General features: G+C 68.6%; 211 protein-coding genes, 3 tRNA genes and 5 pseudogenes (1 of these 219 only partly in view). 128 read left to right on the forward strand and 91 right to left on the reverse strand.

Annotated features, from left to right (window positions below; all coding sequences use genetic code 11):
* Positions 1-215 carry the 5' portion of a YtxH domain-containing protein gene (locus tag OG714_RS34170; RefSeq protein ID WP_406126829.1) on the reverse strand. Its footprint begins 91 nt before the window's first position, so only the first 215 of its 306 coding nucleotides appear in the window; the start codon lies at positions 213-215; its stop codon lies beyond the left edge, outside the window.
* A 177-nt stretch (positions 216-392) separates the two neighbouring features.
* Here OG714_RS34170 and OG714_RS34175 point away from each other — a divergent pair.
* From OG714_RS34175 to OG714_RS34185, 3 genes are all read left to right on the forward strand, one after another.
* Positions 393-465, forward strand: a tRNA-Asn gene (locus OG714_RS34175).
* A 6-nt stretch (positions 466-471) separates the two neighbouring features.
* A tRNA-Asn gene (locus OG714_RS34180) sits at positions 472-544 on the forward strand.
* A 178-nt stretch (positions 545-722) separates the two neighbouring features.
* Positions 723-796: transfer RNA gene (locus OG714_RS34185), tRNA-Ile, on the forward strand.
* A gap of 126 nt (positions 797-922) precedes the next feature.
* Here the strand turns inward: OG714_RS34185 and OG714_RS34190 are convergent.
* Positions 923-2,506, reverse strand: a complete 1,584-nt coding sequence (locus OG714_RS34190; RefSeq protein ID WP_406126830.1) for a tyrosine-type recombinase/integrase — start codon at positions 2,504-2,506, stop codon at positions 923-925.
* 493 nt (positions 2,507-2,999) lie between these two features.
* On the opposite strand from OG714_RS34190, the gene OG714_RS34195 reads away from it, so the two are divergent.
* Positions 3,000-3,959 carry a recombinase family protein gene (locus OG714_RS34195; protein WP_406126832.1) on the forward strand — a complete coding sequence of 320 codons (960 nt, stop codon included), beginning with the start codon at positions 3,000-3,002 and terminating at the stop codon, positions 3,957-3,959.
* Here the strand turns inward: OG714_RS34195 and OG714_RS34200 are convergent.
* Both OG714_RS34200 and OG714_RS34205 read right to left on the reverse strand, forming a co-directional pair.
* On the reverse strand, positions 3,948-4,718 hold the full coding sequence (locus OG714_RS34200) for a hypothetical protein (RefSeq protein WP_406126834.1): 771 nt from the start codon (positions 4,716-4,718) through the stop codon (positions 3,948-3,950). The genes OG714_RS34195 and OG714_RS34200 overlap by 12 nt on opposite strands.
* 5 nt (positions 4,719-4,723) lie before the next feature.
* On the reverse strand, positions 4,724-5,251 hold the full coding sequence (locus OG714_RS34205; protein ID WP_406126836.1) for a hypothetical protein: 528 nt from the start codon (positions 5,249-5,251) through the stop codon (positions 4,724-4,726).
* A gap of 674 nt (positions 5,252-5,925) precedes the next feature.
* Between OG714_RS34205 and OG714_RS34210 the strand changes: the two genes are divergently transcribed.
* From OG714_RS34210 to OG714_RS34250, 9 genes are all read left to right on the forward strand, one after another.
* Positions 5,926-7,095, forward strand: a complete 1,170-nt coding sequence (locus OG714_RS34210; RefSeq protein WP_406126837.1) for a ParB/RepB/Spo0J family partition protein — start codon at positions 5,926-5,928, stop codon at positions 7,093-7,095.
* A 60-nt stretch (positions 7,096-7,155) separates the two neighbouring features.
* Positions 7,156-7,473, forward strand: a complete 318-nt coding sequence (locus tag OG714_RS34215) for a hypothetical protein (protein WP_406126839.1) — start codon at positions 7,156-7,158, stop codon at positions 7,471-7,473.
* A gap of 10 nt (positions 7,474-7,483) precedes the next feature.
* Entirely contained in the window at positions 7,484-8,404 is a 921-nt protein-coding gene (locus tag OG714_RS34220; protein ID WP_406126841.1) for a hypothetical protein, read from the forward strand.
* 531 nt (positions 8,405-8,935) lie between these two features.
* Entirely contained in the window at positions 8,936-9,166 is a 231-nt protein-coding gene (locus tag OG714_RS34225; RefSeq protein WP_406126843.1) for a hypothetical protein, read from the forward strand.
* Positions 9,167-9,274: 108 nt separating this feature from the next.
* Positions 9,275-9,937, forward strand: coding sequence for a ParB N-terminal domain-containing protein (locus OG714_RS34230; protein ID WP_406126844.1), 663 nt, complete (start codon positions 9,275-9,277; stop codon positions 9,935-9,937).
* Positions 9,934-11,379 (forward strand): ParB N-terminal domain-containing protein, encoded by a 1,446-nt coding sequence (locus tag OG714_RS34235; RefSeq protein ID WP_406126846.1) that lies wholly within the window; start codon positions 9,934-9,936, stop codon positions 11,377-11,379. The genes OG714_RS34230 and OG714_RS34235 overlap by 4 nt, the downstream gene beginning before the upstream one ends.
* A gap of 20 nt (positions 11,380-11,399) precedes the next feature.
* Positions 11,400-11,912, forward strand: a complete 513-nt coding sequence (locus tag OG714_RS34240) for a hypothetical protein (RefSeq protein ID WP_406126848.1) — start codon at positions 11,400-11,402, stop codon at positions 11,910-11,912.
* Positions 11,913-12,561: 649 nt separating this feature from the next.
* The gene (locus OG714_RS34245) at positions 12,562-13,098 is read left to right on the forward strand and encodes a hypothetical protein (RefSeq protein WP_406126849.1); all 537 of its coding nucleotides are present in this window, start codon (positions 12,562-12,564) and stop codon (positions 13,096-13,098) included.
* A complete protein-coding gene (locus tag OG714_RS34250) occupies positions 13,095-14,633 on the forward strand; it encodes a terminase large subunit domain-containing protein (RefSeq protein ID WP_406126851.1) in 1,539 nt (512 codons plus the stop codon). The genes OG714_RS34245 and OG714_RS34250 overlap by 4 nt, the downstream gene beginning before the upstream one ends.
* 94 nt (positions 14,634-14,727) lie before the next feature.
* Here the strand turns inward: OG714_RS34250 and OG714_RS34255 are convergent, their stop codons facing one another.
* Positions 14,728-15,468: a hypothetical protein gene (locus OG714_RS34255; protein ID WP_406126852.1), complete on the reverse strand. Its 741-nt coding sequence runs from the start codon at positions 15,466-15,468 to the stop codon at positions 14,728-14,730.
* Positions 15,469-15,713: 245 nt separating this feature from the next.
* Here OG714_RS34255 and OG714_RS34260 point away from each other — a divergent pair, with 245 nt between their 5' ends.
* The 10 genes from OG714_RS34260 (at position 15,714) to OG714_RS34305 (ending at position 24,767) form a co-directional block, all read left to right on the forward strand.
* Entirely contained in the window at positions 15,714-17,546 is a 1,833-nt protein-coding gene (locus tag OG714_RS34260) for a hypothetical protein (RefSeq protein WP_406126853.1), read from the forward strand.
* Positions 17,547-17,641: 95 nt separating this feature from the next.
* A complete protein-coding gene (locus tag OG714_RS34265; RefSeq protein WP_406126855.1) occupies positions 17,642-18,589 on the forward strand; it encodes a DUF2726 domain-containing protein in 948 nt (315 codons plus the stop codon).
* Between the two features lie 99 nt (positions 18,590-18,688).
* Complete coding sequence (locus OG714_RS34270) at positions 18,689-19,708, forward strand: hypothetical protein (RefSeq protein ID WP_406126856.1); 1,020 nt, start codon at positions 18,689-18,691, stop codon at positions 19,706-19,708.
* Between the two features lie 258 nt (positions 19,709-19,966).
* Positions 19,967-20,704 (forward strand): hypothetical protein, encoded by a 738-nt coding sequence (locus OG714_RS34275; protein WP_406126858.1) that lies wholly within the window; start codon positions 19,967-19,969, stop codon positions 20,702-20,704.
* 134 nt (positions 20,705-20,838) lie between these two features.
* Complete coding sequence (locus OG714_RS34280) at positions 20,839-21,525, forward strand: hypothetical protein (protein WP_406126859.1); 687 nt, start codon at positions 20,839-20,841, stop codon at positions 21,523-21,525.
* 185 nt (positions 21,526-21,710) lie between these two features.
* Complete coding sequence (locus tag OG714_RS34285) at positions 21,711-22,124, forward strand: head decoration protein (RefSeq protein ID WP_317879315.1); 414 nt, start codon at positions 21,711-21,713, stop codon at positions 22,122-22,124.
* Between the two features lie 14 nt (positions 22,125-22,138).
* Positions 22,139-23,182 carry a major capsid protein gene (locus OG714_RS34290; protein WP_200725138.1) on the forward strand — a complete coding sequence of 348 codons (1,044 nt, stop codon included), beginning with the start codon at positions 22,139-22,141 and terminating at the stop codon, positions 23,180-23,182.
* 12 nt (positions 23,183-23,194) lie between these two features.
* On the forward strand, positions 23,195-23,545 hold the full coding sequence (locus OG714_RS34295; protein ID WP_406126862.1) for a hypothetical protein: 351 nt from the start codon (positions 23,195-23,197) through the stop codon (positions 23,543-23,545).
* A 73-nt stretch (positions 23,546-23,618) separates the two neighbouring features.
* Positions 23,619-23,945 carry a hypothetical protein gene (locus OG714_RS34300; protein WP_317879312.1) on the forward strand — a complete coding sequence of 109 codons (327 nt, stop codon included), beginning with the start codon at positions 23,619-23,621 and terminating at the stop codon, positions 23,943-23,945.
* Between the two features lie 6 nt (positions 23,946-23,951).
* Complete coding sequence (locus tag OG714_RS34305; protein ID WP_406126864.1) at positions 23,952-24,767, forward strand: phage minor capsid protein; 816 nt, start codon at positions 23,952-23,954, stop codon at positions 24,765-24,767.
* Between the two features lie 93 nt (positions 24,768-24,860).
* On the opposite strand, the gene OG714_RS34310 is transcribed toward OG714_RS34305, so the two are convergent.
* On the reverse strand, positions 24,861-26,237 hold the full coding sequence (locus tag OG714_RS34310) for a protein kinase domain-containing protein (RefSeq protein WP_406126866.1): 1,377 nt from the start codon (positions 26,235-26,237) through the stop codon (positions 24,861-24,863).
* A 417-nt stretch (positions 26,238-26,654) separates the two neighbouring features.
* Between OG714_RS34310 and OG714_RS34315 the strand changes: the two genes are divergently transcribed.
* Positions 26,655-27,317, forward strand: a complete 663-nt coding sequence (locus OG714_RS34315; protein WP_406126868.1) for a hypothetical protein — start codon at positions 26,655-26,657, stop codon at positions 27,315-27,317.
* Positions 27,318-27,518: 201 nt separating this feature from the next.
* Here the strand turns inward: OG714_RS34315 and OG714_RS34320 are convergent, their stop codons facing one another.
* Positions 27,519-27,866: a DUF6233 domain-containing protein gene (locus OG714_RS34320; protein WP_406126869.1), complete on the reverse strand. Its 348-nt coding sequence runs from the start codon at positions 27,864-27,866 to the stop codon at positions 27,519-27,521.
* Positions 27,867-27,954: 88 nt separating this feature from the next.
* Between OG714_RS34320 and OG714_RS34325 the strand changes: the two genes are divergently transcribed.
* The 3 genes from OG714_RS34325 to OG714_RS34335 all read left to right on the forward strand — a co-directional run bounded on the left by OG714_RS34325 (position 27,955) and on the right by OG714_RS34335 (position 30,588).
* The gene (locus OG714_RS34325; protein ID WP_406126871.1) at positions 27,955-28,959 is read left to right on the forward strand and encodes a hypothetical protein; all 1,005 of its coding nucleotides are present in this window, start codon (positions 27,955-27,957) and stop codon (positions 28,957-28,959) included.
* Between the two features lie 294 nt (positions 28,960-29,253).
* Positions 29,254-30,147, forward strand: a complete 894-nt coding sequence (locus OG714_RS34330; RefSeq protein ID WP_406126872.1) for a DUF1028 domain-containing protein — start codon at positions 29,254-29,256, stop codon at positions 30,145-30,147.
* A 102-nt stretch (positions 30,148-30,249) separates the two neighbouring features.
* On the forward strand, positions 30,250-30,588 hold the full coding sequence (locus OG714_RS34335; protein WP_406126874.1) for a hypothetical protein: 339 nt from the start codon (positions 30,250-30,252) through the stop codon (positions 30,586-30,588).
* A gap of 40 nt (positions 30,589-30,628) precedes the next feature.
* Here the strand turns inward: OG714_RS34335 and OG714_RS34340 are convergent, their stop codons facing one another.
* Entirely contained in the window at positions 30,629-30,859 is a 231-nt protein-coding gene (locus tag OG714_RS34340; RefSeq protein WP_406126876.1) for a hypothetical protein, read from the reverse strand.
* 207 nt (positions 30,860-31,066) lie between these two features.
* On the opposite strand from OG714_RS34340, the gene OG714_RS34345 reads away from it, so the two are divergent.
* Positions 31,067-31,912: a hypothetical protein gene (locus OG714_RS34345; protein ID WP_406126878.1), complete on the forward strand. Its 846-nt coding sequence runs from the start codon at positions 31,067-31,069 to the stop codon at positions 31,910-31,912.
* Positions 31,913-32,441: 529 nt separating this feature from the next.
* Here OG714_RS34345 and OG714_RS34350 read toward each other — a convergent pair.
* The gene (locus OG714_RS34350; protein ID WP_406126880.1) at positions 32,442-32,651 is read right to left on the reverse strand and encodes a hypothetical protein; all 210 of its coding nucleotides are present in this window, start codon (positions 32,649-32,651) and stop codon (positions 32,442-32,444) included.
* A gap of 617 nt (positions 32,652-33,268) precedes the next feature.
* Here OG714_RS34350 and OG714_RS34355 point away from each other — a divergent pair.
* The 3 genes from OG714_RS34355 to OG714_RS34365 all read left to right on the forward strand — a co-directional run bounded on the left by OG714_RS34355 (position 33,269) and on the right by OG714_RS34365 (position 36,468).
* Entirely contained in the window at positions 33,269-34,189 is a 921-nt protein-coding gene (locus OG714_RS34355; protein ID WP_406126882.1) for a hypothetical protein, read from the forward strand.
* Positions 34,190-34,426: 237 nt separating this feature from the next.
* Positions 34,427-35,035, forward strand: coding sequence for a hypothetical protein (locus tag OG714_RS34360; RefSeq protein WP_406126884.1), 609 nt, complete (start codon positions 34,427-34,429; stop codon positions 35,033-35,035).
* Entirely contained in the window at positions 35,035-36,468 is a 1,434-nt protein-coding gene (locus OG714_RS34365) for a hypothetical protein (RefSeq protein ID WP_406126885.1), read from the forward strand. Before OG714_RS34360 ends, OG714_RS34365 begins: the two co-directional genes overlap by 1 nt.
* Before the next feature lie 101 nt (positions 36,469-36,569).
* Here the strand turns inward: OG714_RS34365 and OG714_RS34370 are convergent, their stop codons facing one another.
* The 3 genes from OG714_RS34370 to OG714_RS34380 are packed head-to-tail and all read right to left on the reverse strand — an operon-like array spanning position 36,570 to position 38,990.
* Positions 36,570-37,280 (reverse strand): WbqC family protein, encoded by a 711-nt coding sequence (locus tag OG714_RS34370; RefSeq protein WP_406126887.1) that lies wholly within the window; start codon positions 37,278-37,280, stop codon positions 36,570-36,572.
* Between the two features lie 31 nt (positions 37,281-37,311).
* Entirely contained in the window at positions 37,312-37,983 is a 672-nt protein-coding gene (locus tag OG714_RS34375; RefSeq protein ID WP_406126888.1) for a YdcF family protein, read from the reverse strand.
* Positions 37,980-38,990 (reverse strand): hypothetical protein, encoded by a 1,011-nt coding sequence (locus OG714_RS34380; protein ID WP_406126890.1) that lies wholly within the window; start codon positions 38,988-38,990, stop codon positions 37,980-37,982. Before OG714_RS34380 ends, OG714_RS34375 begins: the two co-directional genes overlap by 4 nt.
* Before the next feature lie 217 nt (positions 38,991-39,207).
* Between OG714_RS34380 and OG714_RS34385 the strand changes: the two genes are divergently transcribed.
* The 11 genes from OG714_RS34385 to OG714_RS34435 all read left to right on the forward strand — a co-directional run bounded on the left by OG714_RS34385 (position 39,208) and on the right by OG714_RS34435 (position 52,136).
* Positions 39,208-39,585, forward strand: coding sequence for a hypothetical protein (locus OG714_RS34385; protein WP_406126891.1), 378 nt, complete (start codon positions 39,208-39,210; stop codon positions 39,583-39,585).
* A gap of 420 nt (positions 39,586-40,005) precedes the next feature.
* Positions 40,006-40,878: an ATP-binding protein gene (locus tag OG714_RS34390; protein WP_406126892.1), complete on the forward strand. Its 873-nt coding sequence runs from the start codon at positions 40,006-40,008 to the stop codon at positions 40,876-40,878.
* A gap of 268 nt (positions 40,879-41,146) precedes the next feature.
* Positions 41,147-42,145 (forward strand): hypothetical protein, encoded by a 999-nt coding sequence (locus OG714_RS34395; protein ID WP_406126894.1) that lies wholly within the window; start codon positions 41,147-41,149, stop codon positions 42,143-42,145.
* A 97-nt stretch (positions 42,146-42,242) separates the two neighbouring features.
* Entirely contained in the window at positions 42,243-43,760 is a 1,518-nt protein-coding gene (locus tag OG714_RS34400) for an amino acid permease (RefSeq protein WP_406126896.1), read from the forward strand.
* A complete protein-coding gene (locus OG714_RS34405; protein WP_406126897.1) occupies positions 43,760-45,124 on the forward strand; it encodes a glutamine synthetase family protein in 1,365 nt (454 codons plus the stop codon). The genes OG714_RS34400 and OG714_RS34405 overlap by 1 nt, the downstream gene beginning before the upstream one ends.
* Positions 45,125-45,691: 567 nt before the next feature.
* Entirely contained in the window at positions 45,692-46,531 is an 840-nt protein-coding gene (locus tag OG714_RS34410) for a zinc-dependent metalloprotease (RefSeq protein WP_406126898.1), read from the forward strand.
* Positions 46,532-46,571: 40 nt separating this feature from the next.
* Entirely contained in the window at positions 46,572-46,721 is a 150-nt protein-coding gene (locus OG714_RS34415; protein ID WP_406126900.1) for a hypothetical protein, read from the forward strand.
* Complete coding sequence (locus OG714_RS34420) at positions 46,718-47,845, forward strand: hypothetical protein (RefSeq protein ID WP_406126901.1); 1,128 nt, start codon at positions 46,718-46,720, stop codon at positions 47,843-47,845. Before OG714_RS34415 ends, OG714_RS34420 begins: the two co-directional genes overlap by 4 nt.
* A gap of 343 nt (positions 47,846-48,188) precedes the next feature.
* Positions 48,189-49,628: a DNA polymerase subunit beta gene (locus OG714_RS34425; protein ID WP_406126902.1), complete on the forward strand. Its 1,440-nt coding sequence runs from the start codon at positions 48,189-48,191 to the stop codon at positions 49,626-49,628.
* Positions 49,625-50,953 carry a hypothetical protein gene (locus OG714_RS34430; RefSeq protein WP_406126904.1) on the forward strand — a complete coding sequence of 443 codons (1,329 nt, stop codon included), beginning with the start codon at positions 49,625-49,627 and terminating at the stop codon, positions 50,951-50,953. The genes OG714_RS34425 and OG714_RS34430 overlap by 4 nt, the downstream gene beginning before the upstream one ends.
* Before the next feature lies 1 nt (position 50,954).
* Positions 50,955-52,136, forward strand: a complete 1,182-nt coding sequence (locus tag OG714_RS34435) for a methyltransferase domain-containing protein (RefSeq protein WP_406126906.1) — start codon at positions 50,955-50,957, stop codon at positions 52,134-52,136.
* A 72-nt stretch (positions 52,137-52,208) separates the two neighbouring features.
* Here OG714_RS34435 and OG714_RS34440 read toward each other — a convergent pair whose 3' ends face one another.
* From OG714_RS34440 to OG714_RS34460, 5 genes and pseudogenes are all read right to left on the reverse strand, one after another.
* Complete coding sequence (locus OG714_RS34440) at positions 52,209-53,519, reverse strand: UDP-glucose dehydrogenase family protein (protein WP_406126908.1); 1,311 nt, start codon at positions 53,517-53,519, stop codon at positions 52,209-52,211.
* Positions 53,520-54,721: 1,202 nt separating this feature from the next.
* Positions 54,722-55,201: a hypothetical protein gene (locus OG714_RS34445; RefSeq protein WP_406126910.1), complete on the reverse strand. Its 480-nt coding sequence runs from the start codon at positions 55,199-55,201 to the stop codon at positions 54,722-54,724.
* Positions 55,202-56,025: 824 nt separating this feature from the next.
* On the reverse strand, positions 56,026-56,451 hold the full coding sequence (locus OG714_RS34450; RefSeq protein ID WP_406126912.1) for a hypothetical protein: 426 nt from the start codon (positions 56,449-56,451) through the stop codon (positions 56,026-56,028).
* Positions 56,452-56,606: 155 nt separating this feature from the next.
* Positions 56,607-57,053: an NUDIX hydrolase gene (locus OG714_RS34455; RefSeq protein WP_406126914.1), complete on the reverse strand. Its 447-nt coding sequence runs from the start codon at positions 57,051-57,053 to the stop codon at positions 56,607-56,609.
* A pseudogene (locus OG714_RS34460) lies at positions 57,038-57,519 on the reverse strand (pyridoxamine 5'-phosphate oxidase family protein); the annotation flags it as partial. The pseudogene OG714_RS34460 and the gene OG714_RS34455, both read right to left, overlap by 16 nt.
* A gap of 56 nt (positions 57,520-57,575) precedes the next feature.
* On the opposite strand from OG714_RS34460, the gene OG714_RS34465 reads away from it, so the two are divergent.
* The 14 genes from OG714_RS34465 (at position 57,576) to OG714_RS34530 (ending at position 73,230) form a co-directional block, all read left to right on the forward strand.
* The gene (locus OG714_RS34465; RefSeq protein ID WP_406126916.1) at positions 57,576-58,019 is read left to right on the forward strand and encodes a DUF6093 family protein; all 444 of its coding nucleotides are present in this window, start codon (positions 57,576-57,578) and stop codon (positions 58,017-58,019) included.
* On the forward strand, positions 58,016-58,438 hold the full coding sequence (locus OG714_RS34470; RefSeq protein ID WP_406126918.1) for a DUF6093 family protein: 423 nt from the start codon (positions 58,016-58,018) through the stop codon (positions 58,436-58,438). Before OG714_RS34465 ends, OG714_RS34470 begins: the two co-directional genes overlap by 4 nt.
* A 101-nt stretch (positions 58,439-58,539) precedes the next feature.
* Positions 58,540-58,917 (forward strand): hypothetical protein, encoded by a 378-nt coding sequence (locus OG714_RS34475; RefSeq protein WP_406126920.1) that lies wholly within the window; start codon positions 58,540-58,542, stop codon positions 58,915-58,917.
* Between the two features lie 4 nt (positions 58,918-58,921).
* The gene (locus tag OG714_RS34480) at positions 58,922-59,359 is read left to right on the forward strand and encodes an HK97 gp10 family phage protein (RefSeq protein ID WP_406126922.1); all 438 of its coding nucleotides are present in this window, start codon (positions 58,922-58,924) and stop codon (positions 59,357-59,359) included.
* A 58-nt stretch (positions 59,360-59,417) separates the two neighbouring features.
* Positions 59,418-59,852: a hypothetical protein gene (locus OG714_RS34485; protein WP_043684336.1), complete on the forward strand. Its 435-nt coding sequence runs from the start codon at positions 59,418-59,420 to the stop codon at positions 59,850-59,852.
* A gap of 131 nt (positions 59,853-59,983) precedes the next feature.
* Entirely contained in the window at positions 59,984-60,469 is a 486-nt protein-coding gene (locus OG714_RS34490; protein WP_266856262.1) for a hypothetical protein, read from the forward strand.
* A gap of 16 nt (positions 60,470-60,485) precedes the next feature.
* The gene (locus tag OG714_RS34495; protein WP_406126924.1) at positions 60,486-61,067 is read left to right on the forward strand and encodes a hypothetical protein; all 582 of its coding nucleotides are present in this window, start codon (positions 60,486-60,488) and stop codon (positions 61,065-61,067) included.
* 26 nt (positions 61,068-61,093) lie between these two features.
* A complete protein-coding gene (locus tag OG714_RS34500; protein ID WP_406126926.1) occupies positions 61,094-61,399 on the forward strand; it encodes a hypothetical protein in 306 nt (101 codons plus the stop codon).
* A 1-nt stretch (position 61,400) separates the two neighbouring features.
* Positions 61,401-66,230, forward strand: coding sequence for a phage tail tape measure protein (locus OG714_RS34505; protein WP_406126928.1), 4,830 nt, complete (start codon positions 61,401-61,403; stop codon positions 66,228-66,230).
* Positions 66,230-67,126, forward strand: coding sequence for a phage distal tail protein (locus OG714_RS34510; protein ID WP_406126929.1), 897 nt, complete (start codon positions 66,230-66,232; stop codon positions 67,124-67,126). The genes OG714_RS34505 and OG714_RS34510 overlap by 1 nt, the downstream gene beginning before the upstream one ends.
* Positions 67,127-67,142: 16 nt before the next feature.
* Complete coding sequence (locus OG714_RS34515; protein WP_406126930.1) at positions 67,143-68,072, forward strand: hypothetical protein; 930 nt, start codon at positions 67,143-67,145, stop codon at positions 68,070-68,072.
* A gap of 54 nt (positions 68,073-68,126) precedes the next feature.
* Positions 68,127-69,230, forward strand: coding sequence for a hypothetical protein (locus OG714_RS34520; RefSeq protein WP_406126932.1), 1,104 nt, complete (start codon positions 68,127-68,129; stop codon positions 69,228-69,230).
* A complete protein-coding gene (locus tag OG714_RS34525) occupies positions 69,227-72,376 on the forward strand; it encodes a hypothetical protein (protein ID WP_406126933.1) in 3,150 nt (1,049 codons plus the stop codon). Before OG714_RS34520 ends, OG714_RS34525 begins: the two co-directional genes overlap by 4 nt.
* Before the next feature lie 407 nt (positions 72,377-72,783).
* Positions 72,784-73,230, forward strand: a complete 447-nt coding sequence (locus OG714_RS34530) for a hypothetical protein (RefSeq protein WP_406126935.1) — start codon at positions 72,784-72,786, stop codon at positions 73,228-73,230.
* 239 nt (positions 73,231-73,469) lie between these two features.
* On the opposite strand, the gene OG714_RS34535 is transcribed toward OG714_RS34530, so the two are convergent.
* Positions 73,470-74,033 (reverse strand): hypothetical protein, encoded by a 564-nt coding sequence (locus tag OG714_RS34535; RefSeq protein ID WP_406126937.1) that lies wholly within the window; start codon positions 74,031-74,033, stop codon positions 73,470-73,472.
* A 113-nt stretch (positions 74,034-74,146) separates the two neighbouring features.
* Between OG714_RS34535 and OG714_RS34540 the strand changes: the two genes are divergently transcribed.
* From OG714_RS34540 to OG714_RS34680, 29 genes are all read left to right on the forward strand, one after another.
* Entirely contained in the window at positions 74,147-74,470 is a 324-nt protein-coding gene (locus OG714_RS34540; protein WP_406126939.1) for a hypothetical protein, read from the forward strand.
* 40 nt (positions 74,471-74,510) lie between these two features.
* Positions 74,511-75,359 (forward strand): peptidoglycan-binding protein, encoded by an 849-nt coding sequence (locus OG714_RS34545; RefSeq protein WP_406126941.1) that lies wholly within the window; start codon positions 74,511-74,513, stop codon positions 75,357-75,359.
* A gap of 31 nt (positions 75,360-75,390) precedes the next feature.
* Positions 75,391-75,645, forward strand: coding sequence for a hypothetical protein (locus tag OG714_RS34550; protein WP_406126942.1), 255 nt, complete (start codon positions 75,391-75,393; stop codon positions 75,643-75,645).
* Positions 75,646-75,829: 184 nt separating this feature from the next.
* Positions 75,830-76,417: a hypothetical protein gene (locus tag OG714_RS34555; protein WP_406126943.1), complete on the forward strand. Its 588-nt coding sequence runs from the start codon at positions 75,830-75,832 to the stop codon at positions 76,415-76,417.
* 217 nt (positions 76,418-76,634) lie between these two features.
* Positions 76,635-76,979 carry a hypothetical protein gene (locus OG714_RS34560; protein WP_232838217.1) on the forward strand — a complete coding sequence of 115 codons (345 nt, stop codon included), beginning with the start codon at positions 76,635-76,637 and terminating at the stop codon, positions 76,977-76,979.
* A 23-nt stretch (positions 76,980-77,002) separates the two neighbouring features.
* Positions 77,003-78,094 (forward strand): AAA family ATPase, encoded by a 1,092-nt coding sequence (locus OG714_RS34565; RefSeq protein ID WP_406126945.1) that lies wholly within the window; start codon positions 77,003-77,005, stop codon positions 78,092-78,094.
* A gap of 32 nt (positions 78,095-78,126) precedes the next feature.
* Positions 78,127-79,254 carry a PD-(D/E)XK nuclease family protein gene (locus OG714_RS34570; protein WP_406126946.1) on the forward strand — a complete coding sequence of 376 codons (1,128 nt, stop codon included), beginning with the start codon at positions 78,127-78,129 and terminating at the stop codon, positions 79,252-79,254.
* Positions 79,255-79,343: 89 nt separating this feature from the next.
* Positions 79,344-80,324 (forward strand): helix-turn-helix domain-containing protein, encoded by a 981-nt coding sequence (locus OG714_RS34575; RefSeq protein ID WP_406126948.1) that lies wholly within the window; start codon positions 79,344-79,346, stop codon positions 80,322-80,324.
* Positions 80,325-80,428: 104 nt separating this feature from the next.
* Positions 80,429-80,878: a hypothetical protein gene (locus OG714_RS34580; RefSeq protein ID WP_406126950.1), complete on the forward strand. Its 450-nt coding sequence runs from the start codon at positions 80,429-80,431 to the stop codon at positions 80,876-80,878.
* Positions 80,879-80,963: 85 nt separating this feature from the next.
* Entirely contained in the window at positions 80,964-81,614 is a 651-nt protein-coding gene (locus tag OG714_RS34585) for a hypothetical protein (RefSeq protein WP_406126952.1), read from the forward strand.
* Positions 81,614-81,832: a hypothetical protein gene (locus OG714_RS34590; protein ID WP_266856222.1), complete on the forward strand. Its 219-nt coding sequence runs from the start codon at positions 81,614-81,616 to the stop codon at positions 81,830-81,832. The genes OG714_RS34585 and OG714_RS34590 overlap by 1 nt, the downstream gene beginning before the upstream one ends.
* A complete protein-coding gene (locus OG714_RS34595; protein WP_266856220.1) occupies positions 81,829-81,993 on the forward strand; it encodes a hypothetical protein in 165 nt (54 codons plus the stop codon). Before OG714_RS34590 ends, OG714_RS34595 begins: the two co-directional genes overlap by 4 nt.
* A gap of 58 nt (positions 81,994-82,051) precedes the next feature.
* Positions 82,052-82,534, forward strand: a complete 483-nt coding sequence (locus OG714_RS34600; RefSeq protein ID WP_406126954.1) for a hypothetical protein — start codon at positions 82,052-82,054, stop codon at positions 82,532-82,534.
* A 69-nt stretch (positions 82,535-82,603) separates the two neighbouring features.
* Positions 82,604-84,109 carry a DNA cytosine methyltransferase gene (locus tag OG714_RS34605; RefSeq protein WP_266856216.1) on the forward strand — a complete coding sequence of 502 codons (1,506 nt, stop codon included), beginning with the start codon at positions 82,604-82,606 and terminating at the stop codon, positions 84,107-84,109.
* Entirely contained in the window at positions 84,106-84,558 is a 453-nt protein-coding gene (locus tag OG714_RS34610) for a hypothetical protein (RefSeq protein WP_266856214.1), read from the forward strand. Before OG714_RS34605 ends, OG714_RS34610 begins: the two co-directional genes overlap by 4 nt.
* A gap of 19 nt (positions 84,559-84,577) precedes the next feature.
* Positions 84,578-85,282: a hypothetical protein gene (locus OG714_RS34615; RefSeq protein WP_406126957.1), complete on the forward strand. Its 705-nt coding sequence runs from the start codon at positions 84,578-84,580 to the stop codon at positions 85,280-85,282.
* Complete coding sequence (locus OG714_RS34620; RefSeq protein WP_406126959.1) at positions 85,279-85,626, forward strand: hypothetical protein; 348 nt, start codon at positions 85,279-85,281, stop codon at positions 85,624-85,626. The genes OG714_RS34615 and OG714_RS34620 overlap by 4 nt, the downstream gene beginning before the upstream one ends.
* Positions 85,623-85,847, forward strand: a complete 225-nt coding sequence (locus OG714_RS34625) for a hypothetical protein (RefSeq protein WP_406126961.1) — start codon at positions 85,623-85,625, stop codon at positions 85,845-85,847. The genes OG714_RS34620 and OG714_RS34625 overlap by 4 nt, the downstream gene beginning before the upstream one ends.
* Positions 85,844-86,527 carry a hypothetical protein gene (locus OG714_RS34630; protein WP_406126962.1) on the forward strand — a complete coding sequence of 228 codons (684 nt, stop codon included), beginning with the start codon at positions 85,844-85,846 and terminating at the stop codon, positions 86,525-86,527. Before OG714_RS34625 ends, OG714_RS34630 begins: the two co-directional genes overlap by 4 nt.
* 134 nt (positions 86,528-86,661) lie before the next feature.
* Positions 86,662-86,991: a hypothetical protein gene (locus tag OG714_RS34635; RefSeq protein WP_406126964.1), complete on the forward strand. Its 330-nt coding sequence runs from the start codon at positions 86,662-86,664 to the stop codon at positions 86,989-86,991.
* The gene (locus OG714_RS34640; protein ID WP_406126966.1) at positions 86,988-87,311 is read left to right on the forward strand and encodes a hypothetical protein; all 324 of its coding nucleotides are present in this window, start codon (positions 86,988-86,990) and stop codon (positions 87,309-87,311) included. The genes OG714_RS34635 and OG714_RS34640 overlap by 4 nt, the downstream gene beginning before the upstream one ends.
* Positions 87,312-87,383: 72 nt before the next feature.
* The gene (locus OG714_RS34645) at positions 87,384-87,785 is read left to right on the forward strand and encodes a hypothetical protein (protein ID WP_406126968.1); all 402 of its coding nucleotides are present in this window, start codon (positions 87,384-87,386) and stop codon (positions 87,783-87,785) included.
* Positions 87,782-88,852, forward strand: a complete 1,071-nt coding sequence (locus OG714_RS34650) for a PP2C family protein-serine/threonine phosphatase (RefSeq protein ID WP_406126970.1) — start codon at positions 87,782-87,784, stop codon at positions 88,850-88,852. The genes OG714_RS34645 and OG714_RS34650 overlap by 4 nt, the downstream gene beginning before the upstream one ends.
* A gap of 101 nt (positions 88,853-88,953) precedes the next feature.
* The gene (locus OG714_RS34655; RefSeq protein WP_406126972.1) at positions 88,954-89,301 is read left to right on the forward strand and encodes a hypothetical protein; all 348 of its coding nucleotides are present in this window, start codon (positions 88,954-88,956) and stop codon (positions 89,299-89,301) included.
* 38 nt (positions 89,302-89,339) lie between these two features.
* Positions 89,340-89,624: a hypothetical protein gene (locus OG714_RS34660; protein WP_406126974.1), complete on the forward strand. Its 285-nt coding sequence runs from the start codon at positions 89,340-89,342 to the stop codon at positions 89,622-89,624.
* A gap of 17 nt (positions 89,625-89,641) precedes the next feature.
* Complete coding sequence (locus OG714_RS34665; RefSeq protein ID WP_406126976.1) at positions 89,642-90,241, forward strand: hypothetical protein; 600 nt, start codon at positions 89,642-89,644, stop codon at positions 90,239-90,241.
* 66 nt (positions 90,242-90,307) lie between these two features.
* Positions 90,308-91,366, forward strand: a complete 1,059-nt coding sequence (locus OG714_RS34670) for a hypothetical protein (RefSeq protein ID WP_406126978.1) — start codon at positions 90,308-90,310, stop codon at positions 91,364-91,366.
* Between the two features lie 264 nt (positions 91,367-91,630).
* Entirely contained in the window at positions 91,631-91,819 is a 189-nt protein-coding gene (locus OG714_RS34675; protein ID WP_406126980.1) for a DUF4314 domain-containing protein, read from the forward strand.
* A 66-nt stretch (positions 91,820-91,885) separates the two neighbouring features.
* Positions 91,886-92,701 (forward strand): hypothetical protein, encoded by an 816-nt coding sequence (locus tag OG714_RS34680; protein WP_406126982.1) that lies wholly within the window; start codon positions 91,886-91,888, stop codon positions 92,699-92,701.
* Positions 92,702-92,809: 108 nt separating this feature from the next.
* Here OG714_RS34680 and OG714_RS34685 read toward each other — a convergent pair whose 3' ends face one another.
* The 3 genes from OG714_RS34685 to OG714_RS34695 form a co-directional block, all read right to left on the reverse strand.
* Positions 92,810-93,817 (reverse strand): hypothetical protein, encoded by a 1,008-nt coding sequence (locus OG714_RS34685; protein WP_406126984.1) that lies wholly within the window; start codon positions 93,815-93,817, stop codon positions 92,810-92,812.
* A gap of 147 nt (positions 93,818-93,964) precedes the next feature.
* Positions 93,965-95,116, reverse strand: a complete 1,152-nt coding sequence (locus OG714_RS34690) for an ImmA/IrrE family metallo-endopeptidase (protein WP_406132059.1) — start codon at positions 95,114-95,116, stop codon at positions 93,965-93,967.
* 40 nt (positions 95,117-95,156) lie between these two features.
* A complete protein-coding gene (locus OG714_RS34695) occupies positions 95,157-95,810 on the reverse strand; it encodes a hypothetical protein (RefSeq protein ID WP_406126985.1) in 654 nt (217 codons plus the stop codon).
* 888 nt (positions 95,811-96,698) lie between these two features.
* Between OG714_RS34695 and OG714_RS34700 the strand changes: the two genes are divergently transcribed.
* Positions 96,699-97,421 (forward strand): hypothetical protein, encoded by a 723-nt coding sequence (locus OG714_RS34700; protein ID WP_329249209.1) that lies wholly within the window; start codon positions 96,699-96,701, stop codon positions 97,419-97,421.
* A gap of 920 nt (positions 97,422-98,341) precedes the next feature.
* On the opposite strand, the gene OG714_RS34705 is transcribed toward OG714_RS34700, so the two are convergent.
* Positions 98,342-103,402, reverse strand: a complete 5,061-nt coding sequence (locus OG714_RS34705; protein WP_406126987.1) for a LamG-like jellyroll fold domain-containing protein — start codon at positions 103,400-103,402, stop codon at positions 98,342-98,344.
* A gap of 512 nt (positions 103,403-103,914) precedes the next feature.
* Between OG714_RS34705 and OG714_RS34710 the strand changes: the two genes are divergently transcribed.
* The 3 genes from OG714_RS34710 to OG714_RS34720 all read left to right on the forward strand — a co-directional run bounded on the left by OG714_RS34710 (position 103,915) and on the right by OG714_RS34720 (position 111,914).
* Complete coding sequence (locus OG714_RS34710) at positions 103,915-110,511, forward strand: RHS repeat domain-containing protein (RefSeq protein ID WP_406126989.1); 6,597 nt, start codon at positions 103,915-103,917, stop codon at positions 110,509-110,511.
* 280 nt (positions 110,512-110,791) lie between these two features.
* The gene (locus OG714_RS34715) at positions 110,792-111,202 is read left to right on the forward strand and encodes a hypothetical protein (protein ID WP_328683523.1); all 411 of its coding nucleotides are present in this window, start codon (positions 110,792-110,794) and stop codon (positions 111,200-111,202) included.
* 220 nt (positions 111,203-111,422) lie between these two features.
* Positions 111,423-111,914, forward strand: a complete 492-nt coding sequence (locus tag OG714_RS34720) for a PH domain-containing protein (protein ID WP_328683524.1) — start codon at positions 111,423-111,425, stop codon at positions 111,912-111,914.
* A gap of 765 nt (positions 111,915-112,679) precedes the next feature.
* On the opposite strand, the gene OG714_RS34725 is transcribed toward OG714_RS34720, so the two are convergent.
* From OG714_RS34725 to OG714_RS34735, 3 genes are all read right to left on the reverse strand, one after another.
* On the reverse strand, positions 112,680-113,924 hold the full coding sequence (locus OG714_RS34725) for an IS110 family transposase (RefSeq protein WP_405969036.1): 1,245 nt from the start codon (positions 113,922-113,924) through the stop codon (positions 112,680-112,682).
* Between the two features lie 492 nt (positions 113,925-114,416).
* Positions 114,417-115,235, reverse strand: coding sequence for a universal stress protein (locus tag OG714_RS34730; RefSeq protein WP_406126991.1), 819 nt, complete (start codon positions 115,233-115,235; stop codon positions 114,417-114,419).
* Positions 115,236-115,581: 346 nt separating this feature from the next.
* Complete coding sequence (locus OG714_RS34735) at positions 115,582-117,309, reverse strand: GAF domain-containing protein (RefSeq protein WP_406126993.1); 1,728 nt, start codon at positions 117,307-117,309, stop codon at positions 115,582-115,584.
* 307 nt (positions 117,310-117,616) lie between these two features.
* Here OG714_RS34735 and OG714_RS34740 point away from each other — a divergent pair.
* Positions 117,617-117,793 (forward strand): annotated as a pseudogene (locus OG714_RS34740) (pyridoxamine 5'-phosphate oxidase family protein); the annotation flags it as partial.
* A gap of 78 nt (positions 117,794-117,871) precedes the next feature.
* Here OG714_RS34740 and OG714_RS34745 read toward each other — a convergent pair.
* Together OG714_RS34745 and OG714_RS34750 are read right to left on the reverse strand one after the other, a co-directional pair.
* Positions 117,872-118,606: a universal stress protein gene (locus OG714_RS34745; protein ID WP_406126995.1), complete on the reverse strand. Its 735-nt coding sequence runs from the start codon at positions 118,604-118,606 to the stop codon at positions 117,872-117,874.
* A 192-nt stretch (positions 118,607-118,798) separates the two neighbouring features.
* Entirely contained in the window at positions 118,799-119,479 is a 681-nt protein-coding gene (locus OG714_RS34750; RefSeq protein WP_406126997.1) for a helix-turn-helix domain-containing protein, read from the reverse strand.
* A 285-nt stretch (positions 119,480-119,764) separates the two neighbouring features.
* Between OG714_RS34750 and OG714_RS34755 the strand changes: the two genes are divergently transcribed.
* Together OG714_RS34755 and OG714_RS34760 are read left to right on the forward strand one after the other, a co-directional pair.
* On the forward strand, positions 119,765-119,983 hold the full coding sequence (locus OG714_RS34755) for a hypothetical protein (protein ID WP_406126998.1): 219 nt from the start codon (positions 119,765-119,767) through the stop codon (positions 119,981-119,983).
* Between the two features lie 135 nt (positions 119,984-120,118).
* Positions 120,119-120,514: pseudogene (locus OG714_RS34760) on the forward strand (universal stress protein); the annotation flags it as partial.
* A gap of 27 nt (positions 120,515-120,541) precedes the next feature.
* Here the strand turns inward: OG714_RS34760 and OG714_RS34765 are convergent.
* From OG714_RS34765 to OG714_RS34810, 10 genes are all read right to left on the reverse strand, one after another.
* Positions 120,542-121,243, reverse strand: coding sequence for a hypothetical protein (locus OG714_RS34765; protein WP_406132251.1), 702 nt, complete (start codon positions 121,241-121,243; stop codon positions 120,542-120,544).
* A 127-nt stretch (positions 121,244-121,370) separates the two neighbouring features.
* On the reverse strand, positions 121,371-122,384 hold the full coding sequence (gene gap, locus OG714_RS34770; protein WP_406127001.1) for a type I glyceraldehyde-3-phosphate dehydrogenase: 1,014 nt from the start codon (positions 122,382-122,384) through the stop codon (positions 121,371-121,373).
* Between the two features lie 31 nt (positions 122,385-122,415).
* Positions 122,416-124,806: a phosphoketolase gene (locus OG714_RS34775; RefSeq protein WP_406127003.1), complete on the reverse strand. Its 2,391-nt coding sequence runs from the start codon at positions 124,804-124,806 to the stop codon at positions 122,416-122,418.
* A gap of 90 nt (positions 124,807-124,896) precedes the next feature.
* A complete protein-coding gene (locus tag OG714_RS34780) occupies positions 124,897-125,775 on the reverse strand; it encodes a universal stress protein (RefSeq protein WP_406127005.1) in 879 nt (292 codons plus the stop codon).
* Between the two features lie 5 nt (positions 125,776-125,780).
* Positions 125,781-126,806, reverse strand: coding sequence for a zinc-dependent alcohol dehydrogenase (locus OG714_RS34785; protein WP_406127006.1), 1,026 nt, complete (start codon positions 126,804-126,806; stop codon positions 125,781-125,783).
* Between the two features lie 53 nt (positions 126,807-126,859).
* The gene (locus OG714_RS34790) at positions 126,860-127,753 is read right to left on the reverse strand and encodes a universal stress protein (RefSeq protein WP_406127008.1); all 894 of its coding nucleotides are present in this window, start codon (positions 127,751-127,753) and stop codon (positions 126,860-126,862) included.
* 151 nt (positions 127,754-127,904) lie between these two features.
* The gene (locus OG714_RS34795) at positions 127,905-128,534 is read right to left on the reverse strand and encodes a hypothetical protein (RefSeq protein ID WP_406127010.1); all 630 of its coding nucleotides are present in this window, start codon (positions 128,532-128,534) and stop codon (positions 127,905-127,907) included.
* Between the two features lie 195 nt (positions 128,535-128,729).
* On the reverse strand, positions 128,730-129,476 hold the full coding sequence (gene pflA / locus OG714_RS34800) for a pyruvate formate-lyase-activating protein (RefSeq protein WP_406127012.1): 747 nt from the start codon (positions 129,474-129,476) through the stop codon (positions 128,730-128,732).
* Positions 129,473-131,731, reverse strand: coding sequence for a formate C-acetyltransferase (gene pflB, locus OG714_RS34805; RefSeq protein WP_406127014.1), 2,259 nt, complete (start codon positions 131,729-131,731; stop codon positions 129,473-129,475). Before pflB ends, pflA begins: the two co-directional genes overlap by 4 nt.
* 152 nt (positions 131,732-131,883) lie before the next feature.
* On the reverse strand, positions 131,884-132,807 hold the full coding sequence (locus tag OG714_RS34810) for a carbamate kinase (RefSeq protein ID WP_406127016.1): 924 nt from the start codon (positions 132,805-132,807) through the stop codon (positions 131,884-131,886).
* 423 nt (positions 132,808-133,230) lie between these two features.
* Between OG714_RS34810 and OG714_RS34815 the strand changes: the two genes are divergently transcribed.
* From OG714_RS34815 to OG714_RS34830, 4 genes are all read left to right on the forward strand, one after another.
* A complete protein-coding gene (locus OG714_RS34815) occupies positions 133,231-133,701 on the forward strand; it encodes a Crp/Fnr family transcriptional regulator (protein WP_406127018.1) in 471 nt (156 codons plus the stop codon).
* A gap of 188 nt (positions 133,702-133,889) precedes the next feature.
* A complete protein-coding gene (locus OG714_RS34820) occupies positions 133,890-134,588 on the forward strand; it encodes a response regulator (RefSeq protein ID WP_406127020.1) in 699 nt (232 codons plus the stop codon).
* Between the two features lie 132 nt (positions 134,589-134,720).
* Complete coding sequence (locus tag OG714_RS34825) at positions 134,721-135,773, forward strand: Acg family FMN-binding oxidoreductase (protein WP_406127022.1); 1,053 nt, start codon at positions 134,721-134,723, stop codon at positions 135,771-135,773.
* A gap of 177 nt (positions 135,774-135,950) precedes the next feature.
* Entirely contained in the window at positions 135,951-136,445 is a 495-nt protein-coding gene (locus OG714_RS34830; RefSeq protein WP_406127023.1) for a hypothetical protein, read from the forward strand.
* 1 nt (position 136,446) lies between these two features.
* Here the strand turns inward: OG714_RS34830 and OG714_RS34835 are convergent, their stop codons facing one another.
* The 6 genes from OG714_RS34835 to OG714_RS34860 all read right to left on the reverse strand — a co-directional run bounded on the left by OG714_RS34835 (position 136,447) and on the right by OG714_RS34860 (position 144,484).
* The gene (locus OG714_RS34835) at positions 136,447-137,289 is read right to left on the reverse strand and encodes a DUF1932 domain-containing protein (protein ID WP_406127024.1); all 843 of its coding nucleotides are present in this window, start codon (positions 137,287-137,289) and stop codon (positions 136,447-136,449) included.
* 259 nt (positions 137,290-137,548) lie between these two features.
* Complete coding sequence (locus OG714_RS34840) at positions 137,549-138,979, reverse strand: GAF domain-containing protein (RefSeq protein ID WP_406132061.1); 1,431 nt, start codon at positions 138,977-138,979, stop codon at positions 137,549-137,551.
* Entirely contained in the window at positions 138,976-140,016 is a 1,041-nt protein-coding gene (locus OG714_RS34845) for a rod shape-determining protein (RefSeq protein WP_033281820.1), read from the reverse strand. Before OG714_RS34845 ends, OG714_RS34840 begins: the two co-directional genes overlap by 4 nt.
* 234 nt (positions 140,017-140,250) lie before the next feature.
* Positions 140,251-141,897, reverse strand: a complete 1,647-nt coding sequence (locus tag OG714_RS34850; RefSeq protein WP_406127026.1) for a carboxyl transferase domain-containing protein — start codon at positions 141,895-141,897, stop codon at positions 140,251-140,253.
* Positions 141,890-143,365, reverse strand: a complete 1,476-nt coding sequence (locus OG714_RS34855; protein WP_406127028.1) for an acyl-CoA synthetase — start codon at positions 143,363-143,365, stop codon at positions 141,890-141,892. The genes OG714_RS34850 and OG714_RS34855 overlap by 8 nt, the downstream gene beginning before the upstream one ends.
* A 60-nt stretch (positions 143,366-143,425) precedes the next feature.
* A complete protein-coding gene (locus OG714_RS34860) occupies positions 143,426-144,484 on the reverse strand; it encodes a MerR family transcriptional regulator (RefSeq protein WP_406132063.1) in 1,059 nt (352 codons plus the stop codon).
* Positions 144,485-144,621: 137 nt separating this feature from the next.
* Between OG714_RS34860 and OG714_RS34865 the strand changes: the two genes are divergently transcribed.
* Complete coding sequence (locus OG714_RS34865; protein ID WP_406127030.1) at positions 144,622-145,497, forward strand: RimK family alpha-L-glutamate ligase; 876 nt, start codon at positions 144,622-144,624, stop codon at positions 145,495-145,497.
* Here OG714_RS34865 and OG714_RS34870 read toward each other — a convergent pair.
* The 10 genes from OG714_RS34870 to OG714_RS34915 form a co-directional block, all read right to left on the reverse strand.
* The gene (locus OG714_RS34870) at positions 145,487-146,077 is read right to left on the reverse strand and encodes a hypothetical protein (protein ID WP_406127032.1); all 591 of its coding nucleotides are present in this window, start codon (positions 146,075-146,077) and stop codon (positions 145,487-145,489) included. The genes OG714_RS34865 and OG714_RS34870 overlap by 11 nt on opposite strands.
* A complete protein-coding gene (locus OG714_RS34875) occupies positions 145,965-146,906 on the reverse strand; it encodes an FkbM family methyltransferase (protein WP_406127033.1) in 942 nt (313 codons plus the stop codon). The genes OG714_RS34870 and OG714_RS34875 overlap by 113 nt, the downstream gene beginning before the upstream one ends.
* Positions 146,903-147,112: a Trm112 family protein gene (locus OG714_RS34880; RefSeq protein WP_262057673.1), complete on the reverse strand. Its 210-nt coding sequence runs from the start codon at positions 147,110-147,112 to the stop codon at positions 146,903-146,905. Before OG714_RS34880 ends, OG714_RS34875 begins: the two co-directional genes overlap by 4 nt.
* Complete coding sequence (locus tag OG714_RS34885; protein WP_406132064.1) at positions 147,109-148,014, reverse strand: hypothetical protein; 906 nt, start codon at positions 148,012-148,014, stop codon at positions 147,109-147,111. Before OG714_RS34885 ends, OG714_RS34880 begins: the two co-directional genes overlap by 4 nt.
* 23 nt (positions 148,015-148,037) lie before the next feature.
* Entirely contained in the window at positions 148,038-148,772 is a 735-nt protein-coding gene (locus OG714_RS34890) for a methyltransferase domain-containing protein (protein ID WP_406127035.1), read from the reverse strand.
* Complete coding sequence (locus OG714_RS34895) at positions 148,769-150,079, reverse strand: condensation protein (RefSeq protein ID WP_406127036.1); 1,311 nt, start codon at positions 150,077-150,079, stop codon at positions 148,769-148,771. Before OG714_RS34895 ends, OG714_RS34890 begins: the two co-directional genes overlap by 4 nt.
* Positions 150,076-154,404, reverse strand: coding sequence for an alpha-(1->3)-arabinofuranosyltransferase family protein (locus tag OG714_RS34900; protein WP_406132066.1), 4,329 nt, complete (start codon positions 154,402-154,404; stop codon positions 150,076-150,078). The genes OG714_RS34895 and OG714_RS34900 overlap by 4 nt, the downstream gene beginning before the upstream one ends.
* Positions 154,401-155,165, reverse strand: coding sequence for a class I SAM-dependent methyltransferase (locus tag OG714_RS34905; protein WP_406132067.1), 765 nt, complete (start codon positions 155,163-155,165; stop codon positions 154,401-154,403). Before OG714_RS34905 ends, OG714_RS34900 begins: the two co-directional genes overlap by 4 nt.
* Positions 155,166-155,215: 50 nt before the next feature.
* A complete protein-coding gene (locus OG714_RS34910; protein ID WP_406127038.1) occupies positions 155,216-156,367 on the reverse strand; it encodes a glycosyltransferase family 4 protein in 1,152 nt (383 codons plus the stop codon).
* 224 nt (positions 156,368-156,591) lie between these two features.
* Positions 156,592-157,569 carry a DUF3068 domain-containing protein gene (locus tag OG714_RS34915; protein ID WP_406127040.1) on the reverse strand — a complete coding sequence of 326 codons (978 nt, stop codon included), beginning with the start codon at positions 157,567-157,569 and terminating at the stop codon, positions 156,592-156,594.
* 154 nt (positions 157,570-157,723) lie between these two features.
* Here OG714_RS34915 and OG714_RS34920 point away from each other — a divergent pair, with 154 nt between their 5' ends.
* From OG714_RS34920 to OG714_RS34935, 4 genes are all read left to right on the forward strand, one after another.
* Positions 157,724-157,876, forward strand: a complete 153-nt coding sequence (locus OG714_RS34920) for a hypothetical protein (protein WP_406127042.1) — start codon at positions 157,724-157,726, stop codon at positions 157,874-157,876.
* A 4-nt stretch (positions 157,877-157,880) separates the two neighbouring features.
* Positions 157,881-159,152, forward strand: a complete 1,272-nt coding sequence (locus tag OG714_RS34925) for a helix-turn-helix domain-containing protein (protein WP_406127044.1) — start codon at positions 157,881-157,883, stop codon at positions 159,150-159,152.
* A 147-nt stretch (positions 159,153-159,299) separates the two neighbouring features.
* Positions 159,300-160,073, forward strand: coding sequence for an IclR family transcriptional regulator (locus OG714_RS34930; RefSeq protein WP_406127045.1), 774 nt, complete (start codon positions 159,300-159,302; stop codon positions 160,071-160,073).
* A complete protein-coding gene (locus OG714_RS34935; protein WP_406127047.1) occupies positions 160,070-160,912 on the forward strand; it encodes an SMP-30/gluconolactonase/LRE family protein in 843 nt (280 codons plus the stop codon). The genes OG714_RS34930 and OG714_RS34935 overlap by 4 nt, the downstream gene beginning before the upstream one ends.
* Positions 160,913-160,989: 77 nt before the next feature.
* Here the strand turns inward: OG714_RS34935 and OG714_RS34940 are convergent, their stop codons facing one another.
* The 4 genes and pseudogenes from OG714_RS34940 to OG714_RS34955 all read right to left on the reverse strand — a co-directional run.
* Positions 160,990-162,177 carry an MAB_1171c family putative transporter gene (locus OG714_RS34940; protein ID WP_406127049.1) on the reverse strand — a complete coding sequence of 396 codons (1,188 nt, stop codon included), beginning with the start codon at positions 162,175-162,177 and terminating at the stop codon, positions 160,990-160,992.
* The gene (locus OG714_RS34945; RefSeq protein ID WP_406127050.1) at positions 162,174-163,379 is read right to left on the reverse strand and encodes an MAB_1171c family putative transporter; all 1,206 of its coding nucleotides are present in this window, start codon (positions 163,377-163,379) and stop codon (positions 162,174-162,176) included. The genes OG714_RS34940 and OG714_RS34945 overlap by 4 nt, the downstream gene beginning before the upstream one ends.
* Entirely contained in the window at positions 163,376-163,927 is a 552-nt protein-coding gene (locus OG714_RS34950; protein WP_406127052.1) for a toxin, read from the reverse strand. The genes OG714_RS34945 and OG714_RS34950 overlap by 4 nt, the downstream gene beginning before the upstream one ends.
* A gap of 332 nt (positions 163,928-164,259) precedes the next feature.
* Positions 164,260-165,438, reverse strand: a pseudogene (locus OG714_RS34955) (DUF6545 domain-containing protein); the annotation flags it as partial.
* 257 nt (positions 165,439-165,695) lie between these two features.
* Here OG714_RS34955 and OG714_RS34960 point away from each other — a divergent pair.
* From OG714_RS34960 to OG714_RS34980, 5 genes are all read left to right on the forward strand, one after another.
* Entirely contained in the window at positions 165,696-167,045 is a 1,350-nt protein-coding gene (locus tag OG714_RS34960) for an extracellular solute-binding protein (RefSeq protein WP_406127053.1), read from the forward strand.
* Positions 167,042-167,980 carry a carbohydrate ABC transporter permease gene (locus tag OG714_RS34965; RefSeq protein ID WP_406127054.1) on the forward strand — a complete coding sequence of 313 codons (939 nt, stop codon included), beginning with the start codon at positions 167,042-167,044 and terminating at the stop codon, positions 167,978-167,980. The genes OG714_RS34960 and OG714_RS34965 overlap by 4 nt, the downstream gene beginning before the upstream one ends.
* Positions 167,977-168,840 carry a carbohydrate ABC transporter permease gene (locus OG714_RS34970; protein ID WP_406127056.1) on the forward strand — a complete coding sequence of 288 codons (864 nt, stop codon included), beginning with the start codon at positions 167,977-167,979 and terminating at the stop codon, positions 168,838-168,840. The genes OG714_RS34965 and OG714_RS34970 overlap by 4 nt, the downstream gene beginning before the upstream one ends.
* Complete coding sequence (locus OG714_RS34975; protein WP_406127058.1) at positions 168,837-169,808, forward strand: arabinan endo-1,5-alpha-L-arabinosidase; 972 nt, start codon at positions 168,837-168,839, stop codon at positions 169,806-169,808. The genes OG714_RS34970 and OG714_RS34975 overlap by 4 nt, the downstream gene beginning before the upstream one ends.
* A 67-nt stretch (positions 169,809-169,875) precedes the next feature.
* Entirely contained in the window at positions 169,876-171,390 is a 1,515-nt protein-coding gene (locus OG714_RS34980; RefSeq protein ID WP_406127059.1) for an alpha-N-arabinofuranosidase, read from the forward strand.
* A 30-nt stretch (positions 171,391-171,420) separates the two neighbouring features.
* Here the strand turns inward: OG714_RS34980 and OG714_RS34985 are convergent, their stop codons facing one another.
* Entirely contained in the window at positions 171,421-174,405 is a 2,985-nt protein-coding gene (locus tag OG714_RS34985; RefSeq protein WP_406127061.1) for a glycoside hydrolase family 35 protein, read from the reverse strand.
* 118 nt (positions 174,406-174,523) lie between these two features.
* On the opposite strand from OG714_RS34985, the gene OG714_RS34990 reads away from it, so the two are divergent.
* The 3 genes from OG714_RS34990 (at position 174,524) to OG714_RS35000 (ending at position 176,609) form a co-directional block, all read left to right on the forward strand.
* Positions 174,524-174,997 carry an RrF2 family transcriptional regulator gene (locus OG714_RS34990; protein WP_406127063.1) on the forward strand — a complete coding sequence of 158 codons (474 nt, stop codon included), beginning with the start codon at positions 174,524-174,526 and terminating at the stop codon, positions 174,995-174,997.
* 44 nt (positions 174,998-175,041) lie between these two features.
* A complete protein-coding gene (locus tag OG714_RS34995; protein WP_406127064.1) occupies positions 175,042-175,611 on the forward strand; it encodes a TlpA family protein disulfide reductase in 570 nt (189 codons plus the stop codon).
* Between the two features lie 74 nt (positions 175,612-175,685).
* The gene (locus OG714_RS35000) at positions 175,686-176,609 is read left to right on the forward strand and encodes a sulfite exporter TauE/SafE family protein (protein ID WP_406127066.1); all 924 of its coding nucleotides are present in this window, start codon (positions 175,686-175,688) and stop codon (positions 176,607-176,609) included.
* A 43-nt stretch (positions 176,610-176,652) separates the two neighbouring features.
* Here the strand turns inward: OG714_RS35000 and OG714_RS35005 are convergent, their stop codons facing one another.
* Positions 176,653-177,492, reverse strand: a complete 840-nt coding sequence (locus OG714_RS35005; protein WP_406127067.1) for an intradiol ring-cleavage dioxygenase — start codon at positions 177,490-177,492, stop codon at positions 176,653-176,655.
* A gap of 268 nt (positions 177,493-177,760) precedes the next feature.
* Between OG714_RS35005 and OG714_RS35010 the strand changes: the two genes are divergently transcribed.
* Positions 177,761-178,414 carry a DUF4360 domain-containing protein gene (locus tag OG714_RS35010; RefSeq protein ID WP_406127068.1) on the forward strand — a complete coding sequence of 218 codons (654 nt, stop codon included), beginning with the start codon at positions 177,761-177,763 and terminating at the stop codon, positions 178,412-178,414.
* Between the two features lie 91 nt (positions 178,415-178,505).
* On the opposite strand, the gene OG714_RS35015 is transcribed toward OG714_RS35010, so the two are convergent.
* Positions 178,506-179,279, reverse strand: coding sequence for an intradiol ring-cleavage dioxygenase (locus tag OG714_RS35015; protein ID WP_406127069.1), 774 nt, complete (start codon positions 179,277-179,279; stop codon positions 178,506-178,508).
* 238 nt (positions 179,280-179,517) lie between these two features.
* Between OG714_RS35015 and OG714_RS35020 the strand changes: the two genes are divergently transcribed.
* On the forward strand, positions 179,518-180,027 hold the full coding sequence (locus OG714_RS35020) for a hypothetical protein (RefSeq protein WP_406127071.1): 510 nt from the start codon (positions 179,518-179,520) through the stop codon (positions 180,025-180,027).
* A gap of 37 nt (positions 180,028-180,064) precedes the next feature.
* Here OG714_RS35020 and OG714_RS35025 read toward each other — a convergent pair whose 3' ends face one another.
* Entirely contained in the window at positions 180,065-180,682 is a 618-nt protein-coding gene (locus OG714_RS35025) for a TetR/AcrR family transcriptional regulator (RefSeq protein WP_406127073.1), read from the reverse strand.
* A gap of 62 nt (positions 180,683-180,744) precedes the next feature.
* Between OG714_RS35025 and OG714_RS35030 the strand changes: the two genes are divergently transcribed.
* On the forward strand, positions 180,745-181,896 hold the full coding sequence (locus tag OG714_RS35030; protein WP_406127074.1) for an alpha/beta fold hydrolase: 1,152 nt from the start codon (positions 180,745-180,747) through the stop codon (positions 181,894-181,896).
* On the opposite strand, the gene OG714_RS35035 is transcribed toward OG714_RS35030, so the two are convergent.
* Genes OG714_RS35035 through OG714_RS35045 form a run of 3 tightly spaced genes read right to left on the reverse strand, consistent with a single transcriptional unit; the run spans position 181,893 to position 183,975 of the window.
* Positions 181,893-182,897, reverse strand: a complete 1,005-nt coding sequence (locus tag OG714_RS35035; protein WP_406127076.1) for a catalase — start codon at positions 182,895-182,897, stop codon at positions 181,893-181,895. The two genes, OG714_RS35030 and OG714_RS35035, sit on opposite strands and share 4 nt — an antisense overlap.
* Positions 182,898-182,920: 23 nt before the next feature.
* Positions 182,921-183,157 (reverse strand): DUF397 domain-containing protein, encoded by a 237-nt coding sequence (locus OG714_RS35040; protein ID WP_406127077.1) that lies wholly within the window; start codon positions 183,155-183,157, stop codon positions 182,921-182,923.
* Positions 183,154-183,975, reverse strand: coding sequence for a Scr1 family TA system antitoxin-like transcriptional regulator (locus OG714_RS35045; RefSeq protein WP_406127078.1), 822 nt, complete (start codon positions 183,973-183,975; stop codon positions 183,154-183,156). Before OG714_RS35045 ends, OG714_RS35040 begins: the two co-directional genes overlap by 4 nt.
* A 132-nt stretch (positions 183,976-184,107) precedes the next feature.
* Here OG714_RS35045 and OG714_RS35050 point away from each other — a divergent pair.
* From OG714_RS35050 to OG714_RS35065, 4 genes and pseudogenes are all read left to right on the forward strand, one after another.
* Positions 184,108-184,560 (forward strand): annotated as a pseudogene (locus OG714_RS35050) (ATP-binding protein); the annotation flags it as partial.
* Between the two features lie 65 nt (positions 184,561-184,625).
* The gene (locus tag OG714_RS35055) at positions 184,626-185,966 is read left to right on the forward strand and encodes a DUF3500 domain-containing protein (RefSeq protein WP_406127079.1); all 1,341 of its coding nucleotides are present in this window, start codon (positions 184,626-184,628) and stop codon (positions 185,964-185,966) included.
* A gap of 109 nt (positions 185,967-186,075) precedes the next feature.
* A complete protein-coding gene (locus OG714_RS35060; RefSeq protein ID WP_406127080.1) occupies positions 186,076-187,275 on the forward strand; it encodes a 4-hydroxybenzoate 3-monooxygenase in 1,200 nt (399 codons plus the stop codon).
* 52 nt (positions 187,276-187,327) lie between these two features.
* A complete protein-coding gene (locus OG714_RS35065) occupies positions 187,328-188,926 on the forward strand; it encodes a methyltransferase (RefSeq protein WP_406127082.1) in 1,599 nt (532 codons plus the stop codon).
* A 3-nt stretch (positions 188,927-188,929) separates the two neighbouring features.
* On the opposite strand, the gene OG714_RS35070 is transcribed toward OG714_RS35065, so the two are convergent.
* The 9 genes from OG714_RS35070 to OG714_RS35110 all read right to left on the reverse strand — a co-directional run bounded on the left by OG714_RS35070 (position 188,930) and on the right by OG714_RS35110 (position 200,179).
* The gene (locus tag OG714_RS35070) at positions 188,930-190,636 is read right to left on the reverse strand and encodes a pyridoxal phosphate-dependent aminotransferase (RefSeq protein ID WP_406127083.1); all 1,707 of its coding nucleotides are present in this window, start codon (positions 190,634-190,636) and stop codon (positions 188,930-188,932) included.
* A 180-nt stretch (positions 190,637-190,816) separates the two neighbouring features.
* Positions 190,817-191,971 carry an aldose epimerase family protein gene (locus tag OG714_RS35075; RefSeq protein WP_406127085.1) on the reverse strand — a complete coding sequence of 385 codons (1,155 nt, stop codon included), beginning with the start codon at positions 191,969-191,971 and terminating at the stop codon, positions 190,817-190,819.
* A gap of 73 nt (positions 191,972-192,044) precedes the next feature.
* A complete protein-coding gene (gene mmsB, locus OG714_RS35080) occupies positions 192,045-193,289 on the reverse strand; it encodes a multiple monosaccharide ABC transporter permease (RefSeq protein WP_406127087.1) in 1,245 nt (414 codons plus the stop codon).
* A complete protein-coding gene (gene mmsA / locus OG714_RS35085) occupies positions 193,286-194,836 on the reverse strand; it encodes a multiple monosaccharide ABC transporter ATP-binding protein (protein WP_406127089.1) in 1,551 nt (516 codons plus the stop codon). Before mmsA ends, mmsB begins: the two co-directional genes overlap by 4 nt.
* A 47-nt stretch (positions 194,837-194,883) precedes the next feature.
* Entirely contained in the window at positions 194,884-195,993 is a 1,110-nt protein-coding gene (chvE, locus tag OG714_RS35090) for a multiple monosaccharide ABC transporter substrate-binding protein (RefSeq protein ID WP_406127090.1), read from the reverse strand.
* A 331-nt stretch (positions 195,994-196,324) separates the two neighbouring features.
* On the reverse strand, positions 196,325-197,299 hold the full coding sequence (locus tag OG714_RS35095; RefSeq protein ID WP_406127092.1) for a hypothetical protein: 975 nt from the start codon (positions 197,297-197,299) through the stop codon (positions 196,325-196,327).
* Between the two features lie 121 nt (positions 197,300-197,420).
* Positions 197,421-198,425, reverse strand: a complete 1,005-nt coding sequence (locus OG714_RS35100; RefSeq protein ID WP_406127094.1) for a zinc-binding dehydrogenase — start codon at positions 198,423-198,425, stop codon at positions 197,421-197,423.
* Complete coding sequence (locus OG714_RS35105; protein WP_406127095.1) at positions 198,422-199,579, reverse strand: mandelate racemase/muconate lactonizing enzyme family protein; 1,158 nt, start codon at positions 199,577-199,579, stop codon at positions 198,422-198,424. Before OG714_RS35105 ends, OG714_RS35100 begins: the two co-directional genes overlap by 4 nt.
* Before the next feature lie 342 nt (positions 199,580-199,921).
* The gene (locus tag OG714_RS35110) at positions 199,922-200,179 is read right to left on the reverse strand and encodes a hypothetical protein (protein WP_406127097.1); all 258 of its coding nucleotides are present in this window, start codon (positions 200,177-200,179) and stop codon (positions 199,922-199,924) included.
* 18 nt (positions 200,180-200,197) lie between these two features.
* Between OG714_RS35110 and OG714_RS35115 the strand changes: the two genes are divergently transcribed.
* On the forward strand, positions 200,198-200,629 hold the full coding sequence (locus tag OG714_RS35115; protein ID WP_406127099.1) for a hypothetical protein: 432 nt from the start codon (positions 200,198-200,200) through the stop codon (positions 200,627-200,629).
* Between the two features lie 59 nt (positions 200,630-200,688).
* Here the strand turns inward: OG714_RS35115 and OG714_RS35120 are convergent, their stop codons facing one another.
* A complete protein-coding gene (locus OG714_RS35120; protein ID WP_318016110.1) occupies positions 200,689-201,126 on the reverse strand; it encodes a MarR family transcriptional regulator in 438 nt (145 codons plus the stop codon).
* Positions 201,127-201,241: 115 nt separating this feature from the next.
* On the opposite strand from OG714_RS35120, the gene OG714_RS35125 reads away from it, so the two are divergent.
* Positions 201,242-202,240: an NADP-dependent oxidoreductase gene (locus OG714_RS35125; protein ID WP_406127100.1), complete on the forward strand. Its 999-nt coding sequence runs from the start codon at positions 201,242-201,244 to the stop codon at positions 202,238-202,240.
* A gap of 57 nt (positions 202,241-202,297) precedes the next feature.
* On the opposite strand, the gene OG714_RS35130 is transcribed toward OG714_RS35125, so the two are convergent.
* On the reverse strand, positions 202,298-203,452 hold the full coding sequence (locus OG714_RS35130; protein ID WP_406127102.1) for a serine hydrolase domain-containing protein: 1,155 nt from the start codon (positions 203,450-203,452) through the stop codon (positions 202,298-202,300).
* Positions 203,449-205,968: a M14 family zinc carboxypeptidase gene (locus OG714_RS35135; protein ID WP_406127103.1), complete on the reverse strand. Its 2,520-nt coding sequence runs from the start codon at positions 205,966-205,968 to the stop codon at positions 203,449-203,451. Before OG714_RS35135 ends, OG714_RS35130 begins: the two co-directional genes overlap by 4 nt.
* A 239-nt stretch (positions 205,969-206,207) precedes the next feature.
* On the opposite strand from OG714_RS35135, the gene OG714_RS35140 reads away from it, so the two are divergent.
* Both OG714_RS35140 and OG714_RS35145 read left to right on the forward strand, forming a co-directional pair.
* A complete protein-coding gene (locus OG714_RS35140; RefSeq protein WP_406127104.1) occupies positions 206,208-207,077 on the forward strand; it encodes a hypothetical protein in 870 nt (289 codons plus the stop codon).
* 41 nt (positions 207,078-207,118) lie between these two features.
* The gene (locus OG714_RS35145; RefSeq protein ID WP_406127106.1) at positions 207,119-207,946 is read left to right on the forward strand and encodes an EI24 domain-containing protein; all 828 of its coding nucleotides are present in this window, start codon (positions 207,119-207,121) and stop codon (positions 207,944-207,946) included.
* Here the strand turns inward: OG714_RS35145 and OG714_RS35150 are convergent.
* Together OG714_RS35150 and OG714_RS35155 are read right to left on the reverse strand one after the other, a co-directional pair.
* Positions 207,932-209,221, reverse strand: a complete 1,290-nt coding sequence (locus tag OG714_RS35150; protein ID WP_406127108.1) for a pyroglutamyl peptidase — start codon at positions 209,219-209,221, stop codon at positions 207,932-207,934. The genes OG714_RS35145 and OG714_RS35150 overlap by 15 nt on opposite strands.
* 91 nt (positions 209,222-209,312) lie before the next feature.
* A complete protein-coding gene (locus OG714_RS35155; protein WP_406127110.1) occupies positions 209,313-210,281 on the reverse strand; it encodes a LysR family transcriptional regulator in 969 nt (322 codons plus the stop codon).
* A gap of 50 nt (positions 210,282-210,331) precedes the next feature.
* On the opposite strand from OG714_RS35155, the gene OG714_RS35160 reads away from it, so the two are divergent.
* Complete coding sequence (locus OG714_RS35160) at positions 210,332-210,721, forward strand: RidA family protein (protein ID WP_406127111.1); 390 nt, start codon at positions 210,332-210,334, stop codon at positions 210,719-210,721.
* 25 nt (positions 210,722-210,746) lie between these two features.
* Positions 210,747-211,094 carry a YrdB family protein gene (locus OG714_RS35165; protein ID WP_406127112.1) on the forward strand — a complete coding sequence of 116 codons (348 nt, stop codon included), beginning with the start codon at positions 210,747-210,749 and terminating at the stop codon, positions 211,092-211,094.
* Positions 211,095-211,162: 68 nt separating this feature from the next.
* Here OG714_RS35165 and OG714_RS35170 read toward each other — a convergent pair whose 3' ends face one another.
* A complete protein-coding gene (locus tag OG714_RS35170) occupies positions 211,163-211,750 on the reverse strand; it encodes a TetR/AcrR family transcriptional regulator (protein WP_406127113.1) in 588 nt (195 codons plus the stop codon).
* Between the two features lie 107 nt (positions 211,751-211,857).
* On the opposite strand from OG714_RS35170, the gene OG714_RS35175 reads away from it, so the two are divergent.
* Positions 211,858-214,356, forward strand: a complete 2,499-nt coding sequence (locus tag OG714_RS35175) for a beta-glucosidase (RefSeq protein WP_406127115.1) — start codon at positions 211,858-211,860, stop codon at positions 214,354-214,356.
* Positions 214,357-214,438: 82 nt separating this feature from the next.
* Here the strand turns inward: OG714_RS35175 and OG714_RS35180 are convergent, their stop codons facing one another.
* Together OG714_RS35180 and OG714_RS35185 are read right to left on the reverse strand one after the other, a co-directional pair.
* Positions 214,439-215,419 carry an aldose epimerase family protein gene (locus tag OG714_RS35180; RefSeq protein WP_406127116.1) on the reverse strand — a complete coding sequence of 327 codons (981 nt, stop codon included), beginning with the start codon at positions 215,417-215,419 and terminating at the stop codon, positions 214,439-214,441.
* Positions 215,420-215,429: 10 nt separating this feature from the next.
* On the reverse strand, positions 215,430-216,332 hold the full coding sequence (locus OG714_RS35185; RefSeq protein WP_406127118.1) for an SGNH/GDSL hydrolase family protein: 903 nt from the start codon (positions 216,330-216,332) through the stop codon (positions 215,430-215,432).
* Positions 216,333-216,586: 254 nt separating this feature from the next.
* Between OG714_RS35185 and OG714_RS35190 the strand changes: the two genes are divergently transcribed.
* Entirely contained in the window at positions 216,587-217,081 is a 495-nt protein-coding gene (locus OG714_RS35190) for a DUF3145 domain-containing protein (protein ID WP_406127120.1), read from the forward strand.
* 134 nt (positions 217,082-217,215) lie between these two features.
* Here OG714_RS35190 and OG714_RS35195 read toward each other — a convergent pair whose 3' ends face one another.
* From OG714_RS35195 to fasR, 5 genes are all read right to left on the reverse strand, one after another.
* Entirely contained in the window at positions 217,216-218,487 is a 1,272-nt protein-coding gene (locus tag OG714_RS35195) for a beta-ketoacyl-[acyl-carrier-protein] synthase family protein (RefSeq protein WP_406127122.1), read from the reverse strand.
* A gap of 115 nt (positions 218,488-218,602) precedes the next feature.
* Complete coding sequence (locus OG714_RS35200; RefSeq protein ID WP_015660680.1) at positions 218,603-218,851, reverse strand: acyl carrier protein; 249 nt, start codon at positions 218,849-218,851, stop codon at positions 218,603-218,605.
* A 105-nt stretch (positions 218,852-218,956) separates the two neighbouring features.
* On the reverse strand, positions 218,957-219,955 hold the full coding sequence (locus OG714_RS35205) for a ketoacyl-ACP synthase III (RefSeq protein ID WP_406127123.1): 999 nt from the start codon (positions 219,953-219,955) through the stop codon (positions 218,957-218,959).
* Between the two features lie 18 nt (positions 219,956-219,973).
* Complete coding sequence (locus OG714_RS35210) at positions 219,974-220,891, reverse strand: ACP S-malonyltransferase (RefSeq protein ID WP_406127125.1); 918 nt, start codon at positions 220,889-220,891, stop codon at positions 219,974-219,976.
* A gap of 89 nt (positions 220,892-220,980) precedes the next feature.
* Positions 220,981-222,186, reverse strand: a complete 1,206-nt coding sequence (gene fasR, locus OG714_RS35215) for a fatty acid biosynthesis transcriptional regulator FasR (RefSeq protein ID WP_266855956.1) — start codon at positions 222,184-222,186, stop codon at positions 220,981-220,983.
* A 202-nt stretch (positions 222,187-222,388) separates the two neighbouring features.
* On the opposite strand from fasR, the gene OG714_RS35220 reads away from it, so the two are divergent.
* Complete coding sequence (locus OG714_RS35220; RefSeq protein WP_406132068.1) at positions 222,389-223,039, forward strand: pirin family protein; 651 nt, start codon at positions 222,389-222,391, stop codon at positions 223,037-223,039.
* Here the strand turns inward: OG714_RS35220 and OG714_RS35225 are convergent.
* The gene (locus OG714_RS35225) at positions 223,036-223,857 is read right to left on the reverse strand and encodes a serine hydrolase domain-containing protein (RefSeq protein WP_406127128.1); all 822 of its coding nucleotides are present in this window, start codon (positions 223,855-223,857) and stop codon (positions 223,036-223,038) included. The genes OG714_RS35220 and OG714_RS35225 overlap by 4 nt on opposite strands.
* A 19-nt stretch (positions 223,858-223,876) precedes the next feature.
* The gene (locus tag OG714_RS35230) at positions 223,877-224,344 is read right to left on the reverse strand and encodes a GNAT family N-acetyltransferase (RefSeq protein ID WP_406127130.1); all 468 of its coding nucleotides are present in this window, start codon (positions 224,342-224,344) and stop codon (positions 223,877-223,879) included.
* Between the two features lie 97 nt (positions 224,345-224,441).
* Between OG714_RS35230 and OG714_RS35235 the strand changes: the two genes are divergently transcribed.
* Both OG714_RS35235 and OG714_RS35240 read left to right on the forward strand, forming a co-directional pair.
* A complete protein-coding gene (locus OG714_RS35235) occupies positions 224,442-224,906 on the forward strand; it encodes a MerR family transcriptional regulator (RefSeq protein WP_406127132.1) in 465 nt (154 codons plus the stop codon).
* The gene (locus tag OG714_RS35240; RefSeq protein WP_406127134.1) at positions 224,903-225,919 is read left to right on the forward strand and encodes an aldo/keto reductase; all 1,017 of its coding nucleotides are present in this window, start codon (positions 224,903-224,905) and stop codon (positions 225,917-225,919) included. Before OG714_RS35235 ends, OG714_RS35240 begins: the two co-directional genes overlap by 4 nt.
* A gap of 86 nt (positions 225,920-226,005) precedes the next feature.
* Here OG714_RS35240 and OG714_RS35245 read toward each other — a convergent pair whose 3' ends face one another.
* From OG714_RS35245 to OG714_RS35255, 3 genes are all read right to left on the reverse strand, one after another.
* Positions 226,006-226,854, reverse strand: a complete 849-nt coding sequence (locus tag OG714_RS35245; RefSeq protein WP_406127136.1) for a DUF4429 domain-containing protein — start codon at positions 226,852-226,854, stop codon at positions 226,006-226,008.
* 75 nt (positions 226,855-226,929) lie between these two features.
* Positions 226,930-228,144, reverse strand: coding sequence for an alpha/beta hydrolase (locus tag OG714_RS35250; protein WP_406127138.1), 1,215 nt, complete (start codon positions 228,142-228,144; stop codon positions 226,930-226,932).
* A 93-nt stretch (positions 228,145-228,237) separates the two neighbouring features.
* The gene (locus OG714_RS35255; protein ID WP_406127140.1) at positions 228,238-228,909 is read right to left on the reverse strand and encodes a TetR family transcriptional regulator; all 672 of its coding nucleotides are present in this window, start codon (positions 228,907-228,909) and stop codon (positions 228,238-228,240) included.
* Between the two features lie 47 nt (positions 228,910-228,956).
* Between OG714_RS35255 and OG714_RS35260 the strand changes: the two genes are divergently transcribed.
* Positions 228,957-230,576: an MFS transporter gene (locus OG714_RS35260; protein ID WP_406127142.1), complete on the forward strand. Its 1,620-nt coding sequence runs from the start codon at positions 228,957-228,959 to the stop codon at positions 230,574-230,576.
* Positions 230,577-230,686 lie beyond the last annotated feature (110 nt).

Below are 230,686 nucleotides of genomic sequence, written 5' to 3' on the forward strand. Positions count from 1 at the left end.
ACCCGGTCGCCGACCTTGTCACTGACCGCGTGGTACGCCTTGCCCGCGTACTGGCGTCCCTGCTGCGCCGCCGTCTCGGCGGTGTTGCGGACGGCGGGGTTCTGCGCGACCTGACGCGCCGACTTCTTCAGCTGCTCGTAGCGCTCGCGTCCGGCCCGCGTGCCCAGCACGTAACCCAGAGCCAGTCCGACGACGAACGTGAGCTTGTAGCGCATGACGGCCACCCTTCCTTGCGTAGGTTCCCTTGCGTGGGCTCCGGGGCTCCGGCGCGGCATCGGTGCCGGGGGAACCGATTGGCGGAGCACCCCCCTGCTTGCGCTAATGTATGTGTCGCAGCGAGCACACGCCCCCTGGCGAATACCCAGGGAGGTAGGTTCGATGCAACGAGGCATTCCCCTGTAGCTCAATTGGCAGAGCAGCCGGCTGTTAACCGGCAGGTTACTGGTTCGAGTCCAGTCGGGGGAGCTTCGGTCTTCCGTAGCTCAATTGGCAGAGCAGCCGGCTGTTAACCGGCAGGTTACTGGTTCGAGTCCAGTCGGGAGAGCGCAGTGAGGAAGCAGTGAAGAGGACCCCGTTGGGGTCCTTTTTCATGTCCCCCGGAACCACTCGCGGCAGGCCGCAGTCCTCATGGTCGTGCGAAGTCGACCATCCGAAGCAGGAGATCGTATGAGCGGCTATGCTGCGGCAGACGGCGCGTACAAATGTGCGCGACGCGCCGTAATGGGGCGGTAGCTCAGCCGGTTAGAGCAGCGGACTCATAATCCGTCGGCCGTGGGTTCGAGTCCCACCCGCCCCACTCTGCATTACCTACGCAGAATCGTTCTGACCAGCAACTTAGCTGGCGGGTCGGGCGAGTTGAGAGATCTTGGCGGCCCTAGTCGATCATGGATTCATGATCCTGAGGCCGGATTGAGGCCGGAGGTCACGCGGCTGCGCGCAGTCCCTCATCTGGGCCATCGTCCTCGGCGTCGGGGTCGCTCTCCGGGGTGTCGCGCTGGTCCTTCAGCTTGGAGGGCTCGCCCTGTCGGGGATCTTGCTTCCGCGACCGAGGCACGACTGCGTTTGTGGACTCCGCCTCGGCGGTCATGAGCTGAGGAAGGACGCTCGTATACGTGTCCGAGGTGATCTGGCGGGAGCTGTGGCCCAGCCGCTCCTGGACGACCTTGATGTCTGCCTTGCCCAGCAGCGCCAGCGTTGCCGACAGGTGCCGGGTGTCGTGCAGGCGAATCGGCGGCAGGCCGGACAGCTCGACGAGTCGGTTGAACCGACGACTTATCCAGTCGGGGTGCAGGGGCTCGCCGTCTTCGTGGGTCCAGACCCGGTTGCTCTCGACCCATGCCTGTTCCCCGGACCACTGCTCGCGCTCCGTGGCCTGGGTGACTCGCCATCTTGCCCATAGCCTGTTCGTCTGAGAGTCGAGCGTGACGGTGCGCACGCTGTCCTGCTTCGGAGCCTCGTCGTACTGCTGGTAAGCAATCTCAACGATCTGCGCGGAGATGCGGAACCACGAGCCGGTGAGGCTCACCTCCGGCCAGGGCAGAGCGCACATCTCGCCGCGCCGAGGGCCACGGAAGATGAATGCGTGCCACATGGCGCAGAGCCGGTCGTCATTCACGAAGTCGAGGAACTCGCCCGTCTGCTCCGGCGTCCAGACCATGACAGGGCTGGGCCTCTTGCCCGTGCGCTTCCACTCTTCGACCCGCTCCGCTGTCCAGACCAGAGCCTTGGGGCGCTTGACCGCCGGCAGTTCGACGAGCGCGGCCAAGTTGGTCGCATACTCGCCGCGCTTGATTCCGCTGCCCAGAAACGAGCTGAGGGTGGCGTTGATGCGGTGCATCGTCGGGGCGCTGGTGATCTTCTCCTTGCCCTTGCGGCCCTCGCGGAACGCGGCGTTGGCGTCGAGGTACGCCTGACGCGTGACGCGGCGCTCCTGCTTCCTCCCCGCGGCACGTACCCAGGCTGTGTAGGCGGCGTCGCGAGCCTCCCGCAGCTCTATCACCCTCGCGTGGTGGATGAGCCGCTCGGCGTTCTCCCGCTCGATCGCGTCGTACATGCCTTCGACGTGGCGCAGCTTGAGGTCACGCCGCTTGATGTGGCCGAGGTGAGGTTTGAGATAGAGCCTTACGTGCTCCTCGTACCCGTGGCGCGTCGTACGAGCCAGGCCCTTCTTGCGCTTGAGCCACGCGCCCAGGTCCTCGCCGACGGTGGCGTTGCTGAGGACGTCGGCGCCACCGATCAGATCGCGGTAGACCTCAGCCGCCTTGGCCTCCGCCTTGTCCTTCGTGGCGAATCCTCCTCGTCGCACGCGCTGACGCTCTCCGCCCTCGCCCGCTTCCAGTTCCATGGTGAAGTACCAGGTGCCGTGCCCCTTTCGCCGGAGCTTCGGGCAGCTCGCTCCGAGCATGCGCAGCTTCGGAGCGCCGGCGTCGTCGAGCTTCGGAGTGCCGTCGGTGTCGACGGCTGGTTCCTGGCACGCGCAGCGTCGGTAGTAGGTGGGGTTGAACACGTAACTCCCCTTCGTGGCCTTCAGTTGTGGACCTTCTGTGTCGGTCCTTGTCGAACCGATGTCTATCTTGCCCCAACACTCCAGTGTTGGCGTATCCTTATGGAACGTTGGCGTGGGGGAGAACGCGACAACGGGAATGACAACGAAGGACGCATCTGTAGCTACGGACGCCGGGGTCAGTTCGATGACCCTGGAGGAACTACTCGCGCTGCCACCGACCGTGAACGTTGTAACGGCTGCGCGAGCACTCGGGATCGGCACGCACAAGGCCTACAACTTGATCAAGGAGGGGTCTTTCCCCGTGCAGACGCTCCCTCTGGGCGGCACGGTGAGGGTCCCCACTGCTGCACTCTGGCAAGTGCTTGGGGTGTCGCCCCTGGTGCAGTGATCTGTGTAGCCCTGAGTCTGTCGGTCTCGCGGGCCATAGCTCGGACATGTGCCGTGGCCTAGGATCAGGCGGCTACGGGCGCACGAGACGAGAACGGACCACTGCATGCCACGGCTCTACGGTTTCGAGGACGCCTCACGTCGTCGGCTACGTGACGATGAAGTGGACGCGACCCGCCTGATGGTGAGCCGGGCGCTCAGCGATCAGTCCAACCAGGATGTTGCGGTATGGGCGAACGGTGAGGGATACCGGGGCACGCTCGGCGGGGAGTGGAAGGACGCGTCGGTTGGACGACTGTTCCGCAACCCGGCCATCGCCGGGCTGCGCTACGACGATGACGGCGAACTCGTCGACGCGGGTCACCCGGGAGCTATCACGCGCGAGGAGTTCGAAGCCCTCTTGGAACGGGAGAAGGCTCGCAGTACGAAGGATGCAGAGCCTGCGTACGACTATCTCCTAACCGGCGGGGGCTGCACCTGCGGCAAGTGCACAGAGGATCTCGGGGGCGCCCGTACCAATTCGGGTACGCCCGGATACCGCTGTCGCCCGAAGGACAAGAAGGGGCACGGTGGCTGCGGTGAGGTCCGGATTGATGCCGAGCTGTTGGAGGACCACGTCGGAGAGAACGTCGTGGCGGAACTCCTCAAGCCCGGCATCCGAGCCTCGATCGCCAAGGCCCAGGCCGCCGTGCGCAAGCAGGTTGAGGACCTCAAGAGGGACATCAAGGAGTTGGAGGGCCGTCAGTCTGAGCTTGGGAGGCTCTATGGAAACCGTGAGATCAGCGGTGAGGCGCTGGTAGCCGGAGAGCGCGAGATCGCGGCTAACCTCAAGGGCATCCGTTCGCGCCTTCGCTACGCGGAGCAGATGGCGAACTTCTCACTCGGTCATGCCAAGGACCTGGTGAAGTGGTGGAACTCTGCACCCACGGCGTCGAAGAGAGGCATCACGCTGCTCCTCTTGGAGAAGATCGAGGTATTCCCCGCGAGCGCCCGCGGCGTCCGGACAATCGAGCCGGGACGAGTCGTCCTTCACTGGCGCAAGCTGTCGGGCATGTCAGATAGCTGAGACCGCCACCCGCGATGCGAGCCGCCTGCCTACCATCGCCATGGTCAGCCCCGTGATCAGTGAGATCACGGCGAGCCCGGCCAGGAGCGGGGAGACGATCTCCTCGTACCGCAGCGGCCACGGGTGGCCCAGGTAGTGGGTCACCAGGTATGAGCCCTTGCTGGCGGCGTAGGCCACTCCGAGGATCGCCGAGATCGACGACAGGGCGAGTCCGCGAGCCGTCCAGGTGTGTCCTGCGCGCCGGGCAACGAGAGTCATCCCGGTGCACAGGAACGCGATCTCGCCGCAGGTGATCGCCACGTAGCCCAGATAGACCATGAGGTAGACGGTGACGCCTGGCACCGTGGCGAACTCGGTCGTGAACTCCACTGTCTCGTCGGTGGTGCCGACGAACAGGGGCAGCATCGCCGCTAGGACGCACACCGCGAAGGCGACACGTGCGTACAGGCTGGCCTTCAACACCTCGTGGTTGTAGGACCAGTCCACGAGCATCAGCTGAAGGCTGCCGCACCATACAACTGCGCAGATGTGCGCACCGAGCTTGGCGGCGTTGTTCATGCCGGTCGCAGACTCGATCACGTCCTCTATTGCCGGGACGGCGAGGGTGACGCCCACCGTGCAGATGCCGATGGCCACAGCTCTGGTGAAACGGGCTACGCGATAGTCCCCTCGGTCACGCTGACGCCAGGCTTCCCGAGCGGAGAGCACGGTGCCCACCAGGCCGATCAGAGCGCACAGGCCGAAGACTAAGCCGTCCATTTGGTTCAGGTTCCTTCCAGGTCGGAGACGGCGCGCTCAGCCGCTTCGGTGAAGCTGAGACGCCTCCGCCGGCCTGGCCGCGGTGGTTCCGGGACAGGTGGAAGAGGCTCGGGCACCTCCGGGACGGCGAGATCACTGCGTCCGTGTCGCAGACGGATCTCACGTGCGGCCTCCAGAAGTTCGGCAGCTCCAGCGTCCCCCAGGTCGTGAATGAGCCGAAGCGCCTCGCGCGCGTCTGGGCAATCCTCATAGACCGACAGGGACGTCAATCCGTTGTAACCGGGGAGTAGGTAAGCTACCGGAGAGGCCAACGCCCGTGCCAGGCCTGCCAGTTGAGAGATCGTCGGGTTTGCCTTGACTCCGTTCAGGAGGTCGTTGACGACCTGGTGGGTCATCGCAGGCTTGCTGCCGGGAGTCTCGGCTGTGGCGGCAGCAATGTCGCGCGTGCTCAGGGTTTTCCCGTCCGCTCTGCGTTTTCTGCCGATCAGGACGGCGAGTTTGCTGGAGAGAGGGGTGTCCGGGCCGAGCGGCATGGTGCTGGCTACTCCTTGTGACGCGGCAGGCCTGACCAGGCAGGGGACGGTGGACGTGGTGCGCTCTCAGTATCGCTGTGAGGTGTAAGGGGCTGGTGAGACAGCTCAATGTCCATGTTGGTTGACAATGGGTAACGCTCACCGCAAGATCTATAACCTTGGGCGAAGTAAGCGTGTGCTCGGCATGTGGGGCCGCCACCCCTCTACCGCCTCCTTGGGTGCAGGATCGCGACGGGCACCCAACTAGGCCTCGATGTGTGCCGCTAACTCGCCTGTGTGGGGATCTAAGTGGGCCGCGACTAGTCAAGGAGGCGGAACGCTGCAATGCGGGGAGGGTACGGGTGGGGATCGAGCTGGACCGAGTGCTGGCCCGACTGGAGGAGTCGGGCGGAAGGGAAAACGTTGTCCTGGGCGATGAGGCCGCACTCGTCGCGTTAGGGGCTCTGGCGATCGTTGACCTGAAGCGGGTTGGTCGTGACGTGAAGCCCGCGATGGGTGCCGCTACAAGTTGATCTACGCGCGCATTCGGAGGCGGGCCCCTATAGGGGCCCGCTTCACGCGTCTGACCTGCAAAAACTTCCCGAAATTTGTGGACCACCCTCCTGAATGCATATAGAATAGAACCAGAAGGAGGGGGGAAAGAAGAAGCCCCCGCCGACCTCTTGGAGATCGCAATGTCGCACAAGTACGCCGCCCTGAAGATGCGCCAGATCCACCGCAACCCGAACCAGCCCCGCAAGACCTTCGACGAGGACGCGCTGAACGAGCTGGCCGAGTCGATCAAGGAGCACGGCCTGCTCCAGCCGATCGTCGTCCGGAAGGTGGCGGAGGGCTACGAGCTCGTGGCCGGCGAGCGCCGCTTCCGCGCCAACGAACTCGCGGACAACATCCTCATCGAGGCGAAGATCCTGCTGCCCGACGGTGAGTCCGAGATCAGCGACATGGACTCCTTCGAGAAGGCCATGGCCGAGAACCTGAACCGCGAGGACATGCTCCCGCTGGAGGAGGCGCGCGGCTTCAAGAAGGTCTTGGACGAGAAGGAGGGGGCCACGCCCGCCAGCGTCGCGAAGACGTTCTCCAAGTCGGTCCAGTTCGTCAACCAGCGCCTGGCCCTGCTCGGCCTGCGTCCGGAGATCCAGGCGGCCGTCGACCTCGGGCACATCGGTACCCAGGCCGCCGTCCAGATCGCCGCACTCTCGAAGGACAACCAGAAGGCGGTCTTCCAGGACTGGAAGAAGGGCGACAAGAACGACAACCAGCTCGTCCACATCGCCTACGCCATGCGCAAGCAGGAGAAGGCGGCCACGCAGGACTCCATGGTCGACGTCGAAGAGATGACCGCCGAGGAGAAGGCCGAGCGGAGTCGCGCGCAGGCCAAGACCAAGAGCGACCTGGACGCCATCGAGGGAATGTGGGCGCTGCTGGACAGCATCGGCAAGGCGGACCCCATGGAGCTGGCCCGCACCCTGGCGGGGGAGGTCGGCAAGCGGCTTGAGCAGATGGACCGGGTCGCGGACGTCGTGCAGAAGGCCCGCTTCCAGCTCCGTCAGGCAAAGGCGCACGCCGACGCCAGCGAGATCATGGTCAACCCCGCCGCCGCAGCGCCCGATCTGGTGGCCGAGGCCGACGCCGTACTCGCCCAGGTGGACCTGGCTGCGGGCGACACCGAGCCGGAGGCGCAGACCGAGCCCGCCCCGGAGCCGGAGACCGGCCCGGCCGCCGACGCCGACACGGAGACCGAGGACACCCCGGCCGCTGACGCGGAGACCGAGAGCCCGGCGGAGCCGGAGGAGGACGACACCGAGTCCGAGGCGGCGGCCCAGCCGGTCGCCGTCGCAGCCTGACCCGTCCGTCCCGGGGCGGCCCCCAGCGGGCCGCCCCCTTCTCTATGGAGCCCCACAGCGATGAACGACATCCCGACCATGCGCAACATCAACCACAACCTGTTCGACGTGCCGGCCTCCGCCAACGCCCTTGAGGAGTACGACTCCGACGTGGCTGCACTCGTCCGCGAGGCTGCGGCGCACCTGTTCAAGGCGCGCCGTGACAACGACGGAGCAGCCCTGAACGAGGCATACAACCTCACCCTGCTCGCCGCCTCCGAACTCATGAAGGGTGCCGGTAGTTCGGTGTACGTGCGCACCCACCTCATGGTCACGGCCCGCCTGGTCGAGCTCGAAGCGGCACTGCTCGCCGCCGAGACCAAGACCGCCAGCGAGTGAGGAGACGACCATGCAGATAGATCCCGACGTTCTCGACGCCATTCGCTCCGCCGAGGTCGACGGCCTGGAGCTCCGCCTACGGGGCCAGCTCGACCGCAACTTGTACGAGCGGGTCAACCTGGCCCTTCACGCCGTCGGCGGCACCTGGAACCGCTACAGGCGCGCCCATATCTTCCCGGTCGCCGCCGTCACTGCCGTCGCGGGACTGCTCGCAACGGGGCAGGTGATCACCGACGCCGAGCGTGGGTACTACCCCACGCCAGAACCCGTCGTTGAACAACTCCTGGACCTGGCCGAACTCGAAGGCGGCTGCGAGGCGTTGGAGCCGTCGGCCGGACGTGGCGCCATCGCCGAGGCCGCAGCCGCCCGCGGTGCCATCGTCGACTGCATCGAACTCGACACTGCTCGCGCCGAGCACATCCGCGTCGGCGGGTACGCCCGCAAGGTCGCGAACGCCGACTTCCTCGGCGTGAAGGTAGAGCGCCGCTACCAACGGATCATCATGAACCCGCCGTTCGCTGACAGGCAGGACATCCGGCACGTTGAACGGGCCCTGCGGTTCGTTCAGCCGGGTGGCCTGGTCGTCGCCGTCATGCTCGGCAGCCTCACCTTCCGGATCGACCGCTTGACGAAGGACTTCAGAGCCCGCGTGCAGGAGGCGCGCGGGACCATCACGGAACTGCCTGACGACGCCTTCCCGGCGGTGGGTGTGCGTACGGTGATCGCCGTCATCCCGGTCCGGGAGGCCGCGCCGCCTCCACGCTTCAACCCTCAGGCGCCCAGGCCCGAGGACTTCACGGCAAGGCCCGCAGCGGTCCAGCAGGGGCTGTTCTTCACGGACGCGCCGACAGTCCACGGAGCGACGCCCCTCGACGGGTTCCAGTACGGGGCTGCACCATGGCTAGAGATAGATCCCAACACTGGAGCGTGATAAGTTCTATCTCGTTGGTGAGGGCGGCCTCAGCCGAGAAGCCGGCTCACCAACGTGCCGTGGCATGCGGCACTCCCCTTCGGTGCCTGGCGGGTGGCCAATCCCCCGCGCCCTACCCGCCAGGCACCGGCCCCGCACCTGAGCGGAGCCGCCGGAGCGCCGCCAACATCCACGATCACGACCGGACCCGCCCCCGCCTCACGCCGGGGGCGGGTCCCCGTGCACTCAGGAGCGCCATGAACACAGAGGACTTCGCTGGGCACCCAGAAGATCGCGAGCTGTACGAACGTCTCCTCGTCGAGCGGGATGGGACACCGATCAGGGCCCTCGCTGAACGTGACCCGGGTCTCGAAGTGCCAGGAGACCCCGATCCAGACGCGACCCGGCACCTCACGGAACTCGAAGCAGCCACAACTCCCCAACGACGAAAGCGACATGGAGCATGACCGCCGAGCAGGCACCGCCCGCAGAACCGGAGCGCCGGACACCGCCCGTCCCCGGTGCGGTGTGGTGCCGATCCTGTGACTCCTGGTGCCTGCCGACCGGGATCTGCGGCTGCAACAACCGGTGATGCACACCCTTCTGCGCCTTGTCGCCGACGCGATGGCCGTCCTGCTCATGGCGGCCATCGCCGTTGTCGCCTGGGTCGTCGTACAGCTCGGCGGTGGCGGTGTCTTCCTTGCCAGCCTCTTGGCCTTCCCCGGCTGCGGGCTGGTGGCCGCCGCCATCCACCACGTTCAGCGATGGGTGGCCGGTCGGTGATTGAGGGACCGGCGGAACCCCCGCCCCGGCGACCGCCGCGCCCCGGCGTGATCGTCTAGTCTGAACTAGCTGTAGGGCGCGGGGAACGGCCTACACAAGGGACGCCCAGTGACCCCGACGCCCGCCAACATCCCCGAACTGCTCCTGCCGCTCGCCGTCCCCACCGAGGACCTCGTTCCGTACTACCGGAACCCCCGCAATGGTGACCTCCCCTCGATCGCGGAATCGCTGACCGTCAACGGCCAGTACCGCGCGATCGTCGTCAACAAGGGCACCCACACGGGCCGCCACAACGAGATCCTGGCGGGCAACCACACGCACGCGGCTGCCCAGCAACTCGGCTGGGAGCAGATCGCCGTCACCTGGGTCGACGTCGACGACGACGCGGCGGCCCGCATCGTCATCGTCGACAACCGGACCAACGACCTCGCCGGATACGACAGCGTGCTCCTGGCCGAGATCCTCTCCGAGATCCCGGACCTGGCCGGTACCGGCTACGACCGCGAGAGCGTAGACCGGCTCCTCGACGACACCTCCCTGCCCGAGACGCTGGAACTCACCTCCGACGGCGCGGGCACCGGTGCCGCAGCCACCGTCGACTACCTCCAGTGGGGCTACCTCCAGTGGGAGTCCAAGCGAGTCCGGATCACCTCCGAAGAGGTCGAAGCCCTCAACGCCATCTACACGAAGTTCGTGGACGACACCAACAGCGACCTCGGCTTCGGCTGGCACGTCTTGCAGCAGGCCCACGAGGAGGGCGAGGCGGCATGAGCAGCGCGCCCACCACGACGTTCTACGAGGCGTACCCGCTCGACCGGCTTCGCCCCGCCGACTACAACCCGCGCCGCCTCAGTGAGGAAGCGTTCGTCAGGCTTCAGGCGTCACTGCGCCGCCACGGTGTCGTGAAGCCCGTCATCCTCAACGCCGACGGCACGCTGGTCGCGGGCCACCAGAGGACCAAGGGCCTCCAGGCCATCGGCCTGACGCACACGCCCGCGGTCATGCTGGGCACGAAGGTCAGGTTGCAGGACGAGATCCAGTTCAACCTCCTGCACAACCGAGTCGAGACCGAGGCCAGCGTCGTCTACGCCGAGCCCGGCGTCATCGGGGCCTGGTCGTGGATTCCATGGCAGTCCGTCCGGGTCACGGAACGAAAGAACCTCTCCTTCGTCAACGCCATCGGGCACATGACCGCCGGCCACGGCCCCTGGGGGAGCGTCGTCATCGACGACCAGGGCCGCATCGTCCTCAACGCCGAATACGCCGTAGTGGCCTCCATCAACCGCTTCGACCTCCTCGCCTGGACCGTCACGTCCGGCGACGCCGCCCAACTCCACGCCGACCTCGCCGGTGAGTACGGCGTCTACGACTGGACCGCCATCGAGAGCAAGGCCCCGGTGTGGAACCAGCACATCGTGCAGCCCAAGAGGCTCCGCAAGTTCTCCTCCAAAGCCAAGGCCGGAAAGCTCGCCTACGGCTCCGAGACCTGGGACCAGTTGGTCACCCCCTGGCTCAAGCCCACCCACCGGGTCGTGGACTTCGGCGCCGGGTACGGCGACTACGCCAAACACCTGCGCGCCAAGGGCTTCAACATCCACGACTACGAGCCCTACCGCTGCCGGGACGGCTCGTACGCCGTCGATATCCGCGCCGTCGTCGGCATGATCCGCGACATCGCCAAGGACATCCAGGCCAACGGCCTGTACGACGTGGTGGTCCTCGACTCCGTCATCAACGCCACCACCACCCTCGACTACCAGCACTGGGTGATGACCACCGTCAACGCCCTCTGCTCGGCGGACGGGGTCGTGTGCCTCGGCACACGCAACCTCGCCCGCGAACTCCGAGACGAGCAGGCGAAGCGGGTCACCTCCCAGACCGCCACCACGAAGATGAGCTTCCTCGACGAGGACAACGTCGAGATGAACTTCGTCAAGGGGAAGTGGCAGAAGCTGCGTTTCCACACCCCCGACACCCTGGAGCCGCTGCTCCGCCGCTACTTCGAAGACGTGCGGGTCACCGACCTCAGCGGCTCCAACATCAAGGCCACCTGCCGCCGCCCCATCGCGCTCCCCAAAGAGGAATACGAGAAGGCATTCGAAGAGGAATTCAACATGCCTTACCCGAATGACTTCCGGCATGACAGACATCTGGAATTGGTGGGAAATTTGATAAAATTGGTAGTAGAGAGAAATGAATCTCTTGCCAATTAAAACGGGTGAATGGGGAACGGATGTCGCAGCGAATACAGGTCCAAATTGAATCACGAACTCGATACCGCATCATGTGGCTGGCTGGCGTGCGGCACGTAGCCCTCGACCAGCACTGCCTTCGCAGCTTCGGCCAGCCCGACCGCCCCCGGCTCGACATCAGCCGCCGGCACCAGACGATCGAACTCTCCGAGCACAACCCGCCCCTGGCCTGGTACCTGTGCGCGCTGCCCAACCCGTGGAAGTGGAGCGACAACGCGCACCTTGCCTTCGAAGGCGCACCTGGAGAGCAGTGGGACGGGCCCGCCCTGGTGCCGGGCCTGTATGTGCATCTGGACAACGCTCGCCCCATCACCGGATGGGGCGAGCACAACATCCCGCCGAGTGAGCCACGCCGGAACTCGGTTCGCTTCCGGACCTGCCGCAACTACCAGTTCGCCTGGTGGCTGCGGACCGAGCGCAACGCGCCGGACGCGCCTCCCGATTACGTTCCTCCGAAGCGACCGGGTGAAGGCGAGCAGATGTCAATCCTCTGAGGGTGGACCATCAGCGTTTGGTACGGCATCGTCCGTGATGTCCTCCACCGATCCCGCCGCGGTGGACGTCTCCACTGCACCCGTGTGTCGATTCTGCGGATTGCCGTTTCCGCGCAGCGCGTAGAGAAACCGATGCCAGGAATCGATAAGTCGTGGTAGCTGATCCAATATTCCCTGTAGGACGAAGATCAGTACAGACACCACACCGGACCAGGCCAGGACCCACAAGACGATGGTCGAGTCCACAGGTCGACTTCCTCTCAGGCAGAGGGCCGAACTGTGCGCGGACACACTCAGTCCGGCCACCACGGTGGCTGGACTGAGTTCTCCGACGAGAACAGGACTCAGGTACTGCGGATCCTTCTGACTTACTCAAAGTTGAGAACAGGCCATGATCTTCATCCTGGTGTGGTGAAGACGAGTGGCTCGTCGGACTACTCGTGTTCACCACACCAAGGTCGCCCGTCCGCCAGCTTGCTGACGTGGTGTGACCTGTGACCTGTTGCTGGCTGAGAGGCTAGTCGAGTCCGAAGCAGCACACCATCAAAACTGCAAACAAAGGACGGAGCAGAAGAGGCGATCGCACTCGCTTGAGTGCGATCATGGCTATGGGCGCGGGGGCGCACCCGAGCTGTGAAGGACCCCCGCCGTGGGACGCCCCGACAGAGCCGCGCGTGCGGCCATCGCGCGCCGCCGCTCGGACGCCATCGATCTACGCCTCGCCGGCGTGGACTGGTTGACGATCGCCCGCAAGCTCGCAGCCGATCCGACCGTCAACTCTGACGGGATCGCCTACCCGCAGGGGTACGGAGTCGAGCGGTACCGCAAGAACCAGGACCCGCCCACCAACGAGGCCCTGATTCACGCCGCTTGCCGGGACGTCCGCACCGCGCTCGCCGACCGTCGCGCCGAACTCAACGACGACGTAGACGAGTTGCGCGCGCTGGAAGCCGACCGCCTCGACCGGCTGTTCTTCGTTGCCTACAAGAAGGCCGTCCGGGACCAGGACCTCGCCGCCATCGACCGCACCCTGCGGATCATGGAGCGCCGCGCCCGGCTGCTCGGCCTCGACATGCCCGTCCGCACGGAACTGACCGGCCCGGACGGCGGACCGGTCCAGGTCGAGAGCGTGACCGTCGACGAACTTGACGCCCTGATCGCGCTCACCGATCCGGACGGCGAATGACTCCGCGAGACCACGAGAGCGTCATCGCCCACTACAAGACCCTTCCGCCAGCGCAGCGGCGCACCATCGCACGGGCCGCATCCCCCACTCTGCGCGCCGAGTTGGTGCGCGTCGAACGCCAACTCGCCATGGATCGCTCGCCAGGTGCGCTCGCAGCCGTTCTCACTGGCGGACGCGAGATGCAAGCACCGCACCTGGATCTCATCGACCTGGCGTTCATCGACATGGCCGCGGGCCGATGCGACCGCGTCATGCTGACCATGCCCCCGCGGCACGGAAAGAGCAGACGTGCCTCCCGCTGGGCGCCCCTCTGGTATCTGCGGCGCAACCCCGGCCACCGCATGATGATCGCCAGCTACTCCGCCGACCTGGCCGACGACCACGGCCGGTGGATCAGGGACGCCATCAACACCTGGGGCGACGACCTCGGCATCCAGCTCAAGGCAGGAAGCCAGGCCGCCAACCGCTTCGACCTCGTCGGCGGCGAAGGCGGCCTCCTCGCGGCTGGTATCGGCGGCGGTCTCACTGGACGCGGCGCGCACATCGCCATCGTCGACGACCCGGTCAAGGACATGGCGGATGCCGACAGCCCCACCATGCGCAAGCGCGCCTGGGACTGGTGGACTTCCGTACTGCAGACCCGACTCGAACCCGTCGGTGCCATCTGCCTCATCCAGACCCGATGGCACGAGGACGACCTCGCCGGACGCATCCTCGCCACCGAGCGCGACGCCTGGCGGGTCATCGACCTGCCCGCCATCGCCGACAGCTCCGATGATCCGCTCGGCCGCGCTCCTGGTGAGGCGCTGTGGCCCGAACGCTTCGACGTCACCCATCACGCCAAGACCCGCAAGCGAGTTGGCGAACGCGTCTGGGGCGCCCTCTACTTGCAGAAGCCTCGGCCGCCGGAGGGAGGCGTCTGGAAGCGGGAGTGGATCGAGACCGCCCGCATCAACGCCGTCCAGTTCTCCGGCCTCGACATGGCGCGCATCGTCGTCGCCGTCGACCCCGCCGGCGGAGAGTCCACGGTCGGCGACGAGACGGGCGTCATCGGCGTCGGCCGCGACTTCGACCGGCGGCTGTACGTCCTGGCAGACCGATCCGGCTCGATGGGCGCCAATGACTGGGGCCTGGCCGCATGCCGTCTTGCCCTCGAACTCAAGGCCGACGCGATCGTGGTCGAGAAAAACTACGGCGGAGACATGGCCCGGCAGATCGTCACCCAAGCGTGGGAGCAGCTGCGCCGCGAGGGCGTCACCAAGGGGCTTCTCATGCCCATGATCCTTGAGGTCACCGCCAAGGTCGGCAAACGCCTGCGGGCCGCCCCGGTGGCGCAGCTGTACGAACAGCAGCTCGTACACCACGTCGGTGAATATCCCGACCTCGAAGGCCAGATGGTCACCTGGGTCGAGGGAATGGACAGCCCCGACCGCATGGACGCCGCCGTTCACGGACTGACGGAATTGGCCGACCCCGACCAGCTCGACACGCTGCCCACCGACACCGATGACGACCGCTTCGACGGCCGTCGCTGAACTGGCGAGGGCAGATGCACGACCGGAAACGGCCCCAAGAGGAAACTGCCCAGGAGGATATAGCGCCCGGTGGCCTATCTGGGGACTTGCCGATCTACGGGCCGTTCCTCTCCACTCGCAGCGGCTCACCAGCGAGCAGGCGGTCAGCGATGTCCTGTGCTTCCGGGAACGCCGACGACGTCAGTCGCAGCCCAGCGTGTGTCATCACCCTGGCAACGCGCTCTGCCAGTTCCTTGAGTTCTGCGTCCGGAACGCTGCTGAGGTTGAGGGAGAGCCAGACCCGCATGTCGTGGCCCTGTGAGACGAGGACCGGCCCCTGCGGGGGTGCACAGGGAATCGCCGCGTCGGTGAGCGCCTGGACGACTTGGTCCCGTAGTTTGGCCGTGCTCCGCTGGTCGACCGCGCGTGTCGCGGCGTAGATCGCGGCGCACAGTGCGTTGGCGGCGGGGGCTGCCGCGCTGACGGAGATGGTGAACGGCCCCATGGTGACGGTGTCTGCGGCCGGATCGTAGCCGAAGCTCCAGAAGTCGCGGGCTACGTCGCGCGGGTCAGCGGTCCTGCGGGCATCCTTCTGCGGCCCGCCACCCCTGCCGCGGGCCCAGTCCTCGAAGTGAGTGAGGCCGTCGCGGACGTGCTTGATGTTCGGCAGGGCGTCAAGGAAGACCTGCTCGGCGTCATCGAGTGCGCTGATCACCGCGGGATCCATGCCGAGGTCTGTGAGTGCGATCCGTTCGAGCTTGACCGCGGCGAGCAGCTGGCGCAGGGCGACGACCAGTGTCCGTGCGTCGATCTGCCGGGAGCTGAACCAGCCGGCTGGGACGTCGTCACCGTGCATGCGCTCGACGGTCAAGGCGACTGTGGCACGCCACCAGTTCGCTTCCGAGAGCGCGATCGAGTACGGATTGTCCGCTGGGGACCAATCATCCGGCGGGTTGCTGTTCATGATGGAATCTTCGACCCCGGAGCTTTCGCCTGCTCGGAATTTCCGGATCCCGAGGTGCTGTGAACTGCGGAAGTCCGACGTAGGAGACGTCTCGTAGGCTGGAGGCGCGGCGCGGGGCCGACTGCCGGAGGGGCACTGTGGGCCTGCGCGAGCTGATCACCGACGTCTGGAGCTGGCTGGACTACAAGCCAGCCATGGCCGACCCGCGCCGACCGGGCCGTAACACCTGGGCGGAACTGACCCGCTCCTGGGTGCCTGACGAAGACCTGCGACGCCTGGCTGCATACCGGCTTCTGGCCGCGTACGACTCCAACCAGGCTGGCCAGTTCGCCGCCCTGACGGGTGACGACGAGGCGGGTATCGAGCGGAGGGAACTCGGCGACGCCTCCAAGCTTGTCGACACCGCGCTCGGCTACCTCCTCGGCTCCCAGCAGGTCATCAGCGTCGCGGGCGCGGAGCACACCGACGACGAGCCGACCGCCGAAGCAGCTGCGGCGCTCGCCGTACAGGACAAGCTGAGGATGTGGGCGGAGAAGGAGCTGCTGCCGCTGCGCCTTCAGCAGGCCGAGCGAACCGCGATCCTGCTGGGCGACGCCGTCTACACCCTGGCCTGGGATCCCGCGAAGGGAAGGGCCCTGCTGCGCACTTGGGACCCGGGCCTGTACTTCCCGGAGTGGCCGGAGGACGGCGAGCAGGACGGAGCCGAGTTCCCGCTACGCGTTCACCTGGCGTGGGAGCTGCCCGAGGATAAACGGCGCGGGCTCAAGACGAGGCTTCGGCGGGTCACCTACGAAGTCGGCCCGATCACTCCGGCCAGTCGGCGTGGAGCGGTGAAGGACGGCAGTCCGGCGCGCGAGTATCTGTACACCGAGAGCGGCGACCCGATCCTGGTGAAGGGCGACGTACGCAACGCCGACACAGGCGTCATCACCCGCACCTACCCGTGGGCGCCCAACCGGCCCTCCCCGGCGACGTGCTACCTCACCGACGCGGAATGGGACCTGGACGACCTCACGCACGCCGACCTGCTGTACGACCTGCCGATGCACAAGGCCCGGTACCGGGTCCGCTTGGACGGCGAAGTCCTCGACAGGCTCGACCTGATGGTGGACTTCATACCCGTCGTCCACATCACGAACAGCATCCCTGCCAGTGGAGAGCACTGGGGGAAGCCGACCGTAGCCACTGTCCTCCAGGCCCTCGACGAGCTGTCCGCGACCGACACCGACGGCTCCGGCGCATCGGCCACCACCGGCTCCCCGATCATCGGCCTGGCTGGGGCCCGGCTGCCCATCGACCGAGCGACCGGGCAGCCGCTGCCGGTAAAGGTCCGGGCCGGGACGGTGTGGCAGCTCAACGACAACGGACGCATGGACGTCCTCGACACATCGGCCCAACTCGCCGAACTCCGTGCCCGCGCCGACCACATCCTCGACCGGATCGCAGCGAACAGCCGCCTCACCGCCGCCGGCCTCGGCACCCTCGACCCCACCGCGCTGCCGTCCGGGTACGCGCTACAGCTCGCACTGGGCCCGCTCGACTCGCTGGTTGCTGCCATGCGCTTGGCCCGCGCCCACAAGTACGTCGTCCTGCTGCGTATGGCGCAGCGTCTCCACCAGGCAGGGCAGGCCGAGGGTTGGCCCATGGGGGAGTCGCTTCCCGCACGTCTGATGTGGGGCCCCCACACCCCGACCGACCGTGCTGCCGTCCTCGACGAGGTAGTGAAGGGTGTGGGTTCTGGTGTGCTGTCTGTGGAGACCGGCGTCAGAATGTTGATCGACTCTGGGTACCCCATCGACGATGCTCAAGCGGAGATCGAGCGGATCGAGTCGCGTGCCTTCGACGCTGCAGCTCGTCTCGCCGACGCAACTGGCGACAACGCCGCCGTCCGGGCGTATCTCGGCCTGCCTGCGGCTGATCTTGAGCTGCCCTCTACACAGCCACTCTCAGCCAACCCACGCGACTTGTGATGTCAATGCCTGCCGCGAGATAGCCAGACCCTCCCGCCAGTGTCACCTGCGGCTGCTACACAAGAGGCATGGCTTCTCGAGGTGGGATCCGGCCCATGCTTGTGAACAGTTCTGAGGCTGCTGCGGATCGGCTGCTCAGAGAAATTGCAGAGGAGCATGGGGATCGGCTGACGCTCAAGGCGAGGTTGGCTGATGTTGTCGATGTTGATGGCATGGACGGGCTGACTCGACGAGCGAAGTCCTACGCGCTTGCCGCTCACCTGGACTTCCTGATGCTCGACGCCGCAACGTCGCGGGGCCGCTTCGCTGTCGAGCTAGATGGGCGGCAGCACTTCAGCGATCCGAAAACCCTTGAGAGGGACCGACTCAAGGATGATCTATGTGCGCGAGCGAGCCTGCCGCTTCTTCGGATCACCAGCGAGTTCGCCCACAAGATCGGTCGCTGGAGGGTGTTGGCCTACCTCACGGAGGCGTACTACCGCTCTGAGGCATTCTTCGAGGCGCAGGAGCAAGGCTTCATACCCAACGATGAGCCCTTCAACATGGGTAGCTTTCTTGCCCGTGACGACCAAGGCCGTCTGACTTTTGACACCCTGGACGCGAGTGTCGTGTTGGCCTTTCATAAGCATTTTCAGGACGGTGCGCTCCCTGCGCGGTCCCCGGACGTGTTTTGCATCGAACTGCCGGAACAGCGTGCTGTCCAGGCGCACGCATGGTTTGCGGTAGCCCCGGACCGCTACTTGCTGAGCAAGGTGGTTGTCCGAGATTTCCTCTTCCAAGGGATCGCACCTAGTGACTTGGCAGAACAACTAGCCGTAGTCGAGATCGGCAATCTGGCAACGCAGTGGCTGAGGGGCGAAGCCGCAGCTGTGGACGGCAGGAGCCTCCGACAAGCCGTCACTGAAGTCCAGGAGGCGATTGACACCGGCAGAGCCCTGCTCGTCGCCTACGGGGATGCACTGCGTGCGGGTGGGGGTCAAGGGCCCACGCTTCGGTTCGGCTCTGGTGACCTGGACCTTCCACGCAACCGAGACGACGTGTGAAAGCACTCGTGCTGACTGGGCCAACCCGTCTGGGCCGAGGGCCGGACCAACTGCCTGAAATCACTTCCCCAGTGAGACATCGAGGAGCGACGATGAGGTGTGAATCATTACGGTGTCTGGATAGGACCTGACGTCGAGCTACCGGGCAGCGACGTGTGCTTCCCTCCCATCGAGAACGGCCTCGACTACCTGTGCAGCGTTGTCGACCACCTGGTGAAGAAGGGGGACGAACAGGTCAGCGCGCGGGACCTCAAGTACGCGGTCCTGCATCTCCAGGCTGCTGCCGAGGTCCTGCTCAAGGCACGCCTGCAACGTGAACACTGGAGCTTGGTCTTCAAGAACCCTGGCTCGGCAATACGCAGTAAGTTCGAGTCGGGGGACTTCGAAAGCTGCACAACTCCCGAAGCGATCGCCAGACTGAGGGATGTCGTTGGCCTGTCGCTGAAGGACAAGGACGTTAAGGCACTCAACAGCCTGGCCAAGTCCCGCAACGCGCTACAACACTACGGTCTGACCGCTAGCGGACCTGCTACCGAAGCGCGCGCAGCAGAGGTGCTCGACTTCCTGGCCATCTTCCTCGATGAGCAACTGCTACGGACCCTTAAGGAAGATGAACTGGACCGACTCGACACGCACTACATGGGTCGCATCCGTGCGGGCCTCAGCGAGGTCCGTTCCTTCGTTACGAAACGCATGAACCGGCTGCGCTCCGAGCTGGACGAACATTCTCCCCGGGTCGTCGAATGTCCCAGCTGCTGGCAGTTCGCCCTCCTCGCGGACGGAGAAGTGAACAGGTGCCACTTCTGTGGCATCGACTGGGGCGAGGACGCTGCTCCGCGTATCGCACCCATGGAAGGGGGTTTCAGGACGACTCAGACTTGCCCTGATTGTGGTGTGGAAGCTCTCGTTCGTGACGTTCGTACGGCATTCGATCCAGCCTCCCCCATCGACCTCTGCTTCAACTGCAATGAGGAGTTTGAGGGCCTCGTCGAGTGCCGGGGCTGTTCCAGACTGTTCCACCCGAACAATCGTGGGGAAGACACCTGTGACGATTGCGTTAGTGACAACGCTGACTATGAGATGCGGAACTACTACGCGAGGATCAGTGGGGAGAGTTGATTTCTCGCCTAGTGGCGGTCTCCATACTTGGCGGTTCACCGCGGCCGTGCCGTCGTACCCTTCCAGGTCTTGGGGAAGCGTTGGCCTCGGCGGTTATCAAGCGAATCGTCCCCCTGGCTGAGCACGCAACCAAGCGAGGGGCCGAGCCGGGGAGGCTGTTTTCGCAAGCCTCAACAGGCGGGTGCTGCACGGTACTTCATCACGGTACGCGAAGACCCTCCGCTATGATCACCGCACTTGGGATAGCCGGGGGCGAAAATGCTGCAACGTGCGCGTGACATCTGGCGGGAGACACCGCCGCTCACCAGAACATTGTGCAAGGTCATGCCAACACTGGGCAGTCTGCTGACCCTGTTGGGAGTCTTCGGAGACAGTCGTGGCTGGTGGGACAACAAGAGCTTTCTGACCAATCTTGTCAGCAGTTTCACCGGCCTTATGTTCGCTGTGCCCTTTGCCCTTGTGGTCGTGAGCCGGCTTGGCGAGGCTCACGCATTCCTTGCTGAGCAGCGGGCGGTTCAAAGGCATTCAGAGCGCGTACTCAGAGACTTTCAAGCCGCTTGGTCCGACATGGATCGGACGATCGAGCGGGTTCTCGTTCTCGCTGCATCGCAAGGGAATCCCGATCTTCGAGACAGTCGAAGCATGCCGCCCGAATTCTGGATGTCTCTCGAAAACGCGCTGAACTTCGTCGGTCAGGAAAGGTTGCGCGCAATGAAAGCGCAGTGGCGATCCCTGCGTGACGAAGTGAGGCCCCGTCGCCTAGAGGTTGAATCTCGTTGGGATTTCGATCAAATGCTAGTCTTTGAAGAGCATTTCGCGGATTTTTGTGAGGTTTATGCACGCATGAGTACTGAGGCCAAACAGGCTTGTGACTCTCCGCGTACAGCCAACTATCCCGCCTTGAGGGAGGACTTTCAGGAGCTGACGGGTAGTGCCATAGCGACTTGGCGTCCCATGGAGGGCGAGTATCCAACCTTCGGAATCCCTCGCCCATGATATGGGCGGAGTAGGCGTATTAGAAAATACCGTGCGGCACTTGGCCAACCCGCCGTGCTGAGCTGTGGTTGAGCGAGAGAAGGCTAGACTGAACTTCGGCGCGGGGGCGCTGGAGACCTGTGGATGGTTCACGCATGACGCGCCCCTCGTTCCCCAACCCGCTCGCACCGGTCGGGTACCGCCGTGACGGGCGGTCGATCTATCCGATCCTCGGTGCTTCGCCCGACGACGACTCCAACAAGCCCAGCGACGAGGACGGCGCCCCGAACAGCGCCGTCACGCAGGAAGACCTCTCGCGACTGCTGGCCCGAGAGAAAACCCAGGGCGGTCGGGCTGCTGTGAAGAAGCTGCTCGGCGACCTCGGCTTTGACAACTCCGAGGCGTTGACCGAGTTCGTTACCACGAGGCGCGACGCCGACCAGGCCGCGATGACCGAGGTCGAGCGCCGTGAGCAGGCCGCCGAGGAGAAGCTGAGGACGGCCGAGGCACGCGAGGTACAGGCCCTGGCCAGGGAGCGCGCCGCCATCCGCCGTGCCGCCCTCGGGGGACTCGGTGCGGCCGGGGACGACCTTGATGACGCGGTCCTCCTGATCGACCGCGCTCTGCACGACCAGCCCGACGCTGATGAGGCGGCTGTCGCCGCTGCCGCGGAGCATCTCAAGGAACGTCGCCCCGAGTTGTTCGGCCCTGCTCGGGAGACCGTGCCGCCCGCTCCGGGCGGGTCTCCCGCCGGCGGCCCGCCGACGCGCGGAGGTATTCCACCCCGGCGCGGGGCGGCGGGTCTCGAAATGGCCCGGCGGCGAGGGCTCATCAGCGACTGACCACGTCGACGAGACATGGCCGTGGGACCACGCCCCTCCAATCGTGGACGCTCTTCCGGAAGCCGGTCGGGTGATCAGGGACCACGCCCTGGCGCGCTTCGGCCACCGTCATCTCGTGGACACCGCCCCGCGCCGCTCGCGCCGGGTGCGGGGGCAACCCGATCCGCACCCATGAGGGAGACATCGTGAGCGACTACCAGGTCCTCACCACCGCCACGACGGTCACCGACGACCGAACATGGCTCGCTTCACTGGACGGCGTCCACGAAGCCCAGACGGTCACCGTCGACACCAGCAAGCTGACGGCAGGCACCCACTACACGCCGGGCACGCAGAACCAGCCCCGCCACATCATCAAGTCCGGCATCCCGCTCGGCAAGATCACCGCATCCGGCCTGTACGCGCCTTACAACGCCGCGGCCAGTGACGGCACTCAGACCCTCGCCGGATTCCTCGTCGCCGAGACCGCATTCACCCCCGGCTCGACGAAGACCGCGGGCGCACTGCTGTGGCGCGGCGAGGTGCAGGCGTCGAAGCTGCCCGTCGCCTTCGCGCCGCCGGCCGCCGCGAACACGACCGCGTTCATCCACTACCGGTAAGGAGGCAGACCCCCATGGCACTTGAGAAGCTTCTTGAGGCGATCGTCCCCGAGGACATCCAGGCGTTCATCCGAGCGATCACCACGCCGGAGGACTACCTCCTCACCCGCGAGGTGTTCGCCGAACGGAACATAGACAACGTCAAGTTCCGTACCAAGAGCAGCAAGCGGCGCGTCAACGCGGCGAAGTTCCGCGCGTGGGAAGCCGCGCCGACCCTCGCGAGGCGGCGTGCCGAGCAGGTCATCAACGAAGGCATGCTGCCCTGGGTCGGCCAGGAACTGCCCTTCTCCGAACTCCAGATCATCCTGGCCGCCGTCGACCGCGGCCAGGACACCAGCGAGTTCCTCGACCTCCTCTACGACGACCTCGAACAGCACGTGGAGGCCACGAAAGCCGCCATGGAGATCGCCGCCGGACAAATGCTGTCCACCGGTGTGGTGTCCCTGCCCGGAGTCGCCCTGGATGTCGACTGGAAGGTGCCGGCCGCCAACCGGCCGACGGTCGCGGTGCCGTGGTCCCAATCGGATGCGGCCACCCCGATCACCGACGAGCTGGCGTGGATCCAATACCTGAAGAGCATCGGCGCACCGCGTCCCGAGCGGGTCATCAGCTCGGAGAAGGCGCTGTCGCTGCTCGGGTCCACGGCGGAGTACCGGGCCGCGTTCCACAACTCGCCGTCCACCGAGCAGATCCCGAGCGGCATGCTCGCGCCGGAGGAGGTCAACCGGGTCCGCGCCAAGTACAACCTGCCGCCCGTCACCACCTACGACGTGCAGGCGTACGACAGCAGCGACACCCTGGTGCGCACGACCCCGGAGTCACTGTGGGCGATGATCCCGCCGCGCCGCGAACAGTGGGGCGAGACTCAGTACGGCCTGACCGCCGAGGCGATCGAGCTGCGCGGCAAGGGAGTCATCACCGCCGAGGAGGCCCCCGGCATCGTGATCACCACCCACGTGCAGACGCGTACCCCCGTCCAGTTGTCCACGATCTCCGCCGCTGCTGCGATGCCCGTGCTGTACGTGCCGGACATCCACATCGCCGCGACGGTCTTCTAACGGGAGCTGGTCATGCCGAAGTTGGCGCGCACGGTATTCATGCGAGACCCCGAGCAGGGTCCGATCCGGCTGGAAGCGGGGGAGGAGGTTCCCGAGCGGCTCGCCCCGCTCATCCCGAACCCGGTCGCGTGGTCGGGGGAGGCTCCCTCTTCGGATGAGGTCACCCCGAACCCGGTCGGCGCGGACGGCGATGAGGGAGAGACGCCGACCGTGGCGGATCCTGCCTCGGAGCCGGAGCCGGAGCCGGAGCCGGAGCCGGAGCCGGAGCCGGAGCCGGAGCCGGAGCCGGAGCCGGAGCCGGAGCCGGAGCCCGTCAAGGCTCCGAGGCGACGCACCGCGAAGGCCGCCGGTGCGGGTGCGTAGGTAGTGGCACATCACCAGTGAGGCTCGGCACCGTCACGGTGCCGAGCCTCACCTCGTACGACAGGAGCATCGGATGGACATCGCTGTACGAGCCTGGTTGCTGGCCCAGCTCGGCCCCACCACGGACACCGTCGACCTGGACGCACGCTATGCGCGGCTGACCTCCGCTCGCGCTGTCGCAAACGAGGTCCTGGCCGAACGGCGCGCGAAGCTGCTCGCTGACCCGCTCCGCATGACCGTGGACGGCGTGGTCACCATCGACCAGAGCAACAACCTCGCGGGGCTCGAACGCCAGATCACCGCGCTCGTGGACCTTGTTCCGCCGGACGAACTGGCCGACGGAGACGACAGCACTGACCTCGTAACCGCGCCGCTGCTGCGCACCCACCGGAGCCGGTAGACCGGCATGCCCTACGAGTGGCCACCGCTGGTGCCCGGAGACCCGGACGAGATCGCGCGCCGCGTCGCGGCCGTCCTCGAAGACGCCTGGCAGCGACTCGCCGCCCAACAGCGGGCTGTCCTCAGCCAGTTCGCTGACGATCCAAGGACGCAGCACATCGCGGCGACGCTGGAGGAGTTCAAGCAGGCGATCCGCGCCTTCCTCCAACGTGTAGACCAAGAGGCCCAGCAGTTCGTCCAACGACAGCTACCGCATCTGTACGCCGCCGGCGCTCAATTCGCCGCCGAAGCCCTCAACGTGACCTTCACCTGGACCACCTTCCACCGCGACGCCATACAGTCGCTCGCGGCCGACTCCTACGCCGGCTTCCTGCGCCGCTCCCAGGAAGCCCAGCGCATGGCCAGCCAGTTCTATAGGGCGGCGCGAGAGGCAGCCCGCCGAGAGGTCCCGCTGCTCGCGGCGGGCAATTTGACGGCGAAACAGGCTGCGCGGAATCTGGCAGCCAGGCTTGCCGCCGAGCACAAGCTGACGCACGTCGTCTACCGCAACGGTGCTCGCGTCCCGGTCCAGGCCTGGGCGGAGGCGGCAACCCTCGCGAAGAGCGCAGTGGCGTACAACGCCGGAACCCTCAACCGCACCGCCGAGGCTGGCGTCCGGCACGTCGAGGTCTTCGACGGGTTCGACTGCGGTTGGCTAACCCACACTGACCTCGACAAGGCGAACGGCACGGTACGATCCGTGGAGGACGCCACCGGCGCTCCGATCTCGCATCCCCGTTGCCGCAGGGCCTTCGGTCCACGGCCGGATCTGACGTCGGTCTGACGTTGCCGGAAGTGACGGTCGCCGTGTTGCGCCAGCCTCCGCCAGCGCGCCTCGATGATCTGGGTCAAGGACCGCACCGGGATGCCGTGTTGATCAGGACCCGCTAGGCGCCCTAGCCGTGACGTACCAAGCCGGCACATCGTCGGCAGGCAGGTTCATGATCCTGCCAATCTTGCGTAGGCACTCCGGTTCCGCTGCCAGCACCGCAGCCTTCACCTCGTCACGGGCGCGACTCAGCTGCGCCGACCCGAGCGGCGCGCTGTAGGTGCCACCCCACTCGAATACAGCCTGTTCCAAACCGCCATGACGATGGAGGACGCGAAACGTGGCAGCGATATCGACCTGTTCGCCACCTTTCTTATCGATTCGCTCGAAAAGGGAGAATTCGACAGAAACTCGCGCGGCTGGATCAGGCGATCTGAACATCTCGCCCTGGAGGAACGACCAAGTTGGCATCGTCCGCCTCGGGAACAGATTCGTCGCGTCGAACGGTGGAGCCTGCCCCGGGTGCTCGCGGAACGATTCGGCCAGCATTGCGCGGAGATGCCCGCGAACCTCTTCGTTGAACGCCTCCATATCGGCTTGGGCGCGATCGAGTTGCTGGGTCCGACGCTCAGCCTCCTGCTCCGCCTCGATGTGAGGGTGAGCAAGGGCACGTACGCGTTCCCGGAGCTCATCGATGTTCGCATCGGGGCGCACTTCCGGCGGCGCGGCCAGGGTTGCTCGCAGTTCCTTTGCCAGATCTGCCATCGTGGGTCTGCTTTCGGGTTGCAGGCGGGTGCAGCGAACGATCAGCTCGTCCAGCTCTGCGTTCCATGGATAGGTGATCCAGGTGTTCAGACCGTACGGTTTGCCGGGCCGGTATTCGCCGGGCAGGGGAAAGTTCTGGCCAGATAGGAGGGCCCACAAGGTCTTGGCCAGCGACCATACGTCGGCCGGGCCGTGATCGGCGATGTCGGCTTCCTGGAGCATTTCCGGGGCATGGAAATTCGCCGGTCCCAGTTTGCGCCCTGCCTCAGTGAGGTTGTCCTTTCCGGGGAAGCTCACCAACCCGAAGTCCCCGATTTCCCATTTCCCCTCGCGCTGGAACAGGTTGTCGGGCTTAATGTCCCGGTGCCCGATCCCCTTCTCCGCGAGCCTGGCCAGGGTCTCCGCGTACGTGGCGATGGCGTCCAGGACCTTCTCCGGCGAGGCGGACTGTCCCAGGGCGGTGCGGAGCGGCGTGGCCATTGGCATCACGTACCAGCTCACGTCGACACGTTCCGTCGCGAGCTGACTGTCAATCAGGGGCAGGACACCGTCACCGGCGTACTCGCGCAGGAACTGGACCTCTGCGGCGAACCGACCCTCCCTGTCAGCGAAGGTCGTCTTCGTCAACGTCTTGATGGCGTAACGCCCCTGGTAGCCCTCGCCGCGCACCTCCCAGACGATGCCGTTGCCTCCGCTGCCGAGCTTCTTGGTACCTACCAAGGTCCAGCCCCCCAGGACTGCGCCCTCTTCGGAAGACCACCGCCTCTTACGCGACCCCGCCACGGCCACCACCGATCTGCTCTGATCCGTTCGCTACGGCATTGTGCGCCGCCCGTTCGGCTACTCGCGAGTCGCGTCGTTTCGCCCAGCTGCATTGAAGGCGACGGACCGGTGACCGAGCTGCGCCGTGAGGACCGCGAGGCGCCCATGCGCTGATTGTGGTCGGCGGGAGGGCGGTAGTGGTCAACGGCCGCCCACGGCGTCCCACATGGCGCGGGGGGCGGGGATTTCGCGTTGCACGCCACGGGCGCCGCGCCGTGCGACGGGCGTGCGCCTGTGCACGACACCCTGCGCGGTAGGGCGGCAGTCGGGTAGGGCAGCATCTGCTCAGCCATCGCCTGACCGTGAGGGGTCGTCATGCTGTCCACCCGCCGTGCCGCTTCGTCCGTCCTGCTCACCTGCCTGATGGTCGCGGGCTGTTCCCCCACCGCGCTGGGCGGCTCCACGTCGTCCGGGAGCCCGAGTGCAACGTCGGCTGCGTCGGGTGCTGCCGGGGCCGGGCGGGCGATCGCGGTGGGGGCAGGTCCGCAGAAGACGTACACGGTCCAACAGCAGCCGGCCGCGGGCAGTTGCCACTACCAGTATCTGAAGGGTGAGCCGCTGGAGGATCCGAAGTGCACGCCGGGAGCTATCTCCCCGGCGGTCACCCAGTCGAATCTGAAGTCGACGATCTGCCGCAAGGGTGGCTACACCTCCGGCATCCGCCCCTCCACGTCCGTTACCGGGAAGGAGAAGGAGCTGAATGCCGCCTCCTACGGCTTCACTGGTCGCATGGGTGATGCTGAGTACGACCACCTCATCAGCCTGCAGCTGGGGGGTGACCCGAACGACTACCGCAACCTGTGGGTGGAGCCCGCCGACCCCGGCCACAGGAAGGGCTCGGGGGTCAACAACGCGAAGGATCCGGTGGAGACGAAGCTGCACACTGCGGTCTGTAAGGGCAAGGTCACCCTCGCCGCCGCGCAGCAGGCGATCGTCACTGACTGGACCACCGCCCTCAGTCGACTCGGACTCGGCTGAGGCGCCGCGCCGCGCAGTCGGAGAGGCAACTGTCGTGGTGCGGGGGCGAATTGAGCAGGATGCGGCACGCCGGAAACGCTGAGTGCGAGGCCGTGGCAGTCATCCGGCCCGTCGCTCCCCCCGTAGCGACGGGCCGGACCTGTTTCACGGGCGAGGAGGGCCGCGCTGCCCTGCGGACGAGTGCCGCAAAGGAGGGGCTGGCTAGTCGGTGATGTGCAGTGCGGTGTCTGGGCGGCAGATCGGACAGGCAGGCACCCCGTCGACGGTGAGGAGGCGGCGGGCGCCATCCTGGTCGACCTGCCGTCTTCGGCGGCCGGCCATGCCGCAGTCGCCGACGTGCACGGCCAGCGGGTGCCCTGTGGCGCGGTTGAGTTCGAGGATCCAGTCCGGTATTGGCGGGCGATGCGTCCGGCAGTGCTCCTCTTCGGCCTGACGCTGTTCCAGTGCGGCGATCTTGCGGTCGATGCGGGCCAGCCACATGGCATTCCAGGTCCGCAGCGTCTGGAGCCGCTCCAGGTCGTCCGGAAGGTCCCGCGAGTTATCGAACACATTTTCCACTCTAGGCGCGGGGAGGCGTCTTCCGCACTCGCGCATTCGATCGCATGTTCGATAATGTGGCGGGGGAGGTGAGTGCCGGATGAGTACCAAGCCGACGGGGCGGCGGCCGGGTGTGGTGATGCATGTGCGCTGCCCGGACCGGCTGCCGGAGGAGACCTACCGGCAGGTCCTGGAGCAGATGCGGGAGCTCTCGCCGGTGGTGCAGGCTCTCCCGCCCACGGCCGCCCTGGTCGACCTGCGCGGCGCGCTGCGCTACCACGGCGCGACCGCCTCCCACCTGGGGGAGATCCTGCGTCTTCGGACGGTCTCCCGCTACGGCGTCGACGTCCGCGTCGGTATCGGCCCGACCATCACCGTTGCCGCGACCGCCTCCGCCCAGGTAGGCCACCCGGGCGGCGTCCTGGCCATCGAGGAGGGCGACGTCGCAGACTGGCTTGCCCTGCTCCTGGTGGAGGACCTGCACGGCATCGGCCCCCGCCAGGCCGCCACCCTTCGGCACTACGGCGTCGACCGCGTCGGCCTTCTCGCCGCGCTTCCGGCGGAGACCGTGCAGCGCCTGCTGGGGCGAGCGGGCTGTACGGCCGTCGACCGGGCCCTCGGTATAGACGCCCGGACCGTCACCCCGCGCCGCCTGCCAGCCTCCGTCAGCGTCCGGCACCGGTTCCCCCACGACGTCCTCGACGGTGCCGTGGCGCGCTCAGCCCTGCTGGGCGTCGTCGTGCAGCTCGGTGTCGAGCTGCGCCGTCGAGGGCAGGCCGCGCGCGCTCTCACGCTCACGCTGACGTTTGCCGGAGGACTGGCGTGGGAGAAGACCCGTCGCCTGGCCGAGCCGTCTGGGCATGAGGACGACCTGCGTCAGCTCACCTACCAGATCATGGATGCCGCAGGTCTCCAGCGAGGTCGGCTGACCGGCCTCGCGCTGCGCGGCGAGGACCTGGTCGACGGCGACCATGTCGCCGAACAGCTCAGTCTGGATGCCGCGCGGCAGGCCCGTCTTGTGGCGGAGTCGACCGCCGACCGGATCCGGGAGAAGTTCGGGACCGGCGCGATCGGTCCGGCCGCCACCTACCGGCCAGCCTCTTGACCTCATGTAGAAAGCTGGCAGGGGAGTGTCAACGACATCATCGCGTGAGCGACGCCGCAGGAACCCATGACGGGCCCGCTCGGCGGGCGGTCTTGGCTCACTTCGGTCCCCGTGCTCCCTGAACTTCCCCACTGGCTTGAGGCTTCGATCAAGTGAGGCGAGGAGTGGTCCCAGCCCTGGAGCACAGCCTTGACAATGAAGCTGGGCGTGGTGAGTGTCTTTGAAGCCGCACCAATCATCACCAAGGCCTACCGTGACGAGGTCTCTGCTCGATTCTTGTAAGGGGGAAGGTGTGTGACTTTCACGATTCTCGCGGCGGACCCGCACACTGGTGAGTTAGGGGTTGCGTCGTTCAGCTTTGGGCTTGCCGTCGGAGCCGGCATTGTGCACCACTCCCACAAATACGGACTTGTCGCCGTGCAGGCGCTTGGCGATCCAGCGTGGGCATCTCGTCTGCTTCCGAACCTTGCTTCGGACGCGTGGTCCGATGCCGTTGCCGAGCTCAGCCAAACACCTGGTTTCGAATCCGGTCAGGTGGCTGGACTATCGACTAGCGGCGACACATTCGCATTCACTGGCTCGGACACGGAGGCGTTCGCCGGGGCTGCTTGCGAGCAGAACATCTGCTGTGCCGCGAACCTCATGGCGGTTGACTCCCTTCCCATCTTGGTGACCGATTACTTCCGGTCGCTCGACCCCCAGATGTCGTTGGCTTCCCGACTCGTCCAGTCGGCGCACCACGCAGACGTGTTGGGTGGCGATGTGCGTGGGCGCATGTCGGCCTTCGTCAGGACATTCCACAGCGATCCGGAATACAGGCCGGTGGACTTGCGTGTCGACTGCCACCCGGATGCTGTCTTGCAACTGGTGCACCTTGTGCGGATCGAGCGGGCTCACAGGTTCCTCACTTCGGCGCTCGACGAGCAAGGCAGGTACGCCAACGTTTCGGCTACCCAAGCTGCCTACCAGCTCGCTCCGGAAAGCGCGGTCACTGCGTCGGCGTACTTGCTCGCCCGACTCCGGACGCAGGACCTGACCGATCCGGAGCTGAGAGCCTTTACCGACGAGCTGGTTCGACAACAACCCTCTCTTCCTGAGCGTCTTCGGCGACTGGAGTCGGCGGGGCGCCTTCCGGCCGGAACAGTAGAGGGGCTCGACCTACTCGAGGCACCTCATCGGGATGCATGATGCGGTAGGAGACCGCCACCTGCCGCACCAGCGACTCCCCCCTCCCGCCGTACCGAGCAGGTCCTCACCGAAGAGGAGACCGACCGCGTACGTACCAACGTTATGTGGGGTGCTGCACAGGCCCTCGGTCATGCCGATCCGCAGTTCGACGTCCACGAGTTCGCACAGGCGTGCGGCGTCAACACCAGCCGCGCGGCCAAGAGTTCCTGGATCGAGAACGGCCTTCGAATGGAGGTCGGCCTGTACATGCAGCCCGGCACGTGGAAGTTCGACCCGCTCACCGAGGTCGTCACCACCGACACCAGCGATGCCTACCACGCGAGCACGAGTTGTTCGCTGTTCCGCCGGGGGTACCAGAACGCCCAGATTCGTCGCTTCGTACCCGGCCGTTTGCCCGCGAATCGAAGGCCGTGCCAGTGCATCACTTTGAACCGCACCTGAGGTAACGGGAGCCCCGCCGCCGTGGTGCGGCGGGGCCTGTTCAGCCTGCCCAACCCACGTCGTACACCTCAATGCCGTCGGGGTACGCGGCGAACTCGACCCACGACCGTGGCCCCCAGCAGAGTGCGCCGTGTCGACCTCCGGGCGGCGGCCAAGAGTCCGGCCGAATGAGGGCCGCCGCGATCGTCTCGAAGATCTCCTGCTGGCCTTTGTCCGGGAGGTTGGCCAGCGCCTCCTCCACCCGAAACGCAAGGTCGACCCTGTACGTCATCGCGCCCCCCGTGCTTGTGATCGCTGAGGCAGCAACGTACTGCGAAGCTACGAAGTGGGTGACGGCCTGTGGATAACCGCAGATGTCTGTGGATAGCTCGCCGTAGCCGCGTCACCGTCACAACTTCCCTGATGCTTGGGCGAGTTCAAGCGTCAGGATGGATGACTACCGAATCGGGCTACACGCCGCTGGCGTAGTGTGACGCCGGTGAAGACAGTGCGCTTCCCTGAGTATCGGCAGTATGAGCAGATACGCACCAGGGCCAATAACGCCGTGATGGGCTTGCTGGCTGGCGCGGGCATGGCCTCGCACCTGCTGCAGTTGACCGAGGGCTCCGATCGGCTGCTGTCGGAAATCTTCCCCAACGTCCCCCACATCAAGAGACTCGACATGAAGTCCGTCTCCGCCAGGGCCATCCTCACCTCAGGTGACGTGCACCTCGGCGCGATGACAGTCCCCTACGTCCTCGGCATCCACGAAGACTTCATAAAGACCTGCCTCGGGATGCTCCAGCAAGCTGGTTACACCTTGTCGAAGCAGGACGTCAAGTACATCAAGGCTTGGACGCAACACGAGGAAATTGAGAGGGTTACCGGCGGCAACTTCTCAGCTGTCGAACTCCAGCAATTTCACGCACTGCGACTGATGCGTAACTGCTCGATCCATGCTGGTGGGCTTGTTGACTCCGAGCTCGTCAATTACTTGGCCACCTGGGACGCCGCATCGGAAGCGGGGTGGATCGCTCGGGTTGGCCGATCGCCGCGGACCGCGAAGCTGGGGGACAAGGTCGAGTTCGGACACGGGGAGATCGTGGCTGCCTTGGCGTGCACCAAGGCCCTGGCCCGCGAAGCCAACGTGTTGCTTCAGTCGGCTCTCACCCGCGATGCCTGGGCAGACCTCGTTGTCGAAGACGCTGCTGGGGAGCTGCCCGGGGTACTGAAAGAGCCGGCTCCGCAGCGACAGAAGAGGATCAAGGGCTTTGCACGCTTCCACTACTTGCCGCTTTCCCTGACTGAAACTGAGATCGCGGACGCCATCACACGAGCCAGCTGATCGACCGCAAAAACACTGATGCCCGTTCCGCTAGGAACGGGCATCAGTTAAAGAAAGGCGGGCTCTACCAATTGAGCTACAGCCATAAATGACCGCCGGGCTTCGAACCCGGATCACCGCGACTCTGTGAAGTTTTCGGTCGTGAACCGACGGGGCCTACGCCCAACTCCTATACAGCTTGACACTCTATCAGACCTGGCAGGACGGTGCTGAGACGTGGGCCGGTGGCCGCTTCCTGTCTCCGCCTACGGTGAAAACCACGTCCGCCCGGGTCTGTCCGGTGTTGCGGACGGTAAGGGGTTCGGCCATGGCCACCATACCGAGGATCACGCCCATGCTTACGACACCGGGCCATCTGTCGCTGCCCGGCGGAGATGGCCGGTGGTCGGTGGAGACCAAGCAGGACGGTCAGGGTGCCATCGTCCACGCTCCGCCGCCCACGGCCCCGCAGACTGGGCGGGCTCGGACCGCGGGGGCGCAGCCGGTGCTTGCAGGCGAAGGATCGGCAAGTGATGGGCAAGGGGACTGCCTACCCCGGCTGAATCAGCGACGCGGTCACCGAAGTAGGCGCGGGTGACTGTGGGGCGGCTGCTCCCGCCGTCGGCGCTCCCAAGAGCGCGTAGAGCGCGGCGAGCACGGCGCAGCCCGTCACCAGGGCGGCGCCGAGCTTCTCGTCCCGGTACGCGAGCACCACGGAAGTGGTGACAAGGGCGAGGATCACAATGGTTGTGAGGGACACGCGATGTCCTTCGTTCAGGCCCGGCCGTCGGCTCCTCCAAGATCCCGACGGTCGGGCGTTCCTGTGTTGACAGGAGACATTTCCACGACGAAAGGAGTGGAGCGACCGGCTTAACGGCTGCTATAGACGCCCGCTTTCGGCGCCTCGGCTGAGGCGTCGCGCAGCCCGGCCGGCGACTGTCATGCGGCAGAGACGAATTCAGCCAGACGAGGCATGCCAGAGACGGCGGGTGTGAGACCGTGGCAGTCATCCGGCCCGCCGCTTTCCCCCGTAGCGACGGGCCGGACCTGTTTCAGCGGGCGAAGACGACGGAGACGGGCTGATCGGGGAAGCTGCTCAACAATCCGGACAGCGCAGCGTGTTCGGCGGAGTCGACCGCAGATGCCCGCGGGGAGTTCACCGCAGCCGCGTCAGCGTCACAACGTTGTGTCGGGTTGTCTCGGCCAGCACCTCTACCATCAGGTCGACGACCACGGCTGTGTACACCTCACCCGTTCCCAGAGCGGCCGTGTGCCCCGGCTCGGAAAGGGGCAGCTGCGCCGCGACCTGGGCTGCCAACCGTGCACCCATGGCCCGGGTGGCTCGCGAGGTTGCCTCAATAGGAGTTCGACCGTCTTATGCGCACACCTGTCCCCGTCCTCGCCTATCGCCGCCGCCGCACGAAGGCGGTGGAGGAGCAGATTGATGCCGTCGAGCGCGCTCTGGGCGTGTTGGGTTACCCGTGGATCGCCTTGCCCCTGCATATCCGTGTCGCGCTGCGCGAATACCAGTCGGGGGATACGTGGGCCAGGGTGCAGAAATTCTGCCGCTTAATGCTCGCCTACTACTGTGCCATGTACGTCGCAGCTCTCGTCCGCAACGAGCCGTGGCACCCCGGGGTCATGGTCGCCTTCCTCTTCTTTACACTTCCCCTTTGGGTAGTCATCCCCACCTATTGGGCTCCGCGTTACCGCCGTCGGTACCTGCTTGTGGCCGCCTGCGTCGCGGCCATCAGCGTCTGTGCCGAAGCCCGAACGAAGGGGGGCATCCTGAGGCCCTGGATCCTGCAGTCGGTCTCGTCCGAGGTAGCCGCCGTAGAACGAGCGATCTTCCGCGCCCGTCGTGACCACCAGACGGTGGCACGTGGGCGCCGATCTCGGCAGGCCGGTCTCCGCCGGCATGCCGAAAGGGTGGTGGCCGCTCTACGAGCCGCCGAGGAGCGATTGGACGTCGATCGTCAGGATGCGGCGCTGGAGGTTCTGTCAGGTCTGCTGATCGGGATCGCCTCCAGTGCCGCCTCGGGCCGAATTGGTGCGCTGCTGCCAGAGAGCATCACTGATCGGTACAAGGACGTACGGGTTCGTGACTGGGAGGTTCTGCGCACTGCGGCTGTCGCGGTGGCGATCACGGGTGCGGCAGTCGGGGTGGGGCTACTGGGCTTGGAGGAGGCTGCGGCCTGGGCCGTCATCGCGGGGGTGTTCGTTCTCGCCGCCCTTGCAGCGTTCGGATCCCAGTGGCGGCGGCAAATCCCACTTCTCGACCTCTTCCGCCCCTCCTGACCGGCACGCGGCGTCCATCCCGTGCTAGGCCGTTTCGTTTGGATCATCGGGCGGATCAGCGACAGATGCCATTAGTGAGACACCCGGCGTGGGTCGGCTCAGTCCCATGCCGAGTGACGCTCGGATGCGGCCGTTCAGCTCCGGACACCTCAATGTTTGGAGGGCGATCCGCCCCACCAGCCCTCTCGTCGCACTCATGTGGCTGCAAGTGACGGTGTGCGCCGCTACCATCGCGGCATGCCAGGGGAAGCGATGCACATCAAGGGGGCAGATGGTGCAAGGCGGGCAAAACGGTGGCTCGACTCGACCACGAGGGTGCGCAGCTCCTGGACCAATGAAGACTCCGTGATGGCTTCAAGGCTGGAGTTTAACTGGCCTCATGGTGAGAAAAGACCCTACTCGTTCGATGTGGGCGGAATTCTCAGCGGCGGGGAGTTCGATGGGCATTTCTTCGTTGTCGAATGTAAAAACTACGATGACGCCAGCGATCAGGGTACCCATTACGACGACTGGGTAGCTAAGTGCTATCTCACGCGGCGAGATCATCACCGCCTGGCAGACCACTTCATGTGGATCACCTGGCACCCATTCCGTGTTACGAAGTGGACTTCACTCTGTAGCCCAGAAGCTGTCACCGAGGGACTGCTTCAACCTCGCAATATCGAGCGGATTTTCGACACGCGAGATAGGGGTGAGGCTCTTTCCAAGATCGATCAAGGTATTGTGGCTGACGTTGCAGAGCATCTTTGGTTGATTGTACTGAATGAGAAGCAAGAGAAGCTTGTGATCACGCCTCAACATCGCGGGCTTATTCTCGCCCATCAAGCCGAGAAGGGGGAAATCTGATGAGTGAATACTCTATCGCCATCTCCAATCTCGTGGGGGACGATCCTGCCCGAAACGTAGAGTCGATTAAGAGTGCGGTGATTGCTAACCTCCGGTCCTCTGACGAGGCGGTTCGCGTCGAGTCGACCGAGTATTTCAATCACACCTATGCACCTGACCTTGTGCTTCGATGGGTTGGTAGCAAAGAAGAACGTCAGGTTTTCCTCAGAACGAACACTAACCCGCAGTACCTTAGAGAGGACATCGAGGTTATTTCTGAGCGGCAGCCTATCTTGATGCCGCTAGCTCCGTTGCGGGACCAGGGCTACACCGAGGAACTAGGACGCGAGTCAGCAAACGCCAGGACCTTGGTCGCCGATCCGGACAGTCTCCAGACATTCTCGGCTGACCGGCTGGAGCGCCCGGTGCTGGGACTGCTCTCGCGCGCTGTACTACAGGGCGGCAAAGGCCTGGTCGACCAGACGAGGGCGCGCTCTACGAGTGAAGCTGTCGGCTTGGGGTTCGCTGGTGCACAGCGGGCCGAGGTTGATCAGACGCGCGGAGCCGTGGAAGCGGCCGAGTCCCTGCTTGACCCGTCCCACGCCGACCAGTTCACCCGGCTCCTTCACGCCGTCTGGCTGGGCTCCGGGGCGTCCCCAGCTAGTTTCCCTGGTGCGACCGACGTCCGGCCGGACCTGGACGCAGAAGGTTTGAAGCTGCTGCTTGAAATCGCCGTTGCTGAGGATGAAGAGTTCTGGCAGCGTATTGGGTCCGGTGTGTCTCTGGCCCAGTTGTGCGAGATCGAGATGCCGGCTAGCTCCGTCAACCTCCAGCGACTCGTTAGAGCGAATCTGGATCGCTTCAAGGCAAAGAGTTGCCGTGTGTCCGGTGCACTTACGGAGAGCGAGTACGGAGCCGAGCCCAGGTGGTTCACTCACGCGGGAATCCTCGGGTACGCGACCGACCGATACCGCGCTCTGTTCTCGGTCGGCCCGATCTCTTCCATGGATTTCATGGAAGAGATCGAGGACGGTTCAGTTGATCTACCTGAACTACTCGACAGAGCTACCGAAGCCGGAGTGGTCATCAGTGAGCTTGTGATCGAATCAGCTGCGGGAGGCCAGATTGAATACACGGCACCGCCCCTCAGCCTAGGTACCGATGTGATTCTTGATGACCTCCGGGGCGCCCTCGGGCAGCGGTCCTCGGTGAGGGCAGCGGTCATCTCGCTCGGCGGAACGAGGCACATCAAGTGCGATCTAACGAGGAGGGCTGCCACAGGCCGCACGGTGGCGAAGATTTACCTGTCGGAGTTCATGCAGAGCGCCATCCCGCTGCTCAGGACACTTCGGCGCAGTGAGCACGGCGAGATCCTTCGTCTCATGGAAAGCCTCCCTGACACACCGGTGAGGCTGCGTGGGGAGAGCGAGATCGACGACGGCGCTGCGGAGTAGGGGGAACGCATGGGCCGGAGGCAGGAATGGCTGGGGCGTTGCACCCGGTACTTCCGCCGCCTACACGCTCCTTTTTCTAGACCTGGCCGGTTGGGGGCGGATCAGATAGCCGTGCGCAGGTCTTCGAACGCGGCACCTACGCAATTCGGTCCGTACGCGGCGAGTGCCCACAGAGCAGTGATCTTCGCTGCTCCGGTCCAAAGGCCCTCGGCTGCTATGGGTGGGCGGAACGCGCGAACCTTGAGTTGCTGCTCCGTGAAGGGGCGACAGTCCAGATAGCGCATGCCACCGGTGCCGCAGAGGTACGTGTTGGCGCCGACGGCGCTGGTGAGATCTGCCAGCCGTGTCGAGCGGTCCGAGGAAGTGGTGAGATCGCTACTGCGCAGGATGGTGCCGCGCCAACCTAGGAGATTCAGCAGGGCACGGGTGGTGGCCTCTGCAACGGCCGAGGTGCCAGCTGCCTCCGTGACGGTGTGGGCGACGGGTTCGAGCGCGGCATGCAGCAACTTCCAGTGGGGGCTGGTGTGGTAGTGCTGCGCGGGCAATTGGCCGAGGCGGCGCGCGGCACGCTGCGGTTCGGCGAGTTGAGCATCCCGAATCAACGTTGCGCGGCCCTGAGGGAGATGGGTTTCGACAGATAGCCACTGTTGCTGCTGCGGGTTGTCGAGTGCGGCGAGGCGGGCGCGGTGCTGGTAGTCGCGGCGGGTGAACTGGACGTCGTCGAGGAGTACCCAGATGTCGGCCGCGTATAGCTTCGCCAGAGTGGAAAGGCGGGGCAGCAGGTTGGGCTGATGGATCGCGCACGAACGCACCGGCCACGCGCTGGGGGGCGCGGCTGCACGGCTAAGCAGGCAGGAGCCAGCTGTCGTAGCCGCGGGTGCGGAGACGGTCGAAGGCATCGCGGACCCTTTCTGGGACGTGCTGCTCGATGGCGAACCCGCGCTTGGGGTACTTCAGCACCCGCTCCATATCGCCCATGAGCATGTCGATGAGCTGCTTCTCGTCATCGTGGGTCGTTACGTACTGATCGAACGACAACGGCTGGGAGGTGCAGACTGGCTCTACCTCAGGCCACTGTTTGCGGCATGTCGCGTAGGCCCGACGTTGCATGTAGGGCATGGAGATCAGCAGCAGGGTGGTCACCGCGATGCCTGCGTTCTCCAGCACCTCGCGGGAGTAGCCGATGTTCTGGCCGGTGTTGGTGGCCTTCGGCTCCAGCAGGATCGCCTTTTCCGGCATTCCGAGGGAGAGCGCGTGCTCGCGGTAGTGGGTCGCCTCGCCGCGGGGAAACCGCTCCTTGGTGGCGGCGCTGGTATCGCCGGTGAAGACCACGACTGGGAACATGCCGGCGTGGTACAGGTCGGCGGTGGTGGTGGCCACACCGAGATCGAGGCTGCCGAGGGTGATCGCAGCGGAGCAGGGTCGCAACTCGTGCCCCATCTGGTGGAAGTCCCAGATGGCGCGGGCATCGGCCCGGTCAGCGTCACTGATTGCGGCCCCAAGGCGGTCTGTCACGGGTACTCCTCGCTGTTACGAACGGTCTTGATGCTGCGTAGTTGATGTTTCAGGCCGTATCGGGTCGCGATGTCCGATGACTGGTCGAGCACGGCGTACCCCGCGCTGCGGGTGGCCGGGTCTGTGAGCAGGACATGGGCATGCGCAGTCTCGATCTGGACGCGCTGGAGCGGGGTCTCGAAGCGGCCGTTGCTGCGGGCGGTATCGATGTAGGCCAGGGCCTGAGTGAGATCGCCGACACCACGGTGGGCCAATGCGAGTTTCTGTTGGGCGGTCGCCCAGTCCTCTGGTTCGTCCAGTTCCTCGAACCACTCGGCTGCCCGCTGCATGACCTGGATGGCGAACTCGTTGCCGCCATCCTTGGCGAGGGCAGTGCCGATCCAAAGCAGGGCACGGGCGCGGTCGGTGGAGCCGAGCCTTTCGTCGTCCGTGAGTAGCTTGTAGCGGGTGGCTGCGGTGGTGTGGCGTCCGGCCATCTCGGTGACCACGGCCAGGGAGAGTTCGATCTGCGCGGCTCGGCGGGGGATGCCGAGTTCGGTGAACACGTTGTGCGCGTCGGTGTACAGCCGCTTGGCGGTCATTAGGTCCTGAAGGGTGCCCTGGAGGCGCCGAAGGTCGCCGGACAGTACCAACGAACGTCCGTACAGATACAGACCCCGATGATCTAGGTTGTGGGGCTGGATGCGGCCGAGCCAGCGTTCCAGCAGGGTGGCAGCGAAGGCGAAGTCCTGACGGTCGAGGCACACCACAATGCGCTCCAGGTCCTCGGCCCAGGTCTCTTGGTCGGCGATGGCGGGCGACTGCGTTCCGTTTTGTCGCCGCCCCAGTGATCCCCGGGCGAGGAGTTGCTCGAAGCGGGCCTGAGCGGTGGCATCGGCGCGGGCGAGTGCTGTGTCGAGGATGGCCTGAGTGTCGGGATAGGGACATGTATCCGTGCCGAACTTCTCCCACTTGGAGACGGTGCGGATGCCGACGCCGAGGTGCGCTGCGTAGGTACGCACGCTCATGCGCAGAGCCTGTCGCAGCAGACCAGCCTCGCGGCCGGTCCATCGCCTCACGCTCACCACAGGGCGCCTCCCTCCTGCCGCCAATGGAAGCACGCACGGTAAGTGACGGGCCACGGAAGTGCCACAAAGGTGCAACGGCCGTTCATTCCCGCCGGACTGTAGGTGGGACAGGCTCGATGAGTCCCATTCGCCCGCCCCCGTTGTGGAGGTCATCCGCGTGGTCACCCTCACCGAGCGCCACTCGGTTCCGGGCCCGGACGTCTACGGCTTTCTGCGGCTGACTCAAACCACACGGGGCCGGCGCCGCGTCTTATCGGCGGTCGTGGACGAGTATTGCCGGGCTCACGAGTTGACGCTGGCCGCCCTATTCGTCGAGCACGCCCCCGTCGACTTCTTCTCCCCGGCCTTCGTCGGGCTGCTCGACACCCTCGCCTTGCCAGAGGCATACGGCGTCGTCGTCCCCTCCCTCGGCCATCTCGGCCCCAGCCGTACGGCAGCCAAACGTGCGCGGATCATCCGCGGCTTCGGCGCCCGCCTGATGCCGGTGCGCTTCCCGACCTTGACCTTTCAGGATGCTGACAGATGTCACTCATGAGCCTGCGCAACACTCCCCAGATCGCGCTACCCAACCGCCCCAACTCCGTTCGGGCCGCGCACGCCATCGCTGGTCGTGTCAGCGCCAAATGTAATCGGGGCACGCGATCGACAGCCGATCGGCAAACCCGAGTGGGCGACCGTGGAAGTGGGCGGTCGAGCGTGGTGACCACGGTCTTTCCGTCCCTAGTCCCGCGGTACGACCCTGCGGGGGAGCCCGCCCGCTTCCGGACTACATGAAGGTGTGGAAGAAGATGCGGTCAATTCCCCCCACAACGGATCGCCGTGTCCAGCGAGTAGCGATGCCTCCGGTGGCTGTAGCTCGCGGGCGGACGGAGGGTGCGGCATGACGTTGGTCGCGACCATCGCGCGAACGTGCCCCAGAATCCTCCCTCCTCTCCGCGAGTACCTCGGATTCAACATGTCCTTCGAGCGACACGAGGGCTCCACGGCTGGCGGTATCGCCGATGCAGACCGAGCTGTGCCGCATCGCGCGCGGGTCATCGTCCGGGCCGGGCTGCGGTATTGGGGCTGGCCGGGACTCATCGAGTCCGCCGATCTACTCGTCACCGAGCTGGTCACGAACGCGTTCGAACACGGGATCGGCGACGTCGGGCTTCGCGTGTATCTCACCGACACGCACCTCCTGATCGAGGTGCGGGACGGCTCTCATCAACTCCCCGAACTGCGTGAGGCCGCTCTCGACGATGAGGACGGCCGCGGGCTCTTCCTTGTTCGCGCTATCGCCGACGCCTGGGGCGTCAGCTCTGACGGCATGACGACCTGGTGCTCCCTCCCTCTTGTGAGAAGGAACGACGACATGGAACACGGTGGTGTCGCTGTGATCCCCGATCTCGGGTCCGCAGAGGCCAAGTGGATCCACAAGGAGGTGTTCCGGGCTACCCGTCATGCTGCCGGGAACGCGTACCGCTACACCCGCCTGTACCTGACCGCATACCTGCCCCAGGACCACGGCTTTGTGGACATCGAGGATCTGTCCGCGATCGGTCGTGTGCTGATGGCCAACGCCTTCGCGCACGCCGGTGCACCCGAGCGCGCCCGGTTCACCATGCAGTGGGCACTTCTCCAGACCGGCGAACTCGTCTTTCAGGTGCACGACAGCCGTCGCGAATTCCCGGACTTCGACAAGGCCGTGAGCTGCAAGCCGGCCGCGGGCGAGCGACCCCGCGGCTTGTGGACCGCGCGTGGGCTCGGAGCTGAGATCTCCTACGCCCCCACGGACGAAGGAAAGATCGTCCAGGCACTGATCAAGCCCCACGCACTGCCCGTCTAACCCCGGCCCAACATCGTCCCCCTGACTGGCCGTCGGGGTGCTGTGCGCCTTGCCTCCCCCGTCGAGGCCCGCATCCCGGCGGCCAACTCCCCTCTGCTCAGGCCCTCTTGAGGGCTTGAACACATCCTTACCCGCGTTCACGCCTTGCCCCGAGCCGAATCCCTGCCGCACTTCCACCTCCAACCCCGAGGCCGTTATGTCCGATTTACCGCTGACCGGTGCCGCCCCCGGCGCCTACCGGGATGATCTTGCGACGCCCCCTCATGGCATGACTCTGATCGTCAGCCCGGTCGGAGCCGACTCCGATCTGCGAGCCGCGCTGGAAGACCTGCGGATGGGGCGCTACGTGGCCGCCCGTGACCTGCTCATCCGGACGGGATCGAACTGGACGTTGCTCGCGCGGCGTTGCCAACTGCTGTTGTCCGACCCCGGCGCGCGAAGCGTCATCAAGATGTGGCGGGACGAGGAACCGCACAGCCGGCAGGCGTCCGTGCTGTGGGCTCGCGCCCTGACCCACGGGGCGTTGCAGCTCCAGCGTGAGGGCAGGGCGGACGGTGTCGTGCACCGTGCGGCTGGGATGGCGCACAAGGAATGGATGTGGGCAGAAGCCCTCTGGCCGGAGTCTCCCGAGCCGTGGAACGGCCGGCTTCAGCTGACCCAACTCCCTTACGATCCGCGGTACTTCGACCCCTCCTGGCGAAACCGCACCGAGCCGTGGGACCGGCTGGACGATGTCGAGATGCACTTGTCCGGGCCGTGGCCCCTGTGGGCCGAGGCAGACCGGCGTCACCCTGGCAACAGGGATGCGCACCACCGTATGCGCGAGTACTTCCTGCACCGCCGCGGAGCTGTTCCTGCCCTCCAGTACTCGCAGTGGATCGCCTCGGCCCGTCAACCGCATCCCGAGCTGCAGATGTTGCCGCTGTACGCGCGCATGGACGTGTACAGGGAACAGCATGGCAGCGGTCAGAGGGGCACTCTCGGGTTCTGGCAGACGGACCAGGCGCACCGCTGTGCGATGCGGGCGTATACGGAGTGGTTCTCCCCGATTCCTGCCACCGAGTACCGATGGCTGTCGCCCTGGGACCTGAACCATCTGGTGCACGCCCTGGTGTCCTGCGGTGCGACCGGCCCGGCCAGGCAGGTGTTCAACGCTCTGGGCCCCTACGCCACGCCCCAGCCGTGGAAGGACGTCAACGACAGCCTCGGCCGCTCCCGGGACTGGACGGACGAGTTTGTCCACATCCGCGCCGCCGTCCTGAGATAGGGCGCGCCCGTTGAACGCTCGCGCCCCACCACCGTTCCGTGCGCCTGCTCCTTCTTCGATCTTGCCCGCACATCCCCTTCCCCGAAATGGACTACTGGTGTCTCACAGAAGCGTCGCAACGGCGCCGCCGGACGACGACGACGTCCTGCAAGCCCTCGGAATCAAGCCTGAACTGTCCCGCAAGATGGGCACGTTCGGGAATTATGCGATCAGCGTCTCGGTCATCTGCATCCTGGCCGGCGGCATGTCTCTGTTCGGGTTCGGCCTCGGTCATGGCGGACCCGTCGTCATGCTCGGAAGTTGGGTTGTGATCGGCGGACTGACGCTGCTGGTCGGTATGTCGCTGGCCGACGTGGTCTCCGCCTACCCCACCAGCGGGGGCCCCTACTTCATGGCCGAGAAGCTGGGCGGGCCGCTCTTCGGGTGGGTGACGGGCTGGCTGAACCTGCTCGGCCTGCTCGGCGCGATCGCCGGCATCGACTACGGGGCCGCGGCGTTCGTCGGAGCCTTCGCCCAGCTCCAGTGGGACATCGCCCCCACCCCGACGAGCACCATGCTGATATTCGGCGGCATCCTGCTGCTGCACGGGCTGCTCAACTCGGCAGGCGTGCGCCTGGTCAACGTCCTCAACTCGATCTCGGTGTGGTGGCAGCTCGGCGGTGTCGCCATCATTGTCGGCACACTCACCCTCGCCCCGGCCAAGCACCAGTCGGCCGGCTTCGTGTTCACGCACTTCCACAACGACACGGGCTTCTCCAGCCCCCTCTACGTCGCATGCATCGGCGCCCTTCTCGCGGGCTACACCTTCTGCGGCTACGACGCCTCCGCGCACGTGGCCGAGGAGACCAAGGACGCTCAGGTCTCCGCACCGAAGGGCATGGTCCGCTCCATCTGGGTGTCCTGGGTGGCCGGCTTCATACTCATCGCCGGTCTGCTGTCCGCCATGCAGGACTACACCGCCACCCAGAACACCGCGACCGGCGTGCCCCCGGTGCAGATCTTCCTCGACGTCCTGGGCACCGGTGGAGCCAAGGCACTGCTCCTGATCGTCATCGTGGCGATGCTGTTCTGCGGCAACGCCGAGGTCGCCGCGGCCAGCCGCATGATCTTCGCGTTCTCCCGCAGCCGCGCCCTGCCCGGCTGGAAGAGCTGGCGGCGCGTCAACTCCCGGACGAAGACACCCACGCGAGCCGTGTGGTTCGCCGCCGTCGTCCCGTTCGTGCTCGCCCTGCCGGCCCTGTGGTCGCCTGCCGCCTACGGTGCCATCACGGCGATCAACGCGGTCGGGATGATTCCCGCCTACGGCATCCCCGTCTACCTGGCCCTGCGCAAGGGCCGCGACTACCAGTCCGGTCCCTGGACCCTGGGACGCTGGCGGCGGCCGGTCGGTGTCGTCGCGGTCGCCTACGTGGTCGTCATCACCGTGGTGTTCTGCCTGCCCCAGTCAGCGCCGATCACCGGTGAGACGTTCAACTACGCCGGCGTGACACTCGCCATCGCGCTGCTGTTCGCCGCGGTCACCTGGATGACCCGCGGCAAACGGGACTACCAGCTCGCTGCCGCAGGCACCGCCCTGCGGGACGAAGCCGACGCGTTCAGTGAAGGAGGCTTCTGATGGCCACGGGGAAAACCGTCCGCCCCGCTACGCTCTGGCCGTCCGGCGCGGTCTCCGGGGAGGCGCTGCGCGAACTCGTCGAAGCACGGCGCATCACCGAGGTCATGCTCGCCCTGCCGGACATGCAGGGATGTTTGAAGGGCAAGGTCTTCAGCGCGTCGGTGTTCCTGGAGCGCATGGCCGGTGGGGCGGAGATGTGTTCCTACCTCCTGGCCACCGACACGGGCATGACCCCTCTGGATGGGTTCGAACTCACCGGCTGGACACAGGGTTTCGGCGACTTCCTTGTCACACCGGACCTGAGCACCGGCCGGGTGCTGCCCACCCGGCCCGGGACCGTCATCGTGATCGGCGACCCGGTCCAGCACGACGGCACACCCGTCCAGGTGGACCCCCGCCACATGCTCCGCACCCAGCTCGACGGTATGCGCGAGCTGGGATATGAGGTGCGGGTGGGAGTGGAGAGCGAGTTCGTTCTCCACTCGGACGGAGAATCCGGCCTGGTACCGGCGTGGAGCGGGAACCTCGACTACGCCCTCGACCTCCCGCTCGCCGCCACGTCCTTCGCCCGTCACCTCAGCGGTGCTCTGGCTGACGCGGGTATCGCCTATGAGGCGTTCAAGACGGAGGGCGCGCCGGGGCAAGCCGAGGTCACCTTCCCCTACGGTGATGTTCTCGGCGCCTGCGACCACTACGCGCTCTTCCGGCTCCTGGCCCGCGATGTCGCCGGATACGACGGCCTGGTCCCGGCCTTCATGGCAGCCCCGCAGACCGGCACCGGCAGCGGACTCCACCTGCACCTGTCCCTGTGGAACGAGCACGGCGACCCGGGATTCGACCACCACCGCGGACAGGACCTGCCGCCGCTGATGACACACGCCATCGCGGGCCTCATCTCCGCTCTGCCGCACCTGGCCCCGTTGTACTGGCCCAATCCCAACTCCTACAAGCGCCTGCGGCCGCACAGCTTCGCGCCCACCCGCTACAACTGGGGCATCGATCACCGCGGCTGCGCCGTCCGCGTCACCGGCCACGGCCGCGGCGCCCGCCTGGAAGTCCGCCTCGCCGGCTCCGACGCCAACGCCTACCTCGCCCTCACCGCCTACATCGCCGCGATGGCCCACGGCATCGAGGAGAAGCTGGAGCCCCGCCCAGCCTGCGAGGGAGACGCCTACCAGGACACCAGCACGATCCCCGTCTACGCCGACCTGGCCGACGCTCTCCAGCACTTCGAGCACAGCACCGCCGCGCACCACCTGCTCGGCAAGGACGTCGTGGGGCACTACGCCCATGCCGCCCGCGCCGACCTCGACTGGCACCGCCGCCACGTCACCGACACCGAACGACGACGCGGAATCCGCTGACTGCCTCTGCCGCCGGACGGAATTCCTTCCCCCGTGGCGGCAGAGGGTGGAACGCCCTCGTTCCCCGGACCCAACGGCGGGCGGGGAACGAGGGGCCCAACTCCCGGCCACAGGGCTGGGGGGTCTGATCCCTTGGCGGGTCCGGACCCGTCCTGGCCTCCGCAGGGTGGTTCCCGTGGAGGCCAGGACAACACCGTCGCCGGGCTCGTTGGAGAAGGCACCGCCTGCCCGCCAACTGCCCTCTCCCAGCAGCCGACCTGCTCACCCCCGAGGTGGTCGCGCACCACACGGACGCCGCCCGGCACGAACTCGCCGTCTACCGCAGGACCGTGACCGACCTCGACCTGCGCCGGGGACTCGCCACGGCCTGACGGCCCTGAACTCCCGCGCGCGGCAGCCCCGTCGTCGCCAACTGCCGCGCGCGGGCCCGCACTTCGCCGCCGAGCACACAGCCCAACTCCGTGCTCGGCGACGGGGGAGCGGACCCCCTTCGTTCCCCGGGACCAGACGGTGGCCCGGGGGACGAAGGGCCAGACCCAGACCGATCACTTCTCGACAGGACCATCTGTGACACACACCCGCTTCACCGTGCTGGACGACACCCAGCGCCATCCCGACCTGGCCGAGCGACTCGACCAGATCCTTCGCCAGGTGGCACCGACGGTGACCGAGATAACCAGCCTTCCGCTTCCCGAGAAGGTCCGCTTCCGCCTGCTGACGCCGAAGGCGTGGCGGGAAGAGACCCGACAGCACCGCATGCGCATCCTCGCCCGCGACATCGCCGACCTGGACCTGCTGCCAGCGGAGATCAGCGCCATGCGTCTCGCGCTCAAACTCGGGTCCTTCGTCCCGGTCCTGCTCTGGCCCCTGGTGCCCGCCACGACCCGAGAGGCCGCCGACGCCCGGTGGGAGACGACCACCGTCCCGCGGACCCTGCGTCACTGCGGGGTGCTGACCGAGGAACCCTTCCTCGTCCAGGTCGTGGCGAATGAACTGGTCCACCGCATGCAGGAGGAAGCCGTCGGCGGCACGGTCTGGACCAGTTTCTTTCTGCCGAAACGGGGAGTCCTCGTGTCACCGAAGAGTGTCTCGACCCTCGTGGAGGGGCACGCCACCTGGGCCGAACAGCAGACACTCCAGCGGCTGTTCGGCACAGCGGCCGATTTCCGAGACGGACCCAAGTCCTGGCGTTACCGCCTGCACAACCGGGACATCATCCGCCGCCTCGGCCCCAGCCGCGAAGCGTACGTGCAGGGCTCCCGCCTGGTTGCCCAGGTCGTCGCCGAACTCGGCACTGGCCTGGTCAACCAGATCTGGAAGGACCTGAGTCTCCTTCCCACCGAGAAGGAGATCGCCGCCCCCGCTGCTTGGATCTACCGCATCGAGCGGGGGCTTGCCAGTGCTTGATCCCCTGTCTCGTTCCGCCGCGCTCGACGGCTTATGCCGTATGGACCGCATCGCCGCCGTCGTGCTGGACCGGCTGTTCGACCTGACCCAGCAAGCCGCCCGCTTCAGCTCGGGCTCGCAGCCATGGGCGTCACTGGCCGCGTACGACGCCGACGACTTCGCGTCCTTCACCTCCGGAGGGACACCATGAGAGTTCCCCGCATCGCACTCTCTGGGCTCGTGGGCCGCCCGAGCCCTGAACCCTCCGTGCTGACCGACGCGCCGGCCCGCCAAGTGATGCGGCACGCGATCGGACTGCTGCTCCTTGCCTGCTGCTTCCCGCTGATCGTCACGGCCCTGACATCCGGCCACCTGTACGGCCTGCCGTTGTCAGTGTCGACACGGACCAGATACGCGGCGATCTGGACCCAGTTCACTGTCGCGGCAGTCATCTTCTGGTGGCTGTGCTGGCTGGTCTTCGCCAGGACCCCGCTCAGCCGCGTCACACCCCGGCAGCGACTCCTCCAGCGCGGTGCCGCAGTCCTGGCCGGAGCGGCGGGCATGTACGCAACCGCGCCGTTCCCCATCCCGCTCGCGCAAGTCGTTGGCAGCGCCGTGTTCGGCTGCGTCCTGGCCTGGTTGGCCCTCGAAGTGTGCCGAGCACACCGCGTCTCCCTACGAATCGCCCTTCCCCGTACGGCAGTTGAACGGCTCCGTGACTGGGAGATCACCCAACTAGTCCTCGCCGTATGCATTGCTGGCGGCGCTCTCAGCTTCCTGCTGCTCCACCTCATCCGCTGGACCGGGGCCGGCGTACCGGTCATGAAGGGCGGCCAGATGGCCACCCTCGGCGTCGACAACATCGGGACCCTCGCCATCGGACTGGTGTCGACGGTGGCGCTGGAGGACGTGGTGATCGTCGCCGCCACGATCGCCCTGCTGACCGCGGTACGTCGGCCCGCATGGCAGATCTACACCCTGGTCTGCGTCCCCGAAGTCCTCCTCCACGCCTACCTCGGGCTCCCCGCCATCGGCATGCTCGTGTTCGCCGCAGGCCGTGTCTGGCTGTACCGGCGGTACGGACGCCTCCTCCCCTTCATGGCCGCCCACTTCACCTTCGACCTCGTCGGCGGCGGCCTCATGCTCATGCAGGGGCTCCCCTTCTGGTACCGGCCCGCCCTGGGTCTCCTCTTCAGCCTGCTGGTCTCGTGGTTCGAATCCCTGTTGGAGAAGGCAGCAAAGCCAGCTCGTCCGGATGCACAGCCCCAGCCCGCCACCCCCGACGGTGACACCCCACAGCCGTCGGACCATCCGGACCCGGTGAGCACCCGATGACCCCCGCCTCGGTGCCCGAGGTGTCAGGCGCAGTGGTGCCGGGGCGGACTCCAACTCCTGCTGCCGGGCGACGGGTTCTTTCTCACCGTTGCCCGGCAACGAGGCACAACCGGCCCGTCGTTCCTCCGTCCCTCGGCGATGAGGGTGCGACGGACCGTGTACCGGCGAACTGCACAGACCTCCGTCCAGGCGCCCGCTGTACGGGAGGCCTGCGCGCTGGAACATGTGGCCCAGCGCGCAGACGAGCTTCGACTTGGTCGGCTCTCCAACGGCCAAGGCCGCAGCGCCCCACGTGCCGGGCCTGTTCACCCCATCGGATTCGATGTGCTCAAGGGGAAGCGTGATGCAGACCAGAATTGTGATCGCGGGCGCAGGCCCGGCAGGACTCGCGTGCGCGCGAGCGGTCACCAGCGAGCAACCCGGCGCGGAAGTACTCCTGTTGGAGGCCGGACGCGGCTACCGCCGTCGGCCCTGTCCGGTGGACCGCGGCTTGCGGTGCACGGGGTGCGGCGGTGTGTGCAACGTGATCAGCGGGTTCGGCGGCGCGATGCACTACGGGGACGGCGTCAAGCTGTCCCTGCTGCCCTCGGGCCGCCGCCTGATCAACCACTTCGGGAGCGGTCGCGCACACGAGTTGTGCGATCTCGCCTTCGACTGGCTCACCGCGCCGCTCGACGCGAAGCCGAACCCGTACAAGCAGCGCGTGTCGCCCGAGACCGCGAAGTCCTTCGTTACACACGGCCTGGAGATACGCGAGTACCCCGTCGCGGTCATCGGGGAGAGCGAGTTACGGCAGATCATCGAAGGCTGGCACGACCGGCTCGGCCCCACGGTGACACTGTGGGATCGGGCCGAACTCGTCGACGCCCAGCCGAAGGGTGACGGCCTCACCTGCACCGTACGCACCCATACCGGCCTGACCACCGTGGACACGCAGCACCTCGTACTCGCCACCGGCCGCCGCGGTGTCACCTCCACAGCGGACCTTCTGCGCCGTCTGGGCGTCCCTATGGCCGATCCCGACATCAGCGTGGGCGTCCGCTTCGAGATGAACGCCAACCGGCTGCGCGCGATCGGCATGGAGCACCCCGATCTGAAGATCAGCCAGTTCCAGGACACCGGCGAGAACAAGGTCAAGACGTTCTGTTTTTGCGGAGGCGCCAACGGCGGCCGGATCAAGTTCACCCACTACCAGGACAGCTTGGGTGATCCGGTGATCACTCTGGACGGGCACGAGACGATGGAGCGGCCCGTCGGCACCCGCCCGCTCGCGGCGAACTTCGGATTGCTGTGCCAGGCCACCGGCCGTGGAACAGCCCACGAGGCGCGGGAGTCGTTCCTGACCGCCTACCGGAAACTCGCCGGCGGACGCCCCTTCGTACAGACCCTGCGGGCCTTCCTCTCCCGCAGTAACGACGCGGAGGAGTGGGCCGTGGTCGAGGCCCGGATGCCGTTCCAGCCCTCCGTCAGGGATCTCCAGACCGGACGCGTCGACCAGCTCTTCACTCTCGGCGAGTACGCGAGCCTCACGGCCGGGTTCGAGCGGCTGATGCCGTCGATCCTCGACCACTCCGGACAGCCCACCGACCTCGAAAGCCTCCTGGACGCCGTCCTGGTGGTCGCGCCCGAACTCGAATTCCTGTGGGAGAAACCCCAACTCGACGGCGGGTGCCAGGTACCCGCTCTGCCCGTGCACGTGGTGGGGGATGCCGCCGGGATCGCTCAGGGCATAGTCCAGGGCGCCATGATGGGCGCAGCCGCAGGACAGGCGATCACCCGATGACCGCCGTCGCGCCCCGGGCGCTCACCGAATCAGGCCTTGATGCCCTCTACCCGAGGGCCGCGCTCGATCTCCCCGTCAACCCGGCCCTCCTGGCGCCGCGGCTGGCTGTGCCGCCGAAGGAGCGACGCAACCTCAGCGGCTACCGCGACTACTACGGGCCGAACATCCTCGCCGAGATCCCCGTACCCGGAGCGAGCGAGCGGCTGGCCGTCATCGACAAGGCGTGGCCCCACAGCCTCTACGACGTCATGCTCCTGGTCGCCCGGGACGACATCCTGCGCACCAGCGTCGGCGACACTCCGCCCACCGTCCTGACCGCCCTCATGGAGGCGTGCGCGCAGTTCGCTGGATACGTCTCAACTCCCAGCGTGATGGGCGAGTTCGGGCTCATGGGCAGTCAGACGTCGATCGCCTGGAACCACGACCGGACGGTCGACCGGGACAACGGCCAGTGGTGGGACAAGCGCCTGCACCTGCACTTCAACTGCTGGCCGAAGCGCGCCCACGGCAATCGCTCCCTGCGTCTTGGCGACGTCGCGGACGCGACCACCCGGCGCTCCCTCGTGGATCCGGTCGCCTACCTCGCGCACCGCGTGATCCTCGACGCCCTCACCGGCCATTCTCTTCCCGACGGATGCATCCTCCTGCCGCCCGATCCGCTGCGGGATGGCCGCGAGCACCTGCCCGTCGGTCTCAAGATCCGGCTGCCCGGCGGCTGGCCCTTCGTCACGACCCCGGAATGCCGCCGTCTGCTTCGGACCCTGCACAAGACCGCGGCGGCCACCTACCGGGATCTCCTGCTCAGCTTCACCGGCCAGGCGGAAGCGTCGCGTGACTGGCGGCGGCCGCCGTTGCTGCCCTCGTCCGACGTTCAACGCCGCCTCGCTGGCGTGCGATGGCTCACGCAAGGGTCCCGCGAGGAGCTCCTGCGACTGCGCGGGGCGCTACGTGAACTCACCTGCCGAGAGCTGGAGTTGATGCGTGCTCACCCGGACGTCGCGAACCGCTGCATGACCCTGGGCGGACTCAGCTACAACCTCGCCTTCCACTCACCCCACCCGGCCAGCCGGGAGCGCCCCCTGAGCGCCACGCCCGATCTGTATCTGGTCATGCAGTTCAAACTGATCAGCTACATCGGCAGCAGCCCCGCCGTCCACGGGGCCGTCGCCTCCGTCATCGACCGCGCTAACGGTCCCGTGATGACCGACGCCGACCGCGCTCTGCGCCGCGCCTTTCAGGCGGAGTACGTCCACCTCCTCCGTCAGGCCACCGACGGAAACACGCGGGTTCCCTCCCCCCGTACCTTCCCGACCGAGGAGTTGTGACGTGCTCGACGACGACGTTCTCCGCTATTACAACGAGGGCATGGAACAGGACCGTCTCGCCGATCCACGCCGCTCGATCGAGTTCCTGCGCACCATGGACATCCTCCACAGGCACCTGCCGCCGCCCCCGGCGAAGATCCTCGACATCGGCGGGGGCCCGGGCCGCTACGCCTTGGCCCTCGCTGCGGCCGGCTACCAGATGACGCTCGTTGACCCCGTGCCCCTCCACCTTGACCAGGCGCGTGCCGCATCGGCCAAGGCAGACTCTCCGCTCGCCGAGATCGCGGACGGAGATGCCCGGAACCTGAGGGAGCGGCCGGACCACTCCTTCGACGCGGTACTCCTCCTCGGCCCGCTCTACCACCTCGTCAAGGCGACCGACCGGGCGCGAGCCTGGACGGAAGCCTGCCGGGTCACCCGCGATGGTGGCCGGGTCATCGCCGCCGGCGTCAGCCGCTACTACACCGGCTGGGAGATGCTTTCCAAGAACAAACTCGACCTGCCCGGCACCGAAGCCCTCCTCGAACGACACATCAACAACGGCCAGCACCGCAACCCCTCCCAGGACTACGAACAGTTGTGGACCACCGCCTACCTCCACGACCCGGACGAACTGGCAGCGGAAGCCGCCGCCGCGCAATGCCGGGTGATCGCGCTCCTGGCGGTGGAAGGCCCGGCGAAACTCCTGCCGGATATCGCCGAGCGCATCCAGCACCCCGTGGGCCGCGGCCAGGTCATGCGTCTCCTGGAACGCCTGGAGGACCTGCCCACAGTCCTGGGGACTTCCGAGCACGTTCTCGCCGTCGCCGAACCCCGCTGCGCCCCACCGGTCCTTGGCCCAACCCCGCGCGCAAGCGACCTCGTTCACGCCGTTTCCCACTGGATCGACGAGCACCCTGCCAACAAGGCCCGTGACCCCGAGGCCCGGCTCTGGGGACGCGTCACCAAGACCGGCGAGGAGGTCGGAGAGGTCATCCGCGCCCTGGTGGCCGCGTTCGACCACAATCCCCGCAAGGGCCAGTCCGGGGACATGACCCAGGTGCAGGCCGAGCTGCTGGACGTAGCCATGACCGCGATGTGCGCCGTCGCGCACCTAAACGACAACGATCCAGAGGTCGACCTCATGGGCTTGCTCGCCCAGCACATCGCCGGTGTCTCAGCCCGCGCGGGAGTAGCTCCGTAACCAGAGTCCATCATCCGCCAACGGTGGCCCCCGAGCGGGAGTTGGAGAGCCACCGCCATGTCAGAGAATGCGTCAGCCCGTCGCGGTCGGCCTGCCGACGCTCATGTAGGTGAAGCCGTGACCCGCCATCGTCGGCGGGTCGAGCAGGTTACGGCCGTCGAGAATCAGCGGGCGCCGCATCACCCCACGCGCCTCGTCCCACGAAACCTGAGCCAACTCCGCCCACTCCGTGACGATGACGGCCGCGTCCACGCTGTCCAGCGCCTGCAGCACCGTCTCGTGCCGGGTCGTCGACGTCCACGGCTCGACAGCCTGGGGCTTGGCCATCGGATCCCAGCACCGCACCTCCGCGCCCTCGGCCAGCAGGCGTGCGGCGATGATCGCGCTCGGAGCCTCGCGCATGTCGTCCGTGCCCGGTTTGAAGGTCATCCCCAACAAGGCGATCTTCTTGCGGTGCAATCCGCCCAGTTCTGCCTTCAGACGCTGGATGTGGCGCCGCGTCTGGAGCTCGTTGACCTCGATGACCGACGTCAACAGCTGGAAGGGGTAACCGTTGTTGGAGGCGAGCGCACGCAGTGCGCGGCTATCCTTCGGGAAACAGGAGCCGCCGTAGCCGAGACCGGCCTTCATGAAGTGCGAGCCGATCCGAGGATCTAGGCCGATTGCGGCGGCGACCTGCGTGATGTCGGCACCGGTTGCCTCGCACACGGTAGCCAGCTCGTTCACCAGCGAAATCTTCGTCGCCAGCGCGGCGTTCGCGCCCAACTTCGTCAACTCGGCCGACGGGACGTCCATCAGGACGACGGGACCGTCGACACCGTCGTGCAACTCCGCGACGAGTTTCGCTGTCGCGTCTTCCCAGGTTCCGACGACGACACGGTCCGGGTGCATGAAGTCCGAGACTGCCTTGCCTTCGGCGGTGAACTCGGGGTTGGCGGCATAGCCGACATGTCCCAGACCTGCGTCGTCCAGCGCGGCACGGATACGCGCCCCCGTACCGACCGGCACGGTTGACTTCACGACGACCGCGGTCAGATGCGAGGCGCTCCTCAGCGCATCGATCACCGCGAAGACGCGGGACAGGTCAGCATCGCCAGACGCTGTCGGAGGCGTGTCGACACACACGTACACGACCTCGGCGTCCCGCACGGCTTCGTTCGCATCCAATGTGAAGGTCAGGCGTTCCGTGTTCCGGGCGATCATCTCGCCCAACCCCGGTTCGTAGATGGGGACTTCGCCATTGTTCAGCCGCTCGATCCGCTCCGGCACGATGTCCCGCACGGTCACCGTGTGTCCGAGCTCGGAGAGGCAGGCACCCGTCACCAAGCCGATGTATCCGGCGCCGAAGATTGCGACAGTGCGTTTCATCGTGAAGAGATCCATTCTTGCGTCGGTCGTCGACGGGGCTGCTGGAGGACGAGCAAGTAGCGAATCTCAGGTTAGCGACATGCACACCTCGCCCATGACTCTTCGATCGACGTCGCGCTTCTAGCTGACGAACTGGCTTCGTTGAAGAGGGAGTTGCCAGCACGGCCGACAGATTGCTGGCCGTGAGTACATGCGCTCGGGGCTGACGGAGAGGCTGGCAGACTCTCAACGCAACTGAGCGCCCTTAGCCACCGCTTCCTTCTCCAGTGTCAGTTCCAGCAATAGGCGGTGAACGGCCGACTCTCCTTGCCGAACTACAGCCAGAGTCCGCCTACTTACTGCACAGTCGTCCTATGTCGACGTTCTACGCCGAGGTAGCCACCGCAGAGGGGGGCTTGGACAAGGTCCTTGCAGCTGCCTGCCCCTGCCCCGGTCAAGCGAGTCCGGCACGCGCTTGTCGAGCTGGCTTGTACCTGGCCGGTAGCGGCCTTCCTGCCAGGTGCGGCCGACGAGCCCGTGGCCGAGGTGTTGCTGTGCAGGGACCCGAGCCGCACGCACGGCAGGCCGGATGCGCGGGCATGCGCCGCCGCCGTGCGCCGACCTGTTGCGGCAACCGGATGGACCCCGGTTCCTGGGCACGCACTTGACGATGTCCTTGTCGGTCTCGGCCTGCGTCAGGGATATACCGCCGGCGCGACCGAACACTCGCCCGGAGAAGTCGCCGACCAGCTTCTTGCCGCCAGCGCGACAGGATGGCAATGCCGTACGGCCCGGCTTGTGTCCGCCAGTCTCGTCGGCCACACCGTCCGCTGGTACGCGGAAGACGGTGTCGTCGTCCACGCGGAGGACCGGCTGTTACCCGCAGTCGAGAACGTCGCCCTCAGCTGCGCCCAGCACCGGTACGTCGTAACACACCTGACTGAGCAGCGCACGTACGCACTCCAACAGCATGCCGATCGCGGTTCGCCAACTTGAGTGGACGGACGGTCCTCTCCACTGGGACCGGCATCCAGTGATCGCTCCCCGCTCGTACTGGATGCTTGGCATCGGGGATGACCTGCGCGTAAACGAGACGGCAACGTGCAGCGCCGATCACCGTACGTGGATCTCGGCGCCCCCTGTGCGTTCGTGAACGCTCTTTAAGCGGCCCGGGGACGGCTACTCAGTGTTCATCTTGGCGGGTAGTGAAGGGGGTTCACAGATGTCGGCAACGCCGTTCACCATGGAGTGAAGCTGTCTACCACCTTGTCGTAGGTGGCGCGGGCGCCACGCCCCAGGCTTTCGTGGTACGTGGTGTTGATCTCATATGTCCTGGCTCCGTCACTGAAGCCGAAGTCGATCACCAGCAAACCGATCCCTCGGCTGGTGTACGTGTACTCCCAGGTCGCGGCGGGGTAGCCCTGGAAGTCGGTCTGACCCAGCCTGATCAGGTGGTGATCGTTCTTTCCTCGAAGGCTCGCGTTTGCTGCCTGCCAGGTTGGGAAAAGGTCCCCGAAGTCCTGAGTCACTGACGCGACGATCTGCTGGGTGTCGGCCGGGGAGGTGTACCGGACCGAGGTCTCGTCCTCCGTCCGCTTCCAGCCTTTGGGCGGGGTCCAGGAGAAACCGAGGGCTTCCAGGTGGGTGCCTTTGGGTGGGGCGGGGGATTCGGTCTCCGATGAATCGTAGGACGCGGGGGGGGAAGGATAGGCCGTCACCGTCTCCGTCGGCTGGGCTCCAACCTGTGAGACGGTGTCCCTCGCTGCGAGGTGCAGCGACAATGCACTGGCCAAGCTACCGAGGAACGCGGCCGCCAGTCCGACAAGGACAAGCTGGCGACGGGATTGGGCTGCACCAGCCGGGGCGGACGGAACCCTGAGCGATTGCGGCCAGGGCTGCGGAGCCGGGCTGTCTGGCACCCGGACGTACCCTTCCTGCCGGTAAGGCTCTGTCGGGACGGCCGGTATCGTACGGCGACGGGGCGCTGAGGGGCCGGTGACCGAGGGGCGTCGGGAGTCCGGACCGTGGTGCTCCGGGCGGCGAGGTATAGGGCGCTTGGCTGTTATGTGCCGAAAGGGCTGGTCCGTGGACCCGTCGGACTCCGAGCCGTCGGCGAGGGTCGGACGCTCGCCGGCGGGCCGATCGTCCAAGCCGTCCGCAGCCGTCGCGGATCTGCCGTCGGCTTGACCGTCCTCGTCGTCCGCCGTCCTCGGAGGCCCGCTGTCAGCCCGGCCTTCGTCATCTATCCAGCCTTTTCCCTGACTCACCACCGCCGGCAAGTCTTCGCCGGGCTCGGCAACCTGAAGCACAGATCGCGTCTCGCCCGCCTCGTCCGTCTCGCCCCTTCCCTCCTCCGATCCCGCGGCCACCAGCGTCACCCCCAGCAACGACGCCAAGTATCGTCGCCAAAAGGGGAGTTCCTTGTTTCGCCCATGTTCGACGAAAACCTCCGGGCCCGGAAGTCCGGAATCCGTCAGAGAGCGCCAGTAGCGGTGACGGAAGGGCTCGCGCGCCGCCGCCTTCACCTTCTCCGTGGACCTGCTCACGACTCCACCGCCTCCGCCCCCTCGACAAGGGTTCCGTTCGGGAGTGGGACGGACGACTCCTCGGCGGTGGTTCCAGGTGCTGTGCGACGGGCTCCGCTGACGGCCTCCTGGATGTTGCGCGCATCGCCCAATTGCGAGATCAGCGCCGGTGCCGAGGCGCCCACGGCGAGAGCGGCAAGTGCGCCGGTCACCTGGGAGTGAAAGGCCGCCCCGCCGCCCGCGCCAAGGGCCAGGCGGGTGATCGCGACGGTGATGTCGGCAGGTGCGTCGATGAACTTTCCGAGCCCGGGGAGCTTCTTCCTGCTCTTGGCCCGAGCTTGATGCCGGGCCTCCTGCCAGACAGCGATCCGCCTGTGGAAGGCAACCGCCTCGACCACGAGGCCACCCAGTGCGCCGTACGTGGCACACAGCGTCCACTCCATTGCGCCGTCCCCTCGGCGACGGCGGTGCCCACGATGTGCACACCGCCTGCTCACGGCTATTGCTGTTGGTGCAAGGAGCCATTGTAGGAGGCGACTTGACGTCGGTAGTGGTGTTCGCGGAACGGGAATTCAGCTTGGCGAATCCCACTGGCCGCTCACCCGCCCCCCCCGGCCGGGCGGTCGCGCCAAAGGGTCAGGGCCGCGTCGATCAGGTGGACGCGGTTGAGGGTGGGTACGGCCTCCAGGGGGTGCCACGCTGCCATGTCCGTGGAGCCGTTGGTCTCGTTGTGCAGGTCGCCGGCGATGACCTTGCCCTCGTACATGAGGCGGACGCCGTGGCGGTCCACCGGGCGTCGACCGAAGCGGCGCGGGGAAACGTGGCGGAAAGAGTCGATGCCGAGGAAGCCGGTGATCTCGATGCGGTAGCCGGTCTCCTCCTCCAGCTCCCTGACGACCGTGTCGTTGGGATGCTCGCCGTGGTCCATGCCGCCGCCGGGGAGGACCCACTCGTAGCCTCCGCCCTCGGCGGGTGAACGGGCCAGCAGGAGTTGTCCGTCACGGACGCAGACGGCGTAGGCGGCGACCGTCAGCTTTTTACGCATCCGGAGAAGCAGCGCGGTGGCTCCGGATTCGCAGGTGAGTATTCGGGGGCGGACCAGCGCAGAGGGAGCGCGGCGGGGGTCTCAATGGCCTCGTCGAGAGTGAAGCGGACCCTGCGCTTCCCATCCTCCCCGAACTCCGTCCTTGCCTCGCCTGTGAGTTGGAGGGTCGTGCCCGTCGTCTAGTCGAGGAAGAGGAGGCCCGCGCGGGGGTCGGTGAGGAGGTTGCCCAGGCTCAGGAACATGGCGTTGCCGGGGTAGTCCGGCCAGGTCAGTTCGTGGGGTGAAACTGCTTGTACGAAGCCGGAGTTGCCGCCGCGGTGGCAACTCCGGCTTCGTGTTCGTGGATGGTGGCGAGGAAGAAGGTGTCGGCCGCCGTGATGAACTCGGCCTGGGCGGGGGTGAGTTCGTCGCCGTGCCGGGCGGGTGCCGGTACGCGGTCCGTGACCGTCTCGTACGACGGGCAGTGGTGAAGTGCCCTTAGGGCAACTGGAGTTGTCGGCGCGGCCCAATAGAGTCATGGCCATGAGTACACCCACTGAAGGGCTGACGCTGGGGGCCGTCAGCGCCCTGGTCGAGCGCAAGATTCTTACCGACACCGTACGTATCAGCAGAGCGGGCGAGCCGATCTTCAACCCGGACACAGGCCAGTACGAGCCCGGCCCGCCCATCATCATCTACGAAGGACATGGCGGGGTCTTCCCGAACGGCGATCCGGGGATCGTCCTGCACCTGGAAGGCCAGGCGTACGTCGACGACTCCACGTCGAAGTACAAACTGATCACGCCTCTGGACGCCCCAGTGGCGTCGCGTGAGGACACGGTGAGCGTTGTCAACGCCGCCGACCCGGCAGCGATCGGCCGTACGTGGCGGGTCCTCGACGTCGGGCAGACCTCCACTCTGGCCGTGGTCCGCACGACGTTCCTGGACCAGAACACCCAGTCCAGTACGTCGGGCAGCACCTCGTGAGCACGCCGATCGACACCGAGGCGGAGCGGGAGAGGCTGGAGTCGACGTTGCTGGTGGACACGGTACGGATCACCCGTCCAACGGGAACTCCTCAACTCGACCTCTCGACAGGCCTCCTGGGGTCTGTGCCGGCGGAGTCGGTCTACGAGGGACCGGGAGCTGTCCTGTCCGGCCATGGACAGGTCACCGCGCAGCACGTTCTCGGGCGGGAATGGCTGGACGACACGGTCAGCTGGTATCGGCTCCTCACACCGATCTCGGCGCCCGTTCCCGTGCGGTACGACCGCGTGGAAGTTGTCGCCGCAGCGGGCGAGCACGCGGCGACAGCGAATCGGGCGTGGCAGGTCCTCGACCCGTCGGAGGCGTCCACGGTCGAGATCGTTCGGGTGACCCGTCTCGACGAGATCACCCCTCCGTAGACGGTCGGCGAACTGGGCTGTCACCGGATACCCGTAGGCTCAGATAGGTGCCAACACATCAGAGTTCAAAACCTATCTCTCTCGAGGGTGAGCCCCTGTCGGTGCGCGTCACCGGGCAGGGGCATACCGCCGTCGTGGCGATCGGCGGTCGCGATGTCTCCCGGGACCTCGCTGCATACTCACTGGCCCACCGCGCGGGCGCCGTACCGCAGATGGTCATCGAACTCTCCCCGAGATCCACGGCCACCGGTGTGTTCGAGGGCCTGGCGCACGTCGTCATCGGTGACCCGCCGGACCCTGGCCCGGCAGCGGCTGCCTTCCTGTCTGCGATCAGTCCCGCCGAACTGGAGAAGGCTGCGCTCGACCGTCACGACCTCATGGACGGCCGCCCGCACGAGCTCACCCGCGCCATGCTCGCCCTCCTGCGGGAATGGGCCCTCGGTCAGTGGGGCGAGCCGGAACCGGAAGACGGGCAGTGAGTCAGTGGCGTCATCGCGGAATCCGCACCCCAACGCCCACCCTCTTGCGGGCGCCTACTCGAACGCGTTCCAGATCGCTGCGCAGCTCGACGCCAGGGCCGCCCGCACTCTGCCCGAGGTCACCGCCGTCGTCCAGCACTACGCGATGCTGCTGGAGACCAGGATCAAGGCCAAGGCCAGCGGCAGGCCGGGACCCAACGCGCCCACGGGCGACTACCGGCGCTCCTGGACGCACGAGGTATCTACGGACGGGCTCTCTGTCACCGCGGTCGTCGGCACGAACAAGCCCCAGGCCCGGCGCCTAGAGTACGGCTTCGTAGGGGCCGACAGCCTGGGGCGCGTCTTCAACCAGCCGCCCTATCCGCACGTCGGGCCAGCTGTCGAGGAGATCCGGCCACTGTTCATCGCCGCGCTCGGCGACACGATCGACGACGACTCGTGAGTGGCCGCCACGCCGCCGGGCGACAGATCACCACCCCCGAAGGAGAAGAGGAGGAGTAGTGCCCGTCTCCGGTAGAGAGGTGTCCCTCGCGATCCAGAAGACGCTGGCCACAGCAACCGCCCGGAGCTGCGGATACGGGACTGCCCCCACGGCATCAAGTACGCCTACGGGCGCCACGATTCCCTACAGCGTCCTCTACCCGTTGGGCGTGACTACGAGCGGCCCGCCGTACGGTGACGGCGATGCTGACGCCCGCGTGCTCGTTCAGGTCACTTCGGTCGCCTCAACCGCCGAGCAGGTCGAGTGGATGGCCGACAAGGTCCGCACCGCGCTCCTCGCGCGCTTGAGCGGGACCTACGTCAACACCATCACCATCACCGGCTACATCGTGATCGACCGCGAGCTGGACAAGGAGGAAGGGATGTCTGTCAGTGGTGGCGTATACAGTTATGTGCAGCGGTACGTCCTCACTGTGACCACTCTCGGGTCCTGACGTTCCAGCTACCTCACCGCGGAGGCATCTCGCGGACGCCCGGCCACCAGGCACGGGCCGATTCCCCCTTCATGGGGACCGGCCCGGCGTGTGCGCGCTCCGGAACACCGGTTCCCGGAGAGCGAGAATCAGTGTCACAGCAGCGGTTCACCCGTCGCGGCACCACGAAGTTCTTCTTCCTGAAGGACATCGTCTCGAAGGAACTGATCCCGATCCGTCCGGAGCTCGGCGGCACCAACGGGACCGACCTGTCCCCGGCCATCAGCGACATCGAGGGCTTCGCCGTCGAGAACACCCCCATCGATACACCGGACTTGGCCACCGAGTTCACCGGCAACATCCCCGGTGAGGACAAGGCCGACAACTCCAGCCTCACCTTCTACGAGGACAAGGTCGACAACGCCCTGGAGACGCTCCTCGCCAAGGGGACCGAGGGCTACGTGGTCATCCTCCGCAAGGGCGACATCCCGGCGTCGCAGTCCATGGACATCTTCCCGGTACGCGTCGGCTCCCGGTCGAGCACGTACACCACCGCCTCCGAACCGGCGAAGTTCAAGGTCAGCTTCAACGTGACCGGCAAGCCCGTCCAGGACGTAGCCGTCCCGGCTGCGGCCTGATCGGCGGGGGTGCTGCATGACTACGACCTTCGTTGAACCGCCGGCCGATGCCGTCGCCCGCGATCCGCACTGGGCGGCCAAGATGGCCCGTCTGCGGGCCCGTCGACTTCCCGAGCGCGCCGTGTCCTTCCTCGACGACCAGGATCTGAAGCAGCGCGTGACCGACGCGGCGCTCGACATGGCCAAGGCCCGCACCAGCGCCGTTGGCCGGGCCTCCGAGATGGAGGTACCAGCCGACCAGCGTGAGAGCTGGGCACTCGCCCAACCGGAAGTGCTGGTCGCCCAGGCCGCGCTGGACGAGGCCCGGCGAGCCCTGGCAGCCGGGACCCTCAAGCTCACCTTCCGGGCTCTGCCGCGACCCGCCTGGGAGCAACTGCTTCGCGAGCACGCCCCCACAGAGGAGCAGGCGGATCTCGGCCACGAGTACAACGTCGAGACCTTCCCCGCCGCTCTCGTGTCGGCCTCCTCGGTGGACGGCATGAGCGAGGCGGAGGCGCAGGAACTCCTCGACACCTGGAGCGACGCGGACGCCAAGGCCCTGTTCACGGCCGCGCTGCTGGTCAACCAGACCATGAGGGCCGACCTGGGAAAAGGCTGATCGCCGACGCCCAGTTCAGGGCCGAGATGGAGCTGTGCCACGCCTACGGACTCCCGCACTCGCAGTTCACGGGTGCGGGGGACGGCCGGTGGACGGCTTTGGATCGGGCGAAGGCGGTGGCCCACCTCGCGTACCAGCGCAGCGTCTGCGAGACCTGCGGGACCCGGGCGGCGGAGTGGGACGAAAGCCAGGGCGGCGACCGCTTCGCGTACGTGGCCGAGCCCCACCGCTGTGTGGGCTGCGAGGTCATCGAGATGGAGCGCGAACACATTCCTGATGGACCAGATGCGCGGGGGCTCAAGATCGGGCTGAGGCCCAGAGAGGCATCCTGACGTGGCTGGTGCCTACACCCTGTACGTCAACCTGCTCGCGTCCACCGGCGGTCTGTCCACCGGTCTGCGGCAGGGAGCCACCCAACTCCGCGCATTTGATGGGCAGTTGGACGGGACGGCCGCCCGGCTGAACCAGGTACGCGTGGCCGGTGACAATCTGGCCCGCGCTCAAGTAGCCGCGTCCGCGCAGATGGTTCGCTCCCAGGCGCAGGTGGCTCAGGCCGTGCAGCGGACCACCGTGCTCCAGGAACGCGCCGGCCGCGCACAGGCCGTAGCGGCGACGGCGGCCCGCCGTACGGCAGCGGAACAGGCTGCGGTCGCCGCGACGGGAGAACGAGCCGCACGGGCGCAGGCCCTGGCACAGACGATGAACGCCCGCGCTCAGGCCACGGTGGGCGCCGGGGCCGCAGCCGCCGCGCGTACCGCCGCGACGGCTGAGACAGTCGCCGCCCGCGCCGCCCAGGAACACGCCGAAGCCCAACGGCGCGCGGCTGCGGCCCAGGCCACGGCGACGCGCGCCACTGGCCTCGCGGCTTCGGCCGACGCCCGTGCCCTGTCCGCAGTCCGGATGCGGGACGAGGTGCAGACCACTGCCGCGCGCAACGCGCAGCGACAGGCGCAGCAAGTCGCGCGAGCCGAAGCACAGTTGGCCGCCGCACGAAGCGCCCAGGCTGCGCGGACCGCGAAGAACGGCCTGCTCATCGGTGCCGCTCTTGGTGTCGGCGTGGCTCAGGCGATCTCGCTGGAGCGGGCGATGGCCAACGTGCTGACGATCTCCCAGCAGATCACCTCCGAGAACGTCGGAGCCTTCACCGATCAGATCGTCGAGCTGTCCACCGAGCTGCCACAGACCGCCGACCAGCTCGCCGACGGCCTCTATCAGATCGTCTCGTCCGGCTTCGACGGCGCGGACGCCATGAAGATCCTCCAGGTCGCGGCTCGGGGCGCGTCGGCGGGCCTGACTACGACGGAGACTTCTGCCCGCGCTGTTCTCGGGGTGCTGAACGCGTACGGCATGTCGGCGTCCGACGCCAGCGACGTCATGGACGTGATGTTCCAGACCGTCAACTACGGCGTCATCTCCTTCGAGGAGCTTGCGCAGCAGCTCGGTGACGTCGTACCGATGGCGGCGGCGGCCGGTGTCGAGTTCGACGACATGAGCGCCGCGCTCGCCGCGATCACACTGACCGGCATCCCCGCGGCCGAGGCCGTGACGGCCCTGAACATGCTCCTCACCCGCGTCATGAAGCCGACGCAGGACCTCAAGCAGGCCATCAAGGACCTCGGTTACGAATCGGCCGCCTCCGCCGTCGAACAGGACGGCCTGTACGTGGTCGTGAACAAGCTCAACGGGGCGGCGGGCAACACCGCCGAGGGCATCTCGAACATGTGGAAGGACATCCGCGCCACACGTGCCGCCCTTGCCTTGGCCTCCGCCGGGGGAGAGAACTACGCCAACACCTACGCGGGCATCGCCAGCGAAGTGGCGCGCGCCGAAGCCACGCAGAAGGCGTACGCCCTCCAGACCGACACCGTCACCGGCCAGTGGAAGCTGGCCTCCAACCAGGCCCGTGCGCTCGCCATCGACGTCGGCCGAGCCCTGCTGCCGGCGCTCAAGGCTGTCGGGTCCGTCGTCCACACCGTCGTCGGCAGCATCGAGGACCTCCCTGGACCGATGAAGTCCGTCCTCACGATGGTCACCGCGTCCATCGTGGGACTGCTGCTCCTCCGGGCTGCCTACACGAAGGTCACCGTACAGATCGCCGCGTTCCGTACCGCCCTGGCCGCCGCTCAGGCGGGCGGGGCCGTCATGCCCGCCGTGTTGGCGGGTACCAGCCTCGCGGTTACCGGCCTGGCCGCAGTCCTCACCCTGGGCATCGCCGGATACGCCGCCTACACCGCTTCCAAACAGAGGGCGAAGGACGCGACCAACGAACTGGTCCAAGCCTTGCAGCAGGAGCGCGAGGAGGCGACGACCGGTGCCAGCATCAACAAGCTGTACGACCAGCTCACCGCCGACGGCGCGCTGAAGGACCTTGAGAAGGTCGGCATCGGCACCACCGAGGCGATCGACGCGATCACCTCCGGCGGGGCCAAGCTCGCCATCCTCCAGAGCCGCCTTCAGCAGGACTCCTACGAGTACTCGCGTAAGGCGAAGTCCGGCGATGCACCCGGCGACTACGAGAGCATCACCCAGTACTCCAAAGCGGAGAAGACCCTCGAAGACCGCCACAAGATGTGGTCCGAGGCGGTCAAGAAGGAAGCCGAGATCGCCCAGCAGAAGGCGATCGTCGAGGCGAAGATCAAACAGCAGGCCAAGACCAGCGGCGGCATCTTCGACCTGTTCTCCCTCGCGGACACCGACCGCACCGGCGCGCCCCAGATCACCGACGAGATGAAGGCACTCGCCGAGGCCGTCGGTGACGCCGTCGACCCGTCCCGAGCCTTCAGAGACGCACAGACCGCCGCGGCCGAGGCGATGCGCAAAGCCGGGAAGGACGCCGACACCGCCAAGGTCAAGCTGTCCGACTACATGAAGGAGCTGCACAAGCAGCTCCAGGCGCAACGCGACTTCCAGGGCAACCTGTCCGAACTCGCGGTGTTCGGCTACGACGACCTGGCCGACCACTTCGCGGAACTCGGCGTGGATGCCGCACCGATGCTCAACGAACTCGTCGGACAGCTGAAGAAGGGCAAGACGAAGGTCGCCGACGAACTGCGCGACATCGTGACTGAGGACGCGGAACGGTCGACGGAGGCGTACCGGCTCGGCCTGCAGAAGACCGCCGAGATCACCGAGAAGTACGGCAAGGAGATCGGCCGCGCCTGGGCCAAGGCGTCGGAGCGCAACGACCCGGCCGCCTTCCGGAAGGTCACCGAGCAGATGGCCCTGATCGATCTGCGCAAGGCCGTGAAGAAGTCCGTGGGCGACGCGCGCAGCGAGTTCGACCGCGGCATGGACCTCCTCGCAGAGGTCGCCAAGAGGAAGGGGAAGGACGCCGCCGGAGCCTTCCAGGACGCCCTTCTGTCAGGCGACACCGAACGAGCCATGGACACCCTGAAGAGCATCTGGGGAGCGGACGTACCGATCGACTCCCCGGACCTGTCGAAGGTCGTGGCCGCGTTCTCCAAGGCAGGAAAGGACGCGAACGCCGAATGGTCCGGGGCCCTGGACCTTATCCGGCAGGTCGCGGACACCAAGGGCACCGACGCCGCCGCGGCGCTGACGTCCGCCCTGCTCTCCGGCAACATGGCGGCGGTCAAGGCGCAGCTCGACGCCATCGGGCTGTCGGTCCAGAACATCCCCGGCACCAAGTCGGTCACCGTCAGCGTGTCCACGAACCAACCGCCGCCCGTGGTCATCCCCCTCGTACTCAAACGGCAGGCCACTTCCTGGGACCGCGACGGCAACGGTGTCCCCGACTCCATCCAGGCCCCCAGCAAGCAGGCCAACGGCTCCGTGCTCGAGTTCTACGCCGGCGGAGGTGTCCGTGAGCGCGAGAACCATGTCGCGCAGGTCGCGCGGCAGGGAACGTGGCGGGTGTGGGCCGAAGAGGCCGCGGGCCCCGAGGCGTACATACCGCTCGCCCACAACAAGCGCACCCGGTCACGGGCGATCACCGAGGAGGTCGTCCGTCGCCTCGGTGGCAAGAGCGTTGACTGGTACGCCAACGGAGGGCTGACCGGCTGGTCCTACAACTCCTCCGGCTCGACAGAGCTGGTCTCGATCTCGTCGGTCCGCGCGGACTCCATGCGGACGGTGAAGAAGGGCGGCAAGGAGACCGAGGTATTCGACCTCAAGCTCTTCGAGAAGAACCTCGACAAGGCGGTGAAGAGCGCCCAGCGGTGGCGCAAGGACCTGGCCACCGTCGCCCGGCGCGCTGGTCAGGATGTCGCCGACGCCCTGGAGGACATGGGCGAGGACGGCGTGGAACTCACCCACAAGATGGCCACCGGCAGCTCCAAGTACGTCACGGAGATGACCAAGGACCTGGAGAAGCTGGGCGTGGTCGCGCGAGCCACGCTGTCCGACTACACCACCCAGCTCAAGCAGGCCATCAAGGACCAGGCCGTGTTCGAGAAGAACCTCTCCAAGCTCGCGGCCATGGGCTACGGCGACTTGGCGACGATGCTCGCCGAGCAGGGAGACAAGGACGCGGAGGACATCGCCGCCGAAGCCGCCAAGTCCCCGAGCAAGGCCAAGAAGGCCAACACTCAGGCCAAGGCCGCCTCGAAGGCCATCCCCGACGACGACCTCCCGGACCTCGTGGCGATCATCTCCGCCATCACCTCCAGCAAGACCGGCATCCACGATGTCGCCGAGAAGACAGAACTCGGCGAGGACCGAATCATCGAGATCGCCACGCTCGGCCGGACCCGTATCAAGGACGCGCTGGGGAAGAAGGCCACGCGCTTCCTGTCCGACCTGGACAAGGCCAACAAGCAACTCGCGTACGAGGACGGCGGCATCCGTACCGGCATGTATGCCACCAGCAACGGGATCATCCGCTTCGCCGAGCCCTCCACCGGAGGAGAGGCATACCTGCCGCTCGGCGTGAACAAGCGGCGATCGGCGACGACCGTCCTGGCGGACGTGGCGAACAGGTTCGGCTACCAGCTCACCCCCGCGGGCGACAGCGGCCTCGTACGACTCGTCGACGCCCGGCCCGCCCCGGTCCAAGTCGTCGTCGTCCGAGAAGAACGGCCCGCCGCGCTCGTCGGATCCATGCCCGTGACCGTCAACGGCGGCGCCGACGCCAAAGCGGCCGACCAGGTCGGCACGGAGATCATGCGGCGGCTGCGCAACGCCCAGAGAGGAGGCCGCATCTGATGGCCGCGATCACCCAGGAGTGGCAAGTCGACTTCGCCGGCGTCCTCATGGGCCCCGGAACGGCGTACCCGATCAGCGAGATCACCGGACTGGGCACGCCCGAAGTCCGCGCCCAGGACGTCGAGTTGCCCACAGAGGACGGCTCATTCCCCGGCGTGGACTACTACAGCCCTCGCACGGTGACGATCGAGGCCGGCATCCGGACCCCGGGTGACCCGCAGGCCGCCGTCGACGCGCTCGCCGCACTCGACCAGGCAGCCGCCGACCCGGCCGTGCGGAAGACAGCAGGTGCCTTGCAGACACTGCGGCTGCTCTGGCCCGGACGGGACAGCGCCAAGCGGCTCTACGGCAGGGTCCGCCGAGTCGAGGCCGTGTCCATGGCGCAGGCCGTCTACGGCTGGATCCCCGTGACCCTGGAATTCGCGGCCACCGACCCGCGATGGCACGGAGAGCTTGAACAGCAGGTCACCCTGCCCCTGTCCTTCACGGGCGGCACAGGCTTCAAGGCCCCCGTCACTGCTCCGATCACCACCGGTGTGGCAGACCCGACCGAGCGCAGAGGCTGGGTCACCAACGCCGGGGACCTCCCCGCCTGGCCCTCCCTGAAGATCAAGGGCCCGGTCGTGAACCCCCGTATCTGGATCACCGAGACAGGCCGCGTCCTCGACCTGTCGCTGACCCTCGGTGAGAACGACACCCTCCAGATCGACACGCGCCCCGGCACGCGGTGGGTCCTGCGCAACGGCGCCAACGCCGCGTACGCCCTGTCCGCCGTGTCGCGCCTGGACCTTTTCCAGGTCCCGCCAGGGACGAGCGAAGTCCGGTGGACTGGCGCGGACTACACCAACTCCACCCGCCTCGCGGTGTCGTGGCGCGACGCCTACACCGCCCTGTAAAGGAGAGCTCTCACAGATGGCACTGATCCAGCCGCCCATGCTGACCCACGGTGGCACCCACCCCGCACGCGCCTTCCGGATGATGGTGCGCGACCTCGCGTCCGGGAACCAGGGCGTGACCGAAGGCAACGACTTGAAGGCCAGAGAGTGGTCCACTCCCGGGGCCGGCGTCCGAGTCGGCGACGGCTCGGCGGTCGTGACCGGAGCTGCGTGGGGCCAGGGCTCCTACACCCAGTACAACGTGGGCGACGCCATCGTGCCGATCGCTCCCACTGGCTCCTTGGCCCGGTCCGACCTCATATGCCTTCGCGTTGAGGATCCCGAGTACGAGGGCAACCGTGACCCTGCTGCCGACGAGATCGGCTACTTCCACGTCGTGTCCGGTGTCTCCGCGACCGCGAAGGCAGTCCCGTCCGGAATGACGGCGATCCCGCTGGCGCGCCTCGACATCCCGGCGAACACGGCCACCATCACCAACGCCATGGTCACGGACCTGCGACGGATCGCGAACCCTCGACGCGAGCGGACGTTGTACACCGCCTACCCCAGCGTGCTGAACCGGCTGGTCGCGCAGAACGGCCAGTGGTACAACTGGCCCGCCGCCGCCCGCTGGAAGGTCCCGATCCCGAGCTGGGCGACGAGCGCCAAGCTGCTGGTGACGCTCGCGGGCCTGCGCCTTTCGGAATCCGACGTGTTCGCCAACATGCAGACCTCCTTGGGCACCGACACGGGGCAGACCACCGCCATCGACGACGACCAGGGTGCCAACATCCGCCGCAACACCGTCGTCCTCGCCGACACCATCACCCTCTCTGCGGGCCTGCGCGGCACCACCCAGGACCTCTTCGTGCGCACCCAGCCCTCCAAATCCGAGTGGGGCAACCTCGGCGTCGACGCCGCGACTTCCCTGATCGCCGACGTGGAGTTCACCGAAGGCGTCGTCTGACACGACCCCGGCACCACCACACCACGGCGCGGGGGAGAAGCAGGAACGCGCCTGATGGCGTCGCCGTCGTACCGCTACCTCACCACCGACGCACTCACCAACAAGGTCCTCGCCTGGGACCTGCCCCTGACCGGCGTCGAGTTCGGGCCCGCACTCTCCGCGACCGGCAGCCTCACCGGCGCGGTCGAACCCCGCCTGGCCCACCTCGTCCGCTCCCAGCTCGACCCCGGCAACACCAAGATCTACGTAGAGCGTGACGGGCGGCTGCTGTGGGGCGGCCTGATCTGGCGAGCCGACCCCCAGGGCCAGCAGCTCAACATCGAGGCATCCGGTTGGGGTTCCTACCCCTACCGGCGCTACGACCTCCACGGCCAGCTCAACGCACGCGGCCCCTACACCTACGCGGACCCGTGCAAGGTCGTCCGCGACGTGTGGGCGTACTGCCAGGAGACGCCAGACGGCCAGCTCGGCATCCAGGTCGACGACACCACCTCGAAGGTCACCGTCGGCACTCCGGAGGACCCCTACCGGATCGACTGGTGGGACACCCCCTCGCTCGGTGACGTCATCTCGGACATGGTCGCCGTTGAAGGCGGCCCCGAGTGGACCGAAGATGCCACCTGGCAGAACGGCACGCCGCAGGGCCGCGTCCGAATCGGCTGGCCCCGCCTCGGCCGCCGCCGCACGGACATCCACTTCGAGTCCGGCGTGAACGTCGTCAAGGCAGTCCCTGTCGAGTACGACGCCGACAACCTGGCCCAGGTCGTCATCGCGCTCGGCGCCGGCGAGGGCCGCAACCGGCGCCGCGCCGTCGACGCCGTACGTGACGGTCGGCTGCGCCTGGAGCACCTGCTCGAAGTACCGGAGGAGAAGGCAAACGACAGGCTGGCCGCGCGCGCCCGTACGGAGCGCATCTCCCGCCAGGTCATCGGCGAGGTCACCGAGATCACCATCCGCGACCACCCCGCAGCCCGCTTCGGTTCCTGGCAGATCGGCGACGACGTACGGGCTCGGATCCACGACCAGTGGACCGACTTCGACGCCTGGTCCCGCATCGTCGGCTGGCAGATCCAGCCCGCCTCCGGCGACGCCCCCGAGCAGGCCGTCATCCAGCTCCAGCGCGCAGACCGCTTCACCTACGGGGGAGGCACCGCGTGAGCAGCGACATCGCTCGACTGGCCGCCCGCGTCGCCGTCCTGGAACGGCAGCTGGCCCGCACCACCCGCACCGCCCGCATGGCGTACTCATCCATCGAGGACGGCGCGATCGAGGTCTACGACCAGGACGGCACCCTGCGCGGCAGCATGGGCCTCCAGGACGACGGCACCGTCGGCTTCTTCGCCCACAACGGGCCGCCGCCCCCCACCCCCACGCCGCCCGTGGTCGAGCCCGCGCTGTCCGGGCTCACCGTGACCTGGCCCGGAACGTGGACCGACGCCGAGACCGCTCCACTCGACCTGGCCGAAGTCCAGGTGCACCTGTCGACGACCGCCGACGCCGAACCGGACACCAGCAGCCCCGTGGCCGCCTTCCACACGGCCGCCGGCGGAAGCATTACCCTCGCCACCGACACCTACACCCCGCTGTGGGTGCGCCTGATCGCGGTCAACACCTCCGGCACGGCCGGAGACCCCTCGACCGCTGTGCAGGGACAGGCCCGCAAGGCAGTCCCTGACGACCTCGTCAACGCGATCATCGACGAAACCAAGCTCGCCCGCGGCGCGGTCACCGACGCGGCGCTCGCCCTCGGAGCCGTCAACACGACCGCGCTCGCGGACGGCGCGGTGCTCGCCGAGAAGCTCGCCGCCAACTCCGTGACGCTGGGCAAAGTCGCGAGCGGCGCGATCACCCTCAGCTCGCTCGGCGGGGCACTCGCGGACGCCACCAGTCAGCGCCTCGTCGACACGATGGGGGAGGCCGCCGCCTGGCAGACCACTGATCAGGGCAGCGACGCCACGTGGGCGCACCTCACCGGTGTACCGGACGCTCCCACCGGCCGGAACGTCGGTGAGGCCCGCGGCTTCATCCGGCTCCGTGGCACGACCCTCGTCCCGTACGAGCCCGGTGTCCTGTACCGGATCAGCGCCCGGATCAGGGCCACAGCCCAACTCGCAACCGGCCCGGACGCGTTCTACGTCGGCGTGCTCGGCGTGGGCGCAGACCAGACCACCCTGGTCAACCGCGCCGGGGCGAACACCCCGAACAGTCACTACTACATCGCGGCGTCGTATCGATCGCTGCCGACCACGGACGGCTGGGTCACGGTCGTCGGCTACCTCAAGGACCGCGCGGCTGCGGGCTCCGCCGGTCCTAACAACGACCCGCGCTCACCCGGCACCGTGCACGACGCCGTCCGGTTCATCACCCCCTACTTGTGGCTGAACTACGCCTCGGTGGGCGTTTCCGGCTCCCCGGCCGTCATGCAGGTCGACGCCGTTGCCATCGAGGCGCTGAAGACCGGGATCGTCGACGCAACCAACCTCGTGAGCGGTTCGGTGACCGCCGCCGCGCTCGCGGCCGACTCGGTGATCGCAGGGAAGGTCGCGGCCGATGCCATCACGGGCCGCGAGATCGCCGCGAACTCGGTCACGGCGACCGAGATCGCGGCGGCCTCGATCTCCACGGACAAGCTGGTCGTCGCGGGCGGCACCAACGTGCTCGGCGACCCGTCGTTCGAGGGTGCCTACACTGCGGCGATCGCCACGAACGTGTGGTCCGTCGTCTCCGGCGGCAACGGCTCCGCGAAGGCACTGCGCGTCGACGCCACGGCGACGGCCGCCACGACACGGTCCCTGAACCTCACGTCGATGCCGATCCTGAGCGGAGAGCAGCTCTACCTCGCCATCGACGCCAACGCTTCCGCCGACTGGGCGGGAGACGCACTGAAGTTCTACGCCCGGTGGCTGGACGGCGCGGGCGCCACCGTTGGCTTCGGCGTCGCCCAGGTGGACGTCCCGGCCCGCGGGTCGTGGCAGCGTCTTGCCGCCACGGTCACGGCGCCGGCGAACACCACCGTGGCCGCGGTCTGGGTGGAGACGTACCAGTCGACTGCCGGAGCTGTGCTGTGGGACAACGCAGTCGTCCGTCCGGTGGTACCGGGCGTGCAGATCGCTGACGGCGCGGTCACCGCGCCCAAGATCCTCGCGGGAGCGGTGACTGCCGAGAAGATCGCGGCCTTGGCCATCACGGCCGAGAAGATCGCGGCGCTGTCCATCACCACGGACAAGCTGAACGCACTGACAGTCACCTCGGACAAGATCGCGGCCAACGCCGTGACGGCAACGAAGATATCGGCGGGCGCGGTTGAGGCGACCCATATCAAGGCCGGGGCAATCACGGCGGACAAGCTCGACGCCGACGCCATCAACGGCAAGACGATCAACGGAGCCGTTCTCACCGGCAGCACCCTTCAAACTGCCGCGAGCGGACAACGAGTTGTCATCAGCCCCGGAAACACCAATCCGGAGACCGGATCGATTGAGTTCTATTCCGGCAGCGCCGATGAGTCGGCACCGGCAGAACTCAATACCGCCATCGGGTACGCCTCAGATTCCTCCGGTACCTACGAAGTTCCGAGTGTTTCGCTGAGCGCCCCGAAGGTGACTGGTTCGAGCCAGGAAACAGGGATGTTCCTGCAAAGCCACGTGCCGGGCTATTCGGGAGCAGTCTTCAACCTTTACGCAAACGATCTGAGCGGCAACGGAGTTGCCTACATCAACGGATACGGAGCTGATACCTCGGCTGCCGGATCGTCCATCGAGCTGCACGTTCGCGATGCGCCGTCCGCATCGGCCCAGTCCACTGCCAAGCTCACATCCAGCGGATTCGCGATCGACCGAGACCTCAGCGTCTACGGCAAATCCCAAGGTCGCGGATTCGTCGCGCAGAAGACTCTGACCGCGAACGTCACGTTCTCCAGCACGGAGACGGCCGTCATCACAACTGGCAGCATCACGTTCAAGACCGGCCGCGCCTACCGTGTCTCCCTCTGGGCGCTGCACAGTGCGGCCAGCGACAGCTACGCGCTATATCGAATCCGCAAGAACACCGTGTCCGGGACGATTTACAAGGACCAGATACGGGCCAACAATCTGCAAGCCTCCACAGCGAACGCAGCCGTTTCCGTCCAGACCATCCTGACCAACACCACGGGCAGTGACGTCACCGCCTCGCTGTGCTGGACCGGAACTCAAGGCGGAGTCGCACAGACGTGGACGCTCGCCGCCAGCAGCAGCAACGTCGCCTATCTCCTGGTGGAGGATTGCGGCTCCGCCGACGATTACACCGGCCAGGCCATCACCTGACCGGCTCCAGGACGCCAATTCAGGTCTGCCCCGCGTCTCCTAGATGCGCCGACTCATGAGATTGGTGCCAGGGCACCGCGATCGTCGAAGCTCGGGTCCTCTTCAGGAAGAACTGTGAAAACCCCGGATCCAGGAGGATCCTCCACGGATGCTCTGTAGAGGCGAGCTGCCCACTCAGAGGTGGGCCACCGTGTGGCGTTGTCCCAACGGACCCCTACGAGGTCCACCCCTTCAAGGGTCACGGCAGAAAGATCGGCACCACAGAAGTTAGTTGCTGTGTCCAATAGGTTGTCACGAGCCGCGATAAGCTCCTTGAGGAATTCAGGTAGGGGGCCCAGTCCAAGGTTTCGGGTTCTGACGAGCGTTGAAAGTGTCTCGGCACTTCCGCTGGCACGGTCAAGCTCGAAATGAGCGAGTTGTTCGACAAGGTCATTAATGATGGCTTGGTCGACAATGCTGCCGAGATTGAGGGGACGACTGAGCAGGTTAGCGAGGACCTCGGTTTTTGCGACCATGGCCTCAATGTCGAGTGCGGCTCCAAGGGTAGGTTCGAGGGCGAGTTGGACGGCTATGTCATGGGTGAGCATGCGTTGAACGGCCAAGGTTTTTTCAAGGGCACGGACGCGGTCTCGAAGGATTACGTCTTCCAGGTTACGGGTGCACTCGAGGGCCCGGTCGAAGAGTGGTTGGAGGCCGCGGACGGGTTGGGCGCTTTGGGTGAGGCTGCGAGTATCCTCAAGGGCGCTCTTGATGTCACTGACCAGATTCGTCCCTATGTGCTGGATGCTGATGAAGGCATCGGCGGATTCATTCAGGTAATGTGCGACACTCGCCAACTGGCTGCGAGACCGTAGCCGCATCCATGGCGGCATCCCCTTATAAACACCCGTCACATTTACGATCCCCTGCGCAACCGCGTACTCCAAAGCGGGCTCGTGCACCGTACGACGCGCGCGAATACGCGGAGCTCGCGCAGGAAAGTACGCGGCACGGTCTCCTGGCCTTCCCGAGCGGCTCGCGGGGGGCCGGAAGCCAGGAGAACGACGTGAAAAGACAGCCACGACGCGGCCAACGAAGGACTCAGCAGCAACAGTCACGTCGCACCTCCCTCGCCGGCCGGATCCTGCGGCGTGGCAGCGTTCATGTCCGCTGGCGAATGTCCTGGTGACGGAGCACCTAAACGGTCAGGCTGGGTTGCGTTCGACTGCGTGAAGCCAGAATGCTGCCCTTGTTGGCGGAACGTCTGTGGTTGCGGCTGCGCTGCCTCGACCACGCCGTCCAACGCAGCCCGTCCGGCGGTCTTCACCATCAATGGCACCAGTGTGGAGGCCTGCTGGACAGCAGTCAGCGAGCCGAGCCCAATGAGGAAAGCCACGAGCGGATTCGTGCTCTGTGGATAGGTGGCTGCCACGACACCTGTCAGGGCCCCACTGACCAACAACCGCAGCATCCCTGCGACGCAATACGCCTTCCAGCCGGGTGCGGGCAGTTGCTCCTCTCCAGGCCGTATATCGGCTCTACGCTGAGGCGGATCGATGGTGTCCGACTGGACGTTCCACGGCATCTGACGGTGCCACTTGATGGCCTTGATAATGTCGAGTGCCTCCATGGTGGTGCCACCAGCCGCTCCCACCGCAGCCGCCATAAGCCAGTCCATGACTCGAGGCTAGGGGGAATCGTGCGGACAGGAAGTAGTTCGGCGTAACCAACGTGCTGAGACAGCACATCTAGACTGATCTTCAGCGGCGCGGGGCTGCCGAAGGGAGCGCCGTGACCGCGCCGCCGGCACAGGACCCCACGCCGTGGGAACTGCTGCGGGCCATGCAGCAGATGCGCGACGACCTGCGCGCCGACTTCGCTGCCTTCAGCGCGCGGCTCGCCGAGATGGTGACGAAGATCCAGTACGACGCCGACCGGCGGACTGACGAGGTACGGATCAAAGCTGTCGAGGACGACGTCGCCCAGATGCGGCGCGAGCGTGAGACGGAACGCCAAGAGGCCCGCGGCGTACGGCGGTTGGCGCTTACCGCCCTCGTGGCCCCGGTCGTGGTGGGAGTGATTGTCGCGATCGTGACCGGCAAGCTCGGACTGTAGGCTCGGAACAGCAGGCGCGGGGGAGAACAAGGAACGCGCCATGCCTGATCTCTGGCTGCCTGGAGTTGAGCGGCACCCGCTCAGCGACACCGCACCCACCGACACGCAGTACGACCCACGCGTCATCTGGCACATCACGTGGGACAAGAACGCCACGGCGGCCAAGCCCGCCGATCTCGTGGCATTCGACAAGCTCGTGCAGTACTTCACCGGCGGCGGCAAGGGAGTCGCGCCGCATCTGCTCTGGGATCCCTTCACGGGCAGGACGGCCCAGTTCTATCCGGCGAACAGCCGGTCCAAGTCGGTCGTCGATCTCGCAGGCGGCACCCGGACCAACCGCACCGGGAAGGTGTGTCTCCAAGTCGAGACGCTGTTCTTCCCGTACTGCCGCGTGAACGGGAAGTCGTACGCGACCGTCCGGGACACCCCGGTCAAGGGACTCACCAACATCCTGGCCTGGGCCCGGAGTTGGGGGGTGCCGGACGTCTGGCCGATGGGCGCCCCGACCTGGAAGGCGAACCGCAGCGAGCACACCTGGGAGACGGAGGGCGGGCACTACGGCCACGGCCAGACGCCCGAGAACACGCACACGGACCCGGGCCCGATGCCGAAGTGGCCGACCACCACGTCGACGACGCCCAAGCCGGGCCCGCCGGCGTTCCCTGGCCGAAGCGCCTTCGGACCCGGCAAGTCGAACGCTTCGATTCTCCTGCTGGGTCAGCAGCTCGTACGCAAGGGCTACGGCAAGCACTACCGCGTCGGCCCGTCCCGCGACTGGGGTGAGGCAGACCGCCTCAACGTCGTCGACTTCCAGCACGCCCAGAAGTGGACCGGATCCGACGCCGACGGCTACCCCGGCCCCGAGACCTGGCGCCGACTCTTCGCCTGATCCCTCTGACCAGCCCAAGGAGCACATCCCCATGAACCTCTACGCCTCGCTGCTGCGCACGGGAGTTCCGGCTGCGGTCGGCTGGCTCGTCGCGGTGGCCCTCCGCCACGGACTCCATCTCGACGCCACGGCCGTCACGGGAGTCCTGACCCCGGTCGCCACCTTCTCCTACTACGGCGTCTTCCGGCTCGCCGAGGAGCGCCTGTCGCCTCGGTTCGGCTGGCTGCTCGGCTACGCCCGTCCGCCGAAGTACGAGAACACGACGCTCACCCTGCCGCGTACCTGACCCACGATCAGATGAGGTGACGTCGAGCAGCCGAGAGCCCAGCATGGAAGAAGACCCCCGTCTCGCGACGGGGGTCTTCGACCTCTTGGAGACTCCACCCTATCGCCTCTTCGGCGAGGTCGGACTCTGCTTCCACGTTGGTTACAATCTATATGCAGACGTGACGTGAGCTGGAGGCGATGGAGTGGCGGAGGACGAGGCGCCGGCGGGAAGGAAGCCGTATCTGGCCGGCGGAGCTGAGTTCGCCGCGCTGTACGACGTGAAGCGGCTCCAGGTCAGCCAGTGGATCAGCAGGGACCACACCCTCGACTACCGCTATGCCAAGATCATCAGCGGATCGCCGTACTGGCTCCTCCAGTTCGTGAAGGGCTTCGGAGAGACGACCCCGCGCCCGAAGCACCTCAATCAGACGGAGCTTGAGCGGCTGACCAAGGAGCAGGGCCCGGGCTACTGGGTGAGGGAGGTTGAGCAACTCCCCCCGCTGGTAGGTCAGGCCGAGTTGGTGACCCTGTTCCGGCTTCCGTCTGGCGCGCTCCTGCGGAAGGCCATGAGTACGGGTCGGTTCCGGCCTGCCGACTACAACCTGTCCGGATCACCGATCTGGCTCCTGGAGCCGGTCGTTGCAGACGCACCCGCGCTACGGGCGGGTGCGCGTGGAGTGGACTGGGTGGCCGATGAGGGGGTCTTGGCGGCCCTGCGTGACGGCAGCTACGACGGGCCCGGATCCAGGATCGTGCCGCGAGGTAAGGCGGCGAACAAGACCGCCGAATAATCGCAGGTCAGAGGCTTTAGTTCCTTGATCTAACCCCTGAATGCATATAGAATGGAAGCGTACCCAAGGGGGTGCGCTCCATTCGTCGAAGGGAGGGTCGTGCAGCGATCCAGGGGGCCGCCGGAGGGTGGTCGGCGGTGTTGTCGATCGACAATCCCTCTGTCCAAAGATAGATTCCAACACTTCAGTGTTCTAGGTCTATCTTTGAGGGGGGGCCTTGCTGATCGAACAGCCGCCGTTGTTCGGCACCATCCAGCCCGTTCGCCACCCCGCTGATGTCGGCAGCCTGACCATCCAGCAGCGATTCGAGGCGTTCCACGCGCTCAACCCCTGGGTTCTCAGGGCGCTGATCCGGATGACCGCCGACTGCGCGGAGAAGGGGTTCGGCCGCATCGGCATCGGGATGCTCTTCGAGCTCCTGCGCTACCAGTACGGCGCGGCGACCCGAGGCGACGAGTTCGCGCTGAACAACGACTACCGCTCCCGGTACGTACGGCTCCTGCTGGCCGAACACCCGGAGTGGGCAGCCCTCTTCGAAGTCCGGGCCCTGCGCACGGACTGACCACGACCTCTTGGAGCCAGATCGTGAATGCACCAGCGGGCACCGCAATGCCGCCCGCAGTCCAACTGAAAACACGCAAGCCGACGGGGATCGTCCCATGGCCCCTCCTCCTCATCGAGGGCGAGGAGGGCGCGGGCAAGACCTACTCAGCCGCACAGTTCTCCAGCAGCGACCACATCGGCCAGATGTACTGGATCGACCTCGACGAGGGATCGGCCGACGAGTACGCGGCCATCGAGGGCGCCAACTACCTGATCATCGAGCACGACGGCACCTACCGAGACATTCTCGAACAGGTTGAGGCCGTGCACGCCGAGGCCAGGCGTGCGGCGGCAGCCGGAGAGCCCCCGGTCGTCCTGACCATCGACTCGGGATCCGCCCTCTGGCGGATGCTCACCAACTGGACCTACGAACGCGGTCGCCGGACGCGCAAGAACCGCGCCCTGCTCCAGGAGGATCCGGACGCCGCGTTCGACATCGGCCGGAATCTGTGGAACGACGCCACGGAGCGGTGGAACAGGATCATCTACCTGCTGCGCACACTGCCTGGCATCGCCATCGTGCTGGCCCGCGGCAAGCAGGTCAGCGCCACGGACGACAACGGCCAGCCGATCCAGAACAAAAGCGAGTGGAAGGTCTCGGCTCAGAAAGACCTCGGCTTCGACTCGTCGTGCTGGGTGCGCATGAAACGCAACACCGACCCGCAGGTCATCAAGGTCCGATCACTGCGGATGCGCGTCGAGCGGAACAAGCCGCTGCCGCTGCGGGACTTCAGCATCGAGGACCTGGTCTTCAACAAGCTGGGCTGCTCCGTCGAGTCCCAGCCGCGCATCATGCCCGTGCTCGTCGGCGATCTCGTACAGCCCTGGCTCGCCCGTATCGCCGACCTGACGGACAAGAAGCTCCTTGAGGCGCTGTGGCGGGCCGTCCCAGACCCGGTGAACCGCCTGAGCCACGACGAGATCCTCACCATCCGGGCCGCCGCCGAGCAGCGTGCCGCCGAACTCGACAGCCCCCGGCAGGAGATGGGGGAGGGCCCACTGTCCGACGCCGACAAGCTCCGTGCCGCCGCCCAGCGCAAGGCCGATGAGCAGGACGCGGACGCCGAGCAGTGACCGCCCACGCTGACCTCTTGGAGAACTCCCCTATGTCCGTAGCCACCGTTGACGGCATCGCACCTTCCATCTGGGATGCCGCACACGACGTGGACGCCCGCCGCCCCCGCTCTCGTCAGACCCAGCTCGGCGCGTCCGACACCGTGTGCGGCCGACGCGCCGCATACATCCTGCACGGCACCACACCGACCGATCACCCCGACAAGCGAGCGGCGATCCTCGGAACGTTCATTCACCACGGGCTGCTGGAGTCGGCACGCACGGAGTACGGATGGCTGGTGGAACGCAGCGTCCAGGACTCCCTGATCCGGGGGCACGTCGACGTCGTACAGCTCGACGCGGCGACCGCCGCTCGCCTGCCCGCTCGTCACAGACCAGCGATACCCGCCGACGTCCTCACCGTGGAGGACGTGAAGACCAAGTCCACGTATCTGTGGGACCGCGTTCTTCGCTACGGGGCCACGGCCACCGAACTGCGGCAGGTCCTGCTGTACGCGGGCGCGCTGTTCGAGGTCGGGTTCGAGGACGTGCCCGGCCAGCGGTACCTGTCCCGCCTGGGGCCACTGAACATCGGTCGTATCCGCTTCCGTTTCATCAACCGGGACTCCGGCGCGGAGCACGTCCAGGAGATCGACTTCGACCCTCAGCGGGCGGCAGAGGCCCAGTGGTGGGTGGAACGTGTGCGCGAGACCGGAGACCCAGAGGAGATGCCCCGCGACTTCAACGGCCCCGGTCTGGACGCCATCTGCGACTACTGCCCGTTCCGCTCCCTGTGCTGGCCTGGGACGGCTCCGGGCGTGCCCGAGCAGACGGCGCTCATCCGGAACGACGCCGACCGCGAACAGGCGCTCATCGACTACGTGAACGGACACAAGCTCTACAGCGAGGGCGACCGGATCAAGAAATTCGCACGCAAGAAGCTCGACCGATCCCCGGAGGGGATCTACGGCCCCAACAAGCTGTCCTGGGGCGGAGGCAACGACGAGGAGAAGGACGACGTAGAGGCGATGGTCGACCTGCACGAGGTCGCCGGAATTCCGGTCCCGATGACGCCGGACGTCAACCGCATGGTCAAGAACCTCAAGGACGCAGGACTGCCGATTCCCCGGCGGAAGACCGGTAAGAAGACGCCCGCGGTCATCAGCATCGCGCCGGCCTGACCCGGACCCCATGAGCCCCAGCCCCGCCCGGAAGCGACCGGGCGGGGCACCCCGTCCTGCCGCTGTGTCTGTACCGCCCAAGGGGAACCGTGTCCATCCAACTGATGATCGCTGCGGCGTACTTGCCGCCCGACGTGCTCAACCAGAGCCAGAAACTCGCGCTCATGAAGATCGCGGACAGCGCCGACGACGAGACGCGACTCGCGCGCCCCGGCCTTACCCGCCTCGCGGCCTGGGTCGGCGTGACCGACAAGCGCGCCATCACCATCGTCACGGAGCTGATAGCCAAAGGGCTTGTCGAGCGCGTGGAGACCGGCAAGGCGAGACGCTCGGCGGTCTACCGGGTCTTCCCCCTCGGCATACCGCCCACACCGACCACGCAGGAGCTCAAAGAGCGCCTGGAGGCCCGCAAGGCGGCACCGAAGAACGCCAACAAGGCCCGCTCCGGAGTCACACGTTCGGCCCCCGCAAAGCCTGCGATGACCTATCAGGACGTCGAAGACCGCGAGGCCGCCCGCCGAGAGAAGGCCGAATCACCGCAGGTCGAAGCTGGGTTCCACGCGGGGAACCCAGGCGAGGAGGCAGGGTTCCACGGGGGGAACCCTGACGGGCAGGACAGCCGGGTTCCACCGGTGGAACCCGGTGAGTTTCACGGGTGGAACCCACTGGGTTCCACCGATGGAACCCCTTCCTTTCCTGGTTCTTCCTCTGTCCTTCCTTCCCCCCCTACCCCCACGGCTGACGCCGCAGGGGAGCCCGTGTCCGCTCCGCCAGACGACCTTGCCCCGGAGCCCGGGGAGCTGCCTAGGGGCTGCACCAAGCACCGGGGGCACCCCGCTGCCTCCTGCCGTGGGTGCGGCACCAACCCGCGCGCAGGACGCCGGAGGGAGCAGGAGGAGGCCAAGAACGAGGAACACCGGGGGCACGGGCGCTTCTGGGATGAGTGGCACGAGGACGCCGCCAGGCGCCGCCAACGGGTCGAGGAGAACCCGGAGGCGACCGAGGAGGCGCGCAGAGCTGTGCGCGAGGCCGTGCGAGCACGGAAGGGTGGCAGCCAGCGAAAAACTTAGGCACCCGAAAGAAAATTTCACCAGGAATATGGACATCCCTGACAATGCATATAGAATAGAACCAGAAAGAGGGGGAGGAGCCCCCTCTTGACCGGAAGGACGACATGGACTACCTGCCCATTCTTCGCCACTGCCACAAGGGCGCGATCGTGCTCGACAGTGGCGCTGCCGCCCGCGAGCAGATCCACAGCCTCGCCGACCTCTACCGCCAAGACCCCGAGGGCGTCGGCGACATGCTCATCCAGATCGCCGACCTGAAGGACCTGGTCGACTGTGAGCGCCACCTCGGCGGGCTCGGGCGCGCCAAGCCGGTGCGGGACGAGATCGTCGGCGAACTCCTCGACGAGATCGGCGGCGCCGAGATCCACCTCGACCACCGCGACAACCACAGGGCGCTCATGCAGGCCCGCGATCTCGCCCACCAGGCGCAGGACATCGCCGACGTCGCCGGTCGTCGCGTCGACGAGCTGGAGGCCCTGACCGCGCGAGCGCGGCAGGTGCGAGAGGGGTGGCGTGCGGCGCCCCGCCTGGTGTTCGTCACCCGCCCTTGGTGAGCGCGTCCACGCGCATCAATTTTGGCCTGAGATAGATCCCAACTCTGTACTGTTGGCTGGCACACGACCTCTTGGAGAAGGAACTGTGAGCAACGAATTGGCGCCCCTGGCCCCGATGCCCGTGCACAACAACACCGAAGACTCGCTCTGGCTGGCCCTGTGGAGCGCGTACGAGCCGGTCATCACCGCGCTGCGCCGCATCCCGCTCGTGACCAATGTCGAGTCCGGGAACATGTTCGCCATCACCGCCGAGCTCACCGACGGCTCGTATCTGTGGATCTCCTCGGTCGAGGACCTACCCATGGACCCGGCCGCGCTGGAGGGCTTCCAGGTCAAGCGCCTCCACGACGACAACCCGAACATCGACGAGGTGTTCTACGACTCCACCGACAGCGGAGAGCAGTCGGAGCACGGCAACAACGTCGTCCCGCTCGTCCAGGCCATCACGGCCTTCGTCACCGAGCGGAGCCTCGCGCCGCGCGTCATCGACCTGGTCTCCGTCCGGCTTCGGGGCGTGACGGCGCACCGTCAGCCGGTGTCCAAGCTGCTCCACGGCCCCCTCGCCGACAACGACGCGGCCATCAGGGAGTACGGCAACGTCGTGCGCGCCATGGCGGAGAAGGGCTGGACGTGCGTCCACGCGCAAGGCGGTACGGACTGGCCGCTCACCGTGTGGGAGCTGAACGACGAGGTCGGCATTGTCTACCTCGCGTCCACCGGGCAGGTGATCGTCTGATGGCGGGCACCGAAGCAGCCCCGCCGAATCCGGCGGACGAGACCGGCAAGCGCCGCTGCACCTGCGTCATCGCCCACCCGCAGAGCGAAGACGAACAGGCCCGAGCCCAGGCCGCGTTGGACAACGGACTCGCGACCAACGACGCCCACGGTGTGTTCGTCGCGTGCATGCAGCTCCTTCAGCCCTGCCCGGCTCGCTACGAGGTGGTGGCGCGGTGACCGTGCTGCACGTGCTGTACGCGCTGCTCGTGCTCGCCCTCGGTGTCGGTGCCGGCCTCACCGTGATCGTCATCGAACAGCTCCGCTGGGAGGCCCGCAGCCGGGTCCCGCGCCGCACGACATACGGCGAAGTCCACCGCCGCCACGCCGCCCACCGCTGATCGCGCTGCCCGGCCCGACTCCGGGCCGGGCAGCCGCAGACCTCTTGGAGAACACCCCGTGGGAAACGACGTCTATATCCAGACCTCTGACGGTAAGAGAGCCGAAGAGGGCGGGAACTACTTCCGGTTCGCCTACACCGCACTGCCGCGCACCCTCGACGCGATGAAGAACTTCGGGATGCTCGTCGAGCTGCCCGTCCCGTCATACCCGGAGCTGTCCACCTACGGGCTGGCGGGCGTGGACCTCCGGCCCGGCACCAAGTACGACGAGAGCACGGCGAACCGCGTCGCCGAATTCCGGACCGCCTATCAGGCCGTCAAGGACGCCTCCGAGACAGTGCCGACCGGCATACCCAGGTACAAGATCGACTCGAACGACGGCTTCCTCGTGACGGTCGCCGAGATCACCGCCGCCCTCGCCACCTATGACGCCCACCCGGGCGTGGCCATCGCAGAGATGCCCGTGGGTGACCCGAGGTGGGGGATATGGATCGCCTTCCTGCGCCAGGCGCAGGCACACGGCGGCCTCCGCACTCACTGACCTCGGCCGTTGCCCGGCCCCGCGATGCGGGGCCGGGCGCGCAGGACCTCTTGGAGAACAACTACCCACATGGCCACCTGGATTGACCTTTTGTGTGGCGCGGGCGGCAGCAGCACTGGACTTGTCGAAGCCGGGCACGAGCTGTTGCTCGGCATCAACCACTGGCGGCTCGCGATCGAAACGCACGCCGCCAACCATCCCAACTGTGAGCACGCCGTCATGACGCTCAGCGACGGCTTCCCCATGCGCATGCTGCCCAAGGCCGACGCCCTGTGGGCATCCGTCATCTGCACCGAGATCAGCCCCGCGGGCGGCAAGGCCCGAGAGACCAACCAACTTGATCTCCTCGACCTGCTCGAAGAGGAACGCGACGACTGGGAGTCCCTCACCAAGGACGCCTTCGAGGCGACCCGGGTCACCGCCTGGTGCGTGGTGCGAGCCGCTGAAGCCAAGCGGTTCAAGGCCATCGTCGTCGAGAACGTCGTCGAATTCGGCCTGGACTGGATCCTGTTCGCGACCTGGCTCCAAGCCATGGAACTGCTCGGATACCAGTACCAGATCGTGTCCGTCAGCAGCGCCCACGTCGGCGACGAGGTCAACCTGCGTGCCCCGCAGTGGCGTGACCGGATGTACGTGGTCTTCACCCTCAAGACCATGCGCAAGCCCGACCTGGAGCCCAGGCCGCTCGCACCCTGCGTCGACTGCGGTGAGGACGTACACGCCGTCCAGTCGTGGACCAAGACCGATGGCCTGCGCATCGGGAAGTACCGGCGCGACTACATCTACCGCTGCCCCAACACCCGTTGCCGCCACGCCATGGTCGAGCCATACGTACGTCCGGCCAGCGACATCATCGACTTCAGCGACCTCGGGAAGCGGATCGGCGACCGCAAGAAGCCCCTCGCGGATACCACCATGGACCGCATCCGTGCGGGCCGCCTCAAGTTCCCCTGGCGTCCCTATTCGATCTCGCTCACCCACGGCAAGGACGGCGGGGACAGGGCGTACGCCGTCGAGGACCGGCCGATGCCCGTCCGGACGGTGAAGCAGGGCGACGCGCTTCTGGTTCCGACCGGCGGCTCGTGGAACACCGACGCCGTCCCCGTCGACGTGCCGATGCGTACTCGCACCACCCGCGAGAGCGAAGCCCTGCTGACGATGGACCCGTTCATCATCGAGTACCGCAACCACGCCACCGCCAGCCCCGCGAGCGACCCGCTCAGCGTCGTCACCGCCCAGGGCAACCACCACGGCCTTGTCACGCACGCCGGCACAGTGCCCGACCGCGTGCGGAACACCCTCGTCGTGCCGTACCGCAAGGCCGCGGTGAAGACGGCCGCCGAACCCGTCCACACCCTCACCACCCGCGACTCGGCCGCCCTGGTGCAAAACGCCCCGGACATCAACGACTGCTACTTCCGGATGCTCAAGCCCCGCGAACAGCTCGAAGGGCAGCGGTTCCCCAAGAAGTACGTCGTCTACGGCAACCAGGCGGAGCAGACCGCGCAGGCAGGCAACGCGGTCTCGGTGAACGTCGCCCGGTGGATAGGCCAGCGATTGGAGCTCGTCCTGTGACCGGATCACGAACCCTGATCGGCACCCATGTCACCTCCCACGCCCCGTGCTTCGGCGACGAGGACTTCGCCGTTGCCGACGACAGATGGAAGAACGGCATCGAGCTGGTCGCCATCTGCGAACCCGTCCTCTACGTCTGCGGCGGCTGCCCCTACCGGGCCGCCTGCATCCGGCAAGTCGTTCCCGCCAAAAGCCTGTTCACCGGCATCTGCGGCGGCCGGATCTGGCTCAACGGCGTGATCATCCACGAGCTGCCGGAGGCCGACTCCAGCGAGTTGCCAGTCCCGGTCATCCGCAAGTCGTGCGGCACGGCCGCCGGGTCGCGCGCTCACCGCCGGGCCGTGGAGCAGCAGTGCCCCCGGTGCCTGCCGCACTACCGCCCCGGACCGAACCCGCTGGACGCGGAGGAGCAGGCCGCGCAGCAGCTTCAACTCCCCGACGCTCCCTGACCAACCGAGAGGAACCGCAGTGAAGCACCTGACCGCAATATGCACCGGTACGCCGGACGGCTACCGGATTCGAGTTCTGGACGAGGACCACGGCGTCTACTTGGTGCACCTCTTCTTCGACTGGGACAGCTTCCGCCCGGCCAGCGCCGGTCACCGGCTGATCGAGCACGGCTACATGATCCGACCCGACGCCCGAACCCCGGACGCGGTGAACGGCTGGAGTGAGGTCCCGGGCCAACCCGGAACCTGGTCCGTGCCAGTCATGCCGACGAACGGGGGTGCACCAGCGACGCACCCGATGGTCAGTGACCGCCTCGTCGAGGCGGTCGCCCACTGGACGGAAGGACGCCACGACGAGGCCCAGGAGATCCTGGCGGACCTGGCGCGGAACGGGACGCCCGCGCTGATGTACGGCGTCGCGACGGGGCTCGCAGTTATGGCGAAGGCAGCCTTGGCGAAGATGCAGGGACTCGATGCCGACACGGCGTTCTGGATCATTCTGACTTCCGACGGCAGTCATCCCGAGGACATCGTCCCGCAGCCGCACCTCTTCGCAGCTCGCTTCATCACCGCGTTCGCCAACGGGGACACCGCGATGACGCTCGCCCTCTACGGGGCCGCTTTCACCGCGCCTGACCCTGAACTGTTCTCCCGCTGCCTTGAGATGCTGCTGGCAGCGACCGGTGAAGCAGTTCGCGCCGCCACTCCGGGGGCCGATCGATGACCGGCTCTGCCACCTACTCGCCCGACGGACTGCGCCACGACGTTGCCGACCCGGCGACATGGAGTGTCCGGATCTGCGCGGGGCGGTGTGGCACGTGCATCTTCCGGCCGGGGAACCTGATGCGCCTGGAAGAGGGGCGCGTGGCAGAGATGATCGCCAACGCCATCGCTGAAGAGGGGCACATCGTCTGCCACGCCACGCTCGGCACCGATGCCCCCGCCATCTGCGCGGGCTTCGCCGCGCACCGGAACGGCCGTGCCGCTTCGCTCGCTCTGCGCCTGGCCCGAGCCCGCGTCCTCCGCCCTGTCTGGGTTCACGTCGATCCCAGAAAGGCGGAGTCGTGACCAGCATGCTCGTCCTGCTCGTCCTCCTCGCGTGGGGAGCGGGAGCCGTGATCCTGGCGGACGCCTTCCGGAGGCTGCTCGCCCACGACCCGATCCTGCGACTGGTGCGCCAACTGCGGCCGGGTGCTGTCGCCTTGTACCTCACGGTGGTCATCGTCGCGTGGCCGGCGGCGGTGGCGGCGAAGGCCCTGTCGGATCTCGTCGACCGGGGCCGCAGGTGACCCACATCAAGCCGGGACGGATCTTCGCGGCCTGCCACCCGCGGGACAGCATCCGCATACGGATCGAGCAGTACAAGCCGGGGGACATGCGCGCCCTGGTCGCCGACGCCGCGACCGGCCAGAGGCGTCGCCTCATGCTGATCTCGGCCTTGCACGCTTCGGCCTTCACCAACGCCGGCGTGCCGCGTCGGAGCGGATACGCCCCTGACGCAACAGAGTCGGCAACGCCCAAGGCAGTTCCCCCGGTCGGAGTTCCGGGCGAGGAGGAACCGGACTGGTTCGAGGGGATGCCGGGCCGCCAGTTCAGGGTCGCGCTGCCGCCCCGGCTGACGCTCCTGAACGCCAATCAGCGGCTCCACCACCACAAGCGCGCGGAGATCACCAGGGTGCTGAGGCGCGCGGCCTGGGCCGCCTCGCGCGCGGTGCCGCCCCTGGAACGGGTCCACATCATCGGCGTCCTGCATCCCGAGGACAGACAGAGGAGAGACCCCGCCAACTGGTACCCCAGTTTCAAGGCGTGCGTCGACGGGCTGGTGGACCAAGGCGTCCTGGCCGACGACGACCACACGCGCGTCGTCGGCCCGGACATGCGCATGGGGCACGTGGTCGAGGGTGCGCGGCTCGTCCTCCATATACGCGACCTCACCCCTGCGGACATGGCTTCTGACCTGCGGAAATAAAGCACTCCGGTGATCAAGAAAATCCGCCGGAAATCTTACCTCCCTCCCAAATGCATATAGAATAGAACCAGAAAGAAGGGGGAGTGGCCCCCTTCTTGAACCGTCAGGAGACAACCGTGTTGAACCGTCAGGAGATGACCGCGACAGACCCGTTCAGTCCCGAGGGCATCCGCCAGCGCCTGAGTGCCGAGCAGATCAGCCCCGCCCAGGCGGACCGGCTGGCCGAGGCCATCGCGGGCGCCCTCCGGCGGACCTGTGAGGAGTGGTTCCCCGGCACCGACTATGACGACTGGCGGCAGATGCTCCCCGAGCCGCTGCTCGACGTCGTGATCCAACTCCTCACGTGGGGCGAGGACGGTCAGATCGTGGCCGATCACATGCCTGCCGCCGCAGCCGCCTGCATCTTCCTGGACCTGCAGAACTCCGTCATCCCCGTCGCGGCTGAGGGAGGAGGGCTTCTGTGAACTGTGAAGAGCAGCTGAACAGCCGCCGTTGGAAGATCAGCTACACCTATCGCTGCACCTGCAACCCCCAGTGCTACTGGACCAAGCTTCCGGGCCGTCACGCGGGAGGGTCGGGGACCTTCCTGAACGACGGCGAGGAAGCCCTCGGTGCGGAGGCTGCCGTCGCGATTGTCGCCGATCAGTACGGGCACGTGGACATCGCCGACATCCGCATGTGGCAGGAGAGCGACGAGGAGCGCGACGCTCGCCTCGCGCTGAACCGCCGCCAGGAGGCAGACGAGAAGCAGGGCGTCCACTGGGCCATGGGCGGAGCCAACTAGCCCAACGATTTCGCCCGGCGGCCGGTGATCATCACATCCCGGCCGCCGGGCGACCCTACGCCAAGGAGGCACATGCAAGCGCAAGACCCCTGCCCGCTCGCGGACCGGCGGGTGTGTGAGGCCACCCGCAACCTCGCTCTCGCCGTGCTGAGGCGCATGGCCGTGACGGCGGTAGCGATCGAGCCGCGTATCAGGACTCTCGTCGCCACCCGCAACGACCCCGGCTATGCCCTGTGGCGTCTGCACGGCGACGGCGGACGACTCCTCCTCCGGTTCGACCTGCAAAAGCAGCCGGACCCGATCTGGGACAAGCTCACCGCCGATCTGTGCGTACTCGCTCGGCTCGCGGACCTGCGCACGCACCCGCCTGGCTACTACTACGTCCACCCGCTGACCGACCCGCGTGACATCGCGGTCCCTCTTCCTGTCAACCCCCGGGGCCTTCCCCCGCGCACGATTGGACCTCTCCAGTGATCGCCACGACACCCGCCCTGCTCGTCTCCCCGAACGGCGACGTCGAGGAACTGTTGCTCGACTCGCGCCATGCCGACCAACTCCGGTGCATCGGCTTCTACGTCGAAGCCCCTCGTGCGCACCAGCTCGGCCGCCGGGCGGTCGTCCACGCCGGACATGGTGCCGAGTCGGTGAACGACGTCGCCCGGCAGGCGTGGATGAGTATCACCGGGGGGAGCCGACCGCCTCTCCTGCGAGGCCCTGTCGTGATCACTGGCGCGACCGACCACGCCGGCGACCTCACGCCCCTGCCTGAACTCAGCGCCGAGGCAATCCAGCGTGCAGCGGGTCTGCTCTCCGGGGCGACGACCATCGGCTTCAAAGTGAGCGCGGTACAGCACCGCGGTGGCCGGAACTACCAGTGCGACTCTTACGCGATCAAGCGGAACAAGAGCACCGGCCGGTGGGCCTTCGCCGTCCTCGACGGAATCGGCGACAGGCCCCAAGTCCACCACTTCGCCCGAAGGTTCGCCCCCCTCGTCGCCCGGGAGGCAGCCCGGCACGGCAGCCCCGCCCGCGCCCTCGCGGCGGCACGGGTGCAGGCCCGCAACGAACTGCGGTGGGACTTCGACCCCCGGACCGACCCGAGCGCCGTCGCCGTCGTCGCCGTGGCCGACTACCGGTCACCCCTCATCCACGTCGCCTGGTGCGGAGACGCACGGGCCTACCGACTGGCCCCGATCGGCATATCCCAGCCCCTCACCCACGATCACAACTACGCCCAGGACCTGCGCAGCCGAGGGCGCACCCCCGGGCCGTACGAGCGGAACTTCATCACCTCCTGCCTGATGAGCGGCGACATCGGCACGGCCACCACCGAGAGAGGTCACACACGCCGACTGCTCTTGTGCACCGACGGCGCGTACGCGCCGCTCGAAGAACGAGGTCAAGACGTCGGCGGAATCCTCGACCTCGCCGACGATGCGAAGGACGCCGCCGCCCTCGTCGTCGACGACGCGATAGCCGCCAGTGCGAACGAGTCCGCCGACAACGCCACCGCGCTCGTCGTGGACATCGCTCAGGTCTGACCCTCCCCCCTTCGTCTGTCCGAAAAGTGGCCGCCCCCTACCCGGAATGCATATAGAAAAGAAGCATCCGGGGGTGGCTCGCATCCCAACCGGAGGCACCCATGTCCGCCCGCCCGTCGATACCGAAGCTCAACACGCCCGAACACCACTTCGGCGCCATGTTCCTGATCCTCATGACCCGCTCGCCGGACGACGAGACGCTGCGCGCTGCCCTGCGCCTCGCCGAAAACGCCGCCGTCGCCGCCTGGGCGCTGCGCCCGGAGGAACTGATCACCCTCACCGTCGAGCAGTACCGGCAGCTCCTCGACTACACCGCCGCCTCCACGGTCTTCGACCTGGCCCTGTTCCTGGGCGGCGACAGGAAGCAGATCCGAACCCTCATGGACTACATCGCCGGAGTGATGGCGGAGGTCCACGCGCGCAACCCCTCCCCGAACTCCCAGGCATGACACGCCTGTTGGCCCGCGCAGCACCCCGAAGGAGAACCGTGACCAGTCCACCCGACCCGCAGTGGTGGGTCATCTACCACGAACCGACCCTCGTCGAGATGACGATCACCGCTGTCGAGCCCCCTCCCAGCGACGACGCCGCCCACGACAAACGGTGCGCCGAACTGGAGGCATCCGGCCAGCACGCCTATGTCATTGCCGCGCCCGACCAAGACGCCGCCGCAGAGATCGCCAGCCGGAACTGGGCCGAAGAACTCGTCACCAACCCGGCACGCCATGCCACCGCGGACGCCTACCTCGCCGCCAACCAACGGCCCAACTAACCTCATTGGAGAACGACATGAACCCCAACATGTTGAACGACCTGTGCGCGAGCGTCGTGCGCCGCTTGAGCCTTCGCCCCACCACGGTCGAGGCCGCGCTACTGGTCACCCTTCACCACTTCTGCGGTGAATCCCACAACCCCGCCGTGGCCTACATCGGACTCACGCCCGATCAATACGTCCTGCGGTCCCTCTCGACCCCCCGCTTCGAGGCCACCCTCGCGAGTGCCGCCCTCAAGGCCGAGGGCCGAGAAGCCGACGCCCGCCTGAACTGGGAGGCGTTCGTACAGCGGGAGCAGGAAACAGCCAGGCTTGCCCACGAGGCCATACCGAAGACGGCTCTCCTCGCCGACGCCGACGCTATCCACCGCATCGGTCGTCAGCTCGGCCTCTGCGATGAATGCACGGACCAGCTCGTCTCCGGCGTCGTGCTCACCCTGGCGCTTGGATACCCCTACCGCCTCGCTGGTCAACGGCACCTCAGCCTCACGGACCTGCTCGCCCAGGTCACCACCGAGGAACTGACCGAGCTGTTGCGGCACGCCGCGCACTCGGCGACGGGTCGAACGGAAGAGGCCGCCGCAACGCTCCGGCGCATGCAGCGCGCAGTGCGCTGACCTTCCCCCGTGGCGGCCTACGGGACGCCACGGGACGCCTCGATCCAACCGAATCCGGGAGACCGCATGAGCCAACTCGACCTGTTTGCCGACGCCGGCGAGCCCGAAGAGCAACCCGCCCCAGCTGCCCCCGCGGCACCGCCCCACAGATTTCTCACCGATCTGCCGCCGGCGCCCCAACCCGTCACGATCGCCACCCAGCCCCGCCCCGCGCTCGCCGCGGTGAAGCGCACGCTGGGCCACTACCGCCCGTCACAGAGGAACCCGCACGCCCACGCCTTCGACCTGGCGGAGGCCGTCAGCTCCGCCTGGCACCACGCGCATGGGGGGAGCAGCATCAAAATCCCCATCGGTACGGTCGCCGCGCTCGCCCTGTGGCCCCTGCGCGGTCCGGATGCGTACCTCGCCGCCGACTGGTGGCTGAGCCTCGACGATGCCGAGCTGCTGGCCGCCTTCCGCGAGTGCTGGGCCCGCATGTGGATCACGCGACCCGACCTCATCGACCGGGCCACGCCCCTCCACAAGTGGGTCGACGACGAGAAGCCCGACGCTCGGCGAGCCGCCGCCGTACGAGCCGTCGTCGAGGCCGCGATCACCAACGGACTCCTGCATCTGACCACCGGCGACGACCCCGATCTCCGCTCCACGGCCGACGTGATCGGAACCCTGCTTGCCGTCATGCGCTCCGAGGGTGCTCACGACGCACTCGCGGAGATACACACGCCGCCGGACGTCGCCTACCTGATGGCCAGGATGCTGCTCGACGACATACCGCTTGAGCCCGGCATGAAGTTCGACGAGCCCGCGGGCGGCACCGGCGGCATGTACCGCGCCGCCGTACAGGTCATGCGCGAACGCGGCATCGACCCGCACCAGTTCGGATGGTCGCTGACGGACATTGACCCCCTCGCAGCCGCGGGCGCCGCCGTCAACGCGATCCTCTGGGACCTCGGCCCGCACGTACTCATCGGGTGCGGCGACACCCTGCACGAAGGCAACGTGTATGCCAGGGCCGCCCGAGAGGCACTGGAGTCCCTGGAACGACGCGATCGACTGCACTCGCAGGCCGTCTTCCTCGCGGCCATCCATAAGGTCGAAGCTCTGGTACGCGATATAGCGGCCTGACCTGCGGAAATTTTTTTAGTCGATCTTGAACTCCCCCTAAATGCATATAGAATAGAACCAGAAGGGGAGGGGAGTCATGGAAGAGCCGCCGTTCACATTCCCGTACTGCCGCAGCCACGACGTCCGGTGCCAGGAGCCGGGCTGTGACGCCTGTGCATGCGACCACTGCTTCGACTGCGGAGCCTGCCCCACCGAGGTATGCGACCACGACGCCTAGCAGTCGGCCTACCACGACTTCCACAACGCATCACGACTGGAGCGCAGATGACCTACAAGAGCGGCGACCGTATCGCCCTCGTACACACCACCGACTCACACACCGGACTCAAGCCCGGCGACGAAGGCACGGTCCATCGGTTCGACGCCAACCTCTCCATGCTCTCCGTGGACTGGGACAGCGGCTCCACCCTCTCGATGCTCCTCGACGACGGCGACGAAGTACGTCCCGCATAGCGCCCCCGGGCCCGCCCCGGCAGGGGCGGGCCCCGCTTCACCCGCAGACCTCTTGGAGACCGACACATGCTCATCACCGATGCCGCAGTTCGAGAAGCCGCGGCCCACCTCGCCCAAAGCCTCGGCGGAGACTGGGCGATCGACGCCGAAGCGCCCGCCGACGGCGCAGCCCACCTCATCTACAGCGACGGACGAGGCATCAGCTTCCGCCCCATCTTCGGCGGAACCACCGTCCAACTCTGGATCACCGGCAGCGCCGCACCCCCGCTCCCCGACAGTGCCACCCTCGCCGACCACGCCCTCTACGAAGCGCAAGTCACTGCACGCCTCCCTGAAGGTCACCGCTACAACAAGGCGACCACCCTCGTCACCGAAGCCGACGAAGATCCGGAACTCATCATCCTGCGCACCCTCGAAGACGACCTCCTCCCCGCCTTAGACTACAAACCCCGCTACGTCGGCCACCGGCCATGGATAGATCTGTTCGACAGCGCACTCTCGCAAGTGATGGATGAAGCCCCGCCGGCCACGGGCAACTCGCTTCGCGACTGCGGCCCCGAAGCCCACACGACGCCGCACGACGACGCTGAAGACGCCGAGCCCGCCACCGAAGCCCAACCTGGCACCGTTGCCGACAACGACCCGGCGATCGAACACGTACCAACCCCAGCACCCGACGGCGATCAGCAGACGGGAAGTCCCGCCGCCGACGAGGTCCGGGAGAGCGCCCCTTCACCCACTGGCGAAGTCACGCAGCCCCCGAACCCCGAGCTTGACTCTGCTCCGGAGCCGAGGACCCCCGACGAGATCGGCGGCGAAGCTCGCGACCAACCCACAGACGAGACCGGCTCCACCATGAAGCGGCGCCCCCGCGCCACCTGACCCCGTACGACTCGGCTAGGGAGCGCGGCCCGTCCCGCGCTCCCCCCCCAGAGCGCCATGAGTCATCGGTAGTCCTGCGCCCGTGTCGCGAATTCAGTAACGCGACGATTAATTTTGCATCCTTCGCGCCTCGAACAAGTAGGTGAAGGCCGATTGGCGACGCTCGGGTGATGTGAATCCAGCCGCCGCACCGAGGGCGCCGAAGACCGCTCCAATAAGGTCTGCTTGGTGCAACGTCCAAACCGCACCAGCTCCTGCAAGAGCCAAGGAAACCACTGGACGGCCCCATGCCCGGCGCGCACGGCGCAAGTCGGAGGCGGCATCGGCGATCTCCTCCGTGCGGTCCAGTAGGAGGCGCTGCTGTTCAGCCGTGTCTGCTCTCTCCAAGGCCGCCACGAACTGCCGGAGTCCACGAGCGTACTGCCGGTACCCCTTGCCGTGTTCACGACGGAATGCCAGCACTTCGTCCAAAGGGATCCCCGACATGTCGATGCCAACGTCCACAAGATCGTTGTGGACGAGTCGGCCAGTCGCCTTCGCCCGCGCTAGCAACGGGTTGTCCCTGTGCCGGAACTCCGGACTTTGGGCTTCGACCTGTCCGAGGCTCCCGACCAGATGGATCCGATGGTTTGACACTCCCTCACACGCGGCCAACCCCAGGGCCAGCAAGACTGCGGACCTGGCGTGTGCGGGCATCTCCACCATGTCCGGACCGAGATCCGGGCGGCGTACGGTCACCGATCCGGAACGGAGCATCTGCCGCACGATCCGGCTGGCGTTCTCCATCCTTGAAATGAAGTGGAAGTCGGTGATGGTGTTCCCGGATGAGGGATACCGACTTTGGCTTGCCCGTATGGCCACCTCGCGAATGGTTCGTGCTGTGTCTCGGTCCAGCCAGATCTTCGGGTCCAAGTTGTGGAGCAGCCCGGCCTGGTGCAACGGCACTGCAAGGTCTTCCTCGCGTGCCACCGTCGTGTCGAAGTGCTGCTGTGGGAGGAGTAGCACGTACCCATCGAAGAAAAGTAGGAGGCTCTTCATGCGCTCTACTGCGGTTGGGTGCCAGATCCATCCCGGATAGTAGTGCGCCAGCTCGAACGGTTCCCCCGGGGTAGTCACGTCCCAAGCGTGGCAGGTTCCACTCGGTGATCGCAGTAGAACTGTCGGAGGCGGTTGAATTCACCCGTCGCCGACAAGAACGGCCTTTCCCTGCGGCGAGCTTCACGAGGCCGTGGTTGGGCATGTCGTTGAGGCGGCAAGACCTGTTCAGGCTCGACGTAGCGTGACGACGTTGCTGGGGAGCGAGGACTGTGCAGTCTTGGCGTGCTCCTGGACTACTGCCGGCGCTTCCCTCAGCCCGGAGGTGATTTGCTCCATCAAATCGGGGGCCCAGCCGCCAGTGAGTGTGGTGAAGAGGTCTGGGGTAGGTCGTTGCTCCAGGCCGCGTTCAGTCATGACGGCGAGGAGGCGTGGCCGCTCGGGTTCCAGGTCGGCCCATCCGGGTTCCTGGATCCTCCAGGTGACTCCTGTGTGGGGATCGCGGCGCGCGGAGAGCTGCTTGAAGAGGCCCGTGGCGCGGTGTTCCTCAACGAGCCCGAGGTGCTTGCCGTGCGTGATGATCGCCGCGAGTGACATCTTCCAACGCTGCTTCAGCGGCATCAGGGAGGTGAGTGTGACGGCACCGGGCCACTCCTCGCGGAGCATGTCAGCGGGAAAAAGGAACTCGTTGGCGAAGCGGTTGGCGGCATCTTCGTCTACCTCGCCTGTGGTTCCACGATGCAGGATCAGGTGGCCGGCCTCGTGGGCGATCGACCAACGCGTGCGCTCCCACGAGTTCACCGGCCGCGCGACGACCAGGGGTTGCTCGTGGAAGTCGCCGCCCCATACGGAGAAGGCGTCGTGTCTGGCATCTGGCATGTCGACATCGGCGACGGCGATGGGTACGCCAGCGCGTTCAAGCGTGTGGATGACGTGGGGGATCGGCTCGGATTCGGGGAGGTCGAGCGCCTGACGGGTTTGCCGGGCAGCCTCTTCGGGGCTGATGTCCTGGCGCAGTGCCATCGGCAGACGGAGAGGAGGCTGCGTGGCGTGTTCGCCTAGGGCGGCCACCAGCTCAACGATCATCTCGGCCAAGGTGGTGAGGGCGTCGATCTGCGCCACCTTGATCGACTTCTTGCTGCGGAACAGCAGGGAACCGCGGTGAATGGGCAGCCCCGGAGGCTGGGAGAAGAATTCGGCGGGAAACCTCAGGCGGGTGGCGAGAGTTCTGAGCTTGAGACGCGGCATGTCCGTGGACGTCGAGCGTTCGAGCGCGGTCCACGCTGAGGGGGACATGTCCAGCATCTGCGCGAGAGGCTTTATGGGGCTGTGGCGGATCGTCCGTGCCTGACGGACCCTATATCCGTAGACAGCGATCATCTCAGCCACAGCAGCCCATCTCCGTTGTCTATCTGAGGGGCTACGCCTGAGTTGGTGTATCCCCTGTTCCGCCGGCTTCCCGAGGGTGGCGCCGGTCGACCAGGTCGTCGAAGTCGTCGTTCACCGCGCTGGCGGCGGTCGCAACGTTAGCGTCCTTCAAAGTGGCGAGAAGAGGCACCTCCGTCGAGGCACAGACGGTCATCGGAGAGTGGTTGAGTTCCTCGAGGTCGTCCACGATGACTGCCCTGAAGTCGGCCATGAGGTCACTTGGGTCGATGTGCCATACAAGGACGGGGGTCAGGCCGGAGTCCAGACCGTCGCCGTCGGCGTCGAAGATCGGGGGCTGGTGGACGTCGGGAGGGCGGTACGCCGCTGCGTTGAGCATGGGCGGCTCCTTGGCCTTGCGGACGCGTATTTCGTGGCCGGTGCGCTTCTCCCGGAGACACACTGAGCGGTTCGGCTTCTCCACGAGGGTGAACTTGCCCGACCCGAACACCGGGTTGGCGGCGGCGAGCAGGACGCGGTCACGCATCTCCATGGCCACCACCGCCCCCTGCACACCCTCTGGAACCGGGCGTTTCTTCCGCTCCGCCTCCATAGCGACAGCGAGGCTCTGTTCGCAGTACTCACGCATCCGGGCCAGGTCCACCGCATTGCGCTCCACGAACGCATCGAGCCACGACTGTGGGTTCATGTGTGAAATTTTCGCGATGAACCCACATTCCGTCAACTCGGTTCTGGAAAAACTGAGTTGACACAGGGTCAGGCTGCCGCATTCCGAGACGAGTTGCCGCAGGTCGGAACGGCGCGGTGGTCGCCAGGTACTTCCTAAAGAATCTTGTGACGCTCAACTGGACCTGTGGCCCCGAAGCGACCGGGCGTACGCGAACTGCTGATGCGCCGTGGGTAGGAGCCAGGCGGACCGTCGTGGCTGCGGCCGGAATGGTGACCTCGGTGATGCGGGTGTGCGGGTGCGACTTCGGGATGGATGGCCAGCGGATCACCGGCTTCGTCTGTAATTCCGGCCCACAGGCTCTACGGCGGCAGTTCCGTGAGCGCGTCGGGAGGTGCCTGTTCCAGGAGGTGGGCTGTTGTCACCGCCTCTCCCTGCATTGCGTACTGGCCTGCGTGAGGACCGGGGAACGTTCCGAGTTGGAGTGTCGACTCCGGCTTGCGCAGAGCGACCCGCCGGTGTGGTTTGTGAAACTACCCGCCTCAGGGCTTGCTCATACGGCGAGGGCGTAGAGACGGCGAGTTCCCCGGGGTGGGGCACGAACTGCGCCACCGATCGCCCGGGTGTGCTGCGGTTTCTGGACTGCCGCCACTGCTGTGTGGATCCGCGGACGACTCCTGTATGCCTGCGAGCAGATTGGTTGAACGCGCAATTTTTATGGCTTCGGCTGTTCGGGAGTCGCTGCGTGACGATCCCCGACCTGCGCGCCGTTCAAATACCCGATAACCAATGGGTCCTAGGGGTTGCAGGTATCGAGCTTTGTGGGTCACGATGGGGATAGTCGCAGGGCAAGGGGCCCTGGTTATAGGGCTATTGGGGGCGATCTTGATTCACATCACGCTTGGTCCGATGCGCTACGTCAATCCCGAACAGGACCAGCTGGGGCGGGATCACGTGGGCTGGGATTCGAACATGGACGACGCTGCCCTGTTCCGCGCCAATCGCGGGTGCTGGGTGCTGGGTGAGCGGGCCGACCGGGAGCAGTATGCGCTGGTGTCGGCGCAGGGCATCGTGCGCCAGGCCATCGAGATCCACGGCCTGGTGTCGGTCGCCGGCGGTCGCCGCGCCATCGAAGGCCGCTATCTGGAGGTGGGCCACCCTGTCCATGACGCCTATGTGGGCAAGCCGCAGCCGGTTGCCGCAGCCCGCAATCCGGTGACCTACTTCGACTCCCCGCATGCGGCCCGGACCTGTGGCTGCGGCTGTGGGGCGCCGGTCACGCTCGGTTGGTTCCTGACCGGCCATGACCAGAAGGCCCTGCATGACCGGGTGGCCAAGATAGGTACTGTGCACCAGTTCATCGAGTGGTTCGACCGCACGTATGCCGAGGGGGAGCGGGCCATGGTGTCCCGCGTCGTCTCCATCGCTCCTCATACGAATGCCAAGAAAGCGTGTAGTGCGCACGGTGCCGGGGCGGGCTGTACGCGGCTGGTCGCGGACGTCGTGTTGAGTGACGCGGGCAGCGAACGCGTCGAGTGGGCCGTCTGTGCCCGCTGGCTCAAGGAGAACTCCGACGCATACGCTTGGCTGCAGCGGCACCCCGTCGAAGCGGCCGAGCTGGACGCGGACTGATTCCGGTCCTGTAGCTCGGGCTCTGTGTATACGCGTTGCTCGGTGGAAGTGCTCCCAGAGGCTCCGCCCTGGCACCCTGGGGTGGAGTCTCTGCGCGTTGGAAGGGAAATCCGCTGCGCGTGGGTTCGATTCCCGTCCTTGAGCTGGCGCGATCGTCCGCTATCTCGTCGGCGCGATCTTGCCGGGCCTCGTTGAGGCCGAGTTGAGGCCGCAAGGACAGGAACAGACCGACAAGGGCTGACTGACCCCAACACGGATAACCGCATCTGACCTGCGAAAACGTCAAGAATGAGCGTTGATCGGCAAGAACCGCCAAGATCCTCAAAGGACTCATAATCCGTCGGCCGTGGGTTCGAGTCCCACCCGCCCCACCTGTGCAGGGCTTTGACCTGCGGAAACGTTCATTTTTGGGTGTCGGAGCGTCAACTTTGCCTGAACGGACTGAATCCGCTGCTCGCGAGTTCGTGCCACGTTGGCCTGCGTAGGTTGATGTCCTTCTGACCTGCGTGGATGTGCATCAACCGAGTGGTGTTCTGCCTGGCTCCCCGGCGACGGGGCATGAATTGAGGCCGTCCTGAGGCCGGAGGTACTCGCGAAGTACGCCGGATGCGTTGTCCGACGAGTCGCCTACCGGTGGATCAAGGCGTTCGTGTGACGGCCGGGGCCTGCGGGCAGTAAGTCTGGCGAACGTCCGAGGAAACTGCCCCAACAGGAAACAGTCCGGAACGCAGGTGTAGCGGCCCTTGAGGGGCCTTCGCCCGTTCCCGCAGGAACGCGACGGCGGGCGGCGATGAGCGGCCTGCCCGAGCGTCGATCGGCCCTCGTGGCGCATGTCGGCCTCGCCCTTAGCTGTCCTGTAGGGAGCGGCTGGGGTCGGGCGCGCGGCGTGCCCGACCCCAGCGTTCACGAAGGTGTGTCGGTCAGGTGTAGTAGCCGCTGGAATCGATGATGAGGTCGGTGGTGCCGGTGCTGTTGTTGTAGAGGGTGATGGATCCGCTGCTGTCGGTGGGGGTGAGGGTGAGGTTGGCGAGGGTGTCGCCGGTGCCCCAGTTGATGTTGCTGGTGGCGGGTTTGCCGGTGCTGGTGGGGTAGACGGTGGCGTTGCCGCCGGCTGTGGGGCCGGTGATGGTGACCATGGCGGCGATGGTGGGGGTGGTTGCCGTGGTGACGTGCTGGGTGATGGTGCTGTTCAGTGTGTAGGCGCTGTTGGCGGCGACGGGGCTGGTGGATCCGCCGATGCCGCTGCGGGTGTCGACGAGGCGGGTGGGGTTGATGGTGTGGAATTTCTGGCCGGTCGTGCTGGTCGTGTAGTAGCCGGAGATGTCGGCGAGGACGGCGGTGGAGCTGGCGTGGACGGAGATGGTGATGGTTCCGGAGGTGCCGATGGGGACGTCGCCGGAGAGTGAGGCGATGGCGTTACCGCTGTTGAAGCTGAGGCTGGTGGCGGCGGTGGGTGCGTATCCGGTGGCGTATGTCTGGAGGTAGCCGGTGCCGGTGGCGTCGGCGGCGGCGAGGTTGATGGCGACGGCGGTGGCGGTGCTGGGGATGCCGTTCTGGCCGGTGATCTGCAGGGTGAAGGTCTTGTCGGCTGCCACGGTGCCGGTGGCGGTCAGGCTGGTGTGGGCGATGCTGGAGCGGGTGTCCAGGGCGCGGACCGCGCTGGTGAGCGGTGTGTAGGTCTGGTCGCCGGTGACGGTGGGGTCGCTGGTGAAGTAGCCGGTGACGTCGACGATGAGTGCGGCGGTGCCGCCGGTGGTGTTGATGTGGGTGTAGAGGTCGATCTTGCCGTCGTTGCCGACGGGGACGATCTGGTAGCCGGTGGCGGTGGTGGAGGCGGTGAAGTTGGTGGATGAGGTCTTGGGGCGTTGGGTGCCGTCGGCGTAGGTGGTGACGTAGCCGCCGTCGGTCTGTGCGGTGGCGGTGACGTCGACGGCGACCGCGGTGACCGAGGCCGGGATCGTGGTGGGTGCGCCACTGACCGGGGAGGTGACCGTGTCGCCCGCGATCTTCAGATGGGTGACGGAGTCGGTCGCAACGGTGCTCGTACCGGCGGTGACGCCGCTGGTGTACGTCAGTCCGCTGCTGGTACGGGTGTCGAGGATGCGGGTGGGGGTGACGGCCTGGTGGTATCCGGCGGGGGTGTAGGGCTGGGCGGGGGGTACGACGGCGCCGGTCCAGGTCTGGACGCGGGCGAGTTCGCCGGTGAAGTAGTCGGCGCGGGCGCTGGTGTGCCAGTCGTCGCCGAGCTGGAAGGTGCCGCTCGCTCCGGTGCTGGGGGCGGTGTGGCTGCCGGTGGCGACGAAGACGTCGTCGACGTAGAGGTTCATGACGCCGGGGGTCTTGTCGTAGGTGGCGGTGAGGTGGGCCCAGGTGCCGAGGTGGACGGTGCCGCCGGTGACGGTGTCGAAGCTCCAGGCGGTGCCGGCCCCGGTGTTGAGGCTGAACTGCCAGCCGTCCGTGGTGGGGATCAGCAGGATCCCTGAGTCCGCGCTGCCGCTCTGGGAGAGGACGGCGCCGCCGTAGGCGGTGGGATCGGCCCAGACGGACACCGTGAAGGACTTCGTCAGGTCCAGCGCCTTGGCGCCCTGGAGGTAGTCGTGGTCCGTGGAGTTGAGTGCGATGTCGGGGTCGAAGAGGCCGTCGGTGGGTGCGGTGACGCCGCTAGTGCCGGTGAGGGTGATCGCGGTGGTGGCCGCGTCGTCGGCGGTCAGGGCCGTGGTGTCGTAGTCGTTGAGCGGCCAGTCGTGGGTGTCGGTGCTCAGGGCCTGGCCGGTGGGAGTGGTCCAGGTAGCGGTGGTGCCGGACAGGGCCATCTCATGGGCGGTGGCCGTGCCGGTGCTGTTCACCGTCCACAGGTCGGGTGTGCCGTCGTTGTTGATGTCGGCGGCCTGAAGGGTGGGCTGGCTGACGGAGTCCCAGCCGGTGGACGCGGCCTCGACGGAAGGGAGCGTGGCGTCGGTGGCGCCGTTGGACAGGGAGTCGTAGGACAGGGTCTGCAGGTTGTTCGGGCTGAGGTACCACAGCTGGCCGTGGGAGGGGTCGCTGGTGTCGGTGCTGGTGTCGCGGGCGAACACGGCCGGTAGTCCGCCTACGAGGGTGCTGGTGATGGTCCAGCCGCTCCAGCCGGTAGTGCAGTTGGTGGTGGTGTTGGTGTTCTGGGCGAGGCAGTAGGGGTTGTAGTCGGCGAGGTCGGTGGCCTGGTCGGCTCCGGGGTAGAGGCCCGCGCCGGGTACGGAGTTCTCGTCGTACAGGGAGCCGTTGATCACCAGCAGGAGATCGGGATAGCCCGTGGGGGTCTCTCCGTTGACGGTGTAGTACAGACCGCCGCCGCTGGCGATGGAGGTGGCGGGGGTGGTGGTGACGGTCGTGGTGTCGCCGTCGCCGGTGGTGGTGGAGGTCAGGGCGAAGACGCCGGTGGAGTTGGTGATGGGGAGGGAGTCGACGGGCTGGAGGCCGGTGCCGTCGCCCTGGCCGCGCAGGATCTCGCCGCTGACGGCACCGGTGGAGGTGTCGTAGCCGTAGTCGAGGACGTCGTTGAAGCCAGCTCCGGTGAAGAAGTGGCCGGTGACGGCCTGGGTGCTGGTGAAGGAGGTGGCGGTCTGGGTGGTCGAGACGCCGTTGCCGTCGATGCCGATGTTCCGGGCGACGGGGTCGACCTTGCCGCTGCCGGTGCCGGTCGCCTGCCAGAGCCCGGCGGGCAGGGAGTTCTTCCCGCCGACGGTCACCAGGTCGGCGTTGCCGTCGCCGTTGAGGTCGTCGCCGACCGCGGTTGCCGGGGCGGCTGCGATAAACCGGTAGTCGTAGGTGTCACCGATGTTGCCGCTGCTGGCGACGGCGGTGACGGTCAGGACGTTGGTCTGTGTGGTCGGCTTCAGCGAGATGGTCGCGGTGTAGGGGCTGGCGCTGGAGGCGGTGATGCTGACCGGGTTGCCGCCGTTGAGCTGGTAGCGGTAACTGCCGGGCGCGGTCGTGGTGTTGGTGTCCGTCACCGTGAAGCCGGCGGCCGTGCCGACCGTGCACAGGCTGTCGCCCGAGGGGCTGTCGGTGAGCTCTGGGCATTGGCTGGTGGTCGAGGTGACGGGGCTGATGGTGGGGGCACCTGGTGCGGTGGGGTCGTAGTAGAAGTGACAGGTCTTCGACTGACTGCTGGTCAGCTTCTGGTCGGTGACGGTGAGGTACCAGGCGAACTCGGTTTTCGCGGTGAGCGCCTGGAACGGCCCGGAGGTACTGGTGTGGGAAAAAAGGGTGCTCGCGGTGGTGCCGCTGGTGGCGTTGATCGCTCGCGTGTAGGCCGTGCTGCTCGACATGTTCTTCAGCGTGAAGTTGCCGGTGAGCGGGCTGGTAGTGCCGTCCGGGTCGGAGACCGCTGCGCGCAGGGTGACGTCGCCCAGGCCCAGAGTGGTGGGAGTGGTGGCGGTGCAACTGGTGGCCGGGCTGGTGGTCAGGGTGGTCGGGGTGTTGGGGGTGTGGTCGTAGGTGGTGGTGATGGTGGCCTGCTTGCTGAACTGCTTCCAGGCCAGGTCGTCGCCTTCATCGGCGGCGCGCAGGCCGAAGGTGGCCTTTGACCACTTGCCGGCGGCAGCCGACTTCATCAGCGAGCTGATGTCGAAGGTAATGTCCGCAGGGCCGCAGGAGGTGGACCAGCCGTGGGCGGCGGTCTGGGTGTCGAGCTTGCTGAACCAGAACTTCTTGTCCGTGTCACTGGAGCTGTGTGAGTTGGACCAGGTGGTGCCGGAGGAGATCGAGGCCGTGTGCCACAGGTCGACTTCCGTCTTGGTGCACGAGGCCGACCAGTTCTCGTAGAAGGAGATCTTGGAAGTGATCGAATCCGGGTCTGCGCCCCAGATGTTGCTGTGGATGCTGGTCTGGAACAGGGCCCGGTTGGTGGAGACGTCGGAGGTCCAGTCGGTGTAGCCGACGTGGAGGGGGCCGGGGGTGGAGGCGGCGGGCTTGTAGAACGAGGTGTCGGGCCACTCGCTGTCGACGAACGCCCACGCCTGGACGGTGTCGGTCTGGCCGGAGGGCACGAAGGTGGGGTCGATGTAGACGGGGTAGACGGTGTCCTTGCCCGTCAGCAGCCGATGGTCGGGCGCGAGCCGTATCTTTCCGGCGTGGTAGGCGGCCTTCAGGCTGGTGGTACGGGCGGCTGTTCCGGGAGAGGCGGGGCTGGAGCTGACCGGGTCGCCGGTGCGGGTGTCGACGCTCTGGCCGGTCTGGGGGTTGGTCGCCTTCGGTGTGCCCGCGGCGGCATGGCGGGAGTCCCACATGGTGGGGGCGGTGGCGGAGAAGACGGTGCGTCCGTGGCGGTCCCTGGCGGTGATGTCGCCGGCCGTGTCGCTGGCCAGACTCACTCCGGTGGCCTTGGTGGACAGATTCAGGCCGGTGAGTGCGGGGTTCGCCGCGGCGGTGGCGTTCTTGACGACCAGTACCTCGCTGAACCCGCCGGTGTCCTGTGCGGTCACGGCGAGATCCACGTCAGGCAGCACACTGTGGTAGGTGGCGGTGGCGCCCGAGAGCGAGGGTGTTCCCAGCGTGAACGCGGCGGGCAAGGACACTGTCAGGGCTCCGTCGCCGGCCCGCATGGTGGCCAGCGGGATGTCCGTGCTGCCGCCGGACAGGGCCAGGGAACTGGTCGACACCTTGGGGGAGATGGTGCCGTCCGCTTGACGCACGAGCGTCGGATCCAGGCTCTTCCATCTCCCGTGCACCAGCTTGCGGACCGGGGCGATGGTCTGTCTGAGCGTCAGCGTGCCGTTCGGGTTCGCGGTGAGGGTTGAGGAGTCCGTGGTCGCGGCCGTCGCCTGGACCGGCTTGCCGGAGGCCCGTGCCTTTGCCAGGGCCTGATCCTCGCTCAGCCCCGGGGAAACGCCGGCCGAAGGGCGGCTGGCTGTGCTGGCGTGTGACGCAGATGTGGCCGCGTGCGCGATGCCGGGAAGCCCCACGGCGCCCGAGACGGCCAGGGCAGTGGCACCGACAATCATGCGGCGCGCCCAGGAACGGGGCAGAGATGTCCGCGAATTGTTTTGCATTTTCTTTCCCCCACTTATTCATGCTGATGGAAAAAAACCGCACTGTATGCCCCCGGCCCACACTGGACGACCTCACGCGAGGGTCAATGTCTCGCAAAATTGCCTCGGCGGTTTTCGTCGTCTGTCGATGCGCTCAGCCGCTGTGGAGTGGAGCTCGGATGCGGCGTTGGGCGCGGCCGGGTCGCGCCACGGTATGAGGATTTAATGGCCCCACGTGCGATTGTGTGACCCAGATCACGGCGTGTACATGCCGTGGATGTCCACTTCTGTTGAAGTTTGGCCATCTTCTCGGGCGGGTTCTTTCCTAACTCATTATTCATTTGGATTGAACCTTCATGTACTTCTTTCCGTCGGGAAGCAATCGCCGCAGCGGTAATAGAGGCTGGCGGTTGTTCGATATTTCGGCATGTCGTCATGGCGAGGGGGAAGCCGTGTCCGGTAGACGGGTGCGCGGAAACAGCGGAGTGGTAAAGGCGCGATACCGGCGCACGGCCGGGAGGCTTCTGGTCGGGTGGGCCGCGGTACTGGCCTGGTCCCTGTGCCTGAGCCTGGCCTTCGGATCGACAGCGACCGCGCTGACACCGTCCACTACGGCCGCGAAGCCGAAGGCGGACCTCGGTCGCTCAGTCACCGGTCTGAAGCCCGTTCCGCACAAGAGCGTGCATCTCTCCGCCGCCACCCGGCACACGGCAGTACCGACCCGGACGGCGTGGCCGGCCGCCAAGACAGGGACTTTGAAACTCGCGGCGCCGAAGCATTCAGCGACCACGGGCTCCAAGGCCACCGCGTCGGGAACACCGGTCTGGGCACGGGCGGTAGCACCCGGCAAGGGCACCTACACGGGCCCGACCACGCTGGGGGTCTCGGTGCAGTCGCGGACCCTGTCCACCCGGCTGGGTGTGTCCGGCCCGGTCTGGTCCCTCGCCACCAGCCAGAGCGCCGGTGCCGGTGCATCTGGCTCGGGCCGAGTGAAAGTGGGCCTGGACTACGGCGCCTTCCGCCAGGCCGTCGGCGGCAACTACGCCTCCCGGCTGCGACTGGTGACACTGCCCGCCTGCGCGCTCACAACCCCTCAGCTCGCCCGGTGCCGCAAGCAGACACCCCTGACATCCCTCAACGACCCCAACAACACAGCCGTATCCGCGGACCTCACGGTCGGCAGCACCGGCTCAGTCAAGAGCGCCGCCTCCACCAGCGTCAGCCAGGCCGCAGCGGGATCGGCGTCCTCGGCTGTCTATAGTGGTGCGGCCTCCAAGTCCGCGACGGCGCAGACAGCCTCGACCTCCGGCGCGGCCACCGTGATCGCGGCCACCGACTCCACCGGGCAGGAGGGCGGGGCCGGAGGGAACTACGCCTCGACCCTGTCGTCCGCGGGCTCCTGGGGGCAGTCAGGCTCGTCGGGCGACTTCACCTACACCTACAAGGTCGACTCGCCTGCGGCCTCGACCTCGCTAGCGCCGGACGCGTCGCTGTCCTACGACTCCGGCAGCGTCGACGGAAAGACCGCCAATACCCAGGCCCAGTCCTCCTGGGTGGGCGACGGGTGGACTACCCAGGACTCCTTCGTGGGGCAGGAGTTCACGCCCTGCGCCGACTCCCCGGAGGGCAGCGCCGGTTCGGTCACCACGACCGACGAGTGCTACGACGGCCCGATCTTGACCATGTCCCTCAACGGATCGTCGACTTCGATCGTCTACGACAAGGACACATCCACCTACAAGTTGTCCGACGACAACGGTGCGACGGTCACCAAGGTGACTAGCTCCTCGAACGGGTCGGGTACCTACGACACGTCGTACTGGGTGATCACGGAGCGGGATGGCACCAAGTACTACTTCGGCCGCAACGAGTTGCCCGGCTGGGCCTCCGGCGACGACGCGACGAACTCGGTGGACTCCGAGCGCGTGTACTCCGCGCACTCCGCTGACCCCTGCTACAACTCCACGGCCACCAGCAGCTTCTGCACCATGGCCTACAAGTGGCACCTGGACTACGTCACCACCCCCACCGGCGACGCGATGGCGTACTACTACAAGCAGGACATCAACTACTACGGCGCCTACAACGGGGCTTCCGAGGTTAAGTACGTGCGCGATTCCTACCTCGTGCACATCGATTATGGCTTCACCACCGCCACAGGCCCCTACGGCACCGTCCCCGACAAGATCGTCTACGGCACCTCGGTTCGCTGCACGTCCACCAGCAGCAACTGCGGCAGTTCGGAGACCTCCTCCAACGCCTCGTACTACCCTGACGTGCCCTACGACTTGGTCTGCGCCTCCGGAGCCACCTGTAGTTCGTACGGCCCCTCCTTCTTCTCCACCGTCCGGCTGACCTCGATCACAACGCAGCAGTACTCGGTCTCCTCCAGTGCGTATGTGACGGTCGACTCCTACGCCCTGACGCAGACCGAGCCGTCGACAGGTGATGCGACCAGCGCGACGCTGTGGCTCTCCTCGGTCCAGCGCACCGGCGCTGACACCACCGCGGGTGGCTCGACCTCGTCGATCCAGATGCCGGCGGTGAAGTTCACCGGCTCGGCGCTGGAGAACCGGGTCAGTACTTCCACCTACCCGGGCCTGTTCCGCTACCGCATCACCGCGATCACAAACGAACTGGGCGGGGTGACCGGGGTCTCCTACACACTGCCGACCGCCTGCTCGACCTCGGCCACACCGTCCTCGAACACTGCGTCCTGTTTCCCGGAGAACTGGACGCCCAGCGGTTACATCAGCCCGATGCTGGACTGGTTTAACAAATACGCGGTCCAGGAAGTCCTGGAGACCGACAGCACCGGCGGTTCGGCAGCCAAGGAGACCGACTACTCCTACAGCGGTGCGGCCTGGCACTACGACGACGACGAGACCACGAAGGCCAAATACCGCACCTACGGTCAGTGGCGCGGCTACCAGCAGGTGACCACCACCACCGGCAACGGCTCCGGCGACGCACAGACCAAGCAGGTCGACTCCTACTACCAGGGCATGGACGGCGACCGGCTCTCGGCCACCTCGAACCGCAGCGTGTCGCTGAGCGACTCCCAGGGCGGCAGCCACACCGACTCCGCCCAACTCAGCGGCCAGATACTGGAGTCCACCTCTTTCCTCGGCAACGGCGGAGGCGTCGACCACTCCACGATCACCTCGTACTGGATCTCCGCGGCCACCGCGACCCGCACCCGCTCCGGGCTGCCGGACCTGACCGCCAACGCTACGAGCACCGCCGAGGCATGGACCCGGCAGCGGCTGACCGACGGCGGCACCACCAGTTGGCGCTACACCGAGACCGACACCACGTACGACGCGACCCGCTCCGACGACGACTTCGGCCTGCCGACCTACGCCTACACGCACACCGTGCCGGCCAGCACCGCCTACGACCAGTGCACTGCCACCACGTACGCCCCGGCCAACACCAGCGCCAACATCGTCGGCCTGGTTTCCGGCGCCGAAGTGGACTCGGTTGCCTGCTCGGGCTTCAGCGAGGGATCCGTCACCTCTGTCCCCGACGGACTGAACACCCTCGGCGCACCTACCAGCGTCAACCGTCCTGACCAGGTGGTCTCCGCCACCCGGACGCTTTACGACGACACCGCCTTCTCCACCGCCTTCCCGCAGGCCGCCGCCCCGACCATGGGCCTGGTCACGATGACCCGCAAGGCCACCGACTACGGTTCGGGCGCCTTCACCTGGCGCACCACCGCGAAGAACACCTACGACAGCACCTACCACCGCCTGTCCAGCACGGCCAACGGCAACGGCAATACCACCACGACCGCCTATACGGTCAACTCCGCCTACCTGACCACCGGACAGACCGTCACTGAACCCACCGTGAGCGGTGTCGCCCACACCACCAGCTCGACACTGGATCCGGAACGCGGGCTCACACTCACCAGCACTGATGCCAACCATGTGGTGACGACCGTCCAGTACGACGCGCTGGGCCGGGCGACGTCGGTGTGGAAGAACTCGCGCGCCACCACCGCACTGGCGAACCTGACCTACACCTACACCCTGTCCAGCACCTCCCTCTCGGGCGTGGTGACCAACACCCTCAACGACAACAGCGGCTACCTCACCTCGGTCAGCATCGAGGACTCCCTCGGCCGCACCCGCCAGACTCAGACCTACACGCCGCAGGGCGGCCGTCTGATCGACGACACCCTGTACGACTCGCGCGGCTGGACGGCGAAGAAGAACACCGACTACTGGGACTCCGCCACCACACCGACACTCGGGCTGAAGTCGGTGGCCGACAACCAGGTCGCCGAGCAGGACGTGTTCACCTACGACGGTCTCGGTCGGCAGGTTTACGACATCTCCGAGAAGAACGCGGTGATCGTCTCCACCACGACCACGGTCTACAACGGCGACGCCACCACCGTCATCCCGCCCGAAGGCGGGGTCACCAAGACCACGCGCACCGACCCGGCCGGCCGCACCAGCGAACTCGACGAGTACACCGCCGCACCCACACTGACCACGCCGCTGAACCTCGCCACCGGAGTCTTCTACCTCACCGGGGGCACCAAAACCGCGACCACTTACGGGTTCGACGGCCACAACCAGCAGTCCACCACCACCGACGCCAAGAACCAGGTGTGGACCAGCACTTACGATCTGGCCGGCGAGGTGGTCTCCAAGACCGACCCCACCGCCGGAACGACCTCCGCCATGACCTACGACGCGGACGGCAACCTGCTGCAGGCCCAGGACTCCCGCGGCCAGTACGTCTCCTACACCTACGACGCGCTCGACCGTAAGACCGGCCAGTACGCCGCCTCCACCGCCGGCCAGACCGCCTACGCTTCCACCAGCTCACCGGGAAACCAGACCGCGGCCTGGGTCTACGACAACTCCAACACCGCGATCTCCGGTATGACCTACCCGGTCGGGCACGTCACTACCGCCACCTCCTATAGCGGCGGCTATGCCTACGTACAGCAGGCGGTGAACTTCAACGTCTTCGGTGAGTCCCTGGGCGAGGAGACGATCGTTCCCCCGGGTGCGCAGGGCACCGCGCTGGGCAAGACCTGGAAGATCACGCACTCCTACACCAGCGTGAACGGTCTGCTGTGGACCGACGGTTACGCCCTCGGCGGCGGCCTGCCAGCGGAAACCGTCACCCATGGCTACAACAACGACGACGAACTCAACGCCGTCGTAGGAACCTATAGCTACGTGCAGAGCACTGCCTACAGCGCCTACAACCAGGTCGCTCAGGTCCAGCTCGGCTCTTCCACCTCCTACGCCACCGTCACTGACGGCTACGACGCACACACCGGGGACCTGACGGACCAACTCGTCACACGCTCCAGCACCACCCCCGCCACCATCGACGAGACCGCTTACACCTACGACCTCTCCGGCAACATCACCCACCAGACCGAGACCCGCTCCGGCTCCAGCACCACGGCCGAAACCCAGTGCTACACCTACGACACCCTCGACCGCCTCACCACGGCCTGGACCACGGCCTCAACCGCCACCAACACCTGCGACACCACGCCCACCAGCAGTAACCACAGCACTGTCGGAGACGGCATCACCGGCGGTACCTACTGGACCAGCTGGACCTACGACGACATCGGCAACCGGCTCACCCAGACCCAGCACACCGTCTCCGGCACCGGCAGCGACACCCTCACCACCAGCGGCTGGTCCAGCAGCCAGCCCAACACCATGACCAGCACCACAACCACAGGCGGCTCGACCGGCTCAACCAGCTACGTCTACGACGCCGCCGGAAACACCACCACCCGCGACACCAGCACCGGCGACCAGACCCTCCTCTGGAACAACGCCGAGCAGCTGACCAGCGTCTCCAACAGCACCACGGGCACCGCCACCAGCTACATCTACGACGCAGAGGGCAACCTCCTGCTGCAGATAGACCCCACTACGACCACCCTCTATCTCGGCAGCGAACAGATCACCCTCAACGACTCTGCCGGCACCGCCACCGGCGTGCGCTATTACAGCGCCCCCGGCGGCACCACCATCGTCCGTACCGGCACCGGCACCAATTACGGCTTCGAACTCGCCGCCGACCAGCACGGAACCAACAGCCTCTACCTCGACTACACCGCCCAGACCCCCACCTGGCGCCAGTTCGACCCCTACGGCAACACCCGTGGGACAACGACCACCTGGGCCGACAACCGCACCTTCCTCAACAAAACCACCGACACCACCACCGGTCTCACCGATATCGGCGCCCGCGAATACGACCCCACACTCGGCCGATTCATCAGCCTCGACCCCGTATTCATTGCCACCAGCCCACAAGAGCTCGGCGGATACACCTACGCCGGCGACAACCCCGTCAGTGGGAGCGACCCCACCGGCCTGTGCATGGCGGACATCTGCGGTGTCGGCACACCGAAGGGCAATGTGGTCGGCGGTTCGAGCGGCATCATCACCGACGGGCCCGTCGACCCCGGATACAACAGCGCAGGCTACTGCCACAATGGCTCATGCGGCCGGACCCACTACAACACGAGCTGGGGCACAGCACACAGCGGATCCAACTCCTCGACGACGACCGCATCGACGAAGGCCGCCGAAGCCGCCAAGGTGGCGGCACAGCGGGAGGCGGCGGCCAAGAAACGCGCCGCCGCCATGCACGACGACAGCATCCGGAACAGCACGGTCGAATGGATCCACAGAAATGCCGGATGGATGGGCGACGTACACGAGACCGGCAATGCGATCGGAGTGGGCGCCGATGCGTTCGCGGCAGGTTGTGAGCTTGCCAGTTGGGGTATTTGTACCGTGGCGGCAGTCCCGGCGGAAGCTGTTGGGATAGGGGCATTTGCGGTAGGTGGTTTGTTCGACATACCACTTGTAGTCGACGGGTGCGACCGCTATGGCAACTTCCACAGCTGCTACCAGGCGTCTCTGGGCTTGGTTGAAGATATGGTGGGCATCGGCTTTGTGCCAGGATTGAAATCCGCCCTTAATGACGGAGTTGTGGCAAGGGGAGGGAGCTGGGTCGGAGGACAGGCAACAAGGGCAGGAAGGTGGATTGGGGGCCTGTTCCGATCGTCAGGCGCGTGATGACGTGAGGGTTGAGTGAGATGATCTTCTGCGCTGTCGGTGCCCCTGTTCGGGGGCGGTGTAGCGGATCCTGCAGGAGGGGGTGGGCGTGGAATCAAATTGAGTTGTCGGGTGTAGTCAATATCGAAAGTGCCGGGGTAGAGATTCACGTATCCCGCAAATGGAATGGCGGTGATTCTTGATGGCAGGCGGACGGTCAGTGCGGCCGAACGGTGTGAACGTAATAGTTTCCGTTCCGAAAAGCTGGATCTGGACGGCAAGTGTCCTCTGTACTGCCTTCATGGAGGTCATAGCCTGGACCCGATTGGAGACTTTCCTTTCCATCCTGTGGGTGGTAATGAATGTCCTTCTGTTGTTCCTTTCCGTGACCATCGCGTTCTCGCATGCGAGCGTAATTGACCATACCTTGACCGTCGATAATTTCACCTCTAAGGAATCCGTCAACCTTGACGAATTGGCGTATGTCAGCGCCGAGCGAAAGGGGAAGGGGAATGGCTGGGTGATCGTATTGACCGACAAGGGCGGGGCGCGGGCGAATTTGAAACTAAACGGAATTCGCGCCGTGGATCGTCGCCTTCTGCTCGAAGCGTTGACGCGATTCATTGAACGCGACCAGGTAGATAAGCGTGGGCCGCTGGCGCAGGTCATGCGGGAAAATTCTTGGTTTCCGCGTGAAGGCAGGCGCTCCTGACATCGCTGAACCCCGATCCGCCGGTCGCTGATCGCGGGCGCATGGCCGGAAGGTCACCGTCGAGCAGCGCGGGCGTACGGCGTTGTCAGCGGCCGCTGCGGCCGTAGAGGAGGCAGAACAGGCGCTCCGAGCTGCAGGGTGCGTCCGGGCGGACGCCCGGCACGGAGGCGGAAGGCGGTTGGTTGTGACGCGGTGGAGGGACGGACAGGTCTTCGGCCGGATGCTCATCCTGGGCTTCGCCGTCTTCGGAGTATGGACTCTCTGGCATAGCTCCGATCTATCCTTCTTCAAAGTATCGGCTATGGCCGGAGCCTTTTCGCTGCTTGTGCTGTACGCCTTGAGTCATCTGCGACCTGGGGTGCGCAGCGAGCGCGATGCGCTCGTTGTTAGGAATTTCTCCGCCACATACACGATTCCCTGGGCAAGTATCCGAGACGTGGATGTGAAGGCAGGGCGGGGCGTTCACGTCCGCATCGAAGGTCGGGAAAAGCCGCTGTCGCTTGAAGCATTCAACGGATGGCCCGCTGTCGGAAGAGCTGTACGCATCCGTGATGAAATCGACGTGGCGCGGCGCGCCAGTGTTGGGGAGCCCAGTGGCGAAGTGGTCGAGGAGCCGTCCCGTGGCTACACGGAGTTGGTTCTCGTCATTCTGATCGTCATCATGCTCGGTGTGTATTTGTTCGAAGGTGCCCGCTGGCTCATTGACCGTTAGCACGGTGGTCCGTTTCGTGGCCGGAGTCCCCTGTGTGCTCTGGGGTGAATAATCATATCCCGGACGTGGTGTACGGCTGACGCTACGTGAGGCGTCAGCCGTGGTGAGGTACGCCCCGGATTCTGGACACCTCCTTCCCGGATCCAGCGATCCCGTCTTTCAAGAGATATCCACAATTTGAGGCAAACCTCACTTCTTTGAGTGGGGTCCAGAATCTCTCTGCGGTCGCGTTGTCGAAGCGCGATCCGGTGTGTCCGCAACTGTTCCGCAGTCCCAACTGCCCCTATTCTGCCGCCGAATTGGGTCGAGGTGTATTCGCTTCCGCAGTCGCTGAGCCCCTTTCGAGTTGGCAGTGCTGACCGCGAGTTGTGTCCGTGCGCTACTAACTTTGGTTACATAGCTCGTGATTGACCGTTCAAGAAGACTTTTCTTAGCAACGATGTTTAGCTTGTGGCTACGGCCGCAGAGGCTTCGCCCCAGCAGCTGGGGTGGAGCCTCTGCGCGTTGGAAGGGAAATCCGCTGCGCGCGGGTTCGAACCCTGTCCTTGAACTGGCGCGATCGTCCTCCATTTCTTCAGTTCGATCCTGCCGGGCCTCATTGAGGCCGACTTGAGGCCGCAAGGACAGGAACAGACTGACAAGGGCTGACTAGCCCCAACATGGATAACCGCATCTGACGCGTAAATAGCAGCAGGTCAGGGTGGGTGTAGGCAGGGCTGGGTGCCCGGTGGCCGTGGTGGCGCCGGGTGCCGTGGCTCGGGTCGGTCAGGCTGTGCCTTCCAGCGGGTTGAGGGTGACGGTGTAGCCGAGCTGGTTGAGCGCGTTGATCGCGCGGTGGGTGGCGCGTTCGGGGTCGCGCCGGGCGAAGTAGGTGCCGCCGAGTTCGCAGTAGGGGACGTTGTCGGTGAGCATGTGCCAGATTGCGGTGATGATCGAGTGCTCGACGGCGACCAGGGCCCGGAGCGGACCGCGGCGGGCGGTCAGGCGTTTGTACCGGGCCTGCAGGTAGGTGTCCTTGGTCCTCACGGCGCCGAACGCGGCGAGGCCGAGGGCGCCTTTGAGATACGGGTTGCCGGGCCGGACCCTGGTGTTCTTGGTGCGGCCGGCGGACTCGTGGTGGCCGGGGCAGACCCCGGCCCAGGAGGCGAGGTGCTTGGCGGAGGCGAACCGGCTCATGTCGCTGCCGGTCTCCGCGATGATCACCTCGGCGACGGCCCGGTTGATCCCGGGGACGGTGTCCAGGAGGTCGAGTGCGGGACGAAAGGGGGCCATCGCCTCCTCGATCCGCTGGTCCAGCTGCCGGATCGCGTCGGTGAGCTGGTCGTAGTGGTCCAGGTGCAGCCGGGTCAGGAACGCGTGGTGGGCGCGGAAGCGCCCGGTCAGGGCCTCGGTGAGCTCGGGGATCTTGTTGCGGAGCTTGCGCCTGGCCAGCTGGGCGAGGACCTGCGGGTCGCGTTCCCCGGAGGTCAACGCCTCCAGCATGGCGCGGCCGGAGACGCCCATGATGTCGGAGGCGACCGCGGACAGTTTGATCCCGGTGTCCTCCAGCAGTTTCTCCAGGCGCTGCACGATCTGTCCGCGCTCGCGGGTCATCTGGGTGCGGGCCCGGGTCAGGTCCCGTAGTTCGCGCACCGGTTGGGGTGGCACGAAGGAGGGGCGGACCAGTCCGTGGGCGCCGAGCTGGGCCAGCCAGGCGGCGTCGGAAACGTCGGTCTTGCGGCCTGGCAGGTTCTTGACCTGCCGGGCGTTGACCAGGATCACGTTCAGGCCCTCGGTCAGCACGTAGTAGAACGGTTTCCAGTAGTCCGAGGTCGCCTCGATCACCACCAGCGTGACCCGTGCGGCGAGCAGATGGTCCCGCAGTTCCAGGACCGCGTTCGTCGTCGATCCCCACGTCGTGGTCTCGGTCGTGAAGGACCCCCGCCGCTTCGAACTCGGGGTGCGGACGCACGCTTTGGCGTCCTTCTTGCTGATGTCGAGGCCGGCACAGCGTTCGTGCAGCACGTCCACGGTCTTGCCCCCTCCCTCGCCGGACGGCCGGTTACGCCGTTCCGGGAGGGCCAGGGCGAATCAGGAATTCTGACGCACGTGCTCACAGCAACACTCCACGGTTCCCGTGGTCGGCCCCCAGCACCACGCTGACCTGCGAGCTCACCGGCATCACAGAAGCATCGGTTTCGGCCGGAACGAACTCTGCCAGCGTCCCGGACCGATACCAGCGCCGTCAGGGCAGACAGAAGCACCTCCAGCGCGCCACGGGATTTACCACGCCCCCGGCGCGCACCGAAGGTGCGCTGAGTCGCTGACCTGCGAAAACGTCAAGGATGAGCGTAGATCGGCAAGGGTCGCCAAGATCCTCAAAGGACTCATAATCCGTCGGCCGTGGGTTCGAGTCCCACCCGCCCCACCACGCACCTCCAATACCTTGCGGAAACGTCTCATCAGGTCCGTGAAATCAGGCCTTTGGGGTGCGTGTCCGGCCGATGCCGGCCAGGGCCAAGCTCACCTCTCCGCCGGGTGGATCACGGCGACAGGACAGTCCGCGCGGTGCAGGGCCACCCTGCTGACCGGGGTCGGCAGCAGACCCGTACGGCGGCTCCGGCCTCGCGCACCGATCACGACGAGCTGTGCTCGGGTGCTCGCCTCGACGAGCGCCCGGCTGAGCCCGCCCCGGACGCGGGCGCGGTGCGTGGTGACGTCCGGGTGCTTCCCGCTCTGCACGGACAGGGCTTCGGCGAAGGCGTTGTACGACCGGCCGTGCCACGCGGTCGTCCTCTCCAGCACGACCAGGTCCGTGCCACGTGCCGCCGCCTCGGCGTAGGCGAACTCCACCGCTTCCCGGACTTCCTGCGCGTGGCCGCCGACCAGCACGACGGGACCGGCCGGGTCCGGCCTGCCGCGCACCACCAGCATCGGCGTACGTCCGTGGGCCGCCAACTGCCCGGCGACCGAGCCACGTCGCAGCGACCCGGACCTGCCCGGCGGACGGCCGCCGACCACGAGGAGGGACGCCCCACGGGACTCGCACTCCAGCACCGCCACGGGGGAACCCATCAGGACCTCGTGCGTCACGCGGAGACGGGGCGCGACATGGACGGCCCATCGCTCGGCCTCGCTCAACGCGCCCTTCACCACTCGGCACGCCCCCGCTCCGCTCCGGTCCCAGGGCGGAACACCGGGTGACACCTGGGCTGTCGGCCACTCATAGGCGTGCGCCAACCGGAGTTCCACCCCGATGCGATCGGCCTCGTGCGCCGCTGCCTCCACCGCGGGCATCCCTGACTGCGAGCCATCGACTCCCACTACGACCGGGCCGCTCATGACGGTCCTCCCTTCACCACACGTCGTCTCGGAACCCTGGGCGCCTCGCGCGGCGTTCGCCGGCGGGCGACCGGGTGCTGCCGGATCCGTGACCTCGCGGTGCCGGCCCGGCAGCACCCGGCTTGCTCCCCAGGACTCAGACTCGCCCCGGCGCCGCGCACCCGACAGGGCCGGACGGGTACCCGAAGCGGGCCGTCCGGCCCTGACTCGGCTCCCTGCCACGGCAGGAGACGAAGGGTCAGCAGACGGAGGAGCAGATGGAGAAGCAGAAGACGAGGAGGGGAAGACGGAGAGTCAGGAACGGGGCGACAGGGCCGCGAGCGGCGGGGCGGTGAGGGGCGTGCGGTTACTCCGTCGGCACCGGGACCCGCCACACCACCGTGGTGCCGCCGCCGTCGGGACTGCCCAACTCCAGCTCCCCGCCCAGCTGTTTGGCCCGTTCCGTCATGTTCCGCAGCCCGCTGCGGCGGCCGTCCGCCGGAATGCCGGCGCCGTTGTCGGTGACCGTCAGCCGGACCTGGTGGGAGTCGGCGGTGATGGAGATGTCGGCACGGTCGGCGTGAGCGTGTCGGGCGATGTTGGTGAGGGCCTCGGAGAGGACGGCCATCAGGTGGTCGGCGGTCTCGCGCGGCACCCGGGTCTCCACCAGTCCCTCCATCCGCACGCTCGGCGCGAAGCCCAACACCGGAGCCGCCTCGCCCACGACGCGCATCACACGTGCCCGCAGGCCGTCCCCGCCGGTGCCTCCCCGTGAGCGCAGCCCGAAGATCGTCGACCTGATGATCTTGATGGTCTCGTCGAGGTCGTCCACCGCGCGTACGACACGTTCGGCCGCTTCGGGGTGGTCGATGAAGCGGCTCGTGCTCTGGAGGGTCATGCCCGTGGCGAAGAGCCGTTGGATGGCGAGGTCGTGCAGGTCCCGGGCGATGCGGTCGCGGTCCTGGAGCACCGCGATCTCCTGTGCGTCCCGGCGCCGTTCGGCCAGTTCCATCGCGATGGCCGCCTGCGCGGCGAAGGCCTGCAAGGTCTCGGTCTCCGTCGACGTGAACGGCTGCCGCCCGGTTTCGCGCGCCAGGAGGACGACGCCGCGCACGCCCGCCTCGCCGGTGCCGATGGGGAGGGCCACGGCGGGGCCGAGTCCCCCGAAGCGGGGTGGCTCCAGGGAGATGCGTCCGTCGTGGCCGACGTCAGGGCTGGTGACAGGGGTGGCGCCGGAGAAGGCCAGGCCCATCAGACTGCGGTCCATGGAGAGTACGAGCCCTTTGTGGGCCTCGGCGTCCATACCGACGGCGATCTCCACGGCCAGCGACCCAGTGTCCTCCATCGGCAGGGCGACCGCCGCGAGGGCGGAGCCCGTGATCTCGCCGGCCCGCTCGGCGATCAGGGCGAGGACCTTGGTGCGGGAGTCGCCGGACATCAGGCTGTGGGTGATCTCCGCGTTCGCCCGCAGCCAGCGTTCCCGCAGCCGGGACTCCTCGTACAGACGGGCGTTGTCGATCGCGACGCCGGCCGCCACCGCCAGCGTGGACAGGACCGACTCGTCCTCGTCGTCGAAGTGCGCTCCGGCACGCTTCTCGGTCAGGTACAGGTTGCCGAAGATCTGGTCACGTACCCGGATGGGGACCCCGAGGAAGGTGTTCATCGGCGGGTGGTTGGCAGGGAAGCCGTACGAGGCCTGGTGCTCGGAGATCTTCACGAGGTGCAGCGGCTCGGGGTGGCGGATCAGCTCGCCGAGGATGCCGTGGCCCTCCGGATACGGGCCGATGCGGGCGATCTGCTCCTCGGTGACCCCGATCGTGTGGAAGGCGGACAGCCGCGCGCCGTCGGGACCGATCACGCCGAGCGCCGCGTACTCGGCGTCGACGAGCACCGCGGCGGCCTCGACGATGCTGTGCAGGACCTGCTCCAGCTCCAGCTCCCTGCCGACGGAGAGCACCGCCTCCAGCAGGCTGTGCACCCGGTCGCGGGTGCCGCGGGCCGCGTCCAGCCGCGCCTGGAGCTCCTCCAGCAACTCGTCCAGCTTCAGCTGCGGCAGCCGTACGCGGGCCTCACGGGCCTCTTCGGGGCTTCCCACCTGTGTCTCCTCGGGCCTGGGGGCGGGCGGGCACCGGCCGCGCCGGACACAGGTCACGCTACCGGCGCGCAACGCGCGGTGGTATGGAATCGGCTTCCGTACCACCTGCTGGTGCGGAAGCCGGGTTCACCGGCCGACCGGGGTCGCACCAGGGCCGTCCGGTCTCCGATCAGGGCCCATCGGCTCTTTGTCCGGGCCGTGGCCGAGGAGACAGTGGAGGCAGAAGCGGCACCGATCCCCCGCGGTGTCGCTCCGCCGCATATCCGGCGATCCGAGGAAACGAGTACCGAACGGTACGGAATCCATCATGGTCAACGACGACAACCGACCGATCCCTTCGAGGCCCCGCCGCCGCGTCGAGCTGGACAGCGTGTCGTTGGGGAGGATCGTCTTCACCCGGCACGCGCTGCCGACCGTACGCCCGGTCAACCACGTCCTGGACCACGGCGACATCGTCATCCGCACCCACGATGGTTCGGCCGTGGGTGGAGAGGGACATGGATCGCACGATCCGTATCCGCCCCGGCCTGGTCACCGGCGTCCTGCTCACGCCGACGGCCGGTCAGCCCATGGGGACGAGGACGACGGGGCAGTGTGAGTGGTGCAGGAGGGTGTGCGCGACCGGGCTCAGGTGGCCGCTGTGCCGCCCGCCCGGCCGACGCGATCCGATGACCACCACGGAGGCGTCCCGGGTGGCGTCCACCAAGGCCTGCGCCGGAGCCGTGCGGACCGTCCGGTTCCCGACCTCGACCCCGGGGTGCTGGCCCTGTGTCCCGGCCATGGCGAAGCGCGCCACGGGGCCGTACAGGACACGCAGGCGCACACCGCGCGACTCCGCCTCGTCGAGGGCGTAGCGGGCAGCCTCCGTATCGGTGTCGGTCGCTGGACCGAGCAGCACGTCGCGGTGGTCGTCGTAGGGGCGTTCCCCGCGTACGACCATCAACGGGCCCCGCGCCTGCGCGGCGAGGCGCGAGCTGACCGCGCCGCACACCCGCCCGGCGAGCTCGCCGAGCCCCCGGGTGCCGACGACGGTGAGTACCGCGTCCGCGCTCTCGCGGGCCAGCGCCCGCACGGCGCCGTCCTCCACGGCCCTGGTCTCCACGGGCACGGCGGGATGGCGTTCGCGCACACGGGAGGCGGCGGACGCCAGAATCGGACCGGCTTCGTCGCGGTCGGGAACGGCGTACACCACACGCAGCGTGGCGCCGCGCCGTGCCGCTTCCTCCGCGGCCCGGTCCAACGCCCGTACGGAGACCAGTGAGCCGTCCACTCCGACGACCACGTGGTGGAGAGTCATGGGCCTGCTTCCCTTCGGTGCGCGGCGCGAGCCGGGAGAGTGCTTCCAGTGACGATGCTCGTCGTCCGCCGGCGCGCGGGACAGGAGCCGTCGGGGCACGTCAGAACGCCGAACGGCCCGTGGGGACAGGGCCGTTCGGCGTTCGGCGAGCTTGAGGGCCGTCCGCCGGGGCCGTGCCGCAGGACGTGCCGGTCACAAGGTGATCCGGCGTCCGGTGACGGTCTCCGGCTCGACCCGCACCCACAACTCCCGTCCGCCTCCCGGCCACGGCCCGCTGTGGGCGCCGGCCGCGAGCCGGCACGCCTCGTCGGGGTCCGTCACCCTTCGCGCGCGCCCTCGTACGAGCACGCTCCAGCCCCGGCTGAACGCGTCGTCGATACGGTCGACCTCGAAGGCCACCGGGTGGTCGGCGGCCAGCGACGGCGTCGAACCGGCGGCCGTCCGGAACACGATCGCGCCGTCGACGACGCTGTAGTTGACCGGCACGACGACCGGCCCCGAAGCGGTCGACACCGCGATCCTTCCCACACCGTGCGTACCGAGCAGGGACCTGCACTCGCCGGTGTTCAGCTCGGTGAACTCGGCGCTGGGAGCGGCCTGTTCGGGCCCGGGCGGCAGGTGGTCGGCTCCGCCCGACAGGTGCGACAGCGTGGTCTCCAGGACGGCGGCCAGCCTCAGCAGCGCGCCTCTGTTCGGCGCTGCGCCGGGATGCTCCTCCAGGTGCTTCAGGTAACTGGGCGCCATGTCCGCCCGGTTGGCCGTCTCCGGTCGGCTCAGGCCCAGTTGTGCGCGCCGCGCGGCGAGGCGGCGGCCCAGGTCTCCCCGGGGTTGTTCCGCCGCTGTGCCGGCGTCGGTCCGTGTCCGTTCGGGCATGGTCGTCACATCCCTGCTTGCTCGGCCGCTCAGCCGGGGCGCGGCGGCGAGGTCCCGGCTGCCCGTTCGAGGCCGCCATCGCGTGTGCGCCGCATTCGCCCCTCACCTCCAGCCTGACCTGTGCCGAGGGAGACCGCTTGGGCCGCTCGGGCTCCCGGTCCGACCGAACGGGCCTGCCGCGTACCGCGGGCACCGGGGCCACCTGCCCCGGCCGCGGGGACCGTTCGGCCCTTCCGGCCGGCGTCCCGGCTCGATGTACGGGCCTCGGATCCGCACCCCGGTCCGGTGCTGGACCTGCGTCCCGTGTCGTTCATCGACTGCGCGGGCCTCGGCGTCCCGTGCCGGACCCGGAAGCGGGTCAGGGCGCGGAGCAACCCGCTGCGGCGTCGGGACGACATCGTCGAGGCCTGGATCGGTTCGGGCCGTGTGGACCGTGATCGCGGTCGCGGCATGGTCGTAGGCCTGGTTACGGCGCACGGCGCACGGCGCACGGCGCCGACGTGACCTTCGCACAGCAGCGCGCCGAGCGGCGTACCCGCACGTTCACAACTGCCCGGTGGGTCGGGCGACTTCGGCTCACCGGCAGGAAGGCACCCGTCCCCGCGAAGACACCCTCCCCGCAGAGAGAGGCACACCGTCATGGAACGCGTCATCGTCTCCTACGCGGACGGCTCGGTGAACGGCCGGGCCGTCATCCGCCGGGCCGCGCAGGAGGCCTCACTGCGCGGGCTGCCGTTGCGGGACGTCCATGGCTCGCCGCCCGATGTCCCGGACGCGACGAGGCTCGCCGTGGCGGCCGTGTCGGGGCTGGATGCACCCGCCTTCTCGGCCCACCCCCTCGTGGCCGACGCGCTGCGGCCGTGGCGGGAGAAGTGTCCCGAGGTGCGTGTGCTGGAGGATGTCCGGCTGTTCGCTCCGGCCGGTGCCCTGGTCGAGCGGTCGACGGGCGCCGGGCTGGTGGTCGTGGGCCGGCGTTCGGAGAGCGAGCCGGGGACGATCGCGCGTGTGCTTGTGCGCGACGCTCGGTGCCCCGTCGCCGTAGTGCCTTCGCAGACCCACCCCCTACGCCGGGACGAGGACGGTGAGCCATTCCGCTTCGCGGGGCCGGTACCCGTAGCGGTCCCACAGCCCCGACACGATCGCCGGGACGTGGGCGGCCCCGTAGACGACGGCCACCCGGAACCGCTCGTCGCCGTGCTCCGCCTCGATCTCGCCCAGAGCGTCGAGCAACCGCCGGTCGCGCCGATCGGTCATCGCGTGCTCCACCGGACTGTCGGCCAGCATCTCCGCCCGCAGTGTCGACGGCAGATCCTCGATCTCCCCGTCCACGTCGAGGAAGGCGCGCGGACCGCGCAGCGCGAACACCAGGCCCATCACCGGGGCCCCGACCATGAGCAGCAGATACATCCACCGCGGCAGCGTCCTCAGGTCCGCCATCGCCTCCGCCGCGGTGACATCCGGGTTGACGACCGGTACGCCTTCCGGAAGCAGCAGGTCCTCGCGCTGCTCCTGGAGGCCGTTGCGCCGCCGGCGCGGCGCGAACCGGTAGGCGAGCGTGAGGGCACTCACCCCCGCGGATCTCCCCCGGATCCCCTCAAGGACGACGAGATCGCACTCCCTCAGCCTGAGGCGGACCTGGGAGTAGAACGTCGGCGACGCCACATGCACCATCGGGAAGATCACGAACTCAAGCGGCGACCCCTTCCGCCGCATGGTGATCACGGCGGATCTCACGGCATACCCGGTCACCTCGATGATCTGCATGATCCCCCCCCCGCGAACCCCGCCCGGCTGCGCTCCCACCCGCACCAGGACACGAGCCCGACCAGACCCGCGGTTCCCTGACGAGTGGTCGTATGCGATCCATGCCCGCGGGGGTCCTCGGGATGTGTCAGTCGTCGGCGACCAGTGCCGTCAGGTCGAGGAGGCGGTTGGTGTAGCCCCACTCGTTGTCGTACCAGCCGAAGACCTTGACCAGGGTGCCGTGCGCCTGGGTGAGGGCGGGGTCGAAAATGCAGGACGCGGGGTCGCCGATGACGTCGCGGGAGACGATCGGGGCCTTCGTCACGCGGAGGATGCCGTTGAGCGGGCCGTCCGCCGCCTCGGCGAAGGCCGCGTTGACCTCCTCCGCCGTCGTCTCGCGGTTCAGGACGACCGCGAGGTCGGTGAGCGAGCCGTCCTCCACGGGGACGCGCACCGCGATGCCGTCCAGGGCTCCCGCCAGCTCGGGCAGTACCAGGCCGACGGCACGCGCGGCCCCGGTGCTGGTCGGGATGATGCTCAGGGCGGCCGAGCGGGCCCGGCGCAGGTCCTTGTGCGGGGCGTCGAGGAGGGACTGGTCGTTGGTGTAGCCGTGGATGGTGGTCATCATGCCGCGCTCGATGCCGAAGGTCTCGTGCAGCACCTTCACCATCGGGGCCACGCAGTTGGTGGTGCAGGACGCGGCCGAGACGATCCGGTCGCGGTGCCGGTCGTACGTCGTGTCGTTGACGCCCATCACGATGGTGGCGTCCGCGTTCTTGCCGGGCGCGGACAGCAGCACGGTGTGGGCGCCCGCCTTCAGGTGCAGGGCGGCGGAGTCGCGGTCGCGGAAGCGGCCGGTGGACTCGATCACGACGCTCGCGCCGTAGTCGGACCAGTGCAGGGCGGCCGGGTCGCGTTCGGCGCTGACGGCGATGCGCCGGCCGTCGACGGTGATCGAGCTGTCGTCGTGGGTGACCTCGCGTCCGATGCGGCCGAACGTCGAGTCGTACTCCAGGAGATGGGCCAGGGTGGCGGGCGAGGTGATGTCGTTGATCGCGACCACCTCGACGTCCTGGGTGCCCGCCTCGGCTCGGTCGAGTGCGACGCGCAGATAGGTGCGACCTATCCGGCCGAAGCCGTTGATGCCGACACGTACGGTCATGGCGGTGAACTCCTTTGCTGGGTAAGGGGTTTCAGGCGTTCCAAGTCCAGTCGGCGACCTCGGGCAGGTCGGTGCCGTGCTCGCGGATCCAGGCGTGGTGGCGGGTGCGGGCGTCGGCCATCTGCTGGCGTACGGCGGCGGCGCGCACGGCGAGGCCGGGGACGCGGTCGATGACGTCCATGACGAGGCGGTAGCGGTCGAGGTCGTTGCGGACGACCATGTCGAACGGTGTGGTCGTGGTGCCGGACTCCTTGTAGCCGCGCACGTGCAGGTTGGCGTGGCCGGTGCGGCGGTAGGCGAGGCGGTGGATGAGCCACGGGTAGCCGTGGTAGGCGAAGATGACCGGCTTGTCGGTGGTGAACAGGCCGTCGTACTCGAAGTCGCTCATGCCGTGCGGGTGTTCGTCGCGGGGCATGAGCCGCGTCATGTCGACCACGTTCACGACGCGGACGGCGAGGCCGGGCAGGTGGCGGCGCAGCAACTGGGCGGCGGCCAGCACCTCCAGGGTGGGAACGTCACCGGCGCAGGCGAGGACGACGTCGGGTTCGTCGCCGTTCTCGGTGCCCGCCCACTCCCAGATCCCGGCGCCGCGCGCGCAGTGGGCGCGGGCCTGCTCCATGGACAGCCAGTCGAAGCAGGGCTGCTTGCCCGCGACGACCACGTTGACGTAGTCGCGGCTGCGCAGCACGTGATCCGCCACCGAGAGAAGGGTGTTGGCGTCCGGCGGGAGGTAGACCCGGACGACCTCGGGGCTCTTGTTGAGGACGTGGTCGACGAAACCCGGGTCCTGGTGCGAGAAGCCGTTGTGGTCCTGGCGCCAGACATGGGACGTCAGAAGGTAGTTGAGGGAGGCGATGGGTGCCCGCCACGCCAACTCCCTCGATGTCTTCAGCCACTTGATGTGCTGGTTGACCATCGAGTCGACGATGTGGACGAAGGCCTCGTAGCAGGAGAACAGTCCGTGCCGGCCGGTCAGCAGATAGCCCTCCAGCCAGCCCTGGCAGGTGTGTTCGGACAGGATCTCCATCACGCGGCCGTGCCGGTCCAGGTGTTCGTCGACCGGCAGGAACCCGGCCTGCCAGGCCTTGCCGCTGGCGTTGAAGACGGCCTGGAGGCGGTTGGAGGCGGTCTCGTCCGGGCCGACGACACGGAAGTCACGGCTCGCCGCGGTGTCGTGCATGACCCTTTCCAGGAGGTCGCCCAGGATGCGCGTCGGCTCGTGCAGGGTGGTTCCGGGCTTGTCGACGGGCACCGCGAACTCGTCGAGCGACGGGACCGGCAGGTCCCGTAGGAGGAGACCGCCGTTGGCGTACGGGCTGGAGCCGAGGCGCTTGGCACCCTCGGGCACGCAGGCGAGGACGTCCGCGACGGGCCGGCCCTCGGCGCCGAACAGCCTCTCCGGGTGGTAGGAGCGCAGCCACGCCTCCAACTGCCGTAGATGCTCCGGGTTTTCGCGCACCTCGGACAGCGGGACCTGGTGCGCTCGCCAGGTGCCCTCGACCGGGACGCCGTCTACCTCGGCGGGTCCGGTCCAGCCCTTGGGCGTACGCAGCACGATCATGGGCCAGTGCACGCGGTCGGTCACGCCGTCCTCGCGGGCGGACTGCTGCATCACGGCGATGCGGTCCAGCGCGTCGTCGAACGCGGCGGCCATCGCGCGGTGCACCTGGAGCGGGTCGTCGCCGGTGACGTGGATCGGGTCGTGGCCGTAGCCGCGCAGCAGTTCGTCGAGTTCGGACTCGGGGAGGCGGGACAGCACGGTCGGGTTGGCGATCTTGTAGCCGTTGAGATGGAGGATCGGCAGGACCGCGCCGTCGTGGACGGGGTCGAGGAACTTGTTGGAGTGCCAGGCGGCGGCGAGCGGGCCGGTCTCCGCCTCGCCGTCGCCGATCACGCAGGTGACCAGGAGGTCCGGGTTGTCGAAGGCGGCGCCGTACGCGTGGGCGAGGGAGTAGCCGAGCTCGCCGCCCTCGTGGATCGAACCGGGGGTCTCGGGTGCCACATGGCTGGGGACGCCGCCGGGGAAGGAGAACTGTTTGAACAGCCGCTCCATGCCGGCGCCGTCACGCGAGACGTCCGGGTAGGTCTCGCTGTAGCTGCCCTCCAGCCAGGAGTTGGCGAGCACGGACGGGCCGCCGTGTCCCGGGCCCCAGATGCACAGCGCGTCCAAGTCACGTGCCTTGATCACCCGGTTGAGGTGCGTGTACACGAGGTTGAGACCGGGCGAGGTACCCCAGTGGCCGAGCAGGCGCGGCTTGATGTGCTCCGGCTTCAGGGGCTCGGTGAGCAACGCGTTCGCCATGAGGTAGATCTGGCCCGCGGCAAGGTAGTTGGCGGCCCGCCAGTGGGCGTCCAGGGTGCGCAGTTCCTCGTCGGAAAGTTCGGACAGGGCGGTCGTGTCCAGGTTTTCGGCCTTGTTCATCGAGGGCTCCGGAAGTCATCGGCATGGTTCAACGGGGGGCGTTGGAGGCGGAACTACTGCGTCAGCAGGCGGAGTTGGGGACGATCGTGCTCACGCGTGCTCGGGCACGACGACGACCGGGCAGGCGGAGTGGTGCAGCACTCCGTGGGCCACGCGGCCCAGTTGGAGTCCGTAGTGCCCGGGGCGGCGCCTGGCTCCGACGATCAGGAGGTCGGCGTCGCGCGAGGCGTCCACGAGCACGGCCCGGGTGGGGCCCTCGACGACTCGGCGGTGCGCCACGACGTCGGCGGGTACGTCCTGGAGGGCCGTTTCCAGCGCCTCGACCGCCTGCTGCTCGTGCAGCCGGGCCGGTTCGCCGGACATCAGCGGATGGTCGGTGGTCTCGCGCGCGGGCCAGCGCCAGGCCCGTACGACGTCCACCGCCGCTCCGCGTCGCCGCGCCTCCTCGAAGGCGAAGCGCACCGCCGCCGAGCCGGCCGGCTTCTCTCCTACGCCCACGACCACGCGGCCGTGCGTGCTGGTGGCGGCCTGGTTGTCGTGGTCGCCGCGGACGACGATCATCGGGCACTGCGCGTGCCCGGCCACGATCAGACTCACGGAACCCAACAGCGCCTCGGCGAGACCGCTGCGACCCCGGGTACCCGTCACCAGCAGCGAGGCGCTGCGGCTCTCCCGCACCAGCGCGTACTCGGGCTCCTCGGGCAGCACGTCGGTGGAGATCTCCACCTCGGGCCGACGGTGGTGGGCACGCCGGGCCGCGGTCGCCACGATGTCCTCGGCCCGCACCTGCTCGGAGGGCTTGCCGACCTCGTCGGCGATCGAGGTGCCCTCGTACCGCTCCCACAGCGAGGCGTACACCAGCCGCAGCGGCAGCCCGCGTACGACGGCTTCGTCGGCCGCCCAGTCGACGGCCCGCAGGCTGGGCTCGGAGCCGTCGACGCCGACCACGATCGGCAGGGTCTTCGCCATCTCCGTCACCGCCCCGTACCGAGGAGGTCGAACACGATCCGGGCCTTGACCTCGCCGCGCAGCACCTCGTCGATGGACTCGTTGACGGAGTCCAGCGGACGGGTCTCGCTGATCACCTTGGTCCGGCCGGCCGCGTGCAGCTGGAAGACCTCGGCGAGGTCCTGCCGGGTGCCGACGATCGAGCCGATCACCGAGGTGCCGTTCAGCACGGTGTCGAAGATCGGGAGCTGGATGCTGCCGTGCGCGGGCAGGGCGACCATGACGAGCTTCCCGCCGCGCCGCAGACCGGAGTTGACGGCGGCGAACGCGCCCTCGTTCACGGCCAGGGCGATCGCCGCGTGCGCGCCGCCGTGCCGCTTCAGGACCTCTCCGACGTCGTCCTTGCGGGCGTCGATGACAAGGTCGGCGCCGAGCGCGGTGGCCAGTTCGAGCTTCTCGTCGGTCACGTCGATCGCCGCGACCGTCGCCCCCGCGATCTTCGCGTACTGCACCGCCAGGTGCCCGAGCCCGCCGACCCCGGAGATCGCGACGAGCTGCGCGGGCCGCACACCCGCGACCTTGAGCGCCTTGTACGTCGTGACGCCCGCGCAGGTCAGCGGGGCGGCGTCGATCGCGCTCACGCCGTCGGGCACCGGCTGGGCGAAGTCGGCCCAGGCCAGCATCTTCTCCGCGTACCCGCCGTCGCAGCCGTAGCCGGTGTTGATCTGCTGCTCGCACAGCGTCTCCCAGCCGGACAGGCAGTGCTCGCACCGCCCACAGGCCCGGCCGAGCCACGGCACCGCGACCCGCTGCCCGAGGGCCAGGTGGGTGACGCCGTCGCCGAGCTTCTCGACCAGGCCGACGCCCTCGTGACCGGGGACGAAGGGCGGGTTCGGCTTGACGGGCCAGTCGCCGTGGGCGGCGTGGATGTCGGTGTGGCACAGCCCGGAGGCCTCGACGCGGACTCGGACCTGGCCGGGGCCGGGCTCGGGGTCGGGACGGTCCTCGATGACCAGGGGTTCACCGAAGGCTCGTACGACTGCTGCCTTCATGACTGCTGCTCCTCAAGCGGATCGGGGGGACGGGGGCGGGGTGGGGCGTGGGGTCAGTCGTGGGCGACGACTGCCACGGGGGCGGTGGAGTGATGCAGGACGCCGTGTGCGACCGGGCCGATGTGGGCGCCGAGCGCGCCGCGGCGGATCCGGCGGCCGATGACGACCAGGGAGGCCTCGCGGGAGGCGTCCACCAGGTGGTTGGCGGCGCTGCCGACGCGGGGCTCCAGGGCGACCTCGACGGCGGGGTGCTTCAGCTGCCAGGGGCGCAGCGCCTCGGTGAGAGCCGCGGCCTCCGCGCGGAACAACTCGTCGTTCAGGCCCGCGTCCATCCCGAGGCCGTAGGCGTAGTACGGCGGCAGGCTCCAGCCGTAGACGACCCGCAGCGTGGTGTCGCGCCGGGCGGCCTCGGCGAACGCGAACTCGATCACCGCGTCGGCGGGGGCGCCGACGTCGATGCCCAGGACCACGGGCCGGGACGCGGTGGTGGACGGCGGGTTCGTCCCGCCCTCTTCGGCGGCCTGTTCGCCGGCCCGGACCAGGACCACGGGCAGCTCGGCGTGCGCGACCACGGAGAGGCCGACGGAACCGACGAGGAAACCGCCGACGCCGCTCAGTCCGCGCGAGCCGAGGACCAGCAGTTCGGCGTCCTTCGCCGCGTCCAGCAGGGTGTCCGCGGGCGGGCCGGTCAGCTGCTCCACGGTCACGTCCACGCCGGGGTGGCGCTGCCGGATGCCGTCGGCCGCCTCGCGGGGAATGCGCTCGGTCCAGTGCTGCTGTGTCTCGGCGCCGAGCAGCGGTGCCTGCGCCATGGGTGCCGGCACGGGCTCCCAGACCTGGACCAGCTTCAGCGGCAGGCCGCGCAGCCGTGCCTCGTGGGCGGCCCACTCGGCCGCCGCGCGGCTCTCGGCGGAGCCGTCGAGGCCAACGGTGATGGTGCGGGTCATGATGTCCACCTCCTGGATCGGGTCCTGCTGCGAGCTTCGTCCTCGGACGGGGCGCCGGGCAGGGGCCGCAGGTCCCCTGCCGGGGACCGAACGGCCCTGTCCGGTGTCCGGCGCGGCGGGCCCACCGACGGGCCCGCCGCACCTCCCGCGGTCACCGCAGCCAGCGGCTGCGACGGATGAGCGGGAGCCTGGCCCAGGCCTTGCCGAGGCCGAGGGTGTCGCCGGCGGCGACGGCGGCCAGGGCGATCAGGACGACGGCGTAGATGAGGTGGTAGTCCACGAACGGGTTCGGCGACATGCTCGGCGAACCGTCCGAGAGGTGCCGGGCGGGCGGCCACTCGGCCAGCCACATGAACGCCATCATCATCGTGCCCGCGACGGCCGCGAAGCGCAGCGCGACGCCGGCGACGAGCGCGACCCCGATCCCGAGCAGACCGAGCATGAACAGCCAGTCGGCCGAGGTGGCACCGGCCCAGGAGTGGAACGTGGACTCCATCGGGCCGGCGGCCACGCCGCTCAGGAAGCCCTTGGTCGGCGAGCCGCCGTCGACCCAGCCCTTGCCGGAGGGGGTGGCGTAGCCGAGGCCGAAGGTCTTGTCGAGGAAGGCCCACAGGAAGACGAACCCGGTGAGCAGACGCAGGGACGCGAAGGCGTAGGCCCGCGCGGTGTACGTGTCGCTGTGCGCCGACACGGCGGGCTCGGATGCGGAGGCGGTCCGGTTCCTGCGGAAGGACGGCAGGTGGAAGCCCTGACTCTGGCGAGGGTGCTCGTGCACGGCCATGGTGGTGATCCCTTCGGGGAGGAGTGGGGCTGTCTGTTCGGTGCCCGACGTCCCTCACTCTCGTCTTGTGGGGCGGCTGCCGCCGGGTGCCGAAGGTCGGTGGCCATGGGGCTGAACGGCCCTGTCTGGAGGGACCGTTGGGGTGCGCGGCCGGCGCTTCGCAGCTGCCGAAGAACGGTCCGCCAAGGTTGTTGCTCAGTAGGCCGACAGACCGTGCGCCCGGAACTGGTCACGGACGCGTTCGACCAGTTCGGGAGTGGGGACGGGGTTGTCACGCAGCGGGAACGGAACGCCGAGGGCCTCGTACTTCGCGGCGCCCAACTTGTGGAACGGCAGGATGTCCACGCGGTCGACCGTGCCGAGTCCCGCGACGAAGTCGGCCAGACCGTCGACGGATTCCGCGTCGTCCGTCCAGCCCGGCACCAGGACGTACCTGATCCACATCGGGACCCCGAGCCGGTCGAGTCGGGTGGCGAAGTTCAGGGTGGGGGCGAGTTCCCCACCCGTCAGGTGGCGGTAGGTCGTGAGGTCGAAGGACTTGATGTCCAGGAGCACCAGGTCGGTGTCGGCGAGGAGTTGGTCGGTGGCGCGGACGCCTAGGAAACCCGACGTGTCGAGGGCGGTGTGCAGTCCGGCCTCCTTGCAGCGGCGCAGGATCTCGCCGGTGAAGGCGGACTGGAGCAGCGGCTCGCCGCCCGTGAGGGTCACCCCGCCGCCGGCCGTCGTGATGAAGGCGCGGTACTTCTCGATCTCCGCCATCACCTCGTCGACCGTCGCCTCCCGCCCGTCGCGCATGTGCCAGGTGTCGGGGTTGGCGCAGTACAGGCAGCGCAGCGGGCAGCCGGAGACGAAGAGGACGAACCGGGTCCCGGGGCCGTCCACGCCGGTGGACAGGTCCCAGGAGTGGATCCGGCCCGTGGTCGCCGTCCGCACGGTCCTCACAGCGATCCGTGGAAGGTGCGGCTGATCACGTCGAGCTGCTGCTCGCGGGTCAGCCGGACGAAGTTGACGGCGTAACCGGAGACGCGGATCGTCAAGTCCGGGTATTTGTCCGGGTGTTGCATGGCGTCTTCCAACGTTGCCCGGTCCAACACGTTGACGTTCATGTGGAAGCCGCCCGCGGCCGTGTAGGCGTCGAGGATGCCCACCAGGTGCCCGGCGCGCTCGTCGGGCGCGTGCCCCAGCCCCTCGGGTGTGATCGTCGTCGTCAACGAGATCCCGTCACGGGCCTGTTCGTACGGCAGCTTGGCCACCGACAGCGCGGACGCGGCGACTCCGTGCCGGTCGCGGCCGTTCATCGGGTTGGCGCCGGGGGCGAAGGGCGCTCCGGCGAGGCGGCCGTCGGGGGTGTTGCCGGTGTGTTTGCCGTAGACGACGTTCGAGGTGATCGTCAGCACCGACTGGGTGTGTTCGGCGCCCCGGTGGGTGGGGTACTGGCGCACCTTCGCCATGAAGGACTCCACCAGTCCTACGGCGATGCTGTCGGCGCGGTCGTCGTTGTTGCCGTAGGCCGGGAAGTCGCCCTCGGTGCGGAAGTCGACGGCGAGGCCGGTGGCGTCCCGGAACACCTTCACCCGTGCGTACTTGACGGCGGACAGGCTGTCGGCGGCGACCGACAGGCCGGCGATGCCGCAGGCCATGAAGCGGTGCACCGGGTAGTCGTGCAGCGCCATCTCGATGCGTTCGTAGGCGTACTTGTCGTGCATGTGGTGGATGACGTTGAGCGCGTTGACGTACGTCCGGGCCAGCCAGTCCAGGACGTGGTCGTACGCCGCCGACAACTCGTCGTAGTCCAGGTACTCCCCGGTCAGCGGGGGCGTCGGCGTCGCTACTTGGTCGCCGGTCATCTCGTCGCGGCCGCCGTTGACCGCGTAGAGCAGCGCCTTGGCGAGGTTGACCCTGGCGCCGAAGAACTGCATCTGCTTGCCGACCTGCATCGCGGAGACACAGCAGGCGATCGCGGTGTCGTCACCGGTGTGCGGGCGCAGCAGGTCGTCGGACTCGTACTGGACGGCGCTGGTGTCGATCGAGACCTGGGCGCAGAACTCCTTGAAGGAGCAGGGCAGTTGGGGCGACCAGAGGACCGTCAGGTTGGGTTCGGGGGCGGGGCCGAGGTTGTAGAGGGTCTGGAGGAAGCGGTAGGAGGTGCGGGTGACGAGTGTCCGCCCGTCCTCGCCCATGCCGCCGATGGACTCCGTCACCCAGGTCGGGTCGCCGGAGAACAGGGCGTCGTACTCGGGGGTGCGCAGGAACCGTACGATCCGCAGCTTGATCACGAAGTCGTCGATCAGTTCCTGGGCGCGGGACTCGTCCAACACGCCTTCGTCCAGGTCGCGTTGGAGGTAGATATCGAGGAAGGTGGAGGTGCGGCCGAGCGACATCGCGGCGCCGTTCTGCTCCTTCACGGCGGCGAGATAGCCGAGGTAGAGCCACTGCACGGCCTCGTGGGCGGTGGCGGCGGGGCGCGAGACGTCACAACCGTACGTCGCCGCCATCCGTGTCAGCTCGCCCAACGCCCGTGTCTGCTCGGCGAGTTCCTCCCGGTCGCGGATGACCTCGGTGGAGGAGGCGCAGGCGTCGAGCAGGGCCCGCTCGGCCTTCTTGGCCTCGATCAGCCGGTCCGTGCCGTACAGCGCCACGCGCCGGTAGTCGCCGATGATCCGGCCGCGGCCGTAGGCATCGGGCAGTCCGGTGATGATGCCCGCCTTGCGGGCCGCCCGCATTTCGGGTGTGTAGGCGTCGAAGACACCGTCGTTGTGGGTCTTGCGGTAGGTGCCGAAGACGCGTGTGACGAAGGGGTCGGGCTCGTAGCCGTAGGCCTTCAGGCTGTTCTCGACCATGCGCAGGCCGCCGTTGGGCATGATCGCGCGCTTCAGCGGGGCGTCGGTCTGGAGGCCGACGATCAACTCCCGTTCGCGGTCGATGTATCCGGGGGCGTGCGAGGTGATCGTGGAGGGGGTGGCGGCGTCCACGTCGAGGACGCCGCGGCGGCGCTCCTCCGGGAACAGGGCGCTCACCTTCTCCCAGACGGCGCGCGTACGGGCGGTGGGGCCGGCCAGGAAGGCCGAGTCGCCTTCGTAGGGCGTGTAGTTGGCCTGGATGAAGTCGCGCACGTCGACGTGGTCGCGCCAGCCGGTTCCCGCGAACTCCCGCCAGGCGTCGGCCGTCCGGTGCTCTGCTGCCACGGTGCTGGTCATCGCCGGCTCCCTCTTGTGCTCGTTCCCGCGCGGGTGCGCCTTCCGCTTCTGATCCTGATCAGCGGCCGTGCCGGAGGGGAGTGCCGACCGGAGTCCGGAGGCGGGGCCGTACGGCCCCGCCCCACCGGCCGGGCGGCCCCCCCCGACCGTCCTCACACCGCGGTGAGATCCGGGCGGACCAGCGTGCCCGACCGGCCGTGGACGATCTCGTACGCCGCGTCCAGGGCACCGATCGCGGCCAGTCCGCCGGTGCGTTCGACGAACCGGGCGGCGGCCTCGGCCTTCGGTCCCATGGAGCCGTCCGGGAAGCCGCCGCTGCGCAGTTGTGCGGGGGTGGCGTCGAGGACGGGCCGCTGGTCGGGGGTGCCGTAGCCCTCGTAGACGCACGGCACGTCCGTGAGGATGAGCAGGAAGTCCGCCTTGAGGTGCTCGGCGAGCAGGGCCGCGGTGAGGTCCTTGTCGACGACCGCCTCCACCCCGGTGAGCGCACCCGTGTCGCGGTCGGCGGTGACGGGGACGCCTCCGCCGCCGGCGCAGATCACCAGGACACCGGCGCCGAGCAGTTCGTGGATGGTGTCGGTCTCCACGACCCGCTCCGGAACCGGCGAGGGCACGACGCGCCGCCGGCCCTTGCCGTCCCGCGCCATGGGCCGGCCCGGGTGCCGGGCGAGGTCCTGGGCGATGTCCTCGCCGTAGACCTGGCCGACGAACTTCGTGGGGTACTCGAAGGCCGGATCGTCGGCCCGTACGAGGGTGTGGGTGACGAGCGCGGCGATACCGCGGCCGGGCAGCGCGTCGTGCAGGGTGCGGGCCAGCAGGGAACCGATCATGCCCTGGGTCTGGGCGCCGAGCAGGTGCAGCGGGTACGGGGCGCTGAGGGCGGGGTCGGCCGCGCTCTCCATGGCGAGCAGACCGATCTGGGGGCCGTTGCCGTGGGTGATGACCAGCTCGTGGTCGTGGGCCAGCGCCGCGAGCGCGGTGGCGACCCGGTCGATGTTCGCCTGCTGGACGGCGGCGTCGGGGCGTTCGCCGCGGTGCAGCAGGGCGTTGCCGCCGAGGGCGACGACGATACGCATGGCTCAGACCTCCGGGGTGGCGACGGGTACGGCAGTGGCGACGGGTAGGGCAGTGGTGACGGGTACGGCAGTGGCGACGAGTACGGCCTTGATGCTCGTGTGCGGCCACGGGTTCGCGTCGGTCCGCGCACCTCAGTGGTGTACCGGGGTTCGCCGGGACCGGTCGGGCCGGTGTGGTGCGGTGCCGTGCGTGGACGCGTGGCGGGCGGCCGGCGCTGCCACAGCCGTACGACCAGCGCGTCTGGCGCGTCTGGCGCGGCACACCCTCATCGAACCGCCGGATCGGCCTGGCCACAGGGTGCCGGAAGTCTCCTGATCGGAGCCGAGTGGCCCGGCCGGCGGGCCGGGTGGCCCATGGTCTGCCGCGGGGCGCCGGACACACGCTGGTCCTGGCAGTTCCCCTACTCCGTCGGGAGGCAGGCCATGATCACCACACCCACCCCCACCCCCAGCATGCTGCGCGCGCTGCCCGCCGAGGACCGGCAGCGGCTTCTGCGCACCGGCCGCGAGGTGTCCTTCGCGCAAGGGACGCGCCTGTTCGAGGAGGGCGGCCGGGCCGACCGGTTCTGGATCATCCGCACGGGCACGATCGAGCTCGACATGCGGGTGCCGGGCCGCCGCCCTGCCGTCATCGAGATCCTCCGGCACGACGAACTCGTGGGCTGGTCCTGGCTGTTCGCTCCGCACGCCTGGCATCTCGGCGCCGAGGCGACGACCCCGGTGCGGGCGTACGAGTTCGACGCCACGGCCGTCCGTCTGATGTGCCGGGAAGACCCGGCCCTGGGCAACGCCGTCGCCCAGTGGGTCGGCGACGTACTCGCCCACCGACTCCGCTCCGCCCGGACCCGGCTGCTGGACCTGTACGCCCCGTACGGCGCCGGCAGCACCATCTGACACCCTCTGACACCGCCTGACCGGGCCCAGGGAGGAGTTCCGCGACAGCGACCCCACCGACACCCGGCGCGGACGTGTTTCCAAGCCGACTGGGGCCGGTCGGCCCTAGTGCGATCGGGCCCGGCGCGTGATGATCGTCCTCACGGGAAGCCCGCAGCCCGTCCGTCACCGGGGAACAAGGGGTCGTCATGGCCGAGTCACGCACCTTCACGGAGCAGAACCCGATCCGTGTCTTCCTGCTGGACGACCACGAGGTCGTACGACGCGGCATCACCGACCTCCTGGAAGCCGAACCGGACATCTCGGTGGTCGGCGACGCGGACACCGTCGAGCACGCCCTCGCCCGCTGCCCGGCGGTGCGCCCGGACGTCGCCGTGCTCGACGTACGTCTCCCGGACGGTGACGGCATCACGGTCTGCCGCGAGCTGCGCAGCCAGATGCCGGAGCTGGCCTGTCTGATGCTGACCTCGTTCGACGACGAGGACGCCCTGCTCGACGCCATCATGGCCGGGGCCTCGGGCTACGTCCTCAAGCAGATCAGGGGCTCCGACCTGGTCTCGGCGGTACGGACGGTCGCCTCGGGCCAGTCGATGCTGGACCCCGCGACCACGTCCCGCCTGATGCGCTCGCTGCGCGCCGAGCCCGCCGAGACCCCGGCGCTGTCGCCCGAACTGGCGAGCCTGTCCCCGCGTGAGCGCGACATTCTCGCCCTGATCGGGGACGGACTGACCAACCGCGAGATCGGCAAGAGGCTCTACCTCTCGGAGAAGACCGTCAAGAACCACATCTCCCGGCTGCTGGCCAAACTCGGCGTCCAGCGCCGGGTCCAGGCCGCGGTCCTGGCCTCCCAGATGGAGCAGCAGGCGGGCGACCGCCCCGCGAGGTGAGCCCGGCCGGACCGACCGGACCCCCGTCCGGGCCGGACGGCCCCTGCCCCTCCCGCACCGCCCGGCGCCACGCTGGACCGGTCACCGGAAAGCCCGACCGCCGCCAACGGCGCAGGGCGGGCAGGAGGCCCCATGCGTACCGCAGCCCTCGACGGGACGACGCTGGAAAGGCTGCTCTCCGCGGCCGTAGCCGCTCCCTCGATCCACAACACCCAGCCCTGGCGCTTCCGCCTGGCCCCGGAAACCCTCACGATCGAGATCCGCGCGGCCACGCAGCGCGGCCTGCGCCACATCGACCCGACGGGCCGCGCCCTGCACCTGTCCGTCGGCTGCGCCGTACTGAACCTGCGGATCGCGGTCGAGCACTTCGGCTGGGAACCGGTGACCCGGCTCCTCCCACGCCCGGACGAGCCGGACCTGCTCGCCACCGTACGTCTCGCCGGCACCGCCAGGACGTCCTCGCACACTTCCCTGTACGACGCCGTGTGGCGCCGGCACAGCAGCCGATTCCCTTTCTCGGAACGGCCGTTGCCCACCGCCCTGCTCACCGAACTGGCCGAAGCGGCACACATGGAAGGGGCACGGCTGCACTGCCTCCCGCCCCGCCGGGCCGACGGTGTGCTGTCCCTCACGAGGGAGGCGGAGCAGCGCAACACCGCTGACGCGGACCGTGCCATGGACAGCCGCCGCTGGGTGGGGGAGACGCACGACACCGGACTGGGCGTACCGGCGGAGGCGCTCGGTCCCCAGGACTCCCTGGAACGCATCCCGATGCGCGACTTCGGCGCCCACCGCCGCCGGAACGGCCTCACCGCGCGCCCCTTCGAGAAGCGGCCCTCGATCGCGGTGCTGTCCACCGCGCACGACCGCCGGGCCGACTGGCTGCGCGCGGGACAGGCCCTCGAACGGGTCCTGCTCATCGCGACCGCGCACGGGGTACGGGCATCGCTCCTGCACCAGGCCCTGGAATGGCCCGACCTCCGCGACCAGCTCACGGCACCGACCGACGCCCGCCCCTCCCACGCACAGATGGTGATCCGCCTCGGATACGGCCCCGAGGGACCGGCCTCATCGCGTCGTGCTGAGGCCCGGCTGCCGGCCCTGGCCCAGGGACTCTGCGTGCGGGAAGAGCAATCCGCTGCGCGCGAGGTCGGGCCCCATTCGGAGCTACGACAATCGACGTAACCACCCACCAACCCCGAGGGATCCGGTGGAGGAGGAGTGGCGGGCCCATGACCGTCGTGGCCCGTACGGGCAGGAACGGCGTCGGCGGAACTGAGTCCTCATACACCTAGGGCGCTCGGCGGTCGGCGGGCGGCGGTCGGCTTGAACGGCTGTCGCGCCACCCCCGTACCCCCTGCCGTGACCCACCACCAGACACAGCAGCCGTCATCCCGCCGAGGGCCCGCCTCCCGACTCCGTCGCGGTGCCGCGCTCGCCCTGCTTCCGCTGGCCGTCGCGTGCGGTGGAGGGGAGGGGGACGACGCCGCGGACCGTAAGCGGGCGGCGGCGACGCGGACCGCCGTGACCGCCGCCCCCGAGGCCGGTGTCGTGGCACCCGCCAAGGTCGAAGTGATCGCCGGGCTGACCGGCTGCACCGCCGAGATCCGGGTCGAGGCGGAGGAGCTGCGCGAGGGGCTGTGCCGTACGAAGCAGGGGGAGTACCGGATCACCACGTTCCCCGAGGAGCGGTTCAAGGTGACCTGGCTCGACAGCGCCGCCATCTACGGTGGCAAGTATCTCGTCGGTACGCGGTGGGTCGTGAGTGCGGTGCCCGAGTTGCTGGAGGGGTTCCGGTCCCGGCTCGGCGGGACCGTGCAGGAGCTGCGCAGTATCGGGCCCACGGTGGCGCCCTGAGTCAGTCCTCCGTCCGGAGGTGGGCCAGTACCTCCTCCAGAGGCAGGTCGTAGTCGTCCTTGTCGTCCGTCCACCGGCGCAGCACCGTCGCCGCGCCCTCCGCCATCGCCGGAGGCAGCCCCGCCGTGCGCAGCGTTGCCGCGATCTCCTCCAACTCCGGTGCCCAGCGCCAGGCCCGGGCGGCGACGCTGGGCAACTGGTCGGTCTCGGCGAGGATGTTGGACCTCAACGAGCCTGCCTCCCGGGCGAGTTCGGCGGCCACGCCGTGGTGTGCGGCGAGGGCGTGCGATACGGCGGCCAGGACGCGGGCGGACTTCTGGTACGAGGCGTACGCCATCTTCAGCGCCGACGCGGCACCGACCGAGGCGTCCAGCGGGCGGGCCACGACCTGGGTGTCCTTGAACGCCCCTGCCACGTGCGCGACTTGGCCCGCGTCGCCGCTCAGATACAGGTGCGGGGCGCTGCCCGGGCCGGGCGGGCCGCCGACGATCGAGCCGTCCAGCATCGGTACGCCGCGCTCCGCGCACGCCGCCGCGATGCGCCTCGTACGGTCCGGACTGATCGCGTTCGCCTCGACGTACACACCTCGGAACGGGTGCGTGAGGACCTCGTGCGCCACGTCCTCCGCCGCGTGCGGCGGGCAGACCGACAGCACGAAGTCGCTTGCGGCCAGGGCGGATTCGAGGGACTCGGCGGGCTCCAGGCCCGCATCGAGGGCCCGTTGGAGGCTGGCGGGGCTCCGGCCCGTGGGGACGTACAGCACCCGGGTGCCCGTACGGGTCGCCTCGCCGCCGACTTTCGCGCCCATGGCGCCGGGATGCAGGAGCGTGAACGTGGTCGTCATGGGTCTCACCGTACGGACTTGATGTTGTTGGGAGTCGCGAGGACGAGTGTGGGGCATAGGAGAGGGGCATAGGAGATATGAGCCTCGGGAGGGCGCCATGAACCGACAGATCCGTGTTCGCGTCAGTCGTCGGCCCATTACGCCTCGCGACGACACCATCGACCGCAGGACGCCCTCGGGCCGACTCCTGCCGTATTAGGACCTGTCTCCTGCCGTACCAAGACCTGTTTCCTGCTGTGCTGAGACCCGCTTCGCGCGGCTACCGGGACAGGGGTGACTGCCAGTCCACCGTCGTGCCGGTGGTCCCTCCGTCGTCGTACACCCTCAGTCGTACGGCGTCCCTGCCGTCCGGCAGGGGTGTCGTCGTGTCGATCGTGATCTCCAGGCGGGAGACGGCGGCGCGGTGGGACGCGGTGGCGAGGGCTTCGCGGAGGGCGGCGAGGAGTTGGGCCGCCACCTGGTCGGGGACGACGGTGTCCACCGGGCCCTCGAACTGGGTGGAGGGCTGGAAGCCGAGCACGGCCGACGCACCGGCCGTTTCCCGAAGTACCTTGCCCCGTAGGGTGGTTGGGGCTTCGGCCGGGGGTTGTTGCAGGGCGTAGATCGCCGTGCGGACCTCCTGGATGGTCGACTGGAGTTCGTCCACCGCGCGGCCGAGGAGCCCGTGGGCCTGGTCCGCCTTCCCGGCTCTGCGCTGGGTGGATTCCAGCATCATGCCGGTGGCGAACAGGCGTTGGACGACCAGGTCGTGCAGGTCACGGGCGATGCGGTCGCGGTCCTCGTAGACCGCGAGGCGTTCACGGCTGTGCTGTGCGTCGGCCAGGACCAGGGCGAGGGCGGCCTGGGACGCGAACTGCGTTGCCAGCAGGCGTTCCACGGCCGTGTAGGGGCGGTCGCCCGGGCGGCGGGGGAGGGCGAGGGTGCCGACGAGGCGGCCGTCCGCCTGGAGCGGGAGCATCATGCTCGGGCCGAACCGGTGCCGTACATGCGTCGTCATGCGGGGGTCGGTCGCCGAGTCGTCGATGAACACCGGTTCGCCGCCCAGGAGTTGGACCAGGACCGGGCTGCCGGGCTCGATGGTCGTACCGACGATGTCGCCCGGGTCCTCGTAGGTCGACGCGGTGACGATCTCCATGCCGCCCGCCGCCGTGGGCTGGAGGATCACGCCCGCGGCCGCGTCGGCGAGGGCCCGGGCGCTCTCCGCGACCGTCACCAGCGCGTCGGCCGCCGTCTCGCCGGTGAGCAGCGCGGTGGTGACGGCCGCCGCGCCCTCGATCCAGCGTTCGCGCTGCCGGGCGGTCTCGTACAGGCGGGCGTTGCCGATCGCGATGCCGGCCTGGGCGGCGAGGACGTGCAGGAGCTGTTCGTCCTCGGCGGTGAAGGGGGCGTCGTGCCGCTTTCCGGCGAGGTGCAGGTGGCCGAACACCTCGTCGTGGACGTGGATCGGCACGCTGAGCACCCCCGCGGGCGGCGGTTCGGCCCCGCCGGTGCGGATCTCGGTGAGGCCGTCCTGCCCGGGGTCCGTGGTGCCGAGCGCCGCGTACCGTGCGCCGGTCAGCTCGGCGGCGCCGTCCACGATGTGCTGGAGCGTGGTGCGCAGTTCGAGTTCGGAACCGACGCTCAGGACGGCTTCGAGGAGGCGGGAGAGGTCGGGGACGCCGCCACCCGCCTCGGCCGGGGCGGGGCTCAGGTGGTGGCCAGCGGGTCCAGGACCAGCGGCTCGATCTTGCCCTCCAGCATGTAGCCCAGGCCCTGTACGGCACACACGTCCGGCCGCTCGGCGATGTGCACCGGCATCCCGGTCGCCGCGCGCAGCATCTGGTCGAAGCCGGGGAGCAGCGCGCTGCCGCCGACCATCATGATCCCGCGGTCCGCGAGGTCGGCCACCAGGTCGGGCGGGCAGTTGCGCAGCACCCGGCCGATACCGTCGAGCACGGCGGTCAGCGGGGTCTCGATCGCGTCCCGTACGGCCGCGGTGTCGACCCGTACGGAACGGGCGAGGCCGCTCGCCACGTCCCGCCCGTGGATCTCGGTGGTGGTCGGGCCGTGCGGGGTGAGGCCGTTGCCGGAGAGGGCGAGCTGGAGCGGGCGTACGGACTGGCTCGGGAGCATCAACTCGTGTTCGTGGCGCAGGTGTTGGACGATGGCGTGGTCGACGGCCTCGCCGCCCACCGGGATGCGTTCGGCGGTGACGATCGAGCCGAGGGAGAGCACGGCGACCTGGGTCGCGGCGGCCCCGCACACCATGATCATGGTGGCCTCGGGCCGCTCGACGGGCAGTCCGCAGCCGACCGCGGCGGCGATCAGCGTGTCGACCAGCTCCACGCGGCGCGCGCCGAGCCCGACCAGCGTCTCGATCGCGGCGCGCTGCGCCAGCGGATCGGCGTCGTGCGGGGTGCAGGCCGCGGCCCGCAGCCGGGGCTTGCGGCGCAGCGCGCGGCGGACCTTGTCGCCGATCAGGTGCCGCAGCATGCGCTGCGCCATCTCGATGTCGACCACGGTCCCGCCCGACACGGGCCGCACCACCCGGATGTAGTCGGGCGTACGGCCCGTCATCTTCTCCGCGAACTCTCCTACGGCGATCAGCGCGCCGGTCCGCGTGTTCACGGCGGCGGCGGACGGCTGGTCGACGACGAGCCCGGCGCCCTTCACGTAGACGCGGGTACGGGCGGCACCCAGGTCGACGGCGAAATGGCAGCGTCGCAACTGCTCCAGACTGACGGTCATGGCAGGTTCTCCCGAGAGCGCGGACCGGGGCTTCGCCGGGCGGCGGGCCTCCTTCGCATCGTGCGGGGGCGGTGGAGCGGGCGCGTCTTGTGGTGGGCCGGGCGGGGTGCGGCTAAATGGGGGTATTTGTCCGCAATGCCCGAGTTAAAGAATAAGTAAGGGGCAAGAGGGGGCGTCTTCGTGACGCCGTGTCGGCGGCACGGGACCCTGAACCGCACCGGGCGGCGCCGTCGCTCAGACCGGCCACACTCGGATCACGCCCAACTCCGCCAAGTCCTGTGGGCGGATGTGGAGTTGGTCGGCCGTCGACTCCGTCTCCTCCGGCGGGCGCTTCAGGATCGCGGCGGCCAGCTCCGGGGCGATCACCGAGAAATAACTGTCCGGAGTGGCCCAGGTGTTGCCCGGCGCGGCCAGCGCCAACGCGCCGCCGGAGCCGCCCTCGCCGATCAGCAACGTGGTGAGCGGGGTGCGGGCGGACGCCACCGCGCCGAACAGGTCGGCGATCGCCGCGCCCGCGCCCTGCCGTTCCGCCTCGGCGTCGTTCGCCGCGCCCGGGGTGTCCACCAGCGTCAGGACCGGGATGCCCAGCCGGTCCGCGAGCCGGATCAGGCGGGCGGCGGTGCGGTAGCCGGCGGGACGGGTCGCCGTCCCGGCCTGCGCGGCATAGGCGACCGTCCGCCCCTCCCGCTCCCCGAACCCGCACAGCATGCCCGCGTCGGTACCGCCGCACCGGTCCCCGCTGACCGCCAGCCGCTGGGTGAAGTAGGCGTCCAAGTAACGCTCAGCGCGCGGGCGTCGGGGCGAACGGGCACGCTGCACGGCTTCCCAGCCGGTGGCCGGGAAGCCGGCCGCGACACGCCGCACGACCTCTTGCCCGGGCACCGGCGGGTCGGCCGGCGTGTGCCGAGTCGACGGGGCGTGCTGTTCTGCGTCCCGCCCGGTCGCCGGGAGGTCGGCTTCGGTGTGCCGGGTCGGTCTGGAGTCCCGCTCCGCGTCTCGCCCGGTCGTCGGAAGGTCGGCTTCGGTGTGCCGGGCTGATCCGGAGTCCCGCTCCGCGTCTCGCCCGGTCGTCGGAAGGTCGGCTTCGGTGTGCCGGGCTGATCCGGAGTCCCGCACCGCGTCTCGCGCGGTCGCCGGCGGGTCGGCCGGCGTGTGCTCAGTCAGCCGGTCGAGCGCCGCGGGCACCGGTGCCCGCCCCGCCCACGGCGTGGTCAGCAGCCGCAGCCATCTCCCCAGGGTCTCCTTCAGCTCCTCCGGCCGCACGACCGCGTCGGCCGCGCCCGCTGTCACCTGGGCCTCCGCCGTGTACGCCGTCGGGTCCGCGTCCGGTGGTCGGACGCGGGAGCCCGCGAAGCCGACCTGGGCGCCGGGCAGCGCGAGGATCACATCGGCGCCCGCGCCGAGGGTGGCCCAGCCGCCGCCCGTGGTGGGGTCGCGCAGCACCGCGATCTGGGGGAGACCGGCCTCCCTCGTGAGCGCCGACTGGCGTGCCACGCGCTGGAGTTGGGTGAGGGCGATCATGCCCTCCTGCATCCGGCTGCCCCCGGTGGCGACCAACGGCACCACCGGCAACCGGTGTTCACGGGCGTACGTGTACGCCGCCTCCAGACGGTCCCCGGTGCGTTCGCCCAACGAGCCGCCCAGGAAGCCGAACTCGAAGGCGATCAGCACCGCCCGCGTGCCCTCCACCGTCGCCGTGCCGCACACCACCGACTCCGTCTCGCCCGTGCGGTTGGCGGCGCGGGCGCGCGAGGCGTCGTAGCCCTGCCAGGCGAGGGGGCCGTCGGGCCTGGACTCCCATGCCGGGTAGGGGAGTTCGGTGAAGGTGGTGGCGTCCGTGACAAGGGCCAGGGTCTCGCGCGCGGACAGGCGTTCAGTCACGGGTCAGGGCCCGCTTCAGGATCTTCCCCATGTCGTTGCGGGGGAGCGCGGTGATGTGGTGGACGACGCGAGGGCGCTTGTGCGGGGCGAGGCGGCTCGCCACATGGTCGGCCAACTCGGGGAGTTGTGGAGGGGATTGGGGGTCCGTCGGGACGATCCAGGCCACGACGCGTTCGCCCAGGTCGGGGTCCGGTTCGCCGGTGACGGCGGCCTCGCGTACCCCGGGGTGTTCGAGGAGCGCGTTCTCGATCTCGCCCGCGCCGATCTTGTAACCCCCGCTCTTGATCAGGTCGGTGGCCTTGCGGCCGACGATCCTGACGTAGCCGTCGGGGTCGCGCACGGCCATGTCGCCGGTGCGGAACCAGCCGTCGGCGGTGAAGGCGGCCGCCGTCGCGTCGGGCCGGTTCAGGTACTCGGTGAAGAGGTTCGGGCCACGCACCTGGATCTCGCCCACGCTCTCGCCGTCGTACCCGGGAAGGGGCGTGCCGTCCTCCTCGACCAGCCGCAGCTCCACGCCGGTCAGCGGGACGCCCACCGTTCCGGCGCGGGCCTCGCCGTCCGCCCGGACGCTGGGCCGGGGGTCCGGGGGTGTCCACCGGGATGAGCACAGCATGAGGGTCTCCGTCATGCCGTAGCGCTCGATCACGCGGCGGCCGGTCGCCGACGTGATGCGCTCGTGGTCGTGGACCGGCAGGGCGGCCGAGCCGGAGACCAACAGGCGTGCCCGGCCGAGGGACTTGACCAGTCCGGGGTCGTCGGGGAGGGTCTCGGCGATGCGGTGGTACATCGTCGGGACGCCGAACACCATGGTCGCGCCGTCGTTCAACTCCCGTGCCACGCCCTCCGTGCTGAACCTGCCGAGGTGCCGCACCGAACCGCCGCGCCGCAGCGGGCCCAGGATGCCCAGCACCAGGCCGTGCACATGGAACAGCGGCAGCCCGTGCACGAGGACGTCGTCGCCGGTCCACTGCCAGGCGTCCGCGAGCGCGTCCAGCGTCGCGGCGATCGCCCGGCGCGGGATGACGGCGCCCTTGGGCGGGCCGGTGGTGCCGGAGGTGTAGACGACGAGCGCGGGGTCCTCGTCGGACACCTGGACGTCGGCGACCGTCCCCACCGCGCGAACGTCGACGTCGACGCGCTCCAAGTGCCGTAGCGCGGACGGGAGTTCGTCGTCCGGTGCGGCCAGGATCAGGGTCGGGGCGCTGTCGGAGAGGATGTGGCCCAGTTCCTTCTCGCCCGACTTCGGGTTGAGGGGGACGGCCGCGACTCCCGCCCGCAGTACGGCGACCACGGCGACCGCCGTCTCCAGTGAGGGGGTGGCCCACACGGCGACCCGGCCGGTGCCCGCGCACCGGGCCGCGAGGGCGTCCGCCGCCGCGCCCAGCTCCGCGTAGGTCAGGGACCGGTCACCGAACGTGAGAGCAGGCTGCTCGCCCGGGTTCGTCAGGGCCGGGAAGAGGGTGGACACGCGGCGCACTCCTTGGTCGTCGGGGGCAACGGTCCCCAGACGTCGGGGACACCCCCGTTCCTACACCACGTCCGCCACCACACAGCTGACGTTGTCCGGACCCCCGGCCTCGTTCGCCGCGTCGACCAGCGACCGTACCGCCTCGTCCGGGGCCGGGTTCGCGGTGAGGAGTTCGCGGATCCGGTGCTCCGGGACGACCGCGGTCAGGCCGTCCGAGCACAGGAGGTAGCGGTCGCCGCGACGGGAGTCGTGGAGTTTCAGGTCGGGGGCGCCGGTCGTCAACGCCTTGAGCAGCATGGCGCGTTGAGGGTGCGAGCCGGCCTCCTCCGGCGTCAGCCGGCCCTCGTCGATCAGCGACTGGACGACCGAGTGGTCGTGGGTGATCCGGAAGAGCCCGCCGTCGCGCAGCAGATACGCGCGCGAGTCCCCGATGTGCACGAGCGCCAGCTTCGAACCCGTCCACAGCAGCGCGGTCAGGGTCGTGCCGTTCTCGGTGGGATCGGCCACGTCACGGACCGCGTCGGTGGCGCTCCGTACCGCCTCCTCCAGCAGGTTGAGCACATTGCCCGCCGGCACCTCCTCGGTGTCCAGGAAACGCAGCGCCTCCACCGCCGCGCCGCTCGCGGGCGCGCCCGCCGGGCCGAACCCGTCGGCCACGGCCAGCAGCCGGGTGCCCGCGTACGCGGTGTCCTGGTTGGAGGGGCGGACCCGGCCGCGGTCCGAGTGGGCGGAGTAACGCAGTTCCAGCATGGTGGTGTCCTTTCCCGGTACGGCCGTCGCGGCCGCGAGATGGTCGACGAGGAACCCGGCGAGGTCCCGCCGCGCCGCCGTATCCGCCTCGGCCCGGGCCCAGAAGGCACGGATCTCGCGGGCGGCGGCGGCCGGTTCGAGGGCGCACACTTCACGGATCCCGGCCAGCGGCATGCCCAGCCGCCGCAGCCACGCGACCAGCCGCGCCCGCTCCAGCTGCTCCACCGCGTAGTACCGGTATCCGCTGTCGGGATCGACGCGCGCCGGCCGCAGCAGCTCCAGCTCGTCGTACAGCCGCAACGCCTTCGGCGACAGCCTGCACGCCCGCGCGAAGGCCCCGATCGTCAGCATGTTCCCCGTACCGCCCATGTGCGCCTCGACCTCTTCCGGTTCCGTCACCGATGCTGGGGCTTCACCAAAGGGGAAGGTCAATCCGGTTGCCCCGGTTGCGGGGGAGGCGGTTAACCTGCGGATCTGTCCACAGTCCGGATCCGGATGGAGACCCCGTGCCCCGTATCGCGCTCGCCACCTACGACCCCGCACCCAAGCCCAGCAAGGACCGTGACCTTCCGGTGCTGGTGGAGGCGTTGCGGGCGGCCGGGGCCGAGGCCGTCGGGGTGCCCTGGGACGACGCCGGGACCGACTGGAGCGCGTACGACCTCGTGCTCCTCCGTTCCACCTGGGACTACAGCTGGCGGCCGGTCGAGTTCGTGGCGTGGGCCGAGCGGACCGCGAAGGTGACGCGGCTCGCGAATCCGGTGCAGGTCGTGCGGTGGAACACCGACAAGCGGTACCTCGGCGACCTCGCGGCGGCCGGCGTGCCCGTCGTACCGACCCGCTATCTCGCCCCCGGCGACCCGGCGGACCTCCCCGACGACGTCGAGTACGTCGTGAAGCCGACCTCCGGCGCGGGCGCGCGCTTCGCCGCCCGCTACACGCCCGACGAGCACGAGACGGCCGTACGGCAGCTGGAGCGCATGCACGCGGAGGGGCTCACCGCGATGGTGCAGCCGTATCTGACGAACGTGGACGTCAGCGGGGAGCGGGCGCTGCTGTTCTTCGGGGGGCGGTTCGTGCACGCCTCGCGGAAGGGGGCCGTGCTGGCGCGGGGTACGGCGTACGACGACGACAAGGTGTCCCACCCGGACCTGGAGCCGTGGACCGCGACCGAGGCCGAACTCTCCGTCGCCGAGCGGGCGTTGGCCGCCGTACCGGACGCACCGGAGCTGCTGTACGCGCGCGTGGACCTCGTCGACGGGCCGGACGGGGAGCCGTGTGTGATGGAGCTGGAACTCGTCGAGCCGAACCTCTTCCTCGACCTGCACCCGGAGTCGTCGCTGGCCGCCGTGGTCGAGGCGATCCTGGGGGCCGCTAGTCGCTGACCGCCGTTCTCTGGAGCAGGCCCCAGGTGAACTCGGCGGCGCACCGGTGGCGTACGCCCTGCGCGTCCGGGGCGGTGAAGGCGAGGCCCCAGCGGGTGGGGGCCGTGCCCTCCAGGGGGCGGGCGGGGGCGAAGGCGCGGGCCGCCTCGTCGACCGTGCAGGACCAGGGGGTCAGGTCGTCGATGGTACGGAGGGGCGGGCTTTCGGCGCCCGGGGCGCGGACCAGCCATTCGTTCCACACGGCGCCGTTCGGAGCGGTGAGCACCTCGAAGCGGAGGCCGGGCCAGAGGGGGAGGGGCCACTGCCAGGCCTCGCAGTCCAGGTCGCCGATCCGACGTTTCGCGGACGACTCCGGGGTGCCGAGGATCGAGCGGTAGCGGGATGCGGCGGCCCGGCCTCTCGGGGAGTGCAGCATCGCCTGCCAACGCTTGTTGGCCTCGCGCATGTCGGCGATCGGGACGCCCAGCTCATGACGGGCGTTCTCGACCAGGTCCGGGTTGTGGTCCGCCATGCGGCGCAGCAGGACCAGCTGGAAGTCGAGGGGGCTGAAGGGGCGGGCGGGGCGGTTCGCTTCGGGCATGCGATCCATCGTCGCGCACGGCACTGACACCGGGGGTGCGGCCGTCGGGGAGGAAGAGCACCGAGTTGACGTAACGGGGTCCGCGGGCGAAGGGCAGGACCCGGCGCAGCAGCCCCTGGGAGACGACGTACGAGTTCCGGGCCTGGTGCTTCTCCAAGGGGAAGGACACCAGCCTGACCCACTCCCTGTTCCGGTCCGGGAGGACCCAGCCCTCGTAGCCGAGCAGCGACAGGTACTTCACCACCGGGGCGATCGGCTGGATGCGGGACTCCAGCTCGACGAAGAGCGCGGGGCGGTCACGGGTCAGCAGGCCGGTCGCGCCGTGCAGGACGGCCAGTTCGCTGCCGTCGACGTCGATCTTGATGAAACCGACCTCCCGCAGTCCCAGCCCGTCGAGGGTGACGCACTGGACGTGCATGGCACGGGCGTGGATGTCCCGGCGCACCAGCGAGGACACACCCCGGTCGCCCTCGTCGTCCGGCGGCAGCCACAGGCGGGCGGTGCCGGGGCGGTCGGAGGCGGCGGCCGGGACCACCCGGGCGTGCGCGGGAGCGGCGGCGGTGAGAAGCCGCGCCAGGTGCGGGACCGGCTCTACGGTCACCACCTCACGCGCGTGTCTCCAGAGGCGGTGCGTCCAGGGGCCGTACCAGCCGCCCACGTCGACCGCCGTGCCGCAGTCGGGCGGCAACAGCTCGGCCAGGCGGGCCAGTTCGGGTTCGAAGCGGGGGTAGACGGCGCGGGCGGTGGCGGCGACGAGACGGGTGGGGAGGAGGGAAGCGAGACGGGCGGTGAGAGTACGGGGGGCGGGGGTGCGGGGCTTGGAGGTCATGGGGTCATCCGTTTGAGGAGTTCCAAGTGCTCGGCGTCGTCGGTCACTTGCTCCCCGGACGAGGGCAGCAGCTGCGGGATGCCGTCGACGATCGGGTAACGGCGGCGCAGGCGCGGGTTGTAGAGGGCGTCCGTGGGGAGCAGGTGCAGCGGGCCCTTGTCGAGCGGGCAGGCCAGGATCTTCAGCAGTGGGTCGTCCGGGTTCATGGGGGTGTCAACTCCTTGGCCTCGACCGGTGGTTGAGGCGCGTTGTCGTGCTTCGGCATGGTCAGCAGGACGGTGACCGCCAGGAGAGTGCCCCCGATCCGCAGGGCCAGACGCAGCGGATCGTGCGGCAGGGCCTCGCCGAACGCGAGCGTGCCGAGCACCGCCGTGAACAGGCTGGTCACCGTCGTGCAGACCGGCACGATCAGCGAGGCCCGGCAACGCTGTAGCGCCGCCTGGGACATGACCAGGCCGAACGCGCCCGTGAAGAGGAGCAGATACGGGTACGGGGACCGCAGCAGCCCAACCACCGCCCCGCCCAGGTCACTTGTCGTCAGATAGCTCGACACCCCCTTGATGGCGAGCGAGCTGACCCCGTACAACAGGCCCACCGCCACGCCGTATTCGACGCCCGTGGTGGGCAGCCGGTGCCGGTGGCCCGCGCTGCGCTCGGTGGACCGGTACAGCCAGACGCCGGCCGCCAGCGAGGGCACGCAGACCAACAGGATCAGCGGGTAGGGCGCGTTGCGGCTGACATGGTCGGAGCCCTCCTTCAGCGACAGCACCACCATCAGCAGGGCGACGAGGATCGCGCCGAGCGCGTACCGTTCGCGGCCGCTGGTCTCCTCGCCGAGCAGGCGGGCGGACAGCAGCACGAGCAGCACCAGGCCGGACACGAAGATGCCCTGCGCGGCGGCGATCGGCAGCGTCCGGTACACGGCGAGCTGCGCGCCGAACCCGGCGGCCAGCGCGAGGGACCCGCCGATCCACAGCGGGCTGCCCAGCACCAGCCGCAGCAGCCTCGCCGGTTGACGGACCGTCACCTCGGGCAGGGCCGCGAGCGCCCGTTTCTCCAGGACGAATCCGGTGCTGTACAGGACGTTCGCCAACAGGGCCGCGGCCACTCCCCACCACACGGCCGCGCCCCCTACGTCTTCCGCGCGTGCAGCAGCAGGATCGACGCCAACTGCGGTCTGGCACACGCCAGTCGGTCGAGGGGGCGGAGCGGTCGCGGTACGCCGTGGAAGGGCGCGCCCTTGAGCCCTACGACCTCGAAGCCGGCCGCCGACACGAACTCCCGCAGCGCACGCGGGGTGTAGAGCCGCAGATGTCCTACGACCTCCTTGCCCGGCCGGCCGTGGATCGCGCGCAGGCTCACCTCCGAGAACACGGGCTGGACGCCGGCGAGCAGCAGGGCGCGGTTGTACCAGGCGGCCAAGTTCGGTGTGGACAGCATGAGATGGCCTCCCGGGCGCAGGACGCGGTGGATCTCGGCGAGGGCGGTGTCCGGGTCGACGAGGTGCTCGATCACCTCGCTGAACAGGACGGCGTCGGCGGCGGCCGAGTGGAGTGGCAGTGCGGTGAGTTCGCCTCGGACCGTGTACGGGAGGTGGGTGCGGGCTCGGGTGAGGGCGTCCTGGGACCAGTCGACGCCGATGACGCGGTGGCCGGTGAGGAGAGGCGCGGCGGTGGCGGCCGCGGTGCCGTCGCCGCAGCCGATGTCGAGGATCGTGCGGGGGCGTTCGGTGGCCGTGGCCGGGCCCAGCGCGGTGGCGAGGATACGGGCCTGGCGGAGCGTGCGGGAGGGGCCGGAGGCGACGGGGACGGCGGGGTTCTCGTAGAAGTCGCGGAGGCCGGGGTGGTGCGGGGCGGTCGTCGTCATGCGGGGTGCGCCTCCGTCTGTTCCGTCGTGTGCAGGTAGTGCTCGAAGAGGTCGCGGAGGTGGGCGCCGTCGCCGGGGCCGAGGAGGGCGCGGGACCAGCGGAGGGCGACGTGCAGTTTTCCCGCGGTGGAGGCGGTCGTGACGGTGAGGCCGCGGGGCATGCGGGCGGGGGCGGAGAACCAGACCGCGTGCGCGCGGCCCGCCGGGTCGCCGAAGTCCAGGGTGTACGGGACGCGGCCGATGTTGCTGAGGAGTGTCGTCGAGGTCCAAGGAGCGGCTGCCCTGCGTAGGCCTCGGGTGAGGGTGGCGCGCCAGGCCACGGGGACGACCGGGGCCGTCAACAGGGTTGCTCCGTGGCCGAGTTGGGGGCGGGGGAGAGCCTTGAGGGCGCGGGTGCGGGTCGCCGTACGGTGGAGCAGTTCGCCCATGTGGTGGTCGGGGGTGGTGGTCAACTCGTCTGGCGCGAAGGTGACTTCGACGAGTCTCGTGCCGTTGCCGATGGGCATGTCCGTGCCTCGCGGGCGGTCGTCCACGGGCATCGTGATGCGCATCGGGCGGGGGTGTGCGCCGTGTTCGCGGTTCCAGTGGGCGATCATCAGGGCGGTCGTGACCATGAGTTGGTCGTTGACTGTGTACGGCGAGCCTTTGGGGCGGTGCGGGACGGGGAGTTCGGTGAGGAGGAGGCCGTTGCCGCCGGGGGAGGGGTCGGGGGTGCCGGGGGCGACTCGGGCGGGCGGGGTCCACACGGAGGGGGTGTCCGTGGGGGGTTCCGGTGGGTCCGGGGGGCGGGTCGGTGGGGCGGTCGGGGAGTTGTCCTTGCCGCCGTAGCGCTCCGCTGCGGTGGCGAGGATACGGAGGCAGGCGGGGCCGTCCAGTGCGGTGTGGTTGACCGTGAGAATCAGGGTGGTTCCGTGGGGGAGTTCGATTGCTTCGAGGCGGATGGGTGGGGATGCGGTCAGGGGTGGGGCGTGGGTGAGGGAGCGGGTGCGGGCCTGTTTGAGGGCGTCCCGGGTGGGGGGCGGGAAGGTGACCACCTCCAGGTCGGGGGTGTCGGTCAGCTCCCATTCGTAGCGGCGGCGGTACCAGGGGCCGGGGGCCTCGCGCATGAGGATGCGGGGGTGGTGGTGCAGGGCCGCCGTGAATGCGGTGCGGAGCCGTTCCGGGTTTACGGGGCCTGGGAGGTGGACCTCTATGTGGACGGTTTCCGGTTCCGCGGATTGGTGGCAGTGGCGGGCGATTTCGTCGACGGTGGGGAAGGGGATGCGGGTGGGGGTGTTGGTGCGGGGAGGTTGGTTGAGTGTGGTCATTGGGGGTCGTCCTTTTGGCGCGGGTCTGTGGGGGCTGGTCGCGCTCGCGCGGCGGAGCCGCTGATGTCACGGTCCCGCGCCCCTGATGGGGCGCTTCCTCTGGCCTGTGCTGAGATCGTGCGGCTTGACTCCACTGGATCCCTCTCGCCCAGGGCGCTTGTGCCTCGTTCTCTTTGAGGCAGGGGTGGGGTCGGTGCTGGTTCTGAAGCGGAGTGTTCTCGTACGCTCACCAAGGCCGCGAACAAGCCGATCAGGGCGAGGAGTTGGGCCGCGCGGCTGAACGCTCCCTCGCCTGCGCCTACTGGTTCGCCCGCCCCCGTTGCCGCCACGATGCCCGCGCCTGCCAGTGCCACGAACGCGATCGGGACCAAGAGTGCGTGGCGACGGTAGGCCAGGAGTGCCAGCACTGGCACCAAGAGTGCGAACCAACCCGCGATCACCACCCCGACCAGCGTCAGCGCCACCGTGCCGAGCCACAGGCCGGGCAGGGGTGGGGGTGGTTGCACCTCGTCGGAACTCGGTTCGGTGCGGCGCCAGATCACCAGGGCGAGGAGGGCGACCAGTGCGGCTGCGCTGCCGATCAGGCCGGCCTCGTACGTTGTCGCTGGCTCGTAGGAGAGTTTGATCGTGCCGCCCGCGCCTGCCGGGACGCGCCAGCCCTGTTGCCAGCCGTCCAGGCGGACCGGGGTCAACTTCTTGCCGTTCAGGGTGGCTTTCCAGCCGGTGTTGTAGTTCTCGTAGGTGGTGAAGTACGACGCCGCGCCCGAGGCGACCTTCGCCTCCCGGCGGTCGCCCAGCCAGTCCTGGATCGTCAACTCGCGGGCGGCGGCGGTGGGTTCGGTGACCGTTCCCCGGGTCAGCGTCACGTCCGTGAGGGTCAACGGGCCGGCGTCTCCCGCCTCCACCCTGTGCGTTCCCGACGTCAGCTCCAACGCCTGGTCCGTCTTGCCCTGCTGACAGAGCGTCACCTCGACCTCGCGGCGTTCCGTCAGGTCGCCCACCGTTCCCTGCACGCTCGTCGGGTACAACTCGCCGTCCACCGCCACCACCGGGCCCTTTCCGCAGGCCAGGGTGAAGGGGCGGGCCGGGTCCGGCTGGGGGGTGCGGTACTGGTCCAGGGCCGGGATGTAGGCCTCGGTCAGGCCCACGGGGAGTTGGAGGTTCTCGTCGGCTATCGGGTTGTGGAGGGTGAGCGGGGCCGTCTTCGTGATCGTGATGGTCAGGCTGTCCGTCGTGATCGGGTCGAAGCGGGTCACGCCGTTCTCGTCCACGCCCGCGATCGTCGAACCGTCCGGTGAGCTGATGTCCACCTCGGTCGGGCGCGTCGACAGGCCGCCCGCGGGGGCCAACACCACTTCGCCCACCGGCTGTTTGCCGGTCCAGGTGAGGTGGATCGTGGGGCGGTCGCCCGCGATCCAGCCCGTCGTCAGGTCGCCGTCCGTGAGGTTGCGGGCGGAGAGGCCCGTGCCAAGTGCCGCCGTGGAGTCCGCTGTTGCCGTGATGCGGTGCTGCTGGGCGGGGGCCACCTCGTAGAGGATCTTGTCCAACTCCTCGCCCGGGGTGGCCACCGCGGTCGCCTTCATCTCGTACGTTCCCGCCGTCGACGTCGAGAACGTGCGGTGCAGGCCCGCCTCCGTGCCCGTCGGGGAGAGGCCCGTCGGGTCGGCCGTGCGGTGCAGGGAGATGATCTCGGCGGACGCGTCGGTCGTGTTCGCGTCGGTGGGGAGCTTCAGGAGCCGGGTGACCTGGACGTGGGGCAAGGTGATCTCGGAGAAGCCCGCGCCGGTCAGGCCGGTGTGGCGTGCCACCGAGTCGACGATCGTCAGCTTCATCCAACTCGTCTCGCCCGCCGGCGATTTGATCGTCTGGGGCATGCCGTTCGGCTGGAGGTGGCTGGTCGCCGTTCCCTTCTCCGTCCGCACCCGCACCTCCGTCGCCGCCGCCCGCACGCTCTCCTGCGGGAGCGGTGTGACCTTGAACGAACCCGGCATGTCGTACGACCCGCCCGCGAAGCCGATGCGCAGCCACTGGCCGTTCGGCGAGCCCGCCGCGCCCTCCGCCCACGCGGTGTCCGGGTTGCCGTCGAAGGCGTTCACCGGGTCGAACTGGGGCAGGGAGAACAGCCAGTTGCCGCTGGACGACGCCGTCACCGAGCGGGCGCCGCGCAGCTGCGCCACCGTCTGGTGGGCGATGCCCTTCGTCGGCAGGATCTGCTTCGGTTTCTCGCCGGCGTCCTGGACCGCGTCCGGCGCGTTGCGTTCGTCGGGCGTGTACGTGTACGACGTGTTGGCGTCGACGAGGCCGAACCGGGTGTCCGCTCGGCGCAGTCCGTCGCCCACCACCTGGAGGGTGGGTGAGCCCAGGCCGGGATGGTTGTCGCCCGTCAACACCGTGGCCCTGCCCCGGAGTTCGGTGGCGAGGGGGAGGAGGGACTCCGGGCCGCCGGAGACCACCGCCGTGTCGGCCACCGGCGTCAGGCCCGCCTGACCGGGGCGGATCACGTCCTTGCCCGTCGGCTCGTAGATCTCCACCGCCCGCTGTCGCGGGTAGAGGCCCTCGACCTGGAGCGGGGTGTCGTTGGCGATGCGGCCGCCGGTCATGATCGGGCCCAGGCCCGTCACCCGTTGGTAGCCGGACTGCTCCAGGGTGCGTTTGACGGTGGTCGTCGGGACGTAGCCGATCTGGTCGGGGTCCAGGTCGTTGCGGACGACGACGTAATAGACGCCCGCCCGGCTCAAGTAGTCGGCCAGGCCCGGGACTTCGCTACCGCTCGCCAGAACCTGCTCCACCGCGTCCATCGCTCGGCGGTTGCCGGGGGTGCCCATCGGGACGTAGTCGCGTTCCGCCCAGCGGGAGTCGGCGAGGACGTCGAGGGGTTCGTCGATGGGGGAGCCCCAGGTGTAGATGCCGTGCGCGGTCGCCGGGACGACCAGGGCGCGGGAGTCGGGGGAGTACTTGTGCAGCCAGTCCGCCGTGGACTGCCAGTACTTGGGGAGCTGCTGGAACGAACCCGGGTTCAGGATCGACCCGTTGAGATACGGCCAGGCCAGGCCGGGGAGCACGAGGATCACCGCGATCAGCGGGGCGAGCCGGCGGCCCCGGACCGGACGGGCGCCGCGTGTGTCGGCGGCCACGCCCACCAGGTGGGCCAGGCCCAGGACGAGTGCGAGGGCCAGGCCCGCCTGGAACTTGTAGATGTTGCGGAAGGGGACGAGCGGGCCGTTCAGCCAGTCCTGCACCAGCCCGTGGAAGGGCGCCCCGAACGAGCCGCCGTACCCCGCGAACAGGACCAGCGAGACCGACACCGCGATCAGCACCAGCCAGCGCCGCTCCGGCATGTCCCGGCGGGCCAGGCCCGCGAGGCCCAGTCCGGCCGCGAGCGCCGAGCAGACGATGACGATCACCGAGGAGACGACCGTCCAGCCGGCCGGTATCCAGGCCTCCCCGAGATGCAGATAGGCGACCCAGTCACCGGCTCCGCGCAGGCCCTCCGTCGCGGACATGGTGTCGGTCGTGGTCTGCGAAGTCTCCACGTAGGGAAGGAAGTTCTCGCCGTAGACGCCGAGCATGAGGAGCGGGATCCACCACCACGCCGTCGCCAGGATCACCCCCGGCACCCACCACGCGATCAGCTTGCGCTGCCGTGGACCCGCTGGGCGGGAGAGCAGATACAGGCCGACGGGGAGGAGGGAGGCGAGGGTCGCGGCCGCGTTGACGCCGCCCATGAAGGGGACGAGCAGCGCCGAGCGGAGGGCCGCGATGCGCGCCGTATAGCGCTCGTTGGTGAGTGGCAGCAGGACCCAGGGAAGGAACGCTCCGGGGAGCGCGGCGGCGGACGTCGACCCGACGACGATCGTGAACACCGGCCACAACGCGTACGTCACGGCGGCGAGCAGCCGGGACGCGGGACTGCCGACGCGCAGCCGCTCGGCCAGCCGCAGGGCACCCCAGAAGGCGACCGACACGACGACCGACAGCCACAGCCGTTCCGCCAGCCAGACCGGCAACTGCACGGCGTGGGCCAGCCAGTAGAACGGGAGCATCGGCCAGAGATAGCCCGCGTACTGGTCCTGGATGCCGCCGAACGAACCCCGGTCGTGCCACAACTGCCCCAGGTCGGACAGGAATTGACCGGGGTCCACGGTGACGCCGAGCTTGGTGTCGAAGGTCTGCCGGCCCGGGTGCACGGCGAGGAACAGCACGAACACCACGGCCCAGAACCCCAGCAGCCAGCGCCATGACCTCGGGCCCTCCGGGGGACCCGCGACGGTCGTGGTGGTGGGATCGGCCGCCGGGGGCGGGGCCTGGACCGTGGTCGCCGTCATCGTGGACACCGCCGGAGGATGAGGAGGAGGTTCCAGGTGGCCAACTCCCTTATCCCGGGCGCCTTGACGACGGCTCGGTCGAGGAAGGGCCAGTAGCGGGAGCGCGCCGCGACGACCATGACGTCGTCGCGGGCGCGGACCTGCCGCAGGGTGACACCGATGTGCACGGCGAACAGGTTCTCGCCGAGCGTGTGCTTGGCCGGCTTTCCGGTACGGCGCCGGTAGCGGGCGCGGGCCCGTTCGGCGCCGAGGTAGTGCCAGGGCGCCCATTCGTGACCACCCCACGGGGACAGCCAGTTGGTGAACGACACATAGATCAGCCCACCGGGCCGCGTCACCCGCGTCAGCTCACTGAGAAACGTCTCCGGATCGGCCACGTGCTCAAGGACGTTGGACGAGAACGTCACGTCCGCGACCCCGTCGGACAGGGGGAGGAGATACCCGTCGGCGATCACCGTTCCGACAGGCGGCTTCTCCCCCAACTCCCTTGCGTCCGGCTCGAAGAGATAGGCGTGGGCGCCGCGCCGCCGAAACTCCTCGGTGAAGTACCCGTTGCCCCCACCGACATCCACGACGGTACGACCGACGACGGGACCGTCATAGGCCTCGACTTGATCGGCAGCGTCGGCGGCGAGCAGCGAGTAGCAGGATTCCGGGTCGTCCTGCTCATGCAGGAAGGCACGGAAGAGGGCAAGGGAGCGCCGGAGAGAGGGATCCTTGAAACCCCGGTGAGTTCCGAAGGGGCGCGGGGCTGTGTCGATATGCGGCTCCGCCGCGGGGCGCGACCAGCCCCCACGCACCCGCAGCCACCTCACGACCCCCAGCCCTTCACCGCCTCACCGGCCACCAAACGAAACTGTCTGACCGTCCGGTCCCAGCGATAACGCCCCGCAAGATCACACGCAGCCTTACCCATGGCCTCACGCCGAAGCCCGGACAGAGCCAACGTGCACCAGGCAGCGGCGAAGGAGGACTCACCACGAGCCAAGACACCCGTCTCGCCGTCGACGACCGAGTCCCGCAGCCCAGGCACGTCAAACGCGACCGTCGGAGTCTCCCGAGCCGCGGCCTCCGTCACGACCAAGCCCCACCCCTCAAGCGCGGAGGGATGCAGCAACAGCCAGGCCGCACAGAGCAGTTCGTGTTTCCGGGCCTCAGAGACATGCCCGGTGAACTCGACACCAGGCCCGGCGAGTTGCTCAAGCCGCTCACGCTCAGGACCGTCACCGACGATCAGCAGCCGCCCCCCGACCACGGGACGTACCCGCTCCCACAACCGCAGCAGCAGATCGATCCGCTTGTACTCGACCAGCCGCCCCACCGCCACGAACAGCGGCTCCGGCGAGCGCTCGGCACGAGGCCCCGGCTCCTCAACTCCGTTGTGGACAACCCGGATCCGCTCCCGCTCGACCCCGATCCCGCGCAGCGCATACGCCGTCGAGGGAGACACCGCGACCAACAGGCCACGCCGGTGCGCCCCGGTCAGCGCCCAGTGTTCGAGTCTTCGCCCGATCCGCGCCGCCGGTGCCATCGGCCCGCCGAACCGCATCTTCCACAGGTCCGTGTGGACGTGGTTGACCAGGCACAGGGTCGGGCCGTGGTGCCACACGGGCGCGAAGTACGGCATGCCGTTGCACACCTCGACCAACAGGTCGCAGTCGCCGATCTGTTGGGCGAAGGCGGTACGGGCGCGCAGGAAGTGGCCGTAGGTACCGCCCGCCGACACCACGCGATAGTCGCGGTAGGCGGCGGGGCCGCCGCACAACAGGGTGACCTGGTGGCCCAGTCGGGTCAGGCCGTCAGCGAGTCTGTCCACGAGGAGTTCGGAGCCGCCGGCCTGGGGATTGTCGAGATCCCGGTGGGCGAGGAAGACGATCCGGCGCGGTTGCGGCACCGGCGCCGGGGGGCGCTGCGCGACCGATGGGAACGGGGCGCGCAGCGAATAGGGCACGTGCTGGGGCATGGGTGCTCCAACTCGTCTCAGGGTGCGGAACTTTGGTGGATCAGGGTGCGGAACTGCGGAACTCTGACGGAAATCCGCGGGGTGGGGGGCGGGATGGGGCGGGGCGCGGTGCGGAGTTCTGTGGGTGGGCTGTGCCGGGGTGGGTTGGACAGTTTTCGCCCCGCCGTTCCCGACGGCTACTCACCCGCATGACAATTTCCGGGGTTGTTAGAACTGACGTCACGTCACATCGTGGGTGGATACTCGGGTGAAGTGGAGGATTCCGGGCGCCGACGGCCTCGTAGTACCAAAACGCCGCCCATCACGGTGAGAACGAATCCGGCCACAGCGGCACCGATCGGCAACGACCGCCCCACCAGGCGCAGTTGGCCGCTCTCCTTCTTCGCCAGTTTCACCTGTTCCTGCTGTGTGGCCGTGGTGAAAGCGAGCTTGTCGGCGTCCAGGAGGAGGACCGCGTCGTAGGTGTGGCCGGGGGCGCGGAGGGTGCGGCGGGGGCCGGTTTGGGCGTAGATCACGCGGCCGGTGCGCTGGTCGACGATCAGCTCGATGCCGTGGTTGGAGTACCACTCCTCGGCCAGTATCTGGGGGGAGCCCGGCTGGTCTACAAGGCTGCCCGGGACCAGGCGGGTGCCGATCTTCGAGGGCGGGACCGTGCCCTTGAAGACGTAACCCGAGTAGCCCTGCACCTTCTTGGTCCCCGCGTAACGCAAAGTCACCGTCGCGCCAAGGGAGTTGTCCCACCACTGGTACGGCTGTTTCCGCACGTCGAACGGGAACTTCAGGAAGGCGTCGCCCTCGAAGTACGGGTTCTCGTGGCAGCAGTGCACGGGCTTGTTGGTCTTACGGTCCGTGACCCAGCGGTTGGGGAAGAACTCCAGCGCGTCGTGCGGATCGGCGGCCGGCAGGGACTTGTCGGTGTCGACGGTCGTGGTGACGTCCCAGACCGCGTCGCCGCTCTTCTCGCTGTCCGCGACATCGCCGCGCACCTGCTGGGTGACGGTGATCCGCTGGTCGTCCACGGTCCGCAGCTCGCCGGTGTCGAAGTAGCTTCCGGTGCCCCGGTAGACGGCGGTCGTGTCGATGTCGATCGGGGTCACGGCGGCCCGCGGCTCGACGTACCACGCCAGCAGCGGCGCCAGGACCAGCAGAAACGTGCCAAGTCCCAGCAGGATCAAGGAAAATGGAGAGGTCGTACGGCGCATCCGGACACTCCAGTGAAAGTTGGTGACGGAGTTCGGGCCGCTCTATGGGCCGGGAACCGTAGGCGCCCCTTGACGGAGTGTCAATGTCTGCCGACACTGGGCCGACGGGCAGGGCTGGGCGCACGGACCTCAGGACAGAGAGGCTGACCCTGCGATGTCCAGACTGCTCGCCGCCGCACTCACCATGGCACTGGCCGCCGCCCTCGCCGTGGGCGCCGCCTTCGGCATCGTCGCACTGCTCGACGCGAGACCAGCCCAGCCGAACACGCCCCTGGTCACGTACGAGCAAGCGGGCCGAGGGAGTTGACCCCGTGGCCGCGCGACGGGTGCCCGCTCGTCCGCCGACCGCACCACCCCCGACCGTGACCGCGCGCTCGGCGTGGCACGAAGTACCGCGGTCCCAGGTGCGGGAGTTCGCGGCGATCGCCATGGCCGAGGCGCCCGCGCTCGCCGAGGAGATCCTGCGGGAGATCCGGCGCGAGCACCCCCAACTGCCCTTGGTTCTCGACGACTCGGGCGAACCCATGGCCCTGGTCGGGATCCGCCGCGCCATCGAGGTCTTCGTCCAGCACCTGGAGACCGCCGAGGGCCGCCCGACCGTACCGCCGGGCGTCTTCCAGGAGTTCGGGCGCGGTGAGGGCCTGCACGGCCGCAGCCTCGACTCGCTCCAGGCGATCTACCGGATGGGCGTACGGCTCGCCTGGCGGCGGCTGGCCGAGATCGGGCAGCGCGTCGAGATCCCGCCGCCCGCGATGTACGCACTCGTCGACGCGGGTTACGAGTATCTCGACGGGCTGGTCGACCAGTCCGTGCGCGGGTATGCCGAGGCCGCCGCCCGGCAGGCGGGGGAGCGGCTGCGCCTCCAGCGGCGGCTCATGGAACTCCTCCTCACCGAGCACCATCGCGGCGACCCGGCCGAGGCCCTCTCCGAACGTGCCGCCCGTATCGGCTGGCCGTTGCCCGAAAAGGTCGCCGTCGGTGTCCTGCTGCGCCCGGCCCGCGAGGCCGTCGCCCCCGCCGTAGGGCAGGAAGTGCTGCTCGACATGGAGTACGACCAGCCACGCATGGTCGTGCCCGAGCCGGATGCCGCCGGGCGGCCCGAGCTGCTGCACCGGGCGCTGACCGGCTGGGCCGGCGCGATCGGGCCACCGGTGCCGCTGGCCGACGCGGTGAAGTCGGCGCGCTGGGCCGAGGCGGCCGTAGGGCTGATGGAGCGGGGGTTGTTGCCGGGCGGGGGTGTTCTGTACTGCACCGAGCACACCGAGGCGCTGGTGCTGTTGCAGCCGGAGGAGCTGATCGACGATCTCGCGCTGCGGTGTCTCGCGCCGCTGGAGCACTCGGGGCCGACGCATCGGCGGCGGCTCGCGGAGACCCTGCTGGCGTGGCTGGAGACGCGGGGCGGGGCGCCGGAGGTGGCCGCGCGGCTCGGTGTGCATCCGCAGACCGTGCGGTATCGGCTGCGGCAGATCCGCGAACTGTGGGGTGACGAGATCGACCACCCGGACCGCCGTTTCGAGCTCGAACTGGTGCTGCGCGCCCAGCGGTTGCGTGGTGAACTGGGCGATCCCAGGGCCGGTCGGTAGTCACATGGTCACGCGACCATTGCCCGTGCAACCCTCTATGGCTAGCCTGTGTTCGTTATGCCGATCGTCAGTTGAAATTTCGAACAGCCACCCATGGGCAGCCATCCATAGGCATCCACCCATAGACATCCAAGAAGGGGGCCGGTTGTGGGACGACTCGTACCTGCCGTGACCCGGGCTCTCGATATTCTCGAGCTCTTCCTCGACGGGGACGGGACGCTCTCCGCCCCCGACATCGTGCGCAAGCTGCAACTGCCGCGCACGACCGTGCACGAACTGGTCACCACCCTCGCCGCGCGGTCGTACATCGTGCCGGTGCCCGGACAGCCGGGACGTTACCGTCTCGGAGTCCGCCCGTACCAGCTCGGGAGCCGATACGCCGAGCAGCTCGACCTCGCCGCCGAGGGCCAGCAGGTCGCCCGGTCCGTCGCCGAGACCTGCGACGAGACCGTGCATGTGGCCATCCTCGAAGGCACCGACGTGATCTACATCGCCAAGGTCGACTCCACGCACGCGGTGCGCATGGTGTCGGCGGCCGGCCGCCGGCTGCCCGCGCACTGCACGTCCGTGGGCAAGATGCTGCTGGCCTCGCTCCCCGAGCCGGAGCTGACCGCGCGCATCCCCGCCGACGCGGCGCTGGTCGCGATGACGCCGAACAGCATCGTCGAGCCGGGTGCCCTGCGGGAGGCTCTCGCCGAGATCCGGTCGCGCGGGGTCGCGGTCGAGAGCCGCGAGTCGAATCCGGACGTGTCGTGTGTCGCGGCGCCCGTGCGGGACCGTACGGGCCAGGTCGTCGCCGCGCTCTCCATCTCCGTTCCCATGATCCGGTGGAGCGACGAGCGCCGGGTCGAGCTGGAGCAGCTCGCCGCGAAGGGCGCGGCCGAACTGTCGGAGCGACTCGGACACCGGAGCGTGGGATGACGTACGAGGTGGCGGTACGGGCCGAGGCGACGCTGGGCGAGGGGCCGACGTGGGACGCGGCGGCGGGGCGGCTGATCTGGATCGACATCCTCGGGTCCCGGGTGCATACGTACGATCCCGTGTCCGGCGCGCGTACGGTCCGGGTGACCGACCAGCACGTGGGGGCCGCCAAGCCCCGGGTCGGCGGGGGGCTCGTGCTCAACCTGCGGGACGGGGTCGGGCTTGTCGATCCGGACGGGGAGTTCCGGTGGCTGCATCGGGAGCCGGTCGCCGGGCGGCGGGCCAATGACGCGGCCGTCGCGCCCGACGGGGCGTTGTGGGTGGGGACGATGCGGTACGACGAGGCGGCGTGCGGGGGGACGTTGTCGCGGGTCGCCGGGGACGGTTCCGTGCGGCTGGTTCTTGATGACGTCGCGGTGAGCAACGGGACGGGGTGGAGTCCCGATGGGCGGTTGATGTACTACATCGACTCGCCCACGCGTCGGATCGATGTGTTCGAGTACGCCGACGGGCGGGTGTCGAAGCGGCGGCGGTTCGCGGAGATCGAGGCCGGCGCCGGGTTTCCTGATGGGCTCACCGTTGATGCCGACGGGTGTGTGTGGGTGGCGTTGTGGGGTGGGGGTGCGGTGCGGAGGTACACGCCGGACGGGGAGTTGGAGCGGGTTGTCTCGTTGCCGGCCTCGCTGGTCACCGCGTGTGCGTTCGGGGGTGCGGATCTGACCGACTTGTACGTCACGACGGCTCGGGTGGGGCTCGACTCGCCGCATCCTGTGGCTGGTTCGCTGTTGGTTGTGCCGGGGGCGGGGAAGGGGTTGGCGCAGCCTGCTTTTGCGGGGTGATGAGGGTTGGTTCTTTGACTGCGGGCGCGTCGTGGCTGGTCGCGCAGTTCCCCGCGCCCCTAAAAGCACAAAGACCTTCAGGCCCCGGTGTTGTCCAAGTCCGCCAGCGTTTTGTTTTCCGCCGGGGTCGCCGCCAGGCGCGATCGTGCCAGGGCCCTTGCCAGCTCGACCAGGCCGCCCGTGTCGGAGACCTCCGTGGCGTAGAGGCGGTATGTGCTCGGGGTGTTGAAGGGTTGCTCCTGGGCGGTGGCGCGGCGGGCGGCGTCGGCGACCATCGCCGCCTCGGCGACCACGCGGGCCTCGTGGGGGGAACGGCCCTCGTGCAGGGCGGCGTCGCGGGTGCGTTCGCGGAGGCGGTCGTCGAAGTAGGGGGTGAGGGCCAACAGGCCGTCGTGGATGGAGACTTCACGCCAGTGCAGGCGCATCCGGGGCAGCTGGCGGAGGGCGCTGGGCGGCTTCGGGGCGATGGACGCGAAGCGGACCTCCGACCACAACGGGCCCAGCCCGCGCAGGTCGTTGAGGTCACGCCAGTGGGCGCGGGCCATCGGCAGCAGTCGCGGCAGGGCGAAGCCGGCGGAACAGGTCAGGGCGGCCAGCGAGGCCATCGGCGGGGCGACACCGGTGGACAGGAAGTCCAGGTCGTGACCGGACCAACGGGCCACCAGCGCCGCGTACTTGACGAGCTGGAAGCCGACCACGTCCAGCAGCGTGCCGAGGAGGATCAGCTGTAGCCCGGTCCTGAGCAGGCCGGTCACCTCGCGGGCCCAGGTGACGCACACGGTGCACAGCGCCAGGGTGGCCGCGCTGTGCCCGAGCAGGTAGAGCACGATCATCTCGCGCATGTACGGCGTGTTGGCGTAGTACGTGTCGAGGTCGGTGAGCCGCTCGGTGTTCGGGTCGGCCAGCGTGAACAGCACGACGATGGTCACGATCAGCGCGCCGTACGCGGCCATGCTGCGCAGGACCATGCGGCGGATCCGGGCGGGGGAGCCGCCCCGCCAGTGGATCAGCAGGACCAGCAGGGAGCAGCTGTACGCGGAGAGCATGCCGTAGGTCAGCGGGGCGCCGAAGTTGGGGATGCCGGTGAGGCGGTTGACCGTGCCCAGGGTCAGCGGTGCCGAGCAGACGAGGGCCAGGGAGCCGAGGACGATCGCCGCGCAGGTGGACACGGTCAGCGGGTCGCGCGGGATCCGCCAGGGGCGGCGCAGCAGGACGGTGCAGGACAGCCCGAAGACGGCGGCGGCGAGGTACACCATGACGCTCATGCCCTGGTGCTCCCTTCCGTCGTGCCGGTGCGGACCCGGGCGGCGGCGACGAGCGGGGACCGGGTCAGCGCGTCGGCGATGTGCACGAGGAGGGCGGTGCCGGGGGCCCGGTCGGGGAGGCCGCCCGGTTCGTCGGCGGGTGTGAGGCGGGGGTCGCTGTCGCGTTCCTCGACGGCACGGCCGCGCTCCTCGGCCACGGCCGCCGCGACGACCGCCGCCCACGCGGTCGCCTCGGCCTGTTCCGGGTCGCCGGTGGTCTGCGCCGCTGCCTCCAACGTCCTTTCGTACAGGGCCCGGTCGAAGAACGCGTCCAGGTGACCGAGCGCGTTGTGGATGCTCGTCTGCCGCCACACCAGCCGGGTCGCGGGGGAGGACCAGCGCGGCCGGGGCAGCCGTAGCGCGCGGCGGGTGAGGAGTTCGGCCAGCTCGTGTTCCAGCGGTTCGAGACCGGCGTACGTCCGCCGGGCCTGCCGCCGCTGGGTCAGCCGGGGTCCGGTCAGCGGGATCAGGACGCCTACGACGGTCAGGACCGCGCCCAGTCCGGCGGCGACCGGCGAGACGGTCGTACCGAGCTGTGTCCAGTCCCGGCCGCACCAACGGGCGATGACCGCCGCGAACTTGGTGAGGCTGTACCCGGCGCCGCACAGCGAGCCGACGCCCAGCGTGATCAGTCCCGCGCGGAGCCAGCCGTGCACCTGCCGTGCCCAGCGCAGCGCCGACACCGCGGTGACACTGACGGCGGCGAGGTGCCCGGCCAGGTACAGCACGATCATCTCGGCGATGAACGGCGTGGTCGCGTAGTAGGTGTCCAGGTCGGTGCGGCGCTCCACGGGGGTGCGGCCCAGCGCGAACGTCACGGCGATGCCGACGAGGATGATGGTGTACGCCACGATCCAGCGGCGGGCGGTGCGGTGGACGTGCGGTCCGCCCCGCCAGTAGACGATCAGGACCTGCGAGGAGGCGCCGTACGCGGTGACCGACGCGTAGGTCAGCGGCGCGGCGAGGTTCGGGACGCCGCTGAGATCGTTGATCGCGCCGACGGTGGGCGGCGCCCCGAGGAAGAAGCAGGCCCCGGCCAGGCCGAGGAACACGCAGATCACCCGGAGATAGGGGTCGTGCCAGTGGCGTATCAGGTCCGGGGTCTTCACCAGCACGCCCAGCCACAGCAGGCCGCAGCTCAGATAGTCGATCAGGCTGCTCATTTTCTGGTCCCGCGGTAGTTGAGGGCGGCGCCGATGCGTCCGGCGACACCCTGCTGGGTGCCGTCGTCGGCCGCGGCGGAGCCGTGCGCGGAGTCCGGTCCGGACGGGGACTCGGCCGCGGCCTCCAGCCAGGGCCGCAGCCGTCCGCTCATCAACATGCCGAACCTGTCCGCCTCTTGTTCGTCGGCGAGGCTGAAGTCGGTTCGGGCGGCGACGGGCCGGGGGTTGCCGTCGGCGGTCGGTCCGGGCGCGGGGGCGGCGGTCCGCTGGTGCATGTGCCACACCTCGTGGCAGAAGATCACGATCTGGTGCCAGGCGGCGGCCCGCTTGTCGATGACGATGACGTCGTAGGTGTCGCCCTCCAGCCACAGTCCGCTGGCGGTGCGCGGCGGGAACACCTCGCGGCGGACGACGATCTCACGCCCCCGCCAGCGCGTGACGGAGTCGACCAGCGCGTCGAACAGGGCCTCGGGGTCGGAGGGGACCGGGACGCGCATGGGATCGATGAGGGCGTCGGCGAACCGACGCATCTCCTTCTTCGTGCGCACCGCTGCAATATGCCAGGACATACGCCGACTCAGCCACCTCACCGTCGCCGCGGAAGCGGGGGCGCTGCCGCGGGGGGTGTGGGGGGTGCGGGGTGCGTGGCGGGGGCGGGGTCCGTCGAACGGGCCGGTTCCGTGGAGCGGGCCGTCGCCGGCGCGTGGCCCGCCTTCGTCGCCGCGCAGCCCACCGGCACCGGGCCGGTCGCCGTGGCCGAGCCGTACGCGAGCGTCGCGTCCGTGGTCTCTGTCGCGCCTGCCTTCTCCGTCGTACCCGCCACACCCACCACTCCCGCCGCACCGGCCGTCTCCGTCGCGCCAGACCTTGTTCCCCCGCCCGGCACCGCCACGCGTACAGCCGCCCGCACCGCGTCGATCGCCTCGCGGTGGCGCAGGGCGCGGGAGACGGGACCGATCTCCTGGAGGAGGTCGGCGGTGTCGGGGTGGCCGCTGGGGTGGCCGTGCCCGGAGTCGATGGCCTCCAGGATCGCCACCGCCGCGGCGAGCGCCTTCGCGCGGGGCGGGGTGCAGCCGAGGCGGAGGGCGGCCTGGTGGGCGCGGGTGCGGAGGTCCTCGTCGAGGTGGCGGGCGAGGGGCAGGAGGACGTCGCGGATGTACGTCTCCCGCCGGATCAGGCGGAGTTCGGGCGCCGCGCACAGCACGAAGGGGACGCCGTCGCCGTCGACGGAGCGCATCAGGACGTACAGCGGCCGGAGTTGGTGGTGGGCGAGGCGGACGCGCAGGCGGCCGTGCAGGAATTGGCCGGTGTGCGGCAGGATGAAACCGACGGCGATCAGGACCGCGGCGAGGCAGGCCGCGCACGGGGCGACGTCCGTGCTCAGCGAGTCGAGGTCGTGGCCCGTCCAACGGGCCGTCACCGCCGTGATTTTGGCGAGATCGAAGACGAGGCTCAGCGTGTAACCGGCGCCCAGGAACGTCAGTCCGCCGCGCAGCCAGCCGTGCAGACCGTCCGCGCGGACCCAGTTCCAGATGAGCCGCACGGTGATCAGCGCGGCCACGGTGTGCGCGAGCAGATAGAGCAGGATCTCCTCGCGCATGAATGGCGTGTTCGCGTAGTACGTGTCCAGGTCCCGCACCCGCTCCACGGGCGCGTCGGCGAGGGCGAACAGCACCCACAGCGCCACGATCACGCCCGAGTAGACGGAGATGATCCAACGTCTGGCGCGCCGGGTCGTGTTCGAACGGTCGGACAGCCCGAAGCGCCAGGCGACGATGAGCAGCAACCCGGCCCCGCTGAACGCGGTGAGCAGCGAATACGCCCACGGCGCCGCGAAGTTGGGCACACCCGTGACGCGGTTGGTCCAGCCGATGACCGCCGGCGTCACGGACACGAACAGCGCGCAGGCGAACAGCAGCAGCCCGCCGACCGCCCGCAACAGCGGGTCCCGCCACAGCCGGATGATCGCCGGCAGCTTCAGCGCGAGGGCCGCGCCGAGGACCGCGGTGGGGATCCACACGAAGGACGTGTACAGCTCGCCCAGGAAGGTCGTCACCACGTCGTACGCTCCCCCTTCCCGCCGTCCGCTGCACAGCCGGTCCGAGGTTACGCGCCCACAACTGCCAACGTCATGTCATCCGGTGGCCGTTGTGGGACCGGGAACGACCGCTGTGTCCGGAAATCGCCCCCGCGAATGAACTGTGCACTGTGTCCAACCCATTGACGCGCAAGCGCTTCGATTTTACGGTCCCGTTCGAAGTTGCGAGCGACATTCGATATTTCGAACACAAAGGATCTCTACAGTAAGGGCAGGCAATGGGACGACCTGACCTGAATCGCAGGCACCTACTGGCCACGGCGGGCGGCCTCACGGTCGCGGGCAGCCTCGCCTTCGCCGCTCTCGCCTCCGGCGCCGACGCGCTCGCCTCCGGCGCGGACACCCGGGTGCGCTACTGGAACCTCTTCAGCGGCGGCGACGGCGCCAACATGATCGCGATGCTGGACGCCTTCCGGAAGGAACACCCCGGCATCGACGTGAAGGACTCCACCCTCCAGTGGGGCAACCCCTTCTACACCAAGCTCGCCATGGCCGCGGCGGGCAACCACGCACCCGAGCTGGGCGTCATGCACATGGGCCGCGTCGCGGGCTTCTCACCGGGCCGGCTCCTCGACCCGTGGGACGAGGACCTCCTCGCCAAGTACGGCGTACGCAAGGCCGATTACAACCCCGCGCTGTGGAACCGCGGTGTCATCGACGGCAAGTTGTACGCCCTGCCGCTCGACATCCACGTACAGCTCTGCTTCTACCGCAAGGACGTCCTGAAGAAGGCGGACCTGCTCGGCGACGACGGCCGGATGGTCCAAGTCACCTCCACCGACGAGTGGTTCGACGTCCTGAAGAAGGCCAGGGCGGTCCAGAAGAAGGGCCTGCAGACCATCGGCCTGTGGACCAACGACCAGAACTTCCAGTGGTGGTTCTTCGTCGCCTTCTACACCCAGCTCGGCGGCGGATGGTTCGACGACGGCAACACCCAGGTCCTCTTCGACACCGACAAGGCCACCCAGGTCCTGGAGTTCTTCCGCAGACACGTCACCGACGGATACGTCATCCCGGGCGCCCCGACCGGCGAACAGTTCATCAACGGCGCCCCCTTCACCTGGGAGGGCAACTGGTCGGTGCCGGTCTTCTCCGGCGCGAAGCTGGACTACGGCGCGACCCCGCTGCCGCCCGTCTTCGGGAAGCAGGCAACGCACGCCGAGTCGCACTCCTTCGTCCTGCCGCACCAGGCCGGCCGCGGCGGCGCCACCAACGAGGCCGCGCACGAACTGGCCGCGTACGTCGTCACCCACGCCCTGCAGTGGGCGGCGGGCGGCCACATCCCCGCGTACACGCCGACGCTGTCCACGGCCGCGTACAAGAAGCTCACCCCGCAGAACGAGTACGTCTCCGCGATGAACCACCAGGCCACCGAGCCGAAGGTGTGGTTCGCGGGCTCCACCGGCGTCCTCGCGCAGGACCTCGGCCCCCTCGTCGTCTCCTCGACGATGGGCTCCGCCAAGCCGGCCGCCGTAGCCCGGACCATGAAGAACCACCTCACCAGGCTCCTCGCCTCGAAGAACCCGATGGACGGCAGGACCGCAGCGCAAGGAGGTGCGGCCGCATGACCACCAGTGCCCAGACCGTCATCGCACCGGCGCGGACGAGGACCGCCACCGCCACCGCGACCGTCCGCCGCAACCAGGGCTTCCAGCACGGAGGTTGGTTCGTCGCCCCGTTCCTGGGGCTCTTCGCCCTGTTCGTCGTCTGGCCGCTGCTGCGCGGCGTCTACCTCAGCCTCACGGACGCCAACATCTCCGGCGACGGCGCGAACTTCATCGGCCTCGACAACTACCGCGAGGCCCTGCACGACCGGGCGATGTGGGACGCGCTCGGCCACAGCGCGTACTTCACCCTGCTCGTCGTGCCGTGCATCACGGTCCTCGCCTTCCTGCTCGCGATGCTCGCGCACCACATCGAGCGCGGGAAGTGGCTGTGGCGGCTGTGCTTCTTCGCGCCGTTCCTGCTGCCGTCGACGGTCGCGGGCAACATGTGGCAGTGGCTGTTCACCCAGGGGATCGGCCTGGTCAACGAGACCTTCGGACTCACCACACCCTGGCTGACCGACAAGTCCTACGCGATGCTCGCCATCGTCGTCGAGACCCTGTGGTGGACGGTCGGCTTCAGCTTCCTCCTCTACCTCGCCGCGCTCCAGAGCATCCCCGACCACCTCTACGAGGCCGCCAAGCTCGACGGAGCGAACGCCTGGCACCGCACGGTCCACATCACGCTGCCGATGCTGCGCCACATCACCGGTCTGGTGATCGCGCTCCAGGCCCTCGCCTCGCTCCAGCTCTTCGACCAGGCCGTCGTGATGATGGACTTCGGGCCCGGACCCGAGCTGAGCACCCGCTCCTTCGTCCAGTACACCCTCGAACAGGGCTTCACCAGCTACCGCGTGGGCTACGCCTCCGCGATGTCCGTCATCTTCTTCGTGATCATCGCGGCCGTCGCCCTCGCCCGTATGGCGCTGCTGCGCAACCGTGAGGAGGGCACCCGATGACCGTGGCCACAACCACCCCTGTACGCAAGCCCCGCAGGCCCTGGACCCCCAGCCAGATCGTCCTCACACTGCTCGGCGCCGCCGTCTCCGCGCTCTTCGTGGCGCCGATCGCCGCGGCCCTGTTCACCTCGCTCAAGTCCGAGGCCGAGGCCGCCGAGATCCCGCCGCACTGGCTGCCCGAGGTCTGGACGGTCCAGGCCTGGAAGGCCCTCTGGAAGACCGGCAACATCACGAACTGGTTCGTCAACTCCCTTGTGGTGTCGGTCCTCGTGACGGCCATCGTGGTCACCGTCGCCGCACTCGCCGGATACGGCTTCGCCCGCACCGAGTTCAAGGGCAAGACCGTCCTGATGGGCGCCGTGATGGCGGGTCTGATGATCTCCCCGGCCGTCCTCGGCGTCCCCCTCTTCACCACCGTCCAGCAGATGGGGATGGTCGACACCTACTGGGGCATGATCCTGCCGCAGTGCGCGCCCGCCGCGATGGTCTACATCCTCTACAAGTTCTTCCAGGGTATCCCCCGCGAACTGGAGGAGGCCGCCTTCATCGACGGCGCGGGCCGCTGGCGGATCTTCTTCACGATCGTCGTCCCCCTCTCCCGCCCCTCCCTCGCTGCGGTGGGCATCTTCACCTTCATCGCCTCGTGGAACAACTTCCTGTGGCCGTACATGGTGACCAACAACCCCGACCTGATGACCATGCCGAACGGCATCGCGACCGTCATGAACTCCTACGGCATCCAGTGGGCCCAGCTCATGGCCGGCGGCCTCATGGCAGGCCTGCCGCTGATCATCGTCTTCGTCTTCTTCCAGCGCCAGATCGTCGCGGGCGTGGCCCACACGGGATTGGCGGGACAGTGACCATACGAAGAGGTCTTGCCGGGGCGGTGCTGGCGGCCGCTCTGGCCCTGCTGCCCAACGCGGCCCAGGCAGCGCAGAGTTACCCCGACCCGCAGCCCATCACGGGCCAGCAGATCATCCACGACCCCACGGTCATCCGCCTCAAGTCCGGTTCCTACGTGGCCTATTCGACCGGCGGCGTCATCGGCGCCCGCACCTCCAAGGACCGCGTCCAGTGGGACGACGCGGGCAACGCCTTCGCCACGCCGCCGAGTTGGTGGTACGACTACAACTCGACCGGCGACCCCTGGGCCCCCGACCTCTCCTACCGCGACGGCCGTTACTGGCTCTACTACGCCGTCTCCTCCTGGGGCACCAACCACTCCGCGATCGGTGTGGCCACCTCCCCGACCGGCCTCCCCGGCACGTGGACCGACCAGGGCAAGGCCTTCACCTCGGAAACCACGGACGCCTGGAACGCCATAGACCCCGCGCTGATCACCGCGGACGGCAAACTCTGGATGGCGTTCGGCTCGTACTGGACGGGCATCCGCCTGGTCGAACTGAACCCCACGACGGGCAAGGCGATCCCAGGCGCAACGGTCGCCCACCTGGCGACCCGCCCGGACGCGCCCTACGCGGTCGAGGGCGCGTATGTGCTGAAGCACGGCGCCTACTACTACCTCTTCGCGTCGTACGACGCGTGCTGCGCGGGTGTGAACTCCACGTACAAGATCCGGGTCGGCCGCTCTACGTCGATCACGGGCCCGTACGCGGACAGCACAGGCAAGCCAATGCTGGCGGGCGGCGGAGACCTACTCCTTGCAACCCACGGCCGCTACATAGGCCCAGGCGGAGAATCCATCTTCCAAGACAAAGGTAAGGATGTCTTGGCATACCACTACTACGACGGAGACGATAACGGCACACCGAAGCTGGGGCTGAACACCCTCAGCTGGACAAACACCGGCTGGCCAAAGCTCCTTTAGGGGCGCGGGGAACTGCGCGATCAGCCCCCACAAAGCCGCAGACAAAACTCAACCCAGAAAGGCCCGCATGCGCACCGCCCGCTTCACCCTGGACCCTGCCTTCACAGTCGGCGAAGTCAACCCCCGCCTCTTCGGCTCGTTCGTAGAACACCTCGGCCGCTGCGTGTACACCGGCATCTTCGAACCGACCCACCCCACCGCGGACGAACAGGGCATCCGCCAGGACGTCCTGGACCTGGTCCGCGAACTCGGCGTCACCACCATCCGCTACCCCGGCGGCAACTTCGTCTCCGGCTACAAGTGGGAGGACTCGGTGGGCCCCGCCGAGACCCGCCCCCGTCGGCTGGACCTCGCCTGGCGTTCGACAGAAACGAACCGCTTCGGGCTCTCCGAGTACATCGCGTTCCTGAAGAAGCTCGGCCCGCAGGCGGAACCGATGATGGCGATCAACCTCGGCACCCGGGGCGTAGCCGAGGCCCTGGAACTCCAGGAGTACGCCAACCACCCCGCCGGCACGACCCTCTCCGAGCAGCGGATCGCGCACGGCGACAAGGACCCCTTCGGCATCAACGTCTGGTGTCTCGGCAACGAGATGGACGGCCCCTGGCAGACGGGCCACAAGACCGCCGAGGAGTACGGCAGGATCGCCGCCGAGACGGCCCGCGCGATGCGCCAGATCGACGCCGGTGTCGAACTCGTCGCCTGCGGCTCCTCCTCCCAGGCCATGCCGACCTTCGCCGAGTGGGAGTCGACGGTCCTCCAGGAGACGTACGACCTGGTCGACTACATCTCGCTGCACGCCTACTACCAGCCGACCGACGGCGACCTCGACTCCTTCATCGCCTCGGCCGTCGACATGGAGTCCTTCATCGAGAACGTGGTCGCGACCGCCGACCACGTGGGCGCCCGCCTCAAGTCGAAGAAGAAGATCAACCTCTCCTTCGACGAGTGGAACGTCTGGTACACGTCGGACTGGGAGGAGCAGACGAAGAACGCGGACCCGGCCGAGTGGCCGGAGGCGCCGCGTCTGCTGGAGGACAACTACAGCGTCATGGACGCGGTGGTCTTCGGCTCGCTCATGATCGCCCTGCTTCGGCACGCCGACCGCGTCACCGTCGCCTGCCTCGCCCAGCTCGTCAACGTCATCGCGCCGATCATGACCGAGCCGGGCGGCCCGGCCTGGCGGCAGACGACGTTCTTCCCGTTCGCGCAGGCCTCGAAGTACGGCCGCGGCCAGGTCCTCGACGTCCGCGTCGACTCCCCGAAGCACGAGACGCGGAAGTACGGCGAGGCCGACCTGCTGCACGCCACCGCGGTGCGCGGCGAGGACGGCTCGGTCACGGTGTTCGCCGTCAACCGCAGCCGCACCGAGTCGCTCCCGCTCGAAGTCGGCCTGAACGGCCTCGACCTGACGTCGGTCGTCGAGCACAGCGCCCTCGCGGACGCCGACCCGGATGCCCGCAACACACTGGACGCCCCGGAGCGGGTGGCCCCGCACATGGTCGAGGGCACCACACTCCAGGACGGCACTCTGACCGCCGTACTGGAGCCGCTGTCCTGGAACATGATCAGGATCAGCTGAACCGAAGCAGATCCCCGAACCGGAGCAGAACTAGCGGCCGGGGGAGGCCACCGGCGACACCGGCACTCCTCCGGCCGCACTCCCCAACAGCGTCAGCCGTACGTCCTTCGGGCCCGCCGGTGTGGTGCCGTCGGACAGGACCGCCAGGGCGAGTGTGTTGGTGCCACGTGTGCGGAGGATCCCGTTCGGCAGGGCGAAGGTGTGCTGCGGGCCCACGTCGTTGATGTACTGGCCCATGTTCCAGCCGTTGAGGAAGATCTGGACGCGGTAGGCGCGCGCCGGGTCGTCGTCGAGGACGAGGCCGATCGAGGCGTCGATGCCGCTGTCCACGGCGAGCTTGAAACTGGTCCGGTACCAGGCCACGCCCTGCCGCTTGTCGGCGCGGGGGAGCGTGACGGCCTCCCAGCCGGCGTCCGCGTACCCCGGCAGATGCCAGCCCTCCCGCTCGCCGTACAGCCCGCCGTTGTTCTGCGGCCCGCGCACGGGATCGGGTGAGGCCTCCCCCTGGAGTCGCCAACTCACCTTCGGGGAGGCGCCCTTGAAGGTCGCCGCCGTCAGGCCGCGGGCCACCTTGTGGGTGTCGAGGGCCTTGCCGTCCTGGTCGTGCTGCATCCGTCGCACCAGCACGGACAGGACATGCGGACCGGCCGCGCGCAGTCTCGCGGGCTTCTCCGGGACGGCGAGGGTCGCCTTCGCCGCCCAACTGCCCTGCCGGACACTGCTGTTGGTCGGCACCGGCATCCGGTGCGTGCCGAGCGGCTCCCCGTCGAGCCAGGCCATCAGCAGCCCCTGGGTGCCGGTGCTGTAGGCGAGGGTCACCGACTCCAGGGCGTCGGCCGTACCGGTCGTGAAGCGGCCCCGGTACCAGACGTCGCCGTAGTGGAAGCCGTAGTCGTCCGCGAAGAGCAGTGGCTGCCCGGAGGGGATGGCCGTCGTGCTGAACGTCGAAGTCCTGTTCGCCGCGGTCCACTTGGAGTCGTCGAAGGCGACCGCGGCCTCCTGGTTCTCCACCTTCCGCCGCCAGCCGCCGAGTGCGGGCAGCGGTACCGCGGGCACCCCCGGCAGCAGCGCGTCCGGGTTCGAGCGCAGGCTGCCCGCGTTGGTGACGGTCGAGGGCACCGCCCGCCCGTTCCAGGTGACGTCGGTGATGCCGCGCGGGCCCCACACCTCCAGGCCGGTCTCGCCGATGGTGTCGCCGGTGAGGTGGGCGGTCGTACCGCTGAGCGCGGCCTCGCGCAGCAGTGCCGGGCCGTAGACCAGCGCGGTGCCCGAACCGGTCTCGTACGGCCACAGGCGTACGGAGGTGGCCTCGTCGGCGAAGAGCAGCACGAGGGGGTTGTCGACGCCGCCGGCCTGGACGAGGACCCGGGTCAGGCCGCCGATGCCGAGCGGGACGGTGACGTGCAGGAGACCGCGGTCCCACACCCACGCGGCCTGCTCGTCGAGCCGGGTCACCACCGGCTCCTCCGGGCACTCGACCACGATGTGGGCCATCTCGCCGCGCTTCCCGGCGAACACGGCGATGTCCTGCCGGCCGGCGGTGAGGAACATCATCGGCGTGATCGTCGAGTACCTCAACTTGCGGCCGCCGAGCGCGAGTTGGGTGACGAGGAGGCGGGCGTCCTGGGCCGGGACGGTGACCTCGATGTCGTCGGTCGCGGTCGGCAGCGTCGAAGTGACCGCCTCCGTACCGTCGTTGCGCAGGACGTAGACATGGGAGCCGGTGTCGGCGTTGGTGAGGTGGTAGACCTTCAGGCCGTCCGCCTCGACGTCCGCCGCCCGGTCCAGCTTGGCGAAGTCGGGCACGGTCCGCAGCAGATGGCCGAGTTGGTGCATCGGCACGAGCTTCGCGGTCGGGTTGCGGCCCTCGTCGAAGGCCGCGCCGTAGTCGTACGACGTGTAGACGACCGGCGCGGGCAGCCAGCCCCACGAGGTGCCGCCGAAGGTCATGTAGACGTTGTGCAGGGTGAGTCCGTTGGCGAGGTTGGTGAGGTAGAAGCGCCGCTCGTACGCCGCGTCACGCGTCCGGCGCGACTCCGCGTACCCCTTGCCGTCGAACCAGGACCCGCCCCACGGATCGAACCAGCCCCCGCCGAACTCCGGCACGAAACCAGGGGTCTTGGGGCTCGCGGTGGCCCCGCCCTTCGCCCCGCCGATCCCGAAGTGACCCCAGTCCGGCGCCGGTTGGGACGGCGTCGGATATCCGTCGAAGCCGTACAGCCAACCACCCTTGTCGGCACCGGTGTCGAACGAACCGGGGGTCCAATAACCGTTGCGGCCCTTGTCGTTGTGGAACAGGGGGACGTCGATGCCGTCGGCGCGCACCTTCTTGTACAGGTGGGACATGTAGTCGCGGCCGGACGGCTCGGTGACGTGGGCGTCGTACTCGTTCTCGATCTGGTAGAGCAGGACCGTGCCCGCGCCCTGGGTGAACAGGTGCTTGGAGACGATGGAGTTGACCTGGGTCAGCCACTCGTCGACGTGCGAGAGGTAGGTCGGGTCGGAGGTGCGGGCCGTGCCCTTGGTGGCGGTCAGCCAGCCGGGGAAGCCGCCCGCGTCGATCTCGGCGTTGATGTACGGGCCCGGGCGCAGGATGACGTAGAGGCCGGTCTCGGCGGCCATGCGCAGGAACAGGTCGAGGTCGCGGATGCCCGTGAAGTCGTAGCTGCCCTGGGCGGGGGAGTGGTAGTTCCAGGAGACGTAGATGCTGACGGCGTTGTAGCCGAAGGCGCGCATCTTCTGGAGGACGTCCAGCCACAGGGACGGGCTGGGCAGCCGGAAGGGGTGCATCTCGCCCGACCACAGGACCAGGCGCTTGCCGTCGACGATCAGGGAGTAGCGGTCGTACCCGATCGTGTGGGACTGCCCGTCCGCGGCCGGCGGCGCGGGAGGCGCGCCGGTCGGTACGACATGCACGGCGTACGCGTCACCGCTGCCGCCGCTGCCACCCCCCAGCGCGAATCCGAGCGCGGCCGTGCCCGCGAGGGTGCTGAAGGTACGCCTGCTCAGCTCCACTGGAAGCTCCTCCCGGGTCCGGACCATCGGCGGCACGTGCGAAGCCATTTTCCGTGGTGATCCCAGGAGGCCGTCGTGCGGGGCCATTCTCTACGCCAGAACGGCCCACAATGGACGCATGAGGATCTCGGCACGGGCGGATTACGCGGTACGGGCGGTACTGGAGCTCGCCGTACGGGGTGACGACGGCCCCCTGAAGGACGGTCCGGTGAAGGCCGAGACCATCGCCGGCGCGCAGGACATCCCGCACAAATTCCTGGAGGGAATTCTCGGCGACCTCCGGCGCGCCGGGATCGTCGACAGCCGGCGCGGCGGGGGCGGCGGCTACCGGCTGGCCCGCGCGGCCACCGCGATCACCGTCGCGGACGTCATACGCGCGGTGGACGGCCCGATCGTCTCGGTCCGCGGCGAACGCCCCACCGGCCTCGCCTACACCGGCACCGCCGAACCCCTCCTCCCCCTCTGGATCGCCCTGCGCGCCAACGTCCGCAAGATCCTGGAGGGCGTCACCCTCGCGGACATCGCGGCGGACGCGCTGCCGGAACAGGTACGGGCACTGGCGGCGGAGCCGGCGGCCTGGGAGAACCCGTAGCCCCGTGGTCCTGTCGTCGTAGGGCGGTGAGGAGAATGGCCGCGATGACGATGATGATGACAACTCGACGCGCGTACGCGGCTGTTGCCGCTGCCTGCGTGATCCTTGCGGGCTGCTCGTCCCCGGAGGCGATCAGCCACGCCGGCCCCGGGGATCCGCTCACCCGGACCTTCGAGGAGGGGAAGCGTCCCGCCGTGGCGGATCTGACGGGGACCTCGTTGGACGGGGACGCGATCCGGCTGTCGGACTACCGGGGGAAGGTCGTCCTGATCAATGCCTGGGCGTCCTGGTGCGGGCCCTGCCGGGCGGAGGCGCCCCAGCTGAAGCTGATCCAGGAGACGTGGGGCGACCGTGGACTGCGCGTCCTGGGGCTCGACAACGACAACAGCCGCGCCGCCGGTCTCACCTTCCAGAGGAGCTTCCACCTGGCCTACCCGTCCCTGCACGATCCCTCGGGGAAGCAGGCGCTGCGGCTGCCGCGCGGGCTGGTGAACACGCAGGTGATGCCGTTCACGATCGTCGTCGACCGAGCCGGGAAGGTGGCGGCGACCCGGATGGGAGCGGTGACGCGGACGCAGCTCGCGAAGGTCGTGGAACCGCTGCTGCTCGCGTAGGGAGTCCGCCCTTGTGAGCCGTCCTCAGCCGCGTCTCAGGCTCTGTTCAGATTGGCCGCCTAGCGTCGCCTCCCATGCGCACGCTGATACTGCTCGCCCTCGCGGGCCTCGGGGCCCAGCTCGTGGACGGCAGCCTCGGTATGGCCTACGGGGTCACGTCCACGACGTTGCTGCTGGCCATGGGCACGAACCCGGCCGCCGCCTCCGCCACGGTCCACCTGTCCGAGATCGGTACGACGCTGATGTCCGGCGCCTCGCACTGGCGGTTCGGGAACGTCGACTGGAGGGTTGTCGTGCGGATCGGCGTCCCGGGCGCGGTCGGGTCGTTCCTCGGGGCCACCGTCCTGTCGAAGCTCTCCACCGACGTCGCCGAGCCGGTGATGTCGCTGATCCTGTTCGGGCTCGGCGTGTACGTCATGTCGCGGTTCACCTTCAAGGGGCTGCCGAAGGGGCAGCTCGGCAAGCCGTTGCGGAAGCGGTTCCTGGCGCCGCTCGGGCTGGTCGCCGGGTTCCTGGACGCGACCGGCGGGGGTGGCTGGGGGCCCGTCGGTACGCCCGCCCTGCTGGCCAGCGGGCGGATGGAACCGCGCAAGGTGATCGGGTCGATCGACACGAGCGAGTTCCTGGTGGCGGTGGCCGCGAGCCTCGGTTTCCTCGTCTCGCTCGGGTCCCAGGGGCTGAAGTGGACCTGGGTGACCGCCTTCCTGCTCGGCGGAGTCGTGGCCGCGCCGGTCGCCGCCTGGCTGGTGCGGCTGGTGCCGCCGCGGGTACTGGGCTCCGCGGTCGGCGGGATCATCGTCGTGACCAACGTCCGTACGCTGCTGAGGAGTGACTGGATCGGTGCGTCGAGTGCGCTGAGTACTCCGGTCTACGGCGTCCTGTACGTGCTGTGGGCTGCCGCCCTGGCGTACTCGGTCCGTGCCCATCGCCGGGAGAGGGCGCTGGAGGCGCGGACCGAGTCCGAGTCCGCCGAAGGACGGCAGCCGCTCGGGGTGTGATCGGCGATCCCCGATCAGTGCGTGCTGGTCATCAACCTCCCGGTCAACTCGTGCTCACGCCCACGGTCAGGGTCGCCGTGTAGCCGTCGGACACGGCGGAGCCGAGCGCGGTCAGCGTGAGCAGACCGGACGCGGCGCCTCCGTCGTCGTAGATCGTGTCGTCGCCGAGGGAGGTCTCGGCGGTGGTGTTGTCCGAGTACGGGGAGGTGGCCTGCACTTCCTCGTTGAGGTCGGCGTCGAAGAAGAGCTGGCCGGTGTGGACGACCGAGCCGCCGGTGTACGTGCCGTCGGCGAGCGTCACGTCCGTGTGCACCCGCATGTGGACGTGGACGGCGCGGGAGACGTAGTGCCCCGGCCAGATGGAGATGAGGTTCGCCTCGCCGTTGGCGTCGGTGAGGACACCGCCGCGCAGGAACGTGCCGTCGTCGTCCTCGGTGTGGCCGTTCTTGCCGACGAACCCCGAGTACTCGCCGAGCGCGTCGCAGTGCCAGAGCTCGACGAGGGCGTCGGCGAGCGGCGCGCAGTCGTTGTCCTGGTCGACGACGGTGAAGGTGTACTGGACCTCGACGCCTTCCTTCTCCTCCCTGATGTCCTCGCGGATCAGGGCGCCGTCGAGCGAGTACGGCCCCTCGGTGACCTCGGCGGTGAGGGTGCAGACGCTGCTCGTGGCCGACGCGGACGCGTCGGCCGTCACGGTGGTCGTCGAGGCGTCGGTGGTGGTCGTGGGGGTGTCGGCCGAGGCGAGGCCGGCCGCCGCGAGGCCGCCCGCCAGAGCCACGGTGCCGCCGCCGATCAGAACGCGTCGGCGCTGGACGCCCTTGTCCCGGCGGTGCCGGGCGGGCTGTTGGTCGAGTTGCTGGTCGTTCTCGTTGTTTCCCGTCATGGCAAGGAAGCTAGGGCGGTATCTGAAGGATTCCTTAATGTGCCGCTGTGAAGGACCTGGGGACGGAACGGTCAACGGCCGCTTATTTCAACAGAGTTCACACACTGTGGAGAGAATGTGAAAGACGCGTCTGTGAATGGCCTGAGTTCGCGCTGACCGCTTCCTGTGCGGCTTCCTACGATGCGAGCGCGCCGTCGGTCTTCACAGGAACTTCATTGTTTCTTCAAAGACTTGGGGCGCAGCCACCCCCCAACCCCAAGGAGAAACCATGCCTGGTGGGCTCCTCCTGAGTGGCGCCGTCGCCGCTCTCCTCACCACCGCGCTGCCCGCGCAGCACCCGTCCTCGCCCGTGTTCGACAATCCGCCCCCGGACAAGATCGTCATCAACGTCGCCACGGTGAACGGCTCGGGCTGCCCGCAGGGCACGACGGCGGTCGCCGTCTCCGAGGACAACACCGCGTTCACGGTGACCTACAGCGCGTACCTCGCCCAGGTCGGCGGCAACTCCGACCCCACGGCGTTCCGCAAGAACTGCCAGCTCAACCTGGTCGTCCACGTACCGCAGGGCTTCACGTACGCCATCGCCAGCGCCGACTACCGGGGCTTCGCCTCGCTCCAGCGCGGCGCGAGCGGTGCGCAGAAGGCCTCGTACTACTTCCAGGGCTCGTCGAACACTTCGAGCAAGAACCACCCGCTCAACGGTCCCTACGACGACAACTGGCAGGCGAACGACACCACGGACGTGGCCCAACTGGTCTGGGCGCCCTGTGGAGTTCAGCGCAACTTCAACATCAACACGGAGCTGCGGGTCAGTGCCGGTTCGTCGGCGCCCGGCGCGGTCAGCTTCATGACGATGGACTCGACGGACGGCGACATCAGCACGGTGTACCACATGGCGTGGGAGCACTGCCCGAGCTCCTGACGTGCGGTGCTGTGAGGTGACATGAGGAAGGGGTGGCCCGTCTCGCACCGCGGGCCACCCCTTCTTTTCGTGGGGGGATCTCAGAGCCGTGTCAGCTCTGGCTGACGCCCAGCGTCAGGGTGCCCGTGTAACCGGACGAGGTCGAACTGCCCAGCGCCGTAAGGGTCATGAGCCCGGACGCGGCGCCTCCGTCGTCGTAGATGGAGTCCTGGGCGAGGGTGGTGCGGGTGACCGTGTTCGTCGAGTACGGCGAGACGGTGGCGACGGCCGTGGTGATGGTCTCGGCGATGAAGAGCTGGCCCGTGTGGAGTTCGCTGCCGCCGGTGAACGAGCCGTCCGAGGTGAGCGTGACGCCGGTGTGCACCTTCACGTGGATGTGCACGCAGCGCCCGCGGTACCAACCCGGGTAGATCGTCGTGATGTTGGCGAGTCCGCTGGAGTTGGTGAGGACACCGCCGCGCAGGAAGGTGCCGTCGTCCGGCTCGCTGTGGCCGTTGTTGCCGACGTAGCCGGAGTACTCGCCCAGCGCGTCGCAGTGCCAGATCTCCACGAGCGCGTTGGGGATCACGGCGCAGGTGCTGTCGTTCACGACGGTGAGGGCGAGTTTGAGCGGGATGCCGGCCTTGCCTTCGGTGACGTCGGCGCGGACCAGGGCGCCGTCGAGGTAGTAGGGGCCTTCGGTCATCTCCTTGGTGAGGGTGCAGACTGCCGCCGCCGCCGCGGGAGTCGCGTCCGCCGCGGTGGTGGTCGTGGGGGACTGGGGAGCGGCGGCGCCCACGGCCAGTACGGCGGCCGTGGTGCCGGTGGCGATCAGGACGGTACGGCGTCCGACCGGGGTGGGGGTGGCTCCGTGTTTGTCTGTCATGGACACGGCACCGTAGGAGCGGAATCTGTCGCCAGGCTGTGCGAACCGTAAAGTGACGGTCCGTCAAGTCATTTGCGAGACAGGTGGGTTACGAGGTCGGTGGCTACGGCTACGGCCGCTGCCGGTCGGGATGGGGGCGAGGACCCGGCCCACCACTACCGCGCCCGGAAGGCGGCTCGGCCCGTCGGTGCTCGGTAATTCGGATACGTGGTTCCGCCCGGCGGGAGAAGATCACCCGGTGAGCTCCTTCGACCCCCAACGCGCGGAACCCGGCAGGTACCCGCGACTTGAGGCCGCCCTCGCCACGGTCAACCGTGACTTCGCGGCAACCCTGCCCGACGAGCCGCCCCTCAGGCTGATGGTCTGGGAGGAAGAGGTCCACGTCGCCGTGTCCGACGGCTCCTGGCACCACAACGGTCTCCAGGAACCGGACGACGACGCCCCCGACGACCTCGCCCTCGCCCTCGTCGCGGACGCGGCCCAGGAGACGGTGGCCGACCGGCTCCGGCTGGCGTGGCCGGTCTGTCCGTTCCACAAGCTCGGTACGCATCTTCGCCCCGAGGGGACGGCGGTCGACTGGGAGGGGTGGAACGACGGCGACAGCGGGCGTCTGGTGTGGTGGTGCCGGGGTGGCACGGCCGGCGGCGATTGCCATGACCTCGCGCCGGTGGGGGAACTCGCCGGTGCCCTGCCCGGCAAGCAGCGGCGGGAAATCCGGCGCAGGGAGCGCAAGCGGGGCCGGGACTGACACGGCCGTAGCGCTGCTCTGCGTCGGGCTCGCTGCCCTACGTCGGGCTGCGGATCCCCAGCGCCGCCAGGCACAGGGCGATCGCCGTCTCCACGCACTCGGCCGGGGTGCGCCCCGGCGGCGGGTCGAGGATCGCCCCGTGGACCTGGGCCTCGGCCGCCTGGACCAGGAGCAGGGCGGTCAGGGTCGGGTCGGGGGCGCCCAAGTCGAGGCGGCGCAGGTGGTGTTCGACCTCCGTGGCCATCTCGGTCTGGAACGCGCGGAGTTGGGCCGCGGCTTCGGCGGGGCGCGGGGCCTGGTCGTAGAGGAGCCGGTGCAAGTGCGGGTCCGTGTCGTGGAGTTGGGCCAGAGTCGAGTACAGGGTGCGGATCGTCTCCTCGGGCGGGGGTGCCGCCGCGCGCAGGTCCGCCATCGCCGACGTCATCGCGGCGGCCAGCGCCTGCACATGCCGCTCGCCCAGCGCGTACAGCAGCGCGTCCTTGTTCGGGAAGTACTGGTAGAGCGAGCCGATGGACACCCCGGCGCGGTCCGCGATCTTGTTCGTGGTCGCGCCGGTGTAGCCGAGGGACTCGAAAAGCTGAGCAGCCGCCTCCAGGATCGCGTCGTACGTCTCCTGGGACCGCTGCTGACGTGGGCGTTTGCGGGGTGTGGACATGGCCGGGCACGGGGTCCAATGCGAGTTGTCAGAAACTGAGGATTACTCGCATTGTAGAAGACATGTTCACCTTCCCCGTAGAGCCCGACGACCTTCTGGACGAGCGCACCCGCCAGTTCGTGGCGCTCGGGATCCCGCGCCCGGTCGTCGACCGCGCCCGGGCCCGGATCACCGACATGTGGGGGACGGGGGCGGGGAGTTGGGTCCCGGTGTGGTCGGCCGAGGCCGAGCGGGCCCACGCCTCCGGCGACCCGCTGCTCGCCTCCCTGTGCTGGGGCGCGGCCCGCTTCCCGTGCCTGGCGACCGACGACCGCAGGGCCGCACAGGAACGGCAGCTCGCCGCGTACCTCGAAGCCGCGCCCCGCTTCCCCGTCCGGTTCCAGCGCGCGGTACTGGACGTGCCCGAACCCGTCCCCGTGCACTTCTTCCAACGACGGCGGGCTGCCCGGCCCGGAGTGGTCGTCCTCTCCGGCGGCGTCGACACCTGGAAAATGGACCTGCACCGCCTGGCCGTCGCCACCGCCCGCGCCACCGGCCTCCTCGTCGCCGCCGTGGACATGCCCGGCACCGGCGAGTCCACGGTCCCGCTCTCACCCGACGCGGACCGCGTCCTCGTCGGCCTCGTCGCCCAACTCCGGCGCGCCTACGGCCAACCGGTCGGGTTCTACGGCATCAGCTTCGGCGCGCACTGGGCGGCCAAGCTGGCACTCGCCGGCCATGTCGACGCGGCGGTCGACCTCGGCGGCCCGACCGGTCTGACCGACGAACCCGTCGACCTGCTCAACCTCCCGCACGGCATGTCCGGCATCGTCGGCAACGCCCTCCACCTGGACGAGATGCCGGACCAGTCCGCGATCGCCGACCTGCTCGCCAGCTTCTCCCTGCGCGAGCAGGGGCTCCTCGACAAGGCCGGGCCCGAGAGCTCGCCGCTGCTGGTGATCAACGGAGCCGACGACGTCTACGTCCCGCTCGGCGACATCGTCGGGTTGGCCGGGCGGCCGGAAACGACGGTGTGGGTGATCAAGGACGCCGGCCACTGCGCCCCCGAACGGTCGTCCCAGGTCAACCTCGCCCTGTGGGGCTGGCTGGCCGCACGCCTGGCCCCGGGCCGCCCGCTGCCACGCCTGGCCGAGGCCGCGGCACGGCAGCCGCTACGGCCGTTCCTCGCAGGGGGGTTCGCGGGTTCTGCGGGTTCCGCGGGTCGGTACGCCTAGGGGGCGAGCCGGCGTTCCGCCGAGACGGAGTACGCGTGGCGGCGGAAGGCCAGCATCTTGTCGTCGGAGGCTTCCACGCCCGGGGCGAGACGCGTCGGGTCGAACACCTGCTGCTGCCAGTGGTCCTCGCGCGGCGAGCGGGCCGTCACGTGCAGGTGGCCGGCCGGGATCAGCGGGCGCTGTTCCGGCCACGCCTGTGAGGGGTCGTGGGTCGGGTCGTTCGGCTCCGCGAGCTGGTACACCACGGTGAAGGTGACGGGGCCGGTCTCGAGGCGGGAGTCGAGGTCGCCGATGAGGAAGTCCGGGGCGAGGGTCTCGGCGTACGCGGGATCGATCTCGACCTCGCCCAGTTGGGGCACGAGACGGTAGCGGAAGGGGCGGCGTACGCCCGACTCGTCGACCAGGACGAAGGCGTGCAGCCCGTCGTAGCGGGTGGTGGCGAAACTGGCGGGCGCCTGCTGCCCGGCGAACGACTTCAACGCGCCCCGGCTTTCCGGGTGTTGGGCGAGGACGGTGGCGAACTTCCCGGCCGCGGCGAGCTTTCCCTTGGCCCGGTCGGCGAACCCGCCCTCCGTGCCCGCCATACCCAGCGCCTCGACGAGGTCGATGAACCCCTCGGGATTGTGACTCGGGAACACCCGAAAATTCGCGGCCACCAGATCCATGACGGCCTTCGCGTCATCGCTACCGCCGTCGCCGTCAAGGAACTTGACCGCCATCCCGCGCACGCCCCGCGCCCGGTCGTCGGCGGCGAAGTCGCCGGACCCGTTCGAGAACCGGATCACTGCGTTGGCTTCGGCGGTGAGACAGGTGGCCGTCGTCCACTTCGCGACCTGCCCGGTGGGCACGAACCGCGCGTCGTACACGGCACCACGGGCGTGCAGGCGGCGATCGTGCGGGCGTGGACGCGCGGCGGCCTCGATCCGGTCGACGGCCTGGACCGCGGTCATCCCGTCTTCGGTGACCGCGGAGTCCTGGGGTTCCTGCGGTGACTGTGCCATGGCGGCATCATCGCATTCGCGGATCACAGGGTGGCGATGAACGTGGTCCAGGTGGTGGGGGTGAGGGCGAGTTGGGCGCCCTGGGTGTTCTTGGAGTCGCGGATGTGGATGGTGGAGGGACACGTGGCGATCTCTACGCAGTCGCCCGAACTGCTGCTGCTGTAGCTGGACTTGTGCCAGGCGAGGGCGATCTCGACGCAGTTGTCACCGGAGCCGCTGCTGTAGCTGCTCTTGAACCAGGCGAGTTCGGGCGTACTCATAGGTCTCCTCGCATCCGTTGCAACAGGCTCATTGAGTCTTCGTGGGTGAGGGCCTGTGAACGCATCCTGGCATACCTGATCTGGAGCACGCTGATTGCTTTCGGGTCGGAGATGTACAGCCCGCTCTCCTGACCCTCGCTGTATCCGAACCACTTGTGCTTCGGAGTCTCCAACAAGGCGATGGGACCGTGCAGTCCGGCATGTGATTTCTGGACGAGCGGCAAGATCTGGATCTCGACGTTCCGCAACTGGCCGATCTCCAGAAGGTGGTCGATGGCTCCGCGGGTGATCTCGATCCCGCCGGTGCGGCGCAGGAACACCTGCTCCTCGATGATGAAGCTGAAGATGGTGTTCGGCCGCTCCCGCAACAGCCGCTGACGTTCCTCTCGCGCAGTCCAGTTGGCCTCGATCTGCTTGTCGGTCAGCGGCGGCAGTTCGTCGGCGAACAGCTGACGTGCGTACGCCTCCGTCTGCAACAGCCCCGGGATCATCCGGCATTCGTAGTTGAAGAGCGTGACCGCCGTCTTCTCCTGCCGGGCCCATCGCTGAAACCAGGTCGCCAGTCCCGGCTTCCGCTCCACGAATCCCGCAGCTTTCCGCACCGCGCCGGTGTTGCCGAGTACCGGCTCCGCAGCCTCGATGAAGTCCTCGTCCGCCATGCGCCGCCCCAACTCCACCGATGCCACGGTGTGTTTGGAGTACCCGATCCTCCTCCCGAACTCCTCCCGGCTCAGCCCGTAGAACTCGCGCAGACCTTGCACCATTGCGCCGAACGTCCGCAGACTGTCCGAACTCTCGGGCTCGCCGCCATCGGCCATGGGCACCCACCTCCGGCGCCCCATGATCACGGAACGTAATGTGTACTGTCCAGTCCGTGACCGCGTACGCTCCCGCAGCGTACGCAGCGATGTGCTGGTGAACTGGCCCCCCCCGAACGCCACATTGGGCCCATGACCACCCAACCCCCCGTCACCGTACGCACGTTCGCCCAGCGCCTCAGCCCCACTCCCCGAGGCGCCCGCCTGGCCCGTCACCTCGCCCTGCATCAGCTTCACGCCTGGGGCATCCCGCACGGCAGTGACGCCTCCGACACCGTCGCCGCGGTCGTCGCCGAACTCGCCGCCAACGCCGTCACCCACGGCCGCGTACCCGGGCGGGACTTCGAACTCCGGCTCTCCCTCGTCACGGGGAGTGTCCGCGTCGAGGTCACCGACACCCGTACCGGACCGCGTCCGCCCGCACCCGGAGCCGTAGAACAGCCGGACCCGCTCGACGAGAACGGGCGGGGGTTCGTGCTCGTCGAGGCGCTCGCGGATCGGTGGGAGGTGGTGGAGCGGGTGCCGCCGCCGGGCAGGACGGTAAGGGTGGAAATCGACCTGCCTAGGTGGTTGGCGCTGGTCAGGGGACTGGATCGGGCTTCGGGCCCGGCTTCAGGTTCGGCTCAGGTTGGTGCGGGAGGTTGGCCCGTATGCACGGACACCGCCCCCGCACCCCCGAAGCCGACCGCAGCCGCCGCTGGTTCATGAACAAGGCGCTGCTCGCCGGCGGAGTCGCCGCTGTCGCGACCATGACCGGCTGCTCGTCGGACGCCTCCGGCACGGCCACCGCGTCCTCGTCCTCCGGCGCCCCGAACGGCGCCCCCTCGGGCGGCCCCGGCGGTGGCATGCCCACCGGCGCGATGCCTTCCGGCGGGCCCGGGGGAGGGGGCAACGGGATGGGTCCCGGGCAGAGCGAGGTCAAGTACGCCGACTTCAAGGGCGTGACCACCGACGGCAAGATCACCGACGGGCTCTACTCGATCCACTCCACCGACGTGTCGACGGACGGGATCGTCAAGGCCGCGCAGGCCTTCCTCGACGGGCTCAGCGCCAAGGAACGCAAGTCCTGCACGTTCGACGTCGACAACGACGAGTGGCTGGCCTGGAGCAACGTCGACGGGTACCAGCGCAAGGGTGTCCGGATGGGCGACATCACCGCGAAGAAGCGGGACTTGGGCTACGCGCTGCTCGGTGCCGCCCTGTCCGCCGACGGGCTCACCCAGACCCGCAACATCATGAAGCTCAACGCCTTCCTCGGCGACTACAGCGGCGGCAACCGGGACACCCTCACCGAGGGCGCGTACTTCTTCACGTTCATGGGCACGCCGTCCACCACCAAGCCGTGGGGCTTCCAGTACGAGGGCCACCACGTGGCGATCAACTTCTTCGTGCTCGGCGACCAGGTCGTGATGACCCCGACCTTCATGGGGTCCGAGCCGACCTCCGCCACCTACAAGGGCGAGAAGATCACCCTGTTCAAGCCCGAGACCAAGGCCGGTCTCACCCTCCTGCGCTCCCTCACCGCCGCCCAGCGGGCCAAGGTGATCTCCAGCACCAAGAAGTCCGGCGACGACATGAAGGCCGGGGCCGGGCAGGACAACGCCAAGCTCGCCTATCAGGGGCTCGTCGCCAAGGGCTTCACCAGCGCCCAGAAGCAGAACCTGCTCGACCTCGTCCGCGTCTACGTCGGCAACATGAACGACGGCCACGCCGAGGTGAAGATGTCGGAGGTCGAGGACCACCTCGACGCGACCTACTTCTACTGGATGGGCGAGACCAAGGACTCCTCGGCCTTCTACTACCGCGTGCACAGCCCGGTCGTCCTCATCGAGTACGACGCCCAGTCGCCGCTGGCCTACGGCACGAAGGGTGGAATGGGGGGTCCCAATGGAACGCCGACCCAGCAGCACATCCACACCATCATCCGGACCCCCAACGGGGGCGACTACGGCGTGGACCTGCTCAAGCTGCACTTGGACAACGACCACTGACATATGCCCAGTTGGCCCTTATGGGCTAAGAAGTCGTCTTCGATTGCTCATCTCCCTGATCTGGCTGATATGAAACCCCTTGGCCGAAAAAGCAAGATCAGGGGTGGATGTGGGGAAACGATTCGACTCCGGGACGCGGACCGGAGTACGGACCGGGGTGGTGATCGTCGGGGCGGGCCCGGCGGGGCTGGTCCTGGGAAACCTGCTGCTGGACCGTGGCATCGACTGCGTGATCCTGGAACGGCGCGGACGCGAGGCGGTGGAAGGGCGGGCCAGAGCGGGATTCCTGGCCGCCCACTCCGTCCGCGTCCTCACCCGACACGGGCTCGCGGACGGGTTGTCGGCCCGGGGCCACACCCACCAAACCTGCCTCTTCCGCAGCGAGAAGGGTGAATTCACCCTCGACTACGGCGAGTTGGGGCGCGGCGAGGTCCACACGGTCTACCCGCAGCAGGAGTTGGTACGGGACCTGCTCGCCGAGTACCTCCGACGCGGCGGCGGGATCCGCTTCGACACGGAGGCCGAGGAGATCTCCGAGGACGGCCGGGTACGGACGTCCGACGGCACGGACGTAGTCGGGCGCTACGTCGCCGGGTGCGACGGACACCGGGGAGTCGCCCGCGCGACCATGACCGCGCACGGGACGCGTACCGCCCGCTGGGACCACGGCGTGAGCTGGCTGGCGGTCCTGGCCGAGGCCCCGCCGAGCATGGAAGCCGTCGGATACGCCCTGCACGAACGGGGATTCGCCGGTCACATGGCCCGCACGGCGACCGTCACCCGTTACTACCTCCAGTGCCCGCGCGGAACGGATTCCGCCGACTGGAACGAGGACCGCATCTGGACCGAGCTGGCGACTCGGTTCCGTGTCGACGAGTTCGGCCAGCTCAAGGACGGTCCGGTCCTGGAGAAGGCGGTCGTCGACCTGCGCTCCGACGTCCTCGACACTCCCGGCACCGGCCGCCTCTGGCTCGCGGGCGACGCGGCCGGCCTCATCAGTCCCTCGGCCGCGAAGGGTGCCAACCTCGCCGTACTCCAGGCCGAACGCCTCGCCCAGGCACTCACGTTGGCGCTCAAGCGTGCCGACGAGAGCGACCTCGACCGCTACGCCGCCGACTGCCTGCCGCGCGTCTGGCGGGCCCACGAGTTCTCGCACTGGATGAGCGGCCTGCTGCACGGACCGTCCGCCGAGGACACCGTCGACGCCCACGCCCGCTACGGCCGCGCGCTCCAGTACGCCCGCCTGGACAGCCTGCGCACGTCCCGCGCGCACCAGGACCTCTTCGCCGAGAACTACACGGGCATCTGAACCCACCTCTTTCTCCCGCCTCCCGTCCCCACGATCCACCGGGAACCCCTTCATGAACCTCCCCGTCGTACAGGCACGCCTCGCCGCAGCCGACGTAGCACGCATCCAGTGCGCGGCGGCCTACGTCGACACCCACGACACGGACCAGGTCCTGGCCGAACTCCTCCCGGCCCTCACCCCCGCCGAACGGGCGGACGTGTCCCGCCACTTGGTCTTCGACCACACCGCGGTCCTGGTCTTCCCGGACTCCCTCGACGGCCTCTGCGAGGAACTCCGCCGCCTCGGCCTCGAACCGGGCCCCGTCACCCCCAGCGTGGTCGTCCGCGGCCGCCTGACCCGCCGCTACGGCCCGGAACTCGCCGACATCCCGGTGGGCATCGTGCACGTGGCGGTAGGGGGACGCAGCGTGGAGATCTTCGCGCTGCCGGTCCCCCCGGACTCGGCGCTGGAGGCCGTAGCCGCCGACGAACGCGAGGCGGAACACGAGTCCCACCACGCCTTCGCGGTCACGGCCCCCGGCCCGGTGGTCCCCGCGGGCCTACGACTCCTCCTCCAGGAGCGCGGCGGCGCGGTCCCCGACGGCGGCGGCTACAACGGCCACGAGAACGTCACCGTCCTCTACCACCGCACCACCACCCACCGCCGCTTCGAACTCCGCCTCCCCGGCCGCCACAACCCCCTCCCCGACCCGACGACCACTCTGCTCACCGTCATGACCGGAGCCTGGGCAACCCAAGCGGTGGCCACCATGGCCGAGTTGAACATCGCGGACCACCTGGCAGACCACCCCGGCATGTCGGCGGAGCGGCTGGCAACCCTCACGTCGACGCACCCGGACGCGCTACGCCGTCTGCTCCGTTACCTGACGACGCTGGGCCTGCTGACGGCATCGGACGACACGTACCACCTCACGGCGGCAGGCCAACCCCTGCGCACGGCAACGGAGTTCTCCCTGAACCCGCTGGCGCGTCTGTACGCGGGCCCGTTCTACGACTCCTTCGCGGGCCTGACCCACTCCGTACGCACCGGCAAGGAAGCCTTCGCCCACCGCTACGGCCAACATCACTTCCCGTACTTCGCCCAACACCCGGAATTCGGCGGCCTGTTCCACCGGTCGATGGCGGCGAGCGCGGAGATGTTCACCCCGGTTCCCACGCTGATCGACTTCTCGAAGGCGCGGCGAGTGGTGGACGTGGGCGGCGGAAACGGTGCGCTGCTCGGCCGGTTGCTCCGGACCCACACCCACCTGGAGGGAGTCCTGTTCGAACGCCCGGAAACCCTGGAAGCAGCCCGCAAGGAACTGACGGAGCGCTGCACCTTCGTACCAGGCGACTTCACGGAGTCCGTACCGGAGGGCGGAGACGTCTACCTCCTCTCCCGAGTCCTCCACGACTGGGACGACGACCGCTGCCTCACGATCCTCAACAGGTGCGCGGACGCGATGCGCCCAGGCGCCCAACTCCTTGTGGTTGAGCGCCTGTTGCCCACTCCGACGGCGGTGGCGTGGGACGTCCACATGCTGTGCAACGTAGGCGGCCAGGAACGCGACGAGGACCACTACCGACGTCTGCTGGAGAAGGCAGGCTTCGAGGTACAGGGATGCAACGCGTTGCCATTGGGGGCATCACTGATCAACGCCGTGCGCTATTAGAGATCAGCCCGCCTGTCCCATCCCCGCGGCATTGGGCCAACTCTGAGCATTGGGCCACCCCGTCGCAGGCGCCGGCGCTAGGTTCTGCATCCCGTTGGGACTCGTAGCCCCCCGAACCTGCGCCGCCGTAAGCCCGTTGCGCGCGGGCACACCGGTCGGGGTCGGCCCCTGCGGCATCGGTGCCGGCGCGGGTACGCCGTAGGGCTGTTGGGGCATCTGCTGGGGTACCTGTTGCGGCATCTGCATCGGCATGCCCACCCCGTTCGACTGCTGGTCCGCCATACCGGTCATCGGCATCTGCTGAACCTGCGCGGCGGCAGCCATCGGCTGGAACTGCGGCTGCTGTTGGGGCTGAGGCACAGGCTGCGGCTGCGGCACCTGCATCGGTACGGGCTGGGGCTGCTGCATCTGAGCCGCCGCGGGCATCGGCATCTGCGCGGGCATGCCGACCCCCGACGTCCCCGTACCGAGGAGCGCCTGCGCGGCGAGGTTCTGCATGCCCGCCCCGTTGGTCGCGCCGACCAGGCGGTCCACGGCCGCCGTACCCGAGCTGTAGTTGGTCCCTGTACCCAGCTCGGGTACGGCAGCTCCCCTCCTGGTCCCGTAGAGCACCTGTTCCATGCCGGACACCAGGCGACGCACGTCCGTCTGGGGGCGCACCACGAGCCGCAGGAAGCGGCTGGACGAACCGATCTTGTTGCCGCACTCGCGGACGAGGATGCGGTGCTCGGTGAGCATCCGGTCCCGGACCACGGTTCCCTCGGCGCCGACGGGGAGGCGTACGAAGAGGAAGTTGCCCTGCGACGGATAGACCGTCAGGCCGGGCAGCGCGGAGAGATGGCTCGCCATGTCGAGCCGGTCGCGGCGCACCTGCTGGAGGCTCTGCGCGTACTCCGCGCCGTGCTCCTTGAGGATGAACACCACATGCTCGGCAAAGGCGTTGAGGTTCCACTTGGGAAGCATCGAGCGTATGCGGCCGGCCAGGGCGGGGTTCGCGACGAGGTAGCCGAACCGTATGCCGTGCAGGCCGAAGTTCTTGCCGAGGCTGCGCAGCACGACGACGTTGGGGCGGAGCATCGCCTCTTGTACGACGCTGGGTTCGACCTCCGCGTCCGCGAACTCCAGGAACGACTCGTCGATGATGACGAGGTCCAGGTCGGCCATCGCGTCCATGAACTGGACGAGCGCCTGCTTGTGCAGGAAGCCGCCGTCGGGGTTGTTCGGGTTGCAGATGACCGCGACCTTGGTGTTGCGCTTGCGGATGAACTCGGCGTACTGCGTGAGGTCCAGGACGAAGCCGTTGGACTCCTGGAGCGGGAACATGTCGACCCGCTTGCCGGTCTCCATGGGCTGGTCGGTCCAGCGGCCGAAGGTGGGGACGGGGATGGCGAGTGACTCGCGGACCATCAAGTGGTCGATCCAGGTGATCAGTTCGGTGGAACCGTTGCCCATCGCCACGCAGCTCGGCGGGAGTTGGAGCAGGTTGCAGAGCTCGGCCGTGATGGTGTCGGCGCTGCTCGGGTAGTACGTGATGATCTCGCGCAACCGGGCCGCCATCTCGTCGAACATGGCGGGGGTGGGGAAGTACGGGTTGCACGGGATACAGAAGTCCACGGGGCCGGTGCCGTCGCTCTCACGCGCCAACGCCGCCATCGACGGGCTGTGTGCCGCCGTACTGCGGAACAGCGAGGTGACGTTGGAGTCGGCCAATGGAACCTCCGTATGAAGGCGGGCCCGGTGGGGACGACCGGGCCCGTCGTCTTGGGTGGCCCGCGCGGGGGAGCACGGGCCACCCTTGAATACGGAGACAGGAGTGGCACTGTTCAACGGATGTGAAAATGGTGTGAGTTCGGGAACCCCGGGTCCGAACTATGCGTCAGCTGTGCGTCTTCAGTTGCCGAACGTGTGAATCGTCGACGTCCTGTAGGTCTGACCAGGCCGTAGCACCGTCGACGGGAAGTTCGCGTGGTTCGGCGAGTCCGGGAAGTGCTGGGTCTCCAGGCACAGGGCGTCGCCCTGGCGGTAGGTGTGGCCGCCGGTACCTGTGAGAGTGCCGTCGAGGAAGTTGCCGGTGTAGAACTGCAGCCCCGGCTGGTCGGTGGCGATCTTCAGAGTGCGGCCGGAGTGCGGGTCGTGCAGGGTCGCGGCATGCTCGGGCTTGGCCGTGATGCCCTTGTCGAGGGCCCAGTTGTGGTCGTAGCCCTTGGCCTGCACCTGCTGGACGTGGCCGGCCCGGATGTCGCGGCCGATCGGCTTGGTCTTGCGGAAGTCGAAGGGGGTGGCGGAGACCTTGGCCAGTTCGCCCGTGGGGATCAGCCCCGAGTCGGTCGGCGTGTAGCGGGAGGCGGGGATCGTGAGCTGGTGGTTCTCGATGGTGCCGCTGCCCTCGCCGGCGAGGTTCCAGTAGACGTGGCTGGTCAGGTTGACGACCGTGGCCTTGTCGGTGGTGGCCTCGTAGTCGATGCGCCAGTCGCCGTGCTTGTTGAGCGTGTACGTCACCTTCACCTTGAGGGTGCCCGGGTAGCCCATCTCGCCGTCGACGCTGGTGTAGTAGAGGTGCAGGCCGACGTCGGAGCCGGAGGTGAAGCCCTCCACGTTCCAGATGTGCTTGTCGAAGCCCTGGGTGCCGCCGTGCAGGCTGTTGACCCCGTCGTTGACGGAGACCTGGTAGCTCTTGCCGTCCAGGGTGAACTGGCCCTTGGCGATGCGGTTGCCGTAGCGGCCGATGAGTGCGCCGAAGTACGGGGTCTTCGCCACGTAGTCGGCGATGTTGTCGAAGCCGAGTGACACGTTGGCGTACCGGCCGTGCCGGTCCGGGAGTTCCAGGGACTGGACGACTCCGCCCCACGACAGCACCTTGAGCCGGGTGCCGCCGTTCTCCAGCGACCAGCGGTGGACCTTGCTGCCGTCGGCGAGGGTGCCGAAGAGTTCCTTCACGGGCTTTCTGCCTCCCGAGGCCGCCTGCGCCGTACCCGTACCGAGTGTGCTCGCGGCGATACCCGCTGCCGCGGCTCCTGCAATGACCGTGCGTCTGTTCAGTTCCATCGAGCGGCTCCTGCACATGGAAGGGGCCCCGCCGTGCTGTGCGAATGACAGACGTGCGGGGCCCGAGCTGGACTTACGAACCGGACTTGCGTTTGTTCCACACGTCGAAGCCGACCGCGGTCAGCAGGGCGAGGCCCTTGATGACCTGTTGCCAGTCGGTGCCGACGCTGAGGAGGTTCATGCCGTTGTTCAGCACGCCGAGGACCAGACCGCCGATGATGGCGCCGAGGACGGTGCCGACACCGCCGCTCATGGACGCGCCACCGATGAACGAGGAGGCGATGGCCTCCAGTTCGAAGCCGTCGCCCGCCTTCGGCGAGGCCGCGTTGAGGCGGGAGGTGACCACCAGACCCGCCAGGGCCGCGAGCACGCCCATGTTCAGGAACACCTGGAAGGTGACGCGCTTGTCCTTGACGCCGGACAGCTTCGCGGCCGGCAGATTGCCGCCGATCGCGTAGATGTGGCGGCCGAAGACGGTGTTGCGCATCACGTAGCCGTAACCGGCCACCAGGACACCGAGGATGATCAGGATGATCGGCGCACCGTCGTAGCTGGCGAGCAGCATGGTGAGCCAGGCGATCGCGGCGACGATCGCGACGAGCTTGAGCAGGAACAGCTTGGTGGGTGCCACCTCCAGCGAGAACTCCTGCTGCCGACGCCGGTCGCGTACCTCCTGCCACAACACCGCGGCGATCATCACGAGGCCCAACAGCAGCGTGATGTTGTGGTAGTTGGTGTTCGGGCCGACCGCGGGCAGGAAGCCGTTGCCGATCTTCTGCAGGCCGCCCGGGAAGGGGCCCAGCGTCTGGCCCTGGAGGAGGATCTCCGTGAGGCCGCGGAAGAGCAGCATCCCGGCGAGGGTCACGATGAAGGACGGTATGCCCGCGTAGGCGATCAACAGCCCCTGTACCGAGCCCGCCAGGGCGCCCATCAGCAGGCACAGCACCAGCGCGATGGGCCACGCCACATGGTGATTGACCATCAGGACCGCCGCGAAGGCGCCCACGAACGCCGTCAGCGAACCGACCGACAGGTCGATGTGCCCGGCGATGATGACCAGCATCATGCCGATCGCGAGGATCAGGATGTAGCTGTTCTGCAGCACCAGGTTGGAGACGTTGCGCGGCAGCAGCAGGTCCCCGCCGGTCCAGACCTCGAAGAAGATCACGATCAGACCGAGGGCGATCAGCATGCCGTACTGGCGCATGTTGCGCCGCAGGCCGTCCAGCACAAGGTGCAACAGGCCGCCGCCCGCGGCCGATCCGCTCTTGCCCGGCGGCGCGGGGGCCGGGCTCTTGGCGGTCACGTCCGTGCTCATCGCGTTACCTCTTTGTCCTTCGTCATCTGGCGCATCAGCACTTCCTGCGTGGCCTCGGCCCGGGGCACCTCACCGGTCAGCCGGCCCGCCGCCATCGTGTAGATGCGGTCGCACATGCCGAGCAGCTCCGGCAGTTCGGAGGAGATGAAGACCACTGCCTTGCCCTCGGCGGCGAGTTGGTCGATGACCGTGTAGATCTCGTACTTGGCGCCCACGTCGATACCGCGTGTGGGCTCGTCCAGGATCAGCACCTCGGGACCCGCGAAGATCCACTTGCTGAGGACGACCTTCTGCTGGTTGCCGCCGGACAGCTTGCCCACCGGCTCGAACACCGTCGGCGCCTTGATGTTCATGGACTTGCGGTACCGCTCGGCGACCTGCCGCTCCTCCTGCTCGTCGACCACACCGTGCTTGGCGACCTTGTTCAGGGCGGCCAGGGAGATGTTCCGGTTGATCGTGTCGATGAGGTTGAGGCCGTAGTGCTTACGGTCCTCGGTGACGTAGGCGATGCCGTGTTTGACCGCCTCCGCGACGGACTTGGTCCGGATCTCCTGGCCGTCCTTGAGGACCGTGCCGCCGGCGTAGCGGCCGTAGGAGCGGCCGAAGACGCTCATGGCGAGTTCGGTGCGGCCGGCGCCCATGAGTCCGGCGATGCCGACGATCTCGCCCCTGCGCACATTTATCGACACATCGTCAACTACCTTGCGCTGCTGGTCGATCGGGTGGAACACGGTCCAGCCGCGGATCTCCAGGGCAGGAGCCGCGTCCGCCTCGCCCTCGTGCGGGGTGCGCTCGGGGAAGCGGTGGTCGAGGTCGCGGCCGACCATGCCGGAGATGATCCGCTCCTCGGTCGTCTCCGGCGCCTTCACGTCGAGCGTCTCGATGGAGCGGCCGTCGCGCAGGATCGTCACCGAGTCGGCGACCCTGCGGATCTCGTTCAGCTTGTGCGAGATGATGATGCAGGTGATGCCCTGCTTCTTCAACTCCAGGATGAGATCGAGGAGTTTGCCGCTGTCCTCGTCGTTCAGGGCCGCCGTCGGCTCATCCAGGATGAGCAGCTTCACCTTCTTCGACAGCGCCTTCGCGATCTCCACGAGCTGCTGCTTGCCCACGCCGATGTCGGCGACGCGGGTCTCCGGGTGGTCGCTCAGGCCCACCCGGCGCAGCAGTTCGGTGCCGTGCCGCAGAGTCTCGTTCCAGTTGATGAGCCCGCGCGTGGCGTGCTCGTTGCCGAGGAAGATGTTCTCCGCGATGGAGAGGAACGGCACCAGCGCCAGCTCCTGGTGGATGATGACGATGCCGTGCTGCTCGCTCGCCCGGATGTCGCGGAAGCGGCACTCCTCCCCTTCGAAGAGGATGTCGCCCTCGTAACTGCCGTGCGGATGGACGCCGGAGAGCACCTTCATCAAGGTGGACTTCCCGGCGCCGTTCTCACCGCAGATGGCGTGGACCTCGCCCTGACGGACCGTCAGCGTGACGTCCGACAGCGCTTTTACACCGGGAAAGGTCTTGACGATCGAGCGCATTTCCAGGACGGGTCCCGCCATGGTCGTGCCTACCAATCAAGTGTGGGGTCGGGTGACGGGCCGCGGATCTACTTGAGTTGCGCGTCCGTGTAGTAGCCGCCCTTGACCAGCACGTCCTCGTAGTTGGTCTTGTCCACGCTGACCGGCTGGAGCAGGTAGGCGGGGACGACCTTGGTGCCGTTGTCGTAGGTCTTGGTGTCGTTGGTCTTCGGCGTCTTCTTGTTGAGCACGTCGTCGATCATGGTGTCCGCGACCTTGGCGAGCTCGCGGGTGTCCTTGTAGACGGTCTGCGTCTGGTCGCCGGCGATGATCGACTTCACCGAGGCCAGCTCGGCGTCCTGGCCGGTGATGACCGGCAGCGGCTTGCTTGAGGAGCCGTAGCCGTCCGACTTCAGCGCGGACAGGATGCCGATGGAGATGCCGTCGTAGGGCGACAGCACCGCGTCGACCCGGCCGCTCTTGTAGGAGCCGGTGAGGATGTCCTCCATGCGGTTCTGCGCCTTGGTGCCGTCCCAGCGCAGGGTGGTGACCTTGTTCAGCGCGGTCTGCCCGGACTTGACGACCAGCTTCTTCTGGTCGATGTACGGCTGGAGCACGCTCATCGCGCCGTTGAAGAAGTACTTGGTGTTGTTGTCGTCGTTCGAGCCGGCGAACAGCTCGATGTTGAACGGGCCGTTCTTGCCGCTGTCCAGACCGAGCTTCTGGACGATGTAAGTGGCCTGGAGGACACCGACCTTGGTGTTGTCGAACGACGCGTAGTAGTCGACGTTCTTCGTGCCGAGGATGAGGCGGTCGTAGGCGATGACCGGGATCTTCGCGTCCGCGGCCTCCTGGAGCACGTTGTTCAGCGACTTGTTGTCGATGGCCGCGATGATCAGGCCCTTGACGCCCTGGGTGATCATGTTCTCGATCTGCGAGACCTGGGTGTCCGGGTCGTCCTCGCCGTAGACCAGCTTGGTCTTGTAGCCCTTGGTCTTGAGGTCGCTGACCATGTTGTTGCCGTCGGAGATCCAGCGCGCGGAGGACTTCGTCGGCATCGCGATGCCGATCGTGCCGCCCTTGGCACTGCTCTCCTTCTCCTTGCTGCCGCCCGAACCGCTCTGCCCGCATGCGGACAGGGTCAGCGCGAGGGTGGCGGCGCCGGCTATGACGGGGAGGGCGCTTCTGCGGATGCGCATGTGAACTGGCCTCATTCTTCTCGTCGTTGAGAGGTGCAGCGAGCGTGGGGGGTGGTTCGGGATGCGGGGTGGTGCGAGTTGGGTTGTGTGGTGCGGGGTGTGCGGGTTGTGTTGTGTGGTGCGGGCCCGGTGGGGGCTGGTCGCGCAGTTCCTCGCGCCCCTTCGGAAGCGGGCCTGTGTTGGAGAGGTGCGGGTGGTGCCGGTTGTACGTTGGTGCGGGTTCGGTGGGGGCTGAGCGCGCAGTTCCCCGCGCCCCTTGAGTGCCGGCCCGGGTTTTCAGGGGCGCGGGGAACTGCGCGACCAGCCACAGGCGGCCCGCAGCCCCCGACGCTCACCCCGTGGCACTCTCGGTCGGGAAACGGTTGAGGGAGCCCGGCAACCTGGAGCCCAGCGGAGCCATGTCGCCGTCCGCGCCGTGCCTGGCGAGCAGGTCCAGGGCCAGCCGGCCCCGACGGACCCGCTCCCGTGCCGTGTCGAGGGTGACGTCTCGCAGGTGGGTTCCCCACGGGTAGATGCTGGGGGCCTTGGAGAGGCCGAACTTCAGGTACAGCGGAGCGCCTCGGCGGATCAGTTCCGCGACCTCGTACATCCGGATGTAGCCACCGAGGTCGTCCGGCGCCTCGATGTACATGTCCATCGGAGCCGCCGACACCCGCCGGATCTCGGTGAGGTGATCCAGCGTCAGATCGCTCGGTACGTTGAGCGAGTCGGCGCCGAGCTTCTCGTACACCGCGTACGCCGCCGGGTTGACCGGACCGATCAGCGCCGACACCTTCAGCGTCGTGTCGGCCGGAATGATCCCGGCCACCCGTGCCCGGTGCAACGTCCACAGCACGCCCTCGTCGGCGACGAGCAGGCACTTGACGCCCAACTCCGTTGCCCGCACGGCGTCTTCGACACACCCGGCGACCGCGTCGTGGCCCCGGGCACGCAGACCGCCGCCACGCGAGTCGGAGCGGACCGAACCCCCGATGTCCCACGTCCCGCGCGGACCGGTGAACAGGCAGAGCTCGATGTCGCGTTCGGCGGTGGCCTCCACCATCTCGGTGATCTCGGCGTCGGTCAGCATCCACACACCGCTGCCCTGGCTGATCCGGTGGATCGGCACGTCCAGGCGCGAGGACTCCTTGAGGATGACCGCCAGCGCCTCGGGCCCCTCGCACGAGGGGATCTCGGTGCGCCAGCGACCGCCGTCCGGGAAGGTGTGGGTCGAGGCGTCGGCGGGGTCGAGGGCGGGCGCGCCCAGGCCGAGCGCGGAGAGCGCCTGCTCCCCGGGCCTGCGGGCTGCCGTGGCGGTGTCGGTCACTTGCTGTCCTTCGCGTTCGGTATTTCGGACAAGGTTCGCGGCTCGGGGTACGGAAAGGCTCTGGTGGTGCGCCGGCACGGGGTGGTCAGGTCACCCCGTGCCGGCACACGGCTGGGGTTTCCTACGGCCGGAGCAGCACCTTGCCGACCTTGGGATCGCCGGACCCCACCAGCTCGATGGCCTGCGGGAACTCGGCGAGCGACAGCTCATGGGTGACCAGCGGAAGCGGATCGAGCAACCCGGCCCCGAACACCCGCACCGTGTGCGCCCAGGCGTCCGGCGGCGCCCCGAAGACGGTGTGCACCTCCAGCTGCCGTACGACGAGATCGGTCGGGTCCAGGCCCTCGGCGCCCGGCGCGGGGATGCCGGTGAGGACCAGGCGCCCGCCGCGCCGGAGCAGCGAGGCGGCCGTACGGGCCGCGTCCGCGGAACCGGCGGTCTCGATCACCACGTCGAAGTCGTCCGGGAGGGGTTCGTTCTTCGTACGGAAGTCCGTGGCGCCGAACTGCTCCGAGAGGGCCGCCCGGTCCGGGCGTGAACCCACGACGAGCAACTCGGCGGGGGAGCCCGCCTTCAGGAACTGGATCGCGAACATCCCGAGCGTGCCGGTGCCGACCACAGCGACCCGCTCACCCGGCCGTGCGTTGGCCTTGAGCGCGGCAGCCGCGATGCAGGCCGCCGGTTCCAGCAGGGCAGCCGCCGTCAAGTCGGCCTCGTCCGGGAGGACATGGAGGAGCCGGGCGGGGAGCGTGAGCGTGGTGGCCATCGCCCCGGGCTGGGTGAAGCCGGTCTCCTCGTAGCCCGCCGTGCACAGCGTCGTCTCGCCCGCGTGACAGCGGTCGCAGACCTGGCAGTTGCGGAAGCCCTCGCCGACGACCTTGCGGCCCACGAGAGTCGCCGGCACCCCGGCGCCGACCGCCTCCACCGTGCCGGACCACTCGTGGCCCGGGGTGAGGGGGTAACGGACGTAGCCCTCGGGCCTGTTGCCCTGGTACACCTCGCGGTCGCTGCCGCAGATGCCGACCGCGTGGACGCGTACCAGCGCCTCGCCCGCGTCCGGCCGCCGCGGCTCGTGCGAGGCCAGCCGGTGCTCGCCCGGTGCCTCGATGACGACCGCGGTGCTCACTTCGAGCCCTTCGGCTTGCGCTGCTCCCAGCCGTCCGCCCACAGGTCGAACCGCGCCTGCTGCTGCGGGAACTCGGCCGCCGCGTCGGTGTCCAGCTCGACCCCGAGACCAGGCGCGTCCGAGAGGTGGAAGTAGCCGTCGATCACCTGCGGGGCGCCCTTCACGACCTTCTTGATGTCCGCGTCCGCGAAGTCGTTGAAGTGCTCCAGGATCTTGAAGTTCGGCGAGGAGAAGCCGACTTGGAGCGAGGCGGCGGTCAGCACCGGTCCGCCCACGTTGTGCGGGGCGACGAGGACGTAGTGCGCCTCGGCGGTCGCGGCGAGCTTCCGCGTCTCCCAAATACCGCCGATGTGACCGACGTCGGGCTGGATGATGTCGACGGCCTGGCTCTCGAACAGCTCGCGGAACTCGATCCGGTCGTGGATGCGCTCACCCGTGGCGATGGGGATGTCCACCTTCGCGGCGACCTTCTCCAGCGCCTTCAGGTTCTCCGGCGGAACCGGCTCCTCCAGCCACGCGGGCTTGAACTGCGCGAGTTCGTTCGCGAGCCGTACCGCGGTGGACGGCGAGAACCGGCCATGCATCTCCAGCATCAGCTCGGCGTCCGGACCGATCGCGTCCCGCACGGCCTCGATGAGGGAGACCGCGTACAGGGTCTGCTCGTGGTCGAGCTCGAAGTGCCCGGTGCCGAAGGGGTCGATCTTCAGCGCCTTGTAGCCGCGCTCCATGACCCCCTGGGCGGCCTTGTGATAGGCCTCCGGGGTCCGCTCGGTGGTGTACCAGCCGTTCGCGTACGCCTTCACCTTGTCGGTGACCTTGCCGCCGAGCAGCTGCCACACCGGGACGCCGAGGGCCTTGCCCTTGATGTCCCAGCACGCCATCTCGATCACGGCGATGCCGGACATCACGATTTCACCCGCGCGCCCGTAGTCGCCGTACTTCATCCGGCGTACGAGGTCTTCCACCGCGAACGGGTCGGAACCGAGAATGTGGTTTGCCTCGGCCTCGCGCAGGTAACCGATCAGCGCGTCGGTGTGGCCCAGCATCCGGGTCTCGCCGACGCCGGTGACGCCCTCGTCGGTGTGCACTTGGACGTACGTCAGATTGCGCCATGGCGTCCCGACCACGTGCGTACTGATTCCCGTGATGCGCACGGCAGCTGCCCCCTGTGCTCTTCAGTGCTGTTCGAAATATCGGCTCACGTTCGAAATGCTGGGCAGACAGTAAGGACGGCGGGGCGGGGGTGTCAATGGGTCGAACAAGTAACGGTTTCAGCAAGGAGCGTGATCGACATACCGCTCGGCCGCGTCGGTTCGTGTCGATTCTTGTCGTTTGCCGCCGCGTCCCTACACAACTTTCACAGGCCTGACTATGAACGTTGCCTGTCAGGAACTTACTCTTCCCGCGTCATGGACTACTGCCACCCCTGCGGCCGGCACCTGAACGGCGCCCTCGCGTGCCCGGGGTGCGGCGCATCAGCCGAAGCATCAGCCGAATCAACTCAGGCCCACGCACGTGCAGTCGACGCACCCGACGCCGGGGCCGGTGCCGTACGCGACGACACGCGTGAGGCGGGCGACGAGGACGGTGCGCCTCAGGGACGCGCCGCGCGGCGGAAGAGCCGCGGACGCGGGCGGGCCGGCGGCGGTAGCGGTGGCGACAGCGGTGACTTCGACGGCGACGGTGACGGCGACACCGAGGGGCCGGACGGTACGGCGGGCGGGAGCCGTCGCGATCGCAAGGCCGCGGCCCACCGTCGGCGGCGGCGCCGGGTGCTTCTCATAACGGCCGGTTTCGTACTGGCGGCGGGCGGCCTGAGTCTGGCGGAGCTGGGCACGGACGCGCCGTTCTCCAACCAGAAGTCCGCGGCGCCGGGCGTATCCGCGGAGGGCGGGGCGGACGCGGAGGCCGGCGAGACGGCGGAGCCCCTGGACGCCACGAAGACCGTGGGGACCAGCGCGGGCACGGAGTCCCCGGACGCCTCGGCATCCCCGTCCGCGTCGCCTTCGAAGTCCGCGAAGGAGACGAAGGATCCCGAGGAGTCGCTGACCCCGACGTCGGGCGACGGCGCCACGTCCCCCGCGTCCACGTCCACGACCGACCCGACGACCACCACCCCGTCCTCGGAACCCTCGTCCTCGGACCCGAGCCCGACACCGTCGCCCACGGAGACGTGCAAGCAGATCCTGTGGTGGTGTTCCTGAGCCGCTCGGCTCGGATGCCCCTGGGCGGCTCGGTTCGGACGCCCCGTGGGTGGCTCGGCTCAGACTTCCAGCATCCGTCGTAGCAGCCCGCGCAGCGCCAGCCGCTCCTCGTCCGACAACCCGGCCAGCGGCTCGCGTGCGAACCGCAACGACTCGCGGAGGCTACGGGCCACCCGGCGCCCCTCGTCCGTGGCCGCCGCCAGCTTCACGCGCCGGTCGGCGGGGTCGGGGCGGCGCTCCACCAGGCCGCGCGTCTCCAGCCGGTCCACGATCCCCGTCACGTTCGACGGCTCGCACTTCAGCTTGCGCGCCAGCTTGCGCATCGGCAGCGGCTCCAGGGACAGCAGGCTGAGCAGCCGGGCCTGCGCCCCGGTCAGCGCGTGGTCGCCCGCCGCCTCCTCGTAGTCCGCGTAGAACCGCGCCACGACATCGCCGATCAGCTCGACGACCTCCATGGTCACGGGGTCGGAGCGGCGCGTCTTTTCGGGTGTGGCCATGCAGTGAAGCGTACCCCGTTACTTGACATCATGAAATATTCAGAGGCATGGTTGTTTCAGGTACTGAAGTATTTGGCAGTATGCGAGTCACCCTGCACTACGAAAGGCGCTTGTGATGATCAACCGCGAATGGCACCTGCTCAGCCGCCCGGTCGGCTGGCCGAAGCCCGAGGACTTCGCCCTGGTGGAGACCGAGACCCGGGCCCCGGCCGAGGGCCAGGTGCTGGTGCGGAACAAGTACCTGTCGGTCGACCCGTACATGCGCGGCCGTATGAGCGCCGCCAAGTCGTACGTCGCCCCCTTCGAGCTGGGCAAGGTCATGCAGGGCGGCGCGGTCGGCGAGATCGTCGAGTCGAACGCCGAGGGCTTCGCGGCCGGCGACCACGTCCTGCACTTCGGCGGCTGGCGCGAGTACGCGACCATCGACGCCAAGGGCGCCGTCAAGGTCGACCCCGACCTCGCCCCGCTCTCCACCTACCTCGGCGTCCTCGGCATGACCGGCCTCACCGCCTACGCCGGCCTGCTGCGCACCGCGTCCTTCAAGGAGGGCGACTCGGTCTTCGTCTCCGGCGCCGCGGGTGCCGTGGGCAGCCAGGTCGGCCAGATCGCCAAGCTCAAGGGCGCCTCCCGGGTCATCGGCTCCGCCGGCTCGGACGAGAAGGTCAAGCTCCTCGTCGAGGAGTACGGCTTCGACGCGGCCTTCAACTACAAGAACGGCCCGGTCAGCCAGCAGCTCCGCGAGGCCGCCCCGGACGGCGTCGACGTGTACTTCGACAACGTCGGCGGCGACCACCTCGAAGCGGCGATCGGCTCCCTGAACGAGCGTGGCCGTATCGCCATCTGCGGCATGATCTCGGTCTACAACAGCACCGAGCCGGTACCCGGGCCGAAGAACCTGGGCCGCCTGATCCAGACCCGCGGCCGTATCGAGGGCTTCCTCGTCGGCGACCACTACGACCTCCAGCAGCAGTTCGTCCAGGAGGTCGGCGCGTGGGTGGCTTCGGGTGAACTGAAGTACCGCGAGACGGTCGTCGAGGGCATCGAGAACAACCTGGAGGCGTTCCTCGGGCAGCTGCGCGGGGACAACACCGGCAAGATGATCGTCAAGCTCTGACGGACGACGTTCCACGACGAGGCCGCACCCCTGGACGTGGGGTGCGGCCTCCGTCCGTCACTGAGCCAGTGCCGCGCTGTGCACGGCCCTCACCAGCCCCACGTTCTCCGGTGCCGCCCCGCCCGGGAAGCCGAACCGGCGCCTGGTGTAGCCGTAGGCCAGGCCGCTGCGGGGGTCGGCGAAGGCCTGACAGCCCGCCGCGCCGCTGTGGCCGATCGTGCCGGCGCCCAGGAACGGGTACCAGGCGTCCGCGGTCGCCTGGAAACCCAGGCCGTACGCCCGGTGCGTGCCGGTCACCACGTCGTACCCGACGGAGTGCAGCTGCCCGAACTCCGCCACCGTGTCCGGCTTCAACAGCGCGGCCCGGTCGTCGACTTCGCTGATCGCCGCCGCGTACAGCCCGGCGAGACCGCGCGCCGACGCCACCCCGCCGACCGACGCGGGACCCTTCGCCCGGATCACCCGCTCGTTCGGCAGCGACTCCAGGACGGTCGGCTGCGCCGCGTGCTCGTTGAACGCGATCGCGCCCAGACTGTGCGGCCCGGCGGGCTCCGCGGCCCGCGCGGCCTCCTGCTCCGGAGTCAGCAACTGGGCCTGCGTGGTGCGGAATCGGGGTTCGTGCGCCGCCGGCAGCCCGAGGAAGAAGTCCAGCCCGTACGGCGCGCGCACTCTCTCCTCGTACACCTCCCGGAGCGAACGGCCCGTGGCCCGCCGTACGATCTCGCCGGTCAACGCGCCGATCACCAGGGCGTGATAGCCGAAGGCCGTGCCCGGGCGCCAGAACGGCCGCTGGTCGGCGAGGCGTTCGGCCACCGCCCGGTCGTCGGAGAGTTCGTCGAGCGTGAAGCCCGTGTCCGTCCCGACCAGACCCGCGCGGTGCGCGAGCAACTCGCGCAGCGTCAGCACGCCCTTGCCCTCGGACGCGAACTCCGGCCAGTAGTACGTCACTTTGCGGTCCAGCTCCAGCGTGCCGTCCTGCACGAGCAGCGCCACCACGAGGTGCGCGGCGCCCTTCGTGGACGAGAACACGCCATAGAGCGAGTCGCCTTCGGTACCGGGTGGCCCCGCCCACAGGTCGACGACCCGCCGACCGTGTACGTATGCACACAACTGGCCCTCGTAATCGGCACGTTCGCCCGCCACGACCGCGGCGAACTCCTCCCGCACCGGCTCGAAGCCGTCGGCTACGGTGCCGTGGATCTCCTGGGTCATCTGCTCTCCTCGACTGATCCGCTGCTCGCGTGTGCCATGGTGAACAACGCCCGCCCGACCTGCGGGAGTTCCCCCTTCGGATGATCCCGGAAGAGGGGCTCCGTGCCGAACAGGACGGCTCGCGGGCCACTGACGACCGAGGGCCGCCCCGCCGCCTCCCCGGGACCACCGGAACCGTCGGCCGACGCCCGCCAGTGCCCGGCGACGAGTGGGTTCCCGGTCGCGTACGACTGCTCCACGCGCACCCCGGGCCCGAGACCGGTGAACCACACCGGTGAGTAGACGAAGGCGTGGGGCGGGGCTCCGGCCGTCACCGGACCCGAATTCACCACCCGTACAACGCCGTTGGCCTCCTCGTCGCCCTCGACGGGCGTCGCGGTCAGCAGCCCGGTCGCGGAGGCGAACGCGGCGCCGGTGACGCCCCGGCCGACGAGTCCGTGCCCGGTCGACAGGAAGGCGCGCAGGGCGGTGCGGGCGGCCGGGGTCAGGTCCTCGTACTCCAGCCCGGCCGACACGAACAGGACGTCCGCCTTCGACCAGTCGAACCCGGCGTTCAGGATGTCCGTCGACACCGGGGTGACCTCGAAGTTCATCTCCCGCAGCGCGAACAGCTCACCCGCGGTGACGGCGGCGGCTACGCGGACGGGGTGGAGGGCGGTCGTGCCGGAGAGGGTCGTCGCGTCGAAGGCCACGTCGTACGTCCCGGCCGCCTCGGTCGCCTTCGCCCACGCCGACTCCGGCACGATCGCGCTGCCGTCCGCCGCCCGTCGTACCGGAATCCCCCGCTGGAGAAGGGAGTTCACGGCCGCGAACTCCGCCGGGTCGGTGAGGCGCAGGCGGAGGTCGCCGTGCGGGGCGACGTAGGCGGCGGGGGAGGGTGCGGTGATGGCGGCAAGTGGCGTGCCGGGGAGGCTGGTTGCCGTCCTGACCGTGGCGCCCCACAGACGGCCCAGGCTCCAGGCCGAGATGTCGTACATGGCCGTCACCTTGTCGCTGATGTCACGGCCGTCGGCCAACAGGGCGTTCGCCAGACCCCGTTTGGGCTGGTGCATGTCGACGACGTACGGGCCGTTCGCCGCGCGTAGCACGTGAACGTCGTTGGCGAGGAGATGGGCGACCAGGCGGGCACCCGCGGTGTCGGCAGCAATGGTGTAGGCGCGGGGGAATTCGGTCGTGTAGACGTCCTCGGGGCCGATGCCCGGGACGCCCGGGACGGTCCGCGCCGACACGGGTACTTGCTCGGCCCCGGCCGCGCCCCGGCGGAACATCTCGATCTGGTCGGCGATGAGGGAAGTCCGGTGGGACCGGGCGAAGTCGAGGGTCGCGCGCATGGCCGCGCCCGCGACGGCCACGTTGACCGCCGCGCGGCGGTGCAGCTCGGCGGTGGGGAGGGTGTCGTAGGCCGCGTTGTTGACCTGGAGCGGGATCTCGACCGTGTGGGCGGCGACCGCGCCCTGGAAGGCCGCGTACTGCGGGGTGAAGACCGGGGGCCAGTCGTCCCAGCCCTCCGCCTGGTCGCGGAAGGGGATCTGGGCAGGTGAGACCCCGTCCTTGGCCGGTGTGTAACCGAGGCCGTTGACGGCGGTCTCCATACCGAGGGCGTTGGCGTAGGTGTTCTTGAGGAAGAGGTCGTACTCGTAGTTCTCGCCGTGCGGGGGAGTGGTCGGCTCGATGAGGGTGCCGTTGACGTAACCGTGCAGGTCGAGCAGGACGGCGGGCTGTTTGTCGATCGTGATCGCGCGGATCGTCCGGGTCTCGGGCTGCGAGGCGGTGATCAAGTCCCGGTTCAGGTCGAAGCCGTTGGCGTTGGTGCGGGTGTTCGCGATACGGCCGTCCGGGTTCGCCGTGAGGTTGAAGTAGAGGCGGCTGTGCGCCAACAGGTCTTCGGTCCGGGCGTCGTTGGAGGTGGCGAGCTGGGAGATGAGGTCGAGGGAGGCGTCGGTGCCCTCGCGTTCGTCGCCGTGGATGTTGTTGTCGAAGAGGACCGGGGTCTTGTAACCGGCCTTGATCTCGGGGGACTTGGCGGCGGTGGCGGGCGCGTTCTCGATGAGGTCGCGCATCCGTTCCTGGGCGGTGGCCTGGTCGGTGGTCTCCGGGGCGGTGACCGTGACGAGGTAGAGCCGGTGCCCGCCGGCCGAGACGCCCGCGACCTCGACACTCACCCGGTCGCCCAGCCGCTGGAGGGCGTTCAGGCGTGCGGCGAGCGCGTGGTACGGGGTCAGACCGAGCTTGACCGACGCGTCGGCGGGGTTCGCCGGGTCGGGGGAGAGGACCTGGCGGCGGGGATAGCCGAGGCGGGGGTCGGTGCGCGGGACGGTGGCCGTGAGGGCGCGGCGGGCGGCGGTGGCGGGCGCGAGGCCGGCGTACCGGTCGGGGCCGGAGCCCTCACGGGTGGCGGGGCGGGGGTCGGCGCCCGCGACGCGAGGTTGGAGCAGGAGCGAACCGGCGGCGGTGGTCAGGGCGACGGCGGTGATCAGAACAGGTCTCGGGGGGACGGCTCTGGCAATGGTGCGCACGCGTACCTCCTCTTTGGTTCCAGAGATCGGTACGGCGAGCCGCACCTTTTCGACTCAACGGTGAACAGGAAGTTGTTGGTGTCGTCGATGCCCCGGATGGCGCATTCGCGGGGCCGGGGACGGGGCATGCTGAGCAGAGGTCACCGGTACCGGGCAGCGGGTGCGGCCGGTTGGACATGGTCGTGTCCGTCCACGTACCGCTGCGGACGACTGCGTACGGCGAGGAGGTCCCAGGTCCCATGGCAACGATTCCTTCGCTCCCCAGCAGGGACGAGGTGCTGCGGATGGCACGCAGCACCACCGACATCACCGGCCAACTCCTGGACACGGCCGGGAACATCACCAGGATCGCGATCAACACCCTTGATCCGCGGGACGGTTCGGGCGCGGAGGCGCTACGGGTCCTGCGCGAGACCACCGCCGAACTGGCCGAGGCGAGTGCGTCGCCGCAGGCCCAGGAGGCGTTCTACCGCATCGTCGACACCCTGACCCGGCTCGGCACGACCGGCGCCCCGCTGGCCGTGCACCCGGTGAGCGCACCGGCGCAGGCGCTGCTGACCGTGCTCGGCGACAGCCTGCTCCCCGTCCTGGACGCGGTGGAACCGGCCGTCGAGGAGTTCGCGACGGCACTCGGCGACCTGGTCGAGGCGGCCTCGCCACTGCTGCCGGCGGCGGCGGGCGTGGCCGCGGGCACCCTGCTCGCCCTCACCCCCCTCATCAGGGCGATCGCCGACGTACTGGCCGACTCGTCGCCCGAACTCCGGCGCGTGGCCGAGGCGTTGACGGCGGCGCTGGCCCCGCTGCTGCCGTTCCAGGTGGCCCTCGCGCAACGGGCGGCGACCGCGGGCGCGAACGTGGTCCGGGCCGCCCTGCCACCCCTCGCCGACCTCACGGAGGCCGCGGCGGCGACCACGAAGGTGGCCGGCCCGATCCTGATCGCCGGCGAGGAACTCCTGGTCACCGCCCTGGAACGGGTCCAGCCCGCCCTCCTCGCGGCGACCTCCCACGCGGGCCGGGTGGCCCGGGCGACCGCGGTACGGGTGACGGCGGCGGTGGCACCGGCGGCGGACCGGGGGGTTGTGGTGGCGGTGTCGAACGCGAGTGCGTAGCGGTGTCGACCGCGCGAGAGGCGCACCGTAAAGTTCGCCCCATGCATGATCTTGGCGCGGGGTTCGGCTATCTCCTGAAGGGCCAGCGCTGGATGGCGCGGCACGGCAGGCACTACGGTTTCGGGCTGATCCCCGGTCTGATCACGCTGGTCCTGTACGTGGCGGCGCTGGTCGCGCTGGCACTCTGGGGCGAGGACTTCATCACCTGGGCGACGCCCTTCGCGGACGACTGGTCGAGCCCGTGGCAGGGCCTGTTCCGCGGTTTCCTCACGGCGGTCCTGTTCGTACTGGCCCTGCTGCTCTCGGTGTTGACCTTCACGGCCGTCACGCTCCTCATAGGCCAGCCGTTCTACGAGAACCTCTCCGAGAAGGTCGACCGGGACGTCTCCCCGGACGGCACGGCCCCCGAATCGGGCCTCCCCCTCTGGCGCGAACTGTGGATCTCGGCCCGCGACAGCCTCCGCATCCTGGCCCGCGCGGTGCTGTGGGGCGTCCTCCTCTTCGCCCTGGGCTTCGTCCCGTTCATCGGCCAGACGTTCATCCCGGTGATCGGCTTCTTCGTCACGGGCTTCTTCCTCACGGAGGAACTGACGGCGGTCGCCCTCCAACGCCGAGGCATCGACCTCCGCGCCCGCCTCACCCTCCTCCGCTCCCGCAAAACCCTCATCTGGGGCTTCGGCACTCCCCTCGGCCTCTCCTTCCTGGTCCCGTTCGTCGCGGTGTTCCTGATGCCGGGGGCGGTGGCGGGGGCGACGATGATGGCGCGGGACCTGTTGGGGGAGGAGACCGAGGAGGGAGATGGGGAGAGGGGCCAGGAGGGGGATCAGGCGGGTGACAGGGAAGTCGGACCGGCGTCAGTCGACGAGTGAGGCGTTCACCGCCACCGTCACCATCGCCTTCACCTGCGCGATGATGTCCACCCGGTTCCGCACGAACTCCGGATCGGTGATCGTCCCGGTCGCCGGGTCCGTGTTCCCCGCCCCGAACTGCAGTACCGGCGTGTGGATGTGCCCACCCGGCAGCGCATCGTGCAGCCCGAGCCGATCGCGTAGCAGCGTCGCCCGATAGGCGATCTCGTTGGAGAGATAGTTCCCGCCGCCCCCGGCACGGGCCGTGGACCCCGCGGTGGGCCCGTCCGGCCGTACGACGGGCACGGTGCCGCCCGCCGGAATCTCCGTCACGTCCGTGTGGTCGTACGCGGGGAACCGCCCGGTGTCGGCGGCCACGATCGCCTTGTACGGCAGGGTCGTCGACGTCCACTGGGGCTGCGAGGCCGGGTCGGCGACGGGCACGGTCTCGGTCTTCGACACGTTGTCGTTGTCCGGATACCCGCCCCGCCAGGCCCCGTTGGTCCGCTCGACGTCGAAACGGCCCACCCGTCCCTGGCTCACGGTCGTGAACAGATCCACCTTCGGCAGATACGGCCGCAAGGCCCGCTCCACGGTCCCGTCCGCGAAGTCGGCCCACCGCACGGGGAACATGGCCGTCTCGATCCGCGCCGGACCGTCCGCCGTCTGGATCACCGTGCCGTCGAGCGCGAGCGCGGTGGCCCCGGACGGATTGGAGATCCGGATGTCCTGATCCAAGGTGAACGGATCGAACCCGGTAACAAGAATCCGCTTGATCCCCTTCGCCCCCTTCTTCCCCTTCACGCCCTCCGCCCCCTTCCCCTGCGGATACCGAATACTGCTCTGCCCCCGCGAGGTGGTCTCCAACGCGGAGAGCAGGGCGGTCCGTTGACTCTCGGTTATCCCGAACTCCGGCTCCCACCCCCGCACTTCCCGAGTCATCCCCAACCGGGCCCAGTACAACGGCCGGTCATCGTCCCGACTCAGATCCCCACCGGCAGGCCCCCGCCCCTGAGCCCGCGCCACGGCCCGCCGCCACAACGCGGTCCCCTCGTCCACGACAACACGACGGGCCTGCGCGTAGCTGTGCGCGCCTTCCAGCGCGCGGGTGAACTCCGGTGCCACGGCGTCGAATCCGGAGTGTTCGAGGATCGCCTGGGGGACCGCCTTGTCGAGCCGCTGCTCCTCGACGGTCGGGGACAGGGTGGTGTCGGCCGCCGCCCCGGTACTGGGAGCGGAGAAACCGGCCAGCAGGGCCAGTCCGAGGATGCTGGTCCGAACTCGTATGACGTTCAAGGTGGTTGAGGCCTTCCGTTCGCAGTGGGGTGCGGTGCGGTGTGGTGCCGTGCGGTGCCGGACGGCGGCAGTATCGCGTGACGGGAGTGGTCTACGCCACGGGTGCGACGGACGATGTGATCCGCCCGGCCTCCTCCACCAGCACCCCGAGGAACGCCGCCCCCGCAACCGACACCGCCCGCCCCCGAACCGTCGCCGCGTACACCGCCCGCGCCGGCGCCCCCTCGTCCAGCACCGGCACCAACTCCACGTCAGATCGCACGGCCCCGGCGGCGAGGGACGGCACCAGTGCCACGCCGAGCCCGGCGGCGACGTAGCCCTCCTTCGCGGTCCACTCGGCGACGACATGGGCGATACGGGGCCGGAACCCCTGCCGCAGGGCCGCGTCGAGGAGGGTGCCCTCGGGACGGGCGCTGCCCGATATCCAGTCGGCGTCGGCGAGTTGGACAAGCTGGATCGGCCCCTGCCCCGCGAGGGGGTGTCCGGCAGGCACGGCGACGTACAGCGACTCGTCGAGGAGATGGTGGAGTTCGTAGGCGTCGAGCGGTGCCTGTCCCGTCGTGGAGACGATCGCCAGGTCGAGATGCCCGGATGTCAGGCGCTCCAGAAGACGCGGGGTGAGGCCCTCCTCGCGGGACACCAGTACCCCCGGGTGCCGGTCCCGGAAGGCGGCGAGGGCGTGCGGCACCAGCGCCGCGTCGGCGGTGGCGAACGCCCCGAACCGCACCCGCCCACCGGCCACTTCACGCAACGCCGTCAGCTCACGCACCGCCTCGTGCAGCGACTCCGCCACCGCCTCCGCACGTGGTACGAGAACCCGGCCGGCCTCCGTGAGCCGCACCCCCCTCGGCAACCGGTCGAACAACGGCGCCCCACCCAACGCCGCCTCCAGCGAGGAGATCTGCCGCGACACCGCGGACTGCGTCCACCCCAACACCCGCGCGGCCACCGTGAACGAGCCGTGCCGGGAGACCTCCAGGAACACCCGCAGCCAGACGGTGGAGAGTTCGGGAAGGCCGTCGTCCGATGAACTGCCATGCTGGATGGGCATGTCAGCCATGCTAGACATTCGCTTGTCGCACCGCGAAGCCGGACCTTAGCGTCGACGCCATGCGGATCACCCTGGACAACCCCGCCTCGGCACCCCAGCCCCTGAGCCCCTACTACTCCCAGGTCGCGCGCGTCGAACACCCCGACGGAAGCGCCCTGTTGTTCCTCTCCGGACAGATCGCGGAGGGCGCCACCCTCACCGAACAGAGCCGAGGCGTCTTCGAGACCATCGCCGCCCTCCTCAAGGCACACGGCGCGACCCTCGCCGACGTCATCAACATCCGCACGTACCTGACCGACATCACCCGCCTCGACGAATACGGCACCGTACGAAGGGAGTTCCTCACCGGCACCCCACCCACCAGCATGACCTTCGAGGTGCCCCGCCTGTTCCGGCCGGAGGCGCTGATCGAGGTCGAAGTCGTGGCCGCCGCCCCCGCGACGAAGTGATCCCCTCCGGGTGATACTGCGACCCATGACCGCAACGGCGACAGCCAAGGCAGCGAACCTCGGCGTCCTCTTCGCCATCGAGCTCGGCGCCCTCGTGGCCGTCGGCTACTGGGGATTCACGCGGGACCTCGCCACGCCGCTGACCTGGCTGCTCGGCATCGGGGGGCCTGTTGTGCTCGCCGTGTTGTGGGGGCTGTGCGGTTCGCCGAAGGCCAAGTACAAGGTGCGGGGCGCCGGGCGGGTCGGGTTCGAGGTGGTGTGGTTCGGGGCCGGGGTCGCGGCGCTGGTTGTCGCCGGGGTCTACGACTGGGCCCTCGTCCTCGCCCTCGTGTGTGTGGTGAGCAAGACGCTGGCCGTCATCTGGCGGCAGTAGCGCGGGAGTTGACCGGCCTGGAGTCGACCGGCCTGGAGCTGTGACCGGCCTGGAGTCTGCCGGCCTCCCTACGCCTCCTCGCCCAGCAGCGCCAAGAAGTCCCTGAACGCCCCCGGCATGTCCACCGACTCCGGATCCAGCAGCCACTGGTACTGCAAACCGTCCATCACCGCGACCAACAGCGGAGCCGCCCGCTCGGGTGTCAGGCCGTTCGGCAGCTGGTCGCCGTACTCGGCGCGCAGTACCGCCGCCATGTTCGCCCGCACCCGGACGTACCGCTCGGTGAAGTAGTCCCGCGCCGGATGCCCCTCCGTCACGCTCTCGCCGAGGAGCGCGGAGAAGGTCTGGATGATGCCGGGCCGCATCGCGTTGTACTCGACCAGGGAGGCCAGCAGGTCGACGCGCCACCGGCTGTCCGGTACGGCGTCCCACTGGTCCCGTTCCTCAAGGACGGCCACGAGCAGCGCGTCCTTCGTGGGGAAGTAGTGCAGCAGGCCCTGCTGGGTCAGGCCGACGCGTTCCGCCACCGCCGCCAGGCTCGTGCCCCGGTAGCCGCGTTCGGCGATCACCTCCAGGGCCGCCCGCACGATCTCGGCGCGTCGTTCCTCGCGCCGGGTCCTGGAGTTCGTGGCGTTCATGGCGTCACCGTACGACACTCGGAGGCCGTAAATATAACGGCACGGTTACGAAACCTACCGCTCTACAGGTAACCGATGCACGATGGAGGCACCGCACGGTACGGACTCAACGAGGAGGCACAGCGATGGCGGGAACCCGCACCCCGGCCGACGACGCCCGTGAAGCAGTCGTCGAGGCGGCCCTCGGCAAGCTCGATCCGGATGCCAAGGCGCGGCTGCTCGCCGGGCAGGACATGTGGTCGCTGCCCGCGCTCCCGGAGATCGGCCTGAAGTCCCTCGTCATGTCCGACGGGCCCATCGGCGTCCGGGGCGTCCGCTGGACCGCCGACGACCCCTCCGTCGCGCTGCCGTCCCCCACCGCCCTCGCCGCCACCTGGGACCCCGAACTCGCCCACCGCGCGGGTGTGTTGCTCGCCCAGGAGGCCCGCCGCAAGGGCGTCCACGTCCTCCTCGCCCCGACCGTGAACCTCCACCGCTCCCCGCTCGGCGGACGGCACTTCGAGGCGTACAGCGAGGACCCCTACCTCACCGGGCGGATCGGCGTCGGGTATGTGACGGGCGTACAGGAGGGCGGAGTCGGTACCACCGTCAAGCACTTCGTCGCCAACGACGCCGAGACCGACCGCTTCACCGTCGACAACCTGATCTCCCAACGAACCCTGCGCGAGCTGTACTTGGCCCCCTTCGAGCTCATCGTCGAGAACGCCCACCCCTGGGGCATCATGACCGCCTACAACACGGTCAACGGCACGACGATGACCGAGCACCGCTACCTCGTGAACGAGATCCTGCGCGGCGAATGGGGCTTCGACGGCTTCAACGTCTCCGACTGGACCGCCGCCCGTTCCACCGTCGGCGCCATCGAGGGCGGCCTCGACGTCGCCATGCCCGGCCCGAAGACGGTCTACGGCGCGGCTCTCGCCCAGGCCGTGCGCGACGGCGAGGCCGAGGAGGCCACCGTCGACACCGCCGTACGGAACGTGCTGCGGCTCGCCGCCCGCGTCGGCATCCTGGACGGCGCAGAACCCGTCGTGGCGGAAGCCCGACTCCCGTCCCCCGTCGACGGCGAGGCCCTCGCCCGCGAGATCGCCCGCCGCTCCTTCGTCCTCGTCCGGAACGAGAACGACGCCCTCCCGCTCAAGCCGAACGGCACCGTCGCGCTCCTCGGCGCCGCCGCCCGCGACGCCCGCGTCCTCGGCGGCGGCTCCGCCATCGTCTTCCCGCCCCACGTCGTCTCCCCGCTCGACGGCCTCACCGCCGCCCTCCCCGAAGGCACCCTCACCTACGCCGTCGGCGCCGACCCGAACACCGAACTCGCCGCCGCCGACAAGGGGTTCGAGCTGCGCGCCGTCTGCCGGGACGCCGGGGGTGTCGTCATCGGCACCGCCTCCGCGCCCAGCGGCCAGCTCCGGTGGATGGGTGACGACCTTCCCGAGGGCGTCACCCACGACACCCTCCACACCGTCGAACTCGCCGGCACCTTCACCCCGCGCGACACCGGCCGGCACACCTTCGGCATCAAGGGACTCGGCGCCTTCACCCTCACCGTCGACGGCACGACGTACTACGACGACGTCCAACGCCCGCTCAAGGACGACCCGTTCGGCTCCTTCTTCGGCGCCCCCGAACCCCGCGCCCAAGTCGACCTCACCGCCGGCACCCCGGTCGAGGTGTCCCTGACCTACGTCGTGAGCTTCTCCGAGAACCGCGACCTCAAGGTCATCGGCTTCACACTCGTCCACCAGGAACCGCAGCGCGACCCGGACGAACTGATCGCCGAGGCCGTCGAGTTGGCTCGCGCCGCCGACACCGCCGTCGTCGTGGTCGCCACCACCGAGCGCGTCGAGTCGGAGGGCTACGACCGGACGGACCTCCAACTCCCCGGCCGTCAGGACGACTTGGTGCACGCCGTCGCCGCCGCCAACCCGAACACCGTCGTGATCGTCAACTCCGGCTCCCCGGTCGAACTGCCCTGGCGCGACGAGGTCGCCGCCGTGCTGCTCGGCTGGTTCCCCGGCCAGGAGGGCGGCGCCGCCCTCGCGGACGTCCTCACCGGCACCCACGAACCCGGCGGCCGACTCCCCACCACCTGGGGCTCCCGGGCCGACGCCCCCGTCACCCAGGTCGTCCCGGACAACGGCGAACTCCCTTACACCGAGGGCGTCTTCATCGGCTACCGCGCCTGGGAGAAGGAGGGCCGCACCCCGTCGTACGCCTTCGGGCACGGCCTCGGTTACACCGACTGGACCTACGGCGAGATCGAGGCGGAGGTCGGGGGTGGCCGCTCATCGGTCACCGTCCGCGTCACCAACTCCGGTGCCCGGCACGGCCGCGAGGTCGTCCAGGTCTATCTGGCCCCCGCCGATGCCCCCACCGAGACCAACACCAACACCAACACCAACACCGACGCCGCCCCGGAGCGTCCCGCCCGCTGGCTGGCCGGTTTCGCCGGGGTCGAGGCCGGGCCCGGCGAGAGCGTCGACGTGGTCGTCGAACTTCCGCGACGGGCTTTCGAGATCTGGGATGAGACGGCGAACTCGTGGGCAGTTGTAAAGGGTTCGTACGAGATCCACGCGGGGCGCTCGATCACGGACCGCAGGGTCGCCACGACGATTAACGTCTGAGCCGGGACAAGCTCCCCACAGACAGCCCCGGCCCGGGACCTGACCCCTGGGCCGGGGCTCATCACATCCCGGGCCGGCACGGTCAGCGGGCCGAGAAGCCGTACACCGTCTCCGAGCGGTACGTGTCGCCCGGGCGCAGCTCGGTGCTCGGGAACTCGGGACGGTTCGGGGAGTCCGGGAAGTGCTGGGTCTCCAGGGCGATCCCGGCACCCGGGGCGTACGGGTCGGCCAGGTAATCACCGGTGTAGAGCTGGATGCCCGGCTCGGTCGTCGATACCGTCAACACTCGCCCGGACGCCGGGTCGTACAGCTCGGCGATCTCGACGGGGGCCGGGGTCAGGCCCTTGTCCAGCACGAAGTTGTGGTCGTAGCCGGAGCCCACCTTCCGCGCCTCACGGAAGTCGAAGCGCGTGCCCGCCACGTCGTCGAGCGCACCGGTCGGGATCAGATCGCCGTCGACCGGCGTGAACCGGGAAGCGGCGAGCCGGAGTTCATGACCGCCCGCGCCGTTCGTGTCGCCTGCGCCGCTCAGGTCGAAGTAGCTGTGGTTGGTGAGGTTCACGACGGTCGGCGCGTCCGTCGTCGCTTCATAGCCGAAGCGCAGCGCGCCCGACTCGTCCAGCGTGTACGTCACCGAGACGGTGAGCCGCCCCGGGAAGCCCTCCTCGCCGTGCGCGCTGACCCGGCTGAGCCGCAGCCCGTGCTCGATGGGTTCGACGTCCCACACACGCTTGTCGAAGCCGCGCTCGCCGCCGTGCAGGGAGTTCGGGGCGTTGTTCCGCGCGAGCGAGTACGTGACGCCCTCCAGCGGGAAACGGCCGCCCGCGATCCGGTTCGCGTACCGCCCGACCAACGCCCCGAGATACGGCTCCGGGTGCGTGAGATAGCCGTCCAGATCCGCGAACCCGAGCACCACGTCCGCCGTGTGCCCGTCCCGGTCCGGCACCTCCACCGACTGCACGATCCCGCCGTACGACAGCACCCGCACCCGCACGCCCGCCCGCTCCAGCGTCCAGCGGTGGACCGGGGTGCCGTCGGGAAGGGTGCCGAAAAGTTCGCTCATGAAGGAAACCCTAGGTCACGGGTTCGCGTGCGGTGATCCTCTGGTAGGCGATCGCCGCGAGCTGAGCCTGGCCGTCCGTGCTCGGGTGGAACCAGTCCCAGTGGCTCAACTGGTCCGTGCCGAACCGGTAGTCGTAGACCGCGCCCCCGTCGAACCGGCACCGCTCGTCCGTCGCGCACACCTGCTCCAGCACCTTGTTGTACGCCTCCACCCGGTCCAGCACGGTGTCGCGCCGCTCGGTCGCCGCCGAGTCCAGGGCGTCCGCGTCGGCCAGCATCGACGGGCAGATGCCCAACTTCCACACCGCCTTGCCCATCGGGTTCGTCCGCCCCTGCGACCAGAGCCGCTTGAGATTGGGCACGCTCGCGACGTAGACCTGCGTCTTCGGCAGCGCCCGGCGCAGCGACTTCAGCGAGGTCTCGAAGCCGGCGCGGAAGTCGGCGACGGAGGTCATCGCCGAGGTCGAGGCCCGACAGGCGTCGTTCGCCCCCACCATCACGGTGACCAACTGCGGCTTGCGCGCGACCGCCTGGCCGATCTGAGCGGGCAGGTCGGCCATCCGCGCCCCGGTCTCCGCGTAGTTCCAACTGCGCGTGGCCGCGCCCGTCTTCCCCAGCAGCCGTACGGCGAGACTGTCGACCGAGGCCGAGCTGCCCGTCGCCCAGGACACCTCCGGGCAGTCCGACAGGACCGAACAGGCGTCGAAGCCGCGGGTGATGGAGTCACCGACCGCCGCGACCGAGGACGGGCTGCTGTCCCACACCGGGGTGGGGGAGGGCTTCGCCTTGGCCGCCGTACCGCTCTTGGTGTGCGCGCCGGCGCCACCCCCGCCGGAGTCGCAGCCTGCGGCCCCCAGGACGGCCGCCGCCACGACGGCGAGCACGGCCCGTGAACGGTGACGTCGGATTCGCATGCCGTGGCCCAGCCCCTTGGTGTCGTGTGACATCTCAACCCATAACAACGCTCAAGGGTTCCCGCACGTGTGCGATGCAACGGCACACCCCCGTACAAGCGTCCCCATGGGTGAATGGCGGGGTTTCCTGGCACCGGGAGGGACGGTACGTCACACTCCTCGCGCCGCCGCACGGTAGCCTCGCCCTCAACGTGGCTGCCCTGCCGCCGCCGTTCGCCAGTCAGCAAGATGCCCCGCTCTGTCCGGAGGTCCCGGTGACGACACGTGGAGTTCTGTACGTGCACTCCGCGCCGCGCGCGCTGTGCCCGCACGTCGAGTGGGCCGTGGCCGGGGTGCTCGGCACACGCGTCAGCCTCGACTGGATCCGACAGCCCGCCGCCCCCGGAACCTGGCGCTCCGAATTCTCCTGGCAGGCGGAGGTGGGCACGGCGTCCAAACTCGCCTCGGCGCTCCGCGGCTGGCACCTCCTCCGCTTCGAGGTGACCGCCGAGCCCTGCCCCACCGCCGAGGGCGAGCGCTACAGCTGCACCCCCGACCTCGGCATCTTCCACGCCGTCACCGGCATCCACGGCGACATCCTCATCCCTGAGGACCGCCTCCGCGCGGCCCTGACGAGGTCTCAACAGGGCGAGACCGACCTGGAAGCGGACATCGCCAAGCTCCTCGGCAAGCCGTGGGACGACGAGTTGGAGCCGTTCAGATACGCGGGCGAGGGCGCTCCGGTGCGCTGGCTGCACCAGGTGGTCTGAAAACGCGGCTGCCTGGAGGCCTTTAGGGGCGCGGGGAACTGCGCGCCCAGCCCCCACCGGCCGTCAGCCGAAAAACAACATGTGGCCCGCCCCCAAAACCCAGGGGGCGGGCCACATACCGTTCAGCAAACGTCTCAGACCGTCCGGAACGCCAGCACCACGTTGTGCCCACCGAACCCGAACGAGTCGTTCAGCGCGGCGATACGTCCCTCGACCGGCAGCTTACGAGCCTCGCCGCGAACGACATCCGCGTTGGCCTCCGCCTCCGGGTCGAGGTTCTCGACGTTGATGGTCGGCGGCGCGATCCGGTTGTACAGCGCGAGCACGGTGGCGACCGACTCGACGCCACCCGCGCCACCCAGCAGATGCCCGGTCATCGACTTCGTAGCCGAGACCGCCATGTGGTCGGCGTCGTCACCGAACACCTTGCGCAGCGCCTTGAGTTCGGCCACGTCACCGGCCGGCGTGGACGTCGCGTGCGCGTTCACGTGCACGATCTCCGCCGCGACGAGGTCGGTGTTGTCCATCAGGTTCTGCAGGGCGTGGGAGATGCCACGCCCCTCCGGCTCCGGCTGCACGATGTCGTGGCCGTCGGCGGAGATGCCCTGTCCGACCGCCTCGGCGTACACCCGGGCACCGCGCTTCGCCGCGTGCTCGGCGGACTCCAGGACGAGGACGCCCGCGCCCTCGCCGAGGACGAAGCCGTCGCGGCCGGTGTCGTAGGGACGCGAGGCGCCCTGCGGGTCGTCGTTGTTCTTGGACATCGCCATCATGTTGCCGAACGCGGCGATGGGGAGGGGGTGGATGGCCGCCTCCGTGCCACCCGCGACGACGACGTCGGCGCGGCCGGTGCGGATCATCTCGATGGCGTAGCCGATGGCCTCGGCGCCGGAGGCGCACGCGGAGACCGGCGTGTGGACGCCCGCGCGGGCGCCCACGAGCAGACCCACGTTGGCGGACGGGCCGTTCGGCATCAGCATGGGGACGGTGTGCGGGGAGACGCGGCGGACGCCCTTCTCCTTCAGCACGTCGTACTGGTCGAGCAGGGTCGTCACACCGCCGATGCCGGAGGCGATGACGGTGCCGAGACGGTCGGGGTCGACCGCCGGGTCCTCACCGGCCTTGTCGGTGAAACCGGCGTCGGCCCAGGCCTCCTTGGCCGCGATCAGCGCGAACTGCGCCGAGCGGTCCAGGCGGCGCGCCTGCGGGCGCGGGATGACCTCGGAGGGGTCCACGGCGGCCGGCGCGGCGATACGCACCGCCTGCTCGGCGGCCCACTCCTGCTCCAGGGGCTTCACGCCGGACTTGCCGGCGATCATGCCTTCCCAGGTCGAGGCTGCGTCGCCACCCAGCGGTGTGGTTGCGCCGATACCGGTGACGACCACGGTGCGATTGGTCGGGCTCACGGGAATTCTCTCTCCAACGGTACGAGGATTAAGCGGCGCCACCGCCGGGTGGCGGGGCCATGCAGCCGGGCCTAGGGGGTGGCTCGGACCTGGTGGTCCGGGCCTATGAGGTGGCTCAGGCCTGGTGCTTGAGGATGTAGTCGGTCGCGTCGCCGACCGTCTTGAGGTTCTTGACGTCCTCGTCGGGGATCTTGACGTCGAAGCGCTCTTCAGCGGCGACGACGACCTCGACCATGGACAGCGAGTCGACGTCCAGGTCGTCGGTGAAGGACTTGTCCAGCTGGACGTCCTCAACCGGGATGCCGGCGATCTCGTTCACGATGTCGGCGAGACCGGCGACGATCTCTTCCTGAGTGGCGGCCATGTCAGGCGCTCCTTCTTTGTGATCCAGAGGGTGTGGCGTTCCCGCCGCGGCAGCGGCGGGTGAGTTCTGCCGTGCCGGATCCGATGATGATCCGGCACGGAGTGCCTAGGGGAGGGTAACGACCGTCGCGGCGTACACGAGACCCGCCCCGAAGCCGATGACGAGCGCGGTGTCGCCGCTCTTGGCCTCGCCGGTCGCCAGAAGCCGCTCCATAGCGAGCGGAATCGAGGCGGCCGAGGTGTTGCCGGTGGTCCGTACGTCACGCGCGACCGTGACGTGCTCCGGCAGTTTCAGCGTCTTCACCATCGAGTCGATGATCCGCTCGTTGGCCTGGTGGGGAATGAAGACATCCAGGTCGTCCGGGGTGATCCCGGCCGCGTCCAGCGCCTGCTGGGCGACCTTCGCCATCTCGAACACGGCCCAGCGGAACACCGCCTGGCCCTCCTGCGTGATCGCAGGGAACTTGCCCGTGCTGTCGTACTCGGTCCACGGCACGGTCTGCTTGATGGTCTCGGACTTGTCGCCCTCCGAGCCCCACACGGTCGGGCCGATCATCGGCTCCTTGGCGGGGCCGACCACGACCGCGCCCGCGCCGTCACCGAACAGGAAGGCCGTCGCGCGGTCCTCCAGGTCGGTCAGGTCGGACAGCCGCTCCACGCCGATGACGAGCACGTACTCGGCGCTGCCCTCGACGACCATGCCCTTGGCGAGGGTCAGGCCGTAGCCGAAGCCCGCGCAGCCCGCCGAGATGTCGAACGCGGCGGCCTTGTTCGTGCCCAGCTTGTCGGCGATCTCCGTCGCCACGGCCGGGGTCTGCTTGAAGTGCGAGACCGTGGACACGATCACGCCGCCGATCTGCTCGGCGGTGATCCCCGCGTCCGCGATCGCCTTGCCGGACGCCTCGATGGACATCGCGGCGACGGTCTCCTCGTCGTTCGCCCAGTGCCGGGTCTCGATGCCCGAACGGGAGCGGATCCACTCGTCGGACGAGTCGATCGTCTCCAGGATCACCTCGTTCGGGACGACCCGGACCGGACGGTAGCCGCCCACGCCGAGGATGCGCGCGTACGGGGCGCCCTTGCTCGGCTTGATCTTCGTCGACATGTTCCTACGGCTCCTTCTTCAGGCGTTGGCGTGCTCTGCGATGAGCTCGCGGGCCGCGTCGAGGTCGTCCGGGGTCTTCAGGGCCAGCGTCTTCACGCCGGGCAGGGCGCGCTTGGCGAGGCCGGTCAGGGTGCCGCCGGGGCACACCTCCAGGAGCGCGGTGACGCCGAGCTCCTTGAAGGTCTCCATGCACAGGTCCCAGCGGACCGGGTTGGCGACCTGGCCGACCAGCCGCTCCAGCACCTCGGCACCGGTGGCGACGGCCTGGCCGTCCTTGTTCGAGACGTACGTGATCTTCGGGTTGCCGGGCGTCAGCTCCAGCGCGGCCTTGGCGAGCGTGTCGACCGCCGGGGCCATGTGCCGCGTGTGGAACGCGCCGGCCACCTTCAGCGCCACGACCCGTCGCACGCCCTCGGGCTTGTCGGCCTCCAGGGCGGCGAGCTGCTCCATCGTGCCGGCGGCCACGATCTGGCCCGCGCCGTTCACGTTCGCCGGGGTCAGGCCCAGCTTCTCCAGGTGCGCGACCGTCGTGTCCGGGTCGCCGCCGAGCAGCGCGGACATCCCGGTCGCGGTGATCGCGGCGGCCTCGGCCATCGCCAGACCACGCTTGCGTACGAGGGTCAGGGCGGCCGTGTCGTCCAGGACACCGGCGAGGACGGCTGCGGTGATCTCGCCGACGCTGTGACCGGCGACCGCGCCGGGCGTGACGTCACCGAGGGCGGCCGCGGAGATCAGTCCGGCGGCGACGAGCAGCGGCTGGGCGACGGCGGTGTCACGGATCTCGTCCGCGTCGGCGTCCGTGCCGTAGTGCACCAGGTCGAGGTCGACGGCGGCCGAGAAGGCACGCAGACGGTCCTCGACACCGGGGAGGTCGAGCCAGGGGGTCAGGAAGCCGGGCGTCTGGGCGCCCTGGCCGGGAGCGACGAGTACGAGCACTCTCACACTCTCTCTTGGAGACGGGCACGGCCGCCCGTGGGGACAGGGACGAAGAACGGGAAGGGGTTTTGTGGGGCCCCGACAAAAGGCTAGTTCTGGGGATCTCCATCGGCCAGACGTCCCAGGATCAGCGCGATCCGCAGCGTGAACGCCGACCGTACATCCGACGGCGACCAGCCGGTGACGTCAGTCACACGTCGAAGCCGGTAGCGCACGGTGTTGGGATGGACGAACAGCATCCGCGCGGCACCTTCGAGGCTGCTCGCCTGTTCCAGATAGACACTGAGCGTCTCCAGGAGCGCGGACCCGGCCTCCTCCAGCGGTCTGTAGATCTCCTCCACCAACTGGTCGCGCGCGCCCGGGTCACCGGCCATCGCGCGTTCCGGAAGCAGGTCGTCCGCCAGTACCGGGCGCGGGGCGTCCTGCCAGGCGGAGCACGCCTTGAGCCCGGCGGCGGCGGCCTGCGCGGACCGGGTGGCGGCCAGCAGATCGGGCACGATCGGTCCGGCCACGACGGGTCCGGCCGCATAAGGCCCGATCAGCGACTTGGCGACGGCGAGCGGATTGTCGCTCCCCCCGGCGATGACGACGAGCCGGTCGCCGAGCACTCCGGTGAGGACCTGGAGCTTGGCGTGCCGGGCGGCCCGCCGGATCGCTTCCACGGTCAGCTCGCTGTCCCCGTCGGGCGCGGTGCCGAGGACGACGCAGACATGCTCGGGCGAATTCCACCCGAGGGCGGCGGCCCGGGATACGGCCCCTTCATCGGCCTCGCCACTGAGTACGGCGTTCACGACGAGCGATTCCAGCCGGGCGTCCCACGCGCCGCGCGCCTCGGCGGCCTGCGCGTACACCTGGGCGGTCGCGAAGGCGATCTCCCGGGCGTACACGAGAAGCGCCTCGCGCAGCACGGACTCGTCGCCGGGCGCGGCCACTTCGTCGATCGCGGACTCCATGACCTCGATGGTCGTCCGCACCATCTCGACGGTCTGGCGGAGGGTGATGGCCCGGGTCAGCTCGCGGGGAGCGGTCCCGAACACATCGGTGGAGATGGCCTGCGGCGCGTCCGGATGCCGGAACCACTCGGTGAACGCGGCGATACCGGCCTGCGCGACCAGCCCGATCCAGGAACGGTTCTCCGGTGGCATCGCCCGGTACCACGGCAGCGTCTCGTCCATGCGCGCGATGGCCTGGGCGGCGAGACTCCCGGACGACTGCTCCAGCCGCTTCAGAGTCGCCGGGTGCGAGTGGGCACGGGGCAGGGGGCCTGCGGGTCTGCTGGTTTCGGGTTCGGGCACGGGACAAGACTGCCTTATCCGCTATTGGTCGGTCGCCTTCGGGGCGCTGCTGTGCTTGATATGCGCCTGCCGGCGCGTGGCGGTGTCGAGAGGCCCACCGTGCTCGGCGTGGGGACAGTGGGACTCGGTGGGCCCTCGTCCGGGGTCGGCTGGGCGCCGTGGGGATCGGGCCGGTGTCCGCAGGGCTACCGTGGTGGGCGTGATGGACGTACGGCGCTCCGTCGAGCGCTACCCAGGGGGTGACCCGCAGGCCGGGATCGAGTCCTGGCATGCCTTCTCCTTCGGGCCGCACTACGACCCCGACAACCTCCGGTTCGGCGCGGTGATCGCCTGCAACGAGGAGCGACTGGCCCCCGGCGCCGGTTTCGACGAACACCCGCACAGCCACACCGAGATCATCACCTGGGTCGTGGAGGGGGAGTTGAGCCACCGTGACTCCACCGGGCACCTCACCCACGTCCGGCCCGGTGACGTCCAGCGGCTCAGTTCGGGGGCGGGGGTGCGGCACGTCGAGCGCAACGACACCGACAGCCCCCTGACCTTCGTGCAGATGTGGCTGGCACCCCTGGAACCCGGCGGCGAACCGTCGTACGGGATCGTGCACGGCATCGCGGACTCCACGCCGTACGCGGTGCCGGAGGCCGGCGCGATGCTGCACGTGCGCCGGCTCACGCCGGGTGAGCGCACGGCCGTACCGGACGCGGTGCATGTGTACGTCCATGTCGTGCGCGGTGAAGTGAGCCTGGGCGGGGAGAAGTTGGGGGCGGGGGATGCCGCGCGGATCACGGACGCGCGGGATCTGGTGGTGGAAGCGGCCACCGGGGCCGAGCTGTTGATGTGGGAGATGCTCTAGAGCTCCGCGAGTACCGCGTCCGTGAACGGCGGCCACGCCTCGACCGCCCACGCCCCGAACGCCCGGTCCGCCAGGGCCACGCACGCCGCGTCCGCCGCCGGGTCGACCCACAGGAACGTGCCGGACTGGCCGAAGTGCCCGAATGTGCGGGGCGAGGACGAACTGCCCGTCCAGTGCGGTGACTTGGAGTCGCGGATCTCGAAGCCGAGGCCCCAGTCGTTGGGGTTCTGGTGGCCGTAGCCCGGGAGGACGCCCTTGGTGCCGGGGTACTGGACCGTCATCGCCTCGGCGACCGTACGGGGGTCGAGAAGGCGGGGGGACTGGACCTCGGCGGCGAAGCGGAGAAGGTCCTCGATCGTCGAAACGCCGTCCTTCGCCGGGGAGTTGGTGCCTTCCAGCGTTGTCGACGTCATGCCCAGGGGGTCCAGGACCGCCTGCCGCAGGTACTCGGCGAAGGGGATCTCCGTCGCCTTCGCGAGGTGGTCGCCGAGCTGCTCGAAGCCCGCGTTCGAGTACAGGCGGCGCTGTCCGGGCGGGGCCGTCACGCGGTGTTCGTCGAAGGCCAACCCCGAGGTGTGGGCGAGGAGATGGCGGACCGTGGAGCCGGGCGGGCCCGCCGGTTCGTCCAGCTCGATGGCGCCCTCCTCGTACGCGACGAGGGCGGCGTACGCCACGAGCGGCTTGGTGACCGAGGCCAGCGGGAAGCGGTGGCCGGTCGGGCCGTGGGTCCCGAGGACGGTCCCGTCGGCTCGTACGACACCCGCCGCGGCGGTCGGTACCGGCCAGTTCTCGATCAGCGCGAGGCTCTGCAAGGACATGCCGTCGAGCCTAAGTGGTTCAGAGCATCAGCCCCATCATGGGGTCGGGCTTGCGGGTGAAGCCGAGGGAGGCGTAGAGCGGCTCGGCGTCGGGGGAGGCGGTGAGGAGGACCTGGCCGGCCCCGCGCTCGCGGAACCACTGGAGCAGCTCCTCCATGCACGCGCGCGCGTACCCCCGGCGCCGCGCGTCCGGGTCGGTGGCCACGCTGAAGACGAACCCGGCCTTCCCGCGCGGGTTCTCCGCCTTCCCGATCCGGTAATCGACGGTCCCGACCACCAGGGCCGCCAGCGTTCCCGGGCGCTCCGGATGATCGACGACGAAGGCCCCGAAGTCGTCGTCCGAGGTCAGCCGCTCACGGAGCGTCGGCAGGGACTCCGCGTGCCAGTCCGTGGCGGGGTCCGAACCCGGCATCGAGTCGATCATCACCTGGCGCAGTCGCAGCAGCTCGGCGGCATCGTCGGGGGCTGCCCGTCGTACGAGACTCATGTCCCGCACGCTATCCACCGCACCCTCGACGCGTCCTGCGGATTTCTTACCGGTTCCGCTTGCTTCGAGTGCACTCCAAGGCCATAGCGTGGTGGTCATGACGGTGATGGAGACCACGGGTACCAGTACCGACAGCTGCGCGGGCCCGCCGCACGTCGAGCGGCGTCCGGACGGCGAGGACAGCTACACGATCAGCGAGGTCGTCGCCTTCACCGGCCTGACCGCGCACACCCTGCGCTGGTACGAGCGCATCGGGCTGATGCCGCACATCGACCGCTCGCACACCGGCCAGCGCCGCTACAGCAACCGCGACCTCGACTGGCTCGACCTCGTCGGCAAGCTCCGCCTGACCGGCATGCCGGTCGCCGACATGGTCCGCTACGCCGAGCTGATGCGCGAGGGCGAGCACACCTACGGCGACCGCTTCGAACTCCTGGAGGCGACCCGCCGGGACGTCATCGCCAGGATCGCCGAACTGCAGGACACCCTGGCCGTCCTCGACCGGAAGATCAACTTCTACGCCAAGGCCGGCCTCGCCTACGAACAGGAGAAGGCAGGATGACCGCCACCACGATCCCGACCGCACGGCTCGGCGCGGCCGGCCCCGAGGTCGGCGTTCAGGGCCTCGGCTGCATGGGCATGAGCTTCGCCTACGGCCCCTCGGACGCGAAGCAGTCACAGGCCGCCCTGGACCGCGCCTTCGAACTGGGCGTGACCCTGTACGACACGGCGGACGCGTACGGGCAGGGAGAGAACGAGCGGTTCCTGTCGCCGTTCTTCAAGGCGCACCGCGACCAGGTCGTCATCGCCACCAAGTTCGCCCTGTCGATCCCGCCCGGCGAACCCACCCGCCGCGTCATCCGCAACGACCGCCCCTACATCCGCCAGGCGGTCGAGGCGAGCCTGCAACGCCTCGACGTCGACACCATCGACCTCTACTACATGCACCGCCGCGACCCGGCCGTCCCGATCGAGGACACCGTCGGCGCGATGGCGGAGCTGGTGGCCGAGGGCAAGGTGAAACACCTCGGGCTGAGCGAGATCACGGGCGCGGAACTGCGGGCCGCGCACGCCGTCCACCCGATCGCCGCCGTGCAGTCGGAGTGGTCACTGTTCAGCCGCGACGTCGAGATCAGCCTGGTCGGCGCGGCCGCCGAGCTGGGCGTGGCGGTCGTACCGTACTCACCGCTGGGCCGCGGCTTCCTCACCGGTTCCTTCGCGAACGCCGAACAGGACCTGACCGAGGGCGACTTCCGCCGCAGCCAGCCCCGCTTCACCGGCGAGAACGCGGCCGCCAACGGCGCGCTCCTGGACCCGGTGCGCACGGTCGCCGAGGCGCACGGGGCTTCCCTCGGCCAGATCGCCCTCGCCTGGGTGCAGCAGCGCGCCCAGGTCCACGGCCTTCCGGTCATCCCCATCCCGGGCACGACCAAGCCGGGCCGGGTGGAGGAGAACACGGCGGCGACAGCGATTGTCCTGACGGACGAGGAGCTGACCTTGCTGGAGCCGATCGCCGGCAAGGTGGCAGGCGACCGCTACGCGGACATGACCTTCGCCTCTTCCAGCAGGGAGTAGAGCAAGCGCCCCTTTTTTTGGGGCGCGGGGCTGTGTCGATGTGCGGCTCCGCCGCGTGAGCGCGCCCGGCCCTCACCGGCCCGCGGTCAGAGTTCTGCCAGCAGCTCCGCTTTCTTCACGGCGAACTCCTCATCAGTCACCAGCCCCGCCTGATGAAGCTCCCCCAGGTGCCGGATCCGCTCGGCGATATCCCCAGGATCACGCCGAGCGACCGGCACCACAGCCGCAGACCGCCCGGACCGCACCGCCGCGAGGACCGCCGCCGCGAACGGCAGGGACTCGTGCACGGGCCCGTACCCGAGCCCGAACACCACAGCCGCCGGATCCTGATCGACGGGCAGAAACGACTCGGCCCCGCGCAACAGCCGTAGATGCCCCTCGAAGACCTCGGGCGACCGCCACTCGACACCGTTCAGGTCGGCGATCGCGAAGCTCTGGTCGCCGGCCTTCCACTTCGCGGACGACGCCCCGGTCCAGAACCAGCGGAACGAGACCGTCTTCCCGTCGAAGGACGCCTTCCCGTCGTACGCCTTGAACCGCAATGGCACCTCGGGCGCGGCCACGAGGAAACGCTCCGCGGGCCCGTCGTCCGGCTTCAGCTGCGCACGCAGCTCGTCGGCGTAGTACTCGGCGAGGGTCTCGCGGTCGGCCGGCAGGACGAGGCGATAGGGATCGCAGCTCTCCTTCAGCTGGTCCGCGGCCGCCTCCATCAGCGGGTCGGCACCCGGCCGGGGCTGCGCGCGGAGCACGACCGTACCGCGGCGGCCGGGGGCGAGCGTCACCGCCTCGATCGCCTCGAAGGGGATCCGGCGCTCGCCGAGCGCCTGGAATAGCTTGGGTGTTCGAATGCCACGTTCGTAGCGGATGAGCACGGAGTCGGACTCGAACTCCCAGGCGGCATGAAATCCGGCCAGTACGTCACCCATGCGGCTCATCGTAGGCGGCACATGCTCCTCCGTCCCATCCCCGCGCAGACCGCACTTCCTGCTGTTTCTACGCGCGTCCGGCTCCTAGGCGCCGGACAAACCCTCTCGGCAGGTGTCGCCTTCGTGCGCGCACGTCACCGAGCGGTACGCGCCAACCCCGATGTCGGCGAAGTTGGTGAGGCTGTCGGTGCCCTGCGCGAAGTAACCGGTGTGACCCTCGGCGTCCTTCGCGGACAGCACGCGCGCACCGAAGGCGTTCGACACCGGGTCCTCGCCGTGCCCGAGGCCGCCGAGCTCCATGTACGGCACGTCCTGGATCCAGTCGTCCGCGTCCCGCATCGCCCACACCCGGGCGAGCGTGTGCAGGTGGGAGGCCTTGGAGGTGCGCATGCCGGGGCTGCCGGCCACCGCGATGTCGGTCACCCGGGCCGGCAGTTCGTGCGCGGCGACCCCGCACACCACCGAGCCGTAGCTGTGGCAGAACAGGGCGACCTGCGAGGTCCCGGGCAGCGCCCGCACCAGCGCGTTCAGCCGTACGGCGCCCGCCTCGGCGCGTCCCGCGGTGGCCGAGTCGATGCCGAGGCCGCCGGGGGAGGTGTAGTCGGCCCAGGCGATGACCGCCGTACGCGTGCCGGCCCTGTCCGCCCTGGACTTCGCCGTGTTCTCGGCCGCGTACAGGTTCTGGGCCATGCCGACCGGGGCCGAGTACTCCTTGTTCGTCTTCTGGAACGTGAGCAGGTCGGTGTCGACGCCGGGGACGATGACCGAGACGCGCTGCGCGGTGTCCAGGTCGCCGAAGACCTCGGCGATCCGGCCCGAACCCTCGGGGTCGAACGCCAGGATGTGCCGGTCCACGGTCATCAGCGCCTCGAAGCGGTGCATGAGACGGCCCGCCTCCTGCTGGCCCAGCGGCGTGAGGCGGTTGTCGTGCATGCGCTTCTTCTCGACCTTGCGCTGCTGGGCGAGGGCGAGATGGTTGGCGCGGTAGCGCAGCGAGACCGGAGCGCCGTTCATGTTGCCGACCGCGAGCGGGTAGCGGTGCGCGAGACGCGTCCGCTGCTGCGCGGTGAGCGAGGCGAAGAAACGGGCCAGCCGGGTCGGCGACGCGTCCGGGTCGGGCAGCTCGCGTCCGTCGATCCGGCCGTGCTCCCACGCGGAGCGGGAGGCCTGGAGCGCCGTTTTCCCCGGGTGGCTGCGGACCGCGGTCCAACCGGTGGTCGCCAGCATCACGAACACCACGGCCAGCGCGGCCAGTGCGCGCCAGGCGTTCAGCGTGGGGGAGGAGTCGAAGGAAGTCACTGGGAGGACACACTAGGAGAACGAGAGGGTCTCGCGTTAACCGAGTGACGGGGATCACGTTTCAGCGGTGCGTGACGAGAAACTCAGTACGACTCACCTTGTGCGACTCGTGCGCCAGTTCCCGGCCAGCGCTGGTCCCACCCCGTCGAGGTAGTCGGCGGCGAGTTCCCGCATCGCCTCGATGCTGAGGTCGTCGCCCGCGATCCACATCCGCTCCACCACCCGCATCACCCCGCCGAACACCGCCACCACCAGCCGCGGCCGGGGGTCCGTGTCCACCCCGAGCCCCTCACGTTCGGCGACGATCCGCGCCAGCTCCTCCTCCAGCTCCTGCGAGCGCCGCAGATGCGCGGCGAGCAGCGCGGGCGTCGACTCGATCACGCGGTACGTGCGCATATGCAGATCCAGCGGTACGACCTGCTGGATCGCCTCGTTGATGGTGTCCCAGCTCTCCAGCACCGCCCGGCGCAGCGCCTCCAGCGGGGCCTCGTGCGGCGGGCGGGCGAGGACGGCCTCGACGAAGTGCGTCTCGGTGAGCCGGGGCACGAAGAACGCGGCCTCCTCCTTGCTCGCGAAGTAGCGGAAGAAGGTGCGCTGCGAGACGTCGACGACCTCGGCGATCTCGTCGACCGTCGTCTGTTCGTAGCCCTTGGTCGTGAACAGCTCCAGGGCGGCGTGCAGCAGCGCGTCCCGCGTACGGGCCTTCTTGCGCTCGCGCAACGTCTCCATGCCGTTCTCCTCGCCTTTGTTGACAGTCGCCGACATCTGAACCTGTTTGTCAACTGTCAGCGGCTGACATTAGCCTCGAACGCATGACTAGTCAGACCACCATCAGCGCGACGGGGCCGGGGGACAAGGCACCAGCCGCCCCGTCCGACCCGACGCCCTCCACGGGGCTGCGCGGCCACCCGTGGTTCACCCTCATAACCGTCGCCGTCGGCGTCATGATGGTGGCCCTCGACGGCACCATCGTCGCCATCGCCAACCCGGCCATCCAGAAGGACCTCGGCGCCAGCTTCGCCGACGTCCAGTGGATCACCAACGGCTACTTCCTCGCCCTCGCGGTCTCCCTCATCACCGCCGGCAAGCTCGGTGACCGCTTCGGCCACCGCCAGACCTTCCTGATCGGCGTGAGCGGCTTCGCCCTCGCGTCCGGCGCCATCGGCCTCTCGCACAGCATCGCGTTCGTCGTCACGTTCCGCGTGCTCCAGGGGCTGTTCGGCGCGCTGTTGATGCCGGCCGCGCTCGGTCTGCTGCGGGCCACCTTCCCGGCCGAGAAGCTCAACATGGCCATCGGCCTGTGGGGCATGGTCATCGGCGCCTCCACCGCGGGCGGCCCGATCCTCGGCGGTGTGCTCGTCGAACACGTCAACTGGCAGTCGGTGTTCTTCATCAACGTGCCGGTCGGCGCCATCGCGCTCATCCTCGGCCTGCTGATCCTCCGCGACCACCGCGCCGAGAACGCGCCGCGCTCCTTCGACATCCTCGGCATCGTGCTGCTCTCCGGCGCGATGTTCTGCCTCGTCTGGGCCCTCATCAAGGCGCCCACCTGGGGCTGGGGCTCCGGCACGACCTGGGCGTTCCTCGCCGTGTCCGTGCTGGGCTTCGCCCTGTTCGCCTTCTGGGAGCAGCGGGTCAAGGAACCCCTCATCCCGCTGGGCCTGTTCCGCTCGGTCCCGCTGTCCGCGGGCGTGGTCCTGATGGTCCTGATGGCGATCGCCTTCATGGGCGGCCTGTTCTTCGTGACGTTCTATCTCCAGAACGTGCACGGTATGAGCCCCATCGACGCCGGTCTCCACCTCCTCCCGCTCACCGGGATGATGATCGTCGGCTCCCCGCTCGCCGGCGCGGCGATCACCAAGCTCGGCCCGCGCATCCCGCTGGCCGGCGGCATGGCGGCCACCGCGATCGCCATGTACGGCATGTCCACCCTCACCTCGGACACCGGCAGCGCGGTCATGTCGATCTGGTTCGCCCTGCTGGGCCTCGGCCTCGCCCCGGTGATGGTCGGTGCGACCGAGGTCATCGTGGGCAACGCGCCCATGGAGCTCTCCGGCGTCGCCGGCGGTCTCCAGCAGGCCGCGATGCAGATCGGCGGCAGCCTCGGTACGGCCGTCCTCGGCGCCGTGATGGCGTCCCGTGTCGACAGCGACCTGGCCGGCAACTGGGCGGACGCGGGCCTGCCCAAGCTCACCCAGCCCCAGCTCGACGCGACCGCCGAAGCGGTCCAGGTCGGCGTCGCCCCGATCGCCCCGAACACCCCGGAGACGATCGCCGCGAAGATCACGCAGGTCGCCCACGACACGTTCATCTCCGGCATGAGCCTCGCCTGCCTCGTCGCCGCCGGCGTAGCGGTGGTCGCGGTGTTCGTCGCCCTGCTGACCAAGCGCGGGGAGAACGCCGAAGCGGGCGCGGGCGCGGCGCACATCTAGGGCCTGTCCGGCGGATCAGGTCGCAGGAAATCGGCGAGGCCTGATCAGTGCAGATGTGCGTGCCACACCCCGCGTCTGCGACAGGATCCGCCGGACAGGCCCTAACCCTT

The sequence above is a fragment of the Streptomyces sp. NBC_00989 genome, from assembly GCF_045162655.1.
In the GTDB taxonomy this organism is placed as follows: Bacteria; Actinomycetota; Actinomycetes; order Streptomycetales; family Streptomycetaceae; genus Streptomyces.

What these genes read in the sequence shown, in the direction of transcription:
- OG714_RS34195 (WP_406126832.1), top strand. Translation starts at nt 3,000, where the DNA reads ATGCCACGGCTCTACGGTTTCGAGGACGCCTCACGTCGTCGGCTACGT.
- OG714_RS34200 (WP_406126834.1), bottom strand. Translation starts at nt 4,718, where the DNA reads ATGGACGGCTTAGTCTTCGGCCTGTGCGCTCTGATCGGCCTGGTGGGC.
- OG714_RS34205 (WP_406126836.1), bottom strand. Translation starts at nt 5,251, where the DNA reads ATGCCGCTCGGCCCGGACACCCCTCTCTCCAGCAAACTCGCCGTCCTG.
- OG714_RS34210 (WP_406126837.1), top strand. Translation starts at nt 5,926, where the DNA reads ATGTCGCACAAGTACGCCGCCCTGAAGATGCGCCAGATCCACCGCAAC.
- OG714_RS34215 (WP_406126839.1), top strand. Translation starts at nt 7,156, where the DNA reads ATGAACGACATCCCGACCATGCGCAACATCAACCACAACCTGTTCGAC.
- OG714_RS34220 (WP_406126841.1), top strand. Translation starts at nt 7,484, where the DNA reads ATGCAGATAGATCCCGACGTTCTCGACGCCATTCGCTCCGCCGAGGTC.
- OG714_RS34235 (WP_406126846.1), top strand. Translation starts at nt 9,934, where the DNA reads ATGAGCAGCGCGCCCACCACGACGTTCTACGAGGCGTACCCGCTCGAC.
- OG714_RS34240 (WP_406126848.1), top strand. Translation starts at nt 11,400, where the DNA reads ATGTCGCAGCGAATACAGGTCCAAATTGAATCACGAACTCGATACCGC.
- OG714_RS34250 (WP_406126851.1), top strand. Translation starts at nt 13,095, where the DNA reads ATGACTCCGCGAGACCACGAGAGCGTCATCGCCCACTACAAGACCCTT.
- OG714_RS34255 (WP_406126852.1), bottom strand. Translation starts at nt 15,468, where the DNA reads ATGCACGGTGACGACGTCCCAGCCGGCTGGTTCAGCTCCCGGCAGATC.
- OG714_RS34265 (WP_406126855.1), top strand. Translation starts at nt 17,642, where the DNA reads ATGCTTGTGAACAGTTCTGAGGCTGCTGCGGATCGGCTGCTCAGAGAA.
- OG714_RS34275 (WP_406126858.1), top strand. Translation starts at nt 19,967, where the DNA reads ATGCTGCAACGTGCGCGTGACATCTGGCGGGAGACACCGCCGCTCACC.
- OG714_RS34280 (WP_406126859.1), top strand. Translation starts at nt 20,839, where the DNA reads ATGACGCGCCCCTCGTTCCCCAACCCGCTCGCACCGGTCGGGTACCGC.
- OG714_RS34290 (WP_200725138.1), top strand. Translation starts at nt 22,139, where the DNA reads ATGGCACTTGAGAAGCTTCTTGAGGCGATCGTCCCCGAGGACATCCAG.
- OG714_RS34295 (WP_406126862.1), top strand. Translation starts at nt 23,195, where the DNA reads ATGCCGAAGTTGGCGCGCACGGTATTCATGCGAGACCCCGAGCAGGGT.
- OG714_RS34300 (WP_317879312.1), top strand. Translation starts at nt 23,619, where the DNA reads ATGGACATCGCTGTACGAGCCTGGTTGCTGGCCCAGCTCGGCCCCACC.
- OG714_RS34305 (WP_406126864.1), top strand. Translation starts at nt 23,952, where the DNA reads ATGCCCTACGAGTGGCCACCGCTGGTGCCCGGAGACCCGGACGAGATC.
- OG714_RS34315 (WP_406126868.1), top strand. Translation starts at nt 26,655, where the DNA reads ATGCTGTCCACCCGCCGTGCCGCTTCGTCCGTCCTGCTCACCTGCCTG.
- OG714_RS34325 (WP_406126871.1), top strand. Translation starts at nt 27,955, where the DNA reads ATGAGTACCAAGCCGACGGGGCGGCGGCCGGGTGTGGTGATGCATGTG.
- OG714_RS34335 (WP_406126874.1), top strand. Translation starts at nt 30,250, where the DNA reads ATGTGGGGTGCTGCACAGGCCCTCGGTCATGCCGATCCGCAGTTCGAC.
- OG714_RS34340 (WP_406126876.1), bottom strand. Translation starts at nt 30,859, where the DNA reads ATGACGTACAGGGTCGACCTTGCGTTTCGGGTGGAGGAGGCGCTGGCC.
- OG714_RS34355 (WP_406126882.1), top strand. Translation starts at nt 33,269, where the DNA reads ATGCGCACACCTGTCCCCGTCCTCGCCTATCGCCGCCGCCGCACGAAG.
- OG714_RS34360 (WP_406126884.1), top strand. Translation starts at nt 34,427, where the DNA reads ATGCCAGGGGAAGCGATGCACATCAAGGGGGCAGATGGTGCAAGGCGG.
- OG714_RS34365 (WP_406126885.1), top strand. Translation starts at nt 35,035, where the DNA reads ATGAGTGAATACTCTATCGCCATCTCCAATCTCGTGGGGGACGATCCT.
- OG714_RS34380 (WP_406126890.1), bottom strand. Translation starts at nt 38,990, where the DNA reads ATGAGCGTGCGTACCTACGCAGCGCACCTCGGCGTCGGCATCCGCACC.
- OG714_RS34390 (WP_406126892.1), top strand. Translation starts at nt 40,006, where the DNA reads ATGTCCTTCGAGCGACACGAGGGCTCCACGGCTGGCGGTATCGCCGAT.
- OG714_RS34395 (WP_406126894.1), top strand. Translation starts at nt 41,147, where the DNA reads ATGACTCTGATCGTCAGCCCGGTCGGAGCCGACTCCGATCTGCGAGCC.
- OG714_RS34405 (WP_406126897.1), top strand. Translation starts at nt 43,760, where the DNA reads ATGGCCACGGGGAAAACCGTCCGCCCCGCTACGCTCTGGCCGTCCGGC.
- OG714_RS34415 (WP_406126900.1), top strand. Translation starts at nt 46,572, where the DNA reads ATGGACCGCATCGCCGCCGTCGTGCTGGACCGGCTGTTCGACCTGACC.
- OG714_RS34420 (WP_406126901.1), top strand. Translation starts at nt 46,718, where the DNA reads ATGAGAGTTCCCCGCATCGCACTCTCTGGGCTCGTGGGCCGCCCGAGC.
- OG714_RS34425 (WP_406126902.1), top strand. Translation starts at nt 48,189, where the DNA reads ATGCAGACCAGAATTGTGATCGCGGGCGCAGGCCCGGCAGGACTCGCG.
- OG714_RS34430 (WP_406126904.1), top strand. Translation starts at nt 49,625, where the DNA reads ATGACCGCCGTCGCGCCCCGGGCGCTCACCGAATCAGGCCTTGATGCC.
- OG714_RS34440 (WP_406126908.1), bottom strand. Translation starts at nt 53,519, where the DNA reads ATGGATCTCTTCACGATGAAACGCACTGTCGCAATCTTCGGCGCCGGA.
- OG714_RS34450 (WP_406126912.1), bottom strand. Translation starts at nt 56,451, where the DNA reads ATGGAGTGGACGCTGTGTGCCACGTACGGCGCACTGGGTGGCCTCGTG.
- OG714_RS34455 (WP_406126914.1), bottom strand. Translation starts at nt 57,053, where the DNA reads ATGCGTAAAAAGCTGACGGTCGCCGCCTACGCCGTCTGCGTCCGTGAC.
- OG714_RS34465 (WP_406126916.1), top strand. Translation starts at nt 57,576, where the DNA reads ATGAGTACACCCACTGAAGGGCTGACGCTGGGGGCCGTCAGCGCCCTG.
- OG714_RS34495 (WP_406126924.1), top strand. Translation starts at nt 60,486, where the DNA reads ATGACTACGACCTTCGTTGAACCGCCGGCCGATGCCGTCGCCCGCGAT.
- OG714_RS34500 (WP_406126926.1), top strand. Translation starts at nt 61,094, where the DNA reads ATGGAGCTGTGCCACGCCTACGGACTCCCGCACTCGCAGTTCACGGGT.
- OG714_RS34510 (WP_406126929.1), top strand. Translation starts at nt 66,230, where the DNA reads ATGGCCGCGATCACCCAGGAGTGGCAAGTCGACTTCGCCGGCGTCCTC.
- OG714_RS34515 (WP_406126930.1), top strand. Translation starts at nt 67,143, where the DNA reads ATGGCACTGATCCAGCCGCCCATGCTGACCCACGGTGGCACCCACCCC.
- OG714_RS34520 (WP_406126932.1), top strand. Translation starts at nt 68,127, where the DNA reads ATGGCGTCGCCGTCGTACCGCTACCTCACCACCGACGCACTCACCAAC.
- OG714_RS34530 (WP_406126935.1), top strand. Translation starts at nt 72,784, where the DNA reads ATGAGCGAGTTGTTCGACAAGGTCATTAATGATGGCTTGGTCGACAAT.
- OG714_RS34535 (WP_406126937.1), bottom strand. Translation starts at nt 74,033, where the DNA reads ATGGACTGGCTTATGGCGGCTGCGGTGGGAGCGGCTGGTGGCACCACC.
- OG714_RS34545 (WP_406126941.1), top strand. Translation starts at nt 74,511, where the DNA reads ATGCCTGATCTCTGGCTGCCTGGAGTTGAGCGGCACCCGCTCAGCGAC.
- OG714_RS34550 (WP_406126942.1), top strand. Translation starts at nt 75,391, where the DNA reads ATGAACCTCTACGCCTCGCTGCTGCGCACGGGAGTTCCGGCTGCGGTC.
- OG714_RS34570 (WP_406126946.1), top strand. Translation starts at nt 78,127, where the DNA reads ATGTCCGTAGCCACCGTTGACGGCATCGCACCTTCCATCTGGGATGCC.
- OG714_RS34580 (WP_406126950.1), top strand. Translation starts at nt 80,429, where the DNA reads ATGGACTACCTGCCCATTCTTCGCCACTGCCACAAGGGCGCGATCGTG.
- OG714_RS34590 (WP_266856222.1), top strand. Translation starts at nt 81,614, where the DNA reads ATGGCGGGCACCGAAGCAGCCCCGCCGAATCCGGCGGACGAGACCGGC.
- OG714_RS34605 (WP_266856216.1), top strand. Translation starts at nt 82,604, where the DNA reads ATGGCCACCTGGATTGACCTTTTGTGTGGCGCGGGCGGCAGCAGCACT.
- OG714_RS34620 (WP_406126959.1), top strand. Translation starts at nt 85,279, where the DNA reads ATGACCGGCTCTGCCACCTACTCGCCCGACGGACTGCGCCACGACGTT.
- OG714_RS34635 (WP_406126964.1), top strand. Translation starts at nt 86,662, where the DNA reads ATGACCGCGACAGACCCGTTCAGTCCCGAGGGCATCCGCCAGCGCCTG.
- OG714_RS34645 (WP_406126968.1), top strand. Translation starts at nt 87,384, where the DNA reads ATGCAAGCGCAAGACCCCTGCCCGCTCGCGGACCGGCGGGTGTGTGAG.
- OG714_RS34655 (WP_406126972.1), top strand. Translation starts at nt 88,954, where the DNA reads ATGTCCGCCCGCCCGTCGATACCGAAGCTCAACACGCCCGAACACCAC.
- OG714_RS34665 (WP_406126976.1), top strand. Translation starts at nt 89,642, where the DNA reads ATGAACCCCAACATGTTGAACGACCTGTGCGCGAGCGTCGTGCGCCGC.
- OG714_RS34670 (WP_406126978.1), top strand. Translation starts at nt 90,308, where the DNA reads ATGAGCCAACTCGACCTGTTTGCCGACGCCGGCGAGCCCGAAGAGCAA.
- OG714_RS34675 (WP_406126980.1), top strand. Translation starts at nt 91,631, where the DNA reads ATGACCTACAAGAGCGGCGACCGTATCGCCCTCGTACACACCACCGAC.
- OG714_RS34680 (WP_406126982.1), top strand. Translation starts at nt 91,886, where the DNA reads ATGCTCATCACCGATGCCGCAGTTCGAGAAGCCGCGGCCCACCTCGCC.
- OG714_RS34690 (WP_406132059.1), bottom strand. Translation starts at nt 95,116, where the DNA reads ATGATCGCTGTCTACGGATATAGGGTCCGTCAGGCACGGACGATCCGC.
- OG714_RS34695 (WP_406126985.1), bottom strand. Translation starts at nt 95,810, where the DNA reads ATGAACCCACAGTCGTGGCTCGATGCGTTCGTGGAGCGCAATGCGGTG.
- OG714_RS34700 (WP_329249209.1), top strand. Translation starts at nt 96,699, where the DNA reads ATGCGCTACGTCAATCCCGAACAGGACCAGCTGGGGCGGGATCACGTG.
- OG714_RS34705 (WP_406126987.1), bottom strand. Translation starts at nt 103,402, where the DNA reads ATGATTGTCGGTGCCACTGCCCTGGCCGTCTCGGGCGCCGTGGGGCTT.
- OG714_RS34715 (WP_328683523.1), top strand. Translation starts at nt 110,792, where the DNA reads ATGGAGGTCATAGCCTGGACCCGATTGGAGACTTTCCTTTCCATCCTG.
- OG714_RS34720 (WP_328683524.1), top strand. Translation starts at nt 111,423, where the DNA reads ATGCTCATCCTGGGCTTCGCCGTCTTCGGAGTATGGACTCTCTGGCAT.
- OG714_RS34730 (WP_406126991.1), bottom strand. Translation starts at nt 115,235, where the DNA reads ATGAGCGGCCCGGTCGTAGTGGGAGTCGATGGCTCGCAGTCAGGGATG.
- OG714_RS34745 (WP_406126995.1), bottom strand. Translation starts at nt 118,606, where the DNA reads ATGACTCTCCACCACGTGGTCGTCGGAGTGGACGGCTCACTGGTCTCC.
- OG714_RS34750 (WP_406126997.1), bottom strand. Translation starts at nt 119,479, where the DNA reads ATGCCCGAACGGACACGGACCGACGCCGGCACAGCGGCGGAACAACCC.
- OG714_RS34765 (WP_406132251.1), bottom strand. Translation starts at nt 121,243, where the DNA reads ATGCAGATCATCGAGGTGACCGGGTATGCCGTGAGATCCGCCGTGATC.
- gap (WP_406127001.1), bottom strand. Translation starts at nt 122,384, where the DNA reads ATGACCGTACGTGTCGGCATCAACGGCTTCGGCCGGATAGGTCGCACC.
- OG714_RS34775 (WP_406127003.1), bottom strand. Translation starts at nt 124,806, where the DNA reads ATGAACAAGGCCGAAAACCTGGACACGACCGCCCTGTCCGAACTTTCC.
- OG714_RS34780 (WP_406127005.1), bottom strand. Translation starts at nt 125,775, where the DNA reads ATGGCGAAGACCCTGCCGATCGTGGTCGGCGTCGACGGCTCCGAGCCC.
- OG714_RS34785 (WP_406127006.1), bottom strand. Translation starts at nt 126,806, where the DNA reads ATGAAGGCAGCAGTCGTACGAGCCTTCGGTGAACCCCTGGTCATCGAG.
- OG714_RS34790 (WP_406127008.1), bottom strand. Translation starts at nt 127,753, where the DNA reads ATGACCCGCACCATCACCGTTGGCCTCGACGGCTCCGCCGAGAGCCGC.
- OG714_RS34795 (WP_406127010.1), bottom strand. Translation starts at nt 128,534, where the DNA reads ATGGCCGTGCACGAGCACCCTCGCCAGAGTCAGGGCTTCCACCTGCCG.
- pflB (WP_406127014.1), bottom strand. Translation starts at nt 131,731, where the DNA reads ATGACCAGCACCGTGGCAGCAGAGCACCGGACGGCCGACGCCTGGCGG.
- OG714_RS34810 (WP_406127016.1), bottom strand. Translation starts at nt 132,807, where the DNA reads ATGCGTATCGTCGTCGCCCTCGGCGGCAACGCCCTGCTGCACCGCGGC.
- OG714_RS34815 (WP_406127018.1), top strand. Translation starts at nt 133,231, where the DNA reads ATGATCACCACACCCACCCCCACCCCCAGCATGCTGCGCGCGCTGCCC.
- OG714_RS34820 (WP_406127020.1), top strand. Translation starts at nt 133,890, where the DNA reads ATGGCCGAGTCACGCACCTTCACGGAGCAGAACCCGATCCGTGTCTTC.
- OG714_RS34825 (WP_406127022.1), top strand. Translation starts at nt 134,721, where the DNA reads ATGCGTACCGCAGCCCTCGACGGGACGACGCTGGAAAGGCTGCTCTCC.
- OG714_RS34835 (WP_406127024.1), bottom strand. Translation starts at nt 137,289, where the DNA reads ATGACGACCACGTTCACGCTCCTGCATCCCGGCGCCATGGGCGCGAAA.
- OG714_RS34845 (WP_033281820.1), bottom strand. Translation starts at nt 140,016, where the DNA reads ATGACCGTCAGTCTGGAGCAGTTGCGACGCTGCCATTTCGCCGTCGAC.
- OG714_RS34860 (WP_406132063.1), bottom strand. Translation starts at nt 144,484, where the DNA reads ATGGGCGGTACGGGGAACATGCTGACGATCGGGGCCTTCGCGCGGGCG.
- OG714_RS34870 (WP_406127032.1), bottom strand. Translation starts at nt 146,077, where the DNA reads ATGCCCGAAGCGAACCGCCCCGCCCGCCCCTTCAGCCCCCTCGACTTC.
- OG714_RS34875 (WP_406127033.1), bottom strand. Translation starts at nt 146,906, where the DNA reads ATGACCTCCAAGCCCCGCACCCCCGCCCCCCGTACTCTCACCGCCCGT.
- OG714_RS34880 (WP_262057673.1), bottom strand. Translation starts at nt 147,112, where the DNA reads ATGAACCCGGACGACCCACTGCTGAAGATCCTGGCCTGCCCGCTCGAC.
- OG714_RS34890 (WP_406127035.1), bottom strand. Translation starts at nt 148,772, where the DNA reads ATGACGACGACCGCCCCGCACCACCCCGGCCTCCGCGACTTCTACGAG.
- OG714_RS34895 (WP_406127036.1), bottom strand. Translation starts at nt 150,079, where the DNA reads ATGACCACACTCAACCAACCTCCCCGCACCAACACCCCCACCCGCATC.
- OG714_RS34900 (WP_406132066.1), bottom strand. Translation starts at nt 154,404, where the DNA reads ATGACGGCGACCACGGTCCAGGCCCCGCCCCCGGCGGCCGATCCCACC.
- OG714_RS34910 (WP_406127038.1), bottom strand. Translation starts at nt 156,367, where the DNA reads ATGCCCCAGCACGTGCCCTATTCGCTGCGCGCCCCGTTCCCATCGGTC.
- OG714_RS34915 (WP_406127040.1), bottom strand. Translation starts at nt 157,569, where the DNA reads ATGCGCCGTACGACCTCTCCATTTTCCTTGATCCTGCTGGGACTTGGC.
- OG714_RS34920 (WP_406127042.1), top strand. Translation starts at nt 157,724, where the DNA reads ATGTCCAGACTGCTCGCCGCCGCACTCACCATGGCACTGGCCGCCGCC.
- OG714_RS34935 (WP_406127047.1), top strand. Translation starts at nt 160,070, where the DNA reads ATGACGTACGAGGTGGCGGTACGGGCCGAGGCGACGCTGGGCGAGGGG.
- OG714_RS34940 (WP_406127049.1), bottom strand. Translation starts at nt 162,177, where the DNA reads ATGAGCGTCATGGTGTACCTCGCCGCCGCCGTCTTCGGGCTGTCCTGC.
- OG714_RS34945 (WP_406127050.1), bottom strand. Translation starts at nt 163,379, where the DNA reads ATGAGCAGCCTGATCGACTATCTGAGCTGCGGCCTGCTGTGGCTGGGC.
- OG714_RS34960 (WP_406127053.1), top strand. Translation starts at nt 165,696, where the DNA reads ATGGGACGACCTGACCTGAATCGCAGGCACCTACTGGCCACGGCGGGC.
- OG714_RS34965 (WP_406127054.1), top strand. Translation starts at nt 167,042, where the DNA reads ATGACCACCAGTGCCCAGACCGTCATCGCACCGGCGCGGACGAGGACC.
- OG714_RS34970 (WP_406127056.1), top strand. Translation starts at nt 167,977, where the DNA reads ATGACCGTGGCCACAACCACCCCTGTACGCAAGCCCCGCAGGCCCTGG.
- OG714_RS34980 (WP_406127059.1), top strand. Translation starts at nt 169,876, where the DNA reads ATGCGCACCGCCCGCTTCACCCTGGACCCTGCCTTCACAGTCGGCGAA.
- OG714_RS34990 (WP_406127063.1), top strand. Translation starts at nt 174,524, where the DNA reads ATGAGGATCTCGGCACGGGCGGATTACGCGGTACGGGCGGTACTGGAG.
- OG714_RS34995 (WP_406127064.1), top strand. Translation starts at nt 175,042, where the DNA reads ATGACGATGATGATGACAACTCGACGCGCGTACGCGGCTGTTGCCGCT.
- OG714_RS35000 (WP_406127066.1), top strand. Translation starts at nt 175,686, where the DNA reads ATGCGCACGCTGATACTGCTCGCCCTCGCGGGCCTCGGGGCCCAGCTC.
- OG714_RS35005 (WP_406127067.1), bottom strand. Translation starts at nt 177,492, where the DNA reads ATGACGGGAAACAACGAGAACGACCAGCAACTCGACCAACAGCCCGCC.
- OG714_RS35010 (WP_406127068.1), top strand. Translation starts at nt 177,761, where the DNA reads ATGCCTGGTGGGCTCCTCCTGAGTGGCGCCGTCGCCGCTCTCCTCACC.
- OG714_RS35015 (WP_406127069.1), bottom strand. Translation starts at nt 179,279, where the DNA reads ATGACAGACAAACACGGAGCCACCCCCACCCCGGTCGGACGCCGTACC.
- OG714_RS35025 (WP_406127073.1), bottom strand. Translation starts at nt 180,682, where the DNA reads ATGTCCACACCCCGCAAACGCCCACGTCAGCAGCGGTCCCAGGAGACG.
- OG714_RS35030 (WP_406127074.1), top strand. Translation starts at nt 180,745, where the DNA reads ATGTTCACCTTCCCCGTAGAGCCCGACGACCTTCTGGACGAGCGCACC.
- OG714_RS35035 (WP_406127076.1), bottom strand. Translation starts at nt 182,897, where the DNA reads ATGGCACAGTCACCGCAGGAACCCCAGGACTCCGCGGTCACCGAAGAC.
- OG714_RS35040 (WP_406127077.1), bottom strand. Translation starts at nt 183,157, where the DNA reads ATGAGTACGCCCGAACTCGCCTGGTTCAAGAGCAGCTACAGCAGCGGC.
- OG714_RS35045 (WP_406127078.1), bottom strand. Translation starts at nt 183,975, where the DNA reads ATGGCCGATGGCGGCGAGCCCGAGAGTTCGGACAGTCTGCGGACGTTC.
- OG714_RS35055 (WP_406127079.1), top strand. Translation starts at nt 184,626, where the DNA reads ATGCACGGACACCGCCCCCGCACCCCCGAAGCCGACCGCAGCCGCCGC.
- OG714_RS35065 (WP_406127082.1), top strand. Translation starts at nt 187,328, where the DNA reads ATGAACCTCCCCGTCGTACAGGCACGCCTCGCCGCAGCCGACGTAGCA.
- OG714_RS35075 (WP_406127085.1), bottom strand. Translation starts at nt 191,971, where the DNA reads ATGGAACTGAACAGACGCACGGTCATTGCAGGAGCCGCGGCAGCGGGT.
- mmsB (WP_406127087.1), bottom strand. Translation starts at nt 193,289, where the DNA reads ATGAGCACGGACGTGACCGCCAAGAGCCCGGCCCCCGCGCCGCCGGGC.
- mmsA (WP_406127089.1), bottom strand. Translation starts at nt 194,836, where the DNA reads ATGGCGGGACCCGTCCTGGAAATGCGCTCGATCGTCAAGACCTTTCCC.
- chvE (WP_406127090.1), bottom strand. Translation starts at nt 195,993, where the DNA reads ATGCGCATCCGCAGAAGCGCCCTCCCCGTCATAGCCGGCGCCGCCACC.
- OG714_RS35120 (WP_318016110.1), bottom strand. Translation starts at nt 201,126, where the DNA reads ATGGCCACACCCGAAAAGACGCGCCGCTCCGACCCCGTGACCATGGAG.
- OG714_RS35125 (WP_406127100.1), top strand. Translation starts at nt 201,242, where the DNA reads ATGATCAACCGCGAATGGCACCTGCTCAGCCGCCCGGTCGGCTGGCCG.
- OG714_RS35130 (WP_406127102.1), bottom strand. Translation starts at nt 203,452, where the DNA reads ATGACCCAGGAGATCCACGGCACCGTAGCCGACGGCTTCGAGCCGGTG.
- OG714_RS35140 (WP_406127104.1), top strand. Translation starts at nt 206,208, where the DNA reads ATGGCAACGATTCCTTCGCTCCCCAGCAGGGACGAGGTGCTGCGGATG.
- OG714_RS35145 (WP_406127106.1), top strand. Translation starts at nt 207,119, where the DNA reads ATGCATGATCTTGGCGCGGGGTTCGGCTATCTCCTGAAGGGCCAGCGC.
- OG714_RS35155 (WP_406127110.1), bottom strand. Translation starts at nt 210,281, where the DNA reads ATGGCTGACATGCCCATCCAGCATGGCAGTTCATCGGACGACGGCCTT.
- OG714_RS35160 (WP_406127111.1), top strand. Translation starts at nt 210,332, where the DNA reads ATGCGGATCACCCTGGACAACCCCGCCTCGGCACCCCAGCCCCTGAGC.
- OG714_RS35165 (WP_406127112.1), top strand. Translation starts at nt 210,747, where the DNA reads ATGACCGCAACGGCGACAGCCAAGGCAGCGAACCTCGGCGTCCTCTTC.
- OG714_RS35175 (WP_406127115.1), top strand. Translation starts at nt 211,858, where the DNA reads ATGGCGGGAACCCGCACCCCGGCCGACGACGCCCGTGAAGCAGTCGTC.
- OG714_RS35180 (WP_406127116.1), bottom strand. Translation starts at nt 215,419, where the DNA reads ATGAGCGAACTTTTCGGCACCCTTCCCGACGGCACCCCGGTCCACCGC.
- OG714_RS35185 (WP_406127118.1), bottom strand. Translation starts at nt 216,332, where the DNA reads ATGCGAATCCGACGTCACCGTTCACGGGCCGTGCTCGCCGTCGTGGCG.
- OG714_RS35200 (WP_015660680.1), bottom strand. Translation starts at nt 218,851, where the DNA reads ATGGCCGCCACTCAGGAAGAGATCGTCGCCGGTCTCGCCGACATCGTG.
- OG714_RS35205 (WP_406127123.1), bottom strand. Translation starts at nt 219,955, where the DNA reads ATGTCGACGAAGATCAAGCCGAGCAAGGGCGCCCCGTACGCGCGCATC.
- OG714_RS35220 (WP_406132068.1), top strand. Translation starts at nt 222,389, where the DNA reads ATGGACGTACGGCGCTCCGTCGAGCGCTACCCAGGGGGTGACCCGCAG.
- OG714_RS35225 (WP_406127128.1), bottom strand. Translation starts at nt 223,857, where the DNA reads ATGTCCTTGCAGAGCCTCGCGCTGATCGAGAACTGGCCGGTACCGACC.
- OG714_RS35230 (WP_406127130.1), bottom strand. Translation starts at nt 224,344, where the DNA reads ATGAGTCTCGTACGACGGGCAGCCCCCGACGATGCCGCCGAGCTGCTG.
- OG714_RS35235 (WP_406127132.1), top strand. Translation starts at nt 224,442, where the DNA reads ATGACGGTGATGGAGACCACGGGTACCAGTACCGACAGCTGCGCGGGC.
- OG714_RS35240 (WP_406127134.1), top strand. Translation starts at nt 224,903, where the DNA reads ATGACCGCCACCACGATCCCGACCGCACGGCTCGGCGCGGCCGGCCCC.
- OG714_RS35245 (WP_406127136.1), bottom strand. Translation starts at nt 226,854, where the DNA reads ATGAGCCGCATGGGTGACGTACTGGCCGGATTTCATGCCGCCTGGGAG.
- OG714_RS35255 (WP_406127140.1), bottom strand. Translation starts at nt 228,909, where the DNA reads ATGTCGGCGACTGTCAACAAAGGCGAGGAGAACGGCATGGAGACGTTG.
- OG714_RS35260 (WP_406127142.1), top strand. Translation starts at nt 228,957, where the DNA reads ATGACTAGTCAGACCACCATCAGCGCGACGGGGCCGGGGGACAAGGCA.